Source organism: Francisella philomiragia subsp. philomiragia ATCC 25015 (assembly GCF_000156715.1).
GTDB lineage: Bacteria > Pseudomonadota > Gammaproteobacteria > Francisellales > Francisellaceae > Francisella > Francisella philomiragia.
This window is the reverse complement of record NZ_DS999311.1, coordinates 285,471-504,089: the sequence shown is the minus strand read 5'-3', so window position 1 is coordinate 504,089 and position 218,619 is coordinate 285,471. Positions and strand designations below refer to the sequence as shown.

Below are 218,619 nucleotides of genomic sequence, written 5' to 3'. Positions count from 1 at the left end.
TAATAAATGTGGTAAGTCTTGTCATAGCTCCTGCCAAAATATTTAAATCATCAGCACAGCATATTCTTATATAGCTTTCTAAGCCAAAGAAACTTCCAGGTGTTATAGCTAAAGCTTGATCTTTTAATAAAGCTAAGCAAAATTCTATATCGTTTTTGAATTTAGTCTTTTGTAACAACTTCTCTATTTTTGGAAAAAGATAGAAAGTCCCCGATGGTCTTACCACCTCAACTCCTTCCATATTATCTAAATACTCATAAACATACATTACTCTTTCTTTATAAGCAGATGTATATCTCTCTAAATACTTATTATCTAAAGCTAAAGCCTCTATAGATGCCATCTGAGATATTGAACAAGCTCCTCCAGTAGTCTGAGATTGTAGTTTTGCTATAGCATTTTTTAAGATTTCTGGAGCTATAACATAACCAACTCTCCAACCAGCCATAGCATAACCCTTAGACATCCCACTTGCTATGATAAATCTATTAGATAAATCAGGAGCAATCTGTAATAAAGAAATAGCTACATCATCAAATAAAGTTTGATCATATATTTCATCTGAAATAATCCATATATTCGGATACTTTCTAATCAGCTCTGCAAAAGAGGCTAGTATTTCTTTTGTATATGAAACACCTGTTGGATTATTAGGGGAATTTAGAATAATAGCTTTTGTTTTAGGTGTAATAGCTTTTTCAATTTCTTTAATATCTAATTGGAAATTGTTTTCGGCATGGGTTTTTACTACAACTGATTTTGCTCCAGCTAATTTTAATTGTTCTGGATAACATACCCAATACGGTGCAAAATATATAGCTTCATCCCCATCATCAAAAATACATGTAAAAATATTATGTATACTTTGCTTAGTGCCACTTGTTACACAAATCTGATTTTTATTAAAACTCAATCCATAATCTCTTTTATATCTTTTGACTATAGCTTCTTTTAATTCAGGAATTCCATCTATTGGAGAATATTTAGTAATATTATTATCTATAGCTCTTTTAGCAGCCTGTTTGACACAATCCGGTGAGAAAAACCCTGGCTCTCCTATAGAAAGAGATATTACATTTCTTCCCTGCCGCTTTAACTCCGCTGCTAATTCAGACATTACAACTGTAGCTGATACCTCAATACTGTTTACTTTATTACTAATTTTTAGCATTATTTGACCTTCATATTTTTTATACTAACCAGCTAGATGCCTTTTTACTCTGCCTAACAGTTTGAAGATGCCCTTTATAAAAAATTATCTCCGCTGGTAAATTATGGCATAAGAAGAATGGCATACTCTCTGTAAAACCATATGCACCAGTTTGCTTAAATATTAAATAATCATTTAGCCCTATATCTTTTGGCAAGCTTGCAATGCCAGCCTTATCCAAGCTTGTACATAAAGGTCCATGGATTTGAAAGTCATTAGTCTCGCTACAAGATTCTTCTCTGAGTAACTCTATTGGAAAGCTTTCTCCAGTTAATGCTGGTCTGACTAAATGTTGAGCACCACCATCAGTTACGAGTAAATTAATATTATTTACTGATTTTCTATCCACAACTTTAGTTAAATAAACCCCACTTTCAGCTACTGCATATCTACCAAGCTCTAACCAATACTCTATGTCAGGAAACTCTTTTTTAAGATTATTAAAGCAAGATATTAAATCATTGATTGACACCGCTTTTTGACTAGAGTTGTAAGGAACACCTATTCCGCCACCTAAATCTATAATTTTTAAAGAAACATTAATAGCCTCACTTAAATCTAGCAAAGCCTTAGTTATTGTCTTCCATATTTGAGATAGTTTATCTAAGCAAAGAATATTTCCCCACTGAAAACAATGCATTCCAATTATAGACATATTATTAGAAATACTTGGAGAACTATTAAAAAAATCTTTCCAGTCATTCATAGATAATCCAAAAGGAGTTACACAACCTCCTCCTCCAAGAACATTACTTTCTTGATCATTCCATACAAGCTGAACCCTTAAAAGAATTTCAACTTTTATATTCTTTCTTTCTACAAGGTCTGATAAATCTCTAAATTGATTTATGCTCTCGATTACAAAAATTCTAACACCTTGAGCTAGAAAATATTCTAATTGAGAATATGACTTAGCTGGCCCAGTATGTAAAATATTTTCAGGATTTACTCCTTGATCTAAAACCTGGTCCAACTCACCAATACTAGCAACATCAAAACTTATTTTTTGCTCATCGAAAATCTTAATTATTCTAGATAATGGATTTGCCTTTAGTGCATACCATAATTTAACTGGTAGTTTTTTCAACTCTTTAGCATGAGCCTCTAACATGTCTAAATCATAATAAAAGAAAGGAGAATTACTCTCTTTACATATACTTTCTAAATTATTTCTATGAGCTTCTATATTCATTAAACTACCTTAATATCTCTTCTAGTGTTAATGAAGCATCGCTTTTTTCATCTCTGTATTTAATAATGATTGGGCAATAAGCTTGAAGACCATTTTCCTGAGCCCAACTAGTTTTAATTGGTCTACTACCTGGAATGATTACTGCATTTTCTGGAATCTTTGAGCCTTTTGGTAAAACCTTATTATTCACAGCATCATAGACAGCCACGCCTTTTGATAAAACAACAGATGGCGCTATAACAGCACCTTTACCAACAACAATGCCTTCTACAATCACAGCACCTGCCCCAACGAACACATCATCTTCAATGACTACTGGATTCATACCTATTGGTTCTAAAACACCACCAATCTGAACTGCTGCTGATAAGTGTACATTCTTACCAATCTGGGCACATGATCCAACCAAAGCATGACTATCAACCATAGTCCCAGAATCAACATATGCTCCTATATTAATATAAGCTGGGGGCATAATAATAACAGATGGTGCCACATAAGCTCCTGCTCTAACCGACGAACCTCCAGGTACTAGCCTAACGCCATCATCTACACTAAAATTTCTGACTGGTAAATTATCTTTATCAACAAATCCCGAATAAGATCCAGAAAGTTCAACATTATGCCCAGCTTTAAAAGCTGCTAATATGCCTTTTTTAACATCTTGATTTGCAATCCACTCACCATTTTCTAACTGTATCGCTGCTCTTAGTCTTCCCGCTTCTAAATCTTTAATAACATTTTTCCAATTCATTATAAACTTCTCTCCGCTTTCTATTTATATATGGCTGAACCAATCTTTAACTAAACTATCAGCTCCTATTAATAAACTTAAATCCTCAAGTTCATTAGCTAAAAGCGGCGCTCTTAAAGTGTTTGTCGTAATGACACCACTATATGCTAACCATGCCTTAACAGGTATCGGGTTAGTGACACTAAAGCAAGATCTCGTTGCAACTTCCCAGATCACTTTATCTGTTATTGCTATTTGATGAGCAAGACTTTGTTTAACATACTCTTTTGTTTGTTCTGGCCATATATTAGATATAACCGACACAAGACCCTTAGCACCAACATCAGCTAGCTCTGGCAACAATCCATCCTCTCCACTATATATAGTTAGATTTGGAGCTAACTCCTGATAGCGAGCACACCTACGCACATCACCAGAAGCCTCTTTTAATGCCCAAAGACTAGGATGATCTCGTAAACTTGTTAAAACTTCTTCTGCTAAATTCACTCCAGTTCTTGAAGGAACGTTGTAAAGCATACAAGGCCTTTCTGCTTTATCCAAAACTGCCTTAAACCAACTAGTCTGACTAGCTGACCCAGGCTTTGCATAAAGTGGAGTCACAACTAAAAAGCAATCGACTCTTTGCGTCTGACAAAACTCTATCCACTGAAGTTGTTTAGTAAGCTGAAAGCCGCCAACTCCAACCATAATTGGAACATTAAGGTTTAAATTAGTTACAAACCTTACAACCTCGCATTGCTCATCAAAATCTAAAGCTAAAGCTTCACCTGTACTGCCAAGTATTAAAATTCCACATCCTTGATACTCTTGGATTCTTAATAAGTTCTCAAAACTAACCCAATCAATAGATCCATCTTCAAACATTGGGGTAACTAACGCAGTGTATAATCTATTATTAATATCTATAGACATAATCTCTCTCCTACTAACTCATCAAAATAAACAAATCCTGTAATACCTCTTTGAAACACTTCTCTTGCTGCCCATATAGCTCCTTCAGCAAACAAGCTTCTGTCATGAGCTGTATGTTTAAACTCAATTGTTTCATGAGGTGTATTTACGTTAACTTGATGTTGTCCTTTTATGTCTCCCTCTCTAATAGACTCTATAGATACATCCCCTATATTTAACCAATTCCTCCAAGATACCGCCGTACCACTAGGAGTATCAACTTTTTGTACATGATGCTTTTCTGTAATTGAATAATCAGTATTTTCATGTAATTGATTTAACTGACCTAATGACTCCAAAATATTTCTCACAACCACCATAGACAAACTAAAATTATTGGCAACAACCCAAGTTTTCTGATTTTGATTTATATAATTAATAAAATCCTGATCCCAGTTATAACCTGTTGTACCACAAATCACTGGAGTATTTGCCTCTAATAATATAGGCAAAAGCTCTTGTAATATTTTTGCATTAACAAAAACTATTGCTACATCCGCATTTTTTAGCGCCTGTACTGTTAATACATTTTTTGAGTCATATATTCCTGATATTTCATCTTGTGGTAAAAGACCTGCTACTGCAGACCCTGTTTTACCATTACCAACTATAACTACTCTCATCTCTCTCTCCTCTAGCTGAAAAAACTACTGTAAACATTATTAACAACTTTTTGCGCATCTTTACTAGCTACAAGCATACATATACTATTTTCACTAGCTCCATGAGTAAAAAGCCTAATATTGTAGTCTTTAAGGCTACTAAAAAGCTCTCCACTAACACCATTTATTTGGTGTAAATTACTACCGACGACACTAACTAAAGATAAATCATTTTCAACTTTAATATTCACATTACCTATAGACTCTAAATCTTTTAAAAGCTCTGGAGTTACTAAGTCATCACCCATAGAGTGACTACCTAGTTTATCTAAAGTGATTGCAACACTTACCTCACTAGTGGAAACCAAATCAACCGCGATATTATGGTTAGCTAAAATACTAAAGACTTTCACCAAAAAACCCTGGGAGCCAAACATATTAAAGCTTTTTATAGTTAATAGAGTTTGATCTTTTCTTTCAGCTACAGCTATGATGTTTCTATTAGAATCCGCTTTTTGTGTGATTAAAGTACCACCAAGTTCTGGTTGAAAAGTTGAACCAATATAAACATCAAAATTACTAGTCATTGCTGGCCAAAATGTTTTAGGATGAACAACCTTAGCTCCAAAAGTAGCTAATTCTGCCGCCTCACTAAATCCTAAAGTGCCTAAAGAGCTAGCACTAGGAACAACTCTTGGATCAGCCTGATAAATACCTGTTACATCCGTATAAATTTTTAGTTGAGCCGCTTTTATAGCTTGTGTGTATAAAGCTGCAGAATAATCACCACACCCTCTACCCAAAGTTGTAGTGTTCCCATGAGCATCTGAACCAATAAACCCTCCCAGAACACAAACATAACCCTCCCTTATTTTAGGTATAATATGCTCCATAGTATTAGTTTCTAAAACCGATAAATCTGGGCTAGCACAACCAAAATTACTACTCGTTTTAAGAATCGCTCTTGAATCTAAATGATAAGTATTTATACCGTTTTGATTAAAAATATTAGCAACCAGAATAGAAGAAATAATCTCTCCAAAAGCTAAGATAGAATCTGATAGTTGCTTACCACTAAAATAAGTGGCCATATTTGCAAACATTCTAAGCTCAGCAATCATATTACTTACAGAAGTAGTTACATATTCTGAATCAATAGACTCTAATATTGGATTAACTATAGATTTTACCTGTTCTATAATTTCCTCTATTCTTGAATTATCTTTATTATTTGCTAATTGAATCAGTAGATTTGTAATGCCTGACTGAGCACTTACAACCACCAGCTTTATTCTATTATCTGAATTAACTATATTAGCGCATTGTCTAATAGCTTGTTGATTTGCTACACTTGTGCCACCAAATTTGGCAACAATTGTTTCTGACATATTAGCTCTCCCATCTAACAGCTATATATCAGACGAGAGAACATAAAATTTGAGAAATAAATACACAAACTAAAGCACTCCACGTCGATACATTTTTTTAAACGACATGACAGTTCTGCTACCTTTCAATATCAGAACCAAGACTACCAATCATAAACTTGGATAGTCTTTCGGCATTAGCTCTATCCTTTCTAGTGATCATAGGGGTTTATGCGCCTAACACTAGAGATATAACAAATGCACCTCTTTAATTACACTTTTAATTAAGTGTTAGAATCGAGTCTAACATCGCACTGATCTTAGATAAAAGTTTTTTATAGCAAAAAAGTTGATTTTATAACTACTAATTAGTACTTAATGCTGCAACGCAGAGTCGATGTTTTTTATGAAGTTCTAACTTGCAGGTAAGTTAGAAACAAAGAGATGCTATTATTTTAATAATTAATCTGTAAATTTATCTGTTGCTCTGACTAAAGCCTCTAAAATTCCCGGTTCGCTGATAGAGTGACCAGCATCTGCTATAATATCTAGCTCTGCCTTCGGCCAAACTTTATGCAAATCCCAAGCACTTACTGCTGGGCAGACCATATCATAGCGACCTTGCACTATCACACCAGGAATATCTTTAATCTTATATGCCTCATTCAATAATTGAGCCTCTTCTATAAATAATTTATTTTTAAAATAGTGACATTCAATTCTTGCAAAGGCCAAGCTAAACTTATCCTCTCCATATCTATCTATAGATTTCTTATCCACAAATAACTTACTTGCTGATGCCTCCCAAACACTCCACGCTATAGCAGCCTTTTGCTTAAGCTTCTCATCATCACCTGTAAGTATTGAATGATATGCTGATATAAAATCTTTTCTTTGCTCTACAGGAATCGGCTCTATATATTTCTCCCACATATCAGGAAATACCATACTAGCACCATGCTGATACAACCACGACAACTCTTTTTCTCGCCCAAGAAATATACCTCTTAGAACAAGCTCTGTCACAACATCTGGATAGGCTTGAGCATAAGCCAACCCTAGAGTACTACCCCAGGATCCGCCAAAAAGCATCCACTTATCAATATTCAATTTTTTACGAATTTTTTCAAAATCCTCAATTAAATTTTGAGTTGTATTCTCTCTTAACTCTGCAAAAGGCGTACTTTTACCGCATCCGCGCTGGTCAACCAATATTACCCTATACTTATCTGGGTTAAAGTATTGCCTATAACTTGGTTGAATACCTCCTCCCGGACCACCATGAATAAATAGTGCAGGTTTACCGTTAGGATTGCCACACTCTTCAAAGTATATTGTATGGATATCTGAAACTTTTAAAAACTCTTGATTATATGGCTCTATTTCTGGATACAATGGCATGATAAACCTATAACTCTTATACCTTATTAACTAAAGTATCTACCAAAAAAAATAACTAAGCAAATCAAGATTTAGCTAAAGTAAAATATTTTCCTGATTATCTTGTAAAGTTTTTAAAAAATCACTTACTGAAATTTGCTTAACCTCACAAACTTTATTAATCACCTTAAATAGTAAAGTTGGCATACCATCATTTTGCTCCTTACCCAAAAGCCATGAATATGATGAAGGATTATCTGTCTCTATCAAGATCCTATCCAAAGGTATTCGTCTAGTTATATCTCTAATATGTTCGCTAAATAGAATCTCAACACCTATTGAGAAATGGCCACCTAATGCCAAATATTTATCCAACACATCAAGATCTCCTGCATACCAGTGGACAATAAACCTATATCGCTTATATCTCTCTAAAGTTTGCAAAACCTCTAGCTCTGCTCCACTTGTATGTAAGTTTAGTAATTTATTATCTACAGCTGAGTGCGAGACTATATACTCAAATACTTGCTGCTGATCATCAAATGGAGCCGCATAATCCAAAAACTTCTGATCTAAACCAATCTCTCCTATGTACTTACTCTCAAACAAGTATTTATCTAAAGACTTCAAATCTTGTGCATATATATCCGCCTTCCATGGATGAATACCAAATGATGGAATAATAAAATCATAGTTATCGCTTAGGGCTTTTATCGAAATATATGATGGAACACACATTGCAACAGATAAGAGCTTTATATTATAGATTCGACACTCTTTAGCTACCTTGTTTAAATCCTCTGATGAATATTTATCTGTATGGACATGCGCATCTAATATCATTTATGTATACATTAATTTTTTCCAATGAATATAGCCGTATATTGCCACAATTAGATATATAAATGTAGTAATAGCTGCAAATGGTAAATCTTTATACATATATAACAGTACATAAGTGGAATCAACAACCATCCATATCATCCAGTTATCTATTATTTTCCTGCTTGCTAAAAAAACACAAACAAGTGATGCCACACTTGTAAAACCATCCATATATGGCGTTGTTGAGTCTGTATAATTTATAAGTAGCTGAGAAACCACCAAACCAAACACACCAATACTTACTAGAACTTTTAACCAACCAATAATTTTAAGTCTATGAACAACTATCTTTTTGTTACTAAAGTTGGGTTGCCAACTATACCAACCATATCCAAAGCTAAACAAAAGAATCATCTGCAATATAGCATCAGCATATAAGCCACTTATTGAAAACAATCCTGCACTCATAATCAAGCCAACTATACCCACAGGCCAACCAATAATATATAGCCCTGCTAATAAAAAGGTACACAAAAGGTTAATAACCATTGTACAAAAATCAAGAAGATGAATCATGGTTCTATTAAAGATAAGTTTTTAAAGATTATAATAACTTGTATTTTTGAATAAAAAAACTGGTGATCTAAATAATACACATAACTAGTGTTAGGCTATTAGTAAGATAAAGAAATAATTGACTATGTCTAAAAGCAGATATATTATCACTTATGCTTGTTATAACATATTTAATATGAGGATCAAATCATGAAACTAAAAAAAATATTAACTGCCACTTTACTTGCAGCATCAGCATTATCGCTAAGTAGTTGCTGGTTAGTTGTAGCTGGTGCAGTAGGTGCTGGTACTGTTGCTTATGTTGATGGTAAGTATTCAATGAACTTAGATGGTAGCCTAAATGATGTTACCAATGCAACTCTTAAAGCTATTAGTGAAAATGACAACTTAGTGATTACTAAGAAAAATGTAGCTCCAACTAAAACTGATATCAAAGGTAAAACTAAAGTAGGCTCTACTGATTTCTATATTGAAATACGTGAAATTACTAAAAACGCATCAAAAGTAACCATCAAATTTGGTACATTTGGTGATCAAGCAATGTCAGCTACACTAATGGGACAAATCCAAAAAAATCTATAATTTAAAGGTTAACTAAAATGACTATCTTTAAAAAACTTCTTATTGCAACAACAATATCTGCCTCTGCACTAACATTGAACAGTTGTATTGTAGCTGCTGTTGCTGTTGGTGGTGGTACTGTTGCCTATGTAGAAGGTAACTATTCTATGAATATAGAAGGTAACTACATTGCTGTGTATAAGGCAGCTCTTAAGGCAGTTAATGATAACAACGACTTCGTTCTGGTGTCAAAAGATATTGATAAAACTAAAAAATCTGCCGATATCGAGGGTGCTACTAAGATAGATAGTACAAGCTTTAGTATCAAGATAGATAGTCTTACTGATAAAATATCTAAAGTAACTATCAAGTTTGGAACTTTTGGTGATCAAGCAATGTCATCAAAACTTATGGATCAAATTCAGGCTAACGTATACAAAGCTTCTTAGTAATGTTCAAAAAAGCTCACTTTATCATTTTATCAGTTATCATGCTGATATCTCTGAATAGTTGTGTTGCCACTGCACTTTTAATAGGAGCAGCAGTTGTTGCTGGTGGTGCTGTATATTATGTAAATGGTGATTATATAATTGAGGTACCGAAAGATATCCGCTCTGTATACAATGCAACTATCAAAACTATGCAAATGGATAAACAGTTTTCTCTACTTAGCCAATCATATAAAGATAAAACAGCAGAAGTCAAAGCATCTCAGAATGGCAATGATGTAACTATTAATCTGACTAGTCTAAGTACCCGCTCTACTGAGATAAAAATTCGAGTCGGAACTCTCGGTGACGAGAAAGATTCTATAAATATAGCAAATGCTATAACCAAAAATATAACCTAGATAAGTATTTATCGATTTTTGGTCAACTTTTTCTTTTTAAAAACTTTCAAATATGTATAATTTGTGTTAATTCTGAACTGACCCAGTATTACTGTATTATCATGAGTAATAAAGTACTAGACACATATTATAAAAACAATCGCCATATATGGGTGTTAGTATTATCTGGCGCTGTTATAGGAACATTAGTAGGCCTATTTGCAACATTTTTCCAATTAATCCTAGACTCTATTAGTGAACTTAAAAAGATGTTGTTTTCTGTAAGTGGTGGTAATCTATTTATCCAAATCATAATGTCTGTTTCGTTAACTATAACTATGGTAGTGATATCAATACTTATAGTTAGAAAGTTTGCCAAAGAAGCTGGTGGTAGTGGTATCCAAGAAGTAGAAGGAGCGCTAAAAGGATGTCGAAAATTACGTAAAAGAGTAGTCCCTGTAAAATTTGTGAGTGGCCTTTTCTCTTTAGGCTCTGGTTTAAGTTTAGGTAAAGAGGGTCCTTCAATACACATGGCAGCTGCATTAGCGCAGTTCTTTGTAGATAGATTCAAACTTACCAAAAAGTATGCAAACGCTGTAATATCTGCTGGTGCTGGTGCTGGTTTAGCTGCTGCATTTAACACACCTCTTTCTGGGATTGTCTTTGTAATCGAAGAAATGAATAGGAAATTTAGGTTTAGTGTTTCAGCAATAAAATGTGTTCTTGTAGCTTGTATAATGAGTACTATTGTTTCTAGAGCTATTATGGGCAATCCCCCTGCAATACGTGTCGAGACATTTAGTGCAGTTCCACAAAATACTCTTTGGTTATTTATGGTATTGGGTATTATCTTTGGTTACTTTGGACTACTATTTAACAAATCAATTATCAAAGTCGCCAACTTCTTTTCAGATGGATCTAAGAGAAGATACTGGACTCTAGTTATAACTGTTTGTATAGTATTTGGTGTCGGTGTTGTACTTTCTCCAAATGCTGTGGGCGGTGGATACATAGTTATAGCAAATGCTTTAGACTACAACCTATCTATCAAAATGCTTTTAGTTTTATTTGCTCTACGTTTTGCCGGTGTAATTTTCTCATATGGGACGGGTGTTACAGGTGGTATATTTGCACCGATGATTGCTCTTGGGACTGTTTTTGGTCTAGCCTATGGTCTATCTATAGCTCAGCTTTTCCCTGAGTATAATATTGATGCTGGTGTCTTTGCTGTAGCTGGGATGAGTGCCTTATTTACTGCGACAGTAGGTGCGCCACTGACTGGTATTGTACTAGTAATGGAAATGACATGGAACTTCCACCTTTTACTTCCTCTGATGATAACTTGCTTTAGTGCGTCGATGCTGACATATATTCATCATCAAAAACCAATATATGATACTCTATTAAGACGTACTATTTCTAATGAAAGAAAACAGCAGGCGAAGGAAAAAAATGAGCGAAATCAAAAGTCAGCTCCAGATACTCAAGGACAACCTATCTCAAAAGAAGAAATATAATCACGTAATTTCTCTAATGCACTGGGACTTAGAAACAGAAGCTCCCAAAAACTCAATCAACACCACATCTGAAGTTATTGGTTTTTTCAGTGAAAAAATCTATGAAATAACTAATAGTGAAGAAATAACTAAAAGCTTAAAGTGCTTAAATAACAACTTGTCAGCACTTGATGAGACTAACAAAAGGATTGTGTATCTAACAACAAAGCAAAAAGATAGACTAAGCAAAATACCAAAAGATGAATATGTCGCATACAACAAACTACTATCACAAGCTCAAAATATTTGGACAAAAGCTCGTAAAGATAATGACTTTGAAGTATTTACTCCATATTTAGAAGAGATTATAAAGTATCAAAAAAAGTATGTCGAAAGAATCGGCTATAATGAGCACCCCTATGATGTGCTTCTTGATGATTATGAAGAAGGTATGACTGTTGCAAAATTAGAACCTTTCTTTGACAGTCTAAAAGAAAGAATAGTACCTCTTCTAGAAAAGATAAAAGATGCTATACAAGTTAATACTAGCTGTATTGATAAACCATATAATATTGATAAGCAAAAAGAGTATTCTCACAAAATAGCTAAGCAACTAGGATTTAACTTTGATAGCGGTATTCTAAAAGAAAGTGCTCATCCATTTACTCTAAACTTCAATAAATATGATGTTAGAATGACAACACGCTATATTGAGGATCTTTTTACTTCTTCATTATTTGGTACTATCCATGAAACTGGTCATGCCATGTATGAGCAAAATATCGGAGATAATATTTATGATACTATATTAGGCACTGGTGTTAGCTTAGGCATACACGAATCACAGTCACGATTTTATGAAAACTTAGTCGGTAAAAATAAAGCATTTTGGGATAGTAATTTTAGTGAATTACAAAACTTATTTGCTGAAAACTTGACTAGTGCTAATGAAGAAGACTTCTATAGAGCTATTAACAAAGTTAACCCTAGCCTAATTCGTGTAGAAGCAGATGAATTAACATACTCCCTACATATACTAGTACGCTTTGAAATAGAAAAAGAAATCTTTGAAAAAAATCTCGATGTTAGCGAGTTGCCAAAGCTATGGAATGATAAATATCAAAAATACTTAGGCATAATTCCAAATAATTTCTCTGATGGGATATTACAGGATGTTCACTGGTCTGCTGGATTGTTTGGCTATTTCCCAACTTATGCTCTTGGTAGTGCGTATGCTTCACAGATTTTTTACTACATGAATAAAGAATTTGATGTAAATGCTGCAATTAGAGAAAATAAACTAGAACTAATACTGAACTTCTTAACTAAGCATATACATCAATTTGGTAGTCTAAAACCTGCTGATGAAATTATCCATGATATGTGTGGAGAATATCTAAACGCTAAATACTATATTGATTATTTGGATGATAAATTTTCTAAAATTTACAATTTAAAATAATATTGATATCAGCATCTTTCTACTCTAGCCTTTGCAACAAATATTAGCGATAATATAAGCATTAAAATTTAATTATAGTATTTAAATGTCAAAACTAAATGCTTATTTTGGTGAGTATGGTGGTCAATTTGTACCACAAATACTTGTGCCTGCTCTTGATCAACTAGAGCATGAATTTATAAAAGCACAGGCTGATGAAAGTTTTAAACAAGAGTTTAAAGAACTTTTACAAGAATATGCAGGTCGTCCAACTGCTTTGACAAAAACTAGAAATATAGTCAAAAACACAAAAACTAAATTATATCTAAAACGTGAAGATCTACTACACGGTGGTGCTCACAAAACCAATCAAGTACTTGGTCAAGCTCTATTAGCCAAGAGAATGGGTAAAAAAGAGATAATTGCAGAAACTGGAGCTGGTCAACATGGTGTTGCTACTGCTTTGGCTTGCGCACTACTTGATCTAAAATGTAGAGTATATATGGGTGCTAAGGATGTTGAACGCCAAAGCCCTAATGTCTTTAGAATGAAATTAATGGGTGCTGAGGTCATACCTGTACATAGCGGTTCAGCAACGCTTAAAGATGCTTGTAACGAGGCACTAAGAGACTGGTCAGCAAACTATAACAAAGCTCATTATTTATTAGGAACTGCAGCAGGACCTCATCCTTTTCCGACAATTGTTAGAGAATTTCAAAGAATGATTGGTGAAGAAACCAAACAACAAATTCTCGCTAAAGAAGGTAAATTACCTGATGCTGTGATTGCCTGTGTTGGTGGTGGTTCAAATGCTATTGGTATGTTTGCTGACTTTATTGATGAAACTAGTGTACAACTGATAGGTGTAGAGCCTGCTGGTAAAGGTATTGAAACTGGTGAACATGGAGCGCCTCTCAAGCATGGTAAAACTGGTATATTTTTTGGTATGAAGGCACCACTAATGCAAAACTCAGACGGACAAATTGAAGAGTCGTACTCTATATCAGCAGGTCTAGATTTCCCGTCTGTTGGTCCACAGCACGCCCATTTACTAGCAATAGGTCGTGCTGAATATGCATCTGCTACTGATGATGAAGCGTTAGATGCTTTTAAATTGCTTTGTAAGAAAGAGGGAATTATCCCAGCTCTAGAATCATCTCACGCCTTAGCATATGCTCTTAAGCTTGCTTACGAAAATCCTGATAAAGAGCAACTTTTGGTTGTTAATTTATCTGGGCGTGGTGATAAAGATATTTTTACAGTACATGACATTTTAAAAGAAAAGGGAGAGATTTAGTAATGGATAGATACACAACCCTTTTTGCAAGTTTAGAGAAAAGAAATGAAGGTGCTTTTATACCTTTTGTAACAATTGGCGACCCGAATAAAGAACTATCTCTTGAGATTATCGATACTCTAGTTAGCTCAGGTGCCGATGCTCTTGAACTAGGTATACCTTTTTCTGATCCTTTAGCAGATGGACCAACAATTCAAGAAGCAAATATTCGTGCCCTAGCGAGTGGCGTAACTCCTAAAGATTGTTTTGATATCCTCACAAAAATAAGAGTAAAATACCCTCATATCCCCATTGGCTTATTGCTTTATGCTAATTTAGTTTATGCCAATGGTATAGAGAATTTTTATCAAAAATGTTTAGCTGCAGGTGTTGATTCTATACTTATAGCTGATGTACCAGCTCATGAATCTAAAGAGTTTCGTGATATTGCTAAAAGAGTAGGTATTTCTCAGATATTCATTGCTCCGCCTGATGCTAATGAGACTACTCTTAAACAAATTTCTGAACTTGGAAGTGGTTATACTTACTTGCTTTCAAGAGTTGGCGTAACAGGTGCAGAAACTGCAGCAAATATGCCCGTAGAAGATGTGTTAGCTAAACTTAGAGAATATAATGCACCCAAGCCAATCTTAGGTTTTGGTATCTCTAAACCTGAGCAAGTACAACAAGCTATCAAAGCAGGTGCGGCTGGTGCAATTTCAGGTTCCGCAACAGTAAAAATAATTCAAAACAATCTCTCAAATAAAGAGACAATGCTTAGTGAACTTGAATATTTCGTTAAAGAAATGAAAGCCGCAACTAAAAATAATTAAAGACTACTTTGCTTTTGTAAATTATAATTCTTTCTCCAAGTTATATAGCCATAGATAGCATTTATTAATGCTACAATTTTGGTAATAATAACAGGAATAATTGCAATAGTAATTGCTGAATCCAAAATCCCATCAACCCAAATTGAAATTGTCAAAACATCTACAGCCAACCAGAGTATCCAAAACTCTTTAAATAACAATACTGTAAGTATAAAAGCTATAATTGAAGTAACTTCAACAATAGCATCTGCGACCAACCCCACATTTTGACCAAAATATAGATGTAAAACAAAGTACCCATATATAGTAGATACCACAGCTATAAAAGCCAAAATACTTATAAACTGTAATCTCGTTAATTTTTTGATTTTTATATGTTTTTCTTTAGTTGTGTTTTTGGGTCTAGTCCAGTTATACCAACCATAAAACTGTATTGGACACAAAAAAAGTACCGCAAGAAGTAATTGACCATAAACTTGGTTTTGATATGAGATCACAGCGTACATAACCGCTGCTATAAACCCTAAAACATAATTAAAAACTTTTCCCTTAGCTGCTAATATTAAATTTGTAATACTAATAACAGAGAATATGAGTATAAATGCACTACTTCCACTAATAAATGCGGCAATAATAGTTAATACTATACAGCTAATTAGCCAGCTAACCTCTCTTTTACTCCAACCAGTAAAAGTGTTTTGTAATATATTCATTTTATAAGTTAATAAAATATTTAGAACTGTATTTTAGAACTCTTGATAACAAGCTACAAGTACTATTTATTATTCGTTAAGAATGTAAAACAAAAACACCAATAAAACATATTAAAACTTATCTATATTTTTTTTCCAATAAGCTTAATTTATTACTTGAAAAACAGCAAAGTATCCTTAAATATATAACAGATACTATTTCTTAGGGGGAAATAATGGATATAAATAAATTTACAATAAAACTACAGGAAGCATTAGCAGAAGCTCAATCTTATGCTTTTCAGCAAAAAGCTACTGAGTTTACATCAGCACACATGCTAAAAGCTCTTTTGGAACAAAATGATAGTGTTGTTGCATCAATTCTTAGTGTTTGTGGTGTTAATATACAAAACTTTATAAAAGCTGTAAATGATATGGTGGATGGTGTTGCGGTACTATCAGGGGAAGGTAATCCTCAAGTAGCTCTATCTAGAGATTTGATAGCCACATTACATAAGATGCAAGAGCTTGCTAATAAAAATGGCGATGAGTTTATTTCAAGTGAAGTTTTCTTGTTAGCCTCTTTAGAAGACAAAAGTTTAACTGGACTATATAACAAGTTTAGTATTACAAAAGAAAAACTGACAAAAGCAGTCAATGATTATCGCGGAGGAGAGAAAGTGAGTAGTCAAAATCAAGAAGATATGAAAGGCGCATTGGATAAATATACAGTGGATCTGACAGATTTAGCGAGAAAAGGAAAGATTGATCCAATTATAGGTAGAGATAGTGAGATCCGTAGAACTATACAAGTATTACAAAGAAGAACTAAGAACAACCCTGTGCTTATAGGTGAGCCAGGTGTTGGTAAAACTGCTATTGTAGAGGGCTTAGCTCAACGAATAGTTAATGATGAAGTACCAGAAGGGGTCAAAGGCAAAAAAGTATTATCTTTAGATATGGGTGCATTATTAGCTGGTGCTAAATTTAGAGGCGATTTTGAAGAGAGATTAAAATCTGTTTTAAAAGAATTATCAAAACAAGAAGGTAATGTGATTCTATTTATAGATGAGTTACATACTATGGTTGGTGCTGGTAAAGCAGAAGGCTCTATGGATGCTGGTAACATGCTAAAGCCTGCTTTGGCTAGAGGTGAGCTGAAATGTGTTGGTGCAACGACTTTAGATGAATATCGTGAGTATGTTGAAAAAGATCCCGCACTTGAAAGAAGATTCCAAAAAGTGCTAGTTGATGAGCCAACTGTTGAAGATACTATTGCTATACTTAGAGGTCTGAAAGAAAGATATGAGTTGCACCATGGTGTAAACATTACAGACTCCGCTATTGTGAGTGCTGCTACATTATCACATAGATATATCACAGATAGGCAACTACCTGATAAAGCTATTGATTTAGTGGATGAAGCAGCTAGCCAAATTCGTATGGAAATAGACTCTAAACCTGAAAAAATGGAGAGCTTGTACCGTAGAATTATTCAGCTAAAAATGCAACGTGAGCAGTTAAAAAAAGAAAAAGATGATGCTACCAAAAAGCGTTTAGAAATATTAGAGGCTGAAATCAAAGGCTTAGAATCTGAGTATCAAGGCTTTGAGGAACTTTGGAAAGCTGAGAAGCTTAAAATGCAAGGTACAAGTAAGCTAAAAGAAGAGTTGGAGAAAGCTAAGTTTGAGCTGGAGAAATACCAAAGAGCTGGTGATTTGAGCAAAATGGCTGAACTACAATACGGTAAAATACCAGAACTTGAAGCTCAAATTAAACAAATTGAAAATACTGAAGCAGAACCCTCTGAAAATAAACTTGTAAGAACATCTGTTACAGAAAATGAAATAGCTGATGTAGTTTCTAAAGCTACTGGCATACCTGTTTCTAAGATGATGGAAGGAGAAAAAGATAAGCTTCTAAACATGGAAAGCTTCCTACATAAGAGAGTAATTGGCCAAGATCAGGCTATAAAAGCAGTATCAAATGCTGTGAGAAGATCTCGCTCCGGATTATCAGATCCAAATAGACCTATAGGTTCATTTATGTTCTTAGGTCCAACAGGTGTAGGTAAAACTGAGCTTACAAAAGCATTAGCAGAATTCTTATTTGATGATGAGGATGCAATGCTTAGAGTAGATATGTCTGAGTTTATGGAGAAACACTCTGTAGCTAGATTGATAGGTGCTCCTCCAGGATATGTGGGTTACGAGCAAGGCGGTTATCTGACTGAACATGTTAGAAGAAAACCTTATTCTGTAATTTTATTAGATGAGGTTGAAAAAGCTCACGCAGATGTATTTAACATCTTGCTACAAGTATTAGATGATGGGCGACTAACTGATGGTCAAGGCAGAACAGTTGACTTTAAGAATACTGTAATAGTTATGACTTCTAACCTTGGTTCGCATAGAATCCAAGAAATGCAAGGTCAAGACTATGACACAGTCAAAGATGCTGTAATGGAAATGGTACTTAGCCACTTCAGACCTGAGTTTGTAAATAGGATTGATGATGCTATTGTGTTTGAACCTCTAAACAAAGAGATGATAACTGAAATAGCTAAGATACAGATTAAGCGCTTAGAAAAACGTCTAAGAGATCTAAATATAGGTTTAGAAGTAACTGCTAAAGCTATGGATAAATTAGCTGATGCTGGTTTTGATCCTGTATTTGGTGCTAGACCACTTAAACGAGCTATCCAAAGCAACTTAGAAAATCCTCTAGCACTTAAACTATTAGATGGAGAGTTTAAAGCAGAAGATAAAATAGTTGTTGATGTAGATAGTGACCACAATATAGTTTTTTCTAAATAAATCCTTTTGTATATTTCTTTAAATTGTCTTTCTTAGTTGGTAAAAATTAACAGGTGCTTGTTATTTTCTGATAATTTACTATTTCCTAATAGGTTATATACTATAACAGCAATTCATTTTTATATAAAATTTTAGATTCGGAGCAATTATATGAACTATAAAAAGCTATTAATAAGCGCTTTATTAACAGCATGCGGAGCTACAAGCTATGCTGCTGTAGAGTATAACGCTGGTACTAGTTATTCTAAGGGGCAAGAAGTAAAAAATGCGGAATCTTGCTATGTATGTGATATACCGGGATGGTGCTCTTCTTCAGCTGCTTGGGCTTATGAGCCAGGCAAAGGTACTGCTTGGCAACAGGCTTGGACAGAAGGATGCAAAGATCCTGGTCCATCGCCAGAACCTACTACAGAAAAAACAATCTCTGTAAAACTATCTGGAGATAGTTTACCTGCTAATGCAAAAATTGAATTCTCAGCGAATGGTAAGTCTTATGCTGTCACAAATAATCAGGTAACATTACCATACTCAGATAGTCAAACTATCAATTACACTATTAGTGCAACTAATGGGTCTATTTCTCCAAACTTTTTTGCTATGACAAAAGATTCTAGCTCTATAAATTTAACATATACAAAGCAACCAGCTCCAGTACCTGGCAAGTGTGACACTATTCCAAAAGATGTAAAAGATTTTATCCCTAATGGTCAAGGTGGCTTCTGGGGTGGTTATAGTAAAGGTGCTTTTGTTAAATTTGATGGTTCTATATATCAACTTCTAAATGATTATTGGACTAGTGCTTCTCCTGCTGATAGCTCAGCTTGGGTACTATGTGAAGCTATAGTACAGGCTCAAGTGAATATCAAAACTACAGGTCTACCTCAAGCTATAGATAAGGTTGATATTAAAATTGGTTCTCAAACATATACTATAAACCCTAATAACCCAACGCCTATAACAGTGGCTAAAGGTTCTTATGATATTTCAGTTAGTAGTATTTTAAGCTCTGATGGTTCAAAAAACTATGTTGCTAAAACTATTACTCCTAACCCTGTAGTAGTTAGTGAAGAAACTAAAGAGATAAACCTAAATGTAAGCTTCCAAGCAGAAGATGTTAAACCTGCTAATGTTAGTTTCAATGTTAAATTCCCTGAAGATGCTTCTCCTAGTAAAACTGTAACAGCAGAAAGAATATCTTCTAATGGAGATAAGTACGGTGATTCTATAAACTTGGATAGTGGCTCAAATACAACAAGTATTCCTTCAAAAGGTGAATTTACTATAAAACCTGAAAGCTATGAAATTAATGGCACTAACTATAATGCAAATAGCATAACTATAGTTGATGGTAAGGTTCAAGGTGATAACACTATTAGCTATGAAATTGCTGGTGCTTGGCCTGAAAAAGTCATTGGAGGATACACAGCTTCTTGGGGTGCGGACTGGAATCATAAAATAACTTCTATAGATAATATGGGCAAAAATGGTTATAACATTGCTCTATTAGCCTTTGGTAAAGTCATCAATACAAGTGTTGGTATGTTTGATGATGCTACAATATGCGCAAGTGGATGTACTTGGGACTATGATTATACCAAAAAAGATGCTCCTTTAGTTATTATGTCATTTGGTGGTATCGCTCATGAAAACACATGGACACCAGATCTTTCATCAGATCAATCTATAAATAAAATAGCTGAAGATATTGTATCTTTCGCTGCTGAAAATCATATAAATGGTGTTGATTTTGATTTAGAGGGTGCTAGTACAGGAATATCAGATGCAGATGTTGTTTTAGTTGATGGTGTTCAAACATACCCTAAAATAACTAAGTTAATCACAGCAATTAGAGAAGCTGCAAATAAACAAGCTGATAAATTCCCTAGAGGGTTTTTCATAACAGCAGCACCTCAAACAGATGTTAATGATCTATACTGGGCTGCAAGTGGTAATAAAAGGTTTGATAGCATGCTCAAAGCAGATGCGTGTGGTGGTCATGAGTGTTTTGATTCAATATTTGTTCAAAACTATAACTCCTCAAAAATGAATCCTAATACAGCTTATGATATAGTAACTAGATTGCTTACTGCAGGCAACAATACTAAAACAAAATTTGTAATGGGTTATGATCTTGCTAGTGGTGAATGGGTTAATAACTATCCTGTAATTGGATGGGAATCTGAAACAAATGGTCCAAATGCTCCGATAGTTTCTGCTTCAAAATTTGCTAAAGAACATCAAGATATAGGTGCTTTTGTATGGCAAGCAGAGCAAGATAAGTTTGGTGGTGCAAGCAATAAGGGAATTATGACTACAGGTAAAGATTCTTACAGTTTTGCTCACGCAATGAAAGAAGTATACAATATCAAGTAGTTACTAAACTATCATAAAACCTTAATTTAACCTTCTCCTTTCTGATAAAATATCTTTTAAGAATAATTCTCACAATATATTTATCAATATGAATCTTTCTAACATTAAAATCATGCTACTTGGCTCAGGCGAGCTTGGCAAAGAATTTATCATAGCAGCTCAGAGACTTGGCATACACACTATAGCTGTAGATCGTTACGAGAATGCGCCAGCTATGCAAGCAGCTCATGAGAGCTATGTTATAGATATGCTAAATGCTGATGCTCTTGAACAACTAATATTAACAAAAAAACCAACCCATATAGTTCCTGAAATTGAAGCTATAAATACTGATAGCTTAGTAAAGTTAGAGGCTCATAACTTCAATATTGTCCCATGCGCCAAAGCTACAAAGCTCACTATGGATCGCCAAGGTATAAGATCTCTAGCAGCTAATGAGCTTGGTCTAGCGACATCTAAATTTGCTTTTGCGAATAATCAAAAAGAATATCTTGACGCTGTTGAGATTATTGGACTACCATTTGTAATTAAGCCAGTAATGAGCTCCTCGGGCAAAGGACAATCTATAGTCAAAGAACGTAGCGAAGTTCAAAAAGCTTGGGATTATGCCCAAAGTGGCTCTCGAGGTCATGCTAAAGGTGTAATTGTCGAGCAATTTATAGATTTTGATTATGAGATTACACTTCTAACTGTTAGACATAAAGGTGGTGCTTCATTTTGTGATCCTATCGGACATATCCAGAAAGATGGTGACTATAGATTCTCTTGGCAACCTCATGCAATGTCGGATATAGCTCTAGCAAAATCTCAAAAGATAGCCAAAGAGATCACAAATGCTCTAGGTGGATATGGAGTTTTTGGTGTTGAGTTATTTATAAAGGGTGATGAAGTATTTTTTAATGAAGTCTCTCCTCGTCCTCACGATACAGGCATGGTAACACTCATATCACAAAACATTAATGAATTTGAATTACATCTGCGTGCAATATTAGGGTTACCGATACCGCAAATACAAACTCTTCAACCCTCAGCATCAGCGGCTATATTACTTGAAGGAGAATCTACAGATCCAAGCATATTAGGGATTGATGCTGCTCTATCTGACTCAAATATAGATATTAGAATTTTTGGCAAAAAAGAAATCCATGGTAAACGCCGTATGGGAGTAGTTTTAGCTAAGGGTCAATCAACACAACAAGCTTTGGACGCCTCTAAAAAAGCCCTAAGCAAAATTTATCTAGATTGAATTGAAAATCTCAGACAAGTAGTCTTATTTAGACAGTTAAGATCTACTTAATTTTAGTAATAGAAAATGTCCAGAACCAGAAAATAAGAGCATAAACACCCCACCATTCAACAATATTATGATTAACTGTTGTCTGATCCATAAATACTGACCATATCGAAAAAGCTGCCGTTATCAAAATGGCAAATCTACGCAAAATAAGTGGTACTTTGTTTAGTCGATCTGAATACATATATTCGATAATTGTATACCAAACCTGACAAATACTCATTAGTACAAAGAACACAGCAACACCCTTTAGATGAACTTTCATAAGAGTCTGCTGACCATCAATGACTGAAGTCCCAACTATTAAGCCAATACAACCAACAGATGCTAAGAAAAGCATAACTTTACCTTGCTTAATTATTGATTTTTTATTATCACTTATTTGAACAAGCAACTGCGTGATAAAAAAGAAAATCACTGCCATAAGCGTAGCTGTTGGTATCAGTATAGCTTTGAGCATATACTTCTCATACGATGTAAATCCAGCATGCGTAATATCAGAACAACCAGAAATAAATGGATTACATAAAGTATTATTACCATCTGCAATAGATACAAGATATGTTACAAAAAACAAAACCGCTACAGATATTGTTGTCGCAGCGATTAATTTTCTTGGGTCAAGTTCAGCTTTCATTTTTAACCAAAACATTATTATAAATCTTATGCTAATAGTACCACTTGTTAATAGATATTTCTAATTTTAGCTCTTTTATTTTGTACTACAGATGTATGAAAAATTTAGGCTTTGTCACACATAATCAACAAAATAGATTAATATTTACCTTTTTCATATCTATGCTATAATTTGTGAGTTTCTTCTAAAAAAGTAAAATAACGAAAGGATTTAGTAAAATGCCATTTGTAGTTACTGAAAATTGTATCAAATGTAAATATGGTGACTGTGTAGAAGTATGTCCTGTTGACTGTTTCTATGAAGGTCCTAACATGTTAGTAATAAACCCAGACGAATGTATCGACTGTGCTCTTTGCGAGCCTGAGTGTCCTGTCGATGCTATCAAATCTAGTGATGATCTTACAGAGAGCCAAGAGCAAATGCTTGATCTTAACAGAGAGTTAGCTAGTATTTGGCCAAATATCGTCGAAAAATGTGATCCTTGTGAAGATGCTGATAACTGGGCATCTGTTCCAGATAAGTTAAAATATTTAGAAAAATAATCTTTCATTTTTATCTAAGAATCTTATCTTATTTTCTTCATAAGCTTATTTTTTTGTCGGCAGCTATTTGTAAAAAGTGTATAATGACACTAATAATTTTGAGCTTTTGTACAAACTGATAGTTAAATAAAACTACTAAAAATTTATGGAGAGTCTTTAAATGAAATCTTTTTTTAAAAAGATTTGGAATATTCTAATGTGGGCTAGGATGACTGCTTTCCAACTCTACTCATTTGCTGTTATTGGTGGTTGTAGTATCCTTATAAATATATTCGCTTTTTTTAATCTTCCTATTGCTTGGAGAATGGCTGTCTGCAAGGTTTGGACTTATCTTTATTGGATAGGGATGCTTGTTTTCTTACAAGTGTATATTCGTGTAAGTGGTCGTATTAACATCGACAAAGATTATCCTTGTATATATGTATCTAAACACCAATCAATGCTAGAGACATTTATGTTTTACGGCTTAATTGGTAAATGTCATTTTATTATGAAAAAAGAGCTTTTTGATGCTCCAATCTTTGGTACGGCGATGAAAAACCTGGGCAGTATCGCTATAGATAGAGATAAGCCAAGAGAGTCGTTAAAAAAAGTTGTTACAGATGGTAAACAAAGTCTAGCAGATGGAATCAATGTTGTAATTTTTCCAGAAGGTACGCGAGTTAATATTGGCGAATATCCAGAGTTTCAACGTTCTGCAATGAAACTAGCAGCTGATGCAAATACTTATATTATTCCTGTTGCTCATAATTTTGGGAGATTTTTCCCTAAAAAATGGGGACAGGTAATTAAGCCTGGTATTGCTAGAATGGATTTTGGTAAACGCATAGATCCTAGAGATTTTGACTCGAAGACTCTAACTACTTACTGTCATAAGGTAATAACGGAAAAAACAAAAGAGTTTAAAGGTTAAATAAGAGGTCAATCAGATGAAAAAAATTCTTCATCTACTATTACTAGCAAGAATGCAAGTCTTCAAGGTCTATGGATATATAGTTCTACTATTTTCTTGTTTGCTGATGAATACTGTTGGAGTATTAGGAGCATCATTAAAAGTTAGGCTATTTGTCTGTTGGATATGGTCTTGTTTGTATCGTCTAGGAACTTTGGTTATATTGCAAATATATGTAAAAGTTGAGGGCAAAGAAAATATCCCAGACTATCCTTGCATTTATGTTTCTAAGCACCAATCAATGTTGGAGACTTTTGTATTTTATGGTCTTGTACATGATTGCTGTTTTGTAATGAAACAAGAATTACTAGAAAAACCAATATTTGGTAAGACAAACATATTTGCTGAAGCTATCGGTGTAGATAGATCAAAAGGTCTTTCTGCAATCAAAAAAGTGCTTGAAGATGGCAAAGATAGAATAGAAAACAAAAACTTAAGTATTATAATCTTCCCAGAAGGTACAAGGGTTCCTGTTGGAGAGTATCCTAAGTTTCATCGTTCTGCAATGAAATTAGCCAAAGTATCAAATGTTCCAATAATACCTGTTGCTCATAACTTTGGAGTATATTTTGGACGTAAAAAAGGTGACTTTGTGAAGCCTGGTATCGCTAGAATGTCTTTTGGAAAACCTATTGATCCAAAAGATTACTCTGTCGCTGAGTTGACTGATCTTTGCTATGACATCATCAACGATAAAACTAAGTCTTATGGTGGTTAATCAAATATTTATTTGATACAAAACTCTGCAATAATCGGATTATGATCTGATATTTTTTTGCAATCTAAAACAGATGCTTTTTCAAGATTTAGACCTCTGTATAATACAAAATCTAAATGATTGCTCTGAAAAGATTTGACTAATTGAGGCTCATCTATAAAAGCTACTTTAAAACTAAATTCTCTACAGAAATCTTTGATTAACTTTACTCGTCTTCTATTCCAAGTATTAAAATCCCCTGCGATTATAATAGGATGCTTATACTTCTCTGGAGAGATATATTCTTTTATTTTCTCAAATTCATACTCATAAACTTTATTACTTTTGAAATTGATTGCATGGATATTCACAACAACAACTTTTGTGCCATCTATATTTAAATGTGTAATCAAAGAGGCTTTGTGAGTATTTATTACAGACTCTCGATGAGTTGTAAGTATTTTGACATTTTTTATCACTGGGAAATGACTAACTGTAGCTACCCCATAGTTATGTGAACGCAACACAATATTAGATGCAAAGTTTATATCAAATTTGTCGATAGGAAATTTAGTATCATGTTGATGTACCGCCTCTTGTAGACAAAAGATATCAATATTGTGATTAAAGTATGTGTGCCTGATATAGGCTTTGAATGTTTCTGTATCTTTATAGTCAATTTTGTATGAGTTCCAACTCATTAAGCAGAATTTTGTAGATTGATTTTTTTTTGAGTCTCTTTCAAACATTTAATCAACTAGAGCTGAATCATCATAATTTCATTATATATTAAAAATACTTATACAGTTAGATCAGTGAGGGTTTCTAGCTATAAACCTTAGAACTATATAACCACAAATTCCTGAGAGTAAAGAACCTACTATCACACCTACTTTGATTGCACTAAGAGTATAATTATCATCAAAAGCAAGTGTGCCGATAAATAAACTCATGGTAAAACCTATACCACATAAAAGACTTATACCATATATCTGAGAACTCGAAAAAGACTCTCCTAGCTTAAATAATTTCAGCTTCTTTGAAATAGCTAATATGGAGAAAATACCCAACTGTTTACCAACAAATAATCCCAATATAATACCTAATGTAATTGGCTCAAATATTATAGAAATACTCATCCCTGAGAAATTGATACCCGCATTAGCAAATGCAAATACAGGCAATATAAAATAGATAACCCAAGGATGAAGAGACTCCTCCATAAAATTAGCTGGAGAATCTTTGTCATTCTCTCTAAATGGAATACACAGAGCTGTTGTAAAACCTGCCAAAGTTGCATGAACTCCAGACTTAATCGTACAAAACCAAGCAAAGAAACCGAGAACTACATATACAGAGCTTCTATTAACCTTAAATACTCTATTACAAATAATCATTGCCAATATAAAAAGAGTCCCTAAAGATAGCGAAAGTAATGATAGCGACTTAGTATAAAATATCGCAATAATTACTATTGCAGCTATATCATCAAAAATAGCGATTGTAACAACCAATAGCTTTAGCTTCGCTGGGATTCTTGAACCAAGTAGAGCTAATATACCTAAAGTAAATGCTATATCTGTTGCAGAAGGTATTGCCCAACCTGTGATATTAGCATCATAGTTGATTGATAAATATATCAAGCTTGGAACTGCCAGTCCTGCAAGAGCTGCTATAGCCGGTATTATAATATTAGAAGGCTTTGATAATGCCCCTGAGATTATCTCTCTTTTGATTTCTAAACCGATATATAAAAAGTATATGGCCATCAAACCATCATTAATCCAATGCATTAAATTTTTGTCGATAACGAGATTTTCAATTCCTAGTTTGACATTGATTGTCTCAAGCATTCCATAGTAGATAGATAATGGTGAGTTATTTATAAGTATTGCAACAAAAGCTGCAGCGAAGAGAATTAACCCTCCGACTATCTCTTGATTATTTTGGTTTGCACTCATATTTATAGTATCTAAAAGATTTCAATAGTATTAATTATCTAATAGCTTGAGGTATAATTCTACTCATGCAAAAACTAATTTTTGTGCTCAATGATAAATAACATTCCCAAAGCTTGGTATGCTATAGCTCATATCAAAGAAATCAAATCCAAACCTATCAAACTAGAAAGACTCGGTAAAAATCTTGTTTTATGGAAAGATGCTGAGAAAATAATAGCTATGGAAAATCGCTGTCCTCATCGTGGTGCAGAATTGAGTTTAGGCAAAGTATGTGACGGAGCTATAGCTTGTCCCTTTCATGGCTTTAGTTTTGACACACAAGGCAACTGTATATACACACCAGAAACTCAAGGCGCTATCCCAAAACTACATGTTAAAAGCTATCCAACAAAAATTGTCGCTGACATGATTTGGATAAATGTTTTTGATGAAGAACTAGATAATAGCTACGCTTTTGAATTTGCACAAAAGCTATATAATGATTTTGCTGGTAAGTACTCTCTTTTGACTGACACATGGGATAACAACATCCGCCACTGTATCGAGAACCAACTTGATTATACTCACTTAGCTACTGTACATAGGAGATCTATCGGCAGAGGATACAAAATCCCTCAAGATATAAAACTAAATATAAGTGATGAATATATAGAAGCACTAAAAAACCAACGCTTAATGCTAAAGTACATCTTTCCTAACTTTTGGTTACTCAATAATGCTGATAAACTTAAAATTTGTGTTTATTTTGTGCCTATTAATGAGCATCAAACAAAGCTATATTTAGTAAATTATCGTAAGTTTTTGACTGGTAAAATCATCAAACCTATCGCAGATATAGTATTTAGTATCACCAATAAAATCATTCTTAATGAAGATAAAAGAGTTGTTAAAACCCAGAAATATGATGAAAAATACGATACTGATGATTTTCTATTACGTCATGACCAAATCATCAAAGAATTTAGAAAGATTTGGCATACTCGAGATTAAAATATTTCTCAAAAGTTTGTAAATACTATACAATCAAAAAACACTCTATTAACTTTATCTATGATTATGAAATACAGTCTACCTGTTAGAGTTCTACATAGCTTATTGGCTTTTTTGATAATAGCTCAGCTTATTTTGGGCTTCGGTTATGCTTATGATCTATTTGATTCAAAATGGATTATGACCTTGCATAAATCTTTTGGTTTAGTAATTTTCTTTGTGATACCTCTGTTGGTTGTTGCTAGGTTTTTTAGTATCAAACCGCCATATAACCCGCCACTACCATTACTACAATTAATCGTAGCTAAAATAGTGCATCTTGGCTTATATATTTCAGCTTTTGGTATGGCTTTTTCGGGAGTAGTTGGCTCGATGCTAATGGGCTATCCATGGAAGATATTCTTTGTGATACCATTCCCAGAGATCATAACTCCAAACTTTGAGTTAGGTAGCAAAATCTTTAGTTATCATTATATCTTTGCATCAGTTTTATTAGTGCTAGTGGTACTACATATAGCTGCTGCTCTACACCACCAGTTAATAGTAAAAGATAATATCTTAGCTAGAATGAAATAGTAACTAACAATACCAATCATATTCAAATTTGTTTAACAATACTTTAAAATCTTAACTGATAATACAAATCAAAGGAATAAAAATGAAAAAACTAACAATTGCTATCTCATCGATACTTTTATCAACAGCTGTATTTGCTGCTGATGCACCAACTACTACTGCAAGTAGTGCAAAAGCTGAGTCAAATGGCTTAGATATGAGCAAAGTCAGCTACCTGATAGGTAGAGGCGTAGGTGAGCAACTAAGCAAAGGAAAAATAACTATCGATCAAGCAAACTTCGACAAAGGTCTGCAAAGTGCGCTTGCTGGTCAAAAGTCTGAAATACCTGAAGCTAAGGCTCAGCAAATCATGCAAGCATTCCAAAAAGAAATGATGGAAAAGATGCAAAAAGCTCAAATTGAGGCAGCTACAAACAACCTTAAATTAGCTAATGACTTCCAACAAGCTATAGCTAAAGTTGACGGTATCAAAGAGGTCGATGGTAGCAAGGGTGTATATATCCAAGTTCTAAAACAAGGAGATGGTGCTCAACCTACTAAAAGTGATTCAGTAACTGTTAACTACAGAGGAACTACTCCTACTCAAGCTTATGCAGATGATAAAGAAGCTGCTATAAAAACTATCCAAGAAGGTAATCTAATTGGTGACCAGTTCGATAGCTCATACGATAGAGGCACACCTGCTACTTTCCCGCTATCAGGCGTAGTTAAGTGTTGGCAAGATGCTATTCCTCAAATGAAAGTTGGCGAAAAAGCTATAGTATACTGTGCTCCAGACACAGCTTATGGCACTAGTGGTAATGCTGCTATTGGACCAAATCAGCTACTTTCTTTCCAAGTTGAACTTTTAAAAGTTAACTCTTAAACAGAAATATATCTTAACTATTTTTCTACCTACTTTTCTTCAAGTCTTCGATTTAGTTATATAGAGCATTTTAGAAATATCTATTTTTATAAAGAAGTTACTATCAACCTAAATGAAATAAGATTAGAAACGTTATATACTAAGCAACTAAATAATTATTTCTTAATACCGAAAACAATATGTTACAAAAAAATCAACGTAAAGCACTATTACTATCAAGTTTAGGCGGTATGCTTGAGTTTTATGATTTTATTATCTACGCTCTACTTGCTAGTTATATTTCTAAGCTTTTCTTTCCTATCCAGTCAGCAATTACATCTTTATTAATCGCATTCAGTGCTTATGCTGTTGGCTATCTAGCTAGACCTTTTGGTGGCATTATTTTTGGTCATTTTGGTGATAAATATGGCAGGAAAAAGACTTTTACAATCTCTATTTTGATTATGGCATTATCAACATTTTTGATTGGTATATTGCCTACTTATAATAGTATTGGGATTATGGCACCTATATTGTTAGTACTATGCAGAATAGCTCAAGGAATATCTGTCGGTGGCGAGATACCCGGTGCTATCACTTATGTTGGCGAAGCTGTCCCTGAGAAGCGTGGTTTTATGACTGCGGTGATTTTTGGATTCTTGATACTTGGTGTTGCTATAGGATTTATAGTTGAAAGTTTGCTATTGGAGTTCTTCACAAGTCAGAGTATGCTTACCTATGGTTGGCGCATACCTTTTATATTAGGTGGTCTGTTTGGGCTTGTTGCATACTATCTTAGACGTCAGCTTATTGATATCAAAGAGTTTAATCCTTTTGTGAATGAAGAGTTTTCTCTACCGATTACAAAGATGCTTCTAACTCATCGCTGGAACTTGATCTATTCAACAATTATTGTGTCATTTGGAGCTCTTTGTTTTGTGACACTATTTTTGTTACTACCGGCATATTTTAGTACTATTCTAAATCTTCACTTAGATAACTTCACATGGATTAATAGTCTTGGTGTGATTATTATTTCTATCCTTTGTGTAGCTGTTGGTCTATTTGCTGATAAAGTTAGTAGAAATTTGATTTTGTTAATTAGTATATTGGCTACCTGTGCTTTTAGCTTTGTCATTTATACTACATACACATCACATCAAAATTTCTATTTTATTGCTATAGTTCTTAGTGCTATTTTGGTAGCTCTTTGTTGGGGCAATATACCTGCGATGTTGATTGATTTGTTTAAGCAAGATGTTCGCTATACTGGCATAGGTTTTGCATATAATCTAGGATTTGCTGTCTTTGGTGGTCTGACACCTATGCTTGTAATCAGCACTATCAAATTCTCAAATAATAATTTAGCTCCGGCATATATACTAACAGCTGGTGCGATAATCACTCTTATAGCTATGATTATAAACTCTTTAATCCAAAGAAGAGCTACTGCAAAAGTTTAGCTCAAGGCATCGAAACTATACTAAAACAGTATAATTTATAATTCAACAAAAATTAATCATCCTTAGGTCAGCAGATACTTACAGCTTATATTTTGGTATAATATAAGTATAGTCACGTAGTTTTGGATTCGTCCTTATGCACGAGTTTTCATTGTGTCAAAGTGTCATAAGTATCGCTAAGAAAGCAGCTGAAAATAACTCTAAAAAAGTATCTAAAGTGGTTGTCAAAATCGGTAATTTAGCTGGTGTGGATATTGAATCTTTTGAGTTTTGGTTCCCAGTAGCTGCAAAAGATAGTGTCTTAGAACAAGCAAGGCTAGAAATAATACATGAGCAAGCTATAGCAAAATGCAAAGCTTGTGAACATGAATTTGAATTAACCAGATTATATGAGCAATGCCCAAACTGTGGTAGTTTTGAGAAAGATATTCTCAAAGGTAAAGATATGCTCGTAGAATCTATAGTTTTTAATTAAGGAGTAAATTATGTGTACAACTTGCGGATGTGGAACAGATAGCAATCATCATCACCATCATCATGGTCATGAAGGCGACGCTGTAAAGTTAGAAAAAGCAATCTTAGAAGCAAATGATCAATATGCCGAGCAAAATAGGGATGTATTAGCTAAGGATAATAATATTGCCCTAAACTTTGTATCAAGTCCTGGTTCTGGTAAGACATCTCTACTTGAGAGAACTATCAAAGAGCTTGGTGGTAGTCACCCTATCGTAGTTGTTGAGGGCGATCAACACACAGATCTAGATGCTGAGAGAATCCGTAAAGCAGGTGCAAAAGCTTATCAGATAAATACTGGTAAAGCTTGCCATCTAGATGCTCACATGGTTGGTCATGCTTTTGAACACTTAGGTGAAATCAAAGATGGTTTTGTGATGATTGAGAATGTTGGTAACTTAATATGTCCAGCAATGTTTGATCTTGGTGAGAAGCATCGTGTAGCTGTTATCTCAACGACTGAAGGAGCTGATAAACCACTTAAATATCCTGATATGTTTTATTATGCTGATGTAGTTGTTATCAATAAGATTGATCTATCTCCTTATGTAGATTTTGATATCCAAGAATGTATCGCTAATATTAAAAAAATTCGTTCAGATGTGAAAATATTTGAGCTATCTGTAAAAACTGGTGCTGGTTTTGATAGCTGGTTGGATTGGTTGAGAGGATTGAAGAAATAGGATAAATGTATCTCTAACAATTTCATAAAAAAATAAGGTTTTAAAATAATGTTAAAATTTTTTAAATCATTATTCTTAACTAATAAAATGCATTCACATGATATACAAAAATATATTAAAAGGCTTCAAAACATTAGTAACTCATACAGTGAATATGCAAGCAATATTAACGATAGTAATAAGTATAAGATGATTAATGAAATCGAATCTATTGAGAGTAAAATAAAAGATATTGAAGATATAGATTTATATTATAACCTTGCTATTGCTTACAGAAACTATTCTGCTTGGTATATAAGGGGGAATAACAGAAAATTTTTTTTAGAGAAAAGTATAGAATTTCTAGAAAAATCTTCCCCGGACAACATTAACTCTTTCGCTGAACTAGGGAGAATATTGATAGATGAAAAATTAGTAAGAGATCTTCCTCGAGGTATAAACATTCTTAAAGAATTAAGTCAAAAAAACAAACTGCCAGACTACTTAAACTCAGTACTGTCAAAAGCAGAAAGGCAAAATAATAATTTGAAAGAAAATGAGACTTTCTCATTATTAAGGATCGCTAAAGATCCATCGCCAGCAGTATTTCGTGAAGAAAGAAAACGGTTTAGAGCTTTAATAACTAAACAAAAAAAAGAAGGTAGAATAGAAGATTTAAAATCTACTTTAAACAATTACTACAAATTGGGATTACTTGTTAAATTATGTTATAGAAACCATGATTGCAATTCTGGTGTTGTAGGCCATCAATATGAGAATGCAAAAGTTATTGCAATCAAAAACTATAAAACAATAAAAGACACGTACGATAAAAACGGTCGTATTAAAGATTCTTTATTTATATCTGAGAATGACTGGAAAATTTTCACAAAATTTTTATCAAAAAAATAGAATACGATACAAGGCAAGAAAACAATGAAAACACTAGAACAAGGACAATTAGCTCCAAACTTTAAATTAGAAAATCAAAATAACGAAGAAGTATCATTAAGCGACTTTAAAGGTAAAAAGAATGTCTTAATTTACTTCTATCCAAAAGCAATGACTCCAGGTTGTACTACTCAATCTATCGGTCTAAGCAGTATTAGTGACAAACTAGCTAAGCTTGACACTGTAGTTCTTGGTATCAGTCCAGATGCGCCAAAACGCCTCAAGAAATTTGAAGAAAGAGATAACCTAACAATACAACTTCTAAGTGATGAAGATCACAAAGTCGCTGAACAATTTGGTGTCTGGGGCGAGAAGAAGTTTATGGGTAAAGTATATGATGGCATCCATAGAATTAGCTTCTTTATAGACAAAGACGGCAAGATCAATCATGTCTTTAATAAGTTTAAAACTAAAGATCACCACGAAGTTGTATTAGAGTATATTGAGAATTATAAAAATTCATAATTTTCATTCCCCTTTGGTACGAAGGGGTGGCAGTCGAAGACTGACGGGGTAGTTTTAAAAGGTATGACTAACAATTTTTATGTAGTGACAGATCATTGATCTGTCAGCTGTTTGCCATAACTATAATAAGACAGCACACTGTGCCGTCACTACAACAAATTTTTAAAAATATAGCTGGTGATATAAAAGGAAAAAATGCAAAAGATCTTAACAAAAATTCTCGTCAATGGTATAGTCCAAGGGGTTGGATTCCGCCCTTTTATCTATTGCCTTGCAAAAGATTTAGATTTGTGCGGCTCGGTGCAAAATACTCCTAATGGTGTTGAGATAATTCTGCAATGTGATGAATCTACCGTAGATAGTTTCATAAATGATATGCAGGCAAAACTGCCTCCTCTAGCTAGTATAGAAACTATCCAAAAAACTATTTATCAAACTGAAAGTGAATTTACAGATTTCAGCATTCTAGAAACTCAACAGGGTAGCTCTGCAACTAAAATTCCTGCTGACACAGCTATTTGTGACCTATGTTTAGATGATATTTTTAACCCACAAAGTCGTTACTATCTATATCCATATACTAGCTGTACTCATTGTGGTCCGCGTTTTAGTACGATACAAAACCTACCTTATGATAGAGATAAAACTACATATAAAGATTTTCCACTCTGTGATGGCTGTTACAATAGCTACACAAACCCATTAGACAGACATTATCACGCTCAAACTGTTGCATGCTCTAAATGTGGACCAAAATTATCACACTCTTTTGCAGAAATATCTCAGGCTATCAGGGCTGGTAAAATTATCGTAATTAAAAGTCAAAATGGTTTTAAGTTAGTCGTAGATGCTACAAATACCGAGGCGGTCGAAAAACTGCGTAGAAGAAAACATCGCCCAAATAAACCATTTGCTTTAATGGCTCTAAACACTCAAAGCATACAAGAGCATTTCGCAACAGTTACTACACAGCAAGACGAGCTTCTAAACACGACTATCAGACCTATCGTTTTAGTTGAAAGACATTCTACTAGTACTATCAGCTCATCTATTGCACCACGCATAAATCAGCTTGGTTTTATGTTACCAACAACTGGCTCTGATTATATCCTTTTTTATCATCTATTAAATCAACCTACTGGCTCTAGCTGGCTTAATGAAACCCATGATTTAGCTTTGATAGTTACTAGTGCAAATATCTCTGGTGAAAGCATCATTGCTAATAATGATGAAGCTCACGAAAAGCTCAAAGATATAGCTGATCTTATAGTTACAGATAATCGTGATATTGCGATAAAAAGTGATGATAGTGTTTTTCATACTGTGATAGATAAAAATCTACCTATTAGAAGATCTCGAGGACTTGTACCGCAATCAATCCAACTATCAGAAACCCTACCAAATATACTAGCGACTGGTACATTTTTAAAGAATACTTTTTGTTTTATCAAAGATAATCAAGCCTTTGTATCGCAACATATAGGAGATATGGATAGCCAAGCTAATATAGAGTTTTTTGAGCAGTCTCTAGAGCATTTCCAAAAGATGTTTGGGCTTAAATTTGATGGTATTGCTTGTGATTTACATCCTGATATTTATACTACGCATTTTGCGCAAAAGTTTGATCTACCAATTTATCAGATTCAACATCATCAAGCCCACCTAGCAGCTGTAATTGCTGAGCATAATTTACAAGGTCATGCTATAGGTTTGGTACTAGACGGTTTTGGTTTAGGAGAAGATGGTATAGCTAGAGGTGGCGAACTTTATCATTGTGATATTGATAATTTAGAATTTAACCGCATTGGTGAGCTAGATCCTATCGAATATATAGGCGGTGACAAAGTAGCAAAAGAGCCTTGGCGAATGGCTCTTGCAGTATGCCATAAATACGATCTTGAGATACCAAATCATCTCAAAGAGTTTCCGCAAGCTGAAAGTCTAATCAAGCTTTTACAAAATGACTCTTTACCTAAAGGTAAAACTACTAGTATGGGTAGACTCTTTGATGCTGTTTCTAGCTTATTAAATATTTGCCATATCAACACTTACGAGGCTCAAGCCGCTATAGAATTAGAGTCTTTAGCTGATATTTCAAACAGTCAATATGATACCAAATCGGTATCATTTAAAACTAATTTAAATTTAAAAAAACTACTAAAAAGCATAATAAAATGCGATAATATAAGTGTTGCTAGTAACTTATGGCACAGTACTTTGGCTTATGCTCTAGCGCAGTGGATTAGTAACTCAGCCCAACTTCGAAATATTAAGAATATAATACTAAGTGGCGGTTGTTTCCAAAATAAGCTACTACTAACAGAGACTTACCGTCAACTTAAAGAAATGGATTTCAATATTTATATATCAGAGAAAGTTCCTCTAAATGATGGTGGTGTAAGCCTTGGACAAGCTTGGCTTGGTGCCAAAAAATATAAAAAAGGTGAGTAAAATGTGCTTAGCAATACCCGCAGAAATTGTAGAAATCAAAGAAGATAATCAAGCAATTGTTAATGTTGGCGGTGTAAAAAAAAATATCTCTCTAGCACTACTAAGAGATGAAGTTCTTATAGGTGATTTTGTCATAATCCATGTTGGTTTTGCATTAAGTAAACTAGATAAAGAAATGGCTCATCAGACTCTAGAGGATCTAAAAAGTATAATATAAAAGGGGTAATGTAATGGATTACATACAAGAATTTAGGGCCCCGAAAGTTGCAAAAAGTCTTTTACAACAAATCGCTAAAGAAGTTGACCCTAATAGACAATATAACCTAATGGAATTTTGTGGTGGGCATACACATGCACTACATCGTTATGGGATACCTAGTCTTTTGCCAGAAAATGTCAAAATGATACATGGTCCAGGCTGTCCAGTTTGTGTACTACCAATCAAGAGAGTCGATCAGGCAATATTTTTGGCATCACAAAAAGATGTAATATTCTGTAGCTATGCAGATATGATTCGCGTACCAGGATCTCATCAAGATAGTCTAATCAAAGCCAAAGCACGCGGTGCTGATGTACGGATGATTTACTCAGTAGAAGATGCTTTGAAACTTGCTGAAGAAAATCCTAATAAAAAGATTATATTCTTTGCTATCGGGTTTGAGACAACTACTCCCCCAACTGCTGTTGCTATACAACTCGCGATAGCTAAGAAATTAGATAATTTTCTAATATTTTGTAACCATGTACTTACACCAGTAGCTATGCAAGCAATCTTATCTGAGGATGTTAAGATTGATGGCTTTTTAGGCCCATCTCATGTCAGTGTTATCATTGGTAGTAATGCTTACGATAAAGTCACAAAAGAATACGAAAAACCAATGGTTGTAGCAGGTTTCGAGCCTTTGGATGTACTGCAATCTATACTAATGGTTATCAAGATGATTAACGCTGGCAAAATAGGTGTAGAAAATCAATATACAAGAGCTGTAGTACCAAATGGTAATCAACTTGCTCAAGATTTAATCACTCAATATCTAACTATCAGAGATACTTTTGAGTGGCGTGGACTTGGATATATTCCAAACAGTGCTTTAGAGATAAAAGATGAGTACGCAAAATTTGATGCTGAAATATACTATCAAATCCCCGAGGTGCAAGGGCTAGAGCATAAGCAATGTGCTTGCCCTGATATTCTAAGAGGTCTTAAAGAGCCAAAAGATTGTAAATTATTTGGTGTTGTATGTACTCCAGAGCAACCTATGGGAGCTTGTATGGTTTCATCAGAAGGTGCCTGTGCTGCACACTATCAATACGGAGACTAAAATGGCTGTGAAATTAAATATCAAAAACGGTGTAGTCGATCTAGCAATGGGAGCTGGTGGTAAGGCTATGCATCATTTAATCGAGCAGATGATTAAAAAAAGTTTTGATAGTCAATATCTAGCTCAAGCAGAAGATCAAGCCGTATTACCACAAATAAATGGCAAAATTGCCATGACAACAGATAGTTATGTTATCACGCCATATTTCTTTAGGGGGGGCAATATCGGCAGTCTTGCAATTCACGGTACAGTTAATGATCTAGTAGTTGGTGGCGCTAAACCCTTATATATATCTGTAGGACTTATTTTGGAAGAGGGTCTACCTCTTAGAGATTTAAAAGTAATCCTAGATTCTATGGCTGAAGCTGCCAAAAAAGCTAATGTCCAAATCGTAACAGGAGATACTAAGGTTGTCGAAAAAGGTAAAGGTGATGGCATCTTTATCAATACAACTGGAGTTGGAGTTATCCGTGATGATTTTGTCACTAGAGATACTCTTGAAGATGGTGATGAGATTATCATCAATGGCACTCTTGGGGATCATGGTGTAGCTGTAATGTCACAACGAACAGGTCTTGATTTTGAATGTCAAATTCTAAGCGATGCAACATCTTTAGACAACTTAGTTGATTCAATTTATGACAATAAATGTCAAATAAAAACAATGCGTGATCCTACTCGAGGCGGAGTTGGTGCAACCCTAAATGAATGGGCTAACCAATACAATGTAGCTATCGAGATAGATGAAGCAAATCTTCCGGTGTCTAGAGAAGTTCAATCAGCATGTGAGCTTTTAGGTCTAGATCCATTGTATATCGCCAATGAAGGCAAAGTTTTAATCGCTTGTAAGCCTAGTCAGACTCAAAAGGTTCTAGACTGCTTAAGGGGTCATCCATTAGGAGAAAATGCCCAAGTGATAGCAACCGTAAGAAAAAGCGAGCAATCTCAAGTCTTTATGAAAACCACTTTTGGTGGCAAAAGACGTGTGGATTGGTTAAGTGGTGAGCAATTACCAAGAATATGTTAAGGAGAGTAATATGAGTCAGTTTTATTTCTTAAAACATGATGACCTAGATAGAATGATTTCTTACTTCTCAGGGCAAGGCTATGAAGTTATGGCGCCGGCAGTTAGAGATAAATCTATTGTTTATGACAATATAAACAATGCAAGCGAGTTGCCATGGGGATATATAGATATACAAGAACCAGCAAAATATGAAGTCATCAAAACAGATGCAAAAAAAGCTTTTGGCTGGAGTGTACCTGTTCAGTCTGTTAAACCAATGCTTTTTGAAGAGAAAGAAACTCTATGGAAAGTCTCTCGTGATGAGAATGGCAGGTTAGCATTCAATCAAAGTTTGAACAACAAAAAGTATGCTGTACTAGGTGTTAGACCTTGCGATCTAAGAGCTATTGAGATTCAAGATAGAGTGTTTGTTGAAAATGCTTATCAAGATGTTCGTTATAAAGCTAGAAGAGAAGCTATGTTTATCGTAGCCGCTAATTGTACTACAGCTCACAGTAACTGTTTTTGTATAGCTCTAGGTGATAAGCCAGAAGGTGATAAAGGTTTTGATCTAGCGATGACAGAGATTGATCATGGTTTTGTAATCGAGACAGGTAGTGATAAAGGTAGACAAACAATATTAGCTCTACAACTAGATCCTGCAACAGGTGCACAAACATATCAAGCTGAACAAAAGATAAAAGCTGTATATGCTATGCAAGAGAAAACTCTACCACCAATAGCTCAAGTAGAAAAAGCTCTAACAAGCTCTTATGACCATCCGCAATGGGATGATGTTGCAGAGAGATGTCTATCTTGTGGTAGCTGTACTCAATCATGTCCTACTTGTTTCTGCCATACAGAAAAAGAAGAGCCAAGTTTAGACGGCAAAGAAAGTGAACATACGCGTGAATGGGATTCATGCTTTGGTTTAGATCATAGTTATACTCATGGCGAGCTATACCGTGAAGAACCAAAACATAGATACCGCCAATGGCTAACACACAAGTTTGGTACTTGGAGGGAACAGTTCAAAACTAAAGGTTGTGTTGGTTGTGGTCGTTGTATCACATGGTGTCCTGTAAAAATTGATGTTACAGAAGAAATTAACGCTATTTGTGAGGAGAAATAATTATGATATACCCACAAGATGCTTATTTACCGCATGAAGCAGAGATAGTTGAATTTATCAAAGATGCTGATGATATTTTTACCTTGCGTTTACGCTTTGTAGATGAAGAGTTACGCAAAAATTATAAATTCCACCCAGGTCAGTTTAATATGCTGTACTTATATGGTGTTGGTGAAGTTGCAATATCTATTGTTAATGATAGAAATTTTGCTGATGATATGTTTGAGCATACAATCCAAGTAGTTGGTCGTATAACTAAGGGTATGGACAAACTAAAAACTGGTGAAACTATAGGTGTTAGAGGTCCGTTTGGTAGCTCTTGGCCTGTAGAACAAGCTAAAGGTAAAGATGTTGTAATTATGACTGGTGGTCTTGGTAATGCTCCTCTAGTTGCTGCAACAGAAGAAATCCTAAAAGATAGAGATGCTTTTGGTAAAGTATATGTTGTACAAGGTATTCGTGATACTTCTGGACTTATCTATCAAGATAAATACACTCGTTGGAACAACCAACCAAATACACAAGTACTTTTAGCAGCTACAGCTGGTGAGCCTCATGGTCCATGGAAATGGTATGATGGTTTTGTAACTGCAGCGATTCCGGATCTTAATATTGATCACAAAAATACGGTAGTTATGACTGTTGGTCCTGAGATTATGATGAAAAATGTTGCTAAAGAGTTTGCTAAGGTTGGCGTACCAGAAGAGCAAATTTTTGTCAGCTTAGAGCGTAGCATGAAGTGTGCTATCGGACATTGCGGTCATTGCCAAATGGGCAAAGAGTTTGTCTGTAAAGATGGTGCTGTATATGCTTATCCAGCTGTTAAAAAACTATTAGAAATAAAAGGAGTATAGTTATGTCAGCTCAAGATAAATTAAAAAATTTAGCTCCTAGACCAAAAATTGCCGTGCATAAGTTCAGCTCATGTGATGGTTGCCAACTAGCTCTAATCAATGATGCTGTATCATTACTTACATTAGCTGAAATGGTTGATATTGTTCACTTTGCAGAAGCTGGTCCTCTAGATGAGTTTGCTGATGTTGATATTGCATTTATCGAAGGCAGTGTAAACACTCATCATGATATTCCACGCTTACAAAAAATCAGAGAAAAAGCAAAATATGTAATCGCAATAGGTGCTTGTGCCGTGGCTGGTGGTATTCAAGCTCTAAGAAACTATACAAATGCTGCCGAGCTCCTAGAATGGCAAAAAGCTGTATATCCTCAGGATACAGATGTAATTATCAAAGAAGATTTATCTACAGCAAAAGCTATCAAAGAGTATGTAAATGTTGATTTTGAAATCTCTGGTTGTCCTATAACTACGGAGCAAATACTCAAAGCTATCCGCCAGCTACTATTTGGTGTAGAGCCTGAGAAAGTTGTTGATCCAGTTTGTACAAGCTGTAAGCATGCTAGTGTTACTTGTGTAATGGTTGCAAAAGATGAGCCATGCTTGGGTCCTGTAACAGCAGATGGTTGCGGTGCAATCTGTCCAAAACTTGGACGTGGTTGTTATGGTTGTTTTGGTGCATCAAAATATGCCAATCTAGGTGCAATGACAACTAGATTAAAAGAACTTGGTTTATCAGACAAACAAATCCAAGATAAATATAGATTTATCAGTAGCCAAGATGAAGTATTTAAAAAGGCTGGAGTATAATTATGAGTAGAGAAACAGTTATTGAAGTGCCTATTTTAGCCCGTGTTGAAGGTGAAGGTGCTTTAGATTTAAGAATTAAAGATGGCAAAATAGATAAGTGTGAATTAAGAATCTATGAGCCACCGCGTTATTTTGAAAAATTCCTCGAAGGTAGAGAGCCAAATGCAATTATAGATGCAGTAGCGCGTATCTGTGGTATCTGCCCTCTTGCATATCAAGCAGGCTTCTCAAGAGCTTATGATAGTGCTTTTGATATCACTAGAACTCAGTGGATAGATGATATGCGTCTATTGATGTTTTTGGGAGAGTGGATTGAGTCACATTATCTACATGTACATTTATTAGCGGCACCTGACTTCTTAGGTTATAGATCAGCTATCGAGATGGCAAAAGATTACCCTAAAGAGGTTGTGCGCGGTGTTAAATTACAACATTTAGGTAATGATATACTTAAACTACTAGGTGGTAGATCTGTCCATCCTAATGGTATGAAAGTTGGTGGCTTCTACAAAGCTCCTTTGGTCAAAGAAGTTCATGCACTGATTCCTAAGCTAAAAGATGCCCTAAAAGAAGCTAAAGATGTGGTTGAGTGGGTGTCTACACTATCATTCCCAGATACTACTATTCCGTTTAAGATGGTTAGCTTATCACATCCTACTGAATATCCTGTATTTGGTGATGATGTGATTACTAGTGATGGTGAGAAATTCCATATTAGTGAGTATGATGATCATTTCAGAGAGTTCCATGCTCCACAATCTACAGCGCTACACTCTACCACTGTTGATGGTCAGCCAATACTTTTAGGTCCTCTGCCAAGAATCAACCTAAACTTCGACAAACTACCTAAGCATATCCAAGAAATGGCACATGCTACAGGTGTTAAATGGCCAAGTAAAAATATGTTCCATTCTGTTGTAGCTAGAGCTATTGAGGGCTACTGGGCTATCGAAAGAGCATTACAAGTATGTGAAAACTACTCATATACAGATACTCCATGTGTTGACTATACTGTCAAAGCTGCCGATGCTTGGGGTGCTGTAGAAGCTCCGCGTGGTATTCAGATAGATCATATAAAGGTTAATGATCAAGGTTTAGCTGAGAAAATAAGAATATCAGCACCTACATCACAAAACTTACCTTGTATTGAGGCTGATCTGCGTATAGCTTTAGAAAACTTTGGTTTAGATAAACCAGAAGATGATATAAGACTACATGCTGAGATGGTTATTCGTAACTATGATCCTTGTATATCTTGTTCTGCACATTTCTTAACATTGAATATTGATAGAGATTAAACACAATCAATCATCCTATGACACATATTTTTTTAATTTAGCTATAAATTTCTAATTTCAAAAACAAAATTAGTTAAAATAAGTAGCGAAATATTAACTATGTTCATAATTTAAGGAACTAATATGAGAAAAAATATAACTATTTTCTCTGTACTACTCTTAGCACTACTACTATTTCTAGCAACCCAAGATCTCAAAATGCTTAGTATGATTGGCATTGCCTTTATGCTAGGTCTTAGACATGGTTTTGATGCTGATCATATTGTAGCTATAGATAATGTAACTAGACAATTAATAACTCAAAATAGAGCTAGTTTCAAGACTGGTTTATTTTTTGCGTTAGGTCATTCTACAATAGTTTTTCTACTTACTTTACTTATAGTTATCGGCTTTAGTTTTGCAAGTATTGAGAAAACTAGTGCTTTGGATATTGGTGCATTTTTTGGAACTATTGTATCAGCTGTATTTTTGCTACTAACAGGGACTATGAGTCTTCTCTCTCTAAAGAAAATGCTCAAAAATAAAACTAGTATGGCTCACGATCATACATCAAATTCTGTATTGGCAAAACTTTTTAGACCTATAATCAAAGTTATAGATAGACCATATAAAATGTATTTTGTAGGCTTTTTATTTGGTTTAGGCTTTGATACCGCGACTGAGATAGCTCTATTGGGCATGGCTGCTGCTAATGTGCTAAATGGTTTATCTATTTGGTATATTATGTTGCTACCTATCTCATTTGCTCTAGGGATGATTATAGTTGACTCTATAGATGCTGGATTAATGTCAAAAGTTCTAAGCTTTAACTCAAAAGAGCAGAGATTTTATCGTTATAACATTATAATACTATGTATTGTGATAGTAGCTGCTTATATCGTTGCTTTAGTTGAATTGTTAGGCTTATTAAATACAAATATAGCTACAATTAATCTAGTTACAGACTTTGTTGATGATTATTCATCTACTATTGGCTTAAGCTTAGTAGCTATTTTCTCTGTATTTTTTGTGTTTAAGTTTGTAAATGTATACTCAAAAAGAAAAATAAAATAATACCTTACTGGACAGCATAATGTGCTACCCCTACAGAATTTTATTTATCATAAAAGGTAAAAAATGAAGCAAAAAACTCTAATTCTTGGTATAGGATCACCTTTTGCAGATGATCAATTTGGTTGGTTTGTAGCCGATAAACTAGCTGAAGTTGTAAGAGAAAAAAATATTCAAAATATCACTGTAGAAAGTGCTGATAGACCAGGTTTAAATCTACTAACATTTCTAGATAGTGGATATGACAAAATTATCCTTATAGATGCTGTATATGCCAAAGTTACACCAGGTACAGAGTTTTACTTCAAAGCAAAAGACATACTTAGCTTTGGTGGTTTTCTATCCTCACATAGCGTTGGAGTCGCGCCATCTTTAGCATTAGCTAATGCTATAGGGATGGATATTAATAATGTTGAGTTTTATGGTATAGAGGGTCAAAGAATCTTTGAAAAAGATGAAATACTCTCTGATGTTGTAAGAGATTCTATAGAGTCAATGTCTAAAAAAATTGTAAATAATCTAGATTTATAGATTTTATCTCTATTTATGTGAGTTACCCTCTATCAGATCTGCAGGTAATTTAACAGTCATATAAATTGCTCCACCCAAAGCAAGGCCTATTGCTGCAAATGGAGCTACAAAGATATTAACTATATCACTATCTCCAGAATGATGCTCGCCATTGTATAAGATAGCTTGAGACTTTGAAGCTCCTTCAAACAAACCAACAAAAGAACCAATTGGAGCTGTTGCCAATAAAGCTACATCAGTAATTGGAGTCACTATATAGTCATTTAAAAAACCTTTACTTTCTACTTTTGAGGTATTAGAAGGAGCATTTATCGGATCATTACTACTATCTGTATCAGCAAAACTATAGTTTAGTAGAAAGATAAAAAAGCATATATAAAATACTATTTTTTTTATCATAAACATCTCCAGTGAAGCTATTTATTAATAATTAATAATTAAGATTTTACTTTAATATTATTTAGATAAATAGTGAAATAGAAAAAATTAATCAACCGAAATTCGCTTATATTTGATCTTAGTGATAGCATCATATTTATCACCAAGACGGCGCTTTTTGTCTTCGATATAAGCATCGTAGTTACCTTCAAACCAAACTACTTCACTATTACCCTCAAAAGCAAGCATGTGTGTAGCAATACGATTTAAGAACCATCTATCATGCGAAATAACCATAATACAACCTGGGAATGCTAATATAGCTTCTTCAAGCGCTCTTAAAGTCTCGACATCAAGATCGTTTGTCGGTTCATCTAGTAGAATAACATTACCACCACTTCTAAGTAGCTTCGCAAGATGAACACGGTTTCTCTCTCCACCTGATAACTGAGAAATATATTTCTGCTGATCTGCACCTTTGAAGTTAAATCTACCTACATATTGGCGTGATGGAATAGTGAATTTACCAACTGTAATTACATCTAGACCATCTGCAATTTCTTCCCAAACAGTTTTGTTGTCATCTAGAGCATCACGAGATTGATCTACATAAGCTAGATTTACAGTTTCACCGATATTTATCTCACCAGAATCAGGAGTTTCTTTACCAGTTAGCATCTTAAAGAATGTCGATTTACCAGCTCCGTTAGCACCGATGATACCAACAATCGAACCTGGATATACATCCATCTCAAGACCATCTACAAGAAGCTTGTCATCAAATGATTTAACAAGATCTTTGACTTTGATGACATTGTTACCTAGTCTTTCTCCAGGTGGTATATATAGCTCTTGAGTCTCATTACGCTTTTGGAACTCTTGAGAGCTTAACTCATCAAATTTTGCTAATCTTGCTTTTGATTTAGCTTGACGACCTTTGGCATTTTGACGTACCCACTCTAGCTCTTCTTTAAGCGCTTTTTGATGTGAAGATTCACGTTTCTCTTCCATCTCTAGGCGTTTTTGCTTTTGCTCAAGCCATTGTGAATAGTTACCTTTAAATGGTATACCTTCTCCTCTATCAAGCTCAAGAATCCACTCAGCAACATTATCCAAGAAGTATCTATCATGGGTAATAGCTACAACTGTACCTTTGTACTCAGCTAGGAACTTCTCTAACCATGCTACAGATTCAGCATCTAAGTGGTTAGTAGGCTCATCTAGAAGTAGGATATCAGGAGCAGATAATAAAAGTTTACATAAAGCAACACGACGAGCCTCACCACCAGATAGTTTAGTAACATCAGTGTCCCATGGTGGCAAACGTAGAGCTTCTGCAGCAACCTCTAGCTTACGATCAATCTCCCAAGCTCCAGCCGCATCGATAGCATTTTGTAAGTCTCCTTGTTCTTCTAGAAGCTTAGCCATTTCATCATCTGACATTGGCTCACAAAATTTCATACTAATTTCATCAAATCTAGTAATCATATCTTTTAAGTGACTTAATGCTTCTTCAACATTACCTCTTACATCTTTTGTTTCATCTAGCTTTGGTTCTTGTGGTAGATAACCAATTTTGACACCTTTACGCGGAGCTGCCTCCCCAATAATCTCAGTATCAAGACCTGCCATAATTCTAAGTAGTGTTGATTTACCAGAACCGTTAAGACCTAGTACCCCAATCTTTGCACCATCAAAAAATGATAGTGAAATATCTTTAAGGATATATTTGTTAGGTGGCACAACTTTGCCGACCCTATGCATTGAGTATATATATTTTTCAGCCATGCAAATTATTTTTGAAAATTTAAGATAAACAGATTATAGCAGATGATTAAAATAGTTTCTTTTATAAAGCAAAAATGACTTATTTTTTTGTTTTTTACAAAACCATATTCGCTATAGTTTAGTTATTTTCATGATATTATCTTACGAACAATTTGATCTAATTATTGCATATTAGGTTCCTTTTTTTAAACTTTGAAATTAGAGATAAAAAAATGAAAGACTTACAACTAAAAACTATTTTTCTTTGTTCTTTAGGCATGGTTCTAGAATATTTTGATTTTATAATCTATCTGAGCTTTTCTGAAGTAATCGGAGCTCATTTACTTCATAGTTCTAACTCACAAATTATCATACTTTTAATATTTGCTTTAGGTTTTGTTACAAGACCTATTGGCGGTATTATTTTTGGACAAATTGGTGATAGAGTTGGACGCAAAAAAGTATTGGTAGCTGCTGTACTTTTGATGACAATTGGCACATTAGGTATTGGTCTTATACCTGATGCTTCAGTCATAGGAATATATGCTGGTTTACTATTACTTACTTTTCGTATTATGCAAGGTCTTTCTGCTGGTGGAGAGGTCAATAGTGCATTTACATATCTAAACGAAACTATCATTACTAACAAAATATATCCTATCGCAGCAATAATGATCTCTGCAGCTATAGGTGTAATGCTTGCTAAACTACTAACGATAATACTTAATTTTATTTTCCCTGAGAATTATGCTTGGAGAATTGCTTTTATACTTGGTTCTACGCTAGGAATTGTTACTTTTTATATAAGAAAAGAGCTGCATGAGAGTCCTCTTTTTACACAATTATTACAAACTAATCAACTGACAAAAAATCCAATTATTGAGCTATTCAAACATTACAAAATGCCGTTATTAGGTTGTTTTTTGATGACTGCTAATGTTATGTCTTGTATTACATTGTTCTATTATGCTTTACCAAGCTATTTAACAAATCTATCTAGTTATAGCTCTAACAGTATGCTCAAGATTAGTATTATAGGCTTACTTATGATGTGTTTATTTGGCTTACTATCAGCATTACTAATAAAGAAAGATAGCATTCCAAAATTGGATAATTGGTTCTTAGTTTTATCATCAATATTATCTATCTGGTTATGCTATGCTTTTATTCATAATTCACACTATATGGTTGCATATTTAGTCTATAGTATTTTTTTTAGTGCTTATATTATGATTGCTCAATATAGATGTATTAATGCTCTACCTGTCAAAGTAAGACTAGTTGGTATGGGAATTGGTTATGGTTTAGGTTCTGCTGTTTTCGTTGGATTTATGCCTCTTATAACACAGACTCTGATTTTAGAGTACCATACACTTTATATACCTGCTTTTATTGCTATTATTACAGCAGTATTATCTTTAGTAGGTTCTCTTATTCTAAATATAACTTCCCATACTAAAAAAATAAAAATATAAAAAAAAGTATAAGGAGTAAGAGTACTGTAATAAATGTGATACAAAAGCTTTTAATTGTAAATAAAGGCTTTGGATTAGGATTTAACTCTCGTAATCTTTTACGATACTCTTCATCAGACTCACCAACTTTTCTTTTATTAGGGTTTAAATCATAATTTTCATTAATAGAATCTGGGATTCTTGGAAAATTACCCAATGGAATATATATGTTAATAATAGGTAAAAAAATTAGAAACAAAATACCTAAAATAATAAATAAAGCCGTCATGACACATCTAATTATTTTTCATATCCAATATATTCGACAGAATCATTAGCTACTTCAAACTTAAATATCACTAATCTAAATCTAAAAAGAAACATACCCTCAGTGATATTATCTTCTTTTACTCTTCTAATAATCTCTTCTTCTAGAGATTCATTTGTATATCTACATAAATCAAAGATACTTGTAAAGTCAGTATATAATTTTTCAAAGTTTACAGTTTTCATAGCTACCTACTTGGTAATATTTGTATAATTTCAAATATACATTATGAAGAATATTATCTCTATAAAAATCCTCAAAGTTAATTTGTCAAACTTATGTATGGTAATATTAATCATATAGTTACTGTGTAATATTGGGGAGAAGATATTATGGCCCGTATAGTAATAATTGGTGCTGGTATTGGTGGAATACCAATGGCATATGAACTAAAAGAAGCAATTGGTAATGATCATGAAATCATATTAATATCTAAAGGAGATAAATTTAATTTTGTTCCTTCAAACCCTTGGGTAATGGTAAATTGGCGTTCTAGAGAAGACGTTGAATTTACTATTAGTAATTATATAGAAAAAGCAGGCATAAATTTTGTATCTGATGGAGTAAAAAAACTCTATCCTGATGAAAATAAATTAGTACTTTTTAACGACAAAGAAATAACTTATGATTACCTGATAATAGCAACAGGTCCAAAATTAGCCTTTGATGAAATTGAAGGTATGGGACCAGATTTATATAGTCATTCTGTATGTACTATTGATCATGCAACCAAAGCAGCATCTGACTGGGATAAAGTACTCAAAAACCCCGGTCCTGTAGTTGTAGGTGCAGCACAAGGAGCATCTTGCTTTGGGCCTGCTTATGAAACTGCTCTAATAATAGATACTGATCTAAGAAAGCATAATATTCGTGAACAAACCCCTATTACTTTTGTTACTTCTGAACCATACCTAGGACATCTTGGATTAGCTGGAGTTGGAGACTCACCAAAGCTTCTAGAAGAAGAGTTTAAAAAACGAAACATTAATTGGATTTGTAATGCTAAAATCACAAAAATAGATGCTGAGAATATATATGTTGATGAATATGACGATAATGGAAGTATAAAACAGCAACATACTATCAGAAGTATTTTTAATATGATTCTTCCCTCATTTAAAGGAATTGATGCTTTTGCTAATATCGAAGGACTAGTTAATCCTAAGGGCTTTATTATCGTTGATAAACATCAAGCTAATCCTAAATATCCAAATATTTATTCATTAGGTGTTTGTGTTGCTATCCCTCCCGTTGAGAAGACTATAATACCTACAGGAGCTCCTAAAACAGGGTATATGATAGAATCAATGGTCACAGCAATAGCTAGTAATCTAAAAGCTGTTTTAAATGGAGAAGAACAACATACTCAGGCTACTCTAAATGCTGTATGTTTTGCCGATTTTGGTGATGGCGGAGTTGCCTTTGCCGCAATCCCTCAATTTAAACCTCGTGAACATGACTGGTATTATGAAGGTAAGTTAGTTCACTATGCCAAGGTGGCTTTTGAGAAATACTATACTTATAAAGTTAAGCATGGTGTTAGTGAACCATTTTTTGAAAAAATAATGATGCGAATGCTAGGAATATCAAAAGTAAAAGATGATGAAATATCCAAATAATAAGTTCTCAAATCCTCTAGGTAGCCCCATGCGCAAAGGAGGAAGTAGAGATTTTTTAAGATTTATTTTTTCTACTATGTTTAAAAAGCATAAAGAAAGTTTTTCTAAAGACCATGTTTTAGAAAAACAACAAGCTTTAGAACAATTAGATAAATCAAATGATTATAGTATTACTTGGTTAGGGCATGCTGCTTTTTTGATTAAGCTTAATGAATATTTTATTGTTACAGATCCTTTTTTAAGTAAAAATGCTGGGCCTGGATTTTTAGGACCAAAACGAGAAATATTTTCTCCTTTAGATTTAAGTGAGCTTTCAAAAATTGATATGATTATTATTAGCCATAATCATTATGATCATTTAGACTCAAAAGTTATAAAGAACTTTCCAAATAAAGAAAATATCAAAGTAGTAGTGCCTCTAGGGCTTAGTAATTTCTTTATCAAAAGAGGTTTTAAAAATGTAACCGAAATGAACTGGTGGCAAGAGATTAATATAAATGATATTACTATAGGCTGTTTACCATGCGTTCATTTTTCTGGTCGAGGATTATTTGATAGAAATAAAACTCTATGGGCTAGCTTCTCAATCAAATATAAAGACAAGAAAATATGGTTCTCAGGAGATACTGCTTATGGCGATGTATTTAAAGAAATTGGTAAAAAAGAAGAATATTTTGATCTGGCTTTAATAGGTATAGGAGCATACGAGCCTCGTGATTTTATGTGTTCTGTACATGCTACTCCGGAAGAAGCAATTCAAATAGCCAAAGATATCAAAGCGACCAAAACCATAGGCATGCACTGGGGAACTATCAGACTTACACCAGAGCCGTTTTTTGAGCCACCTAAAAGATTCAAACAAGCAGCTATAAATCAAAAATATGGTGAAGAAAATGCTTTGATTTTAAAAATTGGTGAAACTATAAATATATAGTTTTATTTTTAGATATTTCTCGCAAAAACAATAAGTGTTAATCCTAAAATATAAGTTATAAACATTAGTACTATCAACTTATTTGTACCTTTTGGTGCTTTGGCAAATTCTTTCCAAATAAATACGCCCCAAAATGCTGCTATCATTGTTGCACCTTGACCCAAACCATAAGATATAGAAGGTCCAGCAATACCAGAAGCTATAAAGTTAAGACAAGAACCAACTCCCCAAATAACGCCACCTAAAATACCTATAGTATGTAACCAAGGAGAGCCTTTTGAAAAGTAGTCTTTGAAATTAAGCTTTTTACCTGAAATAGGGAATTTAATCATCCAACCATTAATCACAAAATTAGATACAAAAATCCCTACAGCAAATATAAAACTAGCAGTATATGGCGTCATTAAACCAGCTTGAGGAGTTATAAAATCACTTGATATAGACTTAATAACCAAAGGATAGAAAAAGCCCATCAAAATACCTGAAATAATAGAAACTATAAAGCCTTTGAGCATATTTTTGTTTTTATTATCAGATATTCGTTTATATATAATTGCATCAACGATAATTGCTGCAAGTACACTTAAAACTCCTAATAACAATACTACAGGCTGACCTAGAGGTGTTGCTATATAGTTTGTAATCACACCTATGACTAGAGCCAAACCAATAGCTAAAGGAAAAGCTACAGACATTCCTGCAATATCAATAGCAGCTACAAGTAGTATATTAGCTAAGTTAAAAACCACACCACCCATAAAAGCATAAATAAAACTCTCAGATGACGCTTGAGAAATATCACTAAAGAATGATCTACCTTCTGTACCAAAACTTCCCATAGTTATAGCTAAGACAAAAGATACTATCAAAATCCCTAAAGCATAATCCCAATAATACTGCTGAAAAGGCCATTCTTTTGTCGAGAGCTTTTGTGTATTTGCCCAAGAACCCCAACATAGCATCGTAATTATGCAAAAAAATACCGCAACACCGTACGAGTGTAGTACAACCATTTTAAATCTCCATATATTATATTTTTTGTTCTAAATAAGTATTTAATTTCTCTAAAGTAGGTGCTGAATCTTCTGCTCCCTCTACAGTTACTGCTAGAGCTGCTGCTGTATTAGCTATCTCGATTGATTGTTCTATAGATAGTCCTTTGTCTAGACAAAATGCCAAAACACCATTAAAAGTATCTCCTGCAGCAGTAGTGTCTACCACATCTACTTTTTTAGTAGCAAATAATTTTTGTTCTTGACCATTATTTTTTGATAATAGAGCACCTTGCTCGCCCAAAGTTATTATAACTGTAGATACACCTTTATTATGCAACTCATTTGCTGCCTGCTTAGCTGTATTTACATCTTTAACCTCTATACCTGACAAAATAGATGCCTCAGTCTCATTTGGCGTTAAAATATCTACCTTTTTGAGTAATTCTTGAGGTAGCTCTCTTGCTGGGGCAGGGTTTAATATAAATGTTTGTTTATCAGTGATTTTATTTGCTAAATACTCAATAGTTTCCAAAGGAGTTTCTAGCTGAGTTAGTATGATATTAGCTTGTTGGATTTTTTGATTATGTTTGTCCAAAACTTGCTGATCTAATTTAGCATTAGCACCCATTACTACATTAATAATATTTTGACCCTGACTATCAACGCAAATAAAAGCCAAGCCTGTATTGCTACTAGAATCTTGATTGATAGTTAAGCTATCTAGACCTTCTTTTTTATAAAACTCTAAAAGCCTATCTCCAAAACTATCTTTACCAAGATTTGTAATAAAAGTTACATTTTCGCCAAGTCTTCTTGCAGCTACAGCTTGATTAGCTCCTTTACCACCACAAAACTCTTCATAATTTTGACTTATTATCGTTTGACCTTTTTGCGCAAGTTGATCAACTTTTACAACTAAATCCCTATTAGCGCTTCCTATAACAACTACTGACATATTTATTCTTGCTTTTAAATAATTAATAAGTCTATTATAAGTATTTATAAGGTATAGCACTATAAAAATAAAATAATCAAATAAATTAATTCTAATCACAAACAATAGTAGCATAAGTAATATAGGTAAGTAAAAATGAATGACTTAAGAAAACTTCTTAATTTTGAAGCCACGGAGATAGACACAGGATTTAAAAAAGCTTCTTTTGAAGGTAAAGGAACTTCTCAAGAGGTTTCCGATAGAAGAGAACCTCTTATTAAAAACTTTATATCTAAATACTTCCCTTTTCCATATAGAATAGCAAAAGGTAATATAGTAGATAGTTTTGGAAATAGAAGTAAATCTATAGACTGCATAATACTCAATCCTCAACACCCTAATACTTTATCAAATACGAATGGCTTATATTCTGTAATTTTTGCTGATGGAGTCGATGCTGCTATAGAAATAAAGCCTAAATTAGATAAAGATGAAATACTTAGAGCATTAACTCAAATAAAAAGTGTAAAGGAATTAACAAGAGTAAAAACAAGCTTATTTAATACTGATGATATAAAAAACTATAAAGATGACATATATAAAATTTATACTTTTATATTCACGAATGAATCCTTCTCTAATAATGAGACGTTAATAGAACACATAAAACAGTATTACTCTAAAAATAAAGTAGAAAGAAACAATCAATTTGATTTTATCATAATTAATAATAAAGGCATTCTTTTCAATAATAGGGAAGGTGGTTTTTTTGATAGAGGTACACTACCTATAGGTTTAATTTTTTTCAAAACTAATGAAGATACTCTGTTACATTTTTTGTTTTGGCTCAATAAAATTCCTGTATCTAGTCCTAAGCTATCATCTGATGTTATAAGTTATTACATAAAATTTGAAAATACGGATATGGAAGTTTATGAAGCTATATAAATCCTTTTTTAAAAAAACTACAACTCCAAGCTCTTACTAACAATTTCAAAGACATTTTTACTTGGATTTGAAGCTTTAATTTTCTCAAGAGCTTGTTTCATCATAGCTTGTCTATCAGAGTCATAGCGCTTCCAACTCATTAGATTTCGAGCCATTCTTGCTGCAACTTGATGATTAATTTTATCAAGCGCTAGTACTGTATCAGCCATGAAAGCATATCCTAAACCATCTTTACGATGATATTGTGAGAAATTAGCGCCAAAACCGCCAATTAGTGAATAAACTTTGTTAGGATTTTTAGGGTTATATGCAGGATGTTTAACTAAGCCTTTGACTATATCTAAAACTGACTCATGAGATATTTGAGCTTGAGATAGTAGCCATTTATTTACTACTAAATCCTCATGCTTCCAACGGTTATAGAACTCATTGATAGCATTATCTCGAACTTGTTTATCATTAGACTTTAGTAACGCTGAAAATGCTGTTTGCTGATCTGTCATATTATCAGCATTATCAAATAACTGTTGTGCTAACTCTAACCCTTGGCTTTGATCACTAGCATTCATCAGATAGCTCAAGCAGACTCCTTTGAGCTTTCTTTTAGCAATTTGCTCAGCTGATAGGCTATACGGCTTATTATCATTACATTGTTGATATACCTCTAACCAATCATCTTTTAGTTTATCTGCTAGCTGATTCATGACTTTTTTGCGAGAGTTGACAATATCATCAACCATAATTACAGGCATTGACTCAGCAATTGTAGACTCAGTTGGTATCATCAGAGCATCACTAATTAAAGCTTTATCTAAATCTTTATCATGTAAGATTGATTTAAAAGCATTTAAAAACTCAGCATCTACATCAGCATTGTTTAATATCATTTTAGTAGCTAATTGCTGTAAAGAATCCCAACGATTAAAAGCGTTATTATCATACTTAACGATATGTAATAGCTCTTCTTCGGCACGCTCATGCTCAACTTTTACAGGTGCCGAAAAATCTCTAAATAAAGAAGCTACTGGTTTTGCTGTAATATTCTCAAAAGTATAAGTTTGTTTTTGCTCTTTTAGCTCAATGACTTGCTCCTCTATATTTTCACCCTCTGGAGTAATAAGCCCCATTTTAACAGGTATATGAAGAGCTTGTTTTTCTTTTTGATCTGCTGTTGGCGGAGTAGTTTGCTCTAGCGTTAGACTATAAATTTGATTTTCTGCATCATAGTTTTCTGTAACTTTAATGCTTGGTGTACCTGATTGAGCATACCATCTTTTAAATAAGCTAAAATCACGATTATTAGCATCTGCCATAGCATTTACAAAATCATCACAAGTGACAGCTTGTCCATCGTGTCTTTCAAAGTATAGTTTCATACCTTTTTGGAAGCCTTGTTCACCTAGTAGGGTATGAATCATACGAATTATCTCAGCACCTTTATGATAAACCGTTACAGTATAGAAATTATTCATCTCAATGTAAGACTCTGGGCGGATAGGGTGAGACATTGGACTAGCATCTTCAGCAAATTGAGCACTTCTAATAATACGTACATCGTCTATACGTTTAACATCTCTTGAGTTTAAATCAGAAGTAAATTCTTGATCTCTAAATACAGTCAAGCCTTCTTTTAAGCTAAGCTGGAACCAGTCTCTACAAGTAACTCTATCGCCTGTCCAATTATGAAAATATTCATGTCCCACTACACTTTGTACCAACTCAAAATCTTTATCTGTAGCAGTCTTATCACTAGCCATAATATATTTGGTATTAAAAATATTTAGACCTTTATTCTCCATTGCACCAGCATTAAAATCTGGCACAGCTACTATCATAAAAGTATCTAAGTCATACTCTAAGCCAAACCTATCCTCATCCCATTTCATTGAATCTTTGACAGCTTGCATTGCATAATGACATTTATCTATATCTTGTTTAAAAGCGTATATTTCTAAACTAACTTTACGTAATGATTTTGTGATATAAGTATCTTTGATACTTGCCAGATCTCCAGCTACAAGAGCAAATAAATAGCAAGGCTTCTTAAATGGATCTTTCCATACTGCAAAATGCTGAGTATCTGAAATATATCCGGACTCAACTTTATCGCCATTTGATAAAATTACTGGATATTTTTTCTTATCAGCTATTATTTTTACTGTGAATGCTGACATAACATCTGGTCTATCTAGATAATATGTAATATTTCTAAATCCTGTAGCTTCACATTGTGTACAAAACACCTCTCCAGACTTGTATAAACCTTCCAAAGAAGTATTAGCCTCAGGGTTAATCTCTACCACTGTTTCTAATACAAACTTTTCTGGAGCATCATCTATGATTAATTGGTTTTCATTAACTATAAAATCTGTATTTGATAGCTCTTTATTATCTATTTTTATAGATAATAGTTTTAGATTATTACCATCTAAAACCAGTGTGTTATTTTCACGATTTGCTGGATTAGCTACTATATATAAATTTGCTGTCACTCTAGTTTTTGACTCATTAAGTTCAAATTTTAGATGTGTTTCATTTATAAGATAATTACTTGGCTTGTAGTTTTTTAAATATTTAATTTCTGGTTGATTCATAGTTAGGGTAATATTAGATATTTTTATTTAGAATAGCAGTAGCTAAATATTGATGCAATTATATATACTAACTATGAATTACTTTTAATACTTATAAGTTAAAATAAAGTGTGAAATAAGATGCTAGTAGTCTCTTATAACCTCAAAAACTTCTTTTAATTTCTGCTGATCTTTTTGTCCTGGCTCAGATTCTACACCTGAATTAATATCATAAGCAGAACATCTTAGCTCTATTGCTTTTGCTATATTTTTAGGATTCAGACCACCAGCAAGTATTATATTTTTCCTATCTTTAATAAGACTCCAATCAAAAGCTTTACCAGTACCACCTGATTTACCATCTACTTGAGCATCCAATAAGTGATAATCTACATTAGCAAAAAACTCTGGTACAGTTTTGTCAATTCCATAAGCTTTCCATATCTGACAGTTTCTATGTAGTTTTGATTTTAGTGCATCTATATATTCTTGATTTTCGTCACCATGTAACTGCACTGCACTAAGTTTCAAACCATAGGCAGTATTTACAACATCTTCAATACTAGCATTAGCAAATACACCTACATAGTTTAATCTAACTTTTTTAGTTATTTGTTTTGCCATGGCAAAATCTACACAGCGAGGAGATTTCTCTACAAATATAAATCCTCCATACACCGCTCCCGCATTATATGCTTTTTGCGCATTTTCTACAGAAGTAAGACCACAAACCTTATTAAAACCATATACAAGCTTTCTAACTGCAAGTTCTAGATTGCGTTCACTCATAATAGAACTACCTATCAAAAAGCCATTAACATAATTTCTTAAATCACGGATTTCTTGATTTTTATAAATTCCTGATTCTGAAATAACTATTGTTCCTTTAGGTATTTTTGGCGCTAATAGGCGAGTAGTGTTTAGATTTATAGAAAGGTCTCTAAGATTGCGATTATTAATCCCAATTACTTTTGCTTTTAGTTTTATTGCTCGTTGAAGTTCTTCTTCATTACTTACTTCTGTAAGTACCCCCATACCAAAACGATGAGCTAATTTTGCTAGTTTTTTGTACTCAGTATCATCTAGCACTGAAAGCATCAATAGAATTGCATCAGCTTGATAGTATCTAGCTAAATATACTTGATATTCATCTATCATAAAATCTTTACAAAGCACAGGTTGAGAAACTTGATTTCTAACAATTCCTAAATTTGCAAAGTTACCCATAAAAAATTCTTCATCTGTAAGTACAGATATTACATTTGCGTAATTTTTATATACTGCTGCTATTTCATTTAGATCAAATTTTTTACGGATAACTCCTTTAGAAGGAGATCCTTTTTTGCACTCTAGAATAAATACTGCTTTGTCTGATTCTAAAGCCTGATAAAAATCTCTATCTGTTTTTATAATTTCTTTTTTGAATACATCTAGTGGAAATAATCTTTTTTTTGCAAAAAGCCAATTTCTTTTTGCTTCAACTATCTTAGCTAATATAGTTTCCATAATACTTATTATTTATATAATTTTATCAAGTATTTTAAACGAAAAAACAATAAAAGTTGAATTTTTCTGTACTTTGTTGATTTGAAGCTTATTTATTTTAGATATTCGACATTAACTTCAGCATAATCTTCAATAGGATTATATCTATCAAAATCTGCTTTATAAGCTCTCTTTTTAGAATTATCTGCCCAAATTTGTTGCCATTTATCAATAATAGCATCAGGTAGCTCGCCTTCAACACGGTGCGTTTGATGGTTAAGCTCAATTTGCACAGAATTTAACCCTGTTGGTACCTCAAAAGACTCAGCCACCTCATAACCTATCAAAAGAGTATATGGAGCCGTATGATCGCCTTCATAGCCATAATAAACAGATATTATATCCTGAGATATATTTTGACCATTAAGATATTCTAATACTTCACTATTAAAGAAAAGCTCCCAAGCTTCTTCAAGTAAATCTTCCCTATCATTAGAAACTTTTGATGCTACACCTACTACTTTCATTTTACTATCTTGTTAAACATTCTGCATAGCTAGATGGTATATTAAAAGGTGTTATATTACTATATTTCCAATCTATATTTTGCCAAACTTTATTCACTGTTACATCACGACCACATCCTGTACGATAATAGCAATATCTTTTAGGGTTTTTATGATGATAATCTTGATGATAACTTTCGGCTTTATAAAAATGTGTAGATGGTAAAATTTGGGTATATACAGTTTGATTATGCTTTTTAAATTCTGCTTTTAATTTTTTAGTAACATCTTCAGCAACTTGTTTTTGTTTATCATCGCTATAATATATAGCTGATTGATACTGCTCGCCTTTATCACAAAACTGTCCTTTAGAATCTGTAGGATCTATACGACGATAAAAATACTCTACTAAATCTTGATAACTAATTTTAGTAGGATCATATACAACCTCTACTGATTCTTTGTAGTTTGTAATACCTGCAGATACTGTTTTGTAAGTAGGATCTTTTTGCAAACCACCATCATAACCAGAAATAACCTTTATAATACCATCATGGCTTAAATCTTGATGTTTTTGCATATATTCAAAATCTGATTCCAAACACCAAAAGCAGCCACCTGCAAATACGGCTTTTTGATATTTAGTATCACTATCAGCTGAAAAACCTAAACTACAAGATAATATCGATAAACTATATATTATTTTTTTCATGATTATTATCCATTATAATTTTGATACATCTTATGATATTTATAATAAAATTCATCTTTATCAACAATAATATCATTATTTTTATGCTCTTCCCAAAAGCATTTATTTAGTTTTATAGTAGCTCTATTGTACGGTTGTGCTGGAGAAGTAATTTCAACAAATATATATGGAACTTCTCTTCCTGTGGTATTGTCTTTAATAAAACTAACAACATATTTTGCTCTACTACTTTCTCTAGAAACAGCCATATTAGATGACATAGTATAGCCATCTAAATCATATTTACTTGGATTATATATATAATTTAAGAACATAATAGCTAACTCTCTAGAGTATCCATTTTTATCATTAACCAATTTTGATATTTGCTCTGAATTTTTGAGCAAAGTATCTAAAGAATCATAACGAGATATAGATTCTGGGGGAACAAAATATGTATGTTTTTGTAAATCTATAGAGGTTATAGAGTTAGTTTCAATTAGATAATCATTCGATTTTTTAATTTTATAATCAAGTTGTAAGTTATTATATGCTGTCAATTTAGCAACTTGATCTGCAAAGTAATAACTTGCCAAATTTGAATAATTATTTTTAAAGCTTGTTCTTCCAATGTAACTACAAATAAATTGATTAGACATAAATACATTATTATAAATATTTACTATGTCTTTATTAAATCCTTTACCATACATATTATTCAAAATACTTACGCACTTCTTATTTTCCTGAAAATCTTGATAACCACTTATTTTTAATGATTTAAAGTATGTTTCTTTTACAATATTAGGATTTGATATTACTATCTCTACAACTTCATAAATATCTTTTTTATTTTTATTATGTTGCGCAAATGATAATAACATAGGAACAGCAAAAGGCTCTTGTTCAGTACTTTTATTATTAAAATTATAAACAGCTTGTTTAATTATTTTATTTACATCCTTTAATGTAGCAGCGTTACTAATTAAATATCTATTAAACTTATTAGCCATATTTATAATAGAAGGAGTATATTCAGATAAATTATCGCCTGTACTTCCTAACTGTGAACTATCATAGTTATAACTCATAGACAAATTTTTTTCATTTGTTCCTGTAGAGAAAATGTTTGGATCTGGTTGAGATTGGCTATATTGTAAAGAAATATATTTATAACCTTTTTTTGGTGCATGAAAAACTACATTTTATTGCCTTAAGAAATAATATGTTGAATCATATCTATCAAAAGTTACATCTCTACTTTTAGCAAAAACATAATTATTTTTACCATTATTTTTAATAAAAACTGTACAAGTATATCCAGAGCTCATCATTAATACTCCTAATATACAAATTCCTAATTTTTTCATTTCATTTACCATGATTTATAACTTGTTGTAATGTATCAAAACATTTGCCTGATTTTATAAGCTCTAATATTTCTTGAGTATTTTGCTTTAGATTATCTTTACCATAAAGCTTCATAAGCATAGCTACATTTACAGCAACCGCAGCATTATGCGCTTGTTTACCCTTACCTTGAAGTATTTGCTTTATAATCTCTCTATTATGCTCTGGTAAGCCACCTTCAAGATCTTTGATTGCATATATATCTATACCAAAGTCTACAGGAGAAACTTTATATTCCGTTATCTGATTATTTTGTATTTCAGCGACATAAGTATCATCATGTATTGCTACTTCATCTAAGCCACTACCGTATACTACAACTGCTCTATCAATTCCAAGATTAATTAGAGTTTTTGCCATTGGCAAAATTAAATCTTTTGAGTAAACTCCTATCACAACCTTATTTGGTCTAGCTGGATTTATCAAAGGTCCTAAAATATTAAAAATAGTCCTAGTTTTTAAGATAGTTCTAGCCTCTTTTATGTGTCTAAAGCCCTCACTATAAAATGGCGCAAATAAAAATCCAAGATTATATAGCTCTAAACATTCTTTTGTTTGCTCTGGTGATAATTCTATATTGATACCAAAAGATTCTAAAAGATCAAAAGAACCTGATTTACTTGATACACTGCGACCACCATGTTTAGCAACCTTATAACCAGCTGCCGCTGCAACAATCGCAGCTGTTGTAGAAATATTAATAGTATTAAGCCCATCTCCACCAGTACCAACTATTCCAGCTAAATCTCCATTTATTTTTGGGAACTCTTTTGTATTATCAAGTAGAGCTTCTACTGCGGCTGCTATTTCTATCGAAGTTTCTTGTTTTAGTTTAAGAGCTATTAATATACTAGTTTGTAAAGGTAACTCTATTTGACCTTTGATAAAATAATCAAAAAGCTGATAACTTTCTTCATAATTAAGATCTTCTGAATTAAATAATTTTTCTACGATATCTCTTAAACTAATCATTGCTGCACCCATCTAACTATATTATCTAAGAGTTTAGAGCCATGTATAGTCATTATTGATTCAGGATGAAATTGTAAACCACAGACCTTATTTTTATCATCTACTACAGCCATTACCAAGTCATTAACTTCCGCTACAGTTTCTAGGCCAGTTGGTACTTTAATAGCTACTAAAGAATGATACCTAGCCACACTCAATGGTGATTCCAAACCCTCAAAAATACCATGCTTTATAAATTTAACTTTAGCAGTTTTACCATGAACAATTTCGTTAGCATGAGATACTATACCACCATAAGCTTCAACTATAGCTTGATGACCTAAACATATTCCTATAATTGGTATCTTACCTTTAATAACTGATATAAGATCAACTATACATCCTGCACTTGCAGGGTTACCAGGACCAGGCGATATCACAACTATGGGATTATCAGTTGAGTTAATTTTATCCAAAAGAACTTCTAGATATAAGTTATTTCTAAATACTTCGACATTATTTCCTAGAACTCTAAATTCATCCACCAAGTTATAAGAAAATGAATCAAAATTATCTATAAATATAATATTAGCCATTAACTACACTCCATGTACATTTTTGATAGCTGATATTACAGCTTGTGCTTTTGTTCTAGTTTCATCAGCTTCTGCTATAGGTATAGAATCCAATACTACACCTGCACCTGCTTGAACCTCTGCTATTTCATCTTCAACATATGCAGAACGTATAACTATGCAACTATCTAAATCACCATACCCATTAAAGTAACCAATAGCTCCGCCATATCCACCTCTAGTCTGTTTTTCAACTGCTGATATTAACTGCATTGCTTTTATTTTTGGTGCACCTGTTAATGTACCCATATTCATAGAAGCCTGATAAGCATGCAAAGCATCCAAATCATCAGCAAGTTGACCTACTACTCTAGAGACCAAATGCATAACATGACTATATCTATCAACCTTTAAAAGATCAGCAACATAGCGAGTACCAGTTTTCGATATCCTTGCAACATCATTACGTGCCAAATCTACTAACATCATGTGTTCGGCATTTTCTTTAGCATCTAATCTAAGCTCTAGCTCAATCCTACTATCTAAATCTGTATTAATACTACCATCTGGATTTTTTGCTCTTCTACGTGTGCCTGCTATAGGATATATCTCTACTTGATTCGTAGATTTTTTATACTTTAAGGCACTTTCTGGCGATGCTCCAAAAATAATAAAATCTTCATCTTGCATATAAAACATATACGGACTAGGATTTGTACGCTTAAGCTCTTTATAAACTTCCAAAGAATTTTGACATGGCAAAAAGAAACTTCTTGAAGGTACAACTTGGAATATATCACCATCTATAATATGTGATTTTAGTTTATCTACTACACTACAAAAATCTCTATCATTTATTGATTCTTTAGGTTCTAAATTGCTAAATTTTTCAACTTTTAACTCTATATCATTATTTATATTTTGCTTAATTACAGCAACACTATCCTCTAGATCTGATATTGTTTGATGTCCAAAGCTATTAACTTGTATAAACGTATTTTTTTCTTGATGGTCACTTACAAGTATTGTATCAGCTAGATAAAATACATAGTCTGGACATTTATTCTTACGTTTTACTTGACCTATTTCTTCAAAACTACCAACAACATCATAAGCAAATAAACCAGCCAAAAAAATACTAAATTCATTATATATTTCAAAACTATCTTTTATAATTCTTAAAGCATCAAAAACTGACTGTTTTTTTAATTTTTGATGTTCATTGAATTGATAATCTTTTATTGATTTAAAAGTTAATATTAATTGTTTGTTATCATATATATATTCAACACCTTCTTTGATGTTTTTTTGTATCTCTTTTAGGGCATATTCACCATTTTTGGATAATGGTTTCATAAAAACTCTATTTTCAATACAAGCTATACGCAAGGCACTATTTAGTACCAAAATACTTTTGAGTTTATCTTTTGTATCTATTTCTGCTGATTCTAACAATATAGTATTTTTTTTGTTAGTACATAAATTAGCAAAACATCTATTTAAATCTTCTTGATAATCTAAATTATAGATATGAGAAGCTAAAAATTTTTCTGGCTCTTTTACTGACATTTAATCACCTTTTATATTATCAGAGAATATTTCTTTTACTCTTGTAGAACAATCTTTTAGGGCGTTAGAACATCTTGTAACTGTACAAATACTTATACCTATTTCTTTAGATATATCTCTTTGTGATTTAGTTTTTTTTATTAGTTCTTTAGTTAATAATACCCTTTTACTTAATTGTTCTTTTTCTTCTTTAGTTAATAAAAAATCACAAATAACATCAATATCTTTAGGATCTGAAGTTTCAGATAAAATATTTACTAATTGTTGCCATCCATTAATTGAATTCATAAAAAAATAATTTTTAATGTAATTTTGTAATGGTACATCATTACATTAAATATAACAACTTTTGTTATTATATGCATAAAAACATTAAATACTAAAAAGCGTTGAGTTTATCTAAAAAACTTTTAGACACATAGATTTAAACTATCAAATTTAAAGACTGCCGATTTAATTATCAAGTCATTCTCACTAAGGTGAGAATTTCTCCAATATCTAAGAGATCCGCGTATCAAGCAAAGAGGATAACTACTGTTTTTTTATGGTACATACTGATTAAATAAACCGTTTTATTCATTTGTTTTAAAAGAAAAGGCAAAAAATTAAGGTCTAGATCAAGATATCAGAAGTAAAAAGGGGAAAACTGAGTTTTAAGAACTAGACCTTAATGAGAATATGGCGGAATGGACGGGACTCGAACCCGCGACCCCCTGCGTGACAGGCAGGTATTCTAACCAACTGAACTACCACTCCGTTATGGTGCCGACTGCCGGAATCGAACTGGCGACCTACTGATTACAAGTCAGTTGCTCTACCTATTGAGCTAAGTCGGCGACTATGAGTATGTATTATAGCTCTTTTTATTAAGCTGTCAACAATGTTTTGTAATTTTTTTTAATTTAATGGAATTATGTCATATTGGTTGTATATATGGTTACTTTCAGCTTTTAGATATATATTTTTATCAATCTCTAGTTCTAATTCTGCTAACCATATAGACTCTTCTCTTTCAATGTAATCTATAATTTTTTTTGAAGACATAAGCAAAAAATTATTATAATTTGGATAATTTTTTGATTCTGATTTAATTTCTCTAAAAATATCATAACAAATTGTTTGTAGTGTTTTGACACTTCCTTTACCATTACAATGTTCACACGGTTGACATAATGTCCTTAACAAGCTCTCATGTACCCTTTTACGCGTCATTTCAACCAATCCTAGCTCCGAAATATCACTTACACTAGTCTTAGCCTTATCAAGCTCTAATTCCTTCTTTAAGGCTTCTAAAACTTGATTTTTGTGTGATTCATCCATCATATCTATGAAATCTATGATTATTATACCACCTAAATTTCTCAGCCTTAGCTGTCTTGCTATCTCTTTTGTGGCTTCTAGATTTGTCTTAAATATAGTTTCTTCTAGATTTTTGGTTCCAATAAAACCGCCTGTGTTTATATCTATAGTTATCATTGCTTCAGTTTGCTCAATAACCAAATAACCTCCTGATTTGAGATATACTGTTTTATCCAAAGCTTTATTTATTTCAACATCAATATCATATTCTTCAAAAATATTATGTTTTTGATAAAGCTCTATTTTATCTCTTAAACCAGGAATATATTTGTCAGCAAATTGGCAAATTTCTTTATATGAATCTATATCATCAACATGGATTTTATCAGGATTGTCATTAGCAAAAATATTAATTGTTTTTATTATCAAACTAAAATCTTCATATACAACACCAGGTTTGATTATAGTGCTTGAAATATCCAAAATATCTTGCCATAAATTATTTAAAAACTTGATATCATTTTCTAATTCTTCATAACTAGCACCCTCTGCAGCAGTCCTTAGAATATATCCACGAGGATTTTCACTTTGGGTAATTTTTTTAATTGAATCTAATAATCTTTGTTTTTCTTCTTCTTTACTTATCTTAAGAGATATACCAATATGGTCTAAATCAGGTAAAAAAACCAAAAAACGAGATGACACTGATAAGTGTGAAGTTAGTTTTACACCTTTATTACCAATACTTTCTTTGACAACTTGAACTAATACTTCTTGTCCTTCACGCAACCATTTATTGATATCTTCAGTATTTAATTTATTTAGTTTGAAGTTTTCATCAGATTCTTCATCATCTCTTTCTAATGGAATAACTTCTGATAAATGTAAAAAACCTGCTTTTTCTAATCCTATGTCTACAAATGCTGCTTGCATACCAGGAAGTACTCTAATTATTTTACCTTTATAAATATTCCCAACAATTCTTTTTTGATTATCTCTTTCAATTAGAATTTCTTTAAGTATATTATTTTCTTTTATAGCTATTCTTTGCTCATATTTATTTATATTTAAAAATATTTCAGTATTTAATGACATTAGAAAAAGTATTTTTATCTTATTAACATCCATTATAAAGAAAAAATTTTTTTTTTATATTTTTGATTATTTTTCTTTTCTTTATTTATATATAACTTAATTTCTTTTTCTTTATATTATTATTTATTATGTAGACATTTTTGTGTGGATAACTTGCCGAAAGCTATATAGAACTTACAAATTAGATAGTTTAAAAGAGATGTATAAGTATGTAAAAAAGTGGATGAAATAAACTGGACAAAAATGTGGATAAACAATTATCAAATTTATCAACAAAAGTATCAACATATTTGTGAATAAGTTATTTAACAACATTCTCCTAAATAAATAAACAAATTAATTAACATAATTATCCACAGGTTTAAATAATTATATTTGCTTATTTTTTTTTATTACAATAAAATCTTACACATTCAATTAATTTGTTATGCCAACTATTGGTTATCCTTTTAAATTAAAGGTTATTGGGACATTTTTTTATTATGACTACATGGAATAAGTGTTTAAAAAAGCTAAAAAAAAGCCTTTCTACGTTTGAATATAAAACGTGGATTAAACCTATACATGTAGAGCAGAATAACTACTTATTCACAATTTATTGTAATAATGAATATTTTAAAAAACATATCAAATCTAAGTATGGTGAAATTATTTCATCTACTATACAAGAGTTTCATGATGGTGATTTGCTTATAGAATATTCTAATAAAAAATTCTCTGGAGAAAAATCTCCAGAAGTTACTTCAGTTGGTCCGCAAGCTAATTTTTTTAATCAAAAAAATGTTGAAATAAAAGACGATTCTGAAGAAACAAGCTTAAATCAAGAGCCTAAAAAGAGTCAGAAAAAATTATCTTCTAAAAATTCTGCATCTCAGGAGTTATTTGGTTTTGATGAAGCTATGCTAATTACAGATAAAGATGATCAAGAGTATTCTTTTGGTTTACCATTAAAAGAAAAATATGTTTTTGATAGTTTTGTAGTTGGTGATGCAAACAAAATAGCTAGAGCAGCAGCTATGCAAGTATCTATCAATCCTGGTAAATTGCATAACCCATTATTTATATATGGTGGTAGTGGACTTGGTAAAACTCACTTGATGCAGGCTATTGGTAATCATGCAAGAGAAGTTAATCCAAATGCTCGAATTATATACACAAACTCTGAACAATTTATTAAAGATTATGTAAATTCAATTAGATTACAAGATCAAGATGAGTTTCAGAGAGTGTATAGATCTGCAGATATTCTTCTTATAGATGATATTCAGTTTATAGCAGGTAAAGAAGGTACAGCTCAAGAGTTTTTCCATACTTTTAATGCTTTGTATGAAAATGGTAAGCAGATAATTTTAACTAGTGATAAGTATCCAAATGAAATAGAAGGTTTGGAAGAAAGATTAGTTTCACGTTTTGGATATGGTCTAACAGTTTCTGTAGATATGCCGGATTTAGAAACTAGAATAGCTATTTTGCTCAAAAAAGCACATGACTTAGGACAAAAACTACCTAATGAAACAGCTGCTTTTATAGCTGAAAATGTACGTACAAATGTTAGAGAGTTAGAGGGCGCTTTAAATAGAGTACTGACAACCTCTAAATTTAATCATAAAGATCCTACTATAGAAGTAGCTCAAGCTTGTTTAAGAGATGTTATAAAAATACAAGAAAAGAAAGTAAAAATAGATAATATCCAAAAGGTTGTTGCTGACTTTTATAGAATTAGGGTAAAAGACTTAACTTCCAATCAAAGAAGTAGAAATATAGCTAGACCAAGACAAATAGCAATGAGTCTGGCACGTGAGTTGACATCACATAGCTTACCAGAGATAGGTAATGCCTTTGGTGGTAGAGATCACACTACAGTTATGCATGCTGTCAAAGCTATAACTAAATTAAGACAAAGCAATACTTCAATATCTGATGATTATGAGTTGCTTTTAGACAAGATTTCTCGTTAAATAAAAATAGGAACTATTATCAAAGGGGTTTTTAAAAATGAATTTTGTACTAAATAGAGATGACTTACTAAAGCCTTTACAGTCAATGTTATCAGTGGCTAATAGTAAAAGTACAATGCCTTTATTATCATGTATATTGTTTGATATAAATAACAATAATCTTAAAATTACAGCTTCTGATCTTGATACAGAGATATCATGTAATATAGCTGTTAGTTGCAATACAAACGTAAAATTAGCGTTAAATGCTGACAAAATATACAACATTGTTAGAAGTTTAAATGATAACTCTATGATCGATTTTAGAATTGATGATAATAAAGTTACAATTATATCTAATAATAGTACATTTAACCTTATATCGCTAAATGCTGATAATTATCCTTTAATTGACAGTAATATTAATGAGCAAGCAAGTTTTGATCTTTCTCAACAAGACTTTCATCATATTATCTCAAAAGTAGATTTTTCTATGGCTAATGATGATACTAGATATTTCTTAAATGGGATGTTTTGGGAAATTAACTCAAACTTACTTAGAGCAGTATCTACAGATGGACACAGAATGTCTATTACAGAGTCTATAATAGATAGTAAAGTTTTAGATAGTGATTCGCAGTCAATAATTCCTAAAAAGGCTATTTTAGAACTTAAGAAAATAGTTGGCAAAACAGAAGAAAATATCAAAATATGTTTAGGTAAGAACTATCTTAAAGCAGAGTTTGGTAATTATGCATTTATATCAAAACTTATAGATGGTCGTTATCCAGATTATCAAAAAGTAATCCCTAAAAATAATACTAAGCTTCTTGCTGTAGATAAACAAGTTTTGAAAAATTCATTGTTAAGAACATCTATTTTAGCTAATGATAAATACAAAGGTGTACGTTTAAATATATCTCAAGGACAAGTGCTTTTATCTGCAAATAACCCTGATAATGAAAAAGCAGAAGATAAAGTAGAAGTTCAGTATAATGATAATGATATGGAAATATGCTTTAACTACAAATATCTTCTAGACATTATTAATGTTTTAAGTGAAGAAACTATGACTATTTATCTTGATAATCCAAATATGAGTGCTTTGGTTAAGGATGAAAAAGATAATAGCTTGTTCATCATAATGCCAATGAAAATCTAATATTTTAGTTATCTTCTTAACTTTTCTCCTATAGCATCACAAAATAATTTTATTGATTAAAATCTATTTATTAAGAATAATATATTTGTTTTTGGATACAAATCTTAAAAAATAGGTGAAATAAAATTATGAAAAATACAAAAAAACCTAGTCTATTTACTGCTATAGCATTAAGTGTCGGTACTATGCTTGGTAGTGGATGGTTATATGCTTCTTATTATGCCTCACAAGCAACGGGAGCTTCATCAATTTTCTCATGGATTATAGGAGCTTTTGTAGTTCTTTTAATGGCTTTCTTATTATCAGAACTAGCTGTTAAATATCCTACAAATGGATTATTTACGCGATTAGTAACTATATCGCATAATCAGCATTTTGGTTTTGTAACAGGGTTATCAAACTGGATGCTAGGGCTTATAATTGTACCGTCAGAAGCTATGGCTACAACACAATATATTTCTTCTATATATGAGCCAATTACTCCTTATGTATTTAGCAATGGAGAACTTACTTTTGTAGGTGTTTTGGTAGTTGCAGTATTTATGCTATTGTATACATTGATAAATTATTGGGGTATCAAATCTCTATCAAAAATCAATAACTCACTGACATCTCTAAAGATAATCATACCCATAGTTACATCGGTGATAATAATGATAGCAGCATTTCATTCAAGTAATTTTGGTGGTGAAAATGTTAAATTTATGCCAGATGGAGTTAGTGGTATTTTTAATGCTATTGTTACTTGTGGTATATTTTATTCATTCTTTGGGTTTCAGATGGCAGCTAGTTTCTCAGCAGAGCTAGATAATCCTAGAAAAAATATTCCAATAGCATTAGTTAGTAGTGTATTGATAGTATTATTTATATATTTATTATTACAAATATCATTTATTGGTGGCGTACCTGAGAAAATGCTAGAGAATGGTTGGGGTGGCTTAAATTTTGAATCTCCTTTAGCTCAATTAACAGGAATATTAGGTTTAAATGCTTTAGCTTTGGTACTTTATGCAGATGCTCTGATTAGCCCATCAGGAACAGGTATTATCTATCTAGGTGCTAGTACGCGTATGCTAAATGAAATGTCAAAGGCAAAACAAATGCCTGGTTATTTTGCTAGAGTAACTGAGGGTGTAAACGTTTCGCGTACTTCATTAATTTTTTCATTTATATGCTCTTTGATTTTGATATTTTTCTTTAGAAACTGGCAGATGATAGCTTCTTTAACAACGACTTTTATATTAGTATCATGTATAGCTCTACCTATTGCATACGCAAAAATCAAAGCAAACAAGGCTGATCCTTTACCTTTGAGTTATCTACCTTTTTCTAGAACTATAGCTTTTTTAGTATATATGTTTTTGACATATTTGTTGATGATTGCAGGAGTACTTAACTTAGTTGTTGCATTAGTTCTCCATATAGTGTTTTTCTTAATATATGCATATATAGATAGCAAAGGTGATTTTTCTAAAATCACAAAAGCATTTGCTTCATCATGGGTTATTTTTGCATATTTAGTATCTGAATTAGTATTTGGGTATATATATGAAAATATATCTTCTTATAACTTATTTACGTTAGTATTTGTAGTTATATCTGCTGTTTTATACATTTTATTGATAAATCAAAAAAGTTATACAAACATTAAAAATTAAGGCTTTATAACCTTTATATTAAACTCTTTTCTAATTTCTGAAAGAGGTATATTTAGATATTCATCATAATTATACCAATTCCATTTTTTAGACATTTTATAAGCTCTAAATATAGTCAATAAACATACAGGGATATAGCTAAGTGTCACTAAATAAATGATGATAGTATACTTATACTTTCGTTTATAACTATCTATAACAGTTTTATAATCAACATAGCTAAGAAACTTTTTATAACCTTTGAGAGTGACATTAGTACCTACTAAAGTCCAAGTGTCATTTATAGCTTCACCTCTAATTTCAAAAGGAATAGTTCCAAATAAAATATGTGTGATATCATGACTTCTAAACCATTTGCTAGCTTCATCATGTCCATCATTTGAGTTTAGGAAAGAGTAATTTTTATTATATTCTTCTAGACTCTCGTGTAATGTTAATTTACAGTTTTGTTCTAAATACTGCATTATCTAAATTTTAGAAAAAAGAATTTGAATATATAGATATTATAAGACATAAATATAGTAATTAGTTATGAAAAATAGATGTCCGAAGATTTATTCAGCAGAGTTTTCCTTATTTGAATCACAACATTTACTAGCTTGATTTTTGTTACAAGGACAGTCACATTTAGGACCACAGCCACAGTGGCCTTTTTTATGGTATTTAGCGGCAAATAGTACTAAAACGATAGATATAACTACAAGCCATGTATTTTCGTGTACAGAACCAGGAAATATACATAAAATTAGCGTTATAATTTTCAATGCGACAGCAACTCCTAATACCGTTAAAAAGACAGCTAACGCACAAAACCAAAACTGCTTACAGCAAGAATCATTTTCTTTAAATGGACATTTCATTTGTATTCTCCTAAGATTTTTAATGACATTTATATTTTATCAAAGAAGTAGTGATCTGGCATAGAAAATAATAAATCATAAATAATGATTAGTGTTTAGTTATATAGTTAAGGCTAACAGCAGATAGGATGATAATTAAAGATATCCAAACAGTTATGTTAGAAGGATCATGGTTGATTAATATACCAAAGATAACTCCAAACAAAGGCACTAAGTAGTTAGTAAAAGAGGTAAAAACTGGACCAGCGACTTTTATCAAAGAAGCATAAAGAAAATATACAATACCAGCACAAAATATACCTAAATATACTAAAGAAGATAGTGCAAAAGTAGAAGAATGAATGCTGGCATAGCTTGGCTTAAATATAATCAGTAAGATAGATAACTGTAAAGTTGAAGCAATAAGAATATTTCTTGAAACAATAATAGGATTATCGTGGAAACAAGATTTACTTAAAAGTAATAAAGCTAGCGCAAAGGATGTAGTTGCTAATAGTATTGCTAATATTCCATATATATTTATTGAATGATTGTCAGCTACTAAATTTGGATAAAATAATATTAATAAACCAATAAATCCGACTGAAATACTTAAAATATTAGCAAAAGTTATTCTAGAATTAACTACTAATGGTCCAAGTAAAACAACAAAAAAAGGCACTGTTCCAGTCAGAATAGCAGTAATGGATGGGCTAGTGAATTTTTGACCCCATGGTATTAGCATAAAAGGCATTGTAGCTTCAAGAAAAGCTATTAAGGAGTAAATAGCAAAATCTTTTTTGAATGATTTAGATTTTAAACCTAAAAAATAACAAACAATACAAAGAATCAAACAACCAATAAATGATCTAGCAAAAGCAATCAAAATTGGTGGGAAATGTTCGATAGCTTCTTTTTGAAAGATAAATTGTGAGCCCCAAATAAGTCCTATAGCAAATAGTAAAGAATATTTTTTAATCATTTTTATAAATATCTTAAATTAATAATTGATGACTATTCTATAAAATATTTTCACAAAGCATAAACTTTTTATTGTAAAAAATGTTCGTTGCATGTTTACATTTTCTTAGTTAAAGTTATTACTAAATAGTTTTATAAGAAAATATCCATATGAAAAAATTTTTGATTACTTTTATAATTGTATTGTCATTTAATTCAATAGATGCAAAAAATTTAGAACTTATGCAACAAAATATCCAAAACGCAAATCAGAATACAGACCAAATTAGCAGCGAAAACAGACAACAAGTATCTAATCAATCACATCAACTTTTTAATGAATATAAAAATGTTATGCATACTTGAGAGAATCAAAGTATGGTTTGTTACCTTGAGTTTTATTAGTAAGTAATGATTTTTGTTGCCTTTGTACAAGAGGACTAGTACTAGAAGTTATATTTCTATCATTTATCAAGGTACAGCTGTCTAATAATGTAATAATGAGAGCAAAAGTTAATATTTTTTTCATTAAAATCTATACCTGAGTTCTTGTATCTAAATAATAACTATTTAAATAAAATTTTTCAAAAAAATTGAATACAACTGGTGGAGGCGGCGGGACTTGAACCCGCGTCCACAAACTCTCTATCCTTGGATCTACATGCTTAGGCTAATCTATTTGAGTTTAGCTTGACTACTCCCCAATTAGCCAGGGTAATAGCTAGCGAGTCTGTTAAATACAGCCTGAACTTCCAGACAAAAAGCAAAGACCGTCTTATGCGGAATATGAACGGATGTAAAGATAGTGTCATAAGAAAGACTATCATATCCGTGCGTCTCTAGGTTATTAAGCTAGACTAGGCAGCTTTAGCAACAGCAGTAAAGTTGCTGTCGTTAGCCGCTACGCGGTTTGCTTTTTTGTTGCCAGTTATTATTGGCATTTGTACTGTTATTAACGAGGTTACGGTACTTCCTCGACATGCACCTTAGATTTTGACATTCATGTCGAAACCATATTCGCCCCCATTTGGGTGGATACAATTTATACTTTATTATGATAAATGTCAAATATATGTTACAAGACGTTTTATTTTATTATATAAAGAATGTGCTTTTAAAAAAAACAAGATAACTCATTATTTATATTAATAGATTTACAAAATTTAACAAACATTAACACCTATTTTCAATAGAAAAAATATAATCTATTTACACTCTTACAATAAAACTTACTAAATTAGGAAAAATATTATGAAAAAAACAATTTTAAAATTATCTGCTATCTCAGCAATGTGTGGCTTAGCTTTTGTTCCAACATCAACATTTGCTGCTAAATTATATTGTTATGTAAATGGTGAATATACAGGTGAGCCGCATAAAGAAAAAATAAACCCTAAGCTAGTGGAATTTACAGAATCAGGAGTTAAAAAGCAGGGTTATCTTGTTTCTAAGAAAGAAGCAGACTATTTATTAAAGAGATGTGAAGAGTCTGACTCTAAGTTTAATATCTTAGAGGGAGTTTCTATTGAGGCTCGTTTAGATAATACTTATTTAGGTTCTATCTTTGGTAAACAATATGGTTATCCAATAGTTACTTTAGATGGCAGTAAATCAAAACCAGAATATATTAGGAGTGCTTTCAAAGCATCTGATGGTACTAATAAGGAAATATTGAGTGTTGATAAGTATCTCAAAGAAAATAAGACTGAGATTAATAATAGATCAACGATGAGTATCTTAAATAAGGCTGTTTTTGGAGTAAAAAACTATGCACAGGGTTTTGTTAATCCTTTAAGTGGTCAAACAGTTGGAGGACTTAATGGTACAGACCCTAATAATACATCAAACTATATAACAAATTTGGTTAAAGAGCATCAAAATAATGGAGTTGTTGACTTAGGTGATGAAGTAATTGTTTATAGTGATAATGAGCAAGCTTTAGCAACTTATTATGGAGAAGATAAAATAGTTAATGATATTACAAAGTTTTCACATATGTATGCCACTAAGCAAAATATAAAACTTTTATATACAGGATCTGTTACAGCATCAAATGGAGTTGGTCATGCCGTCTTATTAATCGTAGATATTGATAGAAAGGCCAAGAAAATAGATCTTAAAATAGTTGACTCTTTGATGAGTCAAGCTGCTAATAAGTCTGATAGTGAACTATTAAATAGAATAAGCCACGAACTTACAACTAATATTACATCTATAGCATATATTAAAGAAACAGTAGAAGAAGAAGATTTTACACTTTTAGAAAGTGAGTATCATGTTGAAACATCTATAGAGAATTTGAATATCCAGGCTCCTCTTCAAACAGATTGTGGTAGATATGTAGCAATTTGGATAGATGCTATTATTAATGGAATAGATTATAAAAAGTTAGACTCTAATGATTATAGTAATCTTTTAAAGACTTTAAATAGTGGTAAAAAGTATTCTCTACAACAAAAGCATTCTGAAGAAGATATTGGTGATCTTGAAAATCAGATCATTGAGCTAGACGATAATGAACTTTGGGATTAAATAATATAAAATATCAAATTTTATTTTTAATGTAACATTTAATTTATTTTAGATAATGTTTATTGATGCTTTGAATAACTACAATGGTGGCTCATTCCATTAAAAGGTATATTAAAAGATGTTTCATCTAATTATATGAAGTTAAATAATGATCTGTTAGAAACAAATAATTTATTTGTCTATCAGTAATAAATATTATAAAATTTTGAAAAAAAATGAGTATTTACTTTGTTTTTTAGGAATAAAAAGCTCCTGTCTATTGTGGTATCTCTAGTTCTTGTTTTAATTACTTTAGTTAACTTGATTTTTATATATGTATCATATCTGTATTATTCTGAGACTCAGATATATAAACCTATAAATATAGTTACTGACTTAAGTTATACATTTTATAATGATTTAGAAAATAAAAGCATTGATCTTAATAAAAAAACTATATTAAGTAAAAGCTCTGCAAATATTGAGTATACAATAACAAAAAAACCAGTTTATAACTTGGTTATAAAAATTAATAACCCAAATTCTCATCATGAAGCTCGTAGAAAAAATATAGAAAATAGTATAGAAAATAAAAAAGTAATAAAAAATATCTCTGTTTGTTATAAGGGGTATGAAACTTGTTTTAATTTACATATTGAAAGTAAGGCTAAATTTTATTTGTACTATATCTCACTGTGTTTATCTCTGATAATCTCAATATTTTTCCCTATATATATCATATATAGCCAGCTCTTATTAATTAACCTTATGCGATTTAAAAGAATATTATTTAAAATAACAAAAAATGATATAAAGGAATTTTATATATTTACTCCACGGAATCTTAAATTAATACCCAAAACTATTTTTAAAATAATTATTTCTTTAAAAAAAGAAATAAAAAACACACGATTTACCCTAAATGCAATATCTCATGATCTAAAAACTCCTCTAACAAAAGCAAAACTTTTAATAGAAAATAGAGATACAAATAATCCTATGATTATTAGCTATTTTAATGATATAGAGTATCTTTTTTCACAAATTACTACATATAATAGGAGAGACAATAATAAAGAGAAGTTATCAAAAATTGATATTGTAGATTTTACAGAATGTTTGTATGATGATTATAATATGCTTGGTTACCCTATAACATTTTTTTCATCGATAGAACATGGTGTAGTATATATACAAAACCAAGCTATGAGGAGGGCATTTGTAAATATTATAGAAAATGCTTTTAAATATGCAGGTTCTGTAAGTATTTCTATTATTGAATATGATAAAAAAGTTATACAAGTTTCTTTTGTAGATAATGGTCCTGGAATTTCAGAGAATGACCTAAAAAAAGTATTTACTCCTTTTTTTAGGTCAAATATTGCTAGAAACAGTATGGTGCCAGGTACAGGGCTGGGATTATCTATAGTAAAAAAGGTACTAGATATAAATAATGCTCAAATTGAAGTAATGAATAATGAGCCTGAGGGTTTAAAAGTTTCTATTAAATTTAATAAAATATAATCAAATATCTCCTATAGTGTTTGACTTTTGGAGTTCAATATTTAAAGAATAGCCATTTTGAGAGCTAGTAACAATAATATTTTTTTCTTTATCTCCAATCTTTTTTCTTAGTTTGCTTATTGCAACATCTATTTTTCGACTGTAACCATCATAAGGACAGTTATATACAGCTTGAAATAGATCATCACGATTTACAAACTCATACACATTATCAATAAGTAAAGATAGTATAGAATATTCAATCATACTCAAGTTATAAACAATATCTTGTTCATTCTTAATAGTTTTCATTAATGTATCAAAAACAAATCCATTAAAAGTTACATACCTATACTCTTCGACTTTATTGGCACTAAGAATACTCTTAACTTTTGCTAATAATAACTTTTTATTAAATGGTTTAGATATATAGTTTTTCGCTCCAAATTCATAAGATAAAATTTGATCTATTTCATCATTAGAAGCAGAGGCAATAATAATGTTAATATTTTTACGTGAACGAAGTCTTTTACAAAAGTCCAACCCATTTTCTCCAGGCATCATAATATCTAATAATATTAAATCAATCTCTTTAAATGACTCTATAATTCGCTCTGCTTTAACAGTAGATTCTGCTGTATAAATATTATATCCTTCATTTTCAAGAATATACCTTAGGCTATTCAAAATTTCTTTTTCATCATCAACAATTAGAATACTCTTCATAAATCACCTCTAAATATTATTATTTCACTTAAATGAGAAATATATAAAATTATTTATAAATATTTACTTTAGTCCAAGCGTCTACGCCATATTTACCAGTTGGCTTATATGCTTTTAAAGAGCATAAATTTGACTCAATGCCAAGGTTACATCGATATAATTCTTTACCAACAGCCACTATTGTTCCTCCTTTATAATCTTTAATATTATTAGGATAAATATAGTCTGCTCCTTCTGGTGTAATTTCCTGATTATTATTAATGTCAAAAAATGTATTGGTAACATCATTCCAAGCAAGAAAACCTTTCTTCTCTATAGGGTTGTACAAAGAATCATTACAGTATAATTGTTGTCGACATTCAAATCTTTTGTTAGCAGTATTAACTATTTGACCTGTTTTATAATCTCCGATACCTTTAGGATAATTAGGTATTTCTCCACTTTTAAGTCTATAATATTTTTTATTCCCACTATTGCTATCTTTTTTTAATTGAAGCTCTTTCCACGCAAGATCTCCATATAGTCCTCCTGGAATATATATTTCATCATTACAAAGTTTAAAATCTAACGTGGATTTGCACTTATATACTTTACCTGCAAAGTTGACGACTGTGTTTTCATCGTATGATCCTATTTGATCTGGATATATTATAATATTCATATTATTACTTTGATTTTGGCCAAATACCTTCTTCAAATACTTGCTGGTGCTTATATTTGTTGAAACTATTGGTGGTAGATGGATATTAGCAATCAAATTAGTTGTACTCCAAGGGATATGCTTATAATTTAGCACTTTGATATTAGTAGCATCAAAGTCCATACTCCAAAGAGCAAAACCAGCAAAAGAAGCTCTATTTTTTTTCATAAGATTGATTGCTTCATTTATATCTGTATCTGATAGTCTATATATGTTTCTTTTTGATGAGATACCTTCAGTAGCAGGAATCATAAAAACCAACTTATTAGCAGGTATATTAATAGGTTTATCTATCTCATATTTAGGTTCATTAGCTTTAAATCCTTCTTGGGTAGTCAAAGCCCAAGCAAGTGAAGCTATAAATTTGGCATAACTATCAGACGGTGAAATTTTAGTAAACTGACCATTTTTATGCTTAGAAAAGCTCAAAATAGCTAGAGAAATATCTTCAGAGAATGTATCTAGCAAAATATAATTTATATTACTCATGCCAATATCTTCTAACATCTGAATATAAGCATTATTACTGTAAATATTATCCACACCATTTTTAGCTAATGGAGCAACAATATATTCCCATTCAGGAGAAAAAGTTAACCATAGATTATTATTATTTTGTTTGAGGACTGTTATTAGTTTATTTATTTTTGATGCTATAATTTGAGCATCTTTTTCGTTTTTAGGTATAGCTTCATCTGATAAGTCAAAATTTATACCATTAAAACCATATTCATTAATAGTCTTAACTAAATTGTCAAGATTTACGGTTTGCCAATTAATACTTGAATTATTATCCTCAAAAGAAACTAAAATATGTTTTCCTTTTGACTTCATATAACTAATAAAATTTTTCAGTTCTGAGGGGCTATATATCTTATCTATAGAACTATCGTTTCGATTTTTAAACAATATCTTAAAGTCACCATTTTTTGTATATGTTACAGCAGCTGCAATTATTAGGTTGTATTTACAAACTTCAGGATTTTGGTCGCAGTATTCTTCATTTTTGGGCATTTTTATATCCACAGGGGTAGTATCCATCAACTCATTTAGAGCATTAAAGCTATTACTACCCCACAACGGTAAAAAGCCAGCAATAACAGGACTTTTTTTTGTGTTATAAATTTGCGCGCAAATATTATCATAAATACAGGCTTTAAGGTCTCTGGCAAAAGCTCCAGGATTACTATAAGAGTCTCCATATAAATCTGCAGCATAATCAGTATTTAAAGACCATCCAGCAACACCCACAAATCTAGGTTTAAACTTAAGTTTTTCAAATTCCGGTAACATGAGTTTAATAGCTTCTTTTGTGTTTAGAGATATTGTTGCATCACCTTTTGGATGGTAAATGGTATTGGCTCCTCCCGAAATAGCATTTGTTGGCTCAGATATTATAATCTTTGTCTGAGAAGGTATATTAGTATTATTCATGACTTCTAAATAGCTATTGGAAATAAATTCAGGATCATATTGAGGAGGGTTATTGTATTCTTGCATAAAAAGATAGTCTATAGATCCGCTTTCTATGGCTTTATCATAATCATTGCTTTTGCCTGTAGTTACAAGCTTATAATCATTGATTTGAGGCTCTACAGAAATAACTATATTTGTATCAAGTTTTTTAATATCTGATAAAAGCTGACTAAGAAATTCCGGATATGTAGATTTTCTTAAACTAAAAACAATACCATCTATATCGTTCTCATGTAAGAAAGTAACTATGTTTTTAGCCAAAAGATTAACATCAAAAGAGGAAACTTGCTTTCCTAGAATTATGGGGTCTTTCCCTAATTTATTTATATCAGGGTGAAATGTATTTGGAATACCTCCAACAGCTAATAAAACTTTCATTCCAGTTTTTTTTGCTTCTTTTATTTTATCTATGGTCGTTTGTATAGAAGTTGAATTAGATGAATAAAAGCCAATATCAGTATTGTATACCTCGCCATAAGCAATAATAATGACATTATAACCATCACTTCTAGCCTTTTCGATATCAACTCTAGATGTAGAATTAGGAGTCCTAATATCTAAAAAACCTGCTATTATTCTTTTAGGTAGTAGATTTAAAGAGGAATCAGTTTTATCAATATTTATACTTTCTCTTGGTTGAGCAACTAAATATATAGGTGTAATAAAAAGAAAAACTAAGAATAGAGTAAAAAATCTTCTCATTAATAAATGTAATTAAATATATAAAATAATTTCATTATAACTTTTTTTTTAAAAAAGTTAACTTAAGTAAGAGCAAATTTAATTATGACTATTTTTTAAAGACTAAATATTCTTAGGTATAAGTTGTCTATGCTTATTAATCATTAGGCTCTAAACACTCATCACCACTACCCTTGTAGCAAACTTTGTTATTAGGTTGTTCTTTCCATAAGTTTTTATTGTATGGCTGTACAGTATATTCTGTAGTAATAACTTTGAAAGCATCAAGTATTTCGGTTTCGGAAGGGGTATTAACTAAACGCTTATCTCCTATTTGGTTTGCATATGCATAAGAGTCAACGGTCATAAAGTATTTTCCGTGTTTATCAAATTTAGAGCCTGGATCATTTGATATACTTGCAGGCCCAAAAAATCCAATTCCAGGCATATATGCCAAAGCATTAGCTACTAGCTTTTTATCAGCTTCATCGATATCTATATCATTCCAACAGTTTCCATTTTTGCCATCTATCTCTTTTAATGATAGTTTCTCTAGATATGTCTTTACTCTTTCAATTCTTTCTCTTTCAGTATCTTTAACTCTATCATTATCTAGTAAATTTTCATATTGATTTGCAAGATTTTGTAAAATATCCTTTTTTACTTGAATATAATCAGCATTTTGGCTTTTAAAACCTTTGTTTAGTAGCTTCATTACACTTTTATTATCTTGATTTGAATTTAAAGGAATAATATGGTGAAATGCAACGACACCTAGGCCGACATTTTCAAAACCAGAGCCTTCATTTTTATAAAATTTGTATCTATCTGTTTGAGTTCCAAGAATTAACTTACATGCCTGTGCTGATGAAAATGTATTTATAGATAATAGACAAGCCGCTAGTAGAAAAAATTTCTTTTTCATGATTTTGTTCTTTTCTCTTTTTAATTGTTTTACGAAAGTTATTAACACTAGAATGATACATTTTTGTATGTAAAATGATGTTAAACATAGTGTCAAATTGTTAAAAGATGTAAATTGAAAGAGATATTCGTACGTTTAGAGATTTTATTATTTTGTTTAATTCTTTTAAGAAAAACTAAGTTGCATACAAACTGAAGATAATGCAACAATACCAACAAAAAATATAAAATATTAGCGTTTATTTGTATATCTACCAATCTCTACGCTATCTTCACGCCAATAGTTTTTATCAAAATAATTAGAGTCGTTAGTCATTATCTTTGGATATGCAGCGTTTTCTAAACTTATTAATGCTGATAATTTACTAGCTAATTGCTTGTCAGAGCGATCTAAACTATTATATGAATCATGTAGGTCTTTAAGTTTTTGATATCTTTCTTTTCCATAAGGAGCTTCATCTGCATATATTGATCCTTTGTCGAATATATCGCCTGGATCGTTAGCTCTGAGAGTATTATTAGGACCCATGAAGCCATTGACACCAAAATAGTTTAACGCTACGTTATTGCAATCACCAGCGCCCTCATCTACAATAGTCAGATTACCAGTTTTAAGCTCTCTCAAAAAGTTTATCGTGTGATCAATATTAACAGTATAATTTTCATTTGCAGAGTTATCTAGCTGAAGTTCTTCTAATGATTTTATAAATTTGTCAATAATATTATTTTTGTTTCTTTGACTAAGCTCCTGAGAGTTGAGTACTGTTTTCAATATAGAACCCCATTCACCCATAGGAATAACATGATGAAATGTAGCTGTTATAGCATTGGGGATTTTTTGATTAACGTTATATGCATTAAGATGAGAGCGATCTGCAGAAACCTCATATTCTTGATAAACTGGAGAGCTAGTTCGACCTGTATCCCAGCGACAAGTATCAGCTATAACATTGCTTGCAAAGCACGCTAATCCTAAAGATAATAATATTTTTGTTTTCATAATTTACCTCTTTTCTTTAATTGTTTTATGAAAGTTATTAACACTAGAATGATACATTTTTGTATGTAAAATGATGTTAAACATAGTGTCAAATTGTTAAAGGATGTAAATTGAAAGAGATATTCGTACGTTTAGAGATTTTATTATTTTGTTTAATTCTTTTAAGAAAAACTAAGTTGCATACAAGCTGAAGATAATGCCACAATACCGACAAAAAGTATGAAACCATCAGCTAGTAGATTTTTGTATTGCTTTAAATATTTGATTTTATAGATACTATAGATAGGCATAATAAATAGTATTACAGCCAAAACAAGTCCACCAATACTAGATATCATATCAAGTATATTTGGGTTTAAGTAAGCAACTAACCAACATGACAAAAATACTATAGAAAGTGTAATTGGTTTTATAGTTTTTTGACTGATTGAGTTTTTTGAGATTTTGCAAACTATACCATCTATACCTTCTTTTGAGCCTAAATAATGACCAAAAAAAGACTTACTCATAGCTACTATAGCAACCAATGGGGCTATATAGTCTAAAGAATAGTTATCAAAATGGTTTGCTAGATAAGATAATATTGAAACATTCTCTTCTTTAGCAGTCATTAAGTCATCTGGAGATAGAGTTAACATTGAGCTAAACACAAATATAACTACTGTAACAATCATTAAAATGTTACTAAAAGCAATAATTCTCGATGCTTTTTTATCGGCATCTTGCTTATATTTAGTTTTTGTATAAACAGCTAACGATGAAATAATTGGCGAGTGATTAAATGAGAATATTAGTATCGGCATGATTATCCATATAGCTAATAAAACACCCGAAAAAGAGTGATTATACTCAAAGCTATTGCGTAGAATATTAATATTCCAGTATGGAATCATCCATAGTGAAAGCACTAATAATGCTATGATGAATGGGAAAACCAAAAAGCTCATCACGCGAATAATTAGTTTCTGACCAAAATTGATGATAAATACTAATGAAAGTATAGTAAAAAAGCTTAAAAGGAATCTATTTTGTATATCATAGTGGAGCTGATATTTAAAAAAGCTAACTAGAGTATTTGTAATACCAACGCTATAAACTAATAGTATCGGTAATATGGCAAATAGATATAAAACATTAAAAATAATACCACCAAACTTACCAAAATAGTCATCAGCGACTACAGTAATGTCAGAATCAGTATTTGGGTTAGATATTACAAATCTGCACAATGCACGATGTGACAAAAACACCATTGGAAAAATAAAAACTAATACTACAAGTATTGGTATAATTCCTGAAATTCCAGTTTGAATTGGTAAAAAAAGTATGCCAGCGCCAATAGCCGTACCAAACAGGCTAAGTGACCACATAAAGTCTTCATTTCTTTTCATAGTAAATATCTAGTTAAAAATATAAAAAATAGTATTTACAGAAAGCTATATTCAGCAATCTATAAACTAAGTTCAAAAATAATTAATAAAATTTAATGTAAAAAGAAGAGATTGTCAAAAAAACAAAGCTATAAATATCTAATTAAATTTAGTTTTGTGACTTTAGAAGTAATGATAATAGAGACATTCTGATAGGAACACTATATTTGATTTGTTCAAAGTATTTTGCACACTCAAGCTCATCAATAGATCTATCCATCTCATCAACTCTTGGTAGAGGGTGAAGGATTATGAAGTTACTAGAGGCTGAAATATGCTTTCTATCTAAGTAGCATAAATCTTTATTTTCTAAATAACTCTCTTCATTTGGAAATCTCTCTCTTTGAACACGAGTTACATATAGTACATCTAAATCTTCTAAGACATCACTATTTACTTGTTCTAGTTCTATGAAAGAATTGCCATTTTTTTCAACAAAATCTCTAAGTTTCTCTGGTATTTGCAGTTCTTTTGAAGATATAAATTTAAATGTAGCATTATATTTAGCTAGGATATTGGTTAGTGAATGAACTGTACGACCATATTTCAGATCACCTAAAAAACCAACTTTTAGGTTATCAAGAGAGCCTTTCTCGGAATAGATAGTATATAAATCAACCAATGATTGAGTAGGGTGTTCATTCTCACCGTCACCAGCATTTATCACAGGTGAGTGAACATATTTTGAGAACTCTTCAACACTATGTGGCTTAGGATGACGCATAACTATTATGTCAGCATATTGATCCATCATTCTACCTGTGTCATCAAGGGTTTCGCCTTTTTGGGTAGAGCTAGAAGCACCGTTTTCTAGTGATATAACCTTACCACCAAGTCTATTCATAGCAGATTCAAAAGAGAATCTAGTTCTAGTACTTGGTTCAAAGAAAAGAGATGCTAGTATTTTGTCTTCTAAATCTTTGATGGGTTCTGAATTAGCTAGTTTATTTTTATAAATATCAGCTTGATGAAATAGTTTATATAAGTCATCTTTAGTAATTTGATCGCCTCGTAGAAGCTTTTGAAATGATAGCATTTTAATACTCCAGAAGATTGTTCCCCTTTGGAACGAAGGGGTGGTAGTAGAAGACACCCCACCCCACCTATCGGCACCCCTCTCAAGAGGGGAATAGGGTATTTTTTAAAAAAAAGTAATGGATCCTATGGTTTTAAGCCATAGGAAGACACATTTTAACTATTAATCCACTCTTTAACAGTTTTAACATCAAAATCATTATTGATTTTGCGCATATCTTTAGCTGCAATAACAAAAGCCTCAAAAGCACCTGCCGTCGTCACATATGGTACTCTACTCATAATAGCAGCTCTTCTAAGAGCTAAGCTGATATTTAACTCTTGTCTAATTGATGTATTAACAAGTAGATCAACCTCGCCGGCTTCGATAGCATTAACTGTACTATGAACCTGACTGTTACCAATATTGTCCGAAGCTTTATCAAATAGCTTACAAGCAATACCATGTTCTTTTAAGAAGCGCTCAGTACCTTTTGTTGCAAAGATGTTAAATCCTAGTTCTATCAGCTCTTTAACAGGTTCTATTATTTTTGGTTTATCAGCGTCACTTACAGATATTAGAATATTTCCTTTTAGAGGTAGTTTATTAAAAGACATCTCTTGAGCCTTATAAAAAGCTACTCCAAAAGATCTATCCATACCCATTGCCTCACCTGTAGATTTCATCTCAGGGCCTAAATAGCAGTCTACATCAGCAAATCTACCAAATGGGAATACAGCCTCTTTGACAGAGAAATGTCTAGGGATAGGGTTATTTAAGATAAATTCAGATAGCTTCTTACCAAGCATAAGTTTAGTAGCAATATTTGCGATACTATTACCTGTTGCTTTTGCTACAAATGGTACAGTTCTTGATGCTCTTGGATTTACTTCAATTACATACAACTCGCCATTTTGATATGCAAATTGGACATTCATTAGACCTATGACATTTAGTTCTCTAGCTAACTTGATAGTTGCTTGTTTAACTTCTTCGATTTGCTCATCCGATAATGAACGAGTAGGGATAGAACAAGCTGAATCCCCAGAGTGAATACCTGCTTCTTCAATATGCTCCATAATGCCTGCGACAAATACGCGATCACCACCATCAGCTAAAGCATCAACATCTAGTTCAGTTGCATTTTCGAGGAATTTGTCAATCAAAATAGGGCCTTCAAGGATACATTTAGCATTGGTTTTAATATATGCATCAAGCTCTTCTTTTGAATGAACAATCTCCATTGCTCTACCACCTAATACATTAGAAGGTCTTACAACAACAGGATAGCCGACATTGACAATTTTCTTCTTAAGTTCATTAATTGTATAGGCAATAGTATTTAGAGGTTGTTTCAAGCCAACTTTATCTAGTAGTTCTTTGAATCTTTCTCTATCTTCAGCTAGATCAATTTTATCTGGATCTGTACCTAGTATAGGGATGTTGTTTTCATGAAGAGCTGATACAAGTTTCAAAGGAGTTTGACCACCAAACTGTACAATTACACCTAGCACTTCGCCTTTACGCATTTCATTTTTGATAATATCAAGAACATTTTCAGCCATCAAAGGTTCAAAGTATAATTTATCAGAAGTATCATAATCTGTAGAAACTGTCTCGGGGTTACAGTTAATCATGATAGTTTCGATACCTTCTTCTTTGAGAGATTTAGCAGCATGAACACAGGCATAATCAAACTCTATACCTTGACCAATACGGTTAGGACCGCCACCTAATATTATAACTTTCTTTTTGTCAGAAATTTCTGATTCACAGTCGCGTACGATTTCTTCGTAGCTATAGTGTTCATAAGTTGAATATAAATAAGATGATTTAGAGTCAAATTCAGCAGCACAAGTATCTACTCTCTTAAAAGTAGGGTAGATTTCTTTACCAAATCTAAAGTTTCTAATATATCTCTCAGTTCTACCAACAAGCTCAGCAATTTTCGCATCAGAGAAACCTAGATTTTTATAAACAGAGAATTCTTCTTTGCTATTTGGTAGACCTGTTTTTTTAAGCTTCTCTTCAGCATCTACAATAATTGCAATTTGTTCAATAAACCAAGGATCTATTTTACAAGCATTATAAATTTCTTGTTGAGATATACCATATCTAAGAGCCTGAGCTACTCTTAGTATTCTCATAGGAGATAACTCTTCTAATGATTTTAGGATAGCTGCTTGGTTTTCTTGTTTGGTATTTGACTCACTTACACCTGCTATTTCAACTTGATCAAGACCTGTTAAGCCAGTTTCAAGTGATACCAGAGCTTTTTGTAAGCTTTCTGTGAAAGATCTACCAATTGCCATAGCCTCACCAACAGACTTCATCTGTGAAGATAGATTTGATGGTGTAGTAGGGAATTTTTCAAATGTAAATCTAGGAATTTTGGTAACGATATAGTCAATAGTTGGCTCAAATGATGCTGGAGTAACTTTTGTAATGTCATTATCAATCTCATCAAGAGTATAGCCAACAGCTAGTCTAGCAGCTACTTTTGCAATAGGATAACCAGTAGCTTTAGATGCTAATGCAGATGAGCGAGATACTCTTGGGTTCATCTCGATTACAACAAGCTTTCCAGTTTCAGGGTTTACAGCAAACTGTACATTTGAACCACCAGTCTCTACACCTATCTCTCTAAGTACAGCGATCGAAGCATCACGCATGATTTGGTATTCTTTATCTGTTAGAGTTAATGCTGGAGCTACTGTGATACTATCACCTGTATGGATACCCATTGGGTCGATATTCTCAATTGAGCAGACAATGATTGAGTTATCAGCTTTGTCACGGATAACTTCCATTTCGTACTCTTTCCAACCTAATATTGATTCATCAATTAGTACTTCATTTGTTGGTGATAGGCTTAGACCATTTTTGACAATTGATTCAAACTCTTCTTTTGTATAAGCGATACCACCACCACTACCACCAAGTGTAAATGATGGTCTGATAATAGCCGGTAGACCAATATCTTCTAGAGCCTTACAAGCTTGCTCCATCGTTTGTACTACAACGTTTCTGGGTACTTCAAGACCAATTTTTGCCATAGCTTTGTTAAATCTTTCTCTATTTTCTGCTTTGTCGATAGAGTCAGCTTTTGCACCAAGCATTTCAACATTATATTTTTCTAAAATACCAGCTTTGTCTAATGCTAAAGCACAGTTAAGCGCAGTTTGTCCACCTACTGTAGGCAAGATTGCATCGGGTCTTTCTCTAGCGATAATTTTACCAACACTCTCAACCGTAATTGGCTCAATGAAGATCTTATCTGCAGTTGTTGGATCTGTCATGATTGTTGCAGGGTTTGAGTTTACAAGATAGACTGTGTAGCCATCTTCTTTCAAAACCTTACATGCTTGAGTTCCTGAGTAGTCAAACTCACATGCTTGACCGATAACAATTGGACCGGCACCTAAAACTAAAATACTTTTTATATCTGTTCTTTTTGGCATTTTATTAATTCCCTTTTTTACTTTCTGCTATCATCTCAGCAAATTCATTAAATAGATATTTACAGTCATGCGGACCAGGTGAGCTCTCTGGGTGATACTGTACCGCAAAAGCTGGTCTGTCTTTGAATCTTAAGCCCTCAACTGTACCATCAAATAGTGAACTCATATGAATCTCGATATTATCTGGAACTACATCATCACAAACCACGAAACCATGGTTTTGGCTGGTAATAAGAACTTTTTTAGTATCAGCATTGAGTACTGGTTGGTTTACACCACGATGACCTTTGTGCATTTTTTTAGTTTTTAGACCAGCAGCTAGAGCTAGTAGCTGGTTACCTAAACATATACCAAATATTGGCATCTTAACTTCTAGAAGTTTTTTGATAACTGGCATAGTGTAGTCAGAAGTAGCAAATGGATCTCCAGGACCATTTGATAAAAACACGCCATCAGGGTTGTGTTTCATAATATCTTCATAAGTACTATCAGCAGGTACTACAGTTACCTTAAAGCCAGCATCTACTAGATTTCTTAAGATATTATATTTGACACCATAGTCGATAACTACAACACTATACTTATAGCTTTCTTGCTGTTTGTACACTTGTTGACCTAGTGAGAATGTATGTTCATTCCAGTCGTATTCTCTATTTGTAGTTACACTGATTGCAAGGTCTCTACCGTTTAGGTTTGATTTGTTTTTGATACGTGATCTAACGTAGTTTGCATCTAGAAACTCGCCTGGTTTGACCGAAAGTATAGCAACTCTTACCGCACCTTCTTTGCGTACTTTACGTACGATTGCACGAGTGTCTACACCACATATACCAACGATATTTCTATTTTTTAACCATGTATCTATATGTTTTTTTGATCTGAAATTTGATGGGTTAGTTAAATTCTCTCGTACGATTAAACCCTTAGCAAATACACCTAGTGACTCGTTATCTTCATTATTTATACCTACATTACCTATATGGGGAAATGTAAATGTGATTATCTGACCAGCGTAAGATGGATCTGTAAGAGTTTCTTGATAACCTGTCATTGATGTATTGAAACAAATTTCGCCGTCTGTCCAACCACGAACTCCTATTGATCTACCAAGATAGTATGTACCGTCTGGAAAAACCAATATAGCATTAGTCATATCGTTAGCTAATATCATAATAAAAACAACCTTTTTGTGATGAATTGAATTGGAAGAAAAAATATTTGAAAAACTTTTCTGTCATTACTTTTTACAAAGTTAATAGGCAAATTGAAAGTATTGTAGGCATTCGAGACCTATATGTAAAGGCTGTTTTCTCAAGTTTTGACTAAAGTTGATTTTGGTCTAGTTTTAAAGCTATTTTTATACTACAATTAATTTTTATCTCTTTTGATTTTTCACTTTCATAGTCTGCAAATACCTATTATAAAAATGCGCATTTAAATATCTGCTGTAGGAATTGTGATATTTGGTTTATGCTTATGCTGGCTATTTGTAGGAGAGTTTTTGGGAAATTTGGTGTAAAAACTATGCTAATTGCATAACAGGAGGTGGAAAAGAGTTAGAACTCATACCACTAACTTTATATAAACTAAAACCAAAATTTAAAGTTGCTAAACTAATTGTGATTACTAGGACTGCTTTTTTCATTTTTAATTACCTTTTTTATTATGTTCTGTATCGAGATGTGACTATTATTGCAGAGTTTCATTATAAATAAAAATATGTTATTTTGATTTAATATATAAGATATTCTGATATGTAATGATTTATCTAAGTCGATCTGACAAATAGCCATATCAATCTATAAAATCATAGTTTTCATTTTTTAAAATGTTAATATATGAGAATTATTTAAAAAGACTTCTCAACAAAGTTATGAAAAAAATTATTGCGACTTTCACATTACTATTTTTGTTAATACCACTAGGTTATTCCGAAGGTAAGCTAGTTTTTGTATCAATGATTACACGCCATGGTGATAGAGCACCTTTTGCCAATATCAAAAATGCTGAATATGATTGGGGAACAGGACTGTCTGAACTTACTCAAATTGGTATGAATCAAGAGTTTAATCTAGGTAGTCAGCTAAGACAAAGATATATCAAAAACTTTAAATTACTTAATTGTAAGTATGATAATCAAAGTATTTTTGTGTTATCAAGTCATACTAATCGTACTGTAGAGAGTGCGCAAAGTTTATTAATGGGGCTGTATCCAGCAGGTACTGGTCCAGTTTTAGATAACGGACAATATGCTATCAATGGAGGCTTTCAACCAATTCCTATTATGACTTTGTCAGCTGAATCTAAACTTATACAATTTCCTTATGAGCAATATCTAGCTGTGTTGAGAGAATATATCTATAACTCTAAAATATGGCAAGATAAGACTAAAGAAGCAGAACCTAACTTTGCAAAATGGCAGCAAATACTAGGTAATAAAATATCAGGATTAAATGATGTGATCACTGTAGGTGATGTTTTGATAGTTGCTAAGGCACATGGTAAACCTCTACCAAAAGGACTATCTCAAGAAGATGCTGATCAGATAATAGCTCTTACAGATTGGGGCTTGGCACAACAGTTCAAATCACAAAAAGTTGCCTATATTATGGGAGGCGAACTTACTAATAGAATAATACAAGATTTAAATAATGCTGCTGATGGTAAATCTAAATATAAAATGACTTATTATTCAGGTCATGATTTGACTCTTTTGGAAGTAATGGGAACATTAGGAGTACCTCTAGAAGAAGCACCAGGATATGCAAGTAATATGCAATTTGAGCTTTTCAAAGATGGCGATACTTACAAAGTTAAACTTAGATATGATGGTGAATATGTCAAATTACCAATTATGGATGAGGATGATAGTTGTACACTAGATGCTTTAAATAAATATATGCAAAACATCAACGATAAATTCAAAAAATAGATTTAATTATTTTCTTAGATAAGCTGTGTAATATTGCTCAGTCATCCCTTCAGCCTTTCGATAGTCTGGGATATTTTCTCTTTGCTTACTATCAATTAGTTCAAACTCAATATTTGGAGAGAAGTTCTTTATCAGCTCAGCTTGAGTAACACTATATGGAGGAGTCTGAGATTTTTTGTCATGTTCCATCACGAGTAGTAGTATTTGAGTATTATCAGAGCATACTTCTAGCATCATCTTTGAGTATTTAGTTCTTATATCTTCTGGCAAAGCAACATAAGCTCCTCTATCATACCAAATATCAAAAGCGGGTAGGTTTTTGGCTATTTTAGGTAAGTTAAAAATATCTGCTACATATATCTCGATGTCATTGCCTTTGTAACACTTATAGTCACTCTCTTCGATAATTTCATATTTGATATTATTTTGGCTAAAAAATGATAAAACAGCTTTTTCTGAAAGTTCGATACCGACTACTTTAATTCCCTTTGATAGGAAGTATAGCATATCTATACTACAGCCACACATTGGCACCAAACACACCGAAGAGTCGTTTATGTTGAATCTACAAAAGTGTTTAACCAAAAATTCATTAGGAGCTTCTTGACAAAAATCGACATCATTATTTTGCCATCTATCAAGCCAGTATTGATTATTATTAAGTTCAAACTTATTCATATTTCAACCTTGTAAATAGTAGGATTTCCCATAAAGTTAGTGTCATCCTCATGCTTGACAAAGGGACCTCTTAGATATCTGAGAGATTCCAACCTGTGCAGGGATGATCAAATGGATCAGATCGCTATTTTCTAATTAGCAATTATTAATCTATAGACATATTAACATGAACGATTAGATAAATATTACTTTTAAATATGGCGATTTATACTATGGTTCTTTATAATCTCGATAGATTATAAAGGAGGAAAAAATGTCAAATCAAAGTTTACTTATCAAAAATGCTACAGTTGTAAATGAAGGCAAAACATTTAAATCTGATGTTTTGGTAGAGAATGGCAAGATTGCTCAAGTTGCTGCAAATATAGACAAATCAGCAGATAAAATCATAGATGCAACAGGGCTTCATCTGCTACCAGGTATGATTGATGATCAGGTACATTTCAGAGAGCCTGGGCTTATGCACAAAGGCGATATCGAGTCAGAATCGCGTGCTGCTGTAATGGGCGGTATCACATCTTATATGGAGATGCCGAATGTAAGTCCAGCTACTACAGTAGTTGAACGACTAGATGAGAAAAAAGAGCGTGCTGCGGCTAGATCACATGCAAACTATGCTTTTTATCTAGGTGCGACAAATGATAATGTTGAGGAACTAAAACGCCTAAAGCCAAATGATGCTTGTGCTATCAAAATCTTTATGGGTGCATCGACTGGTAATATGCTAGTGAATAATCCGGAGACTTTAGAAGGCTTTTTTAGAGATAGTCCATTACTTATAGTAACTCATTGTGAAGATACGCCAATGATTACCGAGAATGAAAACAAAGCTCGTGAGAAATATGGTGAAAATGTACCTTTTGACTTACATCCAGAGATTCGTTCACGTGAAGCATGTTTTAAATCATCTGATCTTGCAGTTGGCTTAGCAAAGAAATATAACTCAAGATTGCACGTATTACATCTAACTACAGCTGAAGAGATGGTACATTTTGATAATACTATTCCTCTTGAAGAAAAGCGTATCACAGCAGAAGTTTGCGCTCATCATTTATTCTTCTCGCGCAAAGATTATGCTGATAAAGGCTCACGTATTAAGTGTAATCCAGCAATCAAAGAAGAGAGCGATCGTTTAAAACTGTTAGAATGTGTCGCTAATGATACTATTGATGTAATCGCAACAGATCACGCACCACATACTTGGGAAGAGAAACAAGGCACTTACTTTAAAGCTCCAGCAGGTTTGCCACTTGTTGAGCAGGCGCTTATTTCAGTTTTAGAGCACTATCACAAAGGTTTCTTAACTTTAGAGCAAGTGGTACAAAAGACAGCACATGCTCCGGCAATTGTCTACAAAGTAAAAGATCGCGGCTTTATCCGTGAAGGGTATCATGCTGATTTAGTGCTTGTAGATCTTAATGATCCACATACTGTGACTGATGAGTGTTGTCATTATAAATGTGGTTGGACTCCATTTAATGGCATCACTTTCCAATCAAAAGTTCAGACAACAATTGTAAATGGTGTAGTTAAGTATCATAAAGGTAAAGTTGTTAGCGATCAAAGAGGACAGTGTTTAGAGTTTAATCATGAGTTTTAGGATAATTTTCTATGAATAGTATTTTATTAGCTATATTAACAGCTATCTTTACTTATATTGTTACTTCTTTAAAGATTAGAACAGATTATAAATACCTTCGGGAGCAAAAGTGGCTAGATAGAGAATTGGATGTGGCAAATAAATCATGGGAGTATCTACAAGTTTGTAGGGGTAGTATATTAATATCAATCAATACTTACAAAGAGTATAGGTATATTGAAGGTCTTGGTGAGGAAGATAAAAATGAATTATATAAGGCGTTAAACTTCGATGATTCAGAAATCAAGAAGCTGCAAAAAAGTGGAATAGAGACACAAAAAGAGTATGTATATATTGTAAATAAGAAAGAACTAAATAAAGCATATGAGAACTATATTAAGTTTGAGCGAGAGTATAATAATACAAGAATGTTTCTGCGTCCAGAACTCAAAGAGCCCTTCAATGAAGTCTCTAAAAAGATATATGATATTCTCCTAGCTAGAAAACGAGAATTAAATATTAGATCTGATAATGCTAATCTGGAAATTTATGAATATTATTCTGAGGTGGAAAAGTTATTAAAAGATTTAGAATCAAAATTAGAATTAGTTATTTTTCAAAGAGGTTGTTTATTTAGAGATATACCTTCCTTATTTATTAACTGTTGTAGAAAGGTCAAGAAACATTTAGAGATCTAGAGTTAAATTTATATGTTTCATCTCTTTTTTATATAGCTTTATGCTCTAATCATTTGTTTTTGACATTACTAATCTCTGATGTGCATATTCCCCTTCAAATATTGAAGGGGTGGCTTGCGTAGCAAGACGGGGTAGTATTTAGTCATCCTATGGCTTGACCATAGGATCCACTTGAGAGTTTAAACTGAAAATAAGAAATAGATTTTACGATCTAGCCGTAGAATGACAAAACGAGTTATTTTATATACTCATCAAACCAAGCAATTTGCTTAGCTAGTATTTTCTTTAAAGGCTCACCTTCATAACATTCATAGTGACTAATTCCTTCTAGAACCATTAGCTCTTTTGGCTCATTAGCTTTTTCATACAATATATGTGACTCTTCAACAGGGTTTACAGAGTCAGTATCAGAGGCAACTATTAGTACAGGGATTTTTAAATCACCAATATAGTTATCTGGTTTATGCGACATAGTTTCATTAACTGTAAGAAACGGAATTTTAATATCAAAAGCATCATACTCTTTACTATATCTTTCATAAAAGCCTTTAGACTGCTCATCTGTAAGTACTTTATGTAAAGGTACCATCATCTCTTTACCAGTTTTTTCTTTTTTCGCTAACATTTTGTCAATCATGCCAAGGAATTTCTCTTTTTCTTCATCTGACATGCTGCCTGTGATTACTCTCTCACCATTTCCAAAAGTTAGCTGAACTGATAGACATTTGACAAGATCATTTTGTGCAGCTGCTGTGATAGCGTTAGCACCACCATAAGAAGTACCCCAAAGTCCAATTTTATTAGAATCAACAAAATCTAAACCAGCAACATAATCAATCGCAGAATGAATATCTTCAATTTGTAGTTTTGGCACTAGTCGACCTCTTTCGCCTTCGCTCTCGCCAAAGCCTCTATAGTCAAAGTTAAGTACAACATACCCAGCCTTTGCAAAAGCTTCTGCATATGCCGGTAACAATACTTCTTTAAACCCAGCAAAACCATGACATAAAATTATCGCAGGATATTTGTTATTTTGATCAAAGTTTTCAGACTTATATAGTTGCGCTGATATATTACACCCATGAGATGTGAAGTTTACTTTTTCCATATTGCTTCTAGTTGCTAGTTTATATATTTGTGTAACTTTATTTTAGCAGAAATTAAACGTGGTAACTTGCAGAAGAGATTTTTATATACAAACTTATTATGACAAAAGAGTATACTAGTTGTAAGTAAATCTTATTATTGACATTCAACATGGATAAAGAGCAAATAATTACTGCTACACAAAATTGGGTCAAAACATTTGTTGTAGGAATGAATCTTTGCCCATTTGCTAAGCGTGAAGTTGTTAAAAATAGAGTTCGCTATTTTGTCTCACAAGCAACAACCACAGAGCAATTATTAGCAGAAGTACAGGCAGAACTTGAGTTATTAGAGAGTGACACGAATATTGAGACAACTTTAGTTATTCATCCGTATATTTTACAAGACTTCTACGACTACAATGACTTTCTATATGATACAGATAACCTTTTGATTGATATGTCATTAGAAGGAGTTTATCAGATTGCAAGTTTTCATCCTGATTATCAGTTTGAAGGGGTAGGCTTAAATGATGTTGAGAATTATACAAACCGTTCGCCTTATCCGATGTTGCACTTGATTCGAGAAGAGTCTCTTGAGAGAGCAATAGCAAACTATCCAAACCCTGATGATATACCGCAAAGAAATATTGATTTGATGAATAAGTTAGGAATAGATAAGGTTAAAGCTTTATTGAAGTCTTGTATGGATATAGCTAATCCGAATGACTTTTGAAACCATTTTTGTCATCCTATGTCTTGACCATAGGATCCACTTATTATGAGCTTTAAACTTGGATTCTACGATCAAGTCGTAGAATGACATATTTTCTTTCGGACTAACTATATCTGAAATATAATAGACTATTTTATCGGTATCATAACTTCATTAGTACGCAAGAATGGTATTGTCCATGGCGGATTATACCCAGCTGCCTCAGGTTGACCGACTATCTCGTAATCGTTGGCTTTTATCCATGTTTTAAGTTTAGTCGTATTGCTATCTATAGAATCTTTGTCTAGGAAACCACTAAATGTAACTACCGCCATTTTAGTTTCAGGTTTCTCAACCAATTTGATTTTATCACTAGTTGGTTTTGGAGCATTTTGTAGAGTATATTGAGCCGGTAATACAAAAGCTATAGTCCATGATTTATCGTCTCCAGCTATCATTACTGGAGCTGTCATCTGAATTTTTTGTGATGATTTTTCTATTTTGACAGGAGCAGTCATTTGTATATCTTGTTTAGTAATGTTTGCACCAGTTATGTATCTAAACAAGAAGCCAAAACCTTTGTTGACAGCAGATTTATAGTCAGAGTCTTCAACAGTTACTTGAGCTTCAGTAAGAGGAGCATAAACTCTAACAGAAAAATTATCATCTGTTTTAATATTTGTATATTTAGCTTGAGGAGTATTATTGATTCCAACTATGCTACAAGATGATAATGCTAAAGCAGATATTACCGATAAAGATTTTTTTAACATATCTTACACTCCTTAGGAATTGCTGTAAAAGATATCTATACTTATCATTATAAATCACAATATGGTTATCTAAGAGTTAAAGTTTTGTAAGGTTAGGTTGTTATAATCGTGCAAAACTTAAATAAAATAAGGTTTAAATATGACTAAATTACTCAAAATAATAGCGCTACTTGCTGTTATGGTAGGAACTTCTTATTCTTCGGTTGAAAAGACTCTTAATCTTTTGGTCGAAAGAGCTTCTTTGATGCAAGGTGTCGGAATATGTAAGCATAAGCTTAATAGTCCTCTATATGATGCAGATCAAGAGCTTAGAGTACTACAAAATGCTCAAGCTTTAGCAAAAAAGAATCATTTAGAATCTAACTCGTTTCTGATTTTTATTCAATTACAAATGGATTTATCTAAGCAAATAGAAGATTATTATGCAAAAAATGCAACTCAGCAACAGCTTGAGGAACAAAGCTCAGATTGTTTGTCTATATATCGAGATAAGATTAAAAAAGTTGATGAACAACTCTATCCGGCAATAAGTCAAAATATTAATGAAATTAATAAAGATAAAGACTTAAATAAAGAGCTTAGTGAGCTTGTGAAAAAACAAAATATTAAAGGTATTCCTCAAAATCCAAACTATATAGAGTTATTAGCAAATAGTTTGCAAAGTATTAAAGTAGCTCAATAAGTTGATTTAAAGAATTAAAAAGAGAAAATCTTAAGATATTAGTTATTTTTTATCCATTTTTGTCTTAAGTCTAAAGTAAATGGATATTCTTTATTCTTAGGCATTTGATGGAAATTAAACTGTTTAGAGCTACCTTTTTTATCTACAATAACTCTCTTAGTCTCATTACTGTAAGCAGTATTACCAGTAGCTGATACAACAGGATCATTTTCAACAAGATCACCTTGTGAATGATTGAAATCCCAGTATCTATTAATTCTACGTGATTCCGCTTCGTATGAGTTAACAGGGAATGTCTCATAACTTCTGCCACCTGGATGAGAAACAAAGTAGTTAAAGCCACCTATAGATCTATTATTCCATTTATCAACGATATCAAAAGTTAATGGAGTATCAACACCAATAGTTGGATGTAATGCTGACCACGGCTGCCATGCTTTGTATCGAACACCACTGACATACTCGCCTTCAACATTTGTCTTTGATAATGGGATTTGTACACCATTACATGTTACAGCATATCTTTCATCGTTAAAGTTTTGGATTTTTAGCTGTAATCTCTCTACAGAAGAGTCAACATATCTTGCAGTTCCTTGAGAGCTAGATTCTTCACCTAATACATGCCATGGTTCTATCGCAGCTCTTATCTCGCAGTGCATATTATTGATAGTAGTCATACCATATAGAGGGAATCTAAACTCAAAGAATGGATCAAACCACTCAAGTTTAAACTCATAGCCTTCATCATTTAGGAATTGTACAACTTCTCTGATATCTTCTTTTACATAATGCTCTAATAAGAACTTATCATGTAGTCTTGTCCCCCAGCGTACTAAGTCGTGTTTATATGGTTTTTTCCAAAAACAAGATACCAATGCTCTTACTAATAGCATTTGCAATAGTGCCATCTGAGAGTGAGGAGGCATATCAAATGCTCTAAGCTCTAAAATACCTAATCTGCCAGAGCTACTATCTGGTGAGTAAAGTTTATCGATACAAAACTCACTTCTATGTGTGTTACCAGTAATATCAGTCAGCATATGTCTAAACAATCTATCAACTAACCAGAATGGTACATTTGAGTCATCATCGGGTATTTGTGAGAAGGCTATTTCTAATTCGTATAGATTTTCTAGTCTTCCCTCATCAACTCTTGGTGCTTGAGAAGTAGGACCAATAAACGCACCACTAAATAAGTATGATAAACCAGGGTGATGTTGCCAAAATGTTATCAAACTTCTAAGCAAATTAGGTCTTCTTAATAGTGGTGAATCACTTGGCTTAGCAGCACCTAGAGTGACATGGTTACCACCACCAGTACCCGTATGTTTGCCATCAATTGCAAATTTCTCTGTGCCAAGTCTGCACTGTCTAGCATCTTCATATAAACCAAGTATATTATCACTTAGCTCTTTCCATGAGTGTGCTGGCTGTATGTTTACTTCTATAACACCAGGGTCTGGAGTTACTTTTATTCTATCTGTTCTATTATCTTGAGGTGGCTCATAACCCTCTATAATAACTGCTATATTTAATTTTTTGGCAGTTGCTTCTATAGAGGCTATTAGATCTAAGAATACTTCAGTATCATTTATCGGTGGTAAGAATATACATAGCTTATTATTTCTAATTTCTGTAGAAATAGCAGTTCTTACAAATGCACTATAAGTATTATGAGGTGTCGTATTTGAGTTAATCTCTTTTGCTCTTTGCTCAACCGGTGTTATATAGTCCCCAAGGTTAGGGTATGATGCAAACAAGTCTGTTTCGACAGATTTTTCAATCTCGACATGTGGCTTAAGAATTAATGAGTCTAAAGGAAGTCTAAAGCCAAGTGGAGAATTACCCGCTAATAAAAATAGGTTCCCTCTTCTAAACTCCCATTTAGAGCTTATCCATTTTGTTTTACCAAAATCTAAAGGCAGTACATAACCAACTTCTTCATCTAGTCCAAAGCTTAACTTCTCAGCTATAGTACGTCTTTCTAAAGGATCTTTGAGATTATATTTCATCGGATCGACATCTATCGGAAGTTCAGCCTCTTTCATTATGTAGTAGATAGGATCTTCATAAGCAGCTACGATATTTTGATCGCTAACTCCTAAAACCAAAGATAGTGTAGATAAGAATTTTTTAGCATCAGCAGTTTTGTATGGATATGATTTATTCATATCTGCCAATAATTCTGGGTTTTTCCATACTGGATTACCATCTTTTCGCCAATAAACAGTAGTCTGCCATCTTGGAAGAGGCTCTCCTGGATACCATTTACCCTGAGCATGATGTAACAATCCACCATTAGTTGTAGATGATAATAATTTTCTAGCTAGTTTATTAGCTAATTCTCTTTTGTGTGGACCATCGGCCTCTGTATTCCATTGAGCTGACTCCATATCATCTATAGATACGAAAGTTGGCTCACCGCCCATTGTTAGTCGTACATCATTTTCAACTAGATCTCTATCAACTTTGAAGCCCAAATTGTAGATATCTTGCCATTGGTTTTCTGTGTATGGTTTGGTAACTCTTGGAGACTCAAATATTCTTGTGACCTTGTTCTCATAAAAGAACTCTGTTTCACAGACATCAGTAGCACCCTCGATAGCATGAGCACTATTGTAGTGAGGTGTACAAGCTAGTGGAATATGACCCTCTCCAGCAAAAAGCCCACTAGTAGAATCTAGACCAATCCAGCCAGCTCCAGGTACATAAACCTCTGTCCAAGCATGTAAGTCTGTAAAGTCTTCTTCTGGTCCATTAGGTCCATCTAATGATTCAACATCAGCTTTTAGTTGTACTAAATAGCCAGATACAAATCTTGCTGCAAGACCAAGATGTCTTAAAACTTGTACAAATAACCAAGAGAAGTCTCTACAGCTACCAAGTTTTTTATCAAGAGTTTCTTTAGGAGTCTGAACACCTGGTTCAAGTCGGATAGTATAGTTAAGAGTGTTATATATTTTCTGATTTATCTCTACTAAGAAGTCTATTATAGGTTTTTTAGATTTGTCTATAGAAGCGACAAAGTCTCTTAACTCTTTTGAGTCATCTTCTAACTCTAGATATGGTGCTAATTCTTTTTTCAAATCTTTTTTGTATTGGAAAGGATAGTCTTTTGCTCCCTCTTCAACAAAGAAGTCAAATGGGTTGATAGTAATCATGTCAGCGATAATTTCAACATCAATACAAAACTCATCAGTTCGTTCGGGAAAGACTAATCTAGCTAAATAGTTTCCAAACGGATCTTGTTGCCAATTAATAAAATGATTCTTTGGCTTAATCTTGAGAGAGTAAGATTCTATTGGTGTTCTGCTATGTGGAGCAGGTCTTAACCTTATAATATGAGGAGATAATGAAATTTTCTTATCATATTTGTATTGAGTTCTATGAGAAATAACTACTTTTAAAGCCATAATAAACCTACCTTTTATGCTTCTGTAATGAGATATATAGATAAAAATAATTATCTATATAGTCTAATAATACATAATTTTAAGGATTTTATGAAAAGTAAGTTAGTATATAGAGTTAAAAATTTTGAAAAATATAAATTAAAAAGTAGAAAAAACTAAATTAATCTGAGGCTTTTAGATAGATTTATCATAATTTGACATAGATAAAAATGAGAAGCTCAAAATATAGTTTACTATCACCATAAATTAAACTAATATATAGTTTCAACATCGATTAATCATTTGAGAAACTTAATGAAAATAATGTTCTCAGCAGATGGTATCTCTAAGTCTGATTTAGAGAAAACAGCCATTGTTTCAAAGTATGTTGACTGTGTTAAAATTGGTCATATCCTGTGTTCAACGCTATCCTTTGAAGAAATTCATCAATTAGTTGGCGATAAAGATATTTTTTTGGATTTTAAGTTACACGATATCCCAAATACAGTTAAAACTGCAATAGAAAACTACTCAAAAGCTATCCCAAATTTTAAATACTTCACATTTCACGGTACTGCTAGTGATGAAATGGTCAAAGCAGCACTTGCAGCAGATACTCAAGCAATACCATTAGCTGTGATTACTCTTAGTAGTGATGCTAATTTTGATAAGGCAGATAGTCTAGCAAAATTTCAGAGATGTGTGGATTTAGGTGTGGAAAACTTTATATGTCATCCACATTTAGTTGCAGATGTTAGAGCAAAATTTGGGGATAAAATCAAGTTATATGTACCAGGTGTGAGACTTGAGAGTGACTTAAGTGATGATCACTTTAATGCTTTGACACCTAAAAAAGCTAAAGAGCTAGGCGTTGACTACATTATCGTAGGTAGACCCCTACTTCGTGCTGATGATATTGTTGAGAAGCTAAAAGAGTTTGAGTGTTAAGATGCAAAATCAAGATCTTAAAAGAATAATAATCTCGCCACCGTTTGGCAAATATCTTAAATTTACCGAAACATCGAATGTTTATGGTTCTTTTACAGTTAATAGACGCTGGGGACTTATCAAACAAGCTCTTAAAACTATCCGTAAAATAGATAAAAATGCTTGGCGTAATAAGATTGGTTTGCGTAATCCAGGGTTGGCAAATGCAAAGCCACCGAAAAGGTCGCAAGATATTATATCTTTGGCGGCATTAGAGATGTCAGACTGGCATAGTTTTGCAGAGACTTTAAAGTTACCAAAGTTTGCCAATCATAAAAATATTGAGATAAATATAGGTTGTCCTAATGCTAGTATTGTTGATTTTCCTGCTGAGCTAGCTCAGATATTTGTTGGTAGAAATATCAGTATCAAAATGCCACCAACTGTAAATCATAATGCTAAGATTAGAGAATATCTTGCCGTAGGGATTACAACTTTTCATCTATGTAATACTATCCCTACAGATAAGGGCGGTATCTCAGGTTATCCCTTACATGAATACAGTTTGCCTGCTATCAAAAAAGCTAGAGAAGAGTTCGGTGATAGTATCACTATTATTGGAGGTGGTGGTATTTACACGCTAGATGATGCTAAGAAATATATCGAGGCAGGGGCAGATCACTTATCTCTAAGCTCTATAATGTTTAATCCTATTAGAGGTAAAAAGCTAGTAAAAGAGATTGTCAGGAAGTTTGGCTTTTAATTTTTTTTTCAAAAATTATAGAGTTTACAAGGATTGGTATAATAGTTGTTGGTGGCTTTGTGGTCTCCTTTTTATTTAACCAAAACTCTATAGAGCTACTGCACTATAATACATTGATTATTGTTATATCACTATCAGGACTCTCTGGATTAGAGGGGATATTTTTTAGTAAACAATCAGCGAAATCTTTAGGTAGGCAAACAAATCGACCTTACCAACTACAATCTGGTGTTAATAATTTATCTGTAGCTTTAGTTGCTAGTTTTGTTTGGTATATGCAATGGGGAATCTATGCTGATGCTACTGTACTATTATGTTGCTTAACCTTTTTTACTCTATCGGCAGTTATCCATACTTGGGAGTTTTTGGCATCTAAGAATTTAACTAGAAAAAATGCTATGAGAGGAGTATTGATCTTAGGGTTACTAATTTGGCAGATACCTATTATATATAGTGCTCTGAATACTTATTCATAACCTTTCTTTTTAAGCAGTAGCTTATCTGTATTTTTATATGATTGCGGGGCAAAATCTCCCATCCATTCTTTAACTGCTTTGAAGTTCTCGATAAATGTTTGTTTATCACCATCAGATACTTTTTCAGCATTAGAGTTTACAAATTCAGCAAATTGGGCGATAGTTTGCTGTCTTTGCTTATCTGACATAATAATATCAGCATATAAGCCTGGACCTTGGCTAAAAAGTCTACCAACAATATTGAGTTCCATTTTATATACAGGGCTTGCTAGCTTAAGCATTTTTTGAATATCAACATTTTTGTGCTTAAGAAATAGACCTAGACAGTAGACACTAAAATGCTCAATACCTTGGATAAAAGTCATAGCTTCATCATGCTCTTTGGCAGTCATTTTCTCGATACTAAAGCCAATTCTTGCTAGATCATCGATAAAGTATTGATACTTATCTTGCTGTTTACCATCACAGACTACAATTACTTGATTGTCGGGAGAGCTAATAGTTGGACCAAATATGGGATGTAGCCCCACCACAGGGCCATCATAATTAGCTAACATACTATCTAAAGGTTCTTTTTTGATACTAGTATAGTCAGCTAATATAGTACCTTCAGAAAGATAGGGTATTGTTTTTTTGATAATTTCATCAGTCAAATATATTGGTACAGATAATATAATAATGTCTTGATTAGCAAGTTTTTGCTCGGGGGTTTGCCAATCACTTTCATCAAAAATAGTTAGTGCATATTCAGGTAGGAATTTGCTAAAGATATTTTGAGTCATCTGACCCATTTCACCACTACCACCAATTATACAAATTCTTTTTTGCATATTTATACCTTAAAAGTAAAAGTTACAGGACCATCATTTGTCAAAGACACTTTCATATCAGCACCAAATATTCCTGTTTGGACTTTATCATATTTATTCTTGAATATATCTACAAACTCTTTGAATTTTTCTTTTGCTATTTCAGGAGGACAACCACTACTAAAGCTTGGCCTATTACCTTTCTTTGTATCAGCAGCAAGTGTAAATTGTGGTACAAGAATTATCTCTCCATCAATATCTGCTAGAGATAAGTTCATCTTGCCTGCCTCATCTTCAAATATACGATACTTGATGATTTTATCAGTCATTTTTTCGAAGTTTTGGTGAGTGTCTTCTTTCTCAACACACACTAGTGCTAAGATACCTTTATTTATATCAGCAACTTTTTGACCATCAACTACTACATTTGCGCAGTTTACTCTTTGTATGATACTAAGCATATCAATATATTATTTTTGTTAAATCAATCCTTAAATTGTATCAAAAACATCTGTATACTCTTACAAAAATATTTGTTAAATAAAATCTCTAAATGAAAAAAATATTTCCCTTGGTTCTTTTTGTCATTTTGTATCTTTTGATATGGGATGGGCTAACTCTCTTGATTCACTCGCCTTATAGTATTTCTCCTGATACTGCAGAAAATATTATGTGGGGCATGCATCCAAGTTTAATGTATGATAAGCATCCAGGGTTAGGTGCACTATTCCTTAGACCATTTGTATTACTTTTTTCACCATTATTAGCGAATCTATTAGCAACATCTATCTGTATAGTTGTTACATGGCTCTATGTATACAAGATAATGAGGCTATATTTTGAGCATAAAGAAGCTATCTTTGTTACCTTACTATCATTATTAAGCTTTTTTTATATGGGAGAATTTTTTCTTCAATATAATCAAAATATAATACTGCTACCATTTTGGACAGCAAGTGCTTATTTTTTTATAAAAGCTATAGATTCTAATAGAACTATCTATTGGCTTTTAACTGCTTTAATAGTTGCTTTAGCAGTGTATGCTAAGTTTCAAATAGCTATAGTAGCAGTAGCAATGCTGGCGTATTTAATATTTAATTATAAAGCTTGTTACACTAAGAATATTTTGTTATCAGCTGTATTTGGTTTTGTATTACTAATACCAGGTATGGTTTCTTTGTATGAGCTTAACTTTATCACTATACATTATGCGGCAGCTAGAGTTGCTGAGCCTAATTCTAGCATGCTTTTTAATATATTTAATGGCTTATTTGATAGTATATTTCAGCTACTTAATTTTGCTGTTGCTATAGTTATTCTTGTATATTTAGCTTTTAGAAAAAATATAATAAGAGTCTACTCTAAATTATCCAATAACCAAAAAGCTATAGTTTATATAGGAGTAACGCCATATATAATCTTTTGTTTATTAGAGATGTTTAATGGAGCATTACCAACAGAGTGGTTGGTGAGTGCTACAGCATTATTTATTCCAGCTATATATATTTTTTTTAGACTAAAAACTACTAATATTTCTCTATACAAGATAGTGGTATTTGGTTTAGTTGTGAATTTAATTTATTTTATTGCATTTAATATTAGTACCTTCACAAATAATAAGATAGAGCATAACAATATTGGCAATAGTATTGCCGTAGTAGCCGATAATTTAATTAAAGATAATCACTTAGCTTACCCAGAGTATGCATCAGGAAGCTGGGATTATGGACTTTATCTGACAGCATTTATGAGTAAACACCCTAACTTTGTAAGAGAGTGGTACAAGTTAAGCTCTAAAGGCTCTATGGTTATGGTTTTCCCTGGCTGTGGTGGTGAATATGGTTATGTAGATAATGATATTAAAACACTAGGCTATACTCTGATATATAAGACGTGCCAAAATGTACAATTAACAGATAAAATAAAACCTCAAGAGAAACCTTTTACGTTCTATATTGTTGAGAAGTAGGCTTTCTTATATATGCCATAAAAATTATAACTATAATAATTACACATAAAACTGGTCCAATTATAATGGGAACCTGTTTGTCTATATGTTGACCCAAGAATCCAGAAATAAACAAGCAGATTGAAGCGCCGATTGAGCCAGACATTATCAAGAAAGAAGACACTTTAGGACTTGAGTAATTAGCATTATTTATACCATAGCCTAGAAGTGTAGGGAACATCGCCGCACATCCAAATCCTAACACTACACCGCCTAATATAAATCCATAAAGACTCTCAGCAATCAAGAATATTATAAATCCTATCAAAGTAATAAATGAACTTATCATAATATAAACAGCAGGCTTAATTCTTGTAAGTACGAATAGTCCTACAATCAATCTTGAAATGGCAATAATACCCCAAAATAAGCCGATAATAAGACCGACATCGGTGACTTTTAGATGCTTAGCTTCTTGTAAATATGGTGAGAACCAATATGAAACAATATATTCGATATATACATAAATCATTATCGCTAATGCAATCAGCACTACACTAAGATTTAGAAGTTTTGGTTTAGATGATTCGAGCTTGTTATCTATGTTATCAATTTTGATAGAACTTTTATCTTCAAATTTAGTCAAAAATATAATTACTAATAACACTAAGTATAAGCATCCCATGCCTATAAATACTGCACGCCATGAGAAGTGTTGAACTATATGACCACCAATAAAAGGTACAAATGCAGATCCTGCGCCAAAGAAGAAATTTAGAACATTTAGGCGTGATTCACTTTTGCCACTTTTAGCGTATGCTGCATGAATAGTCTGACTAACAGCAGGAACTAAAAAGCCTACACAAGTACCATTTAAAAGAGCGCACAAAGCATAGATATACAAAGGAAATCCTGCTGCTATGGTAAATTGAGCGATAAGGCCTATTATCAAGGCAATTAATAAGGTATTTCTGCAACCTAAAGAGCTCATTGTTTTTGAGCTTAAGGCGTTACCTATCAAGAGACCTAATATATTCAACACATCAATATAGACAATATGTGATACATTTACATGATAATGACTAGAAATCTGGGGTGATACTAGTCCTAATATAGCTCCAAAACCACCTGTAATAAAAGCGGCTATGAAACAAATACTTACGGCTTTTATTTTTAAGTTTTCTGGGACTATAAAAGTTGATAATTGATTACTTGTATTAATTGATGCCATTACTATACTCTCTGTTTTTTTATTCCCATATTGAACTAAGCTCATGTAGCTTGGCAGTTATATCATTTTTATTAGCTACACTTATCTGTAATGTATTTTCTATTATATTAGAAGGGTCAAATCGCATCGTAATAGACTCTTCACCTTTATTAACAAAAAGCTCTATACTAGTTGTATCTAAGAAAATATCTACACTTACATTTTGAGATGATATGTCTACTATAGAAGCCTCTGTTATAACCTCCGAGAAGTTATTTTTTACTGTTAATTGATTATTTTGATAGCTAATATTAAAGACATGATTTTGATTGGTTTTTAGAAGATTTAGTTGCCATTGCTCTTTAGAGCTAAAATCTAAATTTAGTTCTATTAGATTTGAAAGCAGAGTAATATCTTGATCGAGGTTTCTGATTTCTATAGTTTTATTTCTAAGATTTTTATAATTATCTACAGGATAAGATAAAAGTTTATCTTTGTTTATTCTAAGCTGTCTCATTAAGCTCATAGCACCAGCAGAATCTTCTTTTGCGCGATTTTTAAAATCTTCCCAACAGTTCATCCAGCCTATGGCATACCTATTACCATTAGCTTCGAAAGTTTGTGGAGCATAAAATTCCTTCGCTGAGTCTATATATCTAAGAGGAGTCTTAGGTATGAAATGTTTACCATCAAAATCACCAATATAGTAATACGATTGATAGTTAAAATCCTTTTTATCTTTAGTTTCAAATATTGACAAAATAAGAACATATTTACCATCAAGGTAAAATAGATCTGGGCACTCTAATGTTCTACCTGAGAGAGTTTTCTCTTGAAATAAGATACTATGATAAACCCAGCTCTCAGCATCATCAGATCTATACAGTACAACGCTTGGATATCCATTTGCATAGGTGCCAATAACTAGGTAGTAACAGTCAAATTTTTCATCGAACCATACTTTAGTATCTCTAAAATCATAAGAACAAAAATCTGGCTTATGATTTATTACTGTTGTGGGTTTTGAGAAGTGAATAGCATCTTTGCTTTTGATGAGATTTTGTTTTTCTATAAAGATATTTGGAGTATTGTCTAAATCTTCAAAGTGCTCTGTATAAGTCAGAAAAAGCTCATTGTTGATAACTGTAGCACTTCCTGAGAAAGCACCACCAATATATCTATCATCAAGATCGTTTTGTGGGTAAATAGCAATAGGTAGATGTTGCCAATGTACCATATCTTCAGATACTGCATGTCCCCAGTGTAGCATTGGTGTATGCTTACCATAAGGATAATGTTGATAAAACATATGATATTTACCCTTGAAGTAAACTAAGCCATTTGGATCATTTAACCAAGCTTCTTTTGCAGTGAAGTGATATTGTAGACGCTCAGTATTTCTTATATTTGAATTATCATGAGAATGACATGATTGCCATTTACCGTGTTTTAGACTAAAGCAGATACCTCCCTGCTCAAGCAAAGAATCATCATACAGCCAACCGTTCTCTATACTTATATTTTGAGTATCACAAACAATTTTTAGGATATATTCCTTATTAGCTTCTAGTAACCACTCAATATGATAATACTTAGTTTTTAATGTGGTTGTTTGGATTGGATGACATTCTACAACTGTATCATTGTGATAGAGCTTAAATTGCCCATGCTGATTGGTATTATAGTCAAAAGATATTACACAGTTAGTTTTGACATTTAGGCTAAAAGAATTTTCATCGAGTTTTGTTATAAGCATTTTCAAAACAATAAAGAAGTATATAAGAAAAGTTTAAGTGACTAAGTATCCATAGTCAATTTATAATTATTAAAACAAAATTAGGCTTACTATTTTGCACAATGTGTTATAGATTATATTGTTATAAATTTAGTAAAGAGAATTGATTTTGATAAAAGATATAAAGGTAAGGCAGTTTTCGGTATTGTGGTTTATAGAGTTATGGGAGAGATATGCTTTTTATAGCTTCCAAGCTTTATTTATGCTTTTTATAACAGCTAGTCATATTAGTGAGTCACAAGGGTATCTAATTTTTGGGATATTTGCTTCATTAATTTATATTACGCCAACCATAGGTGGATATATATCTGATAAAGTTATCGGCATAAAAAATGCTTTAGTTACTGGTGCAATTCTACTGTTATTAGGTTATGTTGTATTAGCAATGTCTAATGATCTTAAGCATATTAGCTGGGCGTTATCATTAATTATTGTTGGTAATGGTTTATTTAAGCCTGCTCCAACAGCGTTAATTTCAAAGATTTTTAATGACAATCCTTCACAGTCACATTCAGCATTTACACTTTATTATATGGGTGTAAATATAGGGAGTTTTTTAGCAATAGCATTTACTCCTATTATTGCAAAATATACTAGTTATTCATATGCTTTTATAATTTGTGTTATTGGTATGATTTTAGCATTATCAAATTATGCTTGGCGTGCAAGATTATTAAAAAATATTGAACCAGAGAATAAAAAAATAACCAATAAAACTAAAGCTCTAGTCTCATTGGTATGTTTATTACAAATAGCTATTTGTTATGCCTTATTTCAGATGACAGATATATCTCTGTATTTGATAATAGTTGTCTGTTTATTAACTTTTTTGTACATGCTGAATGATGCAAAAAATACTTCGAGTAAAAAAGAAAAAATACTACAGATAATAGGTGTAATTTTAGTAATCGAAGCAGTTATCTATTTTATTATTTATAACCAGATGTTTTCTACACTAGTTTTGTTTGCTGACCATAATGTAAATCTTAATTTGATTGGGTTTAATGTTTCTCCAGCAACTTATGCAGCACTAGACTCTTTTTGGTTAGTGGTTCTAAGTCCTATTTTGGCAATACTGTATAAGAAGAGTGTGAGTCATTTATCAATCCCTTATAAATATTCCATAGGTACAGTGATAGCTGGGATAGCTCCATTAACATTATACTTAGTGATTATGCTAACGCAGAAAAATGGCTTTATTGATGGTAATTGGATGATTATCTATTTCTTCTTTGGAGCATTAGCAGAATTGTTGGTTGCTGCTTTAGGTTTTTCTTTGATAGCGATTTATTTTAGAAAAGAGATAGTTACGCTAGGCATGGGCTTTTTTATGCTTGCATTAGCTTTTGGCGGCGCATTATCTGGTAAACTAGGTCAGCTTGTAGCTATGCCAGAAGGTAAGATTGATCCTATTATGAGTTTAAATATCTATCAAAATTACTTTTTATGGCTAGGTGTAATAACTATCATTTTAGGTATCGTATATGCTTTGGTAGCTAGACTAGCTACTAGTATAGCCAAGAAGAATAACATTTCTTTAGGATAAAATAATAATAGTTTTATAGTCTATTTATAATCTCATCGGTAAACTCTATTGTAGAAGCTAAATTAGTTCCTTGAGTGTATATATCTGAAGTTCTAAAGCCATCCTCAAGAGTCTTATTGATAGCACTTGCAATAGCTTCAGCTTCTGTTACTAAGCCAAATGAATAAGAAAGCATTAATGATGCAGATAATATCTGCGCAATTGGATTAGCTTTGCCCTGACCTTTGATGTCATAAGCAGAACCACCAGAAGGCTCATATAATCCAAAACCATCTTTATTTAAACTTATAGATGGTACTAAGCCAATAGAACCAGGTAATACAGATGCTAAATCAGAAATAATATCACCGAAAAGATTGCCAGTAACCATTACATCAAATTGACTAGGATTAAGTACCATTTGCATCGCACAATTATCAACATACATATGATTAACTTTTACACTTGGATAATCTTTAGCCACCTCATTGACAATGTTTCTCCATAGTCGAGATGTATCTAAGACATTAGCCTTATCTACAGATGTAAGTCTATTTGAACGTTGAGTAGCTCTTTCAAATGCTTGCACGACAATATTTCTAATCGTATGTTCATCATACTCAGCAATATCAGTTGCACATCTTACACCATGTTCATCTGTAAAAGTTCTATGCTCACCGAAGTAGATATCTCTAGATAGCTCTCTAAAGATTTCAATATCTGCACCATTTGCAATACGACTATCTTTTAGTGGACAAGCTTCTTTGAGTGCTGGAAAAATCTGGCTAGGACGGATGTTTATATTAAAACCAAAGTGTTTTCTAAGAGCTAGAATACTATTAGCTTCACAGCCTTGCCATTTTTCTTCATTTTGAGCTTCAACAGGCCCACCAACAGAGCCAAAAAGTATTGCATCAGAGTTTTTACATATCTCTAATGTTTCTTCTGGACAGTGACTCTTATATCTATCATAAGCTGCACCGCCAACAAGAGCTTCTATATAGTTAAATTTATGATTATATTTTTTAGCAATAGAATCAAGAACTTTGATTGCTGATTCCATTACTTCAGGTCCGATTCCATCACCTGCTAATATAGCAATATTTTTTTCCATTTTAGCCTCTTTGTGATTGTTCAAATTGTTTGATTATATCTAGATGCTCAATAAGATAAGTCATGTCATCAAGTCCTCTAATTAGGCAATCTTTACGGAAAGGATCGTAATCAAAACTATAAATACTGCCATCAACATTCACCGTTTGCTCTTGTAGATCAACAGTCATACTAAATTTTGGATCTTCTGCCTTATCACATAATTCTTTTACAGTATCTTTGTCTAATGAGATTAACAATAAGCCATTTTTAGCAGCATTATTGAAGAATATGTCAGAAAATGATGGCGCAATTATAACTTTGATACCCGCTTGAGTTAATGCCCAAACAGCATGCTCTCTTGATGAACCGCAGCCAAAATTATCTCCAGCAATCAATATTTCAGAATTAGAGTAGTCAGGGTTATTAAAAACAAAGCTACTATCTTTTTCCTTTAAGTTATGGAATAAACTTTTACCATAACCGTCTTTTGTCGTTTGAGTTAGAAAGTTAGCAGGAATAATCATATCTGTATCAATATCACTTAGCCATAAAGGAATTGCGCTAGATGTTAGTTTTTTAAAAGCTTGCATTCTTATAGTTCCTTATCTAATTTATCAACACTACAAATCTTACCCATAACAGCACTAGCAGCAACTGTTTGTGGTGAAGCAAGATGGGTTATACTTCCCTTACCTTGACGACCGATGAAGTTTCTATTTGAAGTACTAATACATCTTTGCCCTTCAGGAACTTTATCATCATTCATTGCTAAGCACATTGAGCAACCAGGCATTCTAAATTCAGCACCAGCATCAGCAAAGATCTTATCTAATCCCTCAGCTATGGCAATATTTCGTACTTGCTCTGACCCAGGAACTATATACATAGTTACATTTTTAGCGATTTTTCTGCCTTTTAAAACATTAGCCACAGCGCGCATATCTTCTATACGACCGTTAGTACAGCTACCAACAAATGCCCATTGAATCTCCTTACCTAGGATATCTTCATCGGCATTAAATTTAGTATAATCATAAGCTTGTTGAGCTAGCTTGTGTTGATGAGTAGGTATATCTTTTAAGCTTGGAATCTTAGCTGAGATACTGATAGCATGTTGAGGGTTTATTCCCCATGTAACCATTGGCTCAAGTCCTTCAATGTCAACTTTGATAGTTTTGTCATAGTGAGCATTTTCATCACTGATGAAGCTATTCCAATATTCTACAGATTTGTCAAAATCATTACCTTTAGGAGCATATTTTTTACCTTTTAGATAACTAAAAGTTTTCTCATCAGGAGAAACCAAACCAGCTCTTGCACCACATTCTATCGACATATTACATAGCGTCATACGCTCTTCCATAGTCATATCTTTGATCGCTTGGCCAACATACTCGATGACATAACCACCAGCACCACCAATACCAATATTAGCTATTAGCTTCATGATAATATCTTTAGCCGTAGCTGACTTTGAGGGTTTACCGACAAACTCTACTTTCATTGTCTTTGGTCTATATTGCAAAATACAGTTAGTAGCAAGTACATGTCCAACTTCAGATGTTCCAACACCAAACGCTAAAGCTCCAAATGCACCATGAGTTGAAGTATGAGAGTCACCACAGACAAGAGTCGAAGCAGGCAATGTGAAGCCAAGCTCTGGACCTATGACATGGACAATCCCTTGATGTTGGCTTTCAAAGTCATAAAAATCAATACCAAATTCTTTAACATTACTACGCAGTTTTTCTACTTGAGCTTGAGCAACTTTATCTTTCATTTCTAGACGATTGATAGGTGATGTCGAGATACTATGATCAACAGTTGCAATGATTGATTTTGGATTATTTATTGGAATATTTAGTTCTCTAATTCTATCGAAAGCTTGTGCAGAAGTTACTTCATGCATTAGCATTCTATCTATATATAAAATATCTGGAAAATTAGGTATTTGTTTTACAACATGAGCATCCCAGATTTTATCAATAATATTTTTTGCCATTTTATTTCCTATAATTTGTTTCTATATATAGTTTATTAGTAGCAGTAATTAAAGCTTTAAGTGAAGATATCTCAATATCTTGATCTACAGCAATCCCTTCAACGACCGGACTATTTTCACCAGTTTTGATTATAATAGTTGTTTCAGATTTAGAATTAATTCCAGCATCTTTTAATGATCTAGAGAAGTAATCTGAAATATTTATTTCTGGGATATATTCTTGAATGCCTTTTAGTAATGCTGAAAGAGCCGAATTTTCGCCACGATCTGTAATTCTATAGTCTGTATTACCAAAGAATCTTCCTTTAAGCTCAACATAGGTTTCACCATTAGATTTGCCATAATCTATAGCTGATACATGAATCGGAGATTTAATCTGTTTATAAGCCTGTATTAGCTCTTCATCTGTGATACCTTTTCTACGCTCATGATAAATATCTTTTATTTGCTGAGCTATAGCTGCTTTTTCTTTATCATCACAAATATAACCATTTTCTTCGATAATCTTCTTAGCATGATTACCACCTGATAATGGACCAAAAATAAAGCTAATTTCATTACCGACAGATTCTGGGTGAAATGGCTGGTATGCTAAAGGATTATTCAATATAGCATTTGTATGGCCACCTGAAGTATGTCTTGCTGAGTTTAGACCTGTGATAGGGTGGTGAGGTTGTCTAGATAACATTCTCTTGCCAATAAAATCTGAAATAGTTTTAAAATTAGCAATATTAATATCATTATAATAATGACAATCTTTTTGTTTACCAAAAAGGTTTATAAACATCACACATTGTTCTAATGATGCGTTACCAGCTCTTTCACCAACACCATTGATACAGCCCTCTACTTGTGTTGCAGGACCATCAAATACAGCGTTCATGGAGTTCTCTAAGGCTAATCCCAAATCATTATGACAATGTGCTGACCAGATTATATTTTTATCAGGAAATTCTTTTTTGATGATTTCTGCATGTTTAGTCATATTTTTGACAAAGTAGTTATCATTTTCACGCTCACAAGCACCACCAATAGTGTCAGGACAGTTGATAACTGTAACACCAGCAGATACCGCAGCTCTAAAAACATCTGTAACATAGTCAAAAGTATCTCCTAGTCTTGAATATCCTTCTGCACTAAACTCTACTTCAAAGCCTTGATCACTAGCTAGTTTAATTAACTCATAAACATTTTTGATATTCTGTTCGTTATCATTTTTGCTACCAAGACTAGCTTGAGCTAGATTTGGATCTACAGGCAAATACATATGTACTCTAGCTTTACCTATTGCCAATGATGGACGTAATGCATCCATAGTTATTTCTACTTGATTTTTTCTTAACTGACATAGTCCAGCAATAATCATATTAGAGTTTTTCTCAGCCATTCTTTTTGAGATAGTATTTACTATTTCAAAATCTGTATTACTTGCTGAAGGGAAGCCTGCTTCTAGGACATCGATATTTAGCTTATCTGCAAGATCTGCATACGCAATATTATCTTCAAAAGACATCCCAGCTCCAGGAGACTGTTGTCCATCTCTAAGAGTTGTATCAAAAATATAAATTTTCTTTTTATCCATTTCACAGGCTCCTATACATAAGTTAAAGCATCTTTATAAGCTTCGCCTTGTTTAAGTTTTTCGAAGACTTCTTTTATTTGATTAGTTATAGTGTAATCTGAGCGTCTTAATTTATTATCATCAATACTTGCCACAGGAGTGATTTCAGCAGCAGTTCCACAGAAAAACACCTCATCTGCATTTATTAGCTCATCAACTTTAAACAAGCGTTCTGTAACTTTATAGCCTAAATCTTTAGCAATTTGGATTATAAGCTTACGAGTTATCCCATCTAGTATGGTTCCTAATGGGGTTGTTATAACTTCATTATCTTTTATAAAAAAGACATTCATTGCAGCACCTTCAGCTACATTGCCATCAGCATCTAGAAGTAGAGATTCATGATAATGTGTACCAAGAGTTTCTCTAGAAGCTAATATACTGTTGACATAATGACCACCAATTTTCGCATCACAGACAGTAGAGCGTGGATGAATTCTAATATATTTACTAACTTTGATATCTACTTTATCAGCCGCCATATATTTACCCATATCAATACAATAGATGGTGATATCAACAGGATGGTCTTTCGCAGGTAAAACACTAACACCGCCCTCAGCAAAATATGCTAAAGGTCTTATATAGCAAGATTTTTTGCCGCTAGCTTTGACAGTATCTAATACAGCTTGACATAGCTCATCAAGAGTATATTTGCATGTCATACCTAGGACATTCATTGAGTACATGAATCTTTGCATATGTTCTTTTAGCTTTAAGACACCTACACCATTAGGAGTATCATAAGCTCGTATGCCTTCAAATACAGATGACCCGTAGTGTAAAGAATGAGTGTTTATACCAACTTTTGCTTCTTCATAGGAGATTATCTCGCCATTTTTCCAAATTTTATCTATCATATTGACCCTCGATATTTTGTAATTATTTAAAATATATTTTTATGCAACAATGTCTAAAATTATAGACAGAGGAGTTTTGTGCTGAGGGAGAGGAGTGCTTGAGAAGAATTACTTTGAGATTTGATTTTTTGAGAAAACATAGCAGTGACTAAACTGCCACTGCCGAATGCTTCGACAGTAGAGAAATTATTCCCTTTTTGTCTTCGTATCTGCATACATGAATCTACTTTTTTATGCATTTTCCCTTAGCTTTTGATTAAAGGATATTTCATTTAAAATATCGCTATATAAAACTCAATATAGTTATTGTAGCCATATAATATTTTAGAGTAAACCTTGATTTAGCTTTAGTAGTGAAATTTTTTGAAAGGGAAGAATTTAAAAGATAGTTAATTATCTACGGTCAGCATAAATTTTTGCTTGAGCAGCTGATAGTCTTGCTATAGGAACTCTAAAAGGAGAACAAGATACATAATCAAGATCCAAGTCATGACAGAAACCAACAGAATATGGTTCACCACCATGCTCACCACATATACCCATTTTAGCATTAGGGTTAACAGCTTTGACACCTTCTTTAGCGATTTCCATTAGCTTACCAACCCCTTTAGGATCTAGTCTAGCAAATGGATCGAAGCTTAAAATACCTTTCTCAAGATAGTCTTTAATAAACTTGTTAGCATCGTCTCTACTGAAACCGAAAGTCATCTGAGTTAAGTCATTTGTACCAAATGAGAAGAACTCACTACCAGCTTCAGCAAGCATACCAGCACCAATAGCGCCACGTGGAGTTTCTAACATTACACCAACTTTATAGTCAATATCGATTTTTTCACGCTTAAGAATTGTATCAGCAACTTCTCTAACAATACCACTTAGCAGTTTGAATTCACCTAATGTACTAACTAGTGGAATCATAAGCTCAGGTTTAACTTCAATTCCCATACGCTTACTTGATATTGCTGCATAGATGATAGCTTTAGTTTGCATTTCGATGATTTCTGGATATGTTACAGCAAGTCTACAACCTCTATGACCCATCATAGGGTTCATCTCACTTAGAGCTTCTATACGAGCTTCCAACTCACTATAACTAATATTGAACTCACGTGCTAAATCATCAATCTCATCCGCTTCGTGAGGTAAGAACTCATGTAAAGGAGGATCTATAAATCTTATAGTTACAGCTAAATTATCCATAGCTTCAAAAAGCTCTTCAAAATCTTGTTGCTGTACTGGAAGTAGCTTATCTAAAGCTCTTTGTCTTTCTTTTTTATCTTTAGCAAGGATCATTTGTCTAACATAAGAGATACGATCTTCTTCAAAGAACATATGCTCTGTACGGCATAAGCCAATACCTTCAGCTCCAAATGCTCTTGCGATAGAGGCATCTTTATAAGTATCAGCATTACATCTAACACGAAGTTTACGTACGCTATCAACGAATTTCATAAACTCTTCAAAGTCTTGAGTAACCTCAGGATCAACAGTTTTTATAATACCTCTATATACAGTACCTTTTGTCCCATCAAGTGATAAATAATCACCCTCAGAGAATACTTGACCTCTCTCGAATGTAATAGTTTTCTTATCTTCGTCGATTCTTGCTGTCTCTAGTCCAGATACACAACATTTACCCATACCACGAGCTACTACAGCAGCGTGAGATGTCATACCACCACGTAGAGTTAAGATACCATGACAAGCATTCATACCTGCTATGTCTTCAGGGGATGTTTCGATTCTTACTAGGATAGTTTTTTCTTCACCACGAGCTTTTGCAGCTAGCAATGATTCAACATCAAAATATATTCTACCACTTGCAGCACCTGGTGAAGCACCTAATGCAGAACCAAGAGGGCGCTTAGAAGCAAGAGCTTTCTCATCAAATTTAGGATGTAGTAATTGTTCTAATAAATGAGGCTCAACCATCATCACAGCTTCTTGGTTTGTGATTAGACCTTCTTTAGCCATATCAACAGCGATTTTTAAAGCTGCTTTTGCAGTTCTTTTACCATTTCTTGTTTGTAGCATGAAAAGCTTACCATCTTCGATAGTAAACTCCATATCTTGCATATCTTTGTATACTTTTTCTAAGTTTTTAGCAATTTTTACAAAATCATTAAAAACTTCTGGCATTTTGTCTTTCAAAGTTGAAATATGTGCAGGTGTTCTTGTTCCTGCAACTACATCTTCACCTTGAGCATTAATTAGGTACTCACCAAAAAGTTCATTCTCACCAGTAGAAGGGTTTCTTGTAAAAGCAACACCTGTGCCAGAATTATTACCAGAGTTACCATAAACCATTTCTTGGACGTTAACAGCAGTACCCCAGTTATTCGAGATATTATTGATTTCTCTATATATAATTGCTCTTTCAGCATTCCATGATCTAAATACAGCTTCCACAGCTGCTAAAAGTTGCTCGACAGGATCTGTAGGAAATTCTTTGCCAACTAGATCTTTGTAGATTTTCTTATATTCTGCAACAATATCTTTGTAGTCCTGAGCACTTAGATCACAATCGTTTTTGACATTTCGTTTTTCTTTTTTATCATCGAGTATTTTATCGAAAGGTTTTTTCTCACAGTCCATAACAACATCTGCAAACATCATTATGAATCTTCTGTAGCTGTCGTAAACAAACTGCTCGTTATTTGTCTTTGCTACCATAGCTCTTGCAACCTCATCATTTAGACCAAGGTTTAGAACTGTGTCCATCATACCTGGCATAGAAACTCTAGCACCAGAACGCACGGATACAAGTAGTGGATTACTTCCACCACCAAAAGTTTTGCCTGTTCTTTTTTCTAAATCTGCAACATTTGCAAAAATTTGTTCTTTAACCTGATTATTTAGTTTTTGACGGTCATCATAGTATTTTAGGCATGCTTCTGTAGTTACTGTAAAACCATCTGGTACAGGCAATCCACTATTTAGCATTTCACTAAGATTAGCTCCTTTACCACCTAACAAATCACGCATAGACTTATTACCTTCGCTAAAGGCATAGACAAACTTCGACATAAAAACTCCTCTCAAGTTTTTCATAAAATTAATTTGAAACTAAGCATACTCTCAAGTATACCTAATCTTCATCATAACACATTTATCTAAATAGATTAAAGATTTTTTGAAATGTGATGAAAAAAAGACTTATAATTGCAGTGATGGGTATTCGCAGATGGCAATGATTTTATAAAATAGAAAATATAAGTATAAAATAGTATTAAAGCTAGTTTAGAGTTAAAGGTTATATAGATAGTAGCTTTTGTCTATAGAATTTCAATTCATTTATAGACTCTCGAATATCATCTAAAGCCTTATGTGTAGATTTTTTATAGAAACTTTCACCATCGCCCCAATATTCATTAAGAAGCTTCAAGCTCGTAACATCAAGCATTCTATAGTGACAATAGTCATCTATGTTAGGCATATATTTTGCTAAGAATCTTCTATCCTGCCATATTGAATTACCGCACAAAGGAGAGCTTTGATATGGTACATACTCTTTTATAAACTCAAGAATTTTTTGCTCAGCTTGTTTCAAAGAGGTTTTACTATCTTTTACTCTCTGAGTTAGACCAGTTTCACCGTGAACTTTTATACACCATTCATTCATTGAGTTTAAAATTTCATCCGACTGATGAATTGCAATTGGTTCAGCCTCAGCAATTATATTTAGATTTTTATCTGTGATAATTGCAGCTATCTCAATAATTCTACAATTATCGACATCTAAACCTGTCATCTCAAGATCAATCCAGACTAGATTATCTGTAGATTGCATGTGGTTAATCCTTTACTCTAGATACATAAGTTGAAGTTCTAGTATCAACTTTTATAATTTCGCCAGTTTGTACAAAAAGAGGTACGCGTACTACAGCGCCTGTTGATAATGTTGCTGGCTTACCACCTGTACCTGCTGTATCACCTTTAAGACCCGGATCTGTTTCAACAATTTCAAGATTAACAAAGTTCGGAGCAATTATTGAGATAGGCTGACCATTGAATAGTATTATTTGATATTCATCTTGGTCTTTGAGCCATTTCTTTGTTTCACCAAGAGCTTCTTGAGAAACCATATATTGTTCAAAAGTTTCTGGATGCATAAAAACATAGCTATCTCCGTCAAAATAAGAGTAAACCGCGTTTAACTCTTCAACATCAGCAGCCTCAACAGATTCTCCAGATTTAAAAGTTTTTTCAACTACTCTATCATTTAATAGGTTTTTTAGTTTAACTCTATTAAAAGCTTGTCCTTTACCAGGTTTTACAAATTCATTTTCAACAATAACCATAGGGTTACCATCAATTAGAATCTTTAAGCCGCCTTTAAACTCATTTGTACTATAACTAGCCATTTTTAATCCTTATTTAGTTTGATGTAATATTTTTAATTCCAACATTCAGAGGGTGTTTTATTTATGATACCACCGTCAACTTCAAGCTCTATATTTCTACATGGAGTATCCGCTGTTTGTGAGTTCTGTGCTACTGCAGTTATTACATAGCTTACATTTGGACATTCAGATTCCCCAGAACAGTATGAAAGTAGATAGTAACCATTTGCAGTATTCTCATGATAGAAGCTACTTATGCTACTACCAGAGGGAAATGATCCAAAACGGATCTCAAAATTATCAGCAGCACTTGCTGCTGAAAGTAGCTCAGCTGTTGCTTCTGATCTATGGTTTTTTAGTATGTGGTTGTTGTACATTGGTAAGCCAATTGATGCAAGAATTGCTATTATTGCAATCACTACCATCAGTTCAACCAACGAAAATCCATTATTCCTATTTGCTAGCATATTAATGGTACTCTTAATATATTTGAGGTTCGCCATTTGGTCTAGTTCTATAGCGACGATGTTGCCATAAGTACTGCTCTGGATATTTTCTTATAGCATCTTCCAGGAATTTATTTGTCATTTCAGCATCTTTATAGGCATCACCTGTAAACTCCAATGGCTCACCTGTGACAATTTTATATTTTTTTAGGCACTTTTTTCTAACATAATATACAGGTAGTACTACAGAGTTTGTTTTTTCAGCTAACCATGGGGTTACGGTCAAAGTTGAACACAATGTTCCAAAAAATGGAGCAAAAATAGAGTTTTCAAGTCCAGTGCTTTCTAAGCCAAAGTCTTGATCTGGAGCGTACCACATAGAGTAGCCTCTTTTTAAGCTTTTAATAACACTTATTAAGTTTTTACTGTCTAGACATCTATATATGTTTTTTTCACGATATTTTTTGATTAGCTCCTCAAGAAGGTCATTGGTATTCTTTTGGTACATAACTGTAAGAGGGGGATGATTTTCTGCTACATGGCGTCCAACTATTTCTATACAGTGAAAGTGAAAACCTAAGAATATAACATTTGTATTTGGATTTTCATGATATTTTTTGAATATACTTAATGAATCGCCTTCCCATTCAAATTTTATTTTATTGAACCTTTTTTTTGATAGAAACCACGCAGCAGTAGTTTCAGCTCCTGATAAAACCATTGAGTAATAACTTTTATTAACTAGTTTATTAATCTCTTTTGTAGATTTTTCAGGAAAGGCAATCTTGAGATTCTCTCTTGCAATTTCATTCCTACTTTTTAAGAATGGCTTAATAATAATGCCAATAGCAAGCACTATATACTTATGAGTAAAAAGTGGCAACTTAGAGCCAAAATTCATTATCCCTACGATAATCCAAATGCCCCAGTTTTTTGGTTCAAGCTTGTTATTTATCATTAGTATCTTTAAATTAAAATGTTAAATATATTTTAACATACACTTTTTTAATCATAAACATTAATAAATCTTTTCTTCTCCTGGTGGTCTTGTCTTATAGCGACGGTGTTGCCATAAGTACTGTTCAGGGTATTTTCGAATAGCTCTTTCAAGAAACTGATTAATAAGCAAAGCATCTTTATAATCATCCCCAGAAAACTCCATTGGCTCGCCAGATATGAGTTTATATCCAGATAAGTCTTTATTTCTAATATAATATGTAGGGATTACTATAGATTTGGTTTTCCGAGCTAACCATGGAGTGACTACTAATGTAGAACAAAGTTTCCCAAAAAAAGGTACAAAGATACTATGTTCTTTAAAATCTTGGTCAGGAGCATACCAAAGAGTCATCTTCGATCTTAAGCTTTTTATCATGGTAAGCATATTTTTACGCTCAAAACATTTATCTACATATTTTAATCGAGATGAAGTGATTACATGTTCCATTACAGGATTTTTATGCTTCTGATACATAAGGCTTAATGGTTTGAATTTGTCTCCACAATATCTACCTGCTATCTCTAAAGTGTGAAAGTGAAAACCTAGAGACATTAAGGGTTTATCTAAGTTTTCATGAGTAGTAATAAAGGATTGAAATTCCGTTTCATCTACATTTATTTTTTTAAATTTCTTATCTGACATAAACCATGCTATTAAGCTTTCAAATCCAGCCATACAAACAGACTTATAGCTCTCATCTACTAATTTTAATATTTCAGTTTCAGATTTATCTGGGAAAGCTATTTTTAGATTAATGTAAGCTACTTTATTACGCTTTTTAGCTAAAGGTTTTGCTATTTTGCCAATAAATATAGCTAATCGCATCAGAGTCTTATAAGAAAGAGTGTTAACTAAGATTTTAGCAATAAGGATAGCTAACCAAAGTCCCCAATATTTTGGTTTAAGTAGAGATTTATCCATATTATTTTTTATGAGTAGCTTGATAATGTCTTGTGATAATCCACTGTTGTAAGATACTAATTACGTTGTTAGTTAACCAGTATAGTACTAGACCAGATGGGAATGAAGCAAATAAGAATGTAAATATCACAGGTAAGAACATCATTATCTTAGCTTGCATAGGATCTGCAGGAGCTGGAGATAATTTTTGCTGTAAGAACATTGATATACCCATAAGTATAGGTAATACAAAGTAAGGATCTTTCATTGATAAGTCATGAATCCAGAAGATAAAAGGAGCTTGTCTTAATTCAACAGATTCAAGTAATACCCAGTACAGTGAAATGAATATTGGGATTTGTATAAGCATTGGTAAACAACCACTTAGAGGATTTACCTTTTCTTCTTTATACATTTCCATCATTTTCTTGCCTAGAGCTTGACGATCATCTTTATATGTCTCTTGCAAGCGTTTGACTCTAGGTTGTAACATTCTCATTTTTGCCATAGAGCGATAACTCTTAGCAGAAAGAGGATAGAATATAAGCTTGATTAAGCAAGTAACAAGAATAATTGCTAAGCCCCAGTTACCTACAAGTGAATGTATCTGATTCATCACCCAGAAGATTATTTCTGAGAAGAATGACAACATTCCGTAATCTAGAGTTTTTTCTAGATTAGGAGCTAAATCTACTAGGTTAGCTTTGATGATTGGTCCACTATATAACACGGAGTCTATACTTTCTGACTGATTAGGAGCTATAGAAATACCTGTATAAGCACCTGCTTCAAAGACATCATTGTTTAGATTTTTATAGTATATTTTTGAGTCATTTGATTGTGGAATCCAAGCACTTACAAAGTAATGCTGTATAAATGCGACCCAGCCTAGACCTTGGCTATTTATGACTGTAGGTTGTCCGTTAGTCTTTGAAATGTCTTTGAAAGATTCTTTTCTGAAAGAATCATTAGCTGTAGAGTAAGCGACACCAGTAAATGTGTAACTGTGAGCATTTAATAGACTAAAGCTATCACCAGCTGGATTAAAGTCCCTTGCTAATGAATCATCAATAATAACATTTACAGGTTCTGATGTGGTATTTTTAATATTTTGAGATATAGAAATATTGTATTTAGCATCATCAAAGGTGTATGTTCTAGTTATTTCTAGACCATCAACACTTCCAGTAAGAGTTAGTACCTGTTTACCATTTTCTTTTTTGATTCCTTGGCTTTCAAAATTGACATCAACAGGCTTTTTGTTGATAACTATAGTGCTTTTGGCAATATATTCTGAACCTTGTTCGTTAGTAAGTAACGCCATTGGTGTCTTATTATCAAGACTTACACTATAATCTTCTAATGATGCAGATATAATAGCACCATCAAGTAAGCTGATCTTAAGATTTTTGAATACGTCTGTGTTAATAGTCACGCTTTTAGCATCATCATACTTTGAGAAACTTGTGGTTTTCGTTAGTGATGCTTTTGCATCAGATGTTGATACATTTGTTGTAGCAGTAGTATCACTATTATAGTGACTATTATCTTGTTGAGTTTGAGTCGTTTGTGATTGACTGCTGTTTGATGGGAAAGTTTGCTCCCATCTACCCATCAATGAGATAAGCATTATAGCTATCGTGACTAACAGTAGTATTCTTATATGATTAGCTTTCATTGTTTATTATTAACCTTTTTATTTTTACAAGGAACCGGATCGTAGTAGTCTCTTTTTGCAAATGGATGACATCTCAAGAGCCTACGGGTACTTAAATATAATCCCTTTAGTATACCATGAGTTTTTAGAGCTTCTAGAGCATATTCTGAACAAGTAGGATAATATCTGCATCTAGCAGGTATAAAGGGACTTATACAATAGCGATATAGATTGATTATAGCTATAAAAGGAGCTAGTGTAATTCTCTTAAAAAATTTTCGAAATTTTTTATCGATTGCCACAATTCTTCCTTAGTAGCTTGAGATGCTGTTTTTTTACTTAAAACTATCAAGCTTTTGTGTTCTAAGAGATCTTTGTGTAAGCGAAAAGATTCTTTAATAATTCTTCTACAAAGATTTCTTTTAGTAGCTTTCTTAATGCTTTTTTTGGGTAAGATTGCACACATGCCAGGTTCTTTATGAGTTCTATGACTTAAAAGGAATGTGAAATGCAGAGTTCCAAGTTTTGTATCTACATTATCAAAGGCTTGTTTAATCTCACTTTTATCTAGTATATTTTGCTTTGTTAAGCAAAAATTACGCTGCAAGCTTAGCTCTACCTTTAGCTCTTCTGTTTCTAATAACTTTTCTTCCGCTTAGTGTCTTCATACGAGCACGGAAGCCATGAGTTCTTTTTCTTTTTAAGTTTGAAGGTTGGAATGTTCTTTTCATTTTAGTTTCCTCTTTAAAATTCTAATCTTTATTTAATACATTACAGAAATAGTTTCGGTATTCTATAGAAAAAACCTAGATTAGTCAAATACTAATTACTAGGGTTAGTGCATGGTATTAGGTTCATTTCTGACAATTGATCCCAAGATTCATCAGGACATTTTTTAGGTTTCTCAGATGGTAGGCAGTAGCCTTGCCAGCCTCTATAGTTTTCAACAGCCAAGCACTTTTTGAATTTTTTGACACTTAAGTATGCTGGTGTCCAAGTTGCTGAATCTGAGCCAACCAGTTGCTCTTGTTGCTTTGGTTGATCTATAGCTGGTATAGTACCTTCTTTGGCTTCTTTACTTAGAGGAGAAGGTGTTGCGTTCATTGGCATAGGCGTTGCATCGTCGCTAGGCTTTTGAGTTGTAGTCTCTGCAAGGGCAGAGTTTATAGTTGTTGTGGATCCACTTACTATTGAGCTTGTAGAGTTAGTATCAGTTAGGTCTGCACCAAAGCTATTAGCAAAGCAAAAACCACATACAAGCAACATAGATATTCTTTTCATTTTTGATAATAAGTATATTTAATTATGTTCATCTATGATATTTATTTTCATTTCAGTATTCAAGCTAATGATAGTTACTATGATATAATTTCGATAAATTTTATAAATAGTTTTTTGTTGCATGAAAGATCTATATCATGTAATCGGTTATCCGGTTAAACATAGTCTATCTCCTAAAATTCAAATGGAGCTAGCAAAGCAATATAATCAAGATATACTTTTCACAGCTATTGAAGTTAATCCAGAAGATTTAGAAACAAAGATTCAGGAGTTCCGTGATAATTCTCAAATTAAAGGGTTAAGTGTAACTGTACCACATAAAGAAAAAGTATACGATTTGGCAGATGATGCCGATGATACTGCTAAGGCAGTTAAAGCTGCTAGTAATATTGTTTTTACTGAGGATCGTAAAATGATAGCCCTAAACTATGATGGTTTGGGTATAGTTAATGATATTAAGAATAATTATAAAATAGATTTTAGGGATAAAAAAGTTCTTGTAGTAGGGGCTGGAGGAGCTGCTAAAGCAGTTGTTGCTGCGATTATTAAAGAGTCACCATTATCTGTAAGTATTACTAATAGAACTAAAGCAAAAGCAGATGTGATAAAAGATTTATTCAAATCAAGAGATAAAATAAATGTGATTGATTTTGATGATATCAAAGAGTCTTTTGATATCGTGATTAATTCAACATCATCAAGTATTTATGGTGAATTGCTTCCTCTAAAAAAAGCAAACTTTAATAAAAGCGCATTTGCTTATGATTTGATGTATAGTTCAGATGATGGGACTATTTTTACAAAATGGTGTGAAGATAATGGTATTGATGCTGCAGATGGTAAAGGAATGTTAAAAGAGCTTAGTCTTGCAGTATTTAAGTATTGGCGAGGATTATGACTAAAATAGTCGTTGTGCTAAAATATTCATAAATGGTAGCTACTAGCATAACTGCTTCTGAGAGTTAGATTGAAGAAAAAAATATTGTTCCTTGGTGTTGGTGGTATTGGTGTCTCAGCGTTAGCTATTGCAGCAAAAAAACTTGGTGCTGATGTTGCCGGTTATGATAGTATTCCAAATAAATTAACTATTAAGTTAGAGTCTTTGGGTATTTCAATATTCTCCAGTCCTAATAATGTTGATGTTTCAGATTACGATATGGTAGTGTACTCAAGTGCTATTCTTGATAACCATCCTTTGTTATCAAAAGCACGTGTTTTGGGAGTGCAGTGTTTGCAAAGAGCTATGTTTCTAGCATTATTAATGAAAGATTTTAGGTATAGTATTGCAGTCACCGGAACTCATGGTAAGACTACGACATCAAGTATTCTAGCGACATTGCTATGTAAGCTTGATACAACTAGTAGTTTTGTTGTTGGTGGAGTGGTCAAATATGCTGACTCAAATATTCAGGTAAATGGTACAGATAGGTTAGTTATAGAAGCAGATGAAAGTGATGCTTCATTTTTATATCTAAATCCAAATGTTGCAATAGTTACGAATATTGATCTTGATCATATGTCGACATATAAAAATAGCTATGACAATTTGCTTGAGAACTTTGCAAATTTTTTGATGAAAGAAAGTATCGAAAATATATATTTGTGTGTTGATGATCACGGTTGTAATGATTTGCTAGATAAGTATCGTTCGCGAGTAGTAGGAAATATTGTATCTTATGGTTTTGCAATAAATTCAGATGCTCGAATATATAATTATAGAGTAAGTGATAATTTAACTACTTTCACAGTAGAGTACAAATCGGGTAATTATGATTTTGAACTACAACTACCTGGTAAATATAATGTGCAAAATGCTACCGCATGTGTAGTAGCGTGTTTGGATTTGGGCTTTCGGTATGAAGATATCTATAATGCACTAGTCACGGTAAAAGGTGTTGCAAGAAGGTTTGATGTTTATGATAAGCAGATATCAAGCCATAAAATCCCTGTTATTGATGACTATGGGCATCATCCTGTAGAAGTTACAAGCAGTCTTGGAGCTGTTAGAGATAAGTATCCTAATAAAAAAATAATACATGTCTTTCAGCCACATAGATACACACGTAATAGAGATTTGCTTATAGACTGGCCAAAAGCATTATCTTTAGCCGATCAGCTAATAATACTTCCAACATATTCAGCGGGAGAGCAGATTATACAAGGAGCTGAGAGTCAAGATCTTATAAGAAATATTCCAAAAGCACTTTTAGCTGATAGTTTTGATCATGTGCTCTATTTCTTAGAGAAGCTTGTGGATGATAATACAGTTGTGTTAATTCAAGGAGCCGGAGATATTACAAATTTGGTGGGGATGATTGGTGAATAGTATAGAAAAAGGAACTCTTTATGTCGTAGCAACGCCTATTGGGAATTTGCAAGATATAACTTATAGAGCTATGAATATTCTAAGTAGTGTTGATGTGATTCTAGCAGAGGATACGCGTATGACTGCTAAGCTATTGACGAATCTTAATATTCGTGGTGATCAGAAGTTGATCTCATGTCATGATTTTAATGAGGAGTCACGAGTTGAGTATGTCAAAGAGCTTTTAGACAATGATAATAGCATAGCTTTGGTAAGCGATGCAGGGACACCACTAATTTCAGATCCAGGATATAAGATAGTTGCAAGCTTACGTAACAGTGGATACAAGGTTGTACCTGTACCAGGTGTTAGTGCATTGATAACGGCACTATCTGCAGCAGGCTTACCTTCGGATAGCTTTCTGTTCAAAGGATTTTTATCAGCGAAACAGGCTAAAAGACAACAGCAAATTCGTGACCTACTACTAGCAAATGCAACAGTAATAATATATGAATCTGTACATAGAATTACATATCTTTTAGATGATCTGTTAGAGATAATGCCTCATAACAATATTGTTGTTGCTAAGGAGCTTACAAAACAGTTTGAGAAATTTGTTGCTGGTTCTGTAGAGGAGGTCTGTGATTTTTTTAAAAGTAATCCCGATATTATAAGAGGAGAGTTCGTTGTTGTTATTGATTGTAATAACAACAATGATATTAGTGATCAGAGTAACCTTAATGTTGATATTGATGATTTACTAAAAGATTTGCTCGAGGATATGCCTGTTAAAAAAGCAGTTAAGTTAGTGGTTAAGCTCACAGGAGCTAAAAAAAATGACATTTATGAGAGAGCATTGGCTGTCAAAAAAGATATTTAATAGCTAATTTCTAGGTTTCAAACTTTATCGAACTTCTGTGGTTGTTTGGGTAGTTCACTCTCAAATCCCTCTAAAAAAGCATTTTTATCTTGTTCACCCTCTAGGTTGTCGCTATAGAAAGCGCCCATGATATAACTAAATTCAGCTACTTGTTGCTTTGAAAGATTATATTTCTCATTGTTTAGACCCGCTTTCATACCTTCAATGAAAGATTTTTTGTTTACAATATTTGATGAACTATAGTTTTTTGGGATTTCAAATAAATTAAAACCTAAACTATAGTTAAACTGATCAGCGCTAATATCTTTAGGAAGAGTCTGAGAATCACTATTGAGAATTTCTCTAAGTCTAGTGCTTTCTATGAGCTTAAATTTAGGTGTAGTATTACTGTAATGATCAGAAATCCCAGTTAAAACTATTTTGGGGTTGTATAGTTTGGTTGGATTTGGACTAAAAAGAGAGCCTTTCTTAAGACTACTCATTCCGGTTTTATATCCTATCGAGAAGCTAATTTTTTTATTATCATGTTTTTTTAGCAAAAAGTTATCTTGATTATTTATTTTATCTTTTAGACCTTTATAGAAGTCTTCTAAAGAGTATTTTTCATCCGTACCACAGATATTTTTATCTTTGAGTTCTTTTGCAAAATTTACAGCATTATTGTAGTAGTTTTGAGAGTTAGTATTTACTATTTGTGAGCTGATACCTAAAGATATGCTTAGTAGACAAATTAGAGGGATATATAATTTTTTAAGAATTTTAGTTAGCATAAACTCAAAAACACATTTGTGCTAATAGATTGTTTTGTTGCTATACTATAAATATAAAACTATAAAAATAAAATATTATGCTACAGCGCGCGTTTTATACTCTAAGGCAGATGTTTAAGTTTCGAAAAGCTCTAAGATTATCTGATACTAATCATTTAGAGACTATAATAAATTTAACTCCGGAGATGCTGACTAAGAATCAGGTTAAATATCTTGCTCTAGATTTTGATGGGGTTTTGGCAAGTCATGGTAAGCCTGAAATGCATTCTGAAGTTATGGGTTGGCTTACAAAATTTGTTACTAATTTTTCAGAAGATAGAGTTTTCATTCTTTCTAATAAACCTACTCAAGAGCGACTAGAATACTTTAAAAAATATTTTCCACAGATAAGGTTTATATCAGGTGTTGCAAAAAAACCATACCCAGATGGTCTAGAAAAAATAATTGATCTGCTTGGTTGCCAGCCTAGTGAGTTAGCACTCGTTGATGATAGGTTGCTAACAGGATGTCTTGCTTGCTTGATAGCAGGCTGTTATCCGATATTGATAACAATGCCTTATGTTGATAGAGATAATTATACAAAAGAAGAGAGGTTCTTTGGTTTTCTTCGCTATTGCGAGCAAAAAACATTTCCACCTAAAGCGTAATCACTAGTATTTTATTTGATTATTACTTAATATTATATTAGTAGCTTTAAATTAAAATTTATTTATGAAGAGAATTGTTATTTCGACAGTCTTGATGTCATTTCTATGTATAGCTTTTGCTAATACTACATTTACACAATCTTTTTTTGGAGAGTATGATCACTCGACAGGGGGGAGTTTTGCATATGAAAATAATAGTTATAGAGATGATGGGAAAATACAGAAGTATAATAATAAATTTTCTAAAGATAACTCAAATAGCTACAACTGCAGATTTGATGGTGATGGGGAGTTAAAATGTGGAAATTATAGTATCAATACTAGCTCTAAACATACCGACAAAGATGCAGCAAAAAAGATATCGCGACACTACAAGAAGCTAAAAGATGTTAAAGATGTAAGTAAGGGAGATGATTTTAATTGCGCTCTTGATGATAAAAAAGATGTCTATTGCTGGGGTAGTAATAAAAGAGGGCAATTAGGTAGTGATACTAATGCAAAAAAAGTCAAAAAGCCTTTAAGAGTAAATATAGATAATAGTATTAACTTCAAGAAAGTATATACAAAAGCTCATTATGCGTGCGCTTTAGATGAAGAAGGTCATGCATATTGTTGGGGTGATGGTACTAATGGTGAGGTTGGTAATGGCGAAAAGGGTCTTTTTGATAAGCCTCAGAAGGTTCAGACGGATATCGAGTTCAGTAGATTAAGCATGGCAACCACTTATACTTGTGGTATTGAGAAAGATACAAATGATCTATATTGTTGGGGTAAAAGTCAAAATGGTCAAAAAAATCTCGATTCAACTGTACCTGTAAAAATGTAGCCACAAATGCCTCACGATACAAAGCGATTTCTTACAAACTCTAAAAGTTCTAAGATACTTACTGAAATTATTAATCAACTTGAAGATTGTGAAGAGTTTGTTATAAGTGTTGCTTTTGTGACTTTAGGTGGAGTTATCTGTATTTTAGAGACTTTGCGTCAATTAAACGTTCAAGGTGTAAAGGGCAAAATCTTAACAGGATGTTATCTAAATTTTACAGAACCTAAAGCTCTTGAGAAGCTCATGGAGTTTGATAACATCGAGCTAAAAGTTCTTAGTGATGATAACTTCCATGCCAAAGGTTTCTTTTTTCGTAATAAGGATAGTTGGCGAATAATTCTTGGTAGCTCAAACCTTACTCAGTCAGCACTTACAGTAAATAATGAATGGAATCTGCTTTTTGAAACTTCTAATAATGACCCAATAACGGAGCAAATTTTAGCAGAGTTTGATTATCTTTTTGCTAAAGCAGAATATGCTAGAGATATCATTCAGCAATATAGCCAAATATATCAACAAATAAGTAGTAGTATTCTTACATATACGTTTATAGAGACTAAAATATCTCCTAATAAGGTTCAACAAGATGCACTTGAGAATCTGGATCGATTAAGACAGCAAGGCAAAAATAAATCATTAATAATTAGTGCCACTGGGACTGGAAAAACTTTTTTAAGTGCTTTTGATGTGGCAAAAGTAAAGCCGAAAAGGTGTTTGTTTATAGTGCATCGTACAAATATTGCAATAAAGGCAAAAGAGACTTTTGAAAAAGTAATAAGGGATAAGACACTTGGTCTGTATACAGGAGAAATTAAAGATCCTGCAGATTATCTATTTGCTACGGTGCAAACGCTAAAAAACCCTCAAACATTAGCAAGCTTTGAGACGAATGAGTTTGACTATATTATAGTTGATGAAGTTCATCATGCAGAAGCACAAAGTTATAAAAAAGTTTTATCACACTTTAAGCCAAAATTTTTACTTGGGATGACTGCTACTCCAGAGCGGAGTGATAATGCTGATATCTTTAAGCTTTTTGATTATAACATTGCTTATGAAATTAGGCTTCATCAGGCGTTAGAATATAATTTTCTTTGTCCATTTCACTATTTTGCTATAGAGGATTTTTATTTAGAATCAGAGCAGGTTTTTGCGAAGAATTTTTCTAAATTAATTAGTGACCAACGAGTTGAGCATATCATTGATAAAGCTAATTTCTATGGTTATAGTGGCAAATTGCGATCAGCTTTAATGTTTGTTAGTAATATTGATGAGGCAGTACAACTTGCGACTAAGCTCAGTCAAAGAGGTGTCAAAGCTAAAGCTTTATCAAGTCAAGACTCAGAACGTGTAAGACAAGAAACTATTGGTGAACTTGAGAGTGGATTACTTGAAATTATTGTTACAGTAGATATTTTTAATGAGGGTATTGATATTCCATGTGTTAATCAGGTTATCCTTCTAAGGCCTACTCAAAGCGCTATAGTCTATATACAGCAATTAGGGCGTGGACTGCGTAAGTATAAGTCTAAAGACTTTGTTGTGATTTTGGACTTTATCGCAAATTATAACAACAATTTTCTCATTCCTGTGGCATTAAGTGGAGATAATAGTTATGACAAGGACGAGCTTAAAAAGTTTGTAGTCTCACCAAATAACTATTTAGCTGGTGAAAGCACAATTACTTTTAGTAATATTGCTAAGGAAATAATCTATAAAAATATTCAAAGGACAAACTTCTCGCAACTAAAAAATATAAAAAAAGATTATGTTCAGTTAAAGAAAGAACTAGGTAGAATTCCTAGATTAGTAGACTTTCAGGAATATAACTTTATCTCACCAGAGGTTATTTTATCGACTAAAGATACTTACTATGATATTTTGCAAGCTTTTAAAGAAGATGTATTGATTTTAAATCAACGACAATACAATATTGTGAAATTTATTTCTAAAGAGTTTACTCCAGCAAAAAGGCTTTATGAGATTTTAATTTTAGAAGAGCTTTTGAAATCCAAAACTATTAATAAAGCTTATTTAGAAGCAGTGTTACGTGATAGTTTAGATGATTTTGATATTATAAGTTTTGCAAATGCACTAGAGCATTTGTCTCTGAAAATATTTACAGTAAATGCCGGTAGAGCAGATTATGAGCCCCTAATATCTGTAGATGGACAAGAGATTAGGCTACTGATATCAGATGTTATTGATGAAAGTGGATTCTTGTATGAGCAAGTTAAAGATTTAATAGACTATAATAAAAAAGTTTTTTTTGAAAAATATAGTCTCAATAAGTCTCATGGATTATCGTTATATGCAAAATACTCTAAAAAAGAAATTGCCCATCTACTTAATCAAGATTATGCCAATGGAGGAGTTAATCTTGCTGGATATAGATCTTTTGAAGATAAAGTACTACTGTTTATGACATTTGATGAGAATAAAAAATTTGATATATATGATAATAAGTTTCTCTCAAAACAGACTTTTTCGTATTACTCAAAAAAAGGTAAGACTCTTGGTGATCGTTTAGAAAAGGCACTTAGTCAAAATCAATATAAAAGCTATGTTTTTGCACGAGTAAATAAAGATAATAGTTATATTTATCTTGGTATAGTTGCTAAGTGTATAGTTGCTAAAGAAATAATTGCTGAAAAAAAGTTTGTTGAGTATATCTTTGAGTTAGAGAAGCCTCTAACAAATGAGATTTGGCATTATTTTAAAGCTGTTTATAAAACCAAGATTTGATGCGTAATTAAATGATTTTTTATTTTTGTTTGTTATAATGGAAATTGAAGGAAGAACAAATTTGGAGAATCCTAATGGCATACAAAAAAGTTTTATTAGCTGTGAATGTTTATGAAAATGCAGACATCGTTATTAACTCTGCAGTAGATTTCGCTAAAAAGAATAATACAGAAGTTTTAAAGGTTGTTACAGTTATTGATTGTGTAGCTCCATTTGCACCATCTATAGTTGATTTCCAACACTCTATAGAGCAAGAAGCAAAAGAAGCTTTAGATAAGCTTGTAGCTAAGATTTCAGGTATCAAGGTTGAACACGAAGTACTTGTTGGTAATCCGGCTGTTGAAATCGTTGATTATGCTGAAGAGAGTAACTGTGATGTGATCGTTTTAGGTTCTCATGCAACTCATGGTATAAATTTACTTCTAGGTTCAGTGGCGAATGCTGTTCTACATAAAGCAAAATGTGACGTGTTAACTGTGAGAGTTAGTGAGAATGAAAAAGAAGTAAGTAAAGCGCATAACTATCAAAGATTGCTTGTACCTACTGATCTTGAAAATGACTCATGTATAGTGGTTGAGAAAGCAAAAGATATAGCAAAACTTTATGGTTCAAAAATTGACACTGCTTTTGTTATACCTAATGACAGTATTTCACTGATGACATATGAAACTGAGAAAGTTGAGCACGCAATAGATAAGTTTGCTGAGAAAAATGGTATCTCTGGAGAGAAATCAGTAATGATTGGTGGTATCGCTAATAGTTTATTAGAAAAAGCAGCTGAGAATAAGAGTGATTTGATCGTTGTAGGAAGTCATAGAAGAAGTGCTATTGGTAGATTTTTCTTAGGCTCTACAGCAAATAGCATCTTGCATGAAGCTAATGTTGATGTTTTAGTCGTTAGACTTAAATAATCACTATTTTCTCTTTTTTTCGTTACAGTTAAATTCTAAAAAAATTCATAAAAAGACTCAAAAAAGTGTATTTTTTTTGAAAAATATACTTAAATTAAAGAATCATGTAAAAAATAATATTATTTTTATGAAAAAATTATTAGTGCTTTTAGCAAGCTCAGCAGAGTGGTATGAGTTTACTGTATATTCATTCTGTGCGGCATATATTGGTGCAGCATTTTTCCCTGGTGATCATTTTATAAAGTTCTTAGCTGCCTTCGGGGCATTTGCTGCAGGATTTTTAGCGAGACCTCTTGGTGGAATAATATTTGGTTATATCGGGGACAAAAAAAGTCGCTCAACTGCTTTGGCATTAGCGGCATTTTTTATGGGAGTACCTACTGTTGGGATGGCATTATTACCATCGTATGCAACTATAGGTATTTTGGCGCCTTTATTATTAGTAGCTTTTAGAATTTTGCAAGGTATAGCGATAGGTGGACAGTATAGTGGTTCAGTTGTTATTCTTGTAGAGGCAGAATCAACATTATTCGGTAAGGCTAAAGCTGGTGTAAATGTTATCACTAGTGCTTTTGGTGGGATATTGTTGGCGATTGTAACTTTTCAAGTTATTAGGTACCTAATTCCAGATGAGACTATGGCAAATGGTGGCTGGAGAATACTTTTTGGGATAGCGATTATACTTGTTGTACTATCATTCTTTATCAAGCATAGTGGTGATGAAAAAGAACCTGAAAAATCAAATGTGAGTTTAACAAAAGTAATACTCAAAAATTATAAAAGTTTAATATATATGATTTTATTATGCTTTCCTGGTGCAGTTGTTGCTTACTTCCAGATTACAATCCTACCGAATATTATTAAGAAAATATTAGGTCATGCAGATGTTAATGTCGCAGTATTGACAACTATTAGTATTATCATGTTTATTATTACATGTAATATTGCTGCTAGACTTACTAAGTATTTTAAAATAAAAACGATTACTGCATTTGGTCTTGTTTTGATGCTTATATTGTCATTACCAATGTATGCGCTATATAAGGCTAATAGTGACTTATTGATAGTCTTCTTTGTGACTATGGGAGCAATATTTGGAATATTCTATGGTAATATCATGGTGTTGTTTACAGAGTGCTTGCCTAGAGAGATTCGTTACACTGGATTTGCTTTAGCTTATAATATTGGTTTTGGAGTGTTTGGTGGTTTATTGCCATTCTTATGTTTCTTCTTAGCTTACTCTATATCTGATTATATGGCGGTGGGCATGATTTGTATAAGCGCGATTGTTGGTTTGATAACGCTATATAAATTTGAGCCAGAAAATCTTAAAAAGTCTATAATAAATAACTAGTACTCAAAGAGTTTCTTTAAGGTAGTTGCTAATGAGTTATTATTTTTTGAGTGAAAACTGCTTTATTTACAATGTCAGTAATAAATTATCTTTAGATGATAATCTCAAAATTTTAAATATCTATAAGTCTTTTATTAAAGATAAAGCTTTTTGTCATAAATATAAAATCCATGATGTTGTTCCGACTTATAATTCAATAGCTTTTCATTTTGATTATATGGATGTTGATTATTTACAAAATGCTGTTTTGGCTAGAATTGAATCTATAGATTTTAATCAAGTTATAGATTCAAAAACTCATTACATAGACGTAGATTATAATGGTGAAGACTTAGCTAAAGTATCGCAAGTTTTAGGGCTAGATATTGCTGAGATTGTCAAAAGACATACTCAAGTTGAATATTATATTGCGATGTTAGGCTTTAAACCATATTTCCCATATTTACTTGGTCTTGATAAAAGTTTAAGTGTGCCTCGTTTAGCGACTCCACGAAATCGAATAGCTGCAGGGTCTGTTGCAATTGGGGGCTCTCAAACAACAATTTTTCCTGAGCAGTCGCCGAGTGGTTGGAATATTATAGGAGTATCTGATTTTAGAGATTTCTCTAACTTCAGTGCTGGTGATAAGATAATTTTTAGGGAGAAGTAATGCTTTTGATAAATTGTGACTTAGGAGAGAGGGGCGTTGCTCATCCTATCGATGATAAGTTGGTTAGATATATAGATATTGCAAATATCGCTTGTAGTGGACATGCAGGTAATAAAGAAAGTGTTGATTACTATGTGAATCTATGTCGAGATCACAATGTCAAAATTACAGCACATATTTCTTATCCTGATAAGGAAAACTTTGGCAGAAAAGTTATAGACATTGATTATGATACTCTATGTGTGTCTTTTGATGAGCAGTTTGCACTTTTTGATGGAGAGATTAAAGTTATTAAACCGCATGGAGCTTTATATAATGAGCTAAATGTTAATCAAGAGTTAGCAGAAGTTTTTGTTGAATGGTGTCTTAAGAATGATATCAAAGAGTTGGTGGTTAGCCCTTTTGGTATAGTTGCTGAGTATGCCAAAGAAAATGGTATAAAAATTGTTAAAGAGAGTTTTGCAGAGAGAGGCTACATGCTTGATAGTATTAATAATCCTATGCTAATACCACGAGGTCAACCAAATGCAGAGATTCATGATGTGGCAGAGGCAATTAAGCAATATAATCAGCTTAAACAAGGCTTTATTACTATAGATGATCAAAATATTTTGTTTGAGTCACAAACTATATGTATACATTCTGATAGTAAGATAGCTTTAGAGTTAGCACAGCAATTGCGTAAGAGTAGAGACTAAAATTATGGAGAATATCTTTTCGACTAAAGGAGGATTGTTTTTTTCAGTTTCATTGCGAGAGTATGGCAATCAAGACAAAGGTGTATCTCCTAAAGGCGCTCAAGATCAATTAAGCTTTATGACTGCTTATAATATCTTTAACCAACCTACAGATTTTCAAGCTATTGAAATGATTTATCCCACTGAGGTTCTGGCAGTTGATGATATATTGATTTATCTTTGTGGGGCTAGCTATCAAGATACTTTTATCGATGAAAATATCTGCGTAAATTATAATCAAGTCTTTGAGCTTAATAGAGGCCAAAAGTTAGAGTTTAAAGGTTCAAAAAAAGGCTTTCGCACAATAGTTTTTGCCGTAAAAAAACAATCACAAACCATCGAGTTGGTTGGCAAACAGAGATCATTAGAATTAGAAGGCTATATAAACCAAAATTATCGTCATAGTTTTATAAGAGTAATCAAGGGACCTGAGTATGATATTTTAAAAGATAGTGCTTTTTTTGAGAATACTTGGACTATTTCAACAAACTCAAGTCAGATGGGGTTACCTTTAGATGGAGTTTCTCTTGATACACAAAAAATTGAAATGATCTCTCAACCTGTAACGGATGGTACAATACAGCTAGCTCCAAGTGGTCCGATAGTATTGTTACGACATCGACAAACGGTGGGAGGATATCCACGGATTGCAAATGTTATAGAAGCAGATATTAATAAATTATCACAATATATACCAGGTTCTAAAATAAGGTTTAAGTTAGTTTGCTTAGAAGAGGCGATACAAGGAAATATTAAAATAGAAAATCTTATAAAGTAAATATTTTTATTTTGAACTATCTACACTACCATACCTGTTTTTGGGTCTAATATCAGTTTAGGAGTTTTTTGTTTTTTACCAAAATCAAACATGTTTAGGATATTGTTTGAGTATTTATCGTTACTATATTTGCTAACTGAGCCAATGCCCCAGTTATACTCTACAAACTTAAGTACAGATGCTTGATTAAGTAGTGAATGATCAACATAGTTTGCTTTAGCATAAGGAGAAATAACAAGCATTGGTAATCTTGGACCATAACCCTGTCTTCCTTTGATATCGTTAAACTGTGACTTTGGACTATAAACATGATCATAATCACCATCAGAGTCATCATAAATGATTATAATTGCTGTACTATCCCAGTCTTTTGATTGTTCAATTCTATTGATAGTATTCACTAACCACTCCTGTTCATCTAGAGGATTTGAATAACCTCCATGACCATCTTGGTATCCAGAGGCTTTTAAATAACTTACAGCTGGCATATTGTTTTGATCAAGAGCCTTCCAGAATTCACTTATATCATATTGGTGGTTAGCCTGGTCATTACTACCTATATATTTTTCATCACTTGGTGCTAGATGATGAGGATTTGATGTCTCTTTCCAGTAGTTAAAAGGCTCATGGTGAGGTATATAGTCTCTTGATTTTACACCGAATTTATTAGTACTCATGGCATCACATATTGCTGTTTTACCAGAGTAGCTTGTTGGTTTGAATCCACCTTGGAACCAGCCCCAAGTAATACCTTTTTGAGTTAGGTAGTGCCCTATATTTTTACCATCTGTAATTTTGGCTACAGCTGTATTTGTGTCTCCAGATTTACTTGTGCCATAAGAGCAATCATCGTAGTATGGGTTAGGATCATCAATGATATAGCTGTTTTCAATATTTTCTAAATTACCACTTGGGCTCATCGCTGGACCATTTGCACCAGCTACAAGGTTAAGCGCTCCAGGTGTTGATGGACCAAAAGTTGTACCAAATGTATTATCATTTAGGGCGAAGTTTTGTGCGTAATTCCATAATGCTGTGACAGTATTACCATCATAATATCCCATAACTTGACCATCGCAATTTTGTTTATAGGTATCATTATCATGACCGCCATGTTCAACAAATTTGTTCATTAAGCCACCATTAAAAGAAGAGATCTCTTCATGGTACTCATGGTTTTGTGAGCAAGGTTGGAAGTTTCTATCTAAACGATAAGGATTTTTTGTATTTGGATTATTCTCTAATAATTGTTTTGTCAAACCATTAACACTAGGAGTGTCTTCTTTAGCTATGAATTTTGGTTCACCCTTTGGATTCTTGGCATTAGGATACATACCAAAATATCTATCAAAGGAGTTGTTCTCTTGAAATATTATTACTAAGTGCTTTATTGGAGTAGTAGTTTTTAGAGTATTTGCGTTGTTGAATAACTTTTGTTCTACTTTTACAAGATTTCCATAATCATTTGGTTTGCTATTATTTACCTCTGATGCAAAAGCTGTCGTTACTATACTTATGCTTAAAATTCCTAGGGTAATCTTATTCAGTTTCATTATTGCTCCATCTGTTTGGGTTGTGTAATTCAGTAGCAATAATAATAAAAATTAAAAAATAATTAATAAAAAAATCAGTTATTCTTTTTTTTGTAAAAAAATGTTTATTTTTAAGAACTCTTATTATATAGTATCAGCTATTTTTCTCAAAATAGCAGGTTTTGTAATTAAAGGCACAATAATATATATGTAGTTAATTATAAAAGCAATGCTTTTCTAGATATATTTTTTAAAGTGATTTCTTGTTGCTATTCTTTATTTTTTTGTTGTAGACTTTGAGTGTTAAAATAAATATTGAATAAGTAGTTAGGGAGATTATATAAATGCTACGTAAACTTGTTAAAAGTTTGATTCCTAGTCAGGATAAGATTTTTTTTGATTTGATGATAGAGGCGACTGAGGCTGTAGAAGACTCTGCTAGAATTCTTGACAAACTTGTTAAAGAGGAAGATAACTTAACGATATCTGAGCTATCAGAAGAGCTAAGATTGACAAGAACTGTAACTGTTGAAGTAGCTAACAAAATGGATCATGAGTTAGCTCGCTATTTTGTAACTCCTGTGGATAGGGTAGAACTACACAACATCACTACTTTACTTCTAAAATTAAATAGAAGAATTGTCAAAATTCATAGATATATGCAGATATTGATGGAAGAAGAGCGCGGCAATGTAAATATATACTTAGCTAATAGTGTTGAGACATTACGTAAAATGACAAAAGTACTTGATGATATGATGAAAGCTTTTGTTAGTGGTGATAATAAAGAACTTAAAAATTTTTATATCAGAATTACAGCATTGGATGAAAATGTGCTTGAAGAGTTAGGTCATGCACTTAAAAAATTCTCTCATTATGATGAGGGAGATATAATATTTATCATGAAAGTTAAAGATATTTATAAAGCCATAGAAAGTGCTATATCTACATGTACATCTGTAGCAGAGTCAATTATGAGATTGTATGTAAAAGAAGTCTAACGAACAAGGGTAAATATAAAGATGATTACATCAGTGCTTATAGCCATCATCGTAATAGCATTGTTTTTTGAGTTTACAAATGGTTTTCATGATGCAGCAAATGTGGTTGCAACACCCATTGCAACAAAATCATTAACACCTTATCAAGCAATTGGATTAGCAGCCTTTTTTAATTTTTTAGGTGCTTTTTTTGGAACAGCTGTTGCTGCAACAATATCAAAAGGTTTAGTTGATACAAGTGTTGTTACAGATATTGTTTTAATATCAGCGCTACTTGGTGCAATTAGTTGGAACTTCTTTACTTGGAGCTTTGGTATTCCATCAAGCTCATCACATGCTTTGATAGGATCATTGGTTGGTGCGGTGATTATTAGCGCTAGTTATCAAGATGTTAATTATGTTACTGTAGTTCATAAAGTACTGATTCCAATGGTAAGCTCACCTATTATGGCATTCTTTTTAGCTTTGATAATATGTATTATCTTGCTGAATATTTTCATGCGATTTTTTATGGTTAGAACTACAAATAAATACATAAGAGAAATGCAGGTACTATCTACTAGTTTATTGTCTTTTTCTCATGGTTCTAATGATGCTCAGAAAACAATGTCAATAATAACACTTGCGCTACTAAGTGCAGGAGTTGTGCAAACTACACAGGTTCCTAATTGGGTTATCGTTTTATGTGGTGTTGCGATGGGCTTAGGAACGCTATCAGGAGGTAAAAAGATAATTAAGACTCTAAGTGCAAAGTTATCAAAACTAGAGCCTGTTAATGCTGTTTCTGCAGAGCTAAGCTCTGGTATATTAGTTTTGGGTGCTTCACATATAGGTTTGCCAGTTAGTACTACTCAAGTCGCATCAGGTTCTATTATGGGTGCAGGATATGCTGATGCTGGTGTAAATTGGAAAGTTGTTAAAAAGATGGCAACAGCTTGGGTTTTGACAATCCCTGCTTGTATAGTTGTTACTAGTGTTATATACACGATTCTTTTTAAAATTTTTGGATCTTTCTAAGAGCTAATTACTATAAATATCTTTTTTTAATAAATAAAAAGCCTATAATTCAAAGCAATTAAACTTACTACCTAATTACTTAAATGCAAACAAAGATCAATAAGTTTATGGTTTATCTTCACTGGACTACAGTTATCTTGATATTACTAGCTTTTTTATCAATAGAGTTTAGAAGTATGTTTGGTAAATATTCATTATTTCATGATGTTATGAAAACATCTCATTTATATATTGGTTTTTTGATTCTGTTTATCACTATTCTAAGGTTAGCTATAAGAAGGTTTGTAAGTTTTCCATTTATAGGGCAACGACTTGAGTATAATAAATTTAGGACTATAGTAGCTAATTTGGTACACACATTTTTATATTTTTGGTTAATTACTATGCCAATATTAGGTTGGTGCTTGATAAGTGCAAAAGGAACCTATGTTATTCCTTTCGGTTTACCAGCAATTACAGATGTACTCTCAAGAGACAGTGTAGTCAGACTCAAAGAAATCCATGAAGTTTTTGCATATATTGGGTTAGCTGTAATATTTATTCATGCAATAGTAGCAATTACAGAGTATTATATCATTCGTACTAGAAGAGCTTAAAATCTACTGATATTGGACTTGTATCTTTTTGATACCTTCTCTAACAATTTTTAGAAGTTCGTCTTTATATTTAGAGTGCTTGTATATAAGTATCAAATGAGACTCTAAAGGAAAATCTATTTCAAAGCCCTCTATTTTGACAACATCCTCACATTCCTTAAGGACGGCATCATAATAAAATTTTGGCATAAAGCCAATAGTATTTTCACTCATTAATAAGTTAGCTTTTTGGATCTCGTTATCAACCGTAAACTTAATTTTATCAAGATTAAATTTGTAACTTTTATTATCATGTTTAAATTCATTTATGCTTTGCGAAAAGTCATATCTGTTAAATACTAGAGGAGCATCAAGAACTTTCTCTGGGTTATTATGCAACCCTTTTACAAACTCTTTATTTCCATACAAATGTGCAGGTAATTTCACAGCATCTACAGAGGTACAAACTATCCAGTCATCTAAATCAAGAAATTCAAGATGCTTATTAAATATCTGTATAACATTGTATGAATCAAACTGAAATTGACTGCCATTAATATTATCTACTAGATAACTATCTAGAGAAAAGTTAAATGCATCATTATTAATTTGTTGTATCTGTGGTAATGCTAGATCAATTATTATCTTGATAAATAATGGCGTACCAAGAACCTTGATAGATTGACGCTGTCTAAAACCACTTTGTTTAACATTATGAATAGTGTTTTCAAGTTCTGTAACAATTTTGTTACAAGAATGAAAATATTTCATACCATCACTAGTTGGAGATATACGGTTTTGTACATTTCGAATAAGTTTTAAATCTAGGTATTTTTCTAAAGCATCTATTTTATTTTTTATAGTGTTTAGCTCTACAGAGTAGCACTTTTTAACTGAACTATAAGATCCTAATTCCACTAATTTAAGAAAGTAACGCGTCGCTTCAATTATATCTTTGTTAATACCACTCATTTTATTAATAAGTTTATCAGTCCTATCATTATAATATCACTATGAGAAGTATTACAAAAGCACTAAAAGAATGTAACAAAGTTATCAATGGACTCTCTTTGTGTACGATAGTTATTTACAGCTGCGTTAATATCTTCATAGCCAATTGCTATACCACATAGTAAAGTATAATCATCAAATCCTTGTAGTTCTTTTTTGACTATATCTGGATAGTGTCCTAAAGATGCTTGTGGACATGTGGCAAGTCCTAGGTCAACAGCAGCTAATAATATTGATTGGATAAGCATTCCGCAGTCCATATAGCCACTAATCCCTGTATTGGGATGTTTAAATATAAATATAGCTGAAGGTGAATCAAATGATAAATAGTTTTTTTTCCATTGTTCGATACGTCTTTCTTTATCCTCTCTAGCGATACCTAGAGCATTGTATAAATCATGGCCACATTTAACAGCACGTTCTTTGAGTTCTCCTTCTAATGGACTATTACCATCATACCCATACTCCATTCTTGGAGGTTCTCGATTATCACAGGCAGATAGTATTTTATTCATTAACTCTTTCTTCTTTTTGCCACTTACTATAGCAATTTTCCATGGCTGAGTGTTTTTACTTGACGGTGTCCATCTTACGGCATCAAAAAGTTTTTCTAGAGTCTCTTTATTTATAGGTTTATCAAGAAACTCTCTGACACACTTACGATTTTTAACAGCTTGTAATGTTTGCATAAATTCTGCCCGTTACAAATTTATATTTATATCTGTATTGATAATACTTTATTTTTTGTGTCCACACAAAGTCAAACCTACTAGCTAGTATAAGTAATAAGTACTTGACAAGTAATAGTCTTATTTGTATATTATCTGACTCTCTATTTTTGAGTCTGGATGAAATAGTAGTTTTAATAAAAAAGGAGGGTAAATATGAAATTAGCGCAAGTATTTGCAAAAAAAGTTTCTTTAGCTAAAACTCTTAGTACGAAGCCTGAAGGTTTTCAAGCTACCACAAAGAGTGCTGAAGAAAAGAAAATTAAAAAATGATTTTTACTATCAAAGCTATATAATAGTTTCTAAACACTAGAAAAGGAGATAAGAAAGTGTTTACGAAGAAAATGGCTTTCACGTATTTTATTACGATTATATTGATTTTTAATTCTGGCTGGATTGACAGTATAGTTCTTTACAACTCTTTTGGTGCCAGTGTGGCGGTCATGTCTGGTAACTTGAGGATTTTAGGACATAGTATCGCTGGATCTGACTGGGTATTCATGTACAAGGTAGCAATACTCGTTTTTGGCTTTATAGTTGGCGCTGCGATTAATGGTGTCATTATGAAAACAGATGCTTATGTTATCTCAGAGGATCATACTAAGACACTAGTCCTACAAAGTGCAGTAATGCTTACAGGTACTTTATTGATAGATATCTTTAGTAATCATCGTGTTATTGATGATTTATTTTTGGCTATGGCAATGGGTATGCAGAATAGTTTCACTACGCTGTTTTTTGGAGGTTTTGCTCGAACAACTCATATGACAGGTACAACTACTGACTTGGGTATTGAAATTGGTAGAGCTTTACGAGGCAAAACAGATAATTTATGGAAAATACCATTTTTTGCTGTATGTATGACAATGTTTGTAGTTGGTAATGCTGTAGGTGTGATTTGGGTTGAGATTACAGGAGAGTATTTTACTTTGATGCTTTTCCCTTCAGTTATATTACCAATTTTTGTAGGTATCGTGATTCTACTAACCTACAATATGAAGGTTAAAAATCATAGTCTTTAGTTTAATGTTGGTAGTAAATCAAAAGAGCTCAGAATCTGTAGAGCAATAATTGCAATTGCAATAAGCACTACTAATATAGCTATTATAGAAGAACTAGCTAGAGCTTTTTGCTTACGATAGTTGATAACCCATAGCATCATAACAGGTAAAGCAACTTGAAGTACAGCAACAAAAATACTTGCATAGCCAAGAGCTGTTTTAAAGCCATCTGGATAGGCGATCGCATAAATATAAGCTGGTAAGAATGTTATCACAAAGGCAAGGATTTTATGTTTGTGTAAATTCTCAGCTATTTTATAAGTATTTCTATTAAAATCAAAAAGTCCTAGCGCAACTCCAAGAAAAGATGTTGCTAAGGCAAAGAATCCAAATAGGAAGGATATTGTCGAGATATATCCAGAACTAGTACTGAAGTGATCAATAATAACGGATGTAATTTCACCAGATTGCTTACCTAAGATGCCAGTAGGTGTTGCAACAGGAAGTGACCCAAGAGTAGCAAAAATCCATAATAGATAAACGATCAATGGTATTGTGCTACCAATTATAATAGCTTGGCGTAGAGATCTTCTATTTGATCCTACATAGGTTCTCAACGTAGGGATTATATGATGAAATCCAAATGAGGTTAGAAGTATTGGAAATGCTGCCCAAATAAAATTAGGATTTTTGATCTGATAACTTAGATGATCAACGGAAATGTGTGGGATAAGAACCGCAACTAGTAGTAAAAATGCTAAAAGCTTGCCTGTAAACATGATTTTGTTTACATGATCAACTAACCTTGTGCTGATATATATAAAAACTCCTAATATCAGTATGAAGATAATACCAGTGAATTTCTCTGATATATTGAAACCAAGACTTCCTAGGGTTGTTGAAATTAAATATCCGCCACCGACAGTATATGCAGCTACTAGGGAATACAGTAATAAGATATAACAAATCCAAACTACACCAACTCCAACAGGACCTAAGGTCTGTTTTGTCATTTCTACAAAATTAGCGCCATCTTCCATTTTTAGGTTAACTTCTGCCAATATTAGAGCTGTAAAAGTCATCAAAGCCCAGATACAAATAATTAAAATAGAGCCTATAAAAAAGCCACAGCTCGCTACAGTTGCAGGAATTGCTAACATTCCAGCACCAATACATGTGCCGGATATAATCATTGCTGCGCCAAATTTTCTTGATAAAAACATATTAGATTGTATAAAAAACTGGAATTTTAAATCCCAACTCTACCATTTAAAGCTTATAATATATTTATTATAGCCGATAACATTGTTATTTCTACAAAATGGATAGTATGAAGGATAAAATTAGGCAAGCTTTAGTTGAGCTTGATATTCAAGCGACAGAGGAGCAGATTGAACAATGGCTAGAGTATCTAAAACTTCTTGAGAAATGGAATAAGGTTTATAATATGACTGCTATTAAGGAGATTGACGATATGTTAGTTAAGCACTTATTTGATAGTCTCGCTGTAGCTAAGTATATCAAAGGTAGCTCAACTGTCGATGTTGGTACTGGAGGAGGTTTGCCAGGAGTTGTTTTGGCGATACTATATCCGCAACATCAGTTTACTCTGGTTGATAGTGTTGGCAAAAAAATAATGTTTCTCAAAAATGTCAAAAAAAGCTTGGGCTTGGATAACATTAATCCATTAAATATACGCATTGAAAACTTAGATGGTAGCTTTGATAATATTATCTCGCGTGCATTTAGCTCAGTTGATACATTTTATGAATTATGTAAGCATTTCTTAACTAAAGATAATCAAATGCTAGCCATGAAAGGTCCAGATCTTGAGGAGCAGAACTTAGTATCTTTGCCGCTGGATATTGAAAAGCATAGCATAAAAGTTCCTTTCTTGAATGCTGAGAGAAACCTTATTGTAATGAGAAAAAAATAATGATTGATAAAGAATTTATTCAAAGCTCATATAGTAGTATCATCAAAAATATAGACTCAAAGGCTAGGCTATTAGCTGTCAGTAAGTATCAGTCTATCGACAAAATAGAATATTTAGCAAGTCTTGGGCAATTAGATTTTGGTGAGAATTATTTTCAAGAATTAGAGCAGAAAGCTCAGCAATTACCAAATCTAAAATGGCACTTTATTGGTTCACTGCAATCACGTAAGATAAAGCATATTGTTAAGTATGCTGATTCAATTCAAAGTGTAGAGAAAATAGAACATCTTGAGAAAATAAGTAAAGCTGCTATTAATGAAAATAAGCATATAGATGTTTTCTTACAAATAAATATAGATGATGATGTCAGTAAATCTGGTTTTAAATCAATTCAGTTAGATGATGTTATTGAAGCTATAGTTAAAGCGAAAAAATTCAGTAATCTAAAGGTGGTTGGACTAATGTGTATACCTGCAAAATCAGACTCTCCAGAAAAGAGCTTTGCAAAAATGAAGGTATTTTTTGACACTATTAATGCTAGTTTAGCTTATGAGTTAAAATTATCGAGACTGTCAATGGGAATGAGCGCTGATTATAAATTAGCTATACAGTATGGCAGTACAGATGTTAGGATAGGAAGTAGCCTTTTTGGTATTAGAGAAGCCTAGTTTATTATTTTCTTTATATATTTAGAAAGTAGTCTTTTATATATCTCATTAATTATTAAAACTATAAATACAGCTACAAATGTTTCAAAGGCTCTGTCTAGTGCTATTGTGTATGGGGTTGCTGACGATAAGGTGATTATATCCCAACTAATAATCATGCATGAAATAAAAAGAGCCAATAGTAGATAATATGATATAGAACAGTTAACTAAGAAAAAAAGAACCAGAAGTAGAGCTATTTGTAAATAGTAATGATTTTTTAATGGAATCATTACTATCGCGATTATGAGAGGGCCTAGTATATTAGCAAAACCTCTTTTAAGTGCAGTTATCTTTACTTTTTCATAAGAGTAGCCAAGAACTAAAACTATAGTCATCATAATCCACCATGGATTAGTATTTGGTAGGTATATGGTCATAAATTTCGTTACCAAGTATCCTATAGCAAGTGACGCAAGAGCAATAATCATCACATGATGATACTTATCTTGAATCCTCTCGCGGTTAGAGTATGGCTGATCTCTATATAGCAGTATATTTATCAAAGCATAATAGAATACAAGTAATACAATTACTACTATTACACAAATTAGAGTTATACCTATACTTACATGGCTATATCCGAAAGCACTTGAAACATATCCAATAAAACAAAACTTCGTAAGTATCTCTGGCATTATTCTAAACTTTGTTGGTAGATAAAAAGTCAAGCCGCCCATTATGAGTGTACAAAAAGGTACAACTATAGGTAATTGTGATACAACAGTTCCAATAATCATAGCTGCACTTATAGATATAATAGCGATAACAATATATAGATAACTTTTTCTATATACTCCATGGATTGAAGCTGCACATAAGGCTGTAATACCTACTAGACTATTAACAAAAACTTTAGGTAGAAGAAGATAGCTTATGAGACCGACTAGTCCTAATAATATAGTTAATAAAAAAGACTCTATAATTATTTTTTCACGCACTATTAGCTTTAATGTTGCTTGTGATTTCATTGTTGTTATCTCATTAGAAAAGTATTATAAGGATAATTGATATAATAAAAGATATAAATACACATTTTCTTATATCAAGTGAAAATTTGACTATTCATAACAAGTTTTACAAACTCTTTAACTTTGGGTTGAACAAACTTGTTTTTAGGATAGTAAATATAGATATCTTGTTGATCTAAAAATTCATCTTTGAGTAGTTCTACAAGTTTACCATTTTGTATTTCATCTTTTACAATATATTCATGAAACTGAGCGATTCCTAGATCATTTAAGACACATTCCTTTATAAATTCAATATTATTTGCGGATAGTTCAAAAGGTAGTGTTTGAGGATTTAAATTGTTTTTTTTGATATTTACAAGAGCTGTAGTTCTAGACTTATGAAGAATATACTTATGGTTTGCTAGATCAGATAGGTTGGAGGGGATACTATTATGTTGCAAATATACTGGGCTTGCACATAATATATATCTTGTTGTAGCTATTTTACGAGCAATAATATCCTCAGGAGGAGTCCAATTAACTCCAAGAATTATATCCGTTTCTTGAGTTTTAAAATTAGGCATTCTCTCTTCAATATTTACTTCAATTTTCACCTTACTAAATCTCTTGGAGTATTCTTTGATAAGACCTATTAGAACACTCTTGGCAAAAAATGAGGAAGTATTTATCTTTAGGGTGCCGGATGGCTCGCTATGAAAAGATTCTGCTAAATCACGAATATTTTCAATTTCATTTTGTAGTGTTTTACAATACTCAAATAAAAGCTTACCTTCATGTGTCAATGAAAGTCTACGTGTTGTTCTAATCAGTAAATCAACTTTGAGCTCTTTTTCTAACTGTTTAATACTATGACTTATAGCAGCTTTTGTTATACCAAGAGCATTTGCGGTATTTGTGAAACTTCCATAAGTTACTAATTTATAAAAAATTTCAAAAAGATTTATAGGTATATTTTTCTTATTCTTGATTGTCAAATTTTGCTAAACATAAGTTTACTAATGGCAATATTGTAAAATATATTTTTTGATTTACTATAGCCATAGTCAAATTTTTAATAAAAAAGGATTAGTTATGAAAAACTATAAAGTCGTACTTCTGCTTAGTTATATAAGTATCGCAAGTGCTTCTGCTGTGATTATAAACCCAGCGTTACCTAATATTGCGAAAGACTTTGGTTTGTCGACTGGTGCAGTCGAATGGTTGGTAAGTGTTTTTCTTATAGGATATGTTGTAGGTCAGATAATATATGCTCCGATTGCAAAGAAGTATGGTGATGTTGTAACCCTAAAAGTGGGGATGATAATAAATATTGTTGGTGTACTAATTTGTCTATTGGCTTCTTCAATGGCAATGTTGCTTGTAGGGAGATTTGTAACAGCTATAGGAGCATCTGCGGGATTGGTATGTACTTTTATTATATTAAATAACTCAGTTGTTGCTGATAAAGCTAAATTAGCTTTATCTTTTGCAACTTTATCATTCGCAATATCAATAACGCTAGCTACATTAATAGGAGGTTTTATTAATGCTTATACTCATTGGTATTATTGTTTCTATTTGTTGCTATTGCATGCTGTAATAATGTTTGTAACCACCTTCTTGTATGAAAATAAAAAAGATTTTGATTTTAATTTAAATGTATCAGCAATTATTGATGGTTATAAAAATGCTTTTAGTAGTTTTAAATTAGTAGTATTTGCATTGACGCTAGGTGTTATGACTGTTTTTAGTTATTGTTATTCTGCAGCTGGACCCTTTATAGCGCATAATATGTTTAATCTAAATAGTGCTCAGTATAGCTTGTGGACTTCGATGACTATCATAGGTATAGTACTAGGGTCATTATTAGTTGCTAAAATAATAAACAAACATGATACTCGTAAGATACTTATTGTTGCATTAATCTGTTTTGTGGTGTCGGTTGTAGTTATGGCATGGTTAAAAATTGCTAATCAAATGACGCCGTTAATATTTTTTGTATTAATAACTTTGATGTATTTTGTATGCAATTTTATATATCCTACAGCATCATATCTTGCTTCAACTGCAATTGAATGTAAGTCAAACGCATCTGCAGCGATGAACTTTATAAATATGCTAACAGCTGTTGTAGCAGTTTCTATAATGGGTTATATACCGTTTGAATACATTTGGAACTTTTTGTTGATGTGTACAATACTACCAATTATTTGTTTTGTGTTAATAATTTGTAATAAATTCTAAAAATAATAATCTTTGCAAATATTTGGTTAAATTTCTTCTTAGGGGACTAAGATTAGTATTTATTTATTCAAAGCTAGTGGCAGTAAAGCTTTGAACTATTTTATCTTTTTCTAAAATAACAACACTCTTGGCTGGTATGCTTATTTTATTATAATTCTTAGTAACATTAGCAAAATTAGCAATTACTATAATACCATTTGAGAACTCTGTAGATTGGAGCAATCTATCATTACTTAAGTATTTAAAGTTAGTCATTTTCTGTTGTACTAAAATTTTATGCCACTTTGACCAGACTGGTAGATATTTACTCAAAAGATCTTTCTGTTGTATCCAAGCTTTTCTATCCAAATGTAGCAATGGTGAGTAGTTATATAAGAAGGTCTTTAAGATATTGTCTTTTATCTGAGACGGGAATTTAAATGTTGCGTATTCCCAGTGATCAGAAGTGATGATGCTATTGTTATAAACCATCTGATAAAGAGGGACTTCAAAAATAGGGTTATAATATATATAACTCAGAAGAGGCTTTAGAAGTGTTGGTTTACCGTATCTAGGAGGAATACTTGATGCAGACCAGTAGCTTCCCATATAGTATTTAGATTTTTTATTTTGGCGCATATCTTTATCCCAAATCCCTTGAGAAACTAGACCTTGACCAAAAGCAGCTACAGGAGCAATATAATCTTTACCATCTTCAGTACCAACTACTAAATTATAATGTTCAGCCGCCCACTTAAAATAAGCTATTTTATTTTGGGCATCTTGGGCTTGAGACATTGGATGTTTGCTAGAGAAGTCATTATATAGAGCGCCGGCACCATCGCTATCAAAGAACCATGAGTTAAATTTTGCATTATATATGTTTATATCTTTATTTAAACGTCGTTTGACTTGTGGCATTGCATATGAAGAATTTAACTCATGTTGACCACTCAAGAATCCTTGTAAATATTCACCATTTTGTTTAATTATAGCAGCATCCTTAAATAGATTTTCTTTTGTATCAAAAAAAGCCGTTGGCATACTATCTGGATTTTTTTCTATCAATGAATTATATGAATCATAAGGAGCAATAAGATATCCATCCTGTTTGGCTTGTTCAATAACATTGGTATGATAAATACCATCAGCTACATCATTTAGGCCTAACCAAGCATTTTTTAGACCAATATCTTTGAGTTGATTTATCATCCATATCGATACTCCATTACCCCATTGATCAACTGGATTTATATAATTAGAATAAACGGATTGAATTAGGTTTTTATTAAGCTCGACAGTGTTTGATGGTGTTCTTGGCTCGGTTAGTAATCTAGTAGCTGTAGAATTTAGTTTAATAGACTCGAACTCTTTTTTATTCCATAAGTTAGGATCTTTTACTAATAATTTAAGTGCATTGTCAACATCTGCTTTTAAAGATGTATAAATCCATTTTTGGTTGGCAAATTCTTCTAGAGCTTTATTGGAATGCTCTTTTAGTATTTTATTAAAATATTTTGTGGGATTATCTGTTTTACTCGCGAGCTGTTGTTTAACAAACTGCTGAAATTCTTCCCAGTTTATATTTGTTTCTCCAATTAGTTCATCTCCCCATAAATAGATAAATGGGGCACCGTAGAGCTTTGTAATCTCTGGAACTATTTTGGCTTTTTCTGAAAGTGTTACAAATTCACCTTGATCTATTTTGTGTTGACGATATGTATTTGCAATCACTACAGGATTATTCTCAAGTATTTTAATTGTAAATCCAAAAGATTTATCTTCATTTAGGATATTAAAAGTATGTTTAAAATGTAACGATAAATTTTGCTTCCCTGTAAACCAGAAAGAATTATCAAAAATATTATTAATTTGGTAGTAAATCGCAGACTTGCCAAATCCAGCTGTCAAAAATTGCATTGATAAGCCGGCAGTTTCAACTAGAGGGGCTTTTTCACTAGTAGTAGATGTTAGATATTTTATCCATTTCTCATCATTCGTTGGAATATCCCATCCTTCTAACATCGGTAGTAGAAAAGATTTTGATCTACTAATAATAGGGAATATGATAGTTTTATTTTTCAATCTAGTTAATTTCTGATTATTTGTGAAGTTAACATTTAATCCACTGTTATCTAGTTTAAATTCGATATTAATATTATCACGTATAAAATCTAACTCGTTTTTACTTTGAGCTGTTATTTTAACGTCTTGTTTTGTTTGTGCAGAAGAAATAGGAAACTCTAAAGAGTTTTGTTTGAGGTCTACTTTCAAGGTTGCGGGATCAATAAGAAAACAATTATTTTGCTCACAAAGATTTATAGTGTTAGAAAAAGCTGTAGTTGATATAAGTAGTGTTGAGATGACTATATATTTTAGATTCATTACTAAGAAAAACTTATTTTGTATTTATTTTAATGTTATATATGAAACCATTGAACATAGCTAATATTTATAGCATGTATTTATTGGGGTTTTAGATTAATTTGAAATACTATCTATTAGACTAGCTATCAAAAATCTAATATAGTAAAATTTTCTTTAATAGGTAACCTTAGTGAAAGTCATGACTTCTTTAGACAAGATTAATAGTTATTTTGAAAGTAGCATCCAAGCAAAAATTGAAACTGCTAATGTCCTGCCTCCAGCTATTGCACAGGCAGCAAATGCTATGGTGTCTTGCCTAGAAAATGGTGGTAAGATCTTGGTGTGTGGCAATGGTGGTTCAGCTGCTATAGCTCAGCATTTTACATCTAAGTTATTGAATCATTTTGATATGGAAAGACCCCCTCTTCCTGCGATAGCTTTAACAGCAGATGTTGCAACTATTACAGCAATAGGAGATCACTATGGTTTTGCCCAGATTTTCTCCAAACAGGTAGCAGCACTAGGCAATGAAGATGATATATTATTAGTTATCTCAGCAAATGGAGATTCACAAAATATCATAAATGCTGTTGAAGAAGCACATGATCTTGATATGAAAGTTGTAGCTTTGACTGGTGGAAATGGTGGTAGGCTACAAACCATGTATAATCCTGATGATATTGAGTTAAGAATTCCTACCGATAATGTCGCAAATATTCAAGAGAATCACTTTCTTATAATTCATTGCTTATGTGATATTATAGATCAGAAATTATTTGTAGGCTTAGAAGATTAATATAATGATATTAAAAGCTGTATTAAAGAATTTGTGTATTGTTTCAATTTTGCTGAGTCTATCTGCTTGTGGAGTCTTTATTGAGCCTTACACAGCTCCCGTGCCTCAAGGTAAAGAAATCAAGAATAAAAAGCTTTTTGATATCAAACCTAATATGACTAAAGGAGAGGTTGTTTATATATTAGGTTCTCCAGATATTGTCGATACTTTTAATCCAAATCAGTACATCTATATAAATACATATAAAAAACATATGACGGATACTGATTTTAGTGAGTCAAAACTAATACTAACTTTTAATAACCAGGACAGGCTAGTAGGTATTTCTGGTAACTATGCGCCACCTACTGATGAGCCTGTATTCTAGTTCAAATTTATATATAAGAATATAAGATTATGAAAAAACAAAATAAAACTCGGTATCGGTTTCATTTACGATTACACGATAATCTATAGAGACATCAGAGTCATTACACAAGGATTTCAAGTCAGTCAATAAAATATTTCCTAATAATTTCCTTAGTTCAGGACTTCTATCTGGTAGAATGTCAATCTCAAGTTGAATAAAGCCATCAAAGTTACTAGAACTGTCGCCAACTACATAAGTTATGCATGGGTAGATAAGAGTTCTACATGTATGAATGTCTGTTTTAATCACTTCAACAAGTGTAGAGTGTAGGTTTCTACAAAAGTCATCTAATTTATTCGAGATTTTAATATTATCTGTATAGTGAATTTTAATTGTAGGCATAAAATAACCAATCTTCTGTTAGTACAGAAAATAGTAACATAAAAGAAAGGAATATGTTTATAGAAGAAATTTGATAAAAAGAAATAATTAAGCAGCTGTAGAAAGAGCTTTGATCTTAGCACTTAGACGAGACTTATGTCTAGCAGCTTTGTTCTTATGGATTAGACCTTTAGAAGCGTATTTATCTAAAATAGGAACTACTTTTGCGAAGTTCTCTTTAGCAGCTTCAACATCACCTTTCTCGATCGCATAAGCAGCTTTCTTTAAGAAAGTTCTCATCATAGAACGACGCGCAACGTTGTGTTGACGATTTCTTTCAGCTTGAATAATTCTCTTTTTTGCTTGTTTTGAGTTAGCCAATTTAATTCTCCAGTTTTAATTTTTTAACTTTTTATAACCTTAGGCTTCTCTAGGGGGATACGTGAGAAACACAAATATATAAATTTAATAGCTAAAGTATTTTGCATATATTGTACATTTTTGTCAACTGAATTTGTAATTTTATTAAAGAATATTTAGTTATTTAAATATAGCAATCACTACATTTTAAAGTCATTTTATAGCATAATAGGTATCTAGATTTATTAAATAAAAAATTACTTCTTAGTAGCAACAGAGCTTAAATATTATGAAAAACATCAGAAACTTTTCGATAATTGCACATATTGACCATGGTAAGTCGACTTTGTCAGATAGATTTATACAGGTATGCAATGGTCTTAGTGAGCGTGAAATGAAAGAACAAGTCTTAGACTCGATGGATATAGAAAGAGAGCGTGGAATCACTATCAAGGCACAATCTGTAACTTTAGACTATGTAGCTAGAGATGGTCAAACATATCAGCTTAATTTTATTGATACTCCTGGACATGTTGATTTCTCTTATGAAGTATCGCGATCATTAGCGGCTTGTGAGGGTGCTTTGTTAGTTGTAGATGCAGCTCAAGGTGTAGAAGCTCAGACAGTAGCTAATTGCTATACTGCCATTGAGCAGAATTTAGAGGTTATACCAATTCTAAATAAAATTGACTTACCATCTGCAGAGCCTGATAGGGTTGCAGAAGAGATTGAAGAAATTATTGGTATCGATGCAACTGGAGCAACTACATGTAGCGCTAAGACGGGCATAGGTGTTGAAGATGTTTTAGAAACAATTGTTGCTAAAGTTCCAGCACCAGAGGGCGATGTTAATGCAAAACTACAAGCTTTAATTATAGATTCATGGTTTGATAATTATCTTGGAGTGGTTTCCCTTGTAAGAATCAAAAATGGTACCCTTAAGAAGGGAGAGAAATTTAAGGTTATGTCAACTGGAGTTTCATATCAGGTTGATAGAGTTGGGGTATTTACACCAAAGATGAAAGACCTAGATCATTTAAAAGCCGGTGAGGTTGGTTTTATTGTCGCGGGTATTAAGGATATTCATGGAGCTCCTGTAGGTGATACTTTAACTCATACGCATAATCCAACTGATAAGCCTGTTCCAGGATTTAAAAAAGTCCAGCCACAAGTTTATGCAGGGATGTTTACTATAAGTTCTGATGATTATCCTGATTTTAGAGAAGCTTTGGATAAGCTAAGTTTAAATGACGCCTCATTATTTTTCGAGCCAGAGGTTTCACAAGCTCTAGGTTTTGGCTTTAGGTGTGGTTTCTTGGGTATGCTTCATATGGAGATTATTCAAGAAAGATTAGAGAGAGAATACAACCTTGATTTAATCACTTCAGCTCCAACAGTTGTCTACAAGGCTGTCAAAAAGGATGGTGAAACTATAGATGTTGATAACCCATCAAAATTGCCAGAGCCAGGTGCAATAGCAGAGATACATGAGCCAATTGTGAGAGCGAATATTCTTGTGCCAAAAGATTATGTTGGTAGTGTAATTACAATATGTGTTGAGAAAAGAGGTGTTCAGGTTGACCTTAACTATGTTGGTAGTCAGGTTTCTATAACTTATGATTTACCGATGATTGAAGTGGTATCAGACTTCTTTGATACTCTTAAATCTGTTACAAAGGGTTATGGATCTTTGGACTATGAGTTAATTCGTTATGAAGCAGCAGATATGGTTCGTTTAGATGTACTTATCAATGGCGATAAAGTTGATGCTTTAGCAAGTATTGTGCATAAAGATCAAGCTAAATATAAAGGTAGAGAACTAGTTGAGCGCCTTAAAGAACTAATTCCAAGACAAATGTTTGAAGTTGCTATTCAAGCAGCTATAGGTGGGACTATTGTTGCCAGAAGTACAGTTAAAGCATTGCGTAAGAACGTTTTAGCAAAATGCTATGGTGGTGATGTTTCGCGTAAGAAAAAACTGTTAGAGAAGCAAAAAGAGGGTAAAAAAAGAATGAAGAATATTGGTTCTGTTGAAATTCCTCAAGAAGCTTTCTTGTCAGTTTTGAAGAAGTAATATTTATAATTATTACTATTTGTAGTGACAGATCATTGATCTGTTAACTTATATTAATCTATCTTAAGACAGCACACTGTGCTGTCACTACAGAAAGGTATAGATATTTAAATATGCAAAATAAAAAAATAATAGTAGGTATCTCAGGAGGTGTCGATTCGTCTGTTTCAGCGCTGCTTTTAAAACAGCAAGGCTATGATGTAACCGGTGTATTTATGAAAAACTGGGAAGAAGATGATACTGATGAGTTTTGCTCAGCAGAGCAAGATATTGCTGATGCTCAAGCAGTCTGTGATTCTATTGGTATACCTTTTAAGAAAATAAACTTTGCTGCGGAATACTGGGATAATGTCTTCGAGCATTTCCTTACAGAATATAAAGCGGGTAGAACACCTAATCCAGATATCTTATGTAATAAAGAGATTAAGTTCAAAGCCTTTTTGAGCTATGTACATCTATTAGGGGGCGATTATATCGCTACAGGGCATTATGCTCGTACTAAGGTGGCTGATGATGGTTCGGTACAGTTAGTCAAAGGCCTTGATGATAGTAAGGATCAAACATACTTCTTATATACGCTTGGTCAAGAGCAGTTAAAACAGACGATGTTTCCTATTGGTGATATTGAAAAATCTAGAGTACGTGAGATAGCCAAAGAGAATAATTTGGTAACATTCGATAAAAAAGATAGTACAGGGATATGTTTCATAGGTGAGCGTAAGTTCAAAGATTTTCTATCAAAGTTTTTGCCAGCTCAAAAGGGTGAAATACATGATGAAAATGGTATCAAGATTGGTATGCATGATGGGCTTATGTACTATACGATTGGACAAAGACAGGGTCTTGGTATAGGTGGTGTGAAAAATCGTCCTGAGATACCATGGTTCGCAGCCCAAAAGGATTTAGAAAACAATGTTTTGATTGCTGTTCAGGGTCATGATCATCCAATGTTATTCAAAGATACATTACAGGCTATAGACCTTAGCTGGGTAGCTGGATCTGCTCCAGCAGATAGTTTTAGATGTAGTGCTAAAGTTAGATATAGGCAAAAAGATCAATCTTGTAGCGTAGAGGTAAATAATGATGGTTCAGTTAATGTAGTTTTTGATGAACCACAAAGAGCAATCACTCCAGGACAATCTGTAGTCTTTTATGACAATGATGTTTGTTTAGGAGGGGGTATAATTATCTAGATTTCTATCAATATTTACAGATTATAGATTAATTATTATCACTTGCTAGAGTTGTTTTTTGAGTGTCTGTGACGTCAGCTTGTTTTTCTTGAGTTGGGCTAGGGATAGAGCTACCACTTGTAGTTGTCTCTAATGAACTACCACTATTAGCGATGATATCATCAACATCTTGATCGTGATCTGCTTTTGTAATTAATTCATGATCTAATGTTGCAGCATCACTTGAAATTTCTTGGCGAGTATAGCTAGATTTGCTAGTGGTAGTATCAACTACATCATTCAAATAAACTCCAACTTCTTTTTTAACATCCTTTTGACTCTTCAGAACGTCTCTCTGCATAAATTGTGCTTCATGTACTGTATCAATAGTCATATGTGTATATAAATATTCAGGATCAATAATATAAGGTCTAAGAGAAGTGTTATATTCCTTCTCTAGCTCAGGGAAGTTGACTGTATATGCTACTTTGATACGTTTTCTACCATTACTATCTGTTATTAGCATTGCAACAAGATCAGCATCTATCTTATAGTCTTTTCTGACTAAGTGATATTGTTGTTTTCTATCTAGTACTATTTGTCTAACAGGAGTTGCATATACATTTTCAGTCTTTATTGGTTTACTAACAGTTGTGATCCCTGCTTTTTGAAGCTCTGCCATAGCACGATCACCATAGTTATCTTTAGCCAATCTAAGATCAATTTCAATCATTTTAGCAAGTACTTTTTCTCTAAAATCTCTAGTTTGTTTTAGATCAAATGCAAGACATGTTCCTGTACCATCTTTTTGGAAACAGCCATTTCTCTTATCTATTAGTACAAAAAGCTTTCTAGTTTTATCATAATATAACTGGTAATCAGGAGTATTATCGCCGTGACCTAGATAAACGAATTGGTCATTAGATAACATTCCACATGAGGCAACAGCTAAAATTAATAGTAATAGTGATATTTTACTGAATATTTTACGCATATTTTAAATTCCATGATTTAACAAACAGTTTCAAGACATAATTCTTGCTTAGTGACGCTGAAAAGTAAAGCCTTGATTATAGGAAAATACTAAAAATTAAGCATTGGCATTTTCTTGCATCAATTTTTTATATTTTTTCTCAATCATTTTTCGCTTAAGTGGACCAAGATGATCAAAAAAAGTAACACCGTTTAGATGATCTATTTCATGTTGGATACATCTTGCTAAGAAATCATCTTTTTCAACTTCAATCTCTTGACCAAACTCATTAAGTGCTTTTATCTTAACTCTAGTTGCTCTATTTACCTTAGCAGAAACTCCAGGAAATGATAAGCAACCTTCTTCATCAATTATCTTACCGCTTTGGTCGATTATCTTAGGATTGATGATAGTAATTATCTTAGGAGTCTCACTCTCTAAGTTATCATACATTATAAAAAATCTCTTTTTGATACCAACTTGTATTGCAGCTAATCCTACACCATTTGCTTCTATCATTAATTCAGTCATTTCAGCTATGGTTGCTCGAAAATCATCATCTATCTCTTCTAGTGAGACCTCTTGTGCAATTTCTTTGAGTATAGGATGAGGATATTTTAGAATCTCTAAAGACATATTTTATACTCCTTGTTCTAATATATCTTTTTTCATTTTTGCCATAGTTAGAGCTGCTTGGACACAGTATTTACCTTTGTGCCCCTTTTTACCGCCGACTCTTTCTAATGCTTGTTCTTTGTTGTGTGTAGTTAATATACCAAAGATTACAGGAAGGTTATACTCATGCATAACTTTTTGTGTGCCATAACTTACTTGATCACAAACATAATCATAGTGGTCTGTTTCACCTCTGATTACGCAACCAAGAAGTACAACAGCATCAACTTCGTTAGTCTCTGCTAAAAGTTTAGCAGCATAAGGCAGCTCTACTGCACCAGGAACTTTTTTGATATATATTTGACTATCTTTTAGACCTTGAGCATAAGCTTCTTCTAAGGCTCCTTCAAGCATTTTATCTGTTATTAATGAGTTAAATTCACTTACGACAATAGCTAGTTTTCTCATGCTCTATATTCCTTTAATTGTATGTTTTGCTTTAGTTTTCTTGGTTATTAAGTAGTTTCTGTTATGTGAGTTTACAAATGCTTCACAATATACAGGCTCGGCATGTATGTTGACATTTCTAAGCGCCGCTAACTTTTCAGGGTTATTTGATATCAATCTACACTGATCTACATGATTATATTTTAGAACTTGTATAGCTAAATCATATTTTCTAGCATCTGCAGGTAACCCAAGAGCTAAGTTTGCCTCAATAGTATCCATATTTTCATTCATCTGTAGATTATATGCTTTGAGCTTATTAGTTAGTCCTATGCCTCTACCTTCTTGATCAAGGTATATGAAAAATCCTCCTTCCTCACTAATCATTTCGATCCCTTTGTGTAGCTGGTCTTGGCAATCACAACGTAGTGATCCAAAAATATCCCCTGTTATGCAAGACGAGTGCATCCTAACCAGAGGATTGTTACCAGTGTAAGGTTTAGATAAAACAACAACTTCATCATTACTGAAATTATCTTTGTATACGCTCATTTCTAATTCACCAATCTTTTTAAATGGTATCGTAGAGCTTGCCATTTTTGTGACAAAAATTTCAGTTGCTAAACGGTATTGATAAAGTTCAGCAATAGTTAGAATAGGTAGATTATATTTTTTGGCAAATGCTTCTAATTCAGGTGCTTTCATCATTGTGCCATCTTTGTTCATTAGTTCACATAGAACACCAGCTCTATTGAAGCCACTGAGTTTCATAAGATCCACAGTTGCTTCAGTATGACCATTTCTACCAAGTACACCTTTATCGTTTGCTATAAGCGGGAAAATATGTCCTGGTCGAGCTAATTCATCAGCTTTTGCATTGGTTTTTGAGGCTACTTGTATTGTATGTGCTCTATCTTTAGCAGATACTCCCGTAGTTACACCTTCTTTGGCTTCTATAGTCACTGTGAAGGGTGTTGTAAATGTGCTATTGTTTTGATCCGCTGCTACCATTGGTGTTAGATTTAATTGTTTTGCTTTTTTTGAGTCCATTGCTAAGCAAACAATACCACTTGTATATTCAAGCATAAAAGCGATATTAGCTTCTGTGGCTTTCTCACCCGGGAGAATTAAGTCTCCCTCATTTTCTCTATCGTAATCATCAAGTACAACCACAGGCTTGCCTTGCTTGAGAGCTTGTATTGCATTTTCAATATTTTCTTTTATTTGCTTAAACATTTTCTTTAAATCCTTGTATATATTTGTAGATATACTTACCCGTTGCATCAGCTTCAAGATTTACAATAGAGCCCTTAGTATAATTCTTTGCAATAGTGACCTCAATAGTATGCGGTATCAAAGTTACTGTAAATGAGTCTTCAAGAGTATCGATTACAGTTATGCTCATACCATCTATAGTCACAAATCCTTTTGTGACTAGATATTTTAGTAATTCTTTAGATGCTGAAATCTCAACTAGCCACGCTCCACCGACATTTGTTATGCTTATAATTTGTCCAGTTTCGTCAATATGACCTTGTACCATGTGTCCACCGACATGATCGCCATAGCGCATAGCAAGCTCAGTATTCACTAACTGATTTTTTACTAGAATATTAAGATTAGTTTTTTGTAAAGTTTCTGGAACTGCATCAAAATTAGCTGTTGAATTTTGTTTATTGATCTCAGTTACTGTAAGGCAAGTACCATTAATAGCAACGCTGTCACCAATATTGCAATTTGTACTATTATCAAACTTTATACAAAAGGTTCTTATGTTACCTTTATCTATTATATCTTCTACTGTCCCTAGTTCTTGGACAATGCCACTAAACATTGTTAGTTTCCTTAAAATATGAATTTATTAGTAAATCTTCGCCTAAAAAAGATACATCTTGAAATATGAGTTTCTCTTTAGGATTGCATCCTGCTATTACAACAGGTGATAAATATGTTGCAAATTCATTAATTAGTTTTTGATTTATAAAATTTTCTAGAGTCTTTTTACCACCCTCAACCAAAAGGCTTGTTATCCCTGTTTGTCCCATTTTGTTTAAAAGGCTATCTAAGCACACTTGTCCTTTGAATGTTGGTAGTAGCCAGTACTCGATACCAATATTGTCTAGTTCGTTAGCAACTTGAGCGGAAATTTTTGAACAAACAAAAATGGTTTTTGCATGATTTTGATCTAAAACTCTCCAACTCTTATCTACTTCTGAGAGATTATTAGAAATAATAAATCTAACAGGGTGTTTCTTTTTGCTTAGCTGTATTCTTACATCAAGACTAGGATTATCATCAATTAGAGTTTGCTTTCCGATTAATATAGCATCACAAATGTTACGTAGCTGATGAGTGTCTACAAATGCTTCGTTAGAGCTGATTTTTTTTGAATCATTACCATTTACAGCTATTTTGCCATCAAGAGACATTGCCCATTTTGCATACACAAAAGGTTTTTGAGTTTTTTGGTAGTGGAAAAATATTTTATTTTGTTCTTGAGCCTGTTTTTGTAAGATGCCAACTTTGACTTCTATTCCAGCATCTTTGAGCTTTTGTATGCCTTTGCCGGCAACTAAAGGATTAGGATCAAGTGTAGCGACCACTACTTTTTGTATGCCTGCTCTAATTAATGCATCTGTGCAGGGAGGAGTCCTTCCGTGATGGCAACATGGCTCTAAGGTTACGTATGCAGTAGCACCTTTTGCTTTGTCTCCAGCTTTTTTCAGTGCATAGATCTCTGCATGAGCTTCTCCTACAGCTTCGTGCCAACCTTCTGAAATAATGGCTCCATTTTTTACTATTATGCATCCAACCATAGGGTTTGGAGATACTGATAACCTACCTCTATTTGCTAGAGTGAGTGCTTGTTGCATATAGTAGTTTTCAATATTTTTCATTTGCCCATCTAAAATCTTTAGTTACATTTAGGGCAGGGATAGCAAAACAAAATAACACACAAACAGCCACTAAAGCCGTTGCTATTATCAGGTTCTACTTTTGAATTTCTTCAATCTTCTTTCATCCAGACTATACTGTCGGCTTTGGAGTTGCACCAAATCTGCTAGACCTTTTTAATATCTAAAAAGCGCTCGCGGGCTTCTGTGATTAGACAGTTACCGCCGGTAGGGAATTTCGCCCTGCCCTGAAGATTATTTTCAAATTATAACATTTCTAAACTTTATATAGTAAGAAAGTTTTTAAATAAAATATGCAAAATTAATAATCAATATTATAATTATATAAATCAACGTTTGTGTGGAACTTAAGTGAATCAGTATTATATATTTGTAATATAATGCGTTATCGCAGGTTTCTCTAGTTATATTAACTATAGGTATCTTAGGTTGCCAAAAGCTATAGGGTTAACTGTTTTAAGTGCTTTGATAGCACTTTTGATAGCATTGCTATTGAAGATTGATCATAAATCTCTCTTTCCCATCTACACATTATTGTACAATGTTAATTTCAAAGAAGTAGTTTTAGAAGTACTTCTTGGCTATCTTGTTTTTGCGTCAGCGATGCACCTAAACTTTATAGAAATAAAAAGAAACTCGTATGGTATATTTGTACTTTCTAGTTTAGGAGTCGTAATATCCACTTTTACAATAGGTACATTATGTTGGGTTGCTGCACCATATATACTAGGAATTCATGTTGACTATGTACGTTGTCTTATGATTGGTGCTATCTTCTCACCAACGGATCCTGTTACAGTATTTGACGTATTCAAGAAAAATACAAATGTACCAAAGAAAGTGAAAACCATTTTATCGGGAGAGGCATTATTCAATGATGTGTTCTCAATCGTATTATTCCTATTCTTCTTATCTATTGTTATAGATGGCAAGCAAGACACAAGCTCGATCAAGCTCGTACTACTATTTATGCAAGATGGGATTGGTGGAGCTTTGCTTGGTATTATACTAGGTTATCTGGGTAAGTCTCTGATGAGTAAATTAGATGATGGATATACCCTTATTATAATATCTCTGGCATTAGTGAGTTTTGGCTCTTGGTTTGCGACACACTTACATGTATCTGAAGCTATTACCATGGCGATTACAGGAATTGTTATAGGAAACTCACGTCCACAGGGAAAAGTATCAGTAGAATCAAAAACTATTCTTACTAACTTTTGGATGGTTATAGATGAGCTTCTGAATGCTTTCTTGTTTGTATTGGTTGGTATTGAGATACTTGAGATGAATCCTTCTTGGTATTATATCGCTGCAGGCGTTGTTGTTTTTATTATTTCTGTTCTTGCTAGATATAGTAGTGTGGTTATATCTTTATTTCTTACAGAGAGAAATATAAGAGGCGATTTTTGGAAAAATAATCTTATTATCACGTGGGCTGGTCTAAGAGGAGGTGTGTCGATTGCATTAGCCTTGTCGATACCTTTAGCCCATAGACAAACAAACTCATTCTCAATCGTTTATATAGCAGTTTTTCTATCAATATTTATACAAGGAATAACTTTCAAAAGACTTCTTGATAGGGTCTATAGTAATAAGGTGATTTCATCAAAATCTTAATGCTTAAATACTTGTTACCTAAATTTTATATCTCAGAATTAAAATACATATAAAGCCAATTAACAAGTATAATAAGCTACATATATTATTGGTTATGTAATTTTGGAGATCTTCGGTTTTGAGCCTATATTCATTGTTTGTTTTACTTTGTGTTATAGCCGCGTATTCAAGTTATTTTAATTTAAGGTTTTTAGGTTTACCTAAAGCTATAGGTCTTACAGCCCTTAGTGCTTTTATATCATTATCATTATTAGTGCTAATAAAATTAGAGCCAAATTTCTTTTCACCTGTATATGATATGCTGGATAGTGTTAATTTTGAGACTTTGGTCTTAAAGATACTTTTAGGTTACCTTCTTTTTGCATCAGCGATGCACTTAGATTTTTCTAAGATTAGGGGTTTCTCCCTTGATATAGGTATTTTGTCAAGTTTAGGAGTTGTAATTTCAACTTTTATTATCGGTACCTTAATCTGGTTGTTAGCTCCTGTTATTATAGGTGTAAATCTCAGTTATATTCATTGTTTAATGGTAGGAGCAATTTTATCGCCAACAGACCCGGTGACTGTGTTTGCTGTATTTAAAACTACAAAAAATGTTCCAGAGAAGGTTAAAGCTATCCTTTCGGGAGAAGCTATATTCAATGACGTATTTTCGATAGTTTTATTTTTGATTTTACTATCATCAATAATTCGTGGTAATCAGGATATTAGCTTGAGTAATTTTGTGATAATGCTATTACAAGAGGGTGTCGGAGGTGTTGGCTTGGGACTGGTGCTAGGTTATATTGGAGTTAAATTTATGTCTAACTCTGATGATCCACATACACTTATAATTATATCAATAGCAATAGTTAGTGTAGGATCTTGGATTGCAACTAGAGTTGAGGTATCTGAGCCTTTGGCAATGGTAGTTTGTGGCATAGTTATTGGCAACTCTAAACCTAGAGGTATAGTTTCTGAGGAGTCAAAAAAAGTATTATCAAGTTTCTGGGCAGTTATTGATGAGCTTCTAAATACATTTTTGTTTGTTTTGATAGGTATAGAAGCTTTAAAGATGACTTTCTCAAATGAGGTTATGATCGCGGGTTGTATCTTGTTCGTTATTGTACTTGTAGCTAGATATTTGAGTATTTTTGTTTCGATGTTGATGGTATATAAGACAACTCAAGATAATTTTTGGCGAAATAATCTTGTGATGACGTGGGCTGGCTTAAGAGGAGGTGTGTCGATCGCATTGGTTTTAAGTATACCTCTTGAGCATAGATACAGTCATACTTCATCAATTATTTATGTGGCAGTATTGTTATCAATATTTATACAGGGAATTTCTTTCAGGAAAGTTTTAGAGAAAGCTTATGCTAAGAAATAGATAATCGTAGTCGATTTAGCCATACATTTCTTTAAGGTGTTTATTATAAAATTCTAAAGAATCTGAGTAATCATATTTGCCTGTAATAATTTCTATATATACACCGCTCTTATGCTCTCTGGCATTTTTCAGTGCTTGTGCTAACCCTTCTCCTGTTTTTACTTTGATTGTTAACCAATCATTACAACCAAAAGCCTTTGGTAAATCTTTATAGTTTAATTGAGCGAGATCATCATAACTTGGATCAGGGTCTAACTCTAACGCTCTTTCGACCATAAAACCATCGTTATTTATACATAATATAATAGGATTTGTTTTATATCTTCCCATTACTCCTAGTTCATTAAGTGTTAATTGATGAGATCCCTCACCTGTGATTAATATTGTTCTAGAATCAGGATTAGCTAGTGCTATACCAAGAGTTGCAGGTGTCGCCCAACCAATAGAGCCCCATAACGTTTGATTATGATATTTTACACCTTCAGGTAAAGGTAGTTTTGGCATATTAAGAGAGGATGAGCCTGTCTCTACCACAAGATTATCTGTGTTCTTTAAGAATTTTAAAACTTGTGTGTATAGCACGCTAAGCGTTAAGTTTTCTTGTGTTATTGGAGCATCCTGTATTGTCATTCTAGAGTATTCAGGGCGATAGTTTATGCTATCAGCTTTTTCTAATAAAGCATCAAGTAGCTCAGATAAATAAATATCAGCTAGATAAGTTTTCTTGTCTTCGACAAATAGAGGTCCTAAATTCAGAACCTTATCTAAGTCTAAATTATTAGTAAATCCAGCAGTGTTAAAGTCAGACCATAGTGCGTCGCCTAAATTAATCACAAGATCAGCATCTTCAACTATCTTGGCTGTATTTGTATCTGATAATAAACCAGCATAGAATCCTATATAGTTAGGATGTGTTTCAGATATTACGCTCTTATCATGAGGCATAATAGCAAAAGGGATGTTTAACTTTTCTATGAGTTTGATAGCTTTCTCAGTTACACCAAATCTATCTAATTTGATAGCAGGGATAGCAACAACTTTTTTAGCTTTACTTAGATGCTCTAAGACTAGGTTCACAGCTAAGTCAAGCTGATGAGGGTTCGTTTTTAGATAACTACAATCTATGTCATCTGGTGTTATATCTGTTACAGGACGATTTCCACCATCCAGGGATACGCTTATATAAGCAGGTTTGCGATATTTGAATGCTTCTGCTATGACTCTATTCATTTCTCTACGAGCATTTTCAGGAGTAATAATAGCTGAGACACATGTTGCTGAAGCTGACAAATCAAAAAAGTTTCCAAAAACACCATCACCTAATGTATGGTGAACTTGCTTTTTCTTCCCGACCGCTGCATCATTTGGACTACCAACTAAGTGAAAAACAACTAAGTTCTCTGCTTTTGAGCCCATGACACCATTTAGAGCGCTCAACTCACCAACAGCATAAGTAGTGCATAAGATAGCAGCTCCATTGACTCTGGCAAAACCATCTGCAGCATAACTAGCATTAAGCTCATTAGCATTTACGATATTATTAAGTTTTGGGTTGTTGATAAGTGCGTGATCTAATGCAAATGCAAAATCTCCAGGCACCGAAAATGAATGATCTATTCCTAAATCTACTAATCTTGATACTACATACTCAGCCACATTAGTAGCATCTTTAGCGGTATCAGAAACTTTTTTACCATTAATATTCTTACTCATAAATCCCTCTTTTAGTTTAAATAAATTTTAAAATCACTTTCAGCATATCCTTTGTTCATAGATAAGGCAATCATTTGATAACTATATTTTTTAAAAAAACGGTAACTTGAATTAAGATATGATTTTAGAGTGATTTTTGTGCAAGGTGTTGATTTGGTATTTTAAGATTCTCTTTTTGCAAAAGCGTATTTTTTAACTATTTTGCCACCAATTAGATGCTTTTGAATGATTTTTTCTAAAACTTCTGGAGTACAAGAGTGATACCAAACATTATCTGGTTGTACTACTGCTATTGGACCATTTTGGCAAACTCTTAGGCAGTATGTTTTTGATCTATAGATATGGCCATTTTGTGATAGTTTTAGCTCTTGGAGTCTCTTTTTTAGGTACTCCCATGACTTCAGTGAGACATCCCCTGCGCAACATTTTTGTCTTTCTTGATCACAACATAAGAATATGTGTTTTTCAATATTATCTAGGCCTAATTTTTTTGCTTTGGTTTCAAGTGATGCTGACATTTTAGTTACCCTTAAATTTAAACAGTGTAATTTTATTATAAATAGATTTAAAATTGTTGAGAAAATATTAACAAATATGGAGATAAAATGGAAAATAACATTTCCAAAGAGACACTAGAAAAGTTAGCTCAAGCTTATCTAAAGGATATTAAAAGCAAGAGGCGTTGGAAGTTTTTTACTAGATCTATAATTATCTTGATTGTCTTAGTCATAATTATCCCTAGCTTATTTAGCTCATCAAAAGAGCTTACATCTCACATAGGGTTAGTCAAAGTTGATGGTGTAATAGTCGAAGATGCAGAGGCAAATGCAGAAAGAATTAATAAAAGTCTAGATGATGCTTATTCAAACAAAGCAGTTAAGGGTATAATTATTGAGATAAATAGTCCGGGCGGCTCACCTGTACAATCTGATGAGATATATTCTCATATGAGATATCTACAGCAAAAGTACCCAAATATTCCTATGTATGCGGTATGTACAAACGTTTGTGCTAGTGGAGGGTATTATATTGCTGCTGGTGCAAAAGAAATTTATGCTAATAAAATGACAATTGTTGGTTCAATAGGTGTTATAGGTAGTGGTTTTGGCTTTACGGGGCTTATGGATAAGCTAGGTATAGAACGTAGGACATACACATCAGGCTCAAATAAGGACTTCCTAGATCCTTTTTCTCCAGAAAGACCAGAGCAAACCGCACAATTTAATAAGCTTTTAGATGAAACGCATCAAGTGTTTATAACAGCTGTTGAGCAATCAAGAGGTGACAGATTGAAAGATAAAGCTATGGATACAACATTTTCCGGAGAGCCTTTTAGTGGTATTCAAGCACAAAGGATGGGACTAATTGATGGTTTTGCTTCGGTTAATCAACTTAAGCGCGATAAGTTTAATAATTTAGATATCGTTGATTATACGCAGCCATTAGATTTTTTGACAGCAGTGTCAAATAAGCTTGGTAACAGTATTTATTATAGGGCACTTTCAGAAACAAGCTTTAGTCTAAAATAAATACATTAGGTGTTGAAACATCTAATAACCATGATTATAATCGATACTATAACTAAGTTTTCTAAACTAAACATAACTAAGGAATGGAAATTATGAAAAAGACTATATTAGGTGCGATGATTGCTGGTGGTTTAATGGTATCTGCAACTACTGCTATGGCTGGTGGTGTAGGTTTTGCTAACGTTCAAGATATATTTGAGACTTCACCTTTAGGTAAGGCAAAAGTTACTGCTGATGAGAAGAAGCTTAAGCCACAGATGGATCAACTTAAGCAAAACATCACAGCTTTACAGCAAAAAGTAAACTCTTATACTGAAGAGAAAGATGATGTTCAAGCAGATGATGCTAAGGGCGATACTAAAGATGCTCAGACAGCTGAAAAAGCAGAAGCTCAGGATAAGCAACAAGCTCAAGCAGATCTTGAAAAAGCAATGAGAGAATATCAGAACTTGATGAATCAGGTTCAAAAGATGGCTTCTGATGATGCAGATGCATTTAAAGATGCTTTAACTAAAGCTTCTGCTCAAGTAGCTAAAGATAAGCAATTAGATGCTATCTTACCTGCTGAAATGAGTTTATATAACGTTGATAGTATTGATGTTACTAAAGATGTTATTGCTAAAATGCAATAAATTCGATTCTGCAAATAATTCAATATCTTTTTTCTAAAACTCTTTTAAACTTACTAACATCTAAAAGTCGCTTTTTTTTAACTATAAAGCTATGTATAATCTTAGTTTAGATATAAGTAATTAATTGAAAAAAGAAAATTTAAATCATGGAAAATTTAGGCTATTTTGTATCACAGAACTTGCTGTTTTGTTTGTCGTTTATATTGTTATTAGCTATCTATATTGTGTTTGAGCTTACACAAACTAAGAAAGCTCAGTATACGTTATCAGTAGCAGATGCTGTGATCACTGTTAATAGAGGTAAGGGAGTATACTTAGACACAAGAGACCAAGAAAGTTTTGCTAAAGCGCATATTATTGGGGCGCATAATATTAAGCTAGAAGAGATAGCTCAAAAACAGAATAAGCTAGCTAAGTATAAGTCTAAACCTATAGTTATATACGGCGATAATCCAGAAAAAGCGATGCAAGGGTTGCGTAAAGAAGGTTTTGAACAAGTTTTTGTACTTAAAGGTGGTTTAGCAGCATGGCTACAAGCAAGCTACCCTGTTAAGTCATTGTCAAAATAAGAAAAATTATAAAAATTATTAAGGATCATAGAATGGATCAGCAAGCACAACCTCAGTTTCAAATTCAGAAAGTTTATGTAAAAGATATGTCTTTCTCTATTCCCAACTCCGATAAAATATGGACTACAGCATGGAAGCCAGAGCTACACACTGATTTAAAAATAGAAGCGATCAACCTTCCAGAAGAAAACACTTATGAAAGTATTCTGACTCTTGAAGTTAAGGTTGAAAATGAAGGTATAGTTGCTTTTGAAGCAGAAGTAAAGCAAGCAGGAATTTTCACAGTATCAAATATGCAAGAGGCTCAAATTGAGCATGCAAAAAAAGCATTTTGTCCTAATATTCTGTATCATTACGCACGTGAAGCTATTTCTGATTTAGTCAGCAGTGGAGGCTTCCCTCAGCTATGTTTGTCTGCTGTGAATTTTGATGCTATGTACCAAGATTCTTTAGAAAAGCCTGCTGATAGTAAGCAACACTAAGATTTATAGGAGTTTTAGTTAGTTATGAGTAAAGAAAAAGCTCTAGAGTCTGCACTCTCTCAAATTGAGAAGCAGTTTGGTAAAGGTTCTATCATGAGATTAGGCGATCAAGAGACTGCTCATGATATAGATGTTATCCCTTCAGGGATTATCGCTCTTGATGTCGCATTAGGGATAGGCGGATATCCTAAAGGACGCATCATTGAAATATATGGGCATGAGTCATCAGGTAAAACGACTCTTACCCTTCTGGCAATAGCTCAGTGCCAAAAGCAAGGAGGAGTAGCTGCATTTATTGATGCAGAGCATGCACTGGATCCTAAGTACGCTAAGCTTTTGGGAGTGGATGTTGATAATCTAATAGTTTCTCAGCCAGATACTGGCGAACAAGCTTTAGAGATCGCAGATATGCTAGTCCGTTCAGGAGGTATTGATATTGTTGTGATAGACTCGGTTGCAGCACTTACACCTAAAGCTGAAATAGAAGGTGATATGGGAGATTCTCATATGGGTCTTCAAGCAAGACTGATGTCACAAGCCCTTAGAAAATTAACAGCAAATATTAAACGTTCAAATACCTTGGTAATGTTCATTAACCAAATACGTATGAAAATTGGGGTAATGTTTGGTAATCCTGAAACTACTACTGGTGGTAATGCTCTTAAATTCTATGCTTCTGTAAGACTTGAGGTTAGAAAAGGTGGGAGCATAAAAGATGGTGTTGATGTCAGTGGTAATGAGATAAAAGTTAAAATTGTTAAAAATAAAGTAGCACCTCCATTTAAACAAGCTGAGTTTGAGCTGATTTATGGTGAGGGTATATCTCTTGAAGCTGAGCTTATAGATCTTGGTGCTAAGTATGAGATTATAGAAAAATCAGGTGCCTGGTATAGCTACAAAGGTAAAAAAATTGGTCAAGGTAAAGAAAAGTCCAAAGAGTATCTAAAAGAAAACACTCTTGAGCGTGATGAGATAGAAAAAGCGTTATTACAACTTTTATTACCTCAGAAGTATGCTGTACAAGAGCAAGTACAACCAGAACCTAAATCAAAGCAGTCTAAATCTAAGCAAGCTTCAGAACAAGCTACTCAAGATGAGCTTATCTAAAGAAAAAAACTATCTTTTATATCTACTTGCTAAGCAAGATTATTCACGTAAACAGCTTTTTGATAAACTTACAGTTCGTGAGAATATTTCAAGTGATGAAATAGTTACGCTTTTGGATGAGTTTGAGAAACATAAGTGGCTATCTGATGAGAGGTTCGCACGAGTTTTTATAATGAGTGAAATTGCTAAGTATCGAGGCAAGCGAAGAATTATAAATACAGCTGTTTACCAAAAAGGCTTATCCCAAGAATTAGTGGAGTGTTTTTTGCATGAGGTAGAGATCGATTGGTTTAAGCTCTGTCAAAAGTGTTTACAGAAAAAATATAAAGATTTAGATAAGGTACAATCAGATTTGAAGCTAAAGCAAAAAGCAGTTAATTATCTGTTGTATAATGGCTTTAATTTTGATGAGATAAATTTTGCAATTAGTGGAGAAATTTAAGTAGATAAGTTTTATTCTCAAACTTTTTTACTGTAAGATTTAGTACTAGCAAGATTGAAAAAAAATATAGGAGTTAGAAATGGCCAAAGGAACAGTTAATAAGGTTATTTTGTTGGGTCGATTAGGTAATGACCCAGAAGTTAGAACTACGCAAAATGGTACTACTGTAGCAACATTAAGTATCGCTACTAATGATGGTATAGGTGAAAATATAACTACAGAATGGCATAGAGTAGTTGTTTTTGGTAAGTCTGCAGAGGCAATTCAAAGATATGCAAATAAAGGTACACAGCTCTTCATAGAAGGTAGACTTCGTACGAACAAATGGCAAGACAAAAATGGTAATATGCAATATACTACAGAAGTTGTTGCTAGTAATTTCCAATTCGTTGCTGGAGGTAATTCTCAGGGCGGTTCAAACTATCAAAATAATCCCAATCCGAATTTTAATCAGCAGCCAAATAATAACTATCCTCAGAATAATCAACAGCCTGCTCCAAAACAGGATAAAATGCCGGATTTCGCTGAGATTAATTCATCAAATTTTGATGACGATATACCATTCTAGCCATATACAGAACCATATTAAAATATACACACTAACTGTCACTACTCGCTATATTATTATATAATATAGTCACTTCTTATTTTATTCTTCATTTGCTTTATGTCATACATATTAGTCTTAAACTGTGGAAGTTCATCAGTCAAATTTGCGCTGATGAATCCCCAAAACTCAAAATCACTTGTTACAGGTCTTGCCGAGAATATTGGAGCTAGCAACTGTAAGATAACTTTTAAAACTCAACAAAAAGTTCAGAAGCATATAGAAAATGGTGAGTACAAAGATGTATTTGAGCTTTTAAAAGATTTTTTAGTAGAGAATAATTATTTAGAAAAAATTTCTGCGATTGGTCATAGGGTGGTTCATGGAGGTCAGTATTTTTCAAAATCTGTAATTATAGACAAAGATTCATTACAGAAGATAAAAGATTGTATACCTCTAGCGCCTTTACATAATCCAGCACATATTGAAGGGATACTGTTTTGTCAGCAAATATTTCCTAACTTACCTCAAGTAGCAGTATTTGATACAGCATTTCACCAAACTATGCCTGAGTACGTCGCAGAATATGCGATACCTAGAGAGCTGACATGTGAGCATAACATACGTAAATATGGCGCCCATGGAACTTCACATAAATATGTTTCTCAACAAGCAGCGAAAATATTAAATAAAGATGTTGCTAATGTGATAGTTGCTCACTTAGGTAATGGTTGTAGTATCACAGCTGTTGTTAATGGTAAAAGTATTGATACAAGTATGGGGCTTACTCCATTAGATGGACTTGTCATGGGAACTCGTTCTGGCGGTATAGATCCTAGTGTTTTTGCATATATTTCAGATAATCTTGGCTGGAGTATTGCAGATATCACAAATATGCTAAACAAAAAAAGTGGCCTATTAGGAATCTGTGGTCATAGTGATATGCGAGAGGTTTCTGAGCTTGCTGATAATGGCGATAAACTAGCTAAGCTAGCTATTGAAATATTTTGTCATAGGATTGCCAAGTTTGTTGGTAGTTATATGATTTATTTTAAAGAGTTTGATGGTTTGGTTTTCACAGGAGGCATTGGTGAGAATGCCACTAATATTCGCAAAAGTGTAGCTTCTAATTTAGCGAATATAGGCTTTGAAATAGATGATGCTAAAAATATGAAATCAGAAACATTTATAAATGCAGGGAATAGTCATAATATAATGGTTATTGCAACTAATGAAGAGCTAATGATAGCTCAAGAAACACAAAATTTGATATAAGAGCTTGCTATGAAAAAATCAATACTTATCCTTCCGACATCAAAACATACTGGTCTTAGAATTTTGGCAAGTAGTGTGGTATATGCATTACAGCAAAAAGGGTTAAAAGTTGACTCATTTCATCCTATTTATGATATGGATATGAGTATCGAGCAAATAGAATCATATTTGCTTAATAATCGTGTAAAAGACTATGTTGAGATAGTTCTAAGTAAATTTTATGAAAAATGCCTAGATTCCGATTTTGCTGTAATATCTGGATTGTTTAGACAAGGTAATAACTACCATAGGTTATATCCATTAAATGCGATTGTTGATGAATTGAATATAGAGATTATAAAAGCTCTTGGTTCGGAAGTAATAATAGTCTCATACCATGGTAATAAACCTATAAATGATATTAATGATGAACTTGATTACGCTATGCGTAGCTTACCAAAGCAGATTAATATTATGGGTGCTGTAATTACAAAGTTAAATGCGCCTTATGACGATGATGGAAGAGTTAGTTTTAGTTTGACTGAAGAGGATATTACTTATGATAAGCAGCAACATGTGGGTATAGATGAGCTTAAAGAGTTATCAGTATTTAAACATAAGGGATTGGTACTTTTAGGTGTTGTAGAGTGGGATAAGGAAAGAACCTCACCAAGGATATTAGATATCAAAAATATTCTTAAGCTAAATCACATATCGGAAGTTGGTTTAGATGCTCGTGTTGATAGAGTAATGATGTGTTCAAGAGGGGTTGATAATTTTATAAGTGATTTGACTCCAAATTCTTTGATTATAACTGCTGCTGATCGATCTGATATCTTAGTGACTACCTGTTTAGCTGCAAAAAATGGTATGAAAATAGCAGGTATTATTTTAACAGCTGAAGAATATCTAGATAATAAGGTTAGAGAGCTATGTGTAGAAACTGCTAAGAAAGCAGGATTGGCAATTCTGACAACAAAAAATAAAAGTGTAAATACAATTTTAAAACTTGCAAGTATTGATCTAATGGGAATACCAATTGATGATAAAGAGCGTATTCAAAAAGTCAAAGAAGTAATATCTTCATCATTAGACAGAGACACAATAGTTAGATCTATTACGTCGGATATCTCTGAGCATCAAGTTATGTCGCCTCCAGCATTTAGATATCATCTTTTGAAGATGGCGCGAAAAGCCAAAAAGAGAATTATTTTACCAGAGAGTTATGAGCCAAGAACTTTACAGGCAGCTAAAAACTGTCATGAACAAGGCTTAGCTGAGTGTGTACTTATCGGTGATAGAGAGAAAATCTTTAAAGTGGCTGAGATGAATGGTTTTAGCTTACCTGAGAGTATCGAAGTTGTAACTGTTGTCGATGAAGCTGAGGCAAAATACCTAAAAACATTGATGGAGCTTAGAAAGCATAAAGGTTTGTCTGAAAGTATGGCTAGAGATGCTCTAAAAGATCCAATAGTTGTAGCAACACTTATGCTTTATTTGGGTGAAGTTGATGGATTAGTGTCTGGTGCTGAGCATACTACTGCAGATGTTCTTAGACCAGCATTACAATTAGTCAAAACTAAGCCAAATTCATCACTAGTATCATCAGTGTTTTTTATGTGTATGCCTGATGAGGTGATAGTATTCGGAGATTGCGCTGTTAATCAAGATCCAACAGCAGAGCAGTTAGTTGATATTGCGATACAAAGTGCTGAATCAGCTAAGAAGTTTGGTATTGAGCCTCGTGTTGCGATGATTAGTTATAGTACAGGTTCATCAGGTTCTGGGGTTCAAGTTGAAAAGGTGCGTAAAGCAACAGAGCTGCTTAAACAAAGTGCTCCTGATTTATTGGTAGATGGACCACTTCAGTATGATGCTGCTATGATCGAGAGTGTAGCGAAGAAAAAAGCTCCAAATAGTCCAGTTGCAGGTAAAGCTACTGTACTAATATTCCCTGATTTGAACACAGGTAACACTGTTTATAAAGCAGTCCAGCGAAGTGCAAATGTATTAAGTATTGGTCCGGTATTACAAGGTATAAATAAGCCTGTTAATGATTTATCTAGAGGTGCAACTGTAGATGATATAACTTATACAATTGCGATAACAGCTATTCAAGCAATATAAAACTAGGAGGCAAATATGTCTAATAGACTTTTAAAAAGAGTAATAGATAAATACTCTTTTTCTGGTGCAAAAAGTTTTGATGTAGTTAATCCTGCTACAAATAAGTCAATTTGTCGTTTAGAAGAGAAATCCTCAGAGTATGTTGAGGATAGTATTCTAGTAGCTAAACATGCACAAAATATATTTAAAAATATTCCTTCAAGTGAAAAATCGAAGTTATTAGAAAAATGGTTTGATTTGATAATAGAAAATTCTGATGATTTAGCAGAGATTATCACACTAGAGAGCGGTAAGCCTCTCGCTGAAGCAAAGATTGAAGTTCAATATGGAGCTAGCTTTATCAAATGGTATGCAGAAAAGGCAAAAAGAATAGATTCACGTGTTTTTGATCCAAATATTAGTAATTCTGAGGGAAGGGTGGATTATTATCCTGTTGGTGTGGTTGCTGCAATTACACCTTGGAATTTTCCTCTTGCGATGATTACTCGTAAGGCAGCCCCTGCAATAGCTGCTGGATGTAGTGTCATTGTTAAACCTTCTGAGTTAACGCCTTTGACAGCTTTTGCTGCGCGCGAACTTTTTATCGAGGCTGGGGCTGATGAGAATCTTCTACAGATAGTTTGTGGGGATTCAAAGGTCATAGGTTATGAATTTCAGAAGAGTAATTTAGTTAGAAAAATCACTTTCACAGGATCAACAAGAGTTGGCAAACTCTTAATGCAGCAAGCAGCTGATACTGTTAAGAAAGTTTCTCTAGAGCTGGGAGGTAATGCACCATTTATAGTCTTCAAAAGCGCTAATATCGAAAAGGCTATCGAAGGTTTGCTAGCATCGAAAATAAGAAATGCTGGTCAAGTATGTGTAGCTCCAAATCGTGTTTTTGTTCATCAATCTATAAAAGAAGATTTTATTGCCAGATTGAAGTCAGCTATCCTTGATCTTAGGCAAGGTAATGGGTTAGATGAAGATGTTAAAGTAGGACCTTTGATTAATGCCGCAGCTGTTGATAAAGTACAGTCTCATGTTGATAATGCACTGACTAATGGAGCAAAGCTAGTTTGTGGTGGTAGGGTAAATCCAGAGCTAGGAGGCAACTTTTATGAGCCTACTATTCTAGATAATATGCAAGATAGTATGGTTATCAGTTGCGAAGAGACTTTTGGACCAGTTATAGCTATTTTTAGTTTTGAATCTGAAGATGAAGTTATCCAAAGAGCCAATAACACTAAGTATGGTTTAGCAAGCTATTTCTTTAGTAGTGATATGAATCAGATTAGAAGAGTAAGAAATGCTTTAGCTTATGGAATGGTAGGTATAAACTCAGGAGCTATCTCAAATGAAAAAGCGCCATTCGGTGGGGTTAAGCAATCAGGTCTTGGTAGAGAAGGGTCTGATGATGGTATTTATGAGTTTTTGGAAGCTAAATATAGTTTACAAAGTTTTATATAAGTATGTTTATCGTTTGTTACTTATTTCCTATTGTTTTTTTACTGTAAAAGGTTGTTCTTATTTTTAGAATCGTGTAACTTGGTCTTATAGCGCTGATTTAATGTATCAACTTGCGAGCGCTTTATAAATTCTGCTAAAGCGTAGTTTGTTGTCTTTGATATTCATTTATAGACCATCCGCTTTTGCAGATGGTTTTTTTGAAATAGTTTTTCTAAAACCTTTCCAAAAAAGCCTTAATTTTTTAAATAAATGCTACATATTTATCATTTTTTATATGTGGTTTAAAGACTAAGAGGAGTATAAAAATGAGTATTAAAGAAAAAGAAGGTTTGATAGAACGTTTAAATAAAGGTCCTGTTATCTGCGCAGAAGGTTTTATTTTTGAATTAGAAAGACGCGGATTCTTGGCATCAGGTGAATTTGTGCCAACAGTAGTTTTAGATCATCCAGAGATTGTAGAAGGATTACATAGAGAGTTTCAGCATGCAGGTTCTGATGTAGTAGAGGCTTTAACCTATTATGCGCATAGAGAAAAGCTTAAAGTAGCAGGGCAGGAGCATATTATAGAGGATTTGAATAGACAAGCTCTTAGAATCGCTAAAAAAGTTGCTGATTCTGCTCCTAAAGGAGTTCAGCCAAATTTGATGGCGGGTAATATTTGCAACTCAAATATTTGGAAGCAAGGGGATAGAAAGGCTCAGCTAGAAGTTGAGAGAATGTTTGATGAGATGGTGACTTGGGCAGTTGAAGAAGGTGCTGATATGATAATAGGAGAAACATTTTCCTATGCTGAGGAAGCATTTAAGGCCGTTGAAGTAATCAAAAAATCTGGCTTACCAGCAGTTTTAACAATAGCTCCAATGGGTCAAAACGTGATGTTAGATGGCTGGTCAATTGTTGATACGTGTAAAGAGCTAGAGCAATTAGGAGCAGATGTCGTAGGCTTAAATTGTTTTAGAGGTCCTCAGACAATGCTTCCATATCTCAAAGATATTCGTAAAGCCGTTAAATGCCATGTTGCAGCGTTACCTGTTCCATATAGGACAACAGATGATCATCCAACATTTTTTAATCTACCAGATAATAATGGTTGTAGTTGCCCATCACCACATGGTAGACCATTCCCTACAGCATTAGATCCGCTGTTTTGTAATCGTTACGAGATTAGAGAGTTTGCTAAAGAGGCTTATGATTTTGGGGTTAATTATTTAGGAGTCTGTTGTGGGGCAAGTCCTGCTTTGATTAGAGAGGTTGCCGAAGCTGTGGGATTAACAGTACCAGCAAGTAAGTATAGAGAAAAAATGCAAAACCATAGCATGTATGGAACACATCAGCGAATAGCTAAGCATATACAAGCGTATGGAGATAAGGCTTAAATCTATATCTCTTTTTATAGTCTCTATTTCGAGGGTATTAAAATGGGCAGACAAAAAACATTAGAACTTCTGTTATTAATATTAGCAGGAGGAGTTATATATCCAATAGTTTATCTTAGGCAAAACTTTCAGGATCAAATGCTTGCAACCTTTAATATAAGTATTTTTCAATTGGGTAATTTGTATTCAATATTGGGCTTATCATTTTTCTTGGGATATGTTCCTGGTGGTTGGTTAGCAGATAAGATTTCGATGAAAAAGCTAATTACATTCTCTCTAATTGGTACAGGCTGTATTGGTTTTTATTTTTCAACTGTTCCATCTTTTTACTCTTTATGCTTTGTATATTTAGGATGGGGTATAACTACAGGCTTATCCTTTTCTGCAGCCTCTTTGAAACTGATAAATATCATTGCTGGTAAAAATGCTCAAGGTAAGTTTTTTGGAGCCTTTGAGGGAGGTAGAGGTCTTGTTGAAGCTATATTAGCAACAGCTGCAGTATATATTTATTTTATAACCGCGAAGAAAACTTCCGATAAAGATCCTCAAGCTTTAATAAATGTCATATTAATGTATTCTGCTATTTGTATTTTTGTCGGTATAATTTTTTGGTTCTGCTTCAAGCAAAGTCCAGATATAAAGAAAATTGAGAGAATAGTTAAAGGTAATTTATTAGAGAATTTAAAGATTATATTTAGAAATAGAAGATTTAAATATGTTGTACTTATAATTTTTTGTGCATATCAAGTATTTTGGTCAACATTTAGTTTCTCAGGTTATTTAAATGAATCAGGATTTGGATTAACGACCTATATGGTTGGAGGCATTATTGCTTTGAAACTTTGGACAAAGCCTTTTGGTGCAATGTGCGCTGGAATTTTTGCTGATAAGTTTTGTATATTAAAAACTTTGCTATTAATCATGATTTCTTTGTTTTTATTGAGTATTTCAGCTATAGCGATACCTATGTTTTTTAACAATACCTCGATAATTATTGCTATTGTAATGTTGTTTGGAATAGTAACTTATGCAGCAAGAGGAACTTATTGGTCTACTATAGAGATGTGCGATTTTCCAAAAGAGATATTGGGTTTAGCTATAGGTGTGGCAGCAATGTTATCTTTTTCACCAGATATATTACTACCTATACTAAATGGATACTTATTAGAAACCTATCCCGGTGTATTAGGGTATCAGCTATATTTTGTGTATATGGCTATAGTCTCTTTAATTGGTGTCTACTCATGCATTGCTTTTTATAGATTAGATAAGAAGATTAAAACTAAGGCTTATGCAGAAAATTTTAGTGATTATGAAATATAATTAAGATAAAAAAATGGCACAAATAATCAAACTATTAAGCATATGCGAGAATATGGTCATAGAGTCTAGTTTCTAGTAAGTATCCTATCAGTTTCTTCGTCTAAGAGTATATAAATCTTTACGTCTATCTCTTAGATTTTTGACACTACCAAACTGATTTAATTCACGAAGTAGATTAATATCAACATCTACTATTAGTATCATCTCAGTATTTGGGGTGGCTTCAGCTTTTATACCTGTAGGAGGGAAGGCAAAGTCACAAGGTGTGAATACCATAGATTGAGCATACTGGATATCCATGTTGTGTACATTCGGTAAGTTACCCACACTACCTGCTATAGCAACATAGCACTCGTTTTCTATAGCTCTAGCTTGAGCGCAGTTTCTAACTCTTGAGAAGCCGTTTTGAGTATCTGTCAAAAATGGTACAAAAAGAATATCCATGCCATCTTCGGCAAGTATTCTACTTAATTCAGGGAACTCTGAATCATAGCAAATCAATATACCAATTTTACCGCAATCAGTATCAAATACTTCAAGCTTGTCACCACCTTGAAGTCCCCAAACCATAGCTTCATCAGGAGTTACATGAAGTTTTTCATACTTCTCTACAGTACCATCTCTACGGCATAGATAACCAACATTATATAGCTTTCCATCCTTCATTTCAGGCATACTTCCTGTAATGATGTTGATGTTATAAGTTATAGCGAACTCTGAGAATTTATCAGTAATTGTTTGTGTGTGTTTTGCAAGTTCTCTAATTGCTTCAGGTTCTGATAAATGGTTATTCTCAGCCATTAATGGAGCATTGAAAAACTCTGGGAATAATGCAAAATCAGATCTATAGTTGGATACAGCATTTACGAAGTATTCAGCATGTTGCATTAGCTCATCTAAACCTTTATATGGACGCATTTGCCATTGAATTAGTCCAAGACGCACATCTCTTTTTATAGGGGCTGCTTCTTTTGCTTCTTCTTCATAATAGATATTTGTCCATTTTAGTAATACTGCAAAGTCGTTAGATTCGGTATCACCTTCTAAATATGATTTGACAACTCTAATTGGTTGAAAATCATTACTCATCTGAAAGCGTAAAACAGGATCGTGTAGTTCTTGTCTTTTAAGTTTGTTGATATACTCTTGAGGAGTCATTTTATCAGCATATTCATGATATCCAGGTATTCTGCCACCGATAATAATGCTTTTTAAATTTAGTCTTTCGCATAAGTCTTTTCTGTAGTCATAAAGTCTACGACCTAGACGCATACTTCTAAACTCAGGCTTAACAAATAGATCTATACCGTATAGTACATCACCTTCATCATCATGGGTATTGAATGTATCATTTCCAGTGATTTCTTTATAAGTGTGTTTATGACCAAATTTTTTGTAGTCAACAATAATTGATAATGCACATCCAGCTAACTGATCATTAACTTTTATAACGACTTGTCCTTCCGGAAATTTCTTTATTAGAGTGTCTATTTGGTGATCTTCCCAGTAAGGGTTTCTAATATTGTAGACTTCTATCATAGCCTCTTTGAGTTCCTGATAGTCATCTGGGCTTAAGTAATCAAGTTTGATATTTTCTACATTTACCATTTTTTAGTTGTTTGAGTTTAAAAAGATAGTTAATACAAAGTATATTACTATAAACTTTAGTTTGTAAATGCCTTGACCAAATTTAATTTAGTATTGTAAGCGTATTAAATTTTCATAATTATCTAAATTTTTATTTGTATCAACTTAGTCTTCTCTATTATTTCTTGCTATAATATCGTGATTAAATTTTGTCTATTTATTTTTTAAAAACTTTTGAAGGGTTGATTTAAATGAGAACACATTATAGTTCAGATGTTAATGAGAAGTTACAAAATCAAAAAGTAACAATTTGTGGTTGGGTGCATAGACGCCGTGATCATGGTGGTGTTATTTTCTTAGATATTAGAGATAGAACTGGTTTAGTTCAGTTAGTTTTTAATCCAGAGAGTAAGGCTTTTAAAGTAGCAGATAGCCTAAGAGGTGAGTATGTAATCAAAGCTACAGGTACAGTAAATCTACGCCCTGAAGGTCAAGAGAACAAAAATCTTGCTAGCGGTAAAGTAGAAATTATTGGTGAAGATTTAGAGATTGTAAATAAGTCTAAAACTATCCCGTTTCAGTTAGATGATTTCCAATCAACTGGTGAAGATGTCAAGCTTAAGTATCGTTATATTGATTTACGTCGTCCGGAAATGCAAAACAAATTAATTACACGTTCTAAAGCTATTAGATATGTGCGTAATTTCTTAGATAATAATGGCTTCTTAGATATCGAAACGCCATTTTTGACAAAAGCAACTCCAGAGGGCGCTAGAGACTACCTTGTACCAAGTCGTAATTTTAATGGGAAGTTCTATGCTCTTCCACAATCTCCGCAGCTATTCAAACAGCTTTTGATGGTTTCAGGTTTTGATAGATATTACCAGGTTGTTAAATGTTTTCGTGATGAAGATTTGAGAGCTGATAGACAGCCAGAATTTACACAGATAGATATCGAGGCTTCATTTATAGATGAAGCGTTCATTATGTCTACTATGGAAAAAATGATTGCTGGTCTTTTTGATGCAACTATCGGCGTGAAATTCGATACTCCGTTCCAAGTAATGACTTATGCAGAAGCTATGGATAAGTATGGTTCAGATAAGCCAGATCTTAGAATCCCACTTGAGTTTGTAAATATCAAAGAAGATATGAAAAACGAAGAGTTTAAAGTATTTTCAGGACCGGCAAATGATCCAGAAGCTCGTGTCGTGGCTATGCGTGTGCCAGGTGGAAATGATAAGCTTAGCCGTAAGAAAATTGATGAATATACTAAATTTGTTGGTATCTATGGAGCAAGAGGCTTAGCATATATCAAGATTAACTCACTATCTGAAGGTAAAGAAGGGTTACAGTCTCCGATTGTGAAAAATATCTCTGAAGAGACACTATTCAAGGTGATTGAAAAAACAGGTGCTCAAGTCGGTGATGTATTATTCTTTGGTGCAGCTAAAGCTAAGATTGTTAATGATTCTATGGGAGCATTGAGAGCTAAAATTGGTGAAGATTTTGAAATATTCACTAAGGATTGGGCACCATTATGGGTTGTTGATTTTCCTATGTTTGAGAAAGATGATAATCGTTTATATGCTGTTCATCATCCATTTACAGCTCCTAAGGTTGAGACTGTTGAAGAGCTTACTAAAGACCCAGAAAATCTACTTTCAAGAGCTTATGATATGGTTATCAATGGTTATGAAGTTGGTGGTGGTTCTATTCGTATTCATAGACAAGATATGCAGGCTAAAGTATTTAACTTATTAGGTATTTCTGATGAAGAAGCTCGTGAGAAGTTTGGCTTTATGCTAGATGCGTTATCTTATGGTACGCCAATTCATGGTGGTATTGCATTTGGTGTGGATAGATTAATCATGTTACTTACAAATACTACAAATATCCGTGATGTGATAGCATTTCCTAAAACTCAGACAGCTAGCTGTTTGATGACAGAAGCGCCATCTAATGTTTCTCTTGAGCAATTAAATGAGCTTGGTATAGCTGTTAAGAAAGAAGATAAATAATCTCTAAGTTAACTTAATTTTTCTCAAAATTAGTATTATTGATTTTTGCTAGTTATCTAAGATAAAGTTATTCAGTAATTTAAGATTCTAGAATGTCTTTATTAGCTGTTTTTGTCCAATGAGCATTTGGTTTGTCAATATATTGAAAATAATCGCTAGTAAAAGCACCTTGTATACAAGTCTCTCTACTATGTCTAAAAGTAGTGTTTTCATCATTCATAATTGCTTCCATTACACCAGGGCCTGTTAAATACCAAACACCTAAATCAGATCTGTTAGCTTCGATATTCTTAAGGATAATATCAATGTATTCTTTAATTTTTGAATTATTAGGAGCAGCAGCAAAAAAGTAGTTAGTTACGTAGTACTTTTTAGACTCATCTGTTTCTTTTCTATGTTTAGCTTTTATAAACATTTCATTTTTATCTTTTAAAAAGTTCTCAGGTCTAGCTACAAGACAGCCATCCATATCTATATATAGACCACCATTTTTGTATATAGCCAATAGTCTCCATAAATCGGCTTTAGCTGCTCCTACGGTTAGCTTCTTATACGCGCTTAGAGCTTCTGGATGATTTTCGGCAATATATTTATCTGCAGCATCATTATCCATGAATCTATACTCATAGCGTGGAGCCATAAAACGATTAAACAAATAATTTACATATAATGGCAGAGTTACTTTATTAGTAAAGTTTGTTTGCCAAATAATTCTAGGGACATTTGATTGATTGTTTGTTTTTATAAGTGGTTTACTATAGCTTGGAAGAGTGAATCTTTTTTTTGGGAATATCTTATGAAAAAGCTTGGATACTAGCTTGACTATATTTCCTATAATTCTGATAAATCTACTGTGTATAATATCGATATTTAGCATAAAAATATAAACTATTGAATGTTATAATCTCATCATTATAACATCCGAACTTTTTTTATGTTACTTGAAAATCAGAGCATCAAAAATGCCTTAGTAATTTTTAAATCAAAACCTGCAAAGGTTGTAGAGATATTAGATAAAAAAATAGAAATAGAAACTTTAGATAGTAAGAATATAAAATTACCTGCAAAAAATGTCCAAATACTCACAGTTGTAGAAAATGATTTTGATTTGGATAAGCTTGAAAAATTAGAAATTCCTGAGTTAGAGTTAACATGGGAGTTATTACAAGAGCAACAACAAACATCAATTGATGAGTTAAGTGAGCTTCTTTTTGAATCCGTAGGAGCTAATCAAGCTTATACTGTATGGCTTTTGGTTTCAGAGGGAGAGTATTTTAGCTTTAATGATGACTTTACTATCAATATTCATTCACAAGAGCAAAAAAATAAAATAGTTAGCGATAAACAAGAGAAGCTTAAAAAAGAACAAGAACTAAATGATTTCATAGAGCGTCTTAATAATAAGACTTTTAATGTTGAAGACACAAAGTTCCTTAAAGAGATAGAGGCTTTAGCAACACTTAAAAGTACTAAATGTCGTTTCTTTAAATACTTAAATATGGAAGAGTCTGAGAATAGTGCTTATAAGCTACTCTTGGATATTGGTTATTGGGATGAATTCTTTAATCCTCATTTATATCGATATGGTGCTGAGTTAGAAAGTAATCCTGCGGAATTTAGATATAATTCTGGGTCAGATAGTCAGCGTGTCGATCTAACGCATCTGACTGCTTATGCTATAGATGATGAGGGTAGTAATGATCCTGATGATGCGATTAGTTGGGATGCTCAACAAAATAAAATGTGGGTTCATATAGCTGATCCATCGTCTAGTATTAGTTTTGGCGATGAAGTAGATCTTGAGGCTAGAGCGCGAGGTTCTAACTTATATGTGCCAGAGCATATAATTACGATGTTGCCACCTCAAGCAACACAAAAGTTAGGTTTAGGCCTACAAGAAGTATCTCCAGCTTTGTCAGTAGGATTTAGACTTGATGAGTCAGGTGATATTCATGATATTGAGATATGTTTTAGTAATATAAAAGTTACTAGATATTCTTATGAGTTCGTTGAAGAAAATATCTCTGCTCTAGAACTTGGAGACATAGAGGTTTATACTAAATATTTTACTGATAAGCGTTTGGCAAAGGGAGCGGTAGAACTTGATTTTCCTGAGATAAAAATATCATTAGATAATGATAAGAATGTCAAGCTAACTGACTTACCACGTTTAAACTCAAGAACATTGGTACGTGATACTATGCTGATGGCTGGAGTTGCGATTGGACAGTTTTGTAAAGAAAATAATATTTGTGTACCTTTTTCGACACAGCCAGAGCATGATCTTGAGCAAGATGATTTAGAAAATATTGACTCGATAGCCGATATGTTTGCAACACGTAAAAAGCTCCAAAGAGGTAAATACTCTACAGAACCTGATGTTCACGCAGGTATGGGTTTAGACTCTTATGTACAAGTGACAAGCCCTCTAAGAAGATATTTAGATTTACTTGTTCATTATCAATTACGTAATTTCTTAGAAAATAAGCAAATGATTAGTGTTGATGATGTTGATAATATAATCGCTCAAGTAGATATTCCTATTAAGTCAAATAGGCAAACGGAGCGTTTTTCTAATTCGCATTGGAAATTAGTCTATCTAATGCAGAATCCTAATTTAGAGTTCCAAGCTGCAGTCATTGAAAAATTAGATAAAGGTCGTTTAATGGTTTCTATCGCAGATTTAGCGATGACTAAAAAACTTGCTGTTAGTGGTAAGTACGACTTAAATGATCAAATAAAATTACAAAACACCTCTGTAAACCTTGTTACACAAGAGGCTTTCTTTAAGGTTATTGAAGAGAATTAACCGAGTTCTAACAATAAATTAACAGTTTTATCCACAAGGTATAAAAAATAGCAGCAAATAAATAAGTAAGTATTTTCTTGATCGTTAAACCATTGTATAGCAATGGTTTTGGGCTTCTTTCTAATCTCTACTAAATTGGTAAATCAATATTTTTAACAAAAATTTCATATAGATATAAACAAACTTATCCACAATTGGTGTTGATATTATTCTTTCACAGCTTGAATTACTTAACGTGCAATGCTTTGAGGATGGTTTAACTTTTTAGATATTAATAAATTTTTCAAATTAATGTATCATTCTAACTAATATTAGAAGAATTAGAATTTTTATGAATTACGAACTTATTGAGTCACCAAAGCAGTCTAAATTTTGCGTTATTTGGCTACATGGTCTGGGTGCAGATGGTCATGATTTTGTTGATGTTATCAATTATTTTGATGTTTCATTAGATGAAATTAAATTTGTTTTTCCTCATGCTGATGTTATGCCTGTAACTATAAACATGGGGATGCAGATGCGTGCTTGGTATGATATTAAGTCACTTGATGCAAATAGTCTAAATAGGGTGGTTGATGTTGAAGGTATAAATAGTTCAATAGCAAAAGTTAATAAATTGATAGATAGTCAAATTAATCAAGGTATTGCTAGTGAAAATATTATCTTAGCAGGCTTTTCTCAAGGCGGTGTAATCGCAACTTATGCGGCTATTACATCTCAAAGGAGGCTTGGTGGCATTATGGCTTTATCTACATACTTGCCAGCATGGGATGATTTTAAAGATAAAATTACACCTATAAATAAAGGATTACCTATACTAGTTTGCCATGGTACCGATGATCAAGTATTGCCTGAAGTTCTTGGTCATGATTTATCAGACAAGCTAAAATCTAGTGGCTTTGCTAATGAGTATAAACACTATGTGGGTATGCAACACTCTGTATGTATGGAAGAAATAAAAGATATATCAAACTTTATCGCAAAGACATTTAAAATATGAAACAAATAGTTATAGCTAGTCGCGAAAGCAAACTAGCATTGTGGCAGACAAATTACGTCAAAGACCGAATTCAACAAGAGCTAAATATTCGTTGTCAGATAAATACTATGAAAACACAAGGGGATATTATTCTTGATAAGCCTCTTAATAAAATTGGTGGTAAGGCATTGTTCATGAAAGAGCTAGAAATAGCGATGCTTAATAACAAAGCCGATATTGCTGTACACTCTCTTAAAGATGTACCTTATCAACTGCCTCAAGGTTTTTGTTTAGCAAGCTTTATGCCCAGAGAAGACCCTAGAGATGCCTTTGTGTCAAATAAATATAGTAGCATAGATGATTTACCAAGAGGTGCAATCGTTGGTACATCAAGTTTACGTCGTAAAGCTCAACTTTTGCATTATAGGGGTGATCTTGAGATTAGAGATTTAAGAGGAAATGTTCAAACAAGATTATCAAAGCTTGACAATGGCGACTATGATGCGATTATCCTAGCAAGTGCGGGGCTTATTCGTTTAGAGCTTAATGAGAGGATAACACAGTTCATTCCTGTAGAAATATCTTTACCAGCTGTGGGTCAGGGTATAGTAGTTATAGAAGCTTTGGATAAAAGTAGTGAAATTTTACAAAAGTTGCAAAAGCTAAACTGCAGTGATAGCTTTTGTGTTGCGACTGCTGAAAGAGCCTTCAATCAAGAGCTAAAAGGAGGTTGTCATGTCGCAATTGGTGCATATGCAGAGTTACATGATAATCAGATAACTCTTACAGCAATGGTTGCAAGTAGTGATGGTAAAAACATCTTAAAAAGAAAACTTATCGGAGATAATCCTATGAGGCTCGGTAAATTACTAGCTCAAGAAATGATCGAGCTAGGAGCATATAAAATATTGGAGAAATAAATGGGACTTTTATTAATATTGGTTGGTATTGGTGGCGGGCTTGGTGCCATGTCAAGATTTGCATTGACTCAGGCGACTGCAAGTATTTCTAAGCAAATTCCTATAGGAATACTATTATGTAATATTATAGGTTCATTGATCATAGGTATGATAGCAGCCTTTTTGATACAAACTAAGCTCTTTAATGAAGATATTTCGACATACGTTCGATCTCTTTTTGTTACTGGTTTTCTTGGAGGATTTACTACTTTTTCTAGCTTTAGTTTAGATATCCTCAATTTGTTACAGCGTGGCGAAGCATTATTGGCTATCAGTTATATACTAGTGAGTGTGATTGTATCCTTGATAGCTGTAATCTTAGGCTTTTATTTTATTATGGGAATTTACAGATGAAAAAAAAACTGATTGTATTGATTTTAGTATCTTTGTTTATTTCAAGTTGTATACCATTTCTTGGTGGTGATATGGTAGTACAAGATGATAGATTTGAATCTGATGGTGGCAGACATGGAATAGAAATGCAACAGGGCACTACAGTTAAACAGGTTTATCAAGCAATTAAAGAGGCTATAAAACAACATCCTGATCAATTTGAAATAAAAGGAGATGATTATAGTGATCAAAAATCTACAGTATGGACCTATTGTGATAAATATAAAGAGCCTGTTATATTTGAGGCAACTCAAAGAAATGGTAGAGTATACTTAGAAGTCAGTATCGGCGAACAGGGTCAGGCTAAACAAAATATGCAAGCTATCTACTATATCCAAGATTTAGTATTGAATAATTTACAACAATCTAATAATTAAAAACTATCATTTAATAATTTCTATTTCTTAAAATCTTTTTTAGGGATTGGATTCAACTATACCTTATATATCAGAAAAACTTATATGCCAAATAAGAAATATCAATTTGAAGTAAACTAAAGTTTGGTTTTTAATATGTCAAAATTTATGGCTATCTTGGGCTTTTACCAAGTTGATAAATATGGAGTGATAAGTTATGAAATTTATAAAAAAATTATTTGTATTAGTACTGACAGTAACTATCACGTCTTATATAACTATAAATAATGGCTCAAATGCCAAAAGTGGAGTCTTAGTAGGTGGTATCGTAGGAGCTATTTTAGGATTGATTTGGAGTGTTATAACCTTAAGTATAATAGTATATGCTCCATTATAGTTGTCAACATTTGTAGCGAAGTAGTAGTTGGTTAAGAATATAGGCGTTAAATTGCATTGTTATGGATCATAATAAATAAGGAGTATCATGAAGAAGTATTCGGTAATAGTTTTGTCAATATTGTTAATAGGGTGTTCAAGTAATCCAAAAATTACAGAAGTAGGGCCTGGAGTAATTGTTTCTGAGAAGCAGCTGTTGACGAAGGAAGAAATAAAAAAAGAAGATACTAAGGATGATGTTCTTACAGGTACAGGTGTTGGTGCTGGGTCTGGGGCCGTTGTTGGAGCTGGCGTTGGAGCTTTTGGTGGAGCAATGTTAGGAGGAATGCTTGGTATAATTGGTGGAGGTTTGTGTACTATTGTTACTCTTGGTCTCGGAGCAGCACCATGTTTTGCTGCAACTGTTGGTGGGGGGATTGCAGTAGGAGCAGCAGTAGGAGCTGGGTCTGGAGCTGTTATCGGAGCAGGAACAGGAGGATTGGTAGGTGCGGGTGGTAGCTATATTTATGCATCTACTAAAGATGTAGATAAAATAAAAGGTAAATATCAGTTTGAGGTTTTAGAGGATGGTAAATCTTCACCGATAACATTTGAGCAGTTTACAGATGTTGAATATGCTTCAGGGGAAAAGGTAGACATCTATCAAAGTGAATACAAAGATGTAAAGACATACTTTATCAAACAACTAGATAAAGATAACAAAGAAGATGCAAAGACAGAGAAAGATTGATTATTTTTCTACTTTAAAAACGGTGCCACAGTATGGACAAGTATTAGTCTTCTTATCTTTAAGATTAATATACACTCTTGGGTGTAAGTTCCAATTTTCATGATATTTAGTAGGGCAAGATACTCTCTCACCAGGATTTACTTTTATAACTTTTTGTTCTTTTTTCATTTTGGCAATTTAACAATGATTATAGTTACCTTGATTCTAGCAAAATATTATCAAATTTATAATACAAAAACAAAGCTAAATAGCATATACTAAAGGCGTTGTTGAAAAAAACCAAAGGGTTTTGACATATGAAAAGGTTATACAATTCTAATATGTCAGCAAAGGTTTCTCGCACTAAGTGGGATATTTTAGCTTTATCAATTATACTTTTAATATTAAGTATATTTGTATGGTCCACCTCAGGCTTGGGTGGGAGTATAGATTATACAAATCAAGCAAGTGTTCAACAGTACTCAGAAGTTTCTTTGAATCTTTGGCTTTTGCCGTATTATACAGCAGAAACAGTAATGCGAATGTTTATTGGTTTGGGTATCTCCTTACTAATTACATTTATATTCGGAGCATTAGCGGCTAAAAGCAAAAGAGCGGAAAGTATAATTATTCCAGCTGTTGATATTTTACAGTCTATTCCTATTTTAGGTTTCTTTGCTATCACAGTTACTGGATTTTTAGTTCTGTTTCCAAGCTCCTTATGGGGTGCGCAATCAGCTGTAATATTCGGGATTATAACGGCTCAAGCATGGAATATGATACTAAGTTTTTATCAATCTTTAAAAACTGTGCCCAAAGAGCTAGTTGAAGCTGCTGATATGTATCAGCTTTCGGCATGGCAGAGATTCTGGAAAGTAGAAGTACCATTTTCTATGCCAGGACTTGTTTGGAATACTATGATGTCGATGTCTGCTTGTTGGTTTATGATAGTTGCATCAGAGACAATCATTGTTAACTTTAGTGCTTCGCAGTCGATACCAATTAACTTACCTGGTATTGGATCATTTATAGATGCAGCAAATAATGCTCAAGATTTTAGAGCAGTTGGTGCAGCAATAATGATGATGTTAGTTACTATTATCTTATATGATCAGCTACTCTTTAGACCTTTAGTTGTGTGGTCAGAAAAGTTCGTTTTGGGTGAGAATCAATCAGAGGTTTATAGTAAGTCTTGGTTTTTGAAGATATTACAAAAATCAGCAATAACCAAACTCTTTTCTAGCATCTTTGGAAGTATAAGCTCAGCTCTAGTTAATATAAGATTCTTTAAGAAAAATTTAAACAAAGTTTATAATCAACCACGCCATAGAAAACAAGAAAAGCAAGAAACACTATTGCAGAAAATATTATGGACAGTATTTACTTTGATGATAGTTGTTGGATTGTTTTACTTTGCTTACCAAGCAGTATATGGAGGTAACTCAGATATTGGTTTATCAGAAACTTTTAAAGTTTTTGGATATGGTTTATTAACAGGTTTTAGAGTGGTTGTGCTTATTTTTATAACTTCGATAATTTGGGTGCCAATAGGTGTTTGGGTTGGTATGCGACCTAGAATAGCTCAAAAAGTACAGCCTTACGCACAGATGGCAGCGGCATTCCCTGTTAACGTTTTATATGGCATTTTCGGAACATTAGTGATTACGTTGGGTCTTAATTTTAATATTTGGTGTATTTTATTGATGGCACTTGGAACACAGTGGTATATATTATTTAATGTGATTGCCGGTGCTTCAGCAATTCCAGACGAGCTGAAATTAGCGGCTAAGAATATGCAATTAAAAGGCTTTATGAAATGGCGTAAGTATTTGTTCCCAGCAGTTATGCCATATTATGTCACAGGAGCAATCACTGCTGCAGGTGGTGCATGGAATGCTAGTATTGTGTGTGAATATATCAATTGGGGAACAGGAGATCAGTCAATAATTCAAGCATCAGGTCTTGGAGATTATATTACATATTATACAAACCTTCAGGGCGATCATACGGCAAATGTACTGCTAGGTGTGATAGTAATGTGTGTATTGGTAGTAGCATCTAATAAACTATTCTGGCGCAGATTATATAACTATGCAGAAAATCGCTTTAGTATGAATATGTAAGCATAGGAGATTTTTAGAAAATGAGTTCAAAAAAAATTTTTACAGTAGAAAAAGTTAATAAGCAATTTAACATCAAAGGTGGTCATACACTTAAAGTACTAGATAATATAGACTTTACTTTACATGAAGGTGAGATTGTTGCATTGCTTGGTAAATCTGGCTCTGGTAAGTCAACTTTACTTAGAATTATCGCTGGTTTATTAAGCCCAAGTTCAGGTGAAGTAATGTATAGAGGTAAGAAAGTCTCTGCTCCTGTTCCAGATATTTCAATGGTCTTTCAAAGCTTTGCGCTTATGCCATGGCTTACAGTTCTACAAAATGTTGAACTAGGTCTTGAAGCACGTAATATTCCAGCAAAAGAGCGTAGAGAAAGAGCATTGAAAGCAATCGATATGGTAGGTCTTGATGGTTTCGAAAATGCTTATCCAAAAGAACTTTCTGGAGGTATGAAACAGCGAGTTGGTTTTGCTAGAGCTCTTGTACTAGAGCCAGATGTTTTGTTGATGGATGAACCTTTTTCTGCTCTTGATATTCTTACAGCTGAGAACCTTAGAGAAGACTTACTTGATCTTTGGGAAAATAATGAGGCAATGAAAGGTATTTTGTATGTTACTCATAGTATTGAAGAAGCTGTTTTGACGGCAGATAGAATTATTATATTTGGGAGTAATCCAGGGTTTATACGTGGCGAGTTGAAGATAAATATTCCTCATCCAAGAAGCTCACAAGATCCTAGCGTAGCCGATCTGGTAGATCAGGTCTATCGTATGATGACTACTGCTCAAACTAAAGAGCTATCTGAGCGTATGAATAAGAAGACCGCCATAACTATTGGTTATCGTTTACCAGATGTGGATATTTCAGAGATGAATGGTCTTTTAGATGAGATGGCTGAGATCAAGGATGTTGAAGCAGTAGATCTGCCACAGTTAGCAGATGATCTACATCTTGATATTGATGATTTATTCCCAATTATTGAGATTCTATCAATTTTAAGATTTGCAGAAGTATCAGATGGTGATATCAAGATGACTGCGATGGGACGTAAGTTTATTGATTCAAATATTGACGAAAGAAAGTTTATTTTTGGAAGATTATTCTTAAAGTATATTCCATTGGCTCGTCATGTTGTTAAAGTTTTAAGCGAGAGAGAAAGTCAATCAGCTCCTAAGAGTAGATTCTTAGCTGAGCTTGATGATTATTATCCAATGGAAGTTGCAGAGCGCGTCTTTGATACATTTATTGACTGGGCTCGTTATGCTGAGCTTGTTTACTATGATGCTAATACTGGCGTTATCTCATTGGATGATAATGCTGCTGAATATATCAAAAAAATGTAAATGTAACTTCTTTTTCCAATCAATAATTAATGTCTGCCATCAAATATTAATATTTAGCGTTTATCATAAATAAAGTAATCTATTTCAACTTTTATTCAAAGATTTGATTATGTGAAACTATTTTCTAAATCAATACTTATATTATTTTTTTTAATCACAATAAAAGTATATGCTAGTGAACCTAGTGAGAAATCAGGCTTGTCAAAGCAGGAAATGCAAATAATTTCTGATCTTCAGCAACAAATTTCTATACTTAAACAAGAAATTGGTAAAGTCCAGTCTCAAAATGTAGAAGCTAATAATAAGTCACAATTTAGTACTTATCGTCAGAAAATAGCTGATGATAGCTTTAATCAACTTGAGTTAGGAGGGATAACTCCTCAAGATATAGCTTCTAATATAGCTAGTGATGGCCAATCCTTAGGAGATAGTACAGGCTCTCAAGGAGTCTTTGTATCAAATGGCAGAATTGATGTTGGTGGGACACCTGCAATTACGACTCAAGGTCAAATAACTTATTTAGGATCATATTCGGGTAACAACAGTATACCTATAGGAATGATTTCAAGTAATCTTTTTGCATCGACAATATTAGGACAAAGAGATACTTTTGATGATTATTCAGTATTTTTTGGTGGCTATATAGAAGCGGATGCCCAAACATGGTTCGGGAGTCAGATAAGTAGAGCAGGAGGTGCTCCGAATTTTCCTGCTAATGGTCAAAATATTTACCTAACTAATTCGAAACTATATTTTTTATCTAATTTAGGTCATTATGTAACAGCTCAATTTGATTTTGATACCGATGAAACAGGAGGATTCGGTTTAGGGAATGCTTTTGTCATCTTTGGTAATTTAGATACATCTCCATTTTTTGTAACTGCTGGTAGGAATAAGCTTTCGGTAGGATCTTATGGTGGTGGTGGACCTTGGACTAGTGGTATTATCGATGAGTTTTTATCTCCTGATAAAGTTACTAACGTTTCGTTAAACTATAAGAATGATATTATAAACACTAATATTACAGTTTTTGGCTCAGATGATAAAAGAGCTAATTTTTCAGCTGGATTTTTCTATACAGATTCTTGGACAGAAGATTTATCAGTTGGTTTTAATGCTGGATATGTTTTTAATATTGCTGGTGCCGGTAATGGAAGTATTTCTCAATTCTTAGATAATATTGGAGAGAGTGAAAAGAACATTGGCGTGTTAAACTTTGATGGTACTATGGCATATTCAATGCTTGGAGGAATCTGGCAGCTGCAAGGTGGGTGGTCAGCTACAACAAATAAACAAGATTTTCACCAAAATGGGTCTAGTGTAAATACTGGTGCGTGGTATTTAGGTGTAGCTTATGCTCTTACCTTAGGTGGAAGAGATACTAACTTTAACATTACGTATGGTCAATCATATAATGCTGAGAATATACCTATGCCAACATCAAACGCATCTCCAACATTTGGTCTTACATCTTCCGGAATCAAAAATCAGATGATTGCATCGGCACAAAGGGCATATTTTGACAATAATGTTTTATTTGGTCCAGAATACTCATATCAGAGGTTATATAATGGTGAGCATATGAATACGTTAACGTTGGATTTATCGGTATATATATAGAAAAATATAGAAAAGGATATAACATAAATATGGTGCAAATATTTGAGTTTTATAGTATTAGAGTGGGTGATACTATGTTATGTCATTGATAAAAAAGCTAATAAGGCTATAATGTTTAAAATCCTATTATTAATAATTGATTAAGGGCTACTACTTTGGATAATAGTTTGCAACTATTTCAACACTCATCTAACTATATTCTATTAGCATCAGGTCTAATATTATTTTTCGCGATTGTATCGCAGTTTTTATCATGGAGGCTGAAGCTTCCATCGATATTATTTTTGATTCTTAGTGGGATTATTCTAGGACCTTTATCTGAGGTAATATTTCAAGAGGGATTTAAGCTCGTAGATGGTACTATTATTTTTGGTGAAGCATTGTCTCCATTTGTATCAATTTGTGTGGCTATTATTCTATTTGAAGGTAGTTTATCTCTTAACTTTAGTAAAATTAAGAGTGTTAGTAGTGTTGTGATACTTTTGACTACTGTAGGCTTGGGAATTACTGTAATACTAACGGCAATGTTCTGTTATTATGTCATTGGTTTAAATTTAGAATTGTCTATGCTTATAGGCGGTATTACATGCGTAAGTGGGCCAACTGTTGTACCACCACTAATGAGAACTGTCAGACCTAAAAGACATATTGCCAGTATTCTAAAATGGGAATCTATACTTGTAGATCCGATAGGTGCATTAGTAGTTGTTTTCATGTTGGCGTGGTTTGTTATTGGTGGTAACTATGCGAATCAGCCTAATGGAACAAGTATATTTATAGCATATATAATTTTTGTATGTATTTTAGGTATAACTTCAGGTTTTGTTTTTGGTTATCTTATAGGCTTGAGCTTCAGAAGACACTATATTCCTGAGTATCTAAAAAGCTTTTTTGTCTTAGCTGTAATAGTGGTAGGTTTTATAATAACGGATGCTATGATGCATGGTGCGGGACTGCTGATGGTAACAGTTGCTGGTCTTGTTATGGCTAATATGAAAGATATAAAGATGTCTGATATTTTGTCATTTAAAGAAAATCTAAGTATTGTTATTATCTCGGTTCTTTTCATTGTATTAGGAGCAGAGATAGACTTTAGTTTATTCAAAGATTATTGGTTAGACCTAATAGAAGTTTTCTTATTTTTGCAGTTTATATTACGTCCAATTGTAGTTCTATTATGCTCTATCAAATCTAAAACAACTTTCGCAGAAAGAATAGTTATGGGGATTATATATCCCCGTGGTATTGTTGCGGCATCTGTAGCAGCATTAGTTGCTGTCAGGATTACTAAATCACATCCTGAGCTATATAGTGAAGCAAATACTTTAGTATTCTTTGTCTTTATGATAATAGTTTTTACAGTAGTTTTTCAGAGTATATTCACTCCATATATTTCAAAACTACTCAAGGTTACAGAACCTGAAGGTAAAGGATTTTTGATAATAGGTGGAAATAGGTTTGCACGTGAATTAGCTGAGGTGTTTGTTAAGAATGATATTGAGGTTGTAATTACTGATTCATCATGGGCAAATGTCCAGAAGTGTCGTCAGCTGGGTTTAAATACTTATTATGGTAGTCCTGTATCAGCTCATGCTGATTGGAGTATTAATTTGGTAGGTATCGGGGCGATGCTAGGATTATCTACAAGCGAGTATGTGAATGCTGTGTCCGCAATGAAGTATAAATATGAGTTCGGATCAAATAATGTTTTTGTATTAAGAGCATCTCAGAAAGAAAGCTACAAAGGTATAGGATCGATAGAAACGAATCTAGCAAATTTGCTATTTGATGAAGGAGTCGATTTTAACACTTTGATAGATAGATTAAATCAAGGAGCTTCGATTAGAAGTACGAATATTACTCCTAACTATCCACTAGAGAAGTTTTTTAAAGATAATCCTAATGCTATAGCACTCTTTATTATTGATGATAATGGTTACGCTCAACCATTTGATAAAGATAAAAGACTAAGATTTGATAGCTATAGTTTGGTATCATTAAGGGATGATGTTAATAAGGCTAGAGATCAGTTATGTCTAGATGTATAAGAAGTTTTAATGGTAAAGTACCTAAGATTGATGAGTCTGCTTATGTTGATGAATCAGCAGCTGTAATTGGTGATGTTATTTTAAAAGAGAATGCATCAGTATGGCCACAAGTTAGTGTTAGAGGAGATCTTTTGACAATAACTATTGGAAAGGGTACTAATATTCAAGACTGTAGTACACTACACACTACAGAATATCCAAAAGATTCAGGTCAAGGATATCCACTAACCATTGGAGATGATGTAACAGTAGGTCATGGTGTGATATTGCATGGTTGTGAGATCAAAAATAATTGTCTAATAGGCATGGGATCTATAATTCTTGACGGAGCTGTTGTTGAGTCTTGGGTTTTTTTGGGAGCAGGAAGCTTGGTTCCTCCAGGTAAGATTCTAGAGTCAGGTTATATGTATTTAGGTTCGCCAGTCAAAAAAATTAGACCAATTAGTGATCATGAGAGACAAATTATCAAAGAAAATGCAGAGCATTATGTTAAAGTCAAAAATAGATATAAAGCTCAAGATTAGATTAATATTAGTTCTGATATTCTTATCTTTATTAGTATCATGCGCTAGTATGCAATCTAATGTTACTCCAATAGCTGATAATGTTACATTTGATCAAAAATTGACATCTGAAGAGCTTTTGCAATTAAATAAGTGGCAGGCAAAAGGAATTATTGGGATTATTTATAATAATCAGGCAGAGTCTGCTAATTATGTATATGCTCAAGATGGTGATAATTTCAGTATTAGCCTGTATGGTCCTTTTGGTATAGGAAGTGTTGAAATAAAAGGAGATGCTGATGAGGTATCGCTTGAAAATAGCAAAGGTCAGAAGATAACGGCTAAAGATGCTAAAACTTTAATGCTGGAGCAATTAGGCTGGTATGTTCCTGTTGATGGACTTAAGTACTGGATCAAAGCTATAGCTATACCAAATATTAAACATAATACAGAGCTAAATTCAAAAGGGTTGCTAAGTAAATTATCTCAAAATGGTTGGGATATTTCTTATCAAAACTATGAGTTAGTTGATTCTAAGTATCCGTTGCCGGCTAAAATTAGAATGACTAGAGAGAATCTAATATTAAAGATCATTATAAAATCATGGCAAATATAAAACTTAAGAATTATCAAAGTTATGCAAAAATTAATTTGTTTTTGCATATATTGAATAAGCGAGATGATGGCTATCATAATTTACAAACTTGGTTTACTTTTTTGGATCTAAAAGATCATATTAGCTTTAGATTTAATAACTCTAATAAAATTGAAATTACAAGTAATATACAAATAGCTTCAAAAGAAGATAATCTAATTTATAAAGCTGTTAAAGAGTTTCAAGAGGCTTATAATATTGAGAATATCGGAGTTGATATTGATATTATCAAAAATATACCAATGGGTGCTGGTCTTGGAGGGGGAAGCTCGAATGCTGCAACGACCTTAATAGCACTACGTGATTATTACTTGCCAGAACTATCAAACGAGCAGATGATACCATTAGCTACGAAGCTTGGTGCAGATGTACCTATATTTGTATATGGTAGGTCAGCATGGGCTGAAGGAATTGGAGATGTTTTGTACTCTAAGGATTTTGAGCAACAATATGTTTTGCTAGTTAAACCTAATATTCATGTTAGTACTAAAGAGTTTTTTGAGAGTGAAAGTTTAGTAAAGACAAAGAATATGCTACCGAGAGATTTAAGTTTTGATACTAGTGTTATGCATAATGACTTTGAAAATGTTTTTTTTGCAAAATATCCTGAGTTTAAAAGCCAGTTAGATGAGATTGATCAGGATTTTAGAATGACTGGTACAGGCTCATGCTTTTATCTACTTTCTAAAGATCTTAATAAACTACAACAACTTGCAAGAAAAGTTGATAAATCTCTTGACAAATGGGTAGTCAAAACATTAAACTATGCGTACTAACTTTCGTTAGTGTCTATGTTGGGCTATCGCCAAGCGGTAAGGCAACGGGTTTTGATCCCGTCATTCCCAGGTTCGAATCCTGGTAGCCCAGCCATAAAAATTCCTCATAAAAATAATTGCAAAAGCTTAAAATTTTTAAAGATGATAAAGTGTTTTTCTTTAATCTTCTAAATTAAGTCAGAACTTATAAGTTTTTGATAAATAATAAATAAAATTTTGCAGAGTCAGGCTATTAATCGTTATACTATTTGCATAAATGAATTTTATTATACGGAATTAATATGTCTACACAATATCATATAGGAACACCTGGTAAAAAGTGGGGCTCTGAAGAAAAGGTCCAATGGTTATCAGAGCAAAGCAAAAAAAGATCGTACAAAGAAGAAGCTGAAAAAAAGATTTTGGCACTATCAAAAGATTTTGATATCGATGTTTATGGAGAGCTTGATTATCCAGTAGGCAGTTATAAGTTGTATGCACTTAAAACTAAAAACTGGGATGCTAGTAAGCCCTATGTTTTAGTTACAGGTGGTGTACATGGTTATGAAACAAGTGGTGTTCAAGGAGCTATTAGTTTTGCTGCAACTAGAGCAAAAGAGTTTGCAAGTGATTATAATATCTTGATCCTGCCTTGCTTAAGTCCTTGGGGATATGAAACAATTAACCGTTGGAATCCTAATGCTATGGATCCTAATAGATCGTTCTATCTAGAGAGTGGTTGTGATGAGTCGGTTCTTGCAATGAATTATATTAGCTCATTAAATATTGAACTTCTGATGCATATAGATTTGCATGAGACAACAGATACTGATGACAGTGAATTTAGACCAGCATTAGCAGCTCGTGAGGGTATAACTATAGATAAATGGGGTATTCCAGATGGATTTTATTTAGTTGCTAACAATAGAAATCCACACTATGACTTCCAGAAATATATAATTGATGCAGTAGCAAAAGTTACTCATATTGCTCCTACTGATCCTAGCATAAATATATTAGGTGATGATATTATCAGGGATGGAATTATGGCATGTGATTCAGACAAAGAAAAATTATGCATGTCTTTATCAAATGCTGAGTATACAACTACGACGGAGGTTTATCCAGATAGTCCAAGAACAAATCCTCAAGAATGTATACTTGCTCAAGTAGCGGCGATAGTTGCAGGTTTGAACTTTATTAGCCAGCAAAAATAAAAGGAAAATATAAATGTTAAATGGTTTGATTAATGTAGCGACTTTTTTGATAGATATTGTCTTTGGCATTTATGCTTTTATACTACTGTTTAGATTTTTCTTACAGTGGGTAAAAGCAGATTTTTATAATCCAATTTGTCAGATGATTATGCGTGCGACAAATGCTGCTATATTACCTCTCAGAAAATTTATACCAGGATTTTTGAATCTAGATTGGTCATGTATAGTAGCTGTGTATATTGTGTTTGTGGTACAGGACTTACTTGTAGGCTTATTAAATGGGATAAGTCTTAGTTTGATGTTTATTTTCTTTAAACCGCTGATTGATATAGTTTTTGCAGTTATTAATATGTATGTATATTTGATAATAATAAGAGCAATATCTAGTTGGTTTGTTCAAGGAGGCTATAATCCAATTATTATGGTTATATATCAAGTTACGGAACCATTATTATCAAGAGCTAGAAATATAATCAAACCAACTAATTCAGGATTTGATTTTTCTCCAATTATTGTATTAATTGGTCTATTTTGTATTCAGATATTCATACAAAGCATTATTGCACAGTTTTTTCATTACTGATTAATAGCATGTAGAGTCGAGCTAATATCTTTAATAACTATTCTAGTTGAATCACATTCGAGATCACGAGGATAGTTAAGTTCTATAGTTTTTTCTGATGCTATACGTCCTGGATTACTATCGAGAATTATTACTCTATCTGCCATATTTACAGCTTCTTCAATATTGTGTGTAACAAGAACAATTGCTTTTGTCTTAGCTTGACCAGTATGCCATAGACGCATAATGTCATCTCTTAGAGTTTTAGCAGTGACTATATCAAGTGATGAGAAAGGCTCATCAAGAAATAGAATCTCTGGCTCAATCATTAGTGCTCTAGCAAATCCTACGCGTTGTTTCATGCCACCAGATAGTTCACTTACATAGGCATCCTCAAAACCATTTAAGCCAATCTTTTTGATAATCTCAAGAGCTTTAGGTTTGCTTTGTGATCTAGGTATGCCAAGAGAGTCTGCACCAAAAAGAACATTTTCTAAAACATTTAGCCATGGTAGAAGGGCAAAGTTTTGAAAAACCATACCGATGTTTTCTAAAGGACCATCAATAGCCGAACCCTTATAAAAAAGTTTTCCAGAAGTTGGTTTTAATAGTCCGCTTAGTATTCTTACAAGACTAGATTTTCCTGCTCCTGATTTACCAACTATAGCGATTATCTCATTTTCTCTTACTTTTAAAGTTAGATTTTCGATTACTCTTTTTATATTCTTTTTATCTTGCTTATAATCTAGGCAAATATCGTAGCAATTTATTAATGTGTTATTTTTAAATTCAGTCATGTTCATTCTCCTTTTAGATATTTATGGATTAGTTACATTTGTATTTTGTTTCAGCAAGTTTATATAATGGCTTCCAGATAAATATCACACACAAAGCCACTAATGAGCACAATGCAACTACCGCTAGAGCTGCTTCATGAAGTTGGTTATTGCCTGTTGTGGTAGATACCAGTGCGCCAATTCCATCTACCTTAATAGTATTTGAGCCCCATATTACTAATTCAGCTGCAATTGCCGAGTTCCAAGCGCCACCTGCAGCACTAATAATTCCGCAGACTATATATGGAAATACAGCAGGTATTGCAAACTTAAACCACCATTTCCAACCTTTTAGATGGAAAGATTTTGTCATTTCTATTATTTCTGTAGGCAAGCTAGAGACACCAGCAATTACATTAAATAGTACATACCAAGAGGTTCCTGTCATTATTAATGGAATACACCAAACATTTAGCGATCCACCACCGCCTAATATAAGTACAGCAACAATTGGGAAAAATATCGGTTGTGGTATTGCTGCGCCTATTTGTATTATTGGTTGAATAGCTTTTGTACGTTTGCTTGACATACCTATCCATATGCCTAATGGTGTGCATATAGCGACACTTATCATCATGGCGATAGTCACACGAACAGTCGTCTCTATCATTAGTGGTATCAAATAACTCATATCACCATCTGGGAAGAAGTGCCACAGAGCATTACCTGCCCATACACATGCTGAGATAATTACTATATACCAAGCAATACAGCTAAGCTTTTTCAATATCTTAATATCTCTAATCGGTGATTTGAGATTAATTTTTTTATTTAAAAAGCTAGCGCCATTAATTAACCAAAATACAATAGTGCTGAAAATAGGCTTTATAGCATTTACAAATTGAGATTTTTTATATGAGCGATAAAGCCAAGGGCTGTCTGTAGTTTTATTGTTGATAGATTCGTATTTGAACTTCTCTGACCATTTGACTAAAGGTCTAAAAAGTAGCTGATCAAATAGAGCTATATTAATGATAATGGCCACAAGAGCATATAAGATAGCTGTTATATTTGAGTCAGTTAATGCCAGTGCTATATACGAGCCTATACCAGGTAAGCTAACATCGCCTGTGATAGTCGGGATAGCTTCACTAGCTGTGATAGCGAACCAAGCAGCTGATTGAGAAACCATAATATTCCAAAGTAAACCAGGTACCGAATAAGGTAGTTCAATCTTCCAAAATCTTTGCCACGCATTGAGTTTGAAAGCAGTTGCAGCTTCTGTTAGCTCTGCAGGCACTATTCGTATAGTTTGGTATAAGATTAGTGCCATATTCCAAGCTTGAGATGTAAATATCCCAAAGATTGCTGCAGCTTCTAAACCCATAATTGAGTGTGGAAATAGAAAAAGAAAAAACGCGGTGGTAAATGTCAAAAATCCTAATAAAGGTGCAGATTCTAGGAAATTTATGATTGGCAAACATACTCTAGCGAAGTGTTTATTCTTAGCGCATGCATATCCAGCTATCAATGCAAAAGCAAATGAAAATATCATACCTATAATCAATCGCATAGTAGTACGCAACATATAGTATGGTAAGTGGCTTGGATCAAGTGATATTGCTGAAACTGATGAAGCATCAATAAATGATTGATGCATATCATTCCAAGCATAATAAGCTAGTGCGCTAACAACTAATATTAAAGCTACTATAATCACATCAGCTTTATTTGGTAGAAATCTCTTTTTTGTTATTGTATAACTTGCGAACATTATTATTCTCCTTAGTAATCGAATCAAGTTATCTTAGAGTTACTAATTTTGTGATTATATGAACTTATAGGGCTTATATATCTTAATGGCTATAAAAGTATTACAAGTCTATTTCTAATTCATTATCTTGAATTAAATAAATAGACTATTTTTAAGTAATTTAGCTTTAGATATAACTATCCCTATACAGGCAACCTAAGGATATATTTGGTTAAAAATAGCCCTTAAACTGATTACACAAAATTAGTTATATGAAGTTAGTTGTGACTAACAACTCGGAGGTTGTAGTGTGTGAGTTATAAACATTTGATGCCTCCTTGTGAGAGGTTGCTACTACAGTAGCGCTTATTTTGCGGAGATTCTAGCGCTATAAATCATGTTTTGCAATATGTTTTAGCAGATTTTATAGTAATTACCTTAGAAAGAGTCGATTAACTTGAGTTTTTTCTTATAAGAATCATTTTATAAGCAGAATCGCCATTCTCATAATAGCTATTAATCTGCTTATTTATAACAAATCCTAGCTTCTGATATAAAGAGATAGCTATTAGATTATTTGTATTTACTTCTAGTGCAATATTTTTGTCAGAGTTGTTTAAAATGTATTCTAATAGTTTTTTACCAATACCTTGACCTTGATAATTTTTACTAACAGCAAGAGAGTATACTCTAATAGTTTTTTTATACTCAAAGCATAAAATATATCCAGCAAGTTCATTGTTGATTTTAGCTACAAAAAAGTATTTTTGCTTATCAATATTGTAGACAAATTGCTTTTTTGAAATTTTATCAGACAAAAAAGTAGAGTTCTCAAGTTCTACAAGTGTTTGAAGATCAGTTAATTGAGGCTTAGATATTTGCATAAGGTAACTTCTTGTAGTTCATTCTATTTAGAAATTCTAGCATTATAGTCGTATAAAGTTGGTCGCCAATATAAGCATCTTCAATATCCGAATCTAAGGATGGGTTATCATTGATTTCTATGATAATAGGTTTATTGTCTACAACTTTTATATCAATACCATATAGTCCATTGCCGATAGTTTTTGCAGCTTTAAGGGCTATCCTTAGCACAGATTTATCAACCTGATGGATCGCAAATGCTTCAGAGTTTCCATGCTGAGTGGTTTTCTTATTATGATTAGTTATTTGCCAATGTCCTTTCGCCATAAAGTATTTACACGCATATATTGGCTTATTGTTCAATATACCAATACGCCAGTCAAAATCAGTATAGTAATATTTCTGAGCTATTATGATCGAAGATTGTTCAAACATGGTATCTAGAATTTGCTTGAGTTCCTCTGCCGAATTAGCTTTTTTAACACCTTTTGAAAATGAACCATCTGGGATTTTCAAAACTATAGGAAGACCTAACTCATTGATTAATTCTTCAGCTGCAAAGTTATCATTTTTAAAAATAAGTTTACCTTCTGGGGTTGGTATTTTATTTTTAATCATTAGGTTATGTAAATAAACCTTGTTAGTACAGCAAGTTATGGATTTTGTATCATCTATAACCACTAGGTTATTGTCCTCAGCTTTTTTAGCAAAACTGTAACTGTAGTGATTAATAGATGTTGTTGTTCTGATGAAAAGTCCATCATATTCAAGCAGACTCATATAATCATCTTTGGTAATGAGATCAGTATAAATACCTAAATCGTGAGCTGCTTTTTGGAAATTTTTAAGAGCTTTAGCATCACTTGGAGGTAATATTTCATTAGGATCATGTAATATGGCTAAATCATAGGAATAGTTTTTTTTGATTTTTCGCTTACGCCAAACTTTGCTACTAAAATTATTAAGGGCATTTGCGAATATAGTCTGTTCATTGTCATTTAGAGAAGAGATATGTCCAATCTTAATAGTTTTTATTTTCCATAATGAATTTTGCTTTTCTAAAGTTACTTCTAATATTGGTGCTGGATATTTTTCAAATATTCTTTTAGCAATTTTTTCTATACCTTTTAGGTTAGCTATTCCAAAGAAAATCTTGATAGCTAATAGGTTTGTATTTAAAGCGTTTAACGATTTATGCTCTCTACTATTAATTAAGTTAGATAACTGAGTTTCTTCAAAGTGGCTAATGCTGTTGAGTGTTTCAACAGTAGGTATAATAGTATCTTTATTTGAGTGTGCTAAAAGACAAGCGTAATAGCCTTGCTCAAGATAATTCATTTGCTCAGATAAGTTAATGATATAGTTAGGCTTGTTACTAATGTTTTGTAAATATTGATGTGTAGTTTCTAAGTTTGAATATGGATAGTATGGTGACCATGTGTCTTGATTATCAATAAGTATTTTTAAGGGTTTCATATAACCTTATGTTGAGATTAATGCGAGCGTATTATCTGCTTTTTTTTATAAAATGCAAGAATTTTTATTATGATTAAACTTAGTATTTTTTGAGCTATTAGTTATCGTTGAATTAAGCTAATATAAAAATAAGGGAAGAGTCGTTATTTGTCATATGTTATACAAAAAATGTTTGCTTATAATGCTTTTGTTTATGAGTGTTTGCTCTTGTTATTCATATGGTGAAATTGAAGATTTTAAATATAATCAGAATATTTTATTAGTGGGTGTAGTCGATAGTATTCCTAAGTTAGAAGATAACCAGTATGAATTTATTTTTCATAGTTATAAATATGGCGATATCTTATTAAAGGCTGATAAGTCATATCGACATTATCTAGTACCAGCAAATAAGCTAGAGTTAGAAGCAAAAGTATATAAGCCTCATGAGTATGATAATGTAGAAGCTTTTAACTATTCTGAATATTTAGATCATAATGATATCGTTGCCATAGGGCGGATGGTGGATAATACGGATATTATCTACAAAGGTACTGCAAGCTTATACTTGCCCGAAAGGATAAGGTATTACTTATTTAATAAACTAGAAAAAGATTTGCAAGGAAATGAACTTAAACCTTATATTCTAGCATTACTTATTGGCGATAAAGAATTTAGTCAATCTCAGCAAAATCTATTGATAAGCTCTGGTACATCACATCTAATGGTAATTTCAGGATTACACATAGGACTTTTGGCTTTTATTACTTTTGTTATTTTTAGAGGCTTATGGTCATTATCACCACGCTTATGTCGCAAGTTACCAGCACAATATACCGGTGTTATTGCCTCTGTGGTAGTAGCTTTTATATATAGTTTATTAGCGGGTTTTAGCTTACCAACACAACGAGCATTAATAATGCTTCTAGTGGTAGTATTATTTTGGCTTTTGGGTAAGCGTATTTCGATAGTTAAATCACTGATTATTGCTTTAAGCATTATAATATTGGTTGATTTTGAATCAATGTATAGTGTGAGCTTATGGTTGAGTTTTTCAGCTGTTATGCTATTGGTTATTATCTCTATAGTACTACAACAATATAAGTCAAAATTAGTAAAAACATTACTTGCACAAATTTATCTAGCAATCTTTTTAGTACCAATTTCAGTTTATTATTTTGGCGGATTCTCAGTTATTTCGATTTTAGCAAATACCGTTGCAATTCCATTGGTTAGTTTTGTTATAGTGCCATTACTGTTAGTGTGTTTGCTGCTCTCTTATGTTGGGCTAAGCTTTTGGATAATTCCTAGTTTAGTTATTAAACTATTAATTGCTTATTTAAGCTTTTTGACAAGCTATGCTGGTTTTATTGAGTATTGGAGTTATTTTTCATTTTTTAGTCTTATAATTATTATTTTTGGGATTATTTTAGTGATTTTTCCATTTAGTAATTCAATTAGAGTACTTGGGTTAGCTTTATGCTTAGTATTTTTGCAATCTTCAGAAAACACTTCACAAAAGAATCAATATTTTCGAGTCCATATTTTTGATACTAAAAATCAAATAGTACTAGTTGAAGAAAATGGTCAAAATATTTTATATATTTCATCTAAAAACTTAGCGAATGATTATGTTTTATCAAATACTTTAGGTAGTTATTTGAGTTTGGTAGGGGTTAAACAGATTAGCTATATGATTGTGGTTGATGCTGATGATGATAGCTTTAACTCAGATTTTATTAGACAGATAGTTCCTATTAAAACTATTATTACAAATTTAAAGACAGAGAAGCCATTTCAAAAGTGTAGCTATAAGAATAGCTTCAACTTAAGTCAAAATACAAAAGTTAAACTCCTTTCAAATGGTACAAGTTGTTTTATCTCAATTAAATATAATAACGAGGAATTTTTACTTATAGATAATTCAAATGCTAAGAATCAGCAGCAAATTTACATTTTGTATAATAGAATTATTAATCCAAGTATAGTGATTAGCCCTTTAGTGATTGATACTAAGTTTTTTAAACCTAGTAGTGAGTACCTTATATATACCTCAGATCAGCTATTGAATCCACAGACTTATAAAAACACTAACATAAGAGTATTTGATACATATGCTAATGGAGCTATAACTATTAGTGTCGATAAAGATGGTACCTTAAAAATAAGATCTTTGTTTAAAAAATATTAGTTAAAAATGATTAATATTTTTTATAGTCTTTCAAAAAAGTTTTTATTAATGGTAAGATTTAAGTTAACAGTCAATAATTTAAACGATCCTCAATGATAAATGTTATTAAGTACGCTTACTATGGAATATTTTCGCTGGTATGTTTGATGTCTACAGCTATAATTGCTTTTATACCAGTATTTATTTTTTCGTTAGTTAAGCTTTTGATACCTATAAAGAGTATAAGGTATTTCTGTACATCGGCTGTTCAATACTCTGTGAGCTTATGGGTAAGTTTTGTTATTCTAATTGCTAAGTTTTTTTCACCTACTAAAATTGAGGTTGAACAAAATAAAGAGTTAGATAAAAATGGTTCATATCTTATTATATGTAATCATAAAAGTTGGCTTGATACTTTTGTGTTGATGATGATTTTTCACAAAAAAATAGCCTTTCCTAAATTCTTTATGAAGTTTCAGGTTTTTTTCATACCTGTATTAGGTTTGATTGCCTGGGCTTTAGAGTTTCCTGCGATGAAGCGTTATAAAAAAGAATATCTTAAAAAGCATCCAGAGAAGAAAGGCGAAGATCTTAAGAAAACAGTTGAGTATTGTAAAAAATTATCCTCTAGACCAACAACTATCGTTAATTTTGTTGAGGGTACTAGATATACTTCTCACAAAGCTCTTAAAAGCGCTTACAAAAACTTGCTTAATCCTAAAGCAGGTGGAATAGCAGTTATTTTAAAAAGCCTCTCAGATAGGATGGTAGGAGTTTTAAATACCACTATAGTGTATGATAATCCTAAGCAAACTTTATGGGATTATATGATTAGAAAGACAAAAAAAATTAAAGTTAAAATAGATCTCATTCCAATATCAGAAGTGCCTATGGGCGATTATTTTACTAGTGAAACAGATAAGGAATATTTTCAAGTTTGGTTGAATAAGCTTTGGCAAACTAATGATGAGTATATTTCTAAAGAGGCAAAGAAAATCACTCACTAATTATAAACAACCTTTTCTACTAAATTCTATATAACCATAGGAGTAAAATATCACGCTCAATTTATTTTAGTAACATATATATTCAGCACTAGTTCTAAGCTGTTTTGTTACCTATGATATTTCGGCTATAAAATATAGTTAGCTCACTAAACTAAGCGATAGGCAATCTAGTAAAATAGTTTATTTTGAGATATGGTTATGAAAAGAAATTCTTAGAAATAAAAATTAGTTTAATGTATGTGGAAGCCAGTTAAGCTCAACAAATAAGAACAAAGCTGAATAAATACCCATAAAGATAAAAGGCATGTATATCTCAAGAATTCTAATCGGCTTGAAAGATCCTTTTTGTTCAGCAATATGCTCTTCAGTTAACCATACCTTTGAAGGAAGACGCTTCTCAAGAGACGGTACAATACTATTTTTTATTTGTATGTGATGTCTGAAAAATCTAATAATTTTCCACCATGCATAACAGAATACTAGCCCTGCGAAATAAGGTATAGTAACAAGAATACCAGATGGTGGATTTTCAACATTGATATTATTACTAATTGCTAGAGCAACTATACCTACAAGAACAAGGTTGAAAACCAAAAAGAATAAGTTAATTACGATTCTTCTGTAGCTAGTTCTATCTGTTAATTCAACATATATTCTATATTGCTCGATCAGCAGTTGATTATACTGCTCGTTAGATAAATTACTTTCGTCATCATTGCTCCATAATTTATCTTGTATATCTTTATGATTAATTTTTTCCATTTTGTTCCTTTTTTATCTATTAGTTCGAAAGAATTTTACAACCTTAATCCTATTATATTTTAAGACGATTATCAAACTTTTAATACTTTATAATCATCTATATCTATCTCCAGTGATTATATCAATAATTCTAGATGGTTGTGAAGACTTAACTTCTGTTTCTAGTATGTAGATACTATTAAATATTTCATTAATTGAATGAGGGTCATTGATAAAATCACGTCCTGATATATTTGCGCTAGTTGAGATAATTGCATCATCCATTTTAGAACAGATATCGGTTATTATCTCAGTGGTAACTAAGCGTACAGCAATAGTTGGCTTACCTCCGGTTAACCATTGTATAGATACTTTACCTGGCACAATCCATGTTGTAGGCTGTTCCTGTACTGTACATATTTTTTTGATTTGCTCTTCTGATAACTTCGTAGTATCTACGTACTTTAGTAAATGCTTGTAGTTATGGGAGATTATTATAAACCCTTTGCTTGAGTCTCTTTTTTTTAGATTAATAATTTTTTCGACAGCATGTTCAGATATGTTGCAACTTAAACCGTACACTGTATCGGTTGGAAGACTAACAACTTGATCATTTGTAATCTCAGATATGATCTTATTCAAATCTTTTGTAAGCATATGTTAGATATTATTGGCTTATAAACTAGACATATTTTATTACATTTTATAAATAAAAAAACCTATAAGCTATAAATAGATTATAGGTTTTGTAGATTTAGATTCTTAAAGATCGAAGTTGAATTACTTCTTATTTAATTGCTCTTTGATTAGGTCACCAAGAGTTGTAGGAGTCATTTGTTCTACTTTGTAGTTAGACTTACCTGCAGCAGTATTATCTTCATCAACAGCTTTGATAGAAAGAGCTATACTTCTCTTCTTAGCGTCAATATTGATGATTCTAGCTTCAACTTCTTGTCCTTCACTTAGCTCATCACGAACATCTTTTGTGTGCTCAGCAGAAATTTCAGAAATTCTGATGAAACCGTCAATGTTGTTATCAGCGTCAAGCATAACTACAGCACCGTTGTCTTGTACTTTAGTAACGTTACCTTTTACTAAAGAACCTTTAGGGTGAATGTTTATGAAGTTCTTGAAAGGATCTTCAGAAAGTTGCTTCATGCTAAGAGCGATTCTCTCAAGATCAGTGTTTACAGAAACTAATACAGCTTCTACATCATCACCTTTCTTAAGCTCTTTGATTGCTTTAGCTGGGTTATCCCATGCAACATCTGAAATATGTACAAGACCATCAATACCACCTTCTAAACCGATGAATACACCAAACTCAGTGATTGATCTAATCTTACCAGTAACTTTATCACCAGGCTTGTAGTTTTTCTCAAACTCATTCCAAGGGTTAGCTCTACATTGCTTGATACCTAGAGAGATTCTGTGATTATCAGCATCTAACTCAAGTACGATAACTTCAACTTCTTGACCGATTGATACAGCTTTATGAGGGTTAACGTTCTTATTAGTCCAATCCATTTCAGATGTATGAACAAGACCTTCGATACCTTCTTTTAACTTAACAAAACAACCATAGTCAGTAATGTTAGTTACTGTACCCATAAGCTTAGCACCTACAGGAAGCTCATTAGCAATATTTAACCATGGATCTTCACCAAGTTGTTTGATACCTAGAGATATTCTTTGTTTCTCTTTGTCGAACTTGATTACTTTAACATCGATTTCTTGGCCGATAGATAGTACATCTGTAGGGTGGCTGATTCTGCTCCAAGAGATATCTGTGATGTGTAATAAACCATCAACTCCACCAAGATCAATAAACGCACCGAAATCAGTGATGTTTTTAACGATACCTTGAAGAACACTACCTTCAGAGATTTTCTCTAACATAGCATCTCTATCGCCAGAATTGTTTTCTTCGATAACTGCCTTTCTAGAAACAACGATATTGTTTCTCTTAGTATCGATTTTAACAACTTTTAATTCGATATCTTTGTCTTCTAAATGAGCTACATCTTTAATAGGTCTTGTATCAACTAGTGAACCAGGTAAGAATGCTCTTAAGCCTTCAACATCCATAGTGTAACCACCACGAACATGATTAGTGATTTTACCAAGAACAGTTTCATTGTTTTCGAATGCTTTTTCGATTCTATCCCAAAGCTCGATTTTCTTAGCCTTATCTCTTGATAATCTAGTTTCACCGCAGCTGTTGTCTAGAGCTTCTAAAACAACGTTGATTTTGTCACCAGCAGCTACTTCTAGTTCGCCATTACTGTTTTTTAGAGAAGAAACCGGAATAAAAGATTCTGACTTAAGACCAGCATCAATCATTGCAAATTCTTTGTCTATGCTTACTACAGTTGCTTCGATGATTTTACCTATTCTCATCTCTGTTTGTTTTAGAGATTGCTCAAATAGTTCTTTGAAATTTTCTGACATTTTTTTGATTTCCATTTCCAGTGTGGTTGGTTATACATAGTTTGACAAGTACCCACTGGTTCAATATAAAAAGTACTAGCAAACAATTATGTAATGTATTATCTTATCTAAGAGACTTAAATTCTTCAAGATAAAATTACTAAAACTTATGTCTAATTATCCACAAGATGATATTTTTTTTATGCAGAAAGCTTATGAGCAAGCATTGTTGGCTTATAAGGCTGGAGAAGTTCCGATAGGCGCTGTTCTTGTCAAAGATAATCAAATAGTAGTCCAAGATTTTAACAAAACTATAATGCTTAACGACCCAACAGCTCATGCGGAAATTTTAGTTTTACGACAAGCGGCCAAGGAGCTTGAAAACTATAGATTAGTTAATACAAAATTGTATGTTACTTTGGAGCCATGTATAATGTGTTTGGGTGGTTTAATTCAGGCTAGAGTGTCTGAGTTGATTTATGCTTGTGATGATACTCGTGTTGGAATTTTCTCTCGGGAGAAGTTGCATCGAAATAAGAATATTAATCATAACCTTAAAGTAACATCTGGCGTGATGACTGAGGAGTGTAGTAAGCTCTTGAGAGATTTTTTTAAATTAAGAAGAAGTTAGGTATTTATGCAAAAAGAAAAAATTGTCGTTTTATATGGTGGGGACTCTCCAGAGCGTGAGGTGTCTCTAAAATCTGGTAAAGCAGTTTTAGATTCTTTACTAAACCAAGGTTATGATGCTGTTGGTTTAGATGCAAGCTCAAAAGATTTGGTTGTTAAACTTTTGGAGTTAAATCCTGACAAATGCTTTATTGCACTACATGGTGAAGATGGAGAGAATGGTAGAGTTGCAGCGCTACTTGAATTGCTGGGGATTAAGCATACAGGTTCAACTATGAAATCATGTGTTGTAACAATGGATAAGATGATTTCCAAGGAAATTCTAATGCATCATCGTATGCCTACACCCATGGCAAAATTTCTTACAGATAGATTGGTTGAGGCTGACGAGATCAGTTTCCCAGTTGCTGTTAAACCAAGTAGTGGTGGATCTAGTATAGCTACTTTTAAAGTAAAAAGTTTTGAAGAGCTTGAAAATGCTTATCAACAAGCATCAAAGCATGGTGAAGTGATGATTGAACAGTGGGTTACTGGGAAAGAGATAACAGTGGCTATTGTTAATAATGATGTTTATTCATCTGTTTGGATAGAGCCATTAAATGAGTTTTATGACTATGAGTCAAAATATAGCGGCAAGTCTATATATCACGCACCAAGTGGATTATGTGAGCAAAAAGAGCTAGAGGTTCGACAGTTAGCTAAAAAAGCTTATGATCTATTAGGCTGCAAAGGTCATGCTCGAGTAGATTTTATATATGATGATAAGGGAGATTTCTACATTATGGAGATTAATTCATCTCCAGGAATGACAGAGAATAGTCTATCTCCTAAGTCTGCGGCGGCTGAGGGTATTGACTTTGACAGCTTTGTTAAATCAATACTAGAACAGGCACAATGCTAAAGATTTTTAAGAAATTTTTTATACTAGGTTTTATTTTTGTAATAGTCTTAGGCGCTACGGTTTTTATTGTTAGCAAAACGGATAAGAAAATTTCAAGAGTAGATGTGGTTTCTAATGATGGTCTAGTCTATATTTCAAAACAAGATTTGATCGACAAAATAATAAGCTTAAACAACAAACAATGGTTTGATCTAGATATCGATACTGTTGAGAAGTATTTCTATAATATGCAGGGGGTTGATTATACTTTAGTAAAAAAGGTATGGCCATCAACTCTAGTTGTTTATATTTATGATCATAAGCCTGTGGCGTATTGGAATAATAACCAAATTTTGCTTGATAATATGGATATTATTACTCCTGTTGTTTTTGATTACGATAAAAATTTACCATATATAGATAGTAATGATGACACAAGTAAAGACTATATTTATGAAACTTTGCTAGAGTTAAATAAGCTTGCTAAAAATAACAAAATGCAAATAGTCAAAATATCATATAGAGGCAATCAATTTAGTGTTTTACTTTCTGATGATATTGAAGTGGTCTTAGGTTCGGTAAAACTAAAAAAAAGATTAGAGCTATTTTTTAAGTCATATAGGGATGTCAAAAACTATAAATCCGCGAAGTATTTTGATATGAGATATAGTGATGGTTTTGCAGTAAAGTATAACTAGAAAAAGATTTATTTTATTGGTTTTCTATGATAATAAGCTTATAATGTAATATAAGTGTATGAAAGTAAAAAAATATCTGTCTTAGATTGGGGCTTTATATAATGGGTTTTGGGAATAGTAATTTTTGTGCGGTAGATTTGGGCTCTCATAAAATCACCGTTGCAATTGGACAACTTGCTGAAAATAACAGTATAAAAATATTAGGAGTTAGCCAAAAACAATCAAGAGGTATAAAACAAGGTTCTGTAATTAACCTTGAAATGGCTATGGAAACACTAAATGCAGCTTTAGATGAAGCAAAGAGCATTGCAGGAGTAGATATTAAAGAAGTTACTCTTGGAGTAAGTGCTCCTAGTATCAGTGGTTTTAACTCTTATGGTTTAGCAGCTGTCGAGAATGGAGAAGTAAGTTTAGAAGATTTGGCGATGGCTATTAAGACAGCAAAAGCTGTACCAATGTCTGCTGATACTGAAATGCTTCATGTTCTTCAAAGAGATTACATAGTTGATGGTCAGTCTGGAGTTACTGAGCCAATCGGTATGTTTGCGGTTAGGCTTGAGTCTAATGTCCACATTATTGTGGCATCTTCTAGAATGTTGCAAAACGTCCGCAAATGTGTTTCAAGTTGTGGCTATGCCATAGAAAACTTGGTTGTAGAACATTTAGCTGCGAGTAGTGCGACTCTGACTGATAATGAAAGAGAAATGGGCGTTTGTCTTGTAAATATTGGCGCTGATTCAACGAGTTTTTCTGTGTTCGCAGATGGAGGTATTTGTTATACTTCGAGTATTAAGACTGGTGGAGCAAGTATTTCTTCAGATATATCTAAAGTATTTAGGCTTCCTATTGAAGCAGCTGAAAGTTTGAAACTACAATTTGGCTATTCAGCGAGTAAGTATCTTAAAAATCCAGATGAGAAAATAGATATACCAAATTCATTAGGTAATGCTAAAAAAAGAATATCATTACAGGACTTGTCTTTGGTTATAGAGGCTAGAGTTGAAGAGATATTTGAATCTTTATATCGCGAATTAGATCAAAACCGTTTGTTGGAAGTAATTTCTTCTGGTATTGTTTTCACTGGTGGTGGTGCTAAGTTAAAAGGATTAGCAAGGCTTGCCGAAGATATGTTTAAACTTCCTGTAAGAGTAGGTGGCCCTATCGAGGTTTCTGGTGCAAGTGAGGTTGTACACAATCCATCATATTCAACAGTTGTGGGATTGTTGAAGTATGCTGCAGAAAATAGTGATGCAACTAATGATCAAAAAATTGATGATGATGTTATGGAGATAGATGAAAGTACAACTAAGTCTAAGAAAAAGATAATATCATCTGTTAAAGGTTGGTTTTCAAATAATTTTTAAGTTAAGTAGTAAGTGAATCTAAAAGTAAAGGAGTAATTATATGTTTGATTTTAATGATTCAATGGTTTCAAATGCCATAATTAAAGTTGTTGGTGTTGGTGGCGGCGGCGGTAATGCTGTACAACATATGTGTGAAGATGTTACTGATGTTGAGTTTTTTGCACTGAACACTGATGGTCAAGCATTATCTAAGTCAAAAGTACAAAATATATTGCAAATAGGTACTAATCTTACAAAAGGTCTAGGTGCTGGTGCAAATCCTGAGATTGGTAAAAGAGCAGCAACTGAAGATAGAGCAAAGATTGAGCAACTTCTTGAAGGTGCAGATATGGTTTTCATCACAGCTGGTATGGGTGGTGGAACAGGTACTGGTGGTGCGCCTGTAGTTGCTGAAGTAGCAAAAGAAATGGGTATACTAACTGTAGCTGTGGTCACTAAGCCTTTCCCATTTGAAGGACCAAGAAGAATGAAAGCTGCTGAGTATGGTATTGATGAGCTAACTCAACATGTTGACTCTATAATTACTGTACCAAATGAGAAGTTACTAAGTGTACTTGGCAAAGGAGCATCGCTAATCGATGCTTTCAATGCTGCTAATGATGTATTAGGTAATGCTGTTAAAGGTGTTTCTGAGCTTATCACTAAGCCAGGTCTTATCAACGTTGACTTCGCTGACGTTAGAGCTGTAATGACTGATATGGGTCTAGCTATGATGGGTATGGGTGAAGCTACTGGTGAAAATAGAGCAAGAGAAGCTGCTGAAGCTGCGATTTCTAGTCCATTACTTGAAGATATAAATCTTGATGGTGCTAAAGGTGTAATCGTAAATATTACAGCTGGTATGGATATGTCTATTGGTGAGTTTGAAGAAGTTGGTGAAGTGATTAGATCATTTATTTCTGATGAAGCTATCGTAATTGCAGGTACAGTTATTGATCCTGATATGACTGACTCTATGAAAGTAACTGTTGTAGTTACTGGTATAGAAAAAGTAGCTATGAAAAGAGGCTTTGGTGTAGAGAAGACAACATCTAATCCGTCACAAGGTTACTCCTCAAGCAAGCCTTCACCATCTTTTTCAAGAAGTGAAGATGTTTCTAGCTCTGCTAGTGCTCCGAAAACAGAATCTGAAGATGTTAATAAATCAGATATTCCAAGTTTCCTTAGAAGAAGATAATTTCTTATAGATTTTTCTTATTGTCAAAATAATTTAAATATATTGCTATAGCTCTAAAATCTTATTGATTCTATATCAATATAGTTCTTTGACATATATAATTTAGATATTGATGTTTTGCATATACGTTTTGTTTGTGGATTGTCATGTCGAAATATATTGAGTATTTCCGACTGTGCTTTCTATGATAACTTGATTGTATATATTTAGAGAGGTTAAGAATGAAGCAAAAAACTATTTCAAAAGAATTTTCGGTTACGGGTATTGGCCTACATTCTGGTGTAGATGTTTCTATGACTGTTAAGCCAGCTAGTACTAATACTGGTATAGTATTTCGTCGAGCTGACCTTAGTCCTATAGTAGATATTAAGGTTACACCATCTAATATCAAAGAAGCTATAATGTGTACATTATTGACAAAAGATGGTGATCAAAGTTTGTCAGTATCAACTATTGAGCATCTAATGTCTGCATTTGCAATGTTTGAAGTTGATAATGTTCTAATCGAAGTTAATGCTCCAGAGTTACCTGTAATGGATGGTAGTTCTTATGAGTTCACACAATTATTAAAAGATGTTGGTGTAGTTGAGCAAGAAGCTGACCGTAAAGGGATCAAAATTCTAAAGTCTGTAAAAGTTGAACATGAAGGTAAATTCGCAGAAGTTTTACCTAGTGATACTCTTAAGTATGAATTTAAGATTGAGTGGGATCATCCAGTTATCGCTGCAACAAACGATCATATCGTATTTGAGTATAGTCTTGATGAATATATCAAAATGGTTTCAAAAGCGAGAACATTTGGTTTTTATGAACAGCTTGCATATTTGCATCAAAATAATTTGGCAAAAGGTGCCTCATTAGATAATGCGGTAGGAATTACTAATGATGGTGTTCTTAACGAAGGTGGCTTACGTTACGAAGATGAATTTGTAAGACATAAACTATTAGACGCAATTGGTGACTTTTATGTTGGTGGTTACATATTGGGACATTTCAATTGCTTTAAATCTGGTCATACTCTTAATAATAAACTTTTACATGCTGTTTTTGCAGATAAAGATGCATGGGAGTATATTTAGTCTGTTAGAACTATATCTTCATCGTTGATTTGTATAGCTAAAGATTCTTTTATTAGCTTCACATTTTGATCATTATGGATTTTCTTAACTGCATTTTCACGCTTAATTTCAGCGGGAGATTTGTGATTAGAGTTAGTAGATGTTGGTAGATTTTTAATATCTAGTCTAAAGTCTGAGCTATCTAAATGCTGACTAATAGCTGATTGCAGCTTTGCTATACTTTGAGGTTCAAGCTCAAGAATTTTCTTAGCATCTTCATTAAGTTGAATTTCAAATGTGTCATTAGTTTCATTTATTAGGTGGCTGTTAAATGCTAAGGTCTTTGTAAAACCCTTTAGTTTGATTGCATTTAGCAGATTGAACCATTTTTTATCCAAAGATTCTTCTGAAGTATTGTTTTGTCTGTTAGATTCGCTAAACTGCCTTTGT

At 32.9% G+C, this 218,619-nt stretch carries 206 protein-coding genes, 3 tRNA genes, 1 other RNA gene and 2 riboswitches; of the genes, 112 read left to right on the top strand and 98 right to left on the bottom strand.

The features are described from left to right. The 9 genes from FTPG_RS02770 to pnuC (FTPG_RS02730) all read right to left on the bottom strand — a co-directional run. Positions 1-1,171, bottom strand: a 1,171-nt coding sequence (locus FTPG_RS02770) for a pyridoxal phosphate-dependent aminotransferase (RefSeq protein ID WP_004286903.1), incomplete at its 3' end; no start/stop codon positions are given. Between the two features lie 19 nt (positions 1,172-1,190). After that, positions 1,191-2,402 carry a PLP-dependent decarboxylase gene (locus tag FTPG_RS02765; protein ID WP_004286902.1) on the bottom strand — a complete coding sequence of 404 codons (1,212 nt, stop codon included), beginning with the start codon at positions 2,400-2,402 and terminating at the stop codon, positions 1,191-1,193. A gap of 4 nt (positions 2,403-2,406) precedes the next feature. After that, on the bottom strand, positions 2,407-3,156 hold the full coding sequence (locus FTPG_RS02760) for a 2,3,4,5-tetrahydropyridine-2,6-dicarboxylate N-succinyltransferase (RefSeq protein WP_004286901.1): 750 nt from the start codon (positions 3,154-3,156) through the stop codon (positions 2,407-2,409). A gap of 24 nt (positions 3,157-3,180) precedes the next feature. Beyond that, positions 3,181-4,068, bottom strand: coding sequence for a 4-hydroxy-tetrahydrodipicolinate synthase (gene dapA, locus FTPG_RS02755; RefSeq protein WP_004286900.1), 888 nt, complete (start codon positions 4,066-4,068; stop codon positions 3,181-3,183). Further along, a complete protein-coding gene (locus FTPG_RS02750; protein WP_004286899.1) occupies positions 4,059-4,730 on the bottom strand; it encodes a 4-hydroxy-tetrahydrodipicolinate reductase in 672 nt (223 codons plus the stop codon). The genes dapA and FTPG_RS02750 overlap by 10 nt, the downstream gene beginning before the upstream one ends. Positions 4,731-4,741: 11 nt before the next feature. Beyond that, positions 4,742-6,097, bottom strand: coding sequence for a lysine-sensitive aspartokinase 3 (lysC, locus tag FTPG_RS02745; protein WP_004286898.1), 1,356 nt, complete (start codon positions 6,095-6,097; stop codon positions 4,742-4,744). Positions 6,098-6,161: 64 nt separating this feature from the next. Beyond that, positions 6,162-6,353: riboswitch (Lysine riboswitch) on the bottom strand. A gap of 185 nt (positions 6,354-6,538) precedes the next feature. Then, positions 6,539-7,477 (bottom strand): prolyl aminopeptidase, encoded by a 939-nt coding sequence (gene pip / locus FTPG_RS02740; protein ID WP_004286897.1) that lies wholly within the window; start codon positions 7,475-7,477, stop codon positions 6,539-6,541. Positions 7,478-7,552: 75 nt separating this feature from the next. Further along, the gene (locus FTPG_RS02735; RefSeq protein WP_004286896.1) at positions 7,553-8,299 is read right to left on the bottom strand and encodes a TatD family hydrolase; all 747 of its coding nucleotides are present in this window, start codon (positions 8,297-8,299) and stop codon (positions 7,553-7,555) included. Beyond that, positions 8,300-8,857, bottom strand: coding sequence for a nicotinamide riboside transporter PnuC (pnuC, locus tag FTPG_RS02730; RefSeq protein WP_004286895.1), 558 nt, complete (start codon positions 8,855-8,857; stop codon positions 8,300-8,302). It lies immediately after the preceding gene. A gap of 189 nt (positions 8,858-9,046) precedes the next feature. On the opposite strand from pnuC (FTPG_RS02730), the gene FTPG_RS02725 reads away from it, so the two are divergent. From FTPG_RS02725 to trpA, 7 genes are all read left to right on the top strand, one after another. Beyond that, positions 9,047-9,439, top strand: a complete 393-nt coding sequence (locus FTPG_RS02725; RefSeq protein ID WP_004286894.1) for a DUF3568 family protein — start codon at positions 9,047-9,049, stop codon at positions 9,437-9,439. Between the two features lie 17 nt (positions 9,440-9,456). Continuing rightward, positions 9,457-9,867, top strand: a complete 411-nt coding sequence (locus tag FTPG_RS02720) for a DUF3568 domain-containing protein (protein WP_004286893.1) — start codon at positions 9,457-9,459, stop codon at positions 9,865-9,867. Positions 9,868-9,869: 2 nt separating this feature from the next. Then, positions 9,870-10,268: a DUF3568 family protein gene (locus FTPG_RS02715; protein WP_004286892.1), complete on the top strand. Its 399-nt coding sequence runs from the start codon at positions 9,870-9,872 to the stop codon at positions 10,266-10,268. A gap of 101 nt (positions 10,269-10,369) precedes the next feature. Further along, entirely contained in the window at positions 10,370-11,764 is a 1,395-nt protein-coding gene (gene clcA / locus FTPG_RS02710) for a H(+)/Cl(-) exchange transporter ClcA (protein WP_035722168.1), read from the top strand. After that, positions 11,700-13,205, top strand: a complete 1,506-nt coding sequence (locus FTPG_RS02705) for a carboxypeptidase M32 (protein WP_004286890.1) — start codon at positions 11,700-11,702, stop codon at positions 13,203-13,205. The genes clcA and FTPG_RS02705 overlap by 65 nt, the downstream gene beginning before the upstream one ends. Before the next feature lie 85 nt (positions 13,206-13,290). After that, entirely contained in the window at positions 13,291-14,481 is a 1,191-nt protein-coding gene (gene trpB, locus FTPG_RS02700; protein WP_004286889.1) for a tryptophan synthase subunit beta, read from the top strand. A 2-nt stretch (positions 14,482-14,483) separates the two neighbouring features. Then, positions 14,484-15,293 (top strand): tryptophan synthase subunit alpha, encoded by an 810-nt coding sequence (gene trpA / locus FTPG_RS02695; RefSeq protein ID WP_004286887.1) that lies wholly within the window; start codon positions 14,484-14,486, stop codon positions 15,291-15,293. Here the strand turns inward: trpA and pnuC (FTPG_RS02690) are convergent. Then, positions 15,290-16,006 carry a nicotinamide riboside transporter PnuC gene (gene pnuC, locus FTPG_RS02690; protein WP_004286886.1) on the bottom strand — a complete coding sequence of 239 codons (717 nt, stop codon included), beginning with the start codon at positions 16,004-16,006 and terminating at the stop codon, positions 15,290-15,292. The two genes, trpA and pnuC (FTPG_RS02690), sit on opposite strands and share 4 nt — an antisense overlap. A 215-nt stretch (positions 16,007-16,221) precedes the next feature. On the opposite strand from pnuC (FTPG_RS02690), the gene clpB reads away from it, so the two are divergent. The 3 genes from clpB to purT all read left to right on the top strand — a co-directional run bounded on the left by clpB (position 16,222) and on the right by purT (position 22,420). Further along, complete coding sequence (clpB, locus tag FTPG_RS02685; RefSeq protein ID WP_004286885.1) at positions 16,222-18,801, top strand: ATP-dependent chaperone ClpB; 2,580 nt, start codon at positions 16,222-16,224, stop codon at positions 18,799-18,801. Between the two features lie 150 nt (positions 18,802-18,951). Next, positions 18,952-21,174, top strand: a complete 2,223-nt coding sequence (locus FTPG_RS02680; RefSeq protein WP_004286884.1) for a glycosyl hydrolase family 18 protein — start codon at positions 18,952-18,954, stop codon at positions 21,172-21,174. 88 nt (positions 21,175-21,262) lie between these two features. Continuing rightward, complete coding sequence (purT, locus tag FTPG_RS02675; protein ID WP_004286883.1) at positions 21,263-22,420, top strand: formate-dependent phosphoribosylglycinamide formyltransferase; 1,158 nt, start codon at positions 21,263-21,265, stop codon at positions 22,418-22,420. Between the two features lie 43 nt (positions 22,421-22,463). On the opposite strand, the gene FTPG_RS02670 is transcribed toward purT, so the two are convergent. Beyond that, positions 22,464-23,105 carry a Frag1/DRAM/Sfk1 family protein gene (locus tag FTPG_RS02670; protein WP_035722226.1) on the bottom strand — a complete coding sequence of 214 codons (642 nt, stop codon included), beginning with the start codon at positions 23,103-23,105 and terminating at the stop codon, positions 22,464-22,466. 218 nt (positions 23,106-23,323) lie between these two features. Between FTPG_RS02670 and fdxA the strand changes: the two genes are divergently transcribed. From fdxA to FTPG_RS02655, 3 genes are all read left to right on the top strand, one after another. After that, a complete protein-coding gene (gene fdxA, locus FTPG_RS02665) occupies positions 23,324-23,647 on the top strand; it encodes a ferredoxin FdxA (protein ID WP_004286881.1) in 324 nt (107 codons plus the stop codon). A gap of 160 nt (positions 23,648-23,807) precedes the next feature. Then, positions 23,808-24,560 carry a lysophospholipid acyltransferase family protein gene (locus FTPG_RS02660; protein WP_004286880.1) on the top strand — a complete coding sequence of 251 codons (753 nt, stop codon included), beginning with the start codon at positions 23,808-23,810 and terminating at the stop codon, positions 24,558-24,560. A 16-nt stretch (positions 24,561-24,576) separates the two neighbouring features. Continuing rightward, the gene (locus tag FTPG_RS02655) at positions 24,577-25,317 is read left to right on the top strand and encodes a lysophospholipid acyltransferase family protein (protein ID WP_004286879.1); all 741 of its coding nucleotides are present in this window, start codon (positions 24,577-24,579) and stop codon (positions 25,315-25,317) included. Between the two features lie 8 nt (positions 25,318-25,325). On the opposite strand, the gene FTPG_RS02650 is transcribed toward FTPG_RS02655, so the two are convergent. Next, the gene (locus tag FTPG_RS02650) at positions 25,326-26,045 is read right to left on the bottom strand and encodes an endonuclease/exonuclease/phosphatase family protein (protein WP_004286878.1); all 720 of its coding nucleotides are present in this window, start codon (positions 26,043-26,045) and stop codon (positions 25,326-25,328) included. 63 nt (positions 26,046-26,108) lie between these two features. Then, on the bottom strand, positions 26,109-27,257 hold the full coding sequence (gene nhaA / locus FTPG_RS02645; RefSeq protein ID WP_004286877.1) for a Na+/H+ antiporter NhaA: 1,149 nt from the start codon (positions 27,255-27,257) through the stop codon (positions 26,109-26,111). 93 nt (positions 27,258-27,350) lie between these two features. Here nhaA and FTPG_RS02640 point away from each other — a divergent pair, with 93 nt between their 5' ends. From FTPG_RS02640 to FTPG_RS02555, 18 genes are all read left to right on the top strand, one after another. Beyond that, positions 27,351-28,247, top strand: a complete 897-nt coding sequence (locus FTPG_RS02640; protein WP_035722224.1) for an aromatic ring-hydroxylating oxygenase subunit alpha — start codon at positions 27,351-27,353, stop codon at positions 28,245-28,247. A gap of 60 nt (positions 28,248-28,307) precedes the next feature. Further along, a complete protein-coding gene (locus tag FTPG_RS02635; protein WP_004286875.1) occupies positions 28,308-28,823 on the top strand; it encodes a cytochrome b in 516 nt (171 codons plus the stop codon). 82 nt (positions 28,824-28,905) lie between these two features. After that, positions 28,906-29,688: an FKBP-type peptidyl-prolyl cis-trans isomerase gene (locus tag FTPG_RS02630; RefSeq protein WP_035722165.1), complete on the top strand. Its 783-nt coding sequence runs from the start codon at positions 28,906-28,908 to the stop codon at positions 29,686-29,688. Between the two features lie 179 nt (positions 29,689-29,867). After that, positions 29,868-31,130: an MFS transporter gene (locus FTPG_RS02625; RefSeq protein ID WP_004286873.1), complete on the top strand. Its 1,263-nt coding sequence runs from the start codon at positions 29,868-29,870 to the stop codon at positions 31,128-31,130. A 136-nt stretch (positions 31,131-31,266) separates the two neighbouring features. Continuing rightward, positions 31,267-31,605 (top strand): hydrogenase maturation nickel metallochaperone HypA, encoded by a 339-nt coding sequence (gene hypA / locus FTPG_RS02620; RefSeq protein ID WP_004286872.1) that lies wholly within the window; start codon positions 31,267-31,269, stop codon positions 31,603-31,605. Between the two features lie 10 nt (positions 31,606-31,615). Beyond that, the gene (hypB, locus tag FTPG_RS02615) at positions 31,616-32,326 is read left to right on the top strand and encodes a hydrogenase nickel incorporation protein HypB (RefSeq protein ID WP_004286871.1); all 711 of its coding nucleotides are present in this window, start codon (positions 31,616-31,618) and stop codon (positions 32,324-32,326) included. Positions 32,327-32,374: 48 nt separating this feature from the next. Then, positions 32,375-33,217, top strand: a complete 843-nt coding sequence (locus tag FTPG_RS02610; RefSeq protein WP_004286870.1) for a hypothetical protein — start codon at positions 32,375-32,377, stop codon at positions 33,215-33,217. A gap of 24 nt (positions 33,218-33,241) precedes the next feature. Next, entirely contained in the window at positions 33,242-33,721 is a 480-nt protein-coding gene (bcp, locus tag FTPG_RS02605; RefSeq protein ID WP_004286868.1) for a thioredoxin-dependent thiol peroxidase, read from the top strand. A 195-nt stretch (positions 33,722-33,916) separates the two neighbouring features. Next, positions 33,917-36,172, top strand: coding sequence for a carbamoyltransferase HypF (gene hypF / locus FTPG_RS02600; RefSeq protein ID WP_004286867.1), 2,256 nt, complete (start codon positions 33,917-33,919; stop codon positions 36,170-36,172). A gap of 1 nt (position 36,173) precedes the next feature. Next, positions 36,174-36,389: a HypC/HybG/HupF family hydrogenase formation chaperone gene (locus tag FTPG_RS02595; RefSeq protein WP_012280238.1), complete on the top strand. Its 216-nt coding sequence runs from the start codon at positions 36,174-36,176 to the stop codon at positions 36,387-36,389. Positions 36,390-36,402: 13 nt separating this feature from the next. Beyond that, a complete protein-coding gene (hypD, locus tag FTPG_RS02590) occupies positions 36,403-37,494 on the top strand; it encodes a hydrogenase formation protein HypD (RefSeq protein ID WP_004286863.1) in 1,092 nt (363 codons plus the stop codon). A gap of 1 nt (position 37,495) precedes the next feature. Next, positions 37,496-38,521 carry a hydrogenase expression/formation protein HypE gene (gene hypE / locus FTPG_RS02585; protein WP_035722162.1) on the top strand — a complete coding sequence of 342 codons (1,026 nt, stop codon included), beginning with the start codon at positions 37,496-37,498 and terminating at the stop codon, positions 38,519-38,521. A 10-nt stretch (positions 38,522-38,531) separates the two neighbouring features. Beyond that, a complete protein-coding gene (locus tag FTPG_RS02580; RefSeq protein WP_035722160.1) occupies positions 38,532-39,632 on the top strand; it encodes a 4Fe-4S dicluster domain-containing protein in 1,101 nt (366 codons plus the stop codon). 2 nt (positions 39,633-39,634) lie between these two features. Further along, entirely contained in the window at positions 39,635-40,486 is an 852-nt protein-coding gene (locus tag FTPG_RS02575; RefSeq protein WP_004286858.1) for an FAD/NAD(P)-binding protein, read from the top strand. 2 nt (positions 40,487-40,488) lie between these two features. Next, on the top strand, positions 40,489-41,295 hold the full coding sequence (locus FTPG_RS02570; protein ID WP_004286857.1) for an NADH-quinone oxidoreductase subunit B family protein: 807 nt from the start codon (positions 40,489-40,491) through the stop codon (positions 41,293-41,295). Between the two features lie 2 nt (positions 41,296-41,297). Next, positions 41,298-42,593 carry a Ni/Fe hydrogenase subunit alpha gene (locus tag FTPG_RS02565; protein ID WP_004286855.1) on the top strand — a complete coding sequence of 432 codons (1,296 nt, stop codon included), beginning with the start codon at positions 41,298-41,300 and terminating at the stop codon, positions 42,591-42,593. A gap of 123 nt (positions 42,594-42,716) precedes the next feature. Then, a complete protein-coding gene (locus FTPG_RS02560; protein WP_004286854.1) occupies positions 42,717-43,646 on the top strand; it encodes a HoxN/HupN/NixA family nickel/cobalt transporter in 930 nt (309 codons plus the stop codon). Between the two features lie 63 nt (positions 43,647-43,709). Then, on the top strand, positions 43,710-44,174 hold the full coding sequence (locus tag FTPG_RS02555) for a hydrogenase maturation protease (protein ID WP_004286853.1): 465 nt from the start codon (positions 43,710-43,712) through the stop codon (positions 44,172-44,174). Positions 44,175-44,183: 9 nt separating this feature from the next. Here the strand turns inward: FTPG_RS02555 and FTPG_RS02550 are convergent, their stop codons facing one another. After that, entirely contained in the window at positions 44,184-44,573 is a 390-nt protein-coding gene (locus FTPG_RS02550; RefSeq protein WP_004286852.1) for a hypothetical protein, read from the bottom strand. An 87-nt stretch (positions 44,574-44,660) separates the two neighbouring features. Then, positions 44,661-46,340, bottom strand: coding sequence for an energy-dependent translational throttle protein EttA (ettA, locus tag FTPG_RS02545; RefSeq protein WP_004286851.1), 1,680 nt, complete (start codon positions 46,338-46,340; stop codon positions 44,661-44,663). 212 nt (positions 46,341-46,552) lie between these two features. On the opposite strand from ettA, the gene FTPG_RS02540 reads away from it, so the two are divergent. Further along, entirely contained in the window at positions 46,553-47,794 is a 1,242-nt protein-coding gene (locus FTPG_RS02540; protein WP_035722158.1) for an MFS transporter, read from the top strand. A gap of 279 nt (positions 47,795-48,073) precedes the next feature. Here FTPG_RS02540 and FTPG_RS02530 read toward each other — a convergent pair whose 3' ends face one another. After that, on the bottom strand, positions 48,074-48,286 hold the full coding sequence (locus FTPG_RS02530) for a hypothetical protein (protein WP_004286848.1): 213 nt from the start codon (positions 48,284-48,286) through the stop codon (positions 48,074-48,076). A gap of 147 nt (positions 48,287-48,433) precedes the next feature. On the opposite strand from FTPG_RS02530, the gene FTPG_RS02525 reads away from it, so the two are divergent. Both FTPG_RS02525 and FTPG_RS02520 read left to right on the top strand, forming a co-directional pair. Further along, complete coding sequence (locus tag FTPG_RS02525) at positions 48,434-49,720, top strand: NAD(P)/FAD-dependent oxidoreductase (RefSeq protein ID WP_004286847.1); 1,287 nt, start codon at positions 48,434-48,436, stop codon at positions 49,718-49,720. Beyond that, positions 49,701-50,654, top strand: a complete 954-nt coding sequence (locus tag FTPG_RS02520; RefSeq protein WP_004286846.1) for an MBL fold metallo-hydrolase — start codon at positions 49,701-49,703, stop codon at positions 50,652-50,654. The genes FTPG_RS02525 and FTPG_RS02520 overlap by 20 nt, the downstream gene beginning before the upstream one ends. An 8-nt stretch (positions 50,655-50,662) precedes the next feature. On the opposite strand, the gene FTPG_RS02515 is transcribed toward FTPG_RS02520, so the two are convergent. After that, positions 50,663-51,667 (bottom strand): GRP family sugar transporter, encoded by a 1,005-nt coding sequence (locus FTPG_RS02515; protein WP_004286845.1) that lies wholly within the window; start codon positions 51,665-51,667, stop codon positions 50,663-50,665. Between the two features lie 16 nt (positions 51,668-51,683). After that, positions 51,684-52,604, bottom strand: coding sequence for a ribokinase (gene rbsK, locus FTPG_RS02510; RefSeq protein ID WP_004286844.1), 921 nt, complete (start codon positions 52,602-52,604; stop codon positions 51,684-51,686). Positions 52,605-52,739: 135 nt separating this feature from the next. Here rbsK and FTPG_RS02505 point away from each other — a divergent pair, with 135 nt between their 5' ends. Then, on the top strand, positions 52,740-53,531 hold the full coding sequence (locus FTPG_RS02505) for a DUF6602 domain-containing protein (RefSeq protein ID WP_004286843.1): 792 nt from the start codon (positions 52,740-52,742) through the stop codon (positions 53,529-53,531). Positions 53,532-53,548: 17 nt separating this feature from the next. On the opposite strand, the gene pepN is transcribed toward FTPG_RS02505, so the two are convergent. From pepN to FTPG_RS02445, 13 genes are all read right to left on the bottom strand, one after another. Next, complete coding sequence (pepN, locus tag FTPG_RS02500) at positions 53,549-56,125, bottom strand: aminopeptidase N (RefSeq protein ID WP_004286842.1); 2,577 nt, start codon at positions 56,123-56,125, stop codon at positions 53,549-53,551. A 123-nt stretch (positions 56,126-56,248) separates the two neighbouring features. Next, positions 56,249-57,610 (bottom strand): bifunctional indole-3-glycerol-phosphate synthase TrpC/phosphoribosylanthranilate isomerase TrpF, encoded by a 1,362-nt coding sequence (gene trpCF / locus FTPG_RS02495; protein WP_004286841.1) that lies wholly within the window; start codon positions 57,608-57,610, stop codon positions 56,249-56,251. 92 nt (positions 57,611-57,702) lie between these two features. Continuing rightward, entirely contained in the window at positions 57,703-58,116 is a 414-nt protein-coding gene (locus FTPG_RS02490; protein WP_004286840.1) for a GyrI-like domain-containing protein, read from the bottom strand. A gap of 4 nt (positions 58,117-58,120) precedes the next feature. Beyond that, the gene (gene msrA, locus FTPG_RS02485; protein ID WP_144402381.1) at positions 58,121-58,810 is read right to left on the bottom strand and encodes a peptide-methionine (S)-S-oxide reductase MsrA; all 690 of its coding nucleotides are present in this window, start codon (positions 58,808-58,810) and stop codon (positions 58,121-58,123) included. A gap of 2 nt (positions 58,811-58,812) precedes the next feature. Further along, entirely contained in the window at positions 58,813-59,877 is a 1,065-nt protein-coding gene (locus tag FTPG_RS02480) for a hypothetical protein (RefSeq protein WP_004286838.1), read from the bottom strand. A gap of 114 nt (positions 59,878-59,991) precedes the next feature. Further along, positions 59,992-60,156: a hypothetical protein gene (locus tag FTPG_RS09720; protein ID WP_154657792.1), complete on the bottom strand. Its 165-nt coding sequence runs from the start codon at positions 60,154-60,156 to the stop codon at positions 59,992-59,994. Position 60,157: 1 nt separating this feature from the next. Continuing rightward, entirely contained in the window at positions 60,158-61,168 is a 1,011-nt protein-coding gene (gene trpD, locus FTPG_RS02475) for an anthranilate phosphoribosyltransferase (protein WP_035722223.1), read from the bottom strand. Beyond that, the gene (locus tag FTPG_RS02470) at positions 61,165-61,743 is read right to left on the bottom strand and encodes an aminodeoxychorismate/anthranilate synthase component II (protein ID WP_004286835.1); all 579 of its coding nucleotides are present in this window, start codon (positions 61,741-61,743) and stop codon (positions 61,165-61,167) included. The genes trpD and FTPG_RS02470 overlap by 4 nt, the downstream gene beginning before the upstream one ends. A gap of 3 nt (positions 61,744-61,746) precedes the next feature. After that, entirely contained in the window at positions 61,747-63,291 is a 1,545-nt protein-coding gene (locus FTPG_RS02465) for an anthranilate synthase component 1 (protein ID WP_004286834.1), read from the bottom strand. Further along, the gene (gene trpR / locus FTPG_RS02460) at positions 63,292-63,579 is read right to left on the bottom strand and encodes a trp operon repressor (RefSeq protein WP_004286833.1); all 288 of its coding nucleotides are present in this window, start codon (positions 63,577-63,579) and stop codon (positions 63,292-63,294) included. Positions 63,580-63,970: 391 nt separating this feature from the next. Further along, positions 63,971-64,047: transfer RNA gene (locus FTPG_RS02455), tRNA-Asp, on the bottom strand. Positions 64,048-64,051: 4 nt separating this feature from the next. Continuing rightward, a tRNA-Thr gene (locus FTPG_RS02450) sits at positions 64,052-64,127 on the bottom strand. 61 nt (positions 64,128-64,188) lie between these two features. Next, complete coding sequence (locus FTPG_RS02445) at positions 64,189-65,685, bottom strand: Rne/Rng family ribonuclease (RefSeq protein ID WP_004286832.1); 1,497 nt, start codon at positions 65,683-65,685, stop codon at positions 64,189-64,191. 482 nt (positions 65,686-66,167) lie between these two features. Between FTPG_RS02445 and dnaA the strand changes: the two genes are divergently transcribed. The 3 genes from dnaA (at position 66,168) to FTPG_RS02430 (ending at position 70,442) form a co-directional block, all read left to right on the top strand. After that, complete coding sequence (dnaA, locus tag FTPG_RS02440) at positions 66,168-67,643, top strand: chromosomal replication initiator protein DnaA (protein ID WP_012280268.1); 1,476 nt, start codon at positions 66,168-66,170, stop codon at positions 67,641-67,643. A gap of 37 nt (positions 67,644-67,680) precedes the next feature. Next, entirely contained in the window at positions 67,681-68,784 is a 1,104-nt protein-coding gene (gene dnaN, locus FTPG_RS02435) for a DNA polymerase III subunit beta (RefSeq protein ID WP_004286830.1), read from the top strand. Between the two features lie 128 nt (positions 68,785-68,912). Next, positions 68,913-70,442 (top strand): APC family permease, encoded by a 1,530-nt coding sequence (locus tag FTPG_RS02430; RefSeq protein ID WP_004286829.1) that lies wholly within the window; start codon positions 68,913-68,915, stop codon positions 70,440-70,442. Here the strand turns inward: FTPG_RS02430 and FTPG_RS02425 are convergent. From FTPG_RS02425 to ssrA, 5 genes are all read right to left on the bottom strand, one after another. Further along, positions 70,439-70,906, bottom strand: a complete 468-nt coding sequence (locus FTPG_RS02425) for a hypothetical protein (protein ID WP_004286828.1) — start codon at positions 70,904-70,906, stop codon at positions 70,439-70,441. The genes FTPG_RS02430 and FTPG_RS02425 overlap by 4 nt on opposite strands. Positions 70,907-70,996: 90 nt before the next feature. Then, positions 70,997-71,302: a hypothetical protein gene (locus tag FTPG_RS02420; RefSeq protein ID WP_004286827.1), complete on the bottom strand. Its 306-nt coding sequence runs from the start codon at positions 71,300-71,302 to the stop codon at positions 70,997-70,999. Between the two features lie 88 nt (positions 71,303-71,390). Next, the gene (locus tag FTPG_RS02415; protein WP_004286826.1) at positions 71,391-72,263 is read right to left on the bottom strand and encodes a DMT family transporter; all 873 of its coding nucleotides are present in this window, start codon (positions 72,261-72,263) and stop codon (positions 71,391-71,393) included. Between the two features lie 330 nt (positions 72,264-72,593). Next, the gene (locus FTPG_RS09775) at positions 72,594-72,770 is read right to left on the bottom strand and encodes a hypothetical protein (RefSeq protein WP_004286824.1); all 177 of its coding nucleotides are present in this window, start codon (positions 72,768-72,770) and stop codon (positions 72,594-72,596) included. Between the two features lie 75 nt (positions 72,771-72,845). Next, positions 72,846-73,266, bottom strand: a transfer-messenger RNA (tmRNA) gene (gene ssrA / locus FTPG_RS09640). A 226-nt stretch (positions 73,267-73,492) separates the two neighbouring features. On the opposite strand from ssrA, the gene FTPG_RS09530 reads away from it, so the two are divergent. Next, positions 73,493-74,773: a hypothetical protein gene (locus tag FTPG_RS09530; protein WP_004286823.1), complete on the top strand. Its 1,281-nt coding sequence runs from the start codon at positions 73,493-73,495 to the stop codon at positions 74,771-74,773. Between the two features lie 747 nt (positions 74,774-75,520). After that, positions 75,521-76,276, top strand: coding sequence for a sensor histidine kinase (locus tag FTPG_RS09850; RefSeq protein ID WP_234367125.1), 756 nt, complete (start codon positions 75,521-75,523; stop codon positions 76,274-76,276). Here the strand turns inward: FTPG_RS09850 and FTPG_RS02390 are convergent, their stop codons facing one another. The 9 genes from FTPG_RS02390 to FTPG_RS09940 all read right to left on the bottom strand — a co-directional run bounded on the left by FTPG_RS02390 (position 76,277) and on the right by FTPG_RS09940 (position 89,313). Further along, on the bottom strand, positions 76,277-76,981 hold the full coding sequence (locus FTPG_RS02390) for a response regulator transcription factor (RefSeq protein WP_004286821.1): 705 nt from the start codon (positions 76,979-76,981) through the stop codon (positions 76,277-76,279). Positions 76,982-77,030: 49 nt separating this feature from the next. After that, complete coding sequence (locus FTPG_RS02385) at positions 77,031-79,859, bottom strand: glycosyl hydrolase family 18 protein (RefSeq protein ID WP_004286820.1); 2,829 nt, start codon at positions 79,857-79,859, stop codon at positions 77,031-77,033. A gap of 136 nt (positions 79,860-79,995) precedes the next feature. Next, positions 79,996-80,763: a hypothetical protein gene (locus tag FTPG_RS02380; protein ID WP_042519870.1), complete on the bottom strand. Its 768-nt coding sequence runs from the start codon at positions 80,761-80,763 to the stop codon at positions 79,996-79,998. A 231-nt stretch (positions 80,764-80,994) separates the two neighbouring features. Next, positions 80,995-81,762 carry a hypothetical protein gene (locus FTPG_RS02375; protein WP_004286818.1) on the bottom strand — a complete coding sequence of 256 codons (768 nt, stop codon included), beginning with the start codon at positions 81,760-81,762 and terminating at the stop codon, positions 80,995-80,997. 161 nt (positions 81,763-81,923) lie between these two features. Further along, positions 81,924-83,153 (bottom strand): aromatic amino acid transport family protein, encoded by a 1,230-nt coding sequence (locus tag FTPG_RS02370; protein ID WP_004286817.1) that lies wholly within the window; start codon positions 83,151-83,153, stop codon positions 81,924-81,926. A 148-nt stretch (positions 83,154-83,301) separates the two neighbouring features. After that, positions 83,302-84,228, bottom strand: a complete 927-nt coding sequence (gene pyrB / locus FTPG_RS02365) for an aspartate carbamoyltransferase (RefSeq protein ID WP_004286816.1) — start codon at positions 84,226-84,228, stop codon at positions 83,302-83,304. Positions 84,229-84,383: 155 nt separating this feature from the next. Then, complete coding sequence (gene carB, locus FTPG_RS02360; protein ID WP_004286815.1) at positions 84,384-87,668, bottom strand: carbamoyl-phosphate synthase large subunit; 3,285 nt, start codon at positions 87,666-87,668, stop codon at positions 84,384-84,386. Between the two features lie 4 nt (positions 87,669-87,672). Continuing rightward, on the bottom strand, positions 87,673-88,839 hold the full coding sequence (carA, locus tag FTPG_RS02355) for a glutamine-hydrolyzing carbamoyl-phosphate synthase small subunit (RefSeq protein WP_004286814.1): 1,167 nt from the start codon (positions 88,837-88,839) through the stop codon (positions 87,673-87,675). 351 nt (positions 88,840-89,190) lie between these two features. Then, complete coding sequence (locus FTPG_RS09940) at positions 89,191-89,313, bottom strand: hypothetical protein (RefSeq protein WP_261986289.1); 123 nt, start codon at positions 89,311-89,313, stop codon at positions 89,191-89,193. 228 nt (positions 89,314-89,541) lie between these two features. Here FTPG_RS09940 and FTPG_RS02350 point away from each other — a divergent pair, with 228 nt between their 5' ends. Further along, complete coding sequence (locus tag FTPG_RS02350) at positions 89,542-90,600, top strand: histidine phosphatase family protein (protein ID WP_004286813.1); 1,059 nt, start codon at positions 89,542-89,544, stop codon at positions 90,598-90,600. A gap of 6 nt (positions 90,601-90,606) precedes the next feature. Here FTPG_RS02350 and FTPG_RS02345 read toward each other — a convergent pair whose 3' ends face one another. Beyond that, positions 90,607-91,278: a thiopurine S-methyltransferase gene (locus tag FTPG_RS02345; protein ID WP_004286812.1), complete on the bottom strand. Its 672-nt coding sequence runs from the start codon at positions 91,276-91,278 to the stop codon at positions 90,607-90,609. Between the two features lie 253 nt (positions 91,279-91,531). Between FTPG_RS02345 and FTPG_RS02340 the strand changes: the two genes are divergently transcribed. Together FTPG_RS02340 and FTPG_RS02335 are read left to right on the top strand one after the other, a co-directional pair. Further along, positions 91,532-92,878 (top strand): dihydroorotase, encoded by a 1,347-nt coding sequence (locus FTPG_RS02340; protein WP_004286811.1) that lies wholly within the window; start codon positions 91,532-91,534, stop codon positions 92,876-92,878. 11 nt (positions 92,879-92,889) lie between these two features. After that, complete coding sequence (locus FTPG_RS02335) at positions 92,890-93,555, top strand: hypothetical protein (protein WP_004286810.1); 666 nt, start codon at positions 92,890-92,892, stop codon at positions 93,553-93,555. Between the two features lie 235 nt (positions 93,556-93,790). Here the strand turns inward: FTPG_RS02335 and uilS are convergent, their stop codons facing one another. Then, entirely contained in the window at positions 93,791-94,690 is a 900-nt protein-coding gene (uilS, locus tag FTPG_RS02330; protein WP_325144834.1) for a UilS family quorum-quenching N-acyl-homoserine lactonase, read from the bottom strand. A gap of 122 nt (positions 94,691-94,812) precedes the next feature. Between uilS and FTPG_RS02325 the strand changes: the two genes are divergently transcribed. Beyond that, positions 94,813-95,376 (top strand): DUF1415 domain-containing protein, encoded by a 564-nt coding sequence (locus FTPG_RS02325; protein ID WP_004286808.1) that lies wholly within the window; start codon positions 94,813-94,815, stop codon positions 95,374-95,376. Positions 95,377-95,504: 128 nt separating this feature from the next. On the opposite strand, the gene FTPG_RS02320 is transcribed toward FTPG_RS02325, so the two are convergent. Further along, entirely contained in the window at positions 95,505-96,128 is a 624-nt protein-coding gene (locus tag FTPG_RS02320) for an SOUL family heme-binding protein (protein ID WP_004286807.1), read from the bottom strand. A 139-nt stretch (positions 96,129-96,267) separates the two neighbouring features. Here FTPG_RS02320 and FTPG_RS02315 point away from each other — a divergent pair, with 139 nt between their 5' ends. Next, positions 96,268-96,810 carry a chorismate mutase gene (locus tag FTPG_RS02315; RefSeq protein WP_004286806.1) on the top strand — a complete coding sequence of 181 codons (543 nt, stop codon included), beginning with the start codon at positions 96,268-96,270 and terminating at the stop codon, positions 96,808-96,810. Positions 96,811-96,848: 38 nt separating this feature from the next. Here FTPG_RS02315 and FTPG_RS02310 read toward each other — a convergent pair whose 3' ends face one another. Then, the gene (locus tag FTPG_RS02310; RefSeq protein WP_004286805.1) at positions 96,849-100,223 is read right to left on the bottom strand and encodes a transglutaminase family protein; all 3,375 of its coding nucleotides are present in this window, start codon (positions 100,221-100,223) and stop codon (positions 96,849-96,851) included. A gap of 294 nt (positions 100,224-100,517) precedes the next feature. On the opposite strand from FTPG_RS02310, the gene pyrF reads away from it, so the two are divergent. The 3 genes from pyrF to FTPG_RS02295 are packed head-to-tail and all read left to right on the top strand — an operon-like array spanning position 100,518 to position 102,368. Then, positions 100,518-101,150: an orotidine-5'-phosphate decarboxylase gene (pyrF, locus tag FTPG_RS02305; protein ID WP_200150468.1), complete on the top strand. Its 633-nt coding sequence runs from the start codon at positions 100,518-100,520 to the stop codon at positions 101,148-101,150. A 1-nt stretch (position 101,151) separates the two neighbouring features. Further along, positions 101,152-101,892 (top strand): HisA/HisF-related TIM barrel protein, encoded by a 741-nt coding sequence (locus FTPG_RS02300; protein ID WP_035722151.1) that lies wholly within the window; start codon positions 101,152-101,154, stop codon positions 101,890-101,892. Positions 101,893-101,951: 59 nt separating this feature from the next. Continuing rightward, positions 101,952-102,368 carry a DUF6790 family protein gene (locus FTPG_RS02295; RefSeq protein WP_004286802.1) on the top strand — a complete coding sequence of 139 codons (417 nt, stop codon included), beginning with the start codon at positions 101,952-101,954 and terminating at the stop codon, positions 102,366-102,368. Here the strand turns inward: FTPG_RS02295 and tyrA are convergent. Both tyrA and dtd read right to left on the bottom strand, forming a co-directional pair. Further along, a complete protein-coding gene (gene tyrA, locus FTPG_RS02290; RefSeq protein WP_004286801.1) occupies positions 102,359-103,198 on the bottom strand; it encodes a bifunctional chorismate mutase/prephenate dehydrogenase in 840 nt (279 codons plus the stop codon). The genes FTPG_RS02295 and tyrA overlap by 10 nt on opposite strands. Positions 103,199-103,200: 2 nt before the next feature. Then, positions 103,201-103,638, bottom strand: coding sequence for a D-aminoacyl-tRNA deacylase (dtd, locus tag FTPG_RS02285; protein ID WP_004286800.1), 438 nt, complete (start codon positions 103,636-103,638; stop codon positions 103,201-103,203). A 92-nt stretch (positions 103,639-103,730) separates the two neighbouring features. Here dtd and FTPG_RS02280 point away from each other — a divergent pair, with 92 nt between their 5' ends. Continuing rightward, positions 103,731-105,146 (top strand): glycosyltransferase family 39 protein, encoded by a 1,416-nt coding sequence (locus tag FTPG_RS02280; protein ID WP_004286799.1) that lies wholly within the window; start codon positions 103,731-103,733, stop codon positions 105,144-105,146. On the opposite strand, the gene FTPG_RS02275 is transcribed toward FTPG_RS02280, so the two are convergent. Together FTPG_RS02275 and FTPG_RS02270 are read right to left on the bottom strand one after the other, a co-directional pair. After that, positions 105,121-106,356 (bottom strand): MFS transporter, encoded by a 1,236-nt coding sequence (locus FTPG_RS02275; protein ID WP_004286798.1) that lies wholly within the window; start codon positions 106,354-106,356, stop codon positions 105,121-105,123. The two genes, FTPG_RS02280 and FTPG_RS02275, sit on opposite strands and share 26 nt — an antisense overlap. A 19-nt stretch (positions 106,357-106,375) precedes the next feature. After that, positions 106,376-108,091 carry a glycoside hydrolase family 32 protein gene (locus tag FTPG_RS02270; RefSeq protein WP_004286797.1) on the bottom strand — a complete coding sequence of 572 codons (1,716 nt, stop codon included), beginning with the start codon at positions 108,089-108,091 and terminating at the stop codon, positions 106,376-106,378. A 148-nt stretch (positions 108,092-108,239) separates the two neighbouring features. Between FTPG_RS02270 and FTPG_RS02265 the strand changes: the two genes are divergently transcribed. Further along, positions 108,240-109,676, top strand: coding sequence for a peptide MFS transporter (locus FTPG_RS02265; protein ID WP_035722148.1), 1,437 nt, complete (start codon positions 108,240-108,242; stop codon positions 109,674-109,676). Between the two features lie 13 nt (positions 109,677-109,689). Here the strand turns inward: FTPG_RS02265 and leuB are convergent, their stop codons facing one another. From leuB to FTPG_RS02190, 16 genes are all read right to left on the bottom strand, one after another. After that, complete coding sequence (leuB, locus tag FTPG_RS02260) at positions 109,690-110,769, bottom strand: 3-isopropylmalate dehydrogenase (protein WP_004286795.1); 1,080 nt, start codon at positions 110,767-110,769, stop codon at positions 109,690-109,692. 1 nt (position 110,770) lies between these two features. After that, positions 110,771-111,340, bottom strand: a complete 570-nt coding sequence (gene leuD / locus FTPG_RS02255) for a 3-isopropylmalate dehydratase small subunit (RefSeq protein WP_004286794.1) — start codon at positions 111,338-111,340, stop codon at positions 110,771-110,773. A gap of 2 nt (positions 111,341-111,342) precedes the next feature. After that, complete coding sequence (leuC, locus tag FTPG_RS02250) at positions 111,343-112,752, bottom strand: 3-isopropylmalate dehydratase large subunit (protein WP_004286793.1); 1,410 nt, start codon at positions 112,750-112,752, stop codon at positions 111,343-111,345. A 1-nt stretch (position 112,753) separates the two neighbouring features. Beyond that, entirely contained in the window at positions 112,754-114,334 is a 1,581-nt protein-coding gene (locus FTPG_RS02245) for a homocitrate synthase/isopropylmalate synthase family protein (RefSeq protein ID WP_004286792.1), read from the bottom strand. Positions 114,335-114,345: 11 nt separating this feature from the next. Then, positions 114,346-115,233 (bottom strand): branched-chain amino acid transaminase, encoded by an 888-nt coding sequence (locus FTPG_RS02240; protein WP_004286791.1) that lies wholly within the window; start codon positions 115,231-115,233, stop codon positions 114,346-114,348. 393 nt (positions 115,234-115,626) lie between these two features. After that, positions 115,627-118,260 (bottom strand): pyruvate, phosphate dikinase, encoded by a 2,634-nt coding sequence (ppdK, locus tag FTPG_RS02235; protein WP_035722144.1) that lies wholly within the window; start codon positions 118,258-118,260, stop codon positions 115,627-115,629. 226 nt (positions 118,261-118,486) lie between these two features. Beyond that, entirely contained in the window at positions 118,487-119,023 is a 537-nt protein-coding gene (gene orn, locus FTPG_RS02230; RefSeq protein ID WP_004286788.1) for an oligoribonuclease, read from the bottom strand. A 4-nt stretch (positions 119,024-119,027) separates the two neighbouring features. Further along, entirely contained in the window at positions 119,028-119,597 is a 570-nt protein-coding gene (efp, locus tag FTPG_RS02225) for an elongation factor P (protein WP_004286787.1), read from the bottom strand. A 32-nt stretch (positions 119,598-119,629) separates the two neighbouring features. Further along, positions 119,630-120,043 (bottom strand): type IV pilin protein, encoded by a 414-nt coding sequence (locus FTPG_RS02220; RefSeq protein ID WP_004286786.1) that lies wholly within the window; start codon positions 120,041-120,043, stop codon positions 119,630-119,632. Between the two features lie 13 nt (positions 120,044-120,056). Beyond that, complete coding sequence (locus FTPG_RS02215) at positions 120,057-120,980, bottom strand: lysophospholipid acyltransferase family protein (RefSeq protein WP_004286785.1); 924 nt, start codon at positions 120,978-120,980, stop codon at positions 120,057-120,059. A 60-nt stretch (positions 120,981-121,040) separates the two neighbouring features. Beyond that, a complete protein-coding gene (locus FTPG_RS02210; protein WP_004286784.1) occupies positions 121,041-121,943 on the bottom strand; it encodes an LpxL/LpxP family acyltransferase in 903 nt (300 codons plus the stop codon). Position 121,944: 1 nt separating this feature from the next. Continuing rightward, positions 121,945-123,600: a membrane protein insertase YidC gene (yidC, locus tag FTPG_RS02205; RefSeq protein WP_004286783.1), complete on the bottom strand. Its 1,656-nt coding sequence runs from the start codon at positions 123,598-123,600 to the stop codon at positions 121,945-121,947. After that, the gene (yidD, locus tag FTPG_RS09635; RefSeq protein WP_004286782.1) at positions 123,597-123,881 is read right to left on the bottom strand and encodes a membrane protein insertion efficiency factor YidD; all 285 of its coding nucleotides are present in this window, start codon (positions 123,879-123,881) and stop codon (positions 123,597-123,599) included. Before yidD ends, yidC begins: the two co-directional genes overlap by 4 nt. Further along, a complete protein-coding gene (gene rnpA, locus FTPG_RS02200; protein ID WP_004286781.1) occupies positions 123,833-124,186 on the bottom strand; it encodes a ribonuclease P protein component in 354 nt (117 codons plus the stop codon). The genes yidD and rnpA overlap by 49 nt, the downstream gene beginning before the upstream one ends. Beyond that, on the bottom strand, positions 124,176-124,310 hold the full coding sequence (gene rpmH / locus FTPG_RS02195; protein ID WP_003014180.1) for a 50S ribosomal protein L34: 135 nt from the start codon (positions 124,308-124,310) through the stop codon (positions 124,176-124,178). Before rpmH ends, rnpA begins: the two co-directional genes overlap by 11 nt. Positions 124,311-124,401: 91 nt before the next feature. Then, positions 124,402-124,860 (bottom strand): hypothetical protein, encoded by a 459-nt coding sequence (locus FTPG_RS02190; protein ID WP_004286780.1) that lies wholly within the window; start codon positions 124,858-124,860, stop codon positions 124,402-124,404. 121 nt (positions 124,861-124,981) lie between these two features. On the opposite strand from FTPG_RS02190, the gene aroE reads away from it, so the two are divergent. The 3 genes from aroE (at position 124,982) to rsmI (ending at position 128,045) form a co-directional block, all read left to right on the top strand. Next, entirely contained in the window at positions 124,982-125,758 is a 777-nt protein-coding gene (gene aroE / locus FTPG_RS02185) for a shikimate dehydrogenase (protein WP_004286779.1), read from the top strand. Positions 125,759-125,827: 69 nt separating this feature from the next. Beyond that, entirely contained in the window at positions 125,828-127,186 is a 1,359-nt protein-coding gene (murC, locus tag FTPG_RS02180) for a UDP-N-acetylmuramate--L-alanine ligase (protein ID WP_004286778.1), read from the top strand. Then, complete coding sequence (rsmI, locus tag FTPG_RS02175; RefSeq protein ID WP_035722140.1) at positions 127,179-128,045, top strand: 16S rRNA (cytidine(1402)-2'-O)-methyltransferase; 867 nt, start codon at positions 127,179-127,181, stop codon at positions 128,043-128,045. The genes murC and rsmI overlap by 8 nt, the downstream gene beginning before the upstream one ends. A 17-nt stretch (positions 128,046-128,062) precedes the next feature. On the opposite strand, the gene FTPG_RS02170 is transcribed toward rsmI, so the two are convergent. Next, positions 128,063-128,815 carry a hypothetical protein gene (locus tag FTPG_RS02170; RefSeq protein ID WP_004286776.1) on the bottom strand — a complete coding sequence of 251 codons (753 nt, stop codon included), beginning with the start codon at positions 128,813-128,815 and terminating at the stop codon, positions 128,063-128,065. 77 nt (positions 128,816-128,892) lie between these two features. Between FTPG_RS02170 and FTPG_RS02165 the strand changes: the two genes are divergently transcribed. From FTPG_RS02165 to FTPG_RS02130, 8 genes are all read left to right on the top strand, one after another. Next, positions 128,893-129,462, top strand: coding sequence for a YqeG family HAD IIIA-type phosphatase (locus FTPG_RS02165; protein WP_004286775.1), 570 nt, complete (start codon positions 128,893-128,895; stop codon positions 129,460-129,462). 64 nt (positions 129,463-129,526) lie between these two features. After that, entirely contained in the window at positions 129,527-130,288 is a 762-nt protein-coding gene (locus tag FTPG_RS02160) for an RCC1 domain-containing protein (RefSeq protein ID WP_004286774.1), read from the top strand. A gap of 6 nt (positions 130,289-130,294) precedes the next feature. Then, complete coding sequence (locus FTPG_RS02155) at positions 130,295-133,033, top strand: DUF3427 domain-containing protein (RefSeq protein ID WP_004286773.1); 2,739 nt, start codon at positions 130,295-130,297, stop codon at positions 133,031-133,033. Positions 133,034-133,107: 74 nt separating this feature from the next. Continuing rightward, positions 133,108-133,944 (top strand): universal stress protein, encoded by an 837-nt coding sequence (locus FTPG_RS02150; RefSeq protein WP_004286772.1) that lies wholly within the window; start codon positions 133,108-133,110, stop codon positions 133,942-133,944. A 127-nt stretch (positions 133,945-134,071) separates the two neighbouring features. Next, on the top strand, positions 134,072-135,298 hold the full coding sequence (locus tag FTPG_RS02145) for an MFS transporter (RefSeq protein WP_004286771.1): 1,227 nt from the start codon (positions 134,072-134,074) through the stop codon (positions 135,296-135,298). Between the two features lie 31 nt (positions 135,299-135,329). Further along, positions 135,330-135,947, top strand: a complete 618-nt coding sequence (locus FTPG_RS02140) for a 5-oxoprolinase subunit B family protein (RefSeq protein WP_004286770.1) — start codon at positions 135,330-135,332, stop codon at positions 135,945-135,947. Beyond that, a complete protein-coding gene (locus FTPG_RS02135) occupies positions 135,947-136,645 on the top strand; it encodes a 5-oxoprolinase subunit PxpA (RefSeq protein WP_004286769.1) in 699 nt (232 codons plus the stop codon). Before FTPG_RS02140 ends, FTPG_RS02135 begins: the two co-directional genes overlap by 1 nt. A gap of 4 nt (positions 136,646-136,649) precedes the next feature. Further along, on the top strand, positions 136,650-137,462 hold the full coding sequence (locus tag FTPG_RS02130) for a 5-oxoprolinase subunit C family protein (RefSeq protein WP_004286768.1): 813 nt from the start codon (positions 136,650-136,652) through the stop codon (positions 137,460-137,462). 20 nt (positions 137,463-137,482) lie between these two features. Here FTPG_RS02130 and FTPG_RS02125 read toward each other — a convergent pair whose 3' ends face one another. After that, positions 137,483-139,015, bottom strand: a complete 1,533-nt coding sequence (locus FTPG_RS02125; RefSeq protein ID WP_004286767.1) for an alkaline phosphatase family protein — start codon at positions 139,013-139,015, stop codon at positions 137,483-137,485. Between the two features lie 323 nt (positions 139,016-139,338). Between FTPG_RS02125 and FTPG_RS02120 the strand changes: the two genes are divergently transcribed. The 3 genes from FTPG_RS02120 to FTPG_RS02110 all read left to right on the top strand — a co-directional run bounded on the left by FTPG_RS02120 (position 139,339) and on the right by FTPG_RS02110 (position 141,608). Continuing rightward, positions 139,339-139,995: a hypothetical protein gene (locus tag FTPG_RS02120; RefSeq protein WP_004286766.1), complete on the top strand. Its 657-nt coding sequence runs from the start codon at positions 139,339-139,341 to the stop codon at positions 139,993-139,995. Between the two features lie 21 nt (positions 139,996-140,016). Beyond that, positions 140,017-141,012 (top strand): inorganic phosphate transporter, encoded by a 996-nt coding sequence (locus tag FTPG_RS02115; RefSeq protein ID WP_004286765.1) that lies wholly within the window; start codon positions 140,017-140,019, stop codon positions 141,010-141,012. 83 nt (positions 141,013-141,095) lie between these two features. Beyond that, positions 141,096-141,608 carry a cytochrome b gene (locus FTPG_RS02110; RefSeq protein ID WP_004286764.1) on the top strand — a complete coding sequence of 171 codons (513 nt, stop codon included), beginning with the start codon at positions 141,096-141,098 and terminating at the stop codon, positions 141,606-141,608. Between the two features lie 3 nt (positions 141,609-141,611). On the opposite strand, the gene FTPG_RS02105 is transcribed toward FTPG_RS02110, so the two are convergent. Next, on the bottom strand, positions 141,612-142,559 hold the full coding sequence (locus tag FTPG_RS02105) for a LysR family transcriptional regulator (RefSeq protein WP_004286763.1): 948 nt from the start codon (positions 142,557-142,559) through the stop codon (positions 141,612-141,614). 62 nt (positions 142,560-142,621) lie between these two features. After that, a complete protein-coding gene (locus FTPG_RS02100; protein ID WP_004286762.1) occupies positions 142,622-143,287 on the bottom strand; it encodes a nitroreductase in 666 nt (221 codons plus the stop codon). A 368-nt stretch (positions 143,288-143,655) separates the two neighbouring features. Between FTPG_RS02100 and FTPG_RS02095 the strand changes: the two genes are divergently transcribed. Beyond that, positions 143,656-144,348, top strand: coding sequence for a YoaK family protein (locus FTPG_RS02095; RefSeq protein ID WP_004286761.1), 693 nt, complete (start codon positions 143,656-143,658; stop codon positions 144,346-144,348). Here FTPG_RS02095 and FTPG_RS02090 read toward each other — a convergent pair. Next, positions 144,345-145,550, bottom strand: coding sequence for an amino acid permease (locus FTPG_RS02090; RefSeq protein ID WP_004286760.1), 1,206 nt, complete (start codon positions 145,548-145,550; stop codon positions 144,345-144,347). The genes FTPG_RS02095 and FTPG_RS02090 overlap by 4 nt on opposite strands. A 98-nt stretch (positions 145,551-145,648) precedes the next feature. Between FTPG_RS02090 and rsmG the strand changes: the two genes are divergently transcribed. Together rsmG and FTPG_RS02080 are read left to right on the top strand one after the other, a co-directional pair. Then, on the top strand, positions 145,649-146,263 hold the full coding sequence (rsmG, locus tag FTPG_RS02085; RefSeq protein ID WP_004286759.1) for a 16S rRNA (guanine(527)-N(7))-methyltransferase RsmG: 615 nt from the start codon (positions 145,649-145,651) through the stop codon (positions 146,261-146,263). Further along, positions 146,263-146,931, top strand: coding sequence for a YggS family pyridoxal phosphate-dependent enzyme (locus tag FTPG_RS02080; protein WP_004286758.1), 669 nt, complete (start codon positions 146,263-146,265; stop codon positions 146,929-146,931). Before rsmG ends, FTPG_RS02080 begins: the two co-directional genes overlap by 1 nt. Here the strand turns inward: FTPG_RS02080 and FTPG_RS02075 are convergent. Then, positions 146,928-147,941 (bottom strand): FUSC family protein, encoded by a 1,014-nt coding sequence (locus FTPG_RS02075; RefSeq protein ID WP_004286757.1) that lies wholly within the window; start codon positions 147,939-147,941, stop codon positions 146,928-146,930. The genes FTPG_RS02080 and FTPG_RS02075 overlap by 4 nt on opposite strands. A 74-nt stretch (positions 147,942-148,015) precedes the next feature. Further along, positions 148,016-148,912, bottom strand: coding sequence for a LysR family transcriptional regulator (locus FTPG_RS02070; RefSeq protein WP_200150471.1), 897 nt, complete (start codon positions 148,910-148,912; stop codon positions 148,016-148,018). 103 nt (positions 148,913-149,015) lie between these two features. On the opposite strand from FTPG_RS02070, the gene FTPG_RS02065 reads away from it, so the two are divergent. After that, positions 149,016-150,167, top strand: a complete 1,152-nt coding sequence (locus FTPG_RS02065; RefSeq protein ID WP_004286755.1) for a multidrug effflux MFS transporter — start codon at positions 149,016-149,018, stop codon at positions 150,165-150,167. A gap of 63 nt (positions 150,168-150,230) precedes the next feature. Here the strand turns inward: FTPG_RS02065 and FTPG_RS02060 are convergent, their stop codons facing one another. Then, entirely contained in the window at positions 150,231-152,531 is a 2,301-nt protein-coding gene (locus FTPG_RS02060; protein ID WP_004286754.1) for a glycoside hydrolase, read from the bottom strand. A gap of 181 nt (positions 152,532-152,712) precedes the next feature. Between FTPG_RS02060 and FTPG_RS02055 the strand changes: the two genes are divergently transcribed. Together FTPG_RS02055 and FTPG_RS02050 are read left to right on the top strand one after the other, a co-directional pair. After that, complete coding sequence (locus FTPG_RS02055) at positions 152,713-153,309, top strand: D-sedoheptulose-7-phosphate isomerase (protein ID WP_004286753.1); 597 nt, start codon at positions 152,713-152,715, stop codon at positions 153,307-153,309. A 4-nt stretch (positions 153,310-153,313) separates the two neighbouring features. Then, complete coding sequence (locus tag FTPG_RS02050) at positions 153,314-153,676, top strand: outer membrane protein assembly factor BamE (RefSeq protein WP_004286752.1); 363 nt, start codon at positions 153,314-153,316, stop codon at positions 153,674-153,676. A gap of 27 nt (positions 153,677-153,703) precedes the next feature. On the opposite strand, the gene FTPG_RS02045 is transcribed toward FTPG_RS02050, so the two are convergent. Beyond that, positions 153,704-154,060 carry a tautomerase family protein gene (locus FTPG_RS02045; RefSeq protein WP_004286751.1) on the bottom strand — a complete coding sequence of 119 codons (357 nt, stop codon included), beginning with the start codon at positions 154,058-154,060 and terminating at the stop codon, positions 153,704-153,706. 87 nt (positions 154,061-154,147) lie between these two features. Then, entirely contained in the window at positions 154,148-154,420 is a 273-nt protein-coding gene (gene rpsT, locus FTPG_RS02040; protein ID WP_004286750.1) for a 30S ribosomal protein S20, read from the bottom strand. A gap of 268 nt (positions 154,421-154,688) precedes the next feature. On the opposite strand from rpsT, the gene lepA reads away from it, so the two are divergent. After that, entirely contained in the window at positions 154,689-156,473 is a 1,785-nt protein-coding gene (lepA, locus tag FTPG_RS02035) for a translation elongation factor 4 (protein WP_004286749.1), read from the top strand. Positions 156,474-156,586: 113 nt separating this feature from the next. Continuing rightward, entirely contained in the window at positions 156,587-157,666 is a 1,080-nt protein-coding gene (gene mnmA, locus FTPG_RS02030) for a tRNA 2-thiouridine(34) synthase MnmA (RefSeq protein ID WP_004286748.1), read from the top strand. A gap of 28 nt (positions 157,667-157,694) precedes the next feature. Here the strand turns inward: mnmA and FTPG_RS02025 are convergent, their stop codons facing one another. The 6 genes from FTPG_RS02025 to ribD form a co-directional block, all read right to left on the bottom strand. Further along, the gene (locus FTPG_RS02025; RefSeq protein ID WP_004286747.1) at positions 157,695-158,639 is read right to left on the bottom strand and encodes an FTN_0109 family protein; all 945 of its coding nucleotides are present in this window, start codon (positions 158,637-158,639) and stop codon (positions 157,695-157,697) included. A 96-nt stretch (positions 158,640-158,735) separates the two neighbouring features. Continuing rightward, a complete protein-coding gene (gene def / locus FTPG_RS02020; protein ID WP_004286746.1) occupies positions 158,736-159,254 on the bottom strand; it encodes a peptide deformylase in 519 nt (172 codons plus the stop codon). A gap of 3 nt (positions 159,255-159,257) precedes the next feature. Continuing rightward, positions 159,258-159,701, bottom strand: coding sequence for a 6,7-dimethyl-8-ribityllumazine synthase (ribH, locus tag FTPG_RS02015; protein WP_004286745.1), 444 nt, complete (start codon positions 159,699-159,701; stop codon positions 159,258-159,260). Between the two features lie 3 nt (positions 159,702-159,704). Continuing rightward, positions 159,705-160,916 (bottom strand): 3,4-dihydroxy-2-butanone-4-phosphate synthase, encoded by a 1,212-nt coding sequence (gene ribB / locus FTPG_RS02010; protein ID WP_004286744.1) that lies wholly within the window; start codon positions 160,914-160,916, stop codon positions 159,705-159,707. Beyond that, complete coding sequence (locus FTPG_RS02005; protein WP_004286743.1) at positions 160,909-161,514, bottom strand: riboflavin synthase; 606 nt, start codon at positions 161,512-161,514, stop codon at positions 160,909-160,911. The genes ribB and FTPG_RS02005 overlap by 8 nt, the downstream gene beginning before the upstream one ends. Beyond that, entirely contained in the window at positions 161,507-162,577 is a 1,071-nt protein-coding gene (gene ribD / locus FTPG_RS02000) for a bifunctional diaminohydroxyphosphoribosylaminopyrimidine deaminase/5-amino-6-(5-phosphoribosylamino)uracil reductase RibD (RefSeq protein WP_004286742.1), read from the bottom strand. Before ribD ends, FTPG_RS02005 begins: the two co-directional genes overlap by 8 nt. Positions 162,578-162,686: 109 nt before the next feature. Beyond that, positions 162,687-162,834: riboswitch (FMN riboswitch) on the bottom strand. A gap of 148 nt (positions 162,835-162,982) precedes the next feature. On the opposite strand from ribD, the gene FTPG_RS01995 reads away from it, so the two are divergent. Together FTPG_RS01995 and FTPG_RS01990 are read left to right on the top strand one after the other, a co-directional pair. Continuing rightward, on the top strand, positions 162,983-164,215 hold the full coding sequence (locus tag FTPG_RS01995) for a cation:proton antiporter (protein ID WP_325144830.1): 1,233 nt from the start codon (positions 162,983-162,985) through the stop codon (positions 164,213-164,215). 118 nt (positions 164,216-164,333) lie between these two features. After that, a complete protein-coding gene (locus tag FTPG_RS01990; RefSeq protein WP_035722134.1) occupies positions 164,334-165,584 on the top strand; it encodes a cation:proton antiporter in 1,251 nt (416 codons plus the stop codon). A gap of 15 nt (positions 165,585-165,599) precedes the next feature. Here FTPG_RS01990 and FTPG_RS01985 read toward each other — a convergent pair whose 3' ends face one another. Then, positions 165,600-167,297, bottom strand: a complete 1,698-nt coding sequence (locus tag FTPG_RS01985; RefSeq protein ID WP_004286739.1) for an alpha-keto acid decarboxylase family protein — start codon at positions 167,295-167,297, stop codon at positions 165,600-165,602. 161 nt (positions 167,298-167,458) lie between these two features. Further along, positions 167,459-167,815 (bottom strand): (2Fe-2S) ferredoxin domain-containing protein, encoded by a 357-nt coding sequence (locus FTPG_RS01980; protein WP_004286738.1) that lies wholly within the window; start codon positions 167,813-167,815, stop codon positions 167,459-167,461. An 87-nt stretch (positions 167,816-167,902) separates the two neighbouring features. Here FTPG_RS01980 and FTPG_RS01975 point away from each other — a divergent pair, with 87 nt between their 5' ends. The 12 genes from FTPG_RS01975 (at position 167,903) to FTPG_RS01920 (ending at position 180,134) form a co-directional block, all read left to right on the top strand. Beyond that, a complete protein-coding gene (locus FTPG_RS01975; RefSeq protein ID WP_004286737.1) occupies positions 167,903-168,826 on the top strand; it encodes a S49 family peptidase in 924 nt (307 codons plus the stop codon). A 92-nt stretch (positions 168,827-168,918) separates the two neighbouring features. Continuing rightward, positions 168,919-169,458 carry an OmpH/Skp family outer membrane protein gene (locus FTPG_RS01970; RefSeq protein ID WP_035722131.1) on the top strand — a complete coding sequence of 180 codons (540 nt, stop codon included), beginning with the start codon at positions 168,919-168,921 and terminating at the stop codon, positions 169,456-169,458. Between the two features lie 146 nt (positions 169,459-169,604). After that, complete coding sequence (locus FTPG_RS01965) at positions 169,605-170,027, top strand: rhodanese-like domain-containing protein (protein WP_004286735.1); 423 nt, start codon at positions 169,605-169,607, stop codon at positions 170,025-170,027. 32 nt (positions 170,028-170,059) lie between these two features. Further along, the gene (gene secB / locus FTPG_RS01960) at positions 170,060-170,509 is read left to right on the top strand and encodes a protein-export chaperone SecB (protein ID WP_004286734.1); all 450 of its coding nucleotides are present in this window, start codon (positions 170,060-170,062) and stop codon (positions 170,507-170,509) included. 24 nt (positions 170,510-170,533) lie between these two features. Further along, positions 170,534-171,616, top strand: coding sequence for a recombinase RecA (recA, locus tag FTPG_RS01955; RefSeq protein ID WP_004286733.1), 1,083 nt, complete (start codon positions 170,534-170,536; stop codon positions 171,614-171,616). After that, entirely contained in the window at positions 171,603-172,058 is a 456-nt protein-coding gene (locus FTPG_RS01950) for a regulatory protein RecX (protein WP_004286732.1), read from the top strand. Before recA ends, FTPG_RS01950 begins: the two co-directional genes overlap by 14 nt. 79 nt (positions 172,059-172,137) lie before the next feature. Beyond that, positions 172,138-172,626, top strand: coding sequence for a single-stranded DNA-binding protein (locus tag FTPG_RS01945; protein WP_004286731.1), 489 nt, complete (start codon positions 172,138-172,140; stop codon positions 172,624-172,626). Positions 172,627-172,725: 99 nt separating this feature from the next. Further along, the gene (locus FTPG_RS01940) at positions 172,726-173,880 is read left to right on the top strand and encodes an acetate/propionate family kinase (RefSeq protein ID WP_004286730.1); all 1,155 of its coding nucleotides are present in this window, start codon (positions 172,726-172,728) and stop codon (positions 173,878-173,880) included. A gap of 9 nt (positions 173,881-173,889) precedes the next feature. Beyond that, on the top strand, positions 173,890-175,986 hold the full coding sequence (gene pta, locus FTPG_RS01935; protein WP_004286729.1) for a phosphate acetyltransferase: 2,097 nt from the start codon (positions 173,890-173,892) through the stop codon (positions 175,984-175,986). Positions 175,987-176,001: 15 nt separating this feature from the next. Beyond that, positions 176,002-177,435, top strand: coding sequence for an NAD-dependent succinate-semialdehyde dehydrogenase (locus FTPG_RS01930; protein WP_004286728.1), 1,434 nt, complete (start codon positions 176,002-176,004; stop codon positions 177,433-177,435). A gap of 305 nt (positions 177,436-177,740) precedes the next feature. Continuing rightward, positions 177,741-178,811: a homocysteine S-methyltransferase family protein gene (locus tag FTPG_RS01925; protein ID WP_035722127.1), complete on the top strand. Its 1,071-nt coding sequence runs from the start codon at positions 177,741-177,743 to the stop codon at positions 178,809-178,811. A 42-nt stretch (positions 178,812-178,853) separates the two neighbouring features. Further along, entirely contained in the window at positions 178,854-180,134 is a 1,281-nt protein-coding gene (locus FTPG_RS01920) for an MFS transporter (RefSeq protein ID WP_004286726.1), read from the top strand. Positions 180,135-180,221: 87 nt separating this feature from the next. Here FTPG_RS01920 and FTPG_RS01915 read toward each other — a convergent pair whose 3' ends face one another. Further along, complete coding sequence (locus FTPG_RS01915) at positions 180,222-181,742, bottom strand: carbon-nitrogen hydrolase family protein (protein ID WP_004286725.1); 1,521 nt, start codon at positions 181,740-181,742, stop codon at positions 180,222-180,224. Between the two features lie 230 nt (positions 181,743-181,972). Between FTPG_RS01915 and aspS the strand changes: the two genes are divergently transcribed. Continuing rightward, a complete protein-coding gene (aspS, locus tag FTPG_RS01910) occupies positions 181,973-183,742 on the top strand; it encodes an aspartate--tRNA ligase (protein ID WP_004286724.1) in 1,770 nt (589 codons plus the stop codon). Positions 183,743-183,821: 79 nt separating this feature from the next. Here aspS and FTPG_RS01905 read toward each other — a convergent pair whose 3' ends face one another. Then, a complete protein-coding gene (locus FTPG_RS01905; protein ID WP_004286723.1) occupies positions 183,822-184,619 on the bottom strand; it encodes a glycosyltransferase family 32 protein in 798 nt (265 codons plus the stop codon). Positions 184,620-184,676: 57 nt separating this feature from the next. On the opposite strand from FTPG_RS01905, the gene FTPG_RS01900 reads away from it, so the two are divergent. The 7 genes from FTPG_RS01900 to FTPG_RS01870 all read left to right on the top strand — a co-directional run bounded on the left by FTPG_RS01900 (position 184,677) and on the right by FTPG_RS01870 (position 190,364). Continuing rightward, positions 184,677-186,551: a ribonuclease catalytic domain-containing protein gene (locus tag FTPG_RS01900; protein WP_004286722.1), complete on the top strand. Its 1,875-nt coding sequence runs from the start codon at positions 184,677-184,679 to the stop codon at positions 186,549-186,551. A 331-nt stretch (positions 186,552-186,882) separates the two neighbouring features. Further along, entirely contained in the window at positions 186,883-187,551 is a 669-nt protein-coding gene (locus FTPG_RS01895; protein WP_004286721.1) for an alpha/beta hydrolase, read from the top strand. Further along, the gene (hemC, locus tag FTPG_RS01890) at positions 187,548-188,450 is read left to right on the top strand and encodes a hydroxymethylbilane synthase (RefSeq protein WP_004286719.1); all 903 of its coding nucleotides are present in this window, start codon (positions 187,548-187,550) and stop codon (positions 188,448-188,450) included. The genes FTPG_RS01895 and hemC overlap by 4 nt, the downstream gene beginning before the upstream one ends. Beyond that, entirely contained in the window at positions 188,451-188,843 is a 393-nt protein-coding gene (gene crcB / locus FTPG_RS01885) for a fluoride efflux transporter CrcB (RefSeq protein ID WP_004286718.1), read from the top strand. Continuing rightward, on the top strand, positions 188,840-189,259 hold the full coding sequence (locus FTPG_RS01880) for a hypothetical protein (protein ID WP_012280127.1): 420 nt from the start codon (positions 188,840-188,842) through the stop codon (positions 189,257-189,259). Before crcB ends, FTPG_RS01880 begins: the two co-directional genes overlap by 4 nt. Before the next feature lie 196 nt (positions 189,260-189,455). Beyond that, the gene (locus tag FTPG_RS01875; protein WP_035722124.1) at positions 189,456-189,635 is read left to right on the top strand and encodes a hypothetical protein; all 180 of its coding nucleotides are present in this window, start codon (positions 189,456-189,458) and stop codon (positions 189,633-189,635) included. 87 nt (positions 189,636-189,722) lie between these two features. After that, the gene (locus FTPG_RS01870) at positions 189,723-190,364 is read left to right on the top strand and encodes a hypothetical protein (protein ID WP_004286716.1); all 642 of its coding nucleotides are present in this window, start codon (positions 189,723-189,725) and stop codon (positions 190,362-190,364) included. Here the strand turns inward: FTPG_RS01870 and FTPG_RS09630 are convergent, their stop codons facing one another. Then, complete coding sequence (locus FTPG_RS09630) at positions 190,365-190,532, bottom strand: zinc-finger domain-containing protein (RefSeq protein ID WP_004286715.1); 168 nt, start codon at positions 190,530-190,532, stop codon at positions 190,365-190,367. 128 nt (positions 190,533-190,660) lie between these two features. On the opposite strand from FTPG_RS09630, the gene FTPG_RS01865 reads away from it, so the two are divergent. The 10 genes from FTPG_RS01865 (at position 190,661) to FTPG_RS01820 (ending at position 201,187) form a co-directional block, all read left to right on the top strand. Continuing rightward, positions 190,661-192,466: an ABC transporter permease gene (locus FTPG_RS01865; RefSeq protein WP_004286714.1), complete on the top strand. Its 1,806-nt coding sequence runs from the start codon at positions 190,661-190,663 to the stop codon at positions 192,464-192,466. Positions 192,467-192,486: 20 nt separating this feature from the next. Continuing rightward, complete coding sequence (locus FTPG_RS01860; RefSeq protein WP_004286713.1) at positions 192,487-193,806, top strand: ABC transporter ATP-binding protein; 1,320 nt, start codon at positions 192,487-192,489, stop codon at positions 193,804-193,806. A gap of 111 nt (positions 193,807-193,917) precedes the next feature. Beyond that, positions 193,918-195,426 carry a DUF3573 domain-containing protein gene (locus FTPG_RS01855; protein WP_004286712.1) on the top strand — a complete coding sequence of 503 codons (1,509 nt, stop codon included), beginning with the start codon at positions 193,918-193,920 and terminating at the stop codon, positions 195,424-195,426. A 167-nt stretch (positions 195,427-195,593) separates the two neighbouring features. Further along, a complete protein-coding gene (locus FTPG_RS01850; RefSeq protein WP_004286711.1) occupies positions 195,594-197,474 on the top strand; it encodes a cation:proton antiporter in 1,881 nt (626 codons plus the stop codon). Beyond that, on the top strand, positions 197,459-197,998 hold the full coding sequence (locus tag FTPG_RS01845; protein ID WP_004286710.1) for a gamma carbonic anhydrase family protein: 540 nt from the start codon (positions 197,459-197,461) through the stop codon (positions 197,996-197,998). Before FTPG_RS01850 ends, FTPG_RS01845 begins: the two co-directional genes overlap by 16 nt. Continuing rightward, positions 197,949-198,593, top strand: a complete 645-nt coding sequence (gene lolB, locus FTPG_RS01840; RefSeq protein ID WP_200150470.1) for a lipoprotein insertase outer membrane protein LolB — start codon at positions 197,949-197,951, stop codon at positions 198,591-198,593. Before FTPG_RS01845 ends, lolB begins: the two co-directional genes overlap by 50 nt. Next, positions 198,581-199,408: a 4-(cytidine 5'-diphospho)-2-C-methyl-D-erythritol kinase gene (ispE, locus tag FTPG_RS01835; RefSeq protein WP_004286708.1), complete on the top strand. Its 828-nt coding sequence runs from the start codon at positions 198,581-198,583 to the stop codon at positions 199,406-199,408. The genes lolB and ispE overlap by 13 nt, the downstream gene beginning before the upstream one ends. A gap of 19 nt (positions 199,409-199,427) precedes the next feature. Continuing rightward, positions 199,428-199,502, top strand: a tRNA-Gln gene (locus tag FTPG_RS01830). A 187-nt stretch (positions 199,503-199,689) separates the two neighbouring features. Then, a complete protein-coding gene (locus FTPG_RS01825) occupies positions 199,690-200,604 on the top strand; it encodes a M14 family metallopeptidase (RefSeq protein WP_004286707.1) in 915 nt (304 codons plus the stop codon). Between the two features lie 13 nt (positions 200,605-200,617). Next, complete coding sequence (locus tag FTPG_RS01820) at positions 200,618-201,187, top strand: YggT family protein (protein ID WP_004286706.1); 570 nt, start codon at positions 200,618-200,620, stop codon at positions 201,185-201,187. Here FTPG_RS01820 and FTPG_RS01815 read toward each other — a convergent pair. The 4 genes from FTPG_RS01815 to FTPG_RS01800 all read right to left on the bottom strand — a co-directional run bounded on the left by FTPG_RS01815 (position 201,181) and on the right by FTPG_RS01800 (position 206,035). Beyond that, complete coding sequence (locus FTPG_RS01815) at positions 201,181-201,963, bottom strand: ABC transporter ATP-binding protein (RefSeq protein ID WP_004286705.1); 783 nt, start codon at positions 201,961-201,963, stop codon at positions 201,181-201,183. The genes FTPG_RS01820 and FTPG_RS01815 overlap by 7 nt on opposite strands. Positions 201,964-201,991: 28 nt before the next feature. Continuing rightward, complete coding sequence (locus tag FTPG_RS01810) at positions 201,992-203,716, bottom strand: ABC transporter permease subunit (protein ID WP_004286704.1); 1,725 nt, start codon at positions 203,714-203,716, stop codon at positions 201,992-201,994. A gap of 431 nt (positions 203,717-204,147) precedes the next feature. Continuing rightward, on the bottom strand, positions 204,148-204,579 hold the full coding sequence (locus FTPG_RS01805; protein WP_004286703.1) for a GNAT family N-acetyltransferase: 432 nt from the start codon (positions 204,577-204,579) through the stop codon (positions 204,148-204,150). Then, positions 204,566-206,035, bottom strand: a complete 1,470-nt coding sequence (locus tag FTPG_RS01800) for a RimK family protein (protein ID WP_004286702.1) — start codon at positions 206,033-206,035, stop codon at positions 204,566-204,568. The genes FTPG_RS01805 and FTPG_RS01800 overlap by 14 nt, the downstream gene beginning before the upstream one ends. A gap of 154 nt (positions 206,036-206,189) precedes the next feature. On the opposite strand from FTPG_RS01800, the gene FTPG_RS01795 reads away from it, so the two are divergent. Then, positions 206,190-208,205: a ComEC/Rec2 family competence protein gene (locus FTPG_RS01795; protein ID WP_004286701.1), complete on the top strand. Its 2,016-nt coding sequence runs from the start codon at positions 206,190-206,192 to the stop codon at positions 208,203-208,205. A gap of 92 nt (positions 208,206-208,297) precedes the next feature. Beyond that, positions 208,298-209,191 carry an acyltransferase gene (locus FTPG_RS01790; RefSeq protein ID WP_004286700.1) on the top strand — a complete coding sequence of 298 codons (894 nt, stop codon included), beginning with the start codon at positions 208,298-208,300 and terminating at the stop codon, positions 209,189-209,191. A gap of 225 nt (positions 209,192-209,416) precedes the next feature. On the opposite strand, the gene FTPG_RS01785 is transcribed toward FTPG_RS01790, so the two are convergent. From FTPG_RS01785 to rpsA, 3 genes are all read right to left on the bottom strand, one after another. Continuing rightward, the gene (locus tag FTPG_RS01785; RefSeq protein WP_004286699.1) at positions 209,417-209,953 is read right to left on the bottom strand and encodes an intracellular proliferation membrane protein RipA; all 537 of its coding nucleotides are present in this window, start codon (positions 209,951-209,953) and stop codon (positions 209,417-209,419) included. A 93-nt stretch (positions 209,954-210,046) separates the two neighbouring features. Beyond that, positions 210,047-210,589, bottom strand: a complete 543-nt coding sequence (locus tag FTPG_RS01780; RefSeq protein ID WP_004286698.1) for an L-threonylcarbamoyladenylate synthase — start codon at positions 210,587-210,589, stop codon at positions 210,047-210,049. Positions 210,590-210,712: 123 nt separating this feature from the next. Further along, complete coding sequence (gene rpsA / locus FTPG_RS01775) at positions 210,713-212,383, bottom strand: 30S ribosomal protein S1 (RefSeq protein ID WP_004286697.1); 1,671 nt, start codon at positions 212,381-212,383, stop codon at positions 210,713-210,715. A gap of 148 nt (positions 212,384-212,531) precedes the next feature. Here rpsA and tadA point away from each other — a divergent pair, with 148 nt between their 5' ends. From tadA to lpxC, 6 genes are all read left to right on the top strand, one after another. Next, positions 212,532-212,993: a tRNA adenosine(34) deaminase TadA gene (gene tadA, locus FTPG_RS01770; protein ID WP_004286696.1), complete on the top strand. Its 462-nt coding sequence runs from the start codon at positions 212,532-212,534 to the stop codon at positions 212,991-212,993. Between the two features lie 6 nt (positions 212,994-212,999). After that, a complete protein-coding gene (locus tag FTPG_RS01765) occupies positions 213,000-213,893 on the top strand; it encodes a D-alanine--D-alanine ligase (protein ID WP_004286695.1) in 894 nt (297 codons plus the stop codon). After that, positions 213,887-214,570: a cell division protein FtsQ/DivIB gene (locus FTPG_RS01760; RefSeq protein WP_004286694.1), complete on the top strand. Its 684-nt coding sequence runs from the start codon at positions 213,887-213,889 to the stop codon at positions 214,568-214,570. Before FTPG_RS01765 ends, FTPG_RS01760 begins: the two co-directional genes overlap by 7 nt. Before the next feature lie 101 nt (positions 214,571-214,671). Then, positions 214,672-215,934, top strand: coding sequence for a cell division protein FtsA (gene ftsA / locus FTPG_RS01755; protein ID WP_004286693.1), 1,263 nt, complete (start codon positions 214,672-214,674; stop codon positions 215,932-215,934). Positions 215,935-215,974: 40 nt separating this feature from the next. Beyond that, positions 215,975-217,111, top strand: a complete 1,137-nt coding sequence (gene ftsZ / locus FTPG_RS01750) for a cell division protein FtsZ (protein WP_004286692.1) — start codon at positions 215,975-215,977, stop codon at positions 217,109-217,111. A 221-nt stretch (positions 217,112-217,332) separates the two neighbouring features. After that, entirely contained in the window at positions 217,333-218,190 is an 858-nt protein-coding gene (lpxC, locus tag FTPG_RS01745) for a UDP-3-O-acyl-N-acetylglucosamine deacetylase (RefSeq protein WP_004286691.1), read from the top strand. On the opposite strand, the gene FTPG_RS09845 is transcribed toward lpxC, so the two are convergent. After that, positions 218,187-218,619, bottom strand: a 433-nt coding sequence (locus FTPG_RS09845; RefSeq protein ID WP_004286690.1) for a DNA polymerase III subunit gamma/tau C-terminal domain-containing protein, incomplete at its 5' end; no start/stop codon positions are given. The two genes, lpxC and FTPG_RS09845, sit on opposite strands and share 4 nt — an antisense overlap.

Bases quoted from the DNA above. Each gene is read 5' to 3' on its own strand.
- FTPG_RS02765 (WP_004286902.1), bottom strand. From the start codon at position 2,402: ATGAATATAGAAGCTCATAGAAATAATTTAGAAAGTATATGTAAAGAG.
- FTPG_RS02760 (WP_004286901.1), bottom strand. From the start codon at position 3,156: ATGAATTGGAAAAATGTTATTAAAGATTTAGAAGCGGGAAGACTAAGA.
- dapA (WP_004286900.1), bottom strand. From the start codon at position 4,068: ATGTCTATAGATATTAATAATAGATTATACACTGCGTTAGTTACCCCA.
- FTPG_RS02750 (WP_004286899.1), bottom strand. From the start codon at position 4,730: ATGAGAGTAGTTATAGTTGGTAATGGTAAAACAGGGTCTGCAGTAGCA.
- lysC (WP_004286898.1), bottom strand. From the start codon at position 6,097: ATGTCAGAAACAATTGTTGCCAAATTTGGTGGCACAAGTGTAGCAAAT.
- pip (WP_004286897.1), bottom strand. From the start codon at position 7,477: ATGCCATTGTATCCAGAAATAGAGCCATATAATCAAGAGTTTTTAAAA.
- FTPG_RS02735 (WP_004286896.1), bottom strand. From the start codon at position 8,299: ATGATATTAGATGCGCATGTCCATACAGATAAATATTCATCAGAGGAT.
- pnuC (WP_004286895.1), bottom strand. From the start codon at position 8,857: ATGATTCATCTTCTTGATTTTTGTACAATGGTTATTAACCTTTTGTGT.
- FTPG_RS02725 (WP_004286894.1), top strand. From the start codon at position 9,047: ATGAAACTAAAAAAAATATTAACTGCCACTTTACTTGCAGCATCAGCA.
- FTPG_RS02720 (WP_004286893.1), top strand. From the start codon at position 9,457: ATGACTATCTTTAAAAAACTTCTTATTGCAACAACAATATCTGCCTCT.
- FTPG_RS02715 (WP_004286892.1), top strand. From the start codon at position 9,870: ATGTTCAAAAAAGCTCACTTTATCATTTTATCAGTTATCATGCTGATA.
- clcA (WP_035722168.1), top strand. From the start codon at position 10,370: ATGAGTAATAAAGTACTAGACACATATTATAAAAACAATCGCCATATA.
- FTPG_RS02705 (WP_004286890.1), top strand. From the start codon at position 11,700: ATGAGCGAAATCAAAAGTCAGCTCCAGATACTCAAGGACAACCTATCT.
- trpB (WP_004286889.1), top strand. From the start codon at position 13,291: ATGTCAAAACTAAATGCTTATTTTGGTGAGTATGGTGGTCAATTTGTA.
- trpA (WP_004286887.1), top strand. From the start codon at position 14,484: ATGGATAGATACACAACCCTTTTTGCAAGTTTAGAGAAAAGAAATGAA.
- pnuC (WP_004286886.1), bottom strand. From the start codon at position 16,006: ATGAATATATTACAAAACACTTTTACTGGTTGGAGTAAAAGAGAGGTT.
- clpB (WP_004286885.1), top strand. From the start codon at position 16,222: ATGGATATAAATAAATTTACAATAAAACTACAGGAAGCATTAGCAGAA.
- FTPG_RS02680 (WP_004286884.1), top strand. From the start codon at position 18,952: ATGAACTATAAAAAGCTATTAATAAGCGCTTTATTAACAGCATGCGGA.
- purT (WP_004286883.1), top strand. From the start codon at position 21,263: ATGAATCTTTCTAACATTAAAATCATGCTACTTGGCTCAGGCGAGCTT.
- FTPG_RS02670 (WP_035722226.1), bottom strand. From the start codon at position 23,105: ATGAAAGCTGAACTTGACCCAAGAAAATTAATCGCTGCGACAACAATA.
- fdxA (WP_004286881.1), top strand. From the start codon at position 23,324: ATGCCATTTGTAGTTACTGAAAATTGTATCAAATGTAAATATGGTGAC.
- FTPG_RS02660 (WP_004286880.1), top strand. From the start codon at position 23,808: ATGAAATCTTTTTTTAAAAAGATTTGGAATATTCTAATGTGGGCTAGG.
- FTPG_RS02655 (WP_004286879.1), top strand. From the start codon at position 24,577: ATGAAAAAAATTCTTCATCTACTATTACTAGCAAGAATGCAAGTCTTC.
- FTPG_RS02650 (WP_004286878.1), bottom strand. From the start codon at position 26,045: ATGTTTGAAAGAGACTCAAAAAAAAATCAATCTACAAAATTCTGCTTA.
- nhaA (WP_004286877.1), bottom strand. From the start codon at position 27,257: ATGAGTGCAAACCAAAATAATCAAGAGATAGTCGGAGGGTTAATTCTC.
- FTPG_RS02635 (WP_004286875.1), top strand. From the start codon at position 28,308: ATGATTATGAAATACAGTCTACCTGTTAGAGTTCTACATAGCTTATTG.
- FTPG_RS02630 (WP_035722165.1), top strand. From the start codon at position 28,906: ATGAAAAAACTAACAATTGCTATCTCATCGATACTTTTATCAACAGCT.
- FTPG_RS02625 (WP_004286873.1), top strand. From the start codon at position 29,868: ATGTTACAAAAAAATCAACGTAAAGCACTATTACTATCAAGTTTAGGC.
- hypA (WP_004286872.1), top strand. From the start codon at position 31,267: ATGCACGAGTTTTCATTGTGTCAAAGTGTCATAAGTATCGCTAAGAAA.
- hypB (WP_004286871.1), top strand. From the start codon at position 31,616: ATGTGTACAACTTGCGGATGTGGAACAGATAGCAATCATCATCACCAT.
- FTPG_RS02610 (WP_004286870.1), top strand. From the start codon at position 32,375: ATGTTAAAATTTTTTAAATCATTATTCTTAACTAATAAAATGCATTCA.
- bcp (WP_004286868.1), top strand. From the start codon at position 33,242: ATGAAAACACTAGAACAAGGACAATTAGCTCCAAACTTTAAATTAGAA.
- hypF (WP_004286867.1), top strand. From the start codon at position 33,917: ATGCAAAAGATCTTAACAAAAATTCTCGTCAATGGTATAGTCCAAGGG.
- FTPG_RS02595 (WP_012280238.1), top strand. From the start codon at position 36,174: ATGTGCTTAGCAATACCCGCAGAAATTGTAGAAATCAAAGAAGATAAT.
- hypD (WP_004286863.1), top strand. From the start codon at position 36,403: ATGGATTACATACAAGAATTTAGGGCCCCGAAAGTTGCAAAAAGTCTT.
- hypE (WP_035722162.1), top strand. From the start codon at position 37,496: ATGGCTGTGAAATTAAATATCAAAAACGGTGTAGTCGATCTAGCAATG.
- FTPG_RS02580 (WP_035722160.1), top strand. From the start codon at position 38,532: ATGAGTCAGTTTTATTTCTTAAAACATGATGACCTAGATAGAATGATT.
- FTPG_RS02575 (WP_004286858.1), top strand. From the start codon at position 39,635: ATGATATACCCACAAGATGCTTATTTACCGCATGAAGCAGAGATAGTT.
- FTPG_RS02570 (WP_004286857.1), top strand. From the start codon at position 40,489: ATGTCAGCTCAAGATAAATTAAAAAATTTAGCTCCTAGACCAAAAATT.
- FTPG_RS02565 (WP_004286855.1), top strand. From the start codon at position 41,298: ATGAGTAGAGAAACAGTTATTGAAGTGCCTATTTTAGCCCGTGTTGAA.
- FTPG_RS02560 (WP_004286854.1), top strand. From the start codon at position 42,717: ATGAGAAAAAATATAACTATTTTCTCTGTACTACTCTTAGCACTACTA.
- FTPG_RS02555 (WP_004286853.1), top strand. From the start codon at position 43,710: ATGAAGCAAAAAACTCTAATTCTTGGTATAGGATCACCTTTTGCAGAT.
- FTPG_RS02550 (WP_004286852.1), bottom strand. From the start codon at position 44,573: ATGATAAAAAAAATAGTATTTTATATATGCTTTTTTATCTTTCTACTA.
- ettA (WP_004286851.1), bottom strand. From the start codon at position 46,340: ATGGCTGAAAAATATATATACTCAATGCATAGGGTCGGCAAAGTTGTG.
- FTPG_RS02540 (WP_035722158.1), top strand. From the start codon at position 46,553: ATGAAAGACTTACAACTAAAAACTATTTTTCTTTGTTCTTTAGGCATG.
- FTPG_RS02530 (WP_004286848.1), bottom strand. From the start codon at position 48,286: ATGAAAACTGTAAACTTTGAAAAATTATATACTGACTTTACAAGTATC.
- FTPG_RS02525 (WP_004286847.1), top strand. From the start codon at position 48,434: ATGGCCCGTATAGTAATAATTGGTGCTGGTATTGGTGGAATACCAATG.
- FTPG_RS02520 (WP_004286846.1), top strand. From the start codon at position 49,701: ATGATGAAATATCCAAATAATAAGTTCTCAAATCCTCTAGGTAGCCCC.
- FTPG_RS02515 (WP_004286845.1), bottom strand. From the start codon at position 51,667: ATGGTTGTACTACACTCGTACGGTGTTGCGGTATTTTTTTGCATAATT.
- rbsK (WP_004286844.1), bottom strand. From the start codon at position 52,604: ATGTCAGTAGTTGTTATAGGAAGCGCTAATAGGGATTTAGTTGTAAAA.
- FTPG_RS02505 (WP_004286843.1), top strand. From the start codon at position 52,740: ATGAATGACTTAAGAAAACTTCTTAATTTTGAAGCCACGGAGATAGAC.
- pepN (WP_004286842.1), bottom strand. From the start codon at position 56,125: ATGAATCAACCAGAAATTAAATATTTAAAAAACTACAAGCCAAGTAAT.
- trpCF (WP_004286841.1), bottom strand. From the start codon at position 57,610: ATGGAAACTATATTAGCTAAGATAGTTGAAGCAAAAAGAAATTGGCTT.
- FTPG_RS02490 (WP_004286840.1), bottom strand. From the start codon at position 58,116: ATGAAAGTAGTAGGTGTAGCATCAAAAGTTTCTAATGATAGGGAAGAT.
- FTPG_RS02480 (WP_004286838.1), bottom strand. From the start codon at position 59,877: ATGAGTTATAACTATGATAGTTCACAGTTAGGAAGTACAGGCGATAAT.
- FTPG_RS09720 (WP_154657792.1), bottom strand. From the start codon at position 60,156: ATGAAAAAATTAGGAATTTGTATATTAGGAGTATTAATGATGAGCTCT.
- trpD (WP_035722223.1), bottom strand. From the start codon at position 61,168: ATGATTAGTTTAAGAGATATCGTAGAAAAATTATTTAATTCAGAAGAT.
- FTPG_RS02470 (WP_004286835.1), bottom strand. From the start codon at position 61,743: ATGGCTAATATTATATTTATAGATAATTTTGATTCATTTTCTTATAAC.
- FTPG_RS02465 (WP_004286834.1), bottom strand. From the start codon at position 63,291: ATGTCAGTAAAAGAGCCAGAAAAATTTTTAGCTTCTCATATCTATAAT.
- trpR (WP_004286833.1), bottom strand. From the start codon at position 63,579: ATGAATTCAATTAATGGATGGCAACAATTAGTAAATATTTTATCTGAA.
- FTPG_RS02445 (WP_004286832.1), bottom strand. From the start codon at position 65,685: ATGTCATTAAATACTGAAATATTTTTAAATATAAATAAATATGAGCAA.
- dnaA (WP_012280268.1), top strand. From the start codon at position 66,168: ATGACTACATGGAATAAGTGTTTAAAAAAGCTAAAAAAAAGCCTTTCT.
- dnaN (WP_004286830.1), top strand. From the start codon at position 67,681: ATGAATTTTGTACTAAATAGAGATGACTTACTAAAGCCTTTACAGTCA.
- FTPG_RS02430 (WP_004286829.1), top strand. From the start codon at position 68,913: ATGAAAAATACAAAAAAACCTAGTCTATTTACTGCTATAGCATTAAGT.
- FTPG_RS02425 (WP_004286828.1), bottom strand. From the start codon at position 70,906: ATGCAGTATTTAGAACAAAACTGTAAATTAACATTACACGAGAGTCTA.
- FTPG_RS02420 (WP_004286827.1), bottom strand. From the start codon at position 71,302: ATGAAATGTCCATTTAAAGAAAATGATTCTTGCTGTAAGCAGTTTTGG.
- FTPG_RS02415 (WP_004286826.1), bottom strand. From the start codon at position 72,263: ATGATTAAAAAATATTCTTTACTATTTGCTATAGGACTTATTTGGGGC.
- FTPG_RS09775 (WP_004286824.1), bottom strand. From the start codon at position 72,770: ATGAAAAAAATATTAACTTTTGCTCTCATTATTACATTATTAGACAGC.
- FTPG_RS09530 (WP_004286823.1), top strand. From the start codon at position 73,493: ATGAAAAAAACAATTTTAAAATTATCTGCTATCTCAGCAATGTGTGGC.
- FTPG_RS09850 (WP_234367125.1), top strand. From the start codon at position 75,521: ATGCGATTTAAAAGAATATTATTTAAAATAACAAAAAATGATATAAAG.
- FTPG_RS02390 (WP_004286821.1), bottom strand. From the start codon at position 76,981: ATGAAGAGTATTCTAATTGTTGATGATGAAAAAGAAATTTTGAATAGC.
- FTPG_RS02385 (WP_004286820.1), bottom strand. From the start codon at position 79,859: ATGAGAAGATTTTTTACTCTATTCTTAGTTTTTCTTTTTATTACACCT.
- FTPG_RS02380 (WP_042519870.1), bottom strand. From the start codon at position 80,763: ATGAAAAAGAAATTTTTTCTACTAGCGGCTTGTCTATTATCTATAAAT.
- FTPG_RS02375 (WP_004286818.1), bottom strand. From the start codon at position 81,762: ATGAAAACAAAAATATTATTATCTTTAGGATTAGCGTGCTTTGCAAGC.
- FTPG_RS02370 (WP_004286817.1), bottom strand. From the start codon at position 83,153: ATGAAAAGAAATGAAGACTTTATGTGGTCACTTAGCCTGTTTGGTACG.
- pyrB (WP_004286816.1), bottom strand. From the start codon at position 84,228: ATGCTATCATTTCAAAAGCTTCTACGAGGCGATCAAATTACTAAAGAT.
- carB (WP_004286815.1), bottom strand. From the start codon at position 87,668: ATGCCAAAAAGAACAGATATAAAAAGTATTTTAGTTTTAGGTGCCGGT.
- carA (WP_004286814.1), bottom strand. From the start codon at position 88,839: ATGATATTAGCTAACGATATGACTAATGCTATATTGGTTTTTCCAGAC.
- FTPG_RS09940 (WP_261986289.1), bottom strand. From the start codon at position 89,313: ATGAAAAAAGCAGTCCTAGTAATCACAATTAGTTTAGCAACTTTAAAT.
- FTPG_RS02350 (WP_004286813.1), top strand. From the start codon at position 89,542: ATGAAAAAAATTATTGCGACTTTCACATTACTATTTTTGTTAATACCA.
- FTPG_RS02345 (WP_004286812.1), bottom strand. From the start codon at position 91,278: ATGAATAAGTTTGAACTTAATAATAATCAATACTGGCTTGATAGATGG.
- FTPG_RS02340 (WP_004286811.1), top strand. From the start codon at position 91,532: ATGTCAAATCAAAGTTTACTTATCAAAAATGCTACAGTTGTAAATGAA.
- FTPG_RS02335 (WP_004286810.1), top strand. From the start codon at position 92,890: ATGAATAGTATTTTATTAGCTATATTAACAGCTATCTTTACTTATATT.
- FTPG_RS02325 (WP_004286808.1), top strand. From the start codon at position 94,813: ATGGATAAAGAGCAAATAATTACTGCTACACAAAATTGGGTCAAAACA.
- FTPG_RS02320 (WP_004286807.1), bottom strand. From the start codon at position 96,128: ATGTTAAAAAAATCTTTATCGGTAATATCTGCTTTAGCATTATCATCT.
- FTPG_RS02315 (WP_004286806.1), top strand. From the start codon at position 96,268: ATGACTAAATTACTCAAAATAATAGCGCTACTTGCTGTTATGGTAGGA.
- FTPG_RS02310 (WP_004286805.1), bottom strand. From the start codon at position 100,223: ATGGCTTTAAAAGTAGTTATTTCTCATAGAACTCAATACAAATATGAT.
- pyrF (WP_200150468.1), top strand. From the start codon at position 100,518: ATGAAAATAATGTTCTCAGCAGATGGTATCTCTAAGTCTGATTTAGAG.
- FTPG_RS02300 (WP_035722151.1), top strand. From the start codon at position 101,152: ATGCAAAATCAAGATCTTAAAAGAATAATAATCTCGCCACCGTTTGGC.
- tyrA (WP_004286801.1), bottom strand. From the start codon at position 103,198: ATGCAAAAAAGAATTTGTATAATTGGTGGTAGTGGTGAAATGGGTCAG.
- dtd (WP_004286800.1), bottom strand. From the start codon at position 103,638: ATGCTTAGTATCATACAAAGAGTAAACTGCGCAAATGTAGTAGTTGAT.
- FTPG_RS02280 (WP_004286799.1), top strand. From the start codon at position 103,731: ATGAAAAAAATATTTCCCTTGGTTCTTTTTGTCATTTTGTATCTTTTG.
- FTPG_RS02275 (WP_004286798.1), bottom strand. From the start codon at position 106,356: ATGGCATCAATTAATACAAGTAATCAATTATCAACTTTTATAGTCCCA.
- FTPG_RS02270 (WP_004286797.1), bottom strand. From the start codon at position 108,091: ATGCTTATAACAAAACTCGATGAAAATTCTTTTAGCCTAAATGTCAAA.
- leuB (WP_004286795.1), bottom strand. From the start codon at position 110,769: ATGGAAAAAAATATTGCTATATTAGCAGGTGATGGAATCGGACCTGAA.
- leuD (WP_004286794.1), bottom strand. From the start codon at position 111,340: ATGCAAGCTTTTAAAAAACTAACATCTAGCGCAATTCCTTTATGGCTA.
- leuC (WP_004286793.1), bottom strand. From the start codon at position 112,752: ATGGCAAAAAATATTATTGATAAAATCTGGGATGCTCATGTTGTAAAA.
- FTPG_RS02245 (WP_004286792.1), bottom strand. From the start codon at position 114,334: ATGGATAAAAAGAAAATTTATATTTTTGATACAACTCTTAGAGATGGA.
- FTPG_RS02240 (WP_004286791.1), bottom strand. From the start codon at position 115,233: ATGATAGATAAAATTTGGAAAAATGGCGAGATAATCTCCTATGAAGAA.
- ppdK (WP_035722144.1), bottom strand. From the start codon at position 118,260: ATGTCGAAGTTTGTCTATGCCTTTAGCGAAGGTAATAAGTCTATGCGT.
- orn (WP_004286788.1), bottom strand. From the start codon at position 119,023: ATGCAATCTACAGATAATCTAGTCTGGATTGATCTTGAGATGACAGGT.
- efp (WP_004286787.1), bottom strand. From the start codon at position 119,597: ATGGCTAGTTATAGTACAAATGAGTTTAAAGGCGGCTTAAAGATTCTA.
- FTPG_RS02220 (WP_004286786.1), bottom strand. From the start codon at position 120,043: ATGCTAGCAAATAGGAATAATGGATTTTCGTTGGTTGAACTGATGGTA.
- FTPG_RS02215 (WP_004286785.1), bottom strand. From the start codon at position 120,980: ATGATAAATAACAAGCTTGAACCAAAAAACTGGGGCATTTGGATTATC.
- FTPG_RS02210 (WP_004286784.1), bottom strand. From the start codon at position 121,943: ATGGATAAATCTCTACTTAAACCAAAATATTGGGGACTTTGGTTAGCT.
- yidC (WP_004286783.1), bottom strand. From the start codon at position 123,600: ATGAAAGCTAATCATATAAGAATACTACTGTTAGTCACGATAGCTATA.
- rpmH (WP_003014180.1), bottom strand. From the start codon at position 124,310: ATGAAAAGAACATTCCAACCTTCAAACTTAAAAAGAAAAAGAACTCAT.
- FTPG_RS02190 (WP_004286780.1), bottom strand. From the start codon at position 124,860: ATGAAAAGAATATCTATGTTGCTTGTATGTGGTTTTTGCTTTGCTAAT.
- aroE (WP_004286779.1), top strand. From the start codon at position 124,982: ATGAAAGATCTATATCATGTAATCGGTTATCCGGTTAAACATAGTCTA.
- FTPG_RS02170 (WP_004286776.1), bottom strand. From the start codon at position 128,815: ATGCTAACTAAAATTCTTAAAAAATTATATATCCCTCTAATTTGTCTA.
- FTPG_RS02165 (WP_004286775.1), top strand. From the start codon at position 128,893: ATGCTACAGCGCGCGTTTTATACTCTAAGGCAGATGTTTAAGTTTCGA.
- FTPG_RS02160 (WP_004286774.1), top strand. From the start codon at position 129,527: ATGAAGAGAATTGTTATTTCGACAGTCTTGATGTCATTTCTATGTATA.
- FTPG_RS02155 (WP_004286773.1), top strand. From the start codon at position 130,295: ATGCCTCACGATACAAAGCGATTTCTTACAAACTCTAAAAGTTCTAAG.
- FTPG_RS02150 (WP_004286772.1), top strand. From the start codon at position 133,108: ATGGCATACAAAAAAGTTTTATTAGCTGTGAATGTTTATGAAAATGCA.
- FTPG_RS02145 (WP_004286771.1), top strand. From the start codon at position 134,072: ATGAAAAAATTATTAGTGCTTTTAGCAAGCTCAGCAGAGTGGTATGAG.
- FTPG_RS02140 (WP_004286770.1), top strand. From the start codon at position 135,330: ATGAGTTATTATTTTTTGAGTGAAAACTGCTTTATTTACAATGTCAGT.
- FTPG_RS02135 (WP_004286769.1), top strand. From the start codon at position 135,947: ATGCTTTTGATAAATTGTGACTTAGGAGAGAGGGGCGTTGCTCATCCT.
- FTPG_RS02130 (WP_004286768.1), top strand. From the start codon at position 136,650: ATGGAGAATATCTTTTCGACTAAAGGAGGATTGTTTTTTTCAGTTTCA.
- FTPG_RS02125 (WP_004286767.1), bottom strand. From the start codon at position 139,015: ATGAAACTGAATAAGATTACCCTAGGAATTTTAAGCATAAGTATAGTA.
- FTPG_RS02120 (WP_004286766.1), top strand. From the start codon at position 139,339: ATGCTACGTAAACTTGTTAAAAGTTTGATTCCTAGTCAGGATAAGATT.
- FTPG_RS02115 (WP_004286765.1), top strand. From the start codon at position 140,017: ATGATTACATCAGTGCTTATAGCCATCATCGTAATAGCATTGTTTTTT.
- FTPG_RS02110 (WP_004286764.1), top strand. From the start codon at position 141,096: ATGCAAACAAAGATCAATAAGTTTATGGTTTATCTTCACTGGACTACA.
- FTPG_RS02105 (WP_004286763.1), bottom strand. From the start codon at position 142,559: ATGAGTGGTATTAACAAAGATATAATTGAAGCGACGCGTTACTTTCTT.
- FTPG_RS02100 (WP_004286762.1), bottom strand. From the start codon at position 143,287: ATGCAAACATTACAAGCTGTTAAAAATCGTAAGTGTGTCAGAGAGTTT.
- FTPG_RS02090 (WP_004286760.1), bottom strand. From the start codon at position 145,550: ATGTTTTTATCAAGAAAATTTGGCGCAGCAATGATTATATCCGGCACA.
- rsmG (WP_004286759.1), top strand. From the start codon at position 145,649: ATGGATAGTATGAAGGATAAAATTAGGCAAGCTTTAGTTGAGCTTGAT.
- FTPG_RS02080 (WP_004286758.1), top strand. From the start codon at position 146,263: ATGATTGATAAAGAATTTATTCAAAGCTCATATAGTAGTATCATCAAA.
- FTPG_RS02075 (WP_004286757.1), bottom strand. From the start codon at position 147,941: ATGAAATCACAAGCAACATTAAAGCTAATAGTGCGTGAAAAAATAATT.
- FTPG_RS02065 (WP_004286755.1), top strand. From the start codon at position 149,016: ATGAAAAACTATAAAGTCGTACTTCTGCTTAGTTATATAAGTATCGCA.
- FTPG_RS02060 (WP_004286754.1), bottom strand. From the start codon at position 152,531: ATGAATCTAAAATATATAGTCATCTCAACACTACTTATATCAACTACA.
- FTPG_RS02055 (WP_004286753.1), top strand. From the start codon at position 152,713: ATGACTTCTTTAGACAAGATTAATAGTTATTTTGAAAGTAGCATCCAA.
- FTPG_RS02050 (WP_004286752.1), top strand. From the start codon at position 153,314: ATGATATTAAAAGCTGTATTAAAGAATTTGTGTATTGTTTCAATTTTG.
- FTPG_RS02045 (WP_004286751.1), bottom strand. From the start codon at position 154,060: ATGCCTACAATTAAAATTCACTATACAGATAATATTAAAATCTCGAAT.
- lepA (WP_004286749.1), top strand. From the start codon at position 154,689: ATGAAAAACATCAGAAACTTTTCGATAATTGCACATATTGACCATGGT.
- mnmA (WP_004286748.1), top strand. From the start codon at position 156,587: ATGCAAAATAAAAAAATAATAGTAGGTATCTCAGGAGGTGTCGATTCG.
- FTPG_RS02025 (WP_004286747.1), bottom strand. From the start codon at position 158,639: ATGCGTAAAATATTCAGTAAAATATCACTATTACTATTAATTTTAGCT.
- def (WP_004286746.1), bottom strand. From the start codon at position 159,254: ATGTCTTTAGAGATTCTAAAATATCCTCATCCTATACTCAAAGAAATT.
- ribH (WP_004286745.1), bottom strand. From the start codon at position 159,701: ATGAGAAAACTAGCTATTGTCGTAAGTGAATTTAACTCATTAATAACA.
- ribB (WP_004286744.1), bottom strand. From the start codon at position 160,916: ATGTTTAAGCAAATAAAAGAAAATATTGAAAATGCAATACAAGCTCTC.
- FTPG_RS02005 (WP_004286743.1), bottom strand. From the start codon at position 161,514: ATGTTTAGTGGCATTGTCCAAGAACTAGGGACAGTAGAAGATATAATA.
- ribD (WP_004286742.1), bottom strand. From the start codon at position 162,577: ATGAAAAATATTGAAAACTACTATATGCAACAAGCACTCACTCTAGCA.
- FTPG_RS01985 (WP_004286739.1), bottom strand. From the start codon at position 167,297: ATGAGTAAGAATATTAATGGTAAAAAAGTTTCTGATACCGCTAAAGAT.
- FTPG_RS01980 (WP_004286738.1), bottom strand. From the start codon at position 167,815: ATGTCAGCATCACTTGAAACCAAAGCAAAAAAATTAGGCCTAGATAAT.
- FTPG_RS01975 (WP_004286737.1), top strand. From the start codon at position 167,903: ATGGAAAATAACATTTCCAAAGAGACACTAGAAAAGTTAGCTCAAGCT.
- FTPG_RS01970 (WP_035722131.1), top strand. From the start codon at position 168,919: ATGAAAAAGACTATATTAGGTGCGATGATTGCTGGTGGTTTAATGGTA.
- FTPG_RS01965 (WP_004286735.1), top strand. From the start codon at position 169,605: ATGGAAAATTTAGGCTATTTTGTATCACAGAACTTGCTGTTTTGTTTG.
- secB (WP_004286734.1), top strand. From the start codon at position 170,060: ATGGATCAGCAAGCACAACCTCAGTTTCAAATTCAGAAAGTTTATGTA.
- recA (WP_004286733.1), top strand. From the start codon at position 170,534: ATGAGTAAAGAAAAAGCTCTAGAGTCTGCACTCTCTCAAATTGAGAAG.
- FTPG_RS01950 (WP_004286732.1), top strand. From the start codon at position 171,603: ATGAGCTTATCTAAAGAAAAAAACTATCTTTTATATCTACTTGCTAAG.
- FTPG_RS01945 (WP_004286731.1), top strand. From the start codon at position 172,138: ATGGCCAAAGGAACAGTTAATAAGGTTATTTTGTTGGGTCGATTAGGT.
- FTPG_RS01940 (WP_004286730.1), top strand. From the start codon at position 172,726: ATGTCATACATATTAGTCTTAAACTGTGGAAGTTCATCAGTCAAATTT.
- pta (WP_004286729.1), top strand. From the start codon at position 173,890: ATGAAAAAATCAATACTTATCCTTCCGACATCAAAACATACTGGTCTT.
- FTPG_RS01930 (WP_004286728.1), top strand. From the start codon at position 176,002: ATGTCTAATAGACTTTTAAAAAGAGTAATAGATAAATACTCTTTTTCT.
- FTPG_RS01925 (WP_035722127.1), top strand. From the start codon at position 177,741: ATGAGTATTAAAGAAAAAGAAGGTTTGATAGAACGTTTAAATAAAGGT.
- FTPG_RS01920 (WP_004286726.1), top strand. From the start codon at position 178,854: ATGGGCAGACAAAAAACATTAGAACTTCTGTTATTAATATTAGCAGGA.
- FTPG_RS01915 (WP_004286725.1), bottom strand. From the start codon at position 181,742: ATGGTAAATGTAGAAAATATCAAACTTGATTACTTAAGCCCAGATGAC.
- aspS (WP_004286724.1), top strand. From the start codon at position 181,973: ATGAGAACACATTATAGTTCAGATGTTAATGAGAAGTTACAAAATCAA.
- FTPG_RS01905 (WP_004286723.1), bottom strand. From the start codon at position 184,619: ATGCTAAATATCGATATTATACACAGTAGATTTATCAGAATTATAGGA.
- FTPG_RS01900 (WP_004286722.1), top strand. From the start codon at position 184,677: ATGTTACTTGAAAATCAGAGCATCAAAAATGCCTTAGTAATTTTTAAA.
- FTPG_RS01895 (WP_004286721.1), top strand. From the start codon at position 186,883: ATGAATTACGAACTTATTGAGTCACCAAAGCAGTCTAAATTTTGCGTT.
- hemC (WP_004286719.1), top strand. From the start codon at position 187,548: ATGAAACAAATAGTTATAGCTAGTCGCGAAAGCAAACTAGCATTGTGG.
- crcB (WP_004286718.1), top strand. From the start codon at position 188,451: ATGGGACTTTTATTAATATTGGTTGGTATTGGTGGCGGGCTTGGTGCC.
- FTPG_RS01880 (WP_012280127.1), top strand. From the start codon at position 188,840: ATGAAAAAAAAACTGATTGTATTGATTTTAGTATCTTTGTTTATTTCA.
- FTPG_RS01875 (WP_035722124.1), top strand. From the start codon at position 189,456: ATGAAATTTATAAAAAAATTATTTGTATTAGTACTGACAGTAACTATC.
- FTPG_RS01870 (WP_004286716.1), top strand. From the start codon at position 189,723: ATGAAGAAGTATTCGGTAATAGTTTTGTCAATATTGTTAATAGGGTGT.
- FTPG_RS09630 (WP_004286715.1), bottom strand. From the start codon at position 190,532: ATGAAAAAAGAACAAAAAGTTATAAAAGTAAATCCTGGTGAGAGAGTA.
- FTPG_RS01865 (WP_004286714.1), top strand. From the start codon at position 190,661: ATGAAAAGGTTATACAATTCTAATATGTCAGCAAAGGTTTCTCGCACT.
- FTPG_RS01860 (WP_004286713.1), top strand. From the start codon at position 192,487: ATGAGTTCAAAAAAAATTTTTACAGTAGAAAAAGTTAATAAGCAATTT.
- FTPG_RS01845 (WP_004286710.1), top strand. From the start codon at position 197,459: ATGTCTAGATGTATAAGAAGTTTTAATGGTAAAGTACCTAAGATTGAT.
- lolB (WP_200150470.1), top strand. From the start codon at position 197,949: ATGCAGAGCATTATGTTAAAGTCAAAAATAGATATAAAGCTCAAGATT.
- ispE (WP_004286708.1), top strand. From the start codon at position 198,581: ATGGCAAATATAAAACTTAAGAATTATCAAAGTTATGCAAAAATTAAT.
- FTPG_RS01825 (WP_004286707.1), top strand. From the start codon at position 199,690: ATGTCTACACAATATCATATAGGAACACCTGGTAAAAAGTGGGGCTCT.
- FTPG_RS01820 (WP_004286706.1), top strand. From the start codon at position 200,618: ATGTTAAATGGTTTGATTAATGTAGCGACTTTTTTGATAGATATTGTC.
- FTPG_RS01815 (WP_004286705.1), bottom strand. From the start codon at position 201,963: ATGACTGAATTTAAAAATAACACATTAATAAATTGCTACGATATTTGC.
- FTPG_RS01810 (WP_004286704.1), bottom strand. From the start codon at position 203,716: ATGTTCGCAAGTTATACAATAACAAAAAAGAGATTTCTACCAAATAAA.
- FTPG_RS01805 (WP_004286703.1), bottom strand. From the start codon at position 204,579: ATGCAAATATCTAAGCCTCAATTAACTGATCTTCAAACACTTGTAGAA.
- FTPG_RS01800 (WP_004286702.1), bottom strand. From the start codon at position 206,035: ATGAAACCCTTAAAAATACTTATTGATAATCAAGACACATGGTCACCA.
- FTPG_RS01795 (WP_004286701.1), top strand. From the start codon at position 206,190: ATGTTATACAAAAAATGTTTGCTTATAATGCTTTTGTTTATGAGTGTT.
- FTPG_RS01790 (WP_004286700.1), top strand. From the start codon at position 208,298: ATGATAAATGTTATTAAGTACGCTTACTATGGAATATTTTCGCTGGTA.
- FTPG_RS01785 (WP_004286699.1), bottom strand. From the start codon at position 209,953: ATGGAAAAAATTAATCATAAAGATATACAAGATAAATTATGGAGCAAT.
- FTPG_RS01780 (WP_004286698.1), bottom strand. From the start codon at position 210,589: ATGCTTACAAAAGATTTGAATAAGATCATATCTGAGATTACAAATGAT.
- rpsA (WP_004286697.1), bottom strand. From the start codon at position 212,383: ATGTCAGAAAATTTCAAAGAACTATTTGAGCAATCTCTAAAACAAACA.
- tadA (WP_004286696.1), top strand. From the start codon at position 212,532: ATGTCTAATTATCCACAAGATGATATTTTTTTTATGCAGAAAGCTTAT.
- FTPG_RS01765 (WP_004286695.1), top strand. From the start codon at position 213,000: ATGCAAAAAGAAAAAATTGTCGTTTTATATGGTGGGGACTCTCCAGAG.
- FTPG_RS01760 (WP_004286694.1), top strand. From the start codon at position 213,887: ATGCTAAAGATTTTTAAGAAATTTTTTATACTAGGTTTTATTTTTGTA.
- ftsA (WP_004286693.1), top strand. From the start codon at position 214,672: ATGGGTTTTGGGAATAGTAATTTTTGTGCGGTAGATTTGGGCTCTCAT.
- ftsZ (WP_004286692.1), top strand. From the start codon at position 215,975: ATGTTTGATTTTAATGATTCAATGGTTTCAAATGCCATAATTAAAGTT.
- lpxC (WP_004286691.1), top strand. From the start codon at position 217,333: ATGAAGCAAAAAACTATTTCAAAAGAATTTTCGGTTACGGGTATTGGC.